The sequence below is a fragment of the Aurantiacibacter flavus genome, from assembly GCF_039710615.1.
Lineage (GTDB): Bacteria > Pseudomonadota > Alphaproteobacteria > Sphingomonadales > Sphingomonadaceae > Alteraurantiacibacter > Alteraurantiacibacter flavus.
In genome coordinates this window covers 1-227,046 of sequence record NZ_JBDLBR010000004.1, presented here as the reverse complement: position 1 = coordinate 227,046, position 227,046 = coordinate 1, and the positions used below count along the sequence as shown (strand labels likewise).

Below are 227,046 nucleotides of genomic sequence, written 5' to 3'. Positions count from 1 at the left end.
GTTGAAATAGGCCTCGCCCGCGATGGCGCCGAACAGAACGGTGTTGCCGACGATGATGTTTTCAGCGGCCACGCGGCCAGTGCCCTCCGGCTGGCGCACGATCACGCGGCCACCCGACAGGCCCTTGCCGACATAGTCGTTGCTGTCGCCAATCAGATCGAGCGTGACGCCATGGGCAAGCCAGGCGGCGAAGCTCTGCCCGGCAGTGCCGGTGAAAGTGATGCGCAGCTGCTCGGCGTCGAGACCCTTGTGGCCATGCGCACGGGCAATCTCACCGGAAAGCATGGCGCCGACGGTGCGGTTGACGTTGCAGATCTTCGATTCGAGCGAAAGCACCTTGCCCTCGTCAATCGCAGGACGAGCTGCCTCGATCAGCTCGATGTCGAGCGCCTTTTCGAGGCCGTGATCCTGCCCGGTGGTGTGGAACAGGCTCTTGCCCTCGGGCAGTTCGACCGTGTGCAGCAGCTTCGAGAGGTCCACGCCGCTCGCCTTCCAGTGGCGGATGGCGCGGTTCATGTCGATCCGGTCGACCCGACCGACCATCTCGTCGATCGTACGGAAGCCCATCTCGGCCATGATCTGGCGCAGCTCTTCGGCGACGAAGAAGAAGTAGTTGATGACATGCTCGGGCTGGCCCACGAAGCGCTTGCGCAGCTCGGGGTTCTGCGTGGCCACGCCCACCGGGCAGGTGTTGAGGTGGCACTTGCGCATCATGATGCAGCCTGCCGCGATCAGCGGAGCCGTGGCGAAGCCGAACTCGTCGGCACCCAGCAGCGCGCCGATGGCGACATCGCGCCCGGTGCGCAGGCCGCCGTCGACCTGCACCGCAACGCGGCTGCGCAGATCGTTGAGCAGCAGCGTCTGCTGCGTTTCGGCAAGGCCGATCTCCCACGGGCTGCCCGCATGGGTCAGCGAAGTCAGCGGCGAAGCGCCGGTGCCGCCCTCGTAGCCCGAGATGGTGATGTGGTCCGCGCGCGCCTTCGAGACGCCCGCAGCCACGGTGCCCACGCCCACTTCGGAGACGAGCTTCACCGAGATGCGCGCCTTCGGATTGGTGTTCTTCAAGTCGTGGATCAGCTGGGCCAGATCCTCGATCGAGTAGATGTCGTGGTGCGGCGGCGGCGAGATCAGGCCCACGCCCGGCGTCGAGTGCCGGGTCGCGCCGATGGTCTTGTCGACCTTGTGGCCGGGCAGCTGGCCGCCTTCGCCGGGCTTTGCACCCTGGGCCATCTTGATTTGGATGTCGTCGGCGTTGACCAGATATTCCGTGGTCACCCCGAAGCGGCCCGAAGCGACCTGCTTGATCGCCGAGCGCAGGTTGGTGCCGTCTTCCATCGGCTTGAAGCGGCGCGGATCTTCGCCGCCTTCGCCGGTGTTCGACTTGCCGCCGATCGCGTTCATCGCCGCAGCCAGCGTGGTGTGCGCTTCCCAGCTGATCGAGCCGTAGCTCATCGCGCCGGTGGCGAAGCGCTTGACGATTTCCTCGGCCGGTTCGACCTCGGACAGGTCGAGCGGCGTTTCCGCCTTCTTCAGTTCCATCAGGCCGCGGATCGTCAGCAGGCGTTCGGACTGCTCGTTGATCGAGTCGGCGAAGCGCTTGTATTCCGAAGGCTGGTTGCCGCGCACCGCGTGCTGCAGGTTGGCGACGTTGGCGGGCGTCCAGGCATGGTCCTCGCCGCGCAGGCGATACTGGTAGATGCCGCCCACATCGAGCATGTTGCGATAGATCGGGTTGTCACCGAAGGCCGCCGCGTGGCGCAGCACGGTCTCTTCCGCCACCTGCGCAAGGCCGATGCCTTCGATGGTGGTGGCGGTGCCGGTGAAGTACTTGTCGATGAAGGCCGTGTTCAGGCCCACAGCATCGAAAATCTGTGCACCGCAATAGGACTGGTAGGTCGAGATGCCCATCTTGGACATGACCTTCTGGATGCCCTTGCCGATGGCCTTGATGTAGTTCTTCTGCACGTCCTTTTCGGACAGGTGCGGGAACTTCTCGGCGCGTAAGGCATCCATCGTCTCGAAGGCGAGGTAGGGGTTGATCGCTTCCGCGCCATAGCCCGCCAGCACGCAGAAGTGATGCACTTCGCGCGCCTCGCCGGTCTCGACCACGAGCCCGGTCTGCATGCGCAGGCCCTGCCGCACGAGGTGTTGGTGAACGGCCGCCGTCGCCAGCAGCGCAGGCATGGGGATGCGGTCGGAGCTGGCCGCGCGGTCGGACAGGATCAGGATGTTCCTGTCCTGCAGCACCGCTTCGGTGGCGGCCCAGCACATTTCCTTGATCGCCATGCGCAGGCCCTTGGCGCCCTTCTTGGCGGGCCAGGTGATGTCGATCGTTTCGGTGCGGAATGCGCCATCCAGGCTCGATTCGACCGAGCGGATCTTCTCCATATCGGCGTTGGTCAGGATCGGCTGATCGATCTCGAGCCGCTTGTGCGTACCCGCCTCATGGCCGAGCAGGTTCGGGCGCGGGCCGATCATCGAGAGCAGGCTCATCACCAGCTCTTCGCGAATCGGGTCGATCGGCGGGTTCGTCACCTGCGCAAAGTTCTGCTTGAAATAGTCGTAAAGCAGGCGGCTCTTCTTCGAGAGCACGGCAATCGGGGTGTCGGTGCCCATCGAGCCGATCGGGTCGTCGCCATTGACGGCCATCGGTTCGAGGAAGCGGCTGATGTCTTCCTGCGTGTAGCCGAAAGCCTGCTGCCGGTTGAGCAGCGTTTCATCGGCTGCGCGCACCGCGTCCTGATCGGTCTCGATCGCTTCGAGATCCTTCAGGTTGTACTGCGCCTTTTGCAGCCACTCGGCATAGGGCTCTTCCCCGGCCAGCTGCGCCTTCAGCTCTTCATCTTCGATGATGCGGCCTTCATCGAGGTCGATCAGCAGCATGCGGCCCGGCTGCAGCCGCCACTTGCGCACGATGTCTTCCTCGGCGAACGGCAGCACGCCGCTTTCCGAAGCGAGGCAGACGATATCGTCCTTGGTCACGCAATAGCGCGCCGGGCGCAGGCCGTTGCGATCAAGCATGCCGGCGATCTGGCGGCCATCGGTGAAGGCAAGCGCGGCGGGGCCGTCCCACGGTTCCATCAGCGCGGCGTGGTATTCGTAGAATGCGCGGCGCTCGGGGTCCATGTTCGGATCGCGCGACCATGCCTCCGGCACCAGCATCATCATCGCGTGGGCGAGCGAATAGCCGCCCAGCAGCAGCAGCTCGAGCGCGTTATCGAGACAGGCGGTGTCCGACTGGCCGTGCGGCACGATCGGCCACAGCTTGTCGAGGTCGGCGCCGAGCAGGTCGCTTTCCATGGTGCGGCGGCGCGCGTTCATCCAGTTCACGTTGCCGCGCACGGTGTTGATCTCGCCGTTGTGCGCGATCAGGCGGAACGGCTGGGCCAGACGCCAGCTGGGGAAAGTGTTGGTCGAGAAACGCTGGTGAACGAGGCCGAGCGCCGAAAGGCAATCGGGATCGCGCAGGTCGTCGTAGAACGATTCGACCTGGTTTGCGAGCAGCAGGCCCTTGTAGACCACGGTGCGGCTCGAAAAGCTCGGCATGTAGAGCTTGAGCAGGCCGGGCATGTCGTGCTTGGCGGCCAGATCCTTGAGCGGGTTCTGGGTCTGCTTGCGGATCACGATCAGCTTGCGCTCGAACGCATCCTGATCGGGGCAGTTGTCGCCGCGCGCGATAAAGCACTGACGGATCACCGGCATCGAATCGAGCACGGCCTTGCCGAGGCCCGTGGTGGTGGTCGGCACCTCGCGCCAGCCGATCAGGCGCTGGCCTTCCTTGGCCACGAACTTCTCGAACTGTCCGGTGATGAAATCGCGCGCCTCGGTGTCCGAAGGCAGGAAGCACATGGCCACGGCATAGTCGCCCGCAGGCGGCAGGGTCAGGCCCTCGGCATCGGCCCACTTGCGATAGAGCTGATCGGGAATCTGGATCAGGATGCCAGCGCCGTCACCCAGCAGCGGGTCCGCGCCCACCGCGCCGCGATGGTCGATGTTCTCGAGAATCTTCAGCGCCTGCGATACGATCGCATGCGATTTCTCGCCCTTGATATGGGCGACAAAGCCCAGGCCGCAGTTGTCATGCTCATTACGGGAATCGTAAAGGCCCTGCGCCGCGGGCAGATCGGGGTTCTCGGGAAAATCGGGACGCTGCGTCAGCTTGGTCAAGTCAGTCTTCCTGTCTGGACCCGACCCTAGGTCCCGCGCCTCGCCACCGGTTACATCGGCAACGAAACGCGAATCTCAGGGGCACCGGGCCGCACGAAAATGTCGCGAAGGGTTCCCATGGCGACAGGAAGCGAATTTTGCAAGTGGGGCGCGCGCCTTGGCGCCTCCGGTCAGGCTTCGGCGCCTAGCTCGCCTTGCCCATGCGCTGGAGGTTGCGGAGGGCTTCGCGCAGCGCCTGATCGGTCTCTTCACTCGAGACGGTGGGCGCGGTTTCGCGCGGCTGGTGCGGAACCGACGAAACCGCCTTGGGCGCATCGAACGATCGGGCCGACTGGCCGGGAAAGACCACTGCGGCTTCTTCGCCGTCTTCGGATTCGGGCTCTTCAATACGGACCGCACGCAGTGGCCGTTGGGCGAAATCGCCTTTTAGACTGGCGAAGGACTCGTTGCTGTCATTGCCTTCGTCCTCGCTCCCGGTCCCGGCTTCTGCCACGGCTTCGGAACTTGCCTCGAGCACCTGCCGCTTTGCCGCAGGGCTGGCGAAGGGCATGGCAAAGCTTGCCGAGAGCGCGGCAGCAGCCTCATCGTCTTCGTCCTCATTGTCATGCTCGGGGGTAAAGGCGGCGAGCGAGGCGATGGGCGCGCGGTGCGAGTCGGCAGCCGTGGCTCGTGCCGAGGAATCGCGATCTTGATCTTCCTCGACCTTGCTCTCGCCGCTGTTATCGTCGGCGGAAAGCGGGGCCGGAGCCGGGGCGTCGAAATAGGCCTGGCGCGCCTGGGCGGCTTCGTCTGGGGCGATGGTGCCGAAGGCTTCTTCGGTATCGAGGCTGGCGGGCTCGGGAAGGTCGTCTGCCGCAGCCTCGGCGGCGCGCTGGTTCTTCTCGATCAGCCAGGCGCGATGCTTCTCGATCGTGGCTTCGAGCTTCTGTACCAGCTGCACCAGGCCGAGTTCGGCCAGATCTTCGCGCTCTGCACGCGTGGCGGGGCGCGCCATGGCCGGAGACGAGAAGACCGATCGCTGCTCCTCCGCCAGCGGCTCGGGCGATTCGGGCTGCGGCTCGGCCGCGTCGGCCTCGAAGGGCTGAGCGAACGAGGCGGGCTGGGCAAACGGGACCGGGGTCGGCTCTTCGTTATGAACGAAGTCCTCATCACCATCGGCTGCGAACACCTCTTGGTCGGCCAATGCGTGCTCGTCGGTCGCATCGCCCGGCACGACCTCGAAGGCGGGTTCCGCAAACCGCAGCGGGGCGGGTGCGGACAGGTCCGCTGCCGGGGGCAGGGCGTTTTCCAGTGCCAGCGTATCGTCGAGTTCAAGATCCTGCGGCTGCGGCTGCGGCTGTGCTGCCTCGCGGAACTCGTGAACCTGTTTTGCCGTCTCGTCAGCTTCGTCTGCGGCCAGCGACAGCGCGCGGCGGCGCGAGGTGCCGTTGCCGTCGAACCCTTCGCTGCCAAGTTCGGCATGGGCGTTGACCGGCGGACGGCGAATCAGATCGGACGGGTTGGTGGAGCGGTTCGCGATGGCGGTTCGGTGTGAGCGGGCGACCTGCAGTGCGACGATCAGGCCGATTATGCCCCCTGCAACGGTGGCGGCAAGCGCGATCCCGGCGCGCGCGGTGAAGCCAAGCGGGGGCTGAGCGGCGGAGAGAATCGAGGGCAGGCCGGAAGCGACCACCAGTCTCTCGATAACTGCGATGGGCAGGATCAGGCTGCCGATGCCAAGCAGCGCGGCGAACCACAGCGCCACGATCACGGCAAAGGCGGGATGAGCGGAAATGGGCGCTTTTGCGCCGGTTCGCTTGTTGCGCTTGCCGCCTGCGCGGTCCTGCTCGACTATTGCCACCAGCCTTGCGTCCTTGTTTGCGCCGTTTCGAACTGCGGCCCGACGGAATCAGGCAGCAGCCGGTATACGGCAATCCAAGGGTTTGCCTAGCAAGGCTTGGTAAACGGAAAGATAACGCCGCGCATTGGTAAACCAGTCGTGTTTGTGCGCGACATGGTCGCGGCCCTGATCGCGGATCATGTCCCACCGGCTACGGTCGCCCAGCAGGCGCGCCAGAGCCTCGGCGCAGGCCTGCGGATCGTCGGGCGCGAACAGCACGCCGGTCTTGCCGTCCTCGATCAGTTCGCGATGCCCACCGATGTCGCTCGCCACCACCAGCGTGCGCTGGGCCATGGCTTCAAGCGGCTTCAGCGGCGTGACGAGATCGGTCAGGCGGCTGTGTTTGCGCGGATAGGCCATGACGTCGCACAGCGCATAGTAGCGTTCCACCTCATGGTGGGGCACGCGACCGATGAAGTGGATCGCGTACGAAGCGCTCGATGCCTCGGCCTGCTGGCGCAGCAGCTCCTCTCGTTCACCGCCGCCGACCAGCAGCAGGTGTGCATCGGGCACCCGCTCCAGCAGCACGGGCATTGCGGCGATCAGATCGTCGAGGCCCTCGTAGTCGTAGAAGCTGCCGATGAAGCCGATCACCGGGCCCTCGCCGAGTCCGAGTTGCTCCGCCAGCGCCGCATCGCGCGGCGGCGGCGTGCCGAACAGCGACAGATCAACCCCGTTGGGCATGACCCCGATCTTGCCGCCATCGTGGCCGCGCGCGATCAGGTCGTCGCGCAGGCCATGGCAGATCGTCATCACGGCATCGGCGCGGTCGACCACGCGGTTCTCGATGGCGCGGGTAAGACGGTAGCGCAGCGAGCCTTCGGTGGTCATCAGGTTGCCCACCGCTGCGTCTTCCCAGAAAGCGCGGATTTCGTAGACCACCGGTATGCCGAGGCGCTGCCCGGCGCGGATCGCGGCCAGTCCGCACAGCGCAGGCGAGTGCGCGTGGAGGATGTCGGGCCGCCAGTCCTGCGCCAGCGCGACGATGGCATCGGCGAGCAAAGTGATTTCGCGCCATTCGCGCAGGCCTGCGGGACCGCCCGCCGTGCCGCGGGTGCGGTGGAAGGTCAGGGCGTCCTCGGTCTCGACGTCGGGACCGTCCTCGGTATGGCGTAGGCCGGTGATCCCGCGTACCTCAAGGCCATGGCGTTCCTGCGCCTTCAGGATCGCGCGCGTGCGGAAGGTATAGCCCGAATGGATCGGCAGCGAGTGATCGAGCACGTGCAGGACGCGGGCGCCGGGCCGGGAGAGCGAAGCGTGGATCATGGCGGCCCATATGCCACGACAAGCTTAACGCCGCGTCAAGGGCTTGGCGCTAGAGCCTTGCGCGAAAGGCCGTCTCACACGTGATCGACTACTTCGCCATAGCCCTGACGCACGGCCTGATGGCGCTGGCTGCATGGCGCCTTCTGGCCCGGCCCGATCTCGACGACGACAGCCTCGCCAGCGAGGAAAAAGCCAAGCCGAAGCCCTGGCTGGCCGCGCGCGACGATAATCCGGGCGATGGCCATGGTTGATCTCGTCCTCCTCGCCTTTATCGGCCTGATCGCGGCCATGGGGTTGAAGCGCCCTTTCGTGTGGATCCTGCTCTATATCTACGTCGATCTGGTGATCCCGCAGAAGGTTGGCTGGGGCATCATTCAGATGTTTCCGCTGTCGCTGATGATGTTCGCGCTCGCCTTCGGAGGCTGGCTGGTACTCGATAGCAAGGAGGGCAGCCGCTTCACCTTTCGCCAGGGCCTGATCGTTGCGCTGCTGGGCCTTTGCGCGTTCACCACCTTCCGGGCCGAATTTCAGGACAGCGCCTGGGAGAAGTGGGACTGGGTGTGGAAGAGCCTGCTGTTCGCCGCCTTCCTGCCGCTAACCATGCGCACGCGCCTGAGGATCGAGGCCGTGGCGCTGTTCATGGTCCTGAGCATCGGGGCGATCTGCATCTCGGGCGGCATGAAGACGGTGTTCGGCGGCGGCGGCTATGGCACGCTCAGGCTGCTGGTGGTCGAGAACTCGGGTATCTACGAAAGCTCGATCATCTCGATTGCGGCCATCGCGATCATCCCCATCGCGGTGTGGCTGGCGCGGTTCGGCACCGTGTTCCGCCCGCACTGGACCGTGGCCGCTTTCGTGGCCGCGCTGTCGTTTGCCTGCCTCTTGATGCCGGTGGGCACCAATGCCCGCACCGGGCTGGTCTGCGCGGCCGTGCTGGCGGCGATGATGCTGCGTACGGTAAAGAACCGCTTTCTCTATGCCGGGATTGCCGGGGTGGCGCTGGTTATGGCCGTGCCGTTCCTGCCGCAGAGCTATCTCGAACGGATGAGCACGATCTTCGACCACAAGGAGGACGAATCGGCCTCGACCCGCATCGCGGTGTGGGGCTGGACGCTCGACTACGTGAAGGAGCATCCGATGGGCGGCGGGTTCGACGCCTATCGTGCCAACAGCTTTACCTATCAGATGCCGCAGGTGACGGGCAGCGGCAACTCGCGCTCGGTCACCTATGTCGAGGTGACCGACGAGGGGCGGGCCTACCACTCGTCCTATTTCGAAATGCTGGGCGAGCAGGGCTGGCTCGGGCTGGGCTTGTGGTTGCTGCTGCACGGGATCGGCCTGCTGCAGATGGAGCTGGTGCGCCGCCGGTTCCGCCCGGCCAAGGGCGAGAAGCTGGGATGGCAGGGCGGGCTGGCCGAAGCATTACAGCAGGCGCACGTGGTGTTCATGATCGGCGCGCTGTTCGTGGGCATCGCCTTCCAGCCGTTCGGCTTCCTGATCGTGGGGATGGAGATCGCCTTCGGCAGCTATCTCAAGCGGCAGGCCGAGGAGCAGCGTCAAGGCCCGTCACGTCGCTGGGCTACCAGCCATGCCGCCCTCTCGCACTGATAGGGGTAGCGTGAGAGGGCGACTGGCGACCGACCTGCGATAGAATGCGAACGGGCCTACTGGAGGAGCGGATCAGCCCGGAAGCGAGACTGCGTCGGTCACGTGGATGATGCCGTTCGAAGCTTCGAGATCGGCTGCGGTCACGGTGGCGGTCCCGCCCGCGGCGTCGGTCAGGATGACGCTGCCACCATCCAGCGAGGCAGTCAGCATGCCGCCCTGAAGCGTGGTCACGCTGGCGGTGCCGCCGTTATCCTCGATCAGCTTGAGAAGATCGGCCGAAGTCACCTTGCCCGGCACCACGTGATAAGTGAGCACGGCCTGCAGCTGCTCCTTGTTCGCGGGCATCAGCAGCGTTTCGACGGTGCCGTCGGGCAGGGCACCGAAGGCGGCATCGGTGGGTGCGAAGACAGTCAGCGGGCCCTCGCCGCTCAGCGCGTCGACCAGATCCGCCGCCTGCACTGCTGCTACCAGCGTCTCATGGTCGGGTGAAGCGATGGCCGTTTCAACGAGCGAGGCAGCTTCGTGATGGTTGGCCAAGGCGGGCGTTGCCGTGCCGGTGAGCGCTGCGGCGACAATTACGAGGGGGAATCTCATCGTCGGTTCCTTTCAGTGAAGAGGCATTCCGGCGCCCGCGCTGTTGCGAGTGGCTGCCGATATACTGAGGTTGGTGTGTGCCACCTGCGCTCTCAACCTGACCTTTGGGGCAGATGTGGCCGCCAGCGTGTTGAAAACAAAAAACCCGGCGCACGAAGGCGCCGGGTTTTCTCAGGAATAGGATCGGCGAACGGGAGTGAGGGTAGTTCCGATCTTGAAGAGATGATCACGGAATTGGCGCGACAAGCCAACCTGACCTTTGGTGCAGGATCAGAAGCCTGCTTCCACCGCGATCCGGATCGCGTCGGCCCCCGTTTGCACCCCTAGGGCGCGGATCATCGCGGCCCGGTGCATCTTGATCGTTCTCTCACTGAGGTCGAGATCGTGCGCGATCTGCTTGTTGAGCCGCCCGCGTGCCATTTCGATCAGGATCTCGCGCTGGCGCGGGGTGAGGTTCTGGACCCGCTCGTGGGCATAGCGTCGGCGCATGTCGTTTGCGCGGGGCCTGTCGTCCTCAAGCTCGATCTGCGAGCCGAGAAAGAATTCGAGATTCCCGCGCGTATCGAAAACAGGCGCAACCATCACCGCATTGCGGAACGGGGTGCCGTCCTTTCGGTAGTTGAGGATTTCCACCATGGTCGGCTGCCGCAGTCGGATGCCGGTCCGCAGCGCCTCGCTCAACCAGGGTTCGGTATCGCGGCCACGCAGGAAGCGGCAGTTGCGGCCGATTATTTCGTCCCTCTCGAAGCCCGTCAGCGCGATGAAGGCGTCGTTGCAGGCAACGATGGGGTTATCGGGCAGGCGCGGATTGCTGACCACGGCCGCTATCGCGCTGGCTGCAATCAGGTCCTCTGCGATCATCGGGCGCATCCCTCGTGAACGATAGCGCGAGCCTAGGCCAAGTACTATGCCGCAATCAACGCCTGCGCGGGCGTGTGTGCGCCCGGCAGGCCTGGCTAGTTCACGCCAGGGTTGGCGCGCATCCATTCCTCAAGCACCGGGGCGATTCGCTTCCGCCACTTGCTGCCGTTGAAGATGCCATAGTGCCCCACATCGCGCGCGAGGTGATATTTCTTCATCGCCAGCGGCAGGTGCGGGGCGAGGTCGAGCGCGGCGCGGGTCTGGCCGATGCCCGAAATATCGTCTTTCTCGCCCTCGATCGCGAGCATCGCGGTGTCGCGAATGGCGTCGGGATCGATTGCCTTGCCGCGGTGGACGAACTCGCCCTTGGGCAGGGTGTGTTCCTGGAACACGTGCTTGATGGTCTGGAGGTAGAACTCGGCGGTCATGTCGCAGTGCGACAGGTACTCGTCGTAGAACTCCTTGGTCTTGTCGGCGCTTTCCTGGTCGCCCACCGTGAGGTGTTTGAACATCTCGTAGTGGCTCATCATGTGGCTCATGAGGTTCATCGAGATGAAGCCCGCCACCTGCAGGAAGCCGGGATAGACCCGCCGCCCAGCGCCCGGATAGCTGAACGGAACGGTGGCGACCACGTTGTTCTGGAACCAGCTCAGCGGCTTGTCCATCGCCAGATCGTTCACGCCGGTCGGGCTGGCGCGGGTGTCGATCGGGCCGCCCATCATGTTGAGCGTGGCCGGGCGGCACGGATCGTTGTCGGCGCCCATCACGGCGGTGGCGGCAAAAGCCGGGACCGATGGCTGGCACACCGCCAGCACGTGGGTGTTAGGGCCGATGAAGCGCAGGAACTCGATCAGGTAATCGATGTAGTCGTCGAGATCGAACAGCCCTTCGCTCAGGGGGACGGTCTTGGCGTCGGCCCAGTCGGTAACATAGACCTCCTGATTCTCGATCAGCCGGGCGACCGTGCCGCGCAGCAGCGTGGCGAAGTGCCCGCTCATCGGCGCGACCACCAGCATCGTGGGCGCATCCTCGGGCAGGCCCTCGCGGCGGAAGCGGATAAGATTGCCGAACGGCTTTTCGAGCACGGTGGACTGCGCCACGGGGTAGCTCTTGCCATCGACCTCGACGCTGTCGATCCCGAAGGCGGGCTTGCCGCGCTCCTCATAGACATGCGCGAACACCTTGAGCGCGCTGGCCATGGCCGGACCCATTCCGAGATAGCCCATCGGCAGCGCCGGGTTGGAAAGGATGTTGGCGCCGAATTCGGCCCAGTGGCTGGCGCTGGAGAACCAGGCCTTCTGCATTTCGTAAGCGGAATAAAGCAAGTTTCTTGACCCTTCTTGCGCCAACTGCAGGGGGCCGGAGCACGGTCCGGCACAAATGTTGATACCGCACATATAGTGAAGATTGTGCAGTGCGGCAAAAAATAGTTTTTGCATGAAACCCGACTGGCTTTGATCCGGCGCGCTTCAAAGGCCGCAAGATCTGGTCTAGGGCGCTCGCCTATGGCCAAGTCTCCTGCTTCCGAAACTGAGTCCGTAGAGCCCAAGCCGGCCCGCGATCTCGGCCCGCTCGGCATGATTTTCCGCACCGCGCGCGCCTATCCGGGACTGATCGTGGCTGCGGGCGTGGCGCTGGTTGTCACCGCCTCGGCTACGCTGGCGATCCCGGCCGGTTTCCGCGAAATCATCGATCGCGGCTTTTCGGAAGGCAGCGATCCCGGAGAGATCAACCGTTGGTTCCGCTATTTGCTCGCAATGGTGGTCATTCTTGCCATCGGCACCGCCTGCCGGTTCTACTTCGTAAGCTTGCTGGGCGAGCGGGTGGTGGCCGATATCCGGCTCGCCGTGCAGAAGAACCTGCTGCGCCTGTCGCCGGGCTTTTTCGAGGAAAACAGCCCGAAGGAAATCTCCAGCCGGATGACCGCGGATACCACGCTGGTCGAATCGGTAGTCGGCACCACCATCTCGGTGGCCTTGCGCAATCTCATCATGGCCATCGGCGGGCTGGTCTACCTCGTCTGGCTGGCGCCCGGCCTCACGGTGATGCTGCTGCTGGTGGTTCCGGCGGTGATCGTGCCGCTGGTGGTGTTCGGTCGGCGCTTGCGCAAGATCAGCCGTGCGAGCCAGGACAGGGTGGCCGATGTGGCCGCGACCACTTCCGAAGTGCTCGGCGCAATGAAGATCGTGCAGGGCTTCAATCAGGAAGGCCGCGAGCTGGCGCGCTTCGGCAAGTTCGTCGAGGAGACTTTCGTAACAGCCAAGCGCCGCATCCTGACCCGTTCGCTGATGACCTTGTGCGGCATCGGCTTCGTGTTCGGCTCGATCGTGCTCCTGATGTGGCGCGGGGCGGTGCAGGTGGCCGAGGGCCTGCTTTCGGGCGGCACCATCGCCGCTTTCGTGCTCACCGGCGTGCTGGTGGCAGGCGCGTTCGGCTCGCTGGCCGAGGTCTATGGCGACCTGCTGCGCGGCGCAGGCGCGGCCAGCCGGCTGAAGGAATTGCTGGAGGAGCAGCCCGAGATCGAGGCTCCCGCGCGTCCGCAGGCCATGCCCGAGCCGCCGCGTGGCAGCCTCGCGTTCCAGAACGTCACCTTCTCTTACCCAACCCGCCCGACCGACAAGGCGATCCGCGACTTCACGCTTACGGTGGAGCCGGGCGAGACCGTCGCCATCGTCGGCCCCTCGGGTGCAGGCAAGTCGACGATTTTTCAGCTCGCCGAGCGGTTCTACGATCCGCAGGGGGGCAGCGTGAAGATGGACGGCGTGCCGCTCACCCAGGCCGACCCTGCCGAGGTGCGCCGCCGCATGGCGCTGGTGCCGCAGGAGGGCATCCTGTTTGCCGCCAACGCGCGCGATAACCTGCGCTATGGCAACTGGGCGGCAAGCGAAGAGGCTATCTGGGAAGCGGCCCGCACCGCCAATGCGGAAGACTTCCTGCGCGACCTGCCGCAGGGGCTCGACACCTTCCTCGGCGATGGCGGCGCGCGCCTTTCGGGCGGCCAGCGCCAGCGCGTGGCTATCGCGCGCGCGGTGCTGCGCAATGCGCCGATCCTGCTGCTCGACGAGGCGACCTCCGCGCTCGATGCCGAAAGTGAGCAGCTGGTGCAGCAGGCGCTCGAACGGCTGATGCAGGATCGCACCACGCTAGTGATCGCCCACCGCCTTGCCACCGTGCGCGCGGCTGACCGGATCGTGGTGATGGACAAGGGCGAGATTGTCGAACAGGGCGACCACGCCAGCCTTTCGGCATCGGGCGGGCTCTATGCGCGGCTCGCCTCGCTCCAGTTCGACGACAAAGCTCCGGCTTGAGGCTGGACCCTTGAGGTAGGGGCAAGGCTGAGCTAGATCGCGTTCGTATCATTAGAAACGAAACGTGGCATTCGCCGCGTGCAGCGCCATATGTGTCGCAAACCTATTTAACCGGAGCCGCCCATGATCCGCCGCCTGCTAGTTGCTTCTGTTTCCGTCTTCGGCCTTGCCATCGCCACGCCAGTGCTGGCGCAAGATGCAGCCGAAGAGACGACGCCCGAAATGGACTTTGGCACCTGGGGTGTGGGGCTCGAGTACCTCGACCGGGCGGTCGATCCGGGGGATGATTTCTTCGCCTACGTCAACGCCAAGTGGCTGGCTGGTGCGCCGATTCCCGATGACCGGTCGAGCTATGGCACCTTCGCATGGCTGGCCGAAAACGCCACCAGCGACATCGAAGCCCTGATGGCCGAGCTGGTCGCATCCGATCCCGCGCAGGGGACGGTCGAGCGTCGCATCGTCGATGCCTACCAGGCCTATCTCGATACCGACGCTATCGAAGCCAAGGGCATGGCCCCGGCCCAGCCATACTTACAGACCATTGCCCAGGCGCCCGATCTCGAAGCGCTGGTGCGGCTGTTCCCGCAAGCAGGCTATCCCGCGCTGGTGGGTGCGAGCGTGGGCGTGAATGCCGATAATCCGACCGAGCACCTTGTCGACATCGGGTTCAACGGCATGGGCCTGCCCGATCGCGATTATTATCTGGTCGATTCGGAGCGCAACGAGGAAATCCGAGCGAAATACCGCGAGTTCCTCACCACCATGCTGGATGCTGCCGGCTATGAAGACCCCGCCGCTGCGGCCGAGGCCGTCTATGCCTTCGAGCACAAGGTGGCCGAGCTGGAATGGGACCGGCGTTACCTTCGCAACCCCACGCTGACCTTCAATCCGGCCGACCGGGCTACGCTGCTGGCTCTGGAGCCCGAGTTCCCCACCCAAGCCCTGCTCGATGCTGCCGGCTTTGCCGGGCAGGACCTGTTCGACCTCGGCCAGCTGCCGCCGACCGACGAGGAGATTGCCGCTGCCGGGCTGACCGAGGAAAACCTCGCCCAGATCGGCGGCGGGCTGCCTGCGATGATGCGGCTGCTGGGCGAAACCGATCTTGCCACACTCAAGGCCTACATGGCCGTGCGGTTCCTTTCGTCCAATGCCTCGGTGCTGCCCAAGGCTGTCGATGATGCGAACTTCGCTTTCTACGGCACAGTGCTGAGCGGCCAGACCGTGCAGCGCCCGCGCTGGAAGCGTGCCATCGCCGCAGTCGAGGGCCAGCTGGGCGAGCAGCTCGCCGCGCTCTACGTGGCGCGCCACTTCCCGCCTGCCGCGAAGACCGAGATGGAAAAGCTGGTAGGCAACCTCCAGGCGGCGCTGAAAGAGAGCATCTCCGCCAACGACTGGATGGGTGCCGAAACCACCGCAGAGGCACAGGCGAAGCTGGCCGGGTTTACCGCGATGATCGGCTATCCCGACGAGTTCGAGACCTACGACGGTCTGGAGATCGTTGCCGGCGATGCGCTGGGTAACCGGGTCCGCGCGATCGACTGGGCGTTGGCCGACAGCCGCGACAAGCTCGGCAAGCCGGTCGACACCACGGAATGGGGCATGCTGCCGCAGCAGGTGAACGCCTACTACAACCCGCTGTTCAACCAGATCGTCTTCCCCGCCGCGATCCTCCAGCAGCCGTTCTTCGGTCTTGAGGCCGATCCGGCGGTGAACTATGGCGCGATCGGCGCGGTGATCGGGCACGAGATCGGCCACGGCTTCGACGATCAGGGCTCGCGCTATGATGCCACCGGCACCTTGCGCAACTGGTGGCAGGACGCGGACCGTTCCGCCTTCAAGGCCAAGACGGACCAGCTTGCCGCGCTGATCGAGGCCTATTGCCCGGTCGACGATGGCGCGCTGTGCCTGCGCGGCGATCTCTCGATGGGCGAGACGATCGGCGACGTGGTGGGCCTCCAGGTCGCCTACCGCGCCTATCGGATGTCCTTGAACGGCGAGGAGGCTCCGGTGATCGATGGGCTGACGGGCGACCAGCGCTTCTTCCTCGGCTATGGGCAGGTCTGGCGCGATACCTATCGCCCCGAGGCGCTGCGCAACCGGGTGATGACCGCCAACCACCCGCCGAGCGAGTTCCGCCTCAACAACACGGTGCGGCAGATGGATGCCTGGTACGATGCCTTCGACGTTGGCCCCGACGATGCGCTGTACCTGCCGCCGGAGGAGCGTGTCTCGATCTGGTAGAGGGCTTACCTGCCGCGTCTGCGGGTGCTTGACTTCGTGCATGGGCTGGTGGAGGCAGCGCCCTCAATCGCGCCCGGTGGCAGCCACCGGGCAAGCCCGAGGCGCTGCCGTTCATGACCTTCATCCAACTGCTGCTGATTGCCGTTGTTCAGGGGACGACGGAGTTCCTGCCGATCTCCTCGTCGGGCCACCTGATCCTGATCCCCTACCTGACCGATTTCCCGGACCAGGGCCCGCAGATCGACGTGGCCGTCCATGTCGGCTCGCTGCTTGCGATCATCGTCTATTTCTTCAAGGACGTGGTGATGCTGGCGCGCGGGGGCTTTGCCACCGTGGGCATCGGCAAGGCCCCGCACGAGCGGCAGCTGTTCTGGTGGATCCTGCTCGGCACGATCCCCGCAGTGATGTTCGGCCTCGCGATCAAGATGGGCGCGTTCAACGGCCTCGTTTCCAGCCTGTTCGGGGTGACCATCGTCGATGGCGACCTGATGGCCTCGATCCGCTTCACCGACCTGATCGCGGTCAACCTGATCGTATATGGTGTGCTGCTGGGTCTTGCCGACCGGTTCGGGCGAGAGACCAAGACCTTCGAGGACATGACCTGGCGCGACGGGCTGCTGGTGGGCATCGCCCAGGCCTTTGCGATCATTCCGGGCACCAGCCGTTCGGGCGTGACCATGACCATGGCGCGCACGCTCGGCTATGGCCGATTCGAGGCGGCGCGGTTCTCGTTCCTGTTGTCGATCCCGGCGGTGGCCGGGGCTGGCGTGCTGATCGTGCCCGAGCTGTTCGATGCCGGGGCCGAGCTGCTGCACGAGGCGCTGATCGCAGGTGTGCTCACCTTCATCGCCGCCTTTGTGACGATGGCCTTCCTGATGAACTTCCTGAAGAAGGCCTCGATGATGGTCTTCGTGATCTATCGCGTGGCGATGGGCGTGGCGCTGCTGGTGCTGTTCTGATCTGGCTCTGAGTCCGCGGCGTTATCGCCAGCCGGATCGCGCATTTCGAGCATTTCAGCCGCGTCTTCCAGTGCGGCAGCTTCGTTGCTGCTGGCAGGCGCGGGGCCGTTCATAGGGTCGGGCGCATCGCAGCCCGAGGCGAGCAGCGCACCTGTGGCGGCAAGCGCCAGCCGCAGATGCACTGCCCGAACCATTACTCGGTCGCGCCTTCGAGTTCGGCGCTGGCGGCGGCAGCCGCATCGGCGGCGCTCAGCGCGTCGTCGGCTGCGGCCTGTGCGTTATCGGCGGCGTCTTCGGCTTCCTGCGTGGCAGCATCGACCGCATCTTCGACCGAAGCGGTGTCAGCCTCGTCGAGCGAGCTGTCGATCACCGGGTCCGGCACGCCGTCCATGGCGTCGTCGGCGGGCACTTCGACCGTGTCGGCCATGGCCTCTTCCGAAGCGTCGGTCGATTCGCCGCAGGCCGACAGCGCCAGCAGCGCAGCCGGAGCGAGCATAGCGATCCGTTTCATATTGTTTCCTCCTGAGGTTGCTAAACGAATGTCAGCGTCTGTAGCCGTTCGCGGGGCCGGGGCAAAACGGGAATTGCGCCCCTAGGCGTATGCGCGCGCATCTGGCAGGTGGTGGGCCATGCTGCACAGCCCCGCCAACCTCGAACGCGCCCGCACCACCTTGCGCGAAGTGTTCGGCTTCGAATCGTTCCGCATGGTGCAGGAACAGGTGGTGGGCCGCGTGCTTTCTGGCCAGTCGACGCTGGCGGTGATGCCCACCGGCGCGGGCAAGTCGCTCACCTACCAATTGCCTGCGGTGATGCTGGAGGGCACCTGCGTGGTGATCTCGCCGCTGATCGCGCTGATGCATGATCAGCTGCGCAGCGCGCGGGCCAATGGCATTCGTGCCGCCACGCTCACCAGCGCCGATGCCGATTGGCGCGAGACGCAGGACGCCTTCCGTGCCGGGGTGCTCGACCTGCTCTATGTCGCGCCCGAACGGGCCAGTCAGCCGCAGTTCCGCGACCTGCTTTGTGCCGCCCCGCTGGCGCTGTTCGCGGTCGACGAGGCGCACTGCGTGAGCGAATGGGGCCACGATTTCCGTCCCGACTATCGCCAGCTCCGCCCGCTGATGGACGCGTTCGGCGATGTCCCGCGGCTGGCGCTGACCGCCACGGCGGACCTGCGCACGCGCGGCGACATTCTCGGCCAGCTCGGCATTCCTGACGATGGCCTTGTCATCTCCGGCTTCGACCGGCCCAACATCCGCTATGCAATCCGCCCGCGTGACAACCTGTCGCGCCAGCTCGAACGGCTGGTGGACGAGCAGCCGGGGCCGGGCATCGTCTATGCCGGGACGCGCAAGAAGGTCGAGGATCTCGCCGCCAGCCTTGCCCGCGCCACCGGGCGGCCCGTGCTGCCTTATCACGCCGGCCTTCCCGCCGAGCAACGCGCCGATAATCAGGCGAGGTTCGTCGCCAGCGAGGACATGGTGATGGTGGCCACGATCGCCTTCGGGATGGGGATCGACAAGCCCGACGTGCGCTTTGTCGCCCATGCCGGGGTGCCCAAGTCGATCGAAGCCTATTATCAGGAAACGGGCCGTGCCGGGCGCGACGGCGATCCGGCGCAGGCGGTGATGCTGTGGAGCGCGGGCGACTTCGCCACCGCGCGGATGCGGATCGGTGAGCTGGACGAAGGCCGCCAGCTGGGCGAGCGGCAACGGCTCGATGCTCTGGCGGCGCTGGTCGAGGCGCCGACCTGCCGCCGCGCGATCCTGCTGCGTCACTTCGGGGAAGACCCTCCTGAGGCCTGCGGCAATTGCGACAACTGCCTCAACCCCCCGCAGGTGCTCGAAGTGACCGAGCTGGCGCAGAAGCTGCTCTCGGCCTGTTATCGCACCGGGCAGAGCTTTGGCTTCGGCCACTTGCAGAAGGTGCTCACCGGTGCTTCGGATGCGCGCATCATGGAGCGCGGGCATGACCGGCTCTCAGTCTATGGCATTGTCGAGGGCGAGGAGGCGGCGCTGTTGCAGCCGGTCAGCCGGGCCTTGCAGGCGCGCGGATGCCTCGTGCCAAATGAGCACGGCGGGCTGAAACTGGGCGGCGAGGCACGCGCGCTGCTCACGGGCGAGATGGCGCTGTCGATCACCAAGCCGCCTGCGCGCTCCGAACGCAGGCAGCGCCGCGCCCGCAACGAGGCCGCGAACCCCGTGGGCGATCCGCTGTTCGACGCGCTGCGGGCGCTGCGCCGCGATCTCGCCGCAGAGGCTGGGGTGCCGCCCTATGTGATTTTCCATGATTCGGTGCTGCGCGAGATGGCCGCGCGGCGCCCGATGAGCCGCGCCGATCTCGCCGAGATCGGCGGCGTCGGGGCGAAGAAGCTGGAGGCCTATGGCGCAGCATTCCTCAAGGTTGTGGCCGAACACTGACACCACAGTCACCCGATTGCGCTCCTCCGAAAAGTGATATAAATATGATATCACAATTAATCGGAGGACCATAACGATGTCGGACCATTTGACGGGTATGACCCGAAGCCGGGAAGTCCCGGCGAGGACGCACAGCGGCTACACGCTGTTGCTGGCATTCCCGGCGCTGATTGTGTTCGTGGGCGTGAACGTGGTGACGGGAGGTTTCGGGCTCGGCAATATCCTGCTGTTCGTCGTCTGCATCCTGCTGCCGGTGGTGGCCATGGTGCTGATCGGGTTCGGTTTCTACATGGTGCAACCCAACCAGGGCGCGGTGATCACGCTGTTCGGTGACTATCGCGGGACTGACCGCAAGGAGGGTCTGCGCTGGGTGCTGCCGTGGATGATGCGCAAGAAGGTCAGCGTGCGGGCGCACAACATCCATTCCGAGCGGATCAAGATCAACGACCTGCGCGGAAACCCGATCGATATCGCTTGCAACGTCGTCTGGCGCGTGCGCGACACGGCGCAGGCAGTGTTCGACGTGGACGACTATGACGAGTTCGTCGAAATCCAGATCGAGGCGGCGCTGCGCACCGTCGGCGCGCGCCATCCTTACGACGATATGAGCGACGAGGATGAGACCACGCTTCGGGGCAGCGCCGATGTTATCAACGCCGAGCTGCAGACTGAGCTCAACGAGCGGCTGTCGGCAGCGGGGATCGTGGTTGACGAGGCGGGCCTTACCCACCTTGCCTATGCCAGCGAGATTGCCGGGGCCATGCTGCGCCGCCAGCAGGCCGAGGCGGTGATCGCCGCGCGCGCCAAGCTGGTGATGGGCGCGGTGACGATGGTGCAGATGGCGCTCGACAAGCTCTCGGCGGAAGACGTCATCGAACTCGACGACGAGCGGCGCGCGGCCATGGTTTCGAACCTGATGGTGGTGCTCTGCGGCGAGCGCGAAGTGAACCCGATCGTCAACACCGGATCGCTTTACCAGTAAGGCGATGGCGGCCCGCAAAGCCTTCGCCCTGCGGCTGGACCCTGCGCTGCACGATTGCCTCGAGCGATTGGCGGCGCAGGAGCTGCGCAGCGTGAACGCCGAGATCGAGGTGCTGCTGCGCGAGGCGCTCGAACGGCGCGGAATCAGGCCTGCGATCAGTGAACGGCCCCGGCGGGGGCGGCCTGCCAAGGAGGAGTGAGAGATGCGTGACGAAGAGAAACCCTATGTGTGCATCCGCCACGGCTGGATCGTGCAGATCACCCCGCGCAACGCAGCGGGCTGGCGCGGGTTGGGCCTGTGGATGCTGCTCCTCGCGCTGCCGACTACGGGCTTTGTTGCCCTCAGCGCCGCTGGTCTCGCGCCGGACATCATGCTCGCGGTGACTGGCGCATTCCTCGTGCTGGTGGCCGGCTGGGCCGTGGTAATGATCCGCTGGATGATGGCTCGCAGCGAGATCGTCGACATGAAGGATCTGGAGGCCTTCAAGCGCCAGCAGAAGAAGTCTCGCCGTCGCTGACCGGTCTGTTCTCGCCTGCTTAACGCTTGTGGGTTAAGCCCTGCCGGTGATGACTTCGACTCAGCGCTCCTTTTCGCCGCGCGTCATGATCGCGCTTGTTGCTGCTCTAGTCGCGCTGCCCTCGGCGACGCTCACCGCGCAGGACCGCGAGGCCGCTTTCACGGTGGTCGCGACGGGGCAGGGCTTCGACCGGCTGCAAGAGGCGGTCAACGCCATCGGCGATGGCGAGGGTGCGATTGCCATCGCGCCGGGCCGCTATAGCCAGTGCGCGGTGCAGGAACGCGGGCAGATTTCCTATCTCGCGAGCGAGCCGGGCTCGGCGGTGTTCGACACCGTCACCTGCGAGGGCAAGGCCGCGCTGGTGCTGCGCGGGCGCGGCGCCGAGGTTTCAGGCCTGATTTTCCAGAACATGCGCGTTCCCGATTTCAACGGCGCGGGTATCCGGCTGGAAAAGGGCAACCTCACGGTGGCCGACAGCTGGTTCCGCGATAGCCAGCAGGGCATCCTGACGGCGGGCGACATGGCCTCGCAGATCGTGGTTGACCGTTCGACCTTCAGCCGCCTCGGCACCTGCGAGGGCGCGGGCGGCTGTGCCCATTCGATCTACACCGGTTCCTATGGCCATGTTCGCATAACCCGCAGCCGGTTCGAGCAGGGTGCAGGCGGTCACTATGTCAAATCGCGCGCGGCGCAGGTCGATATCGCCTCGTGCAGCTTCGACGATGCGGGCGGGCGCAACACCAACTACATGATCGACCTGCCGGCGGGCGCGAGCGGGCAAATCTCGAACAACTGGTTCGTGCAAGGCCAGTCGAAAGAGAACTACTCGGCCTTCATCGCGGTCGCGGCCGAGGATCGCGAGCACAGCTCGGCTGGCCTTACCGTGGTCGGCAACGATGCACGGCTGGCACCGGGTGTGGACCGCAACACCGTGTTCGTGGCCGACTGGTCGGGCGAAATGTCGGGCATTGGCGACAATGCGCTCGGGCGCGGGCTCAAACCGTTCGAGGAGCGCTAAGCCTTCGCAAACCTTGCAATTTTGCCTCCGCCTGCCGACATTGAGCGGGTGAAAAGGAGGCGGCAATGGCCGGTGGATGGTCGCGCGATGGCGCGGTGCAGGATCAGATCGACGATACGGTGAGCGACGCGGTCAGCGCGGCGCGGGCACGGATGCCGAGTGGCGAGAGTGCCGAATATTGTGACGAATGCGGCGAACCGATCCCTGAAAAGCGGCGCGTGGCGGTGCCGGGCGTGCGCACGTGCGTCGCTTGCCAGTCGGGCCGCGACAGCGCGGTGCGGCACAGCGCGTTCAACCGGCGTGGTTCGAAAGACAGCCAGCTGCGCTGATTTGCCCGCTCACCCGAAGGCGGGCGCGAAGCTGACCGTTGCCTCGGGAATGTCTGCGCCAAAGCTTTTGACCTGAAAGTACTCGGTAAGCTCCCCTTCCAGCCGCAGCGGCGTGTGCTGGGCAAAGCCGAAGCGTCCGTAGAGCTGCGGATCGCCCAGAACGGTAATCCCCTTCGCTCCCATTTCCCTTATCGCGGCCTCGCCCGCTTCGATCAGGGCGCGGCCAATGCCTTCCCGCTGCCGCGCGGGCGCGACGCTGATGGGGCCTATGAGCATCCAGCCATCCTCGCCGTTGGACAGGAGGGCGCGCGAATAGGTGATCTGACCGATGATCCCGCGGTGATCTTCCGCCACCAACGAAAGCAGCAGGTCGTCATCGCTGCGCAGGCGCTCGATCATGTCTGCCTCGTCTCCGTCGGAATAGGGGAGTCCCAGAAAGGCGCGCTGCGTGAGGGCGCGGATTGCGGCTTCATCACCTGGGCGTTCCGGGCGGATGGTCCAGCTCACCGCAGCAGATGCCCCGCCTTGTCGCGCTTGGTATCGAGATAATGGGCGTTGTGCGGATTGGCGGGCAACTGGTGTGGCACGCGCTCGGTCACCGCGACCCCGGCAGCTTCGAGCGCGGTCACTTTCTCCGGATTGTTGGTCATCAGCCGCACCGCACTCACCCCCATCAGCTCAAGCATCCGCGCCGCGACCGGGAAGTCGCGCGCTTCCTCGGGCAGGCCGAGCCGCCGGTTCGCCTCCAGCGTGTCGTGGCCATCGTCCTGCAGGTGATAGGCACGCAGCTTGTTGATGATACCGATCCCGCGCCCCTCCTGCCTGAGGTAAAGGACTGCGCCCCAGCCGCCTTTCGCGGCCTCCGCGGCCATGGCTGCCAGCGCGGCGTCGAGCTGCGGGCCACAGTCGCACTTGAGGCTGGAGAACACGTCGCCGGTCAGGCATTCGGAGTGCAGCCGCACCAGCGGAACCTTGCCTGCATCCTGTTCGCCCAGCACCAGCGCGACATGTTCGCGCAGGTCGTCGGCGCTGCGGAAGGCGATGATGCGGGCGTGCTCGCTGGCGTGGATCGGCAGCCGTGCGCGGGTGGCAATGGTGAGCGCAGCGGGGTCGGCAAAAGCGGCAAGGTCGCCCGCTTCGAGCGCCACCGCCTCTCCGCCGTGGTCAGGCGCGACCAAATAGGCGGGCAGGATTCCCGCGATCCGCGCCAGTTCGAGCGCGACCTCGGCCTCATGCCGCCAAGGCAGTTCTTCCGCGAGGAACGGCCCCTTCATCGGCCGGTCAAGGTCGAGCGAAGGATCGGCCACCGGCAGAGCGGCGGCGAGATCGAGCGGTTCGCCCGCGCGGATCAGCACCGGGTCGCTCCCGCGCGCGGCCTCGCGCTGGTTGGTGAGCCGCAGCGTTTCCGCCCGCGCAGTCGAGATCAGCAGCCGCGCAGCCTTTGCCTCGGGCGCGAGCCCGGTCTCGATCGGCAGCAGCACCGGTGCGCCGTCGATCGCGATGGGCCAGCCGTGGCGCAAGGCGTCAACCGCCTGCGCCGCGCGGCGGGAAGGCGAGGCAGCGCTCAGAGGGCGAACTCGCTGATGATCGGCACGTGGTCGCTCGGCTTCTCCCATTCGCGGGTGTGCTCGGCGATCTTGTGTCCGGTGCTATTGGCGGCAAGATCGGGCGAGGCCCACATGTGGTCGAGCCGCCGTCCGCGGTCCTTGCCCTGCCAGTAGGTGCGGTAAGACCACCAGGTGTAGTTCCGCTCGGGTGCCGGGATATGTTTGCGGCCAAGGTCGACCCAGTCGTGCGCCGCTTGCAAGCGGCCTAGTGTCTCCACCTCGATGGGTGTGTGGCTGACCACCTTCAGCAGCGCCTTGTGATCGTAAACATCGCAGTCGAGCGGGGCGATGTTGAAATCGCCCACCAGCAGCGTGGGCCGCTCGATCCCTTCCGACCAGCGTGTCATCCGTTCGAGGAAGTCGAGCTTCTGGCCAAATTTCGGGTTCTTCTCGCGGTCGGGCAGATCACCGCCGGCGGGAATATAGACGTTTTCGAGAATCACGCCCTCGCCCGGCCCGAGCAGTTCCACCCCGACATGGCGTGCCTCGCCGTTGTCCTGCCAGTCGTGGCGGGCATATTCGCGCAGGGGAATGCGGCTGACCGTGGCCACGCCGTGATAGCCCTTCTGGCCCGTGAGCGCGATGTGCTCGTAGCCGAGGTCGATGAAGGCCTGGCGGGGGAACAGGTGCTCCTGGCACTTGATCTCCTGCAGGCATAGCACGTCGGGCGCGTTCTCGGTGAGGAAGCGGGCGACCTGCGGCATGCGCAGGCGCACCGAGTTGATGTTCCAACTGGCGACGGAAAGGGTGGGGGCAGACATGGCCAGAGGCTTTAGGTCGGCATTGGCCGGGCGACAAGCCGGGGGCTCGGCATAGCCGGACGACAGGCAAGAAAAACCCCCGTCCCGGGGGCGGTGAGACGGGGGTTCATTCTTGCGTTCGTCACGCAGACAAGCAGGCCGTAAATCATATGGCGGGTCAACAGGGGGGAGAAACCCGCCGATCAGCCGTGCTTGCCTTGTTGGATTTAGGCCTGACCGCCTGTCGCGGCAATGAACAGAACCTGCGTTCTGTCGCTCTTATACAACTGCTGGACCCCGAGCGGTTCACCCCGGGCGACGAGTGCGCCGACGTGGATCGCGATAGGTGAAGGCGGAATTGCTTACCGCCATGCCATAACGCTGGTTGCTGAGGCGCACGGTGGTGCGCGTGTTCTGCGCATCGAGCGCGACCCAGCTCGCCAGTTGCAGGCCGCCGGGAGCGGAGGGATTGCGCACGAACACCAGCGTCATGGTGCCATATTCGGGGCGACCGGGATCGCTTACCTCGATGCTGATGACATTGCGGTTGGTGGTGGGCAGCAGCTTGCCGAAGCGGCGTACGTCGCGATTGGGATCGAGCAGCGCCCCGAGCGGCGAATTGGAGATCGGCCAGGCTTCGACCTGCTGCACGTCGTAGTCGATCAGCGTCAGAGCCTTGCCGTCGGACACGACGAGCATGTTCACATCGTTCGAATATTCGAACCGGATTCGGCCCGGATTCTTGAGCGTAAGATCGCCGCGCAGGGTCTGGCCGTTGCGGCCGGTCTGCGTGAAATCGGCCTTCATCGTGGTGATGCCGCGCAAGGCGGCCACGGCGCGGTCGAGATCGTCCTGCCGCGATTGGGCACTGGCAGGAGCCGCAGCGAGCACGGCGGTGACGGGAAGCGCACAGGCAAAAGCCGCCGCAAAAGCGGCGGCCAGAGGCTTGCGTCGAAGCTGAATCAGGCTGTTCATATGCGCGGCTTAGCGAAGCCGCATTGAACTGTCACTGAACTGCTGGGGGTGGCCAGCGTTCAGCTTACTTGATCTTGCCTTCCTTGTACTCGACGTGCTTCTTCGCAACGGGATCGTACTTGCGGAAGGTGAACTTCTCGGTGTGGTTGCGCGGGTTCTTCTTGGTCACGTAGAAGTGGCCGGTCCCGGCGGAGGAGTTCAGGCGGATCTTGATGGTTGCAGGCTTCGCCATGGTCTTGCTCTCAAAGGTTTGATGGGGCCAGGGCGGCCCGAAAACAAAGGGGCGACGCCAGAGCGCCGCCCGTTGATCGCGGCCCATGGTGGAGAATCGCATCTGAGTCAAGCATTGGCGTGCTTCACCAGTCGATCTTGCCGCGCATTTCCTTCTTCGCGCCGTGTGCTTTCTTCGACTTCAGCCGCTGGGTCTTGCCCACGCGATTGACCCGTGTCTTGGCGCGCTTCTTCGGCTCTTTCAGGGCTTGCTCGATCATCGCCACGAGTCGTTCGCGCGCCTCGCGGCGGTTAGCCTCCTGCGTGCGGTGATTGCGCACGTCGAGAATGATGTCTCCGCTCGCGCTCATCCGGCTGCCAGCCAGCGCCTTCAACCGGTGGAACACCGCCGGGGTGAGGCCGAGCGCATAGATATTGACGCGCAGCTGCACTGCCGTCGCCACCTTGTTGACGTTCTGCCCACCGGGGCCGGAGGCGGCGATGAAGCTTTCCTGCGCCTGCGCCATGGCCCGATCTGTGATCGCGCCCATTGCGTCAGACCCCGAGCGCCGCGAAGTCTGCGGGAAGCGGGGCTTCGGCTGTGATGTCGGACTTGCCTTCGCGCCGCACGGTCAGCGCGCTGGCGTGCAGCATCGTGCGCCCGGCGCGCGCATCCTTTTGGCCATAGACCGGATCGCCCAGCAGCGCTGCGCCAAGCCCGAGTTGGGCGTGGACGCGGATCTGGTGGGTGCGGCCGGTTTCGGGGCGGAACTCGATCAGCGTGAGGCCGCCGTCCAGCTCCTTGAGCTTGCGCCAGTGGGTGACGGCGGGCTTGCCCTTCTTGGCCGCGATCATGCGCCAGCCCTTTTCGGCGCTGCTGATCTTGGAGAGCGACAGCGCGATGGTGCCTTCCTCCTCTTCCAGCGTACGCGCGACAATGCCGAGATAGACCTTGTCGACCAGCCGCTGCTCGAAGGCGGCGGCGAAGCGTACGTGCGCCTTGGCATTGCGCGCCAGCAGCAGGCAGCCCGAGGTGTCGGTGTCGAGCCGGTGGACCGGGCTCGGCTCGCGCTGGAAGCCGAGGCGCAGGGTCGACAGCTCCTTCACCAGCGCGTGGCCGCCCTTGCGCGGAATGTCGATGGGCAGGCCGGCGGGCTTGTCGATCACGAGCGCTTCGCCGTCTTCGTAGAGAATGGGGATGTTCATATCGGAAGGCCCCTTACACCGCTCGGCGCGAACTTGTCGAAGGATTGTCCGTGTTCGCGAAGAAAGGGGACTTAGCTTAGCGCCGATTCGATCCGCCGCAGGGCTTCGCTCAGCACCTCTTCGCTCGCGGCAAAGCTGATGCGGAAACCGTTGCTCCCGCCAAAAGCGCTGGCCGAAACCACCGCTACGCCATGCTCCAGCAGGTGCAGCGCCAGCTTGTTGTCGTCGCCATTGAAGCGGTCCATCAGCGGCGTGGCGTCGATGAAGCAGTAGAACGCGCCATCAGGTACGGGGGTCGAGAGGCCGGGAATCGCGTTGATCGCCGAGACCACCAGATCGCGCCGCTGGCGGAAGGTCTCGCGCCAGTCGGCCAGAAAGTCCTGCGACCCTTCGAGCGCGGCGACGGCGGCTGCCTGACTGGTCGCGGCGGGGTTGCCCGAGGAATTGCTTTGCAGCTTGCCCATCGCGTCGATCAGCCACTTCGGGCCGGTAGCAAAGCCAATCCGGAAGCCGGTCATCGCGTGGCTCTTCGAAACGCCCGAGATCGTGCAGATACGGTCGGCTAGATCGGGGCACAGGTTGGCTAGCGTCGCGTGGCGTTCGCCAGTGTAGTTGAGCGGGGCGTAGATATCGTCGCTCAGCACCATCACCTGTGGGTGGCGGCGCAGCACCTCTGCGATCCCGAGCAGCATTGCGGCAGGATAGACCGCGCCGGTCGGGTTGCCAGGACTGCCGAGGATCACCCAGTTCGTGCGCGAGGTGATCAGCGCTTCGAGCTGCGCGGGGCGAAAGCGGAAATCGTCCTTGGCGTAGGTCATCAGCGGCACCACGGTGCCACCGGCAAAGCGTACCATCTGCGGATAGCTGACCCACCAGGGCGCGGGCACGATCACCTCGTCGCCTGCCGAAACGGTGGCGCAGATCGCTTCGAACAGCGCCTGCTTGCCCCCGGCGCTGACGATCACCTGCGCCGGATCGGCGGCGATCCCGAGGTCGCGTTCGAAGTGGAGCGCGGCGGCCTGGCGCAGCCGGGCGGTGCCCATCACGGCGGTGTAGCGCGTGTCGCCCGCATCGAGCGAGGCTTTCGCGGCCTCGATCACATGGGCGGGAGTGTCGAAGTCGGGCTCGCCCACCGAGAGCGAGATGATGTCGCGGCCCTCGGCGCGCAGTTCCATCGCGCGGTCGGTCATGGCGGTGGTGGGCGAGGCTTCGATTCGCGCAAGCGCGTTGCTGAGCTGGGGCTTGGTCATGATAGCAGGTGCGCCTTCATCAGCCCGCGCACCGAATTGCCGAGCAGGAACCCATCGGCGAGGTCGTCGAGTGTCAGCTCGGCCTCCTCGGCGCGGCCCTGCACGATCAGCGCGCGGCGCAGGACACCGGGCAACAGGCCGAGGTGCAGCGGCGGGGTGAGCAGCTTGCCATCGCGTTCGACAAAGATGTTGGAGTAGCAGCCTTCGGTCACCAGCCCGTCGTCGCGCACGAACAACGCTTCGTGCGCCCCGGCAGCGGCGGCGACCGTGCGCGCGTCGTCGTAAAAACCGCGGTCAGTGGTCTTGTGGCGCAGACGCCAGTCGCCGCTTACCACGGGCAGCGGCAGCGCCACGCATAGCTGCGGTTCGGCAGGTGCGGTTGCGCCCAACTCCTGCGCCTCGAAGCCGAGCGCCCCGCCGCGCGACAATAGCATGCGTAGCTTAGCCGGGGTTTCCAGTTCGAAGCACAGCGCCTGAATGCGGTTGCGCGCCTCGTGCCGGTCGAAGGCGAATCCCATCTCTTTCGCGCTGGCGCCGATCCGCTCGATATGCAGGTCGAGAAATTCGATGCCGTTTTCGGGATCGAACCGCATCGATTCGATCAGGTCGTGCCCACCCGCCGGACCGCGCACGAAAGCGCCTTTGACGAGGCATTCGCGCCATTCGGCCATGGCCTCGCTATCGGCGACGATGGCTCCGCCGACGCCAAGCACCGCCTTGTGGCGCTGGTTCTCGCCGGGGGTTAGCCGCACGGTGCGGATGGCCACGTTGAAGGCCGCATCGCCGCCTGGCCCGATGCGCCCGATCGCGCCGCAATAAGGCCCGCGCGCGTCGCGTTCGACTTCGTCGATCAGCTCCATTGCGCGGATCTTGGGCGCGCCAGTGATCGAACCGCAGGGAAACACCGCCCTAAGCAGGTCCACCGCGCTCTTGCCCGGCAGCAACTGCGCGCGCACGGTCGAGACCATCGTATGAACCGTAGGATAGCTTTCGATGGCGAAGGGCTGCTCGACCTCGACGCTGCCCGCCTGCGACACCCGGCTGATATCGTTGCGCATCAGGTCAAGGATCATCAGGTTCTCGGCCTTGTCCTTCACCGAGGCGGCGAGTTCGGCGGCGAGCGCTGCATCTTCCTCAGGCGTTGCGCCGCGCGGGCGGGTGCCTTTCATCGGCTTCAGCTTCACCGCGCCGCTTTTCAGCGTGAAGAACAGCTCGGGGCTGAACGAGAGCAGCCAGTCCGAACCATCGAACACCAGCCCGCCATAGCCCGCCGCCGCCGTGGGGCGGATCGCGGCATAGAGCGCGAGCGGATCGCCTTGCGCCGGGCCTGCCAGCGGCATGGTGAGATTGGCCTGATAGATGTCGCCCGCGCGGATCGCCTCCTGCAGGCGCTCGAACGCCTCGCAATAGGCCCCGGTCGAGACTTGCGGTTCGAGCGGCCCGATCGAGGCGGCACCTTCGGCCCGCGCGGCGAGCCAGCCTTCGACCTCGTCCGAGGGGATCACCTCGGGGTCGCCAAACAGCCCGAACCACACCAGCGGGCCCGCTGCGCCCGAACGAGCCGCTGCCAGCGGGGTGAGCTTGCCTTCCAGCGCCAGCCCTGCCTCATAAGCGAGGTAGCCGACCAGATGCCCGCCCTGTTCGCTGCGTGCCTTATCCGCCGCCGCGAGCGTCTCCACCACCTGTTCCGGCCGCCGCGCCACGAACACCTCGCGCGGGGCGGCAAACAGCTGGGCATCGCTCGCGCCCGAACTGCGGGCATCGTCAAGCAGGACAAAGGGTTGGCTGCGGTCCATCGCGCCTCATCTAGCGTGTTCGCGGTGTAAGTCTATCGCTTGACCGCAAGGGGCGCCCCGGCCAGTTTCCGCGCCGATACATCCAAGAGGGATCGGGACGAACATGGCAGACATCTTCATCGGCAAGGACCTCGCCGGCGGCAGGCAGGCGCTCGACCTCGCCCGCGCCAACCGTCACGGGCTGATCGCAGGGGCCACCGGCACCGGCAAGACCGTGACCTTGCAGGGCCTTGCCGAGAGTTTCTCCGCCATCGGGGTGCCGGTGTTCCTCGCCGACGTGAAGGGCGACCTTTCGGGCATCGCCATGCCCGGCTCGCCGACTTTCAAACATGCCGACAAGCTGGAAGGCCGCGCGAAAGAGCTGGGCATGGACGACTATGCCTATTCGGATAATCCGGTGGTGTTCTGGGACCTTTATGGCGAACAGGGCCACCCGATCCGCACCACCATCACCGAAATGGGGCCGCTGCTGCTTGCCCGCCTGCTCGACCTCAACGACACGCAGGAAGGCGTGCTGCAGATCGTGTTCCGTTATGCCGACGAGAACGGCCTGCTGCTGCTCGATTTCGAGGACCTGCGCGCGATGCTGGCCTGGTCTTACGAGAACGCGACCGAGCTTTCGGGGCAATATGGCAATGTGTCGAAGCAGTCGGTCGGCGCGATCCAGCGCCAGCTCTTGAGCTTCGAGGCGCAGGGGGCAGACAACTTCTTCGGCGAACCCGCGCTCGAAATCGACGACTTCCTTTCGCTCGACGAGCAGGGGCGCGGCGTGATCAACGTGCTCGCCGCCGACAAGCTGATGAGCAGTCCCAAGCTCTATGCCACCTTCCTCCTGTGGCTGCTGGCCGAGCTGTTCGAGACGCTGCCCGAGGTGGGCGACCCGGAAAAGCCGAAACTGGTGTTCTTCTTCGACGAGGCGCACCTCTTGTTCGACGACGCGCCCAAGGCCTTGCAGGATACCATCGAACGGGTGGTACGCCTGATCCGCTCGAAAGGCGTGGGCGTCTATTTCGTGACGCAGAACCCGATCGATATCCCTGAGGAAATTGCGGGGCAACTCGGCAACCGGGTCCAGCATGCGCTGCGTGCCTTCACCCCGAAGGACAAGCGCGCGATCAAGGCGGCGGCGGAGACCTTTCGCATCAACCCCGATCTCGATGTTGAAACCGCAATCACCGAACTGCGCACCGGCGAGGCGCTGGTCTCCACGCTCGACGAAGAGGGCGCGCCGACGATTGTCCAGCGCACGCTGATCAAGCCGCCGCGCTCGCGGCTGGGGCCGGTGAGCGCGAAGGAGCGGGCGATCATCCAGTCGATCAGCCCGCATCAGGGCATCTATGACGAACGGATCGACCGTGAGAGCGCCGAGGAGCTGCTGGCGGCCAAGGCGGCCGATGCTGCCGAGACGGCGGAGGAGGTCGAGGAGAAGGGGCGCGAGGAGGTGAGCAAACGCCGCCGCAAGTCGACCTCGATCTGGGGGAAGGCTGCCAAGGCCGCAATGGGCGCGGCGGCGGGCTCTGCCGCCTCGGTGGCAGCAGCGGCGATCACCGGCAGGAAAAGCCGTGCCAAACCGGCAACGACGGCGGTAACCTCGGGTCTGGGCTCGCTTGCCTCCGACCTTGCCGGGCCGATTGCAGGCCGCTTCGTGCGCAACCTGATCGGCGGGCTGATGCGCTAGCTACCGTGTGGCAGGCGCAGTTCGGCGGCCAGACCCACTTTTCGGCCATTCTCCACCCGGTTCGCCAGTGACAGCGAGCCGCCATGTTGCTCGGCAATGGCACGAGCCAGCGTCAGGCCGAGCCCAGCGCCGCCGGTGCTGCGGTTACGCGAGACCTCGCCGCGCGCGAAGGGTTCGAACATCGCGGCAATCTCGCCTTCGGGAATGCCGGGGCCGTTGTCGGTCACGCAGACTGCCGCATAGCCATTGTCGCGGCTTAAGGAGACCTCGGCTGTGCCACCATAGCGCAGCGCGTTATCGATCAGGTTACGCAGTGCGCGCCGCATCCAGGTGGCGCGCAGCGGCAGGGCGATCCGCATGGTGTCACCCAGCTCGACCGGCTCACCCAGATCCTCGTATTCCTCGACCACGGCGGAGACCAGCGCGGCAAGGTCGGTGCGTTCGAGCGGGTCTTTCGCATGGCCCACGCGGGCGAGCGAGAGGATGTCGTCGAGCGAATGGGTGATGTCCTCGATGGTGCCAGCCATTTTGGCACGCTCGGTCTCGTCGTCGACGCTTTCGATCCGCACCCTGAGCGCGGCCAGCGGGGTCTTGAGGTCATGCCCGATGGCGCCGAGCATGACGTCCTTCTCGTCGAGCAGGGCGGCAATGCGCGCTTCCATCTCGTTGTGCGCGGCGATCAGCGCGCGAGTGTCCTCGGGCCCCGACGGTTCAAGCGGTTCGACCCCGTCGGCGCGCCCGGCAAAGCGGCTCATCCGCTCGGTCAACGCGGCGAGCGGGCGGGTGATCCGCCGCAGCAGGAAGGCGAGCCCGCCGACCAACGCGATATAGAGCAACAGCGTTTGCAGGATCAGCCCGCCCAGCGCGCGGGTGCTGTGTTCGGGCCGGGGGACGCGGGCAACAAGCCACTCGTCGTTGCCAGCCCGCTTGAGCCCGGCGAGCAGAACCTCGCCATCGAGCGACCAGCGCCCCTCCCGACCGGAAAGCGATCCGGCGCGTCCGCGCATCACATAGCTGTCTGCGGTAACCTTGCGCGAGAAGACGACCAGCTCGCCGATGGCGACATCCTGCGCGATCAGGACGTCGCGCAGCGCGGCTTCGCGTTCGGGGTCATGCAGGTCGCCGTCGTGAATTGGCGATTCAAGCGCTCGTTCGATCCGCACCTTGCGTCGCCCTTCGCGCCCGTTGCGGCGGCCATCGCGAAACTCGAACCGCGGGTCGGCCACCAGCTGGAACGCAAGCGAGCTGATCAGCGCGGCCTCGCGGCGCTGGTGATCGGCGCGATAGATCAGCACGGCCGAGAGCGTCTGTGCCGCCAGCAGCGCAAGCGCAACCGCGAGGAGCATCTGCCCCAACAGGCTGCGTGGCAGGAAACGGTGCATCGCAGGCATGGTCGCGATCAGCCTTCGGCCTTGCGTGGTGCGACGCGCTCGACATCGCAGGCGAGCCTGTAGCCGCCGCCCCAGACGGTCTGGATCAGCTTGGGATCGCGGCTGTCGGCTTCCATCTTGCGCCGCAGCCGCGAGACCTGATTGTCGACCGCGCGGTCGAACAGGTGTGCCTCGCGGCCCTGCACCATGTCGAGCAACCGGTCACGGTCGAGCACCTGGCGCGGGTGGTCGAGAAAGGCGGACAGCAGCCGGAACTCGGCTGAGGAGATTGGCACCACCGTGCCTTCGGGGTCGGTAAGGCGGCGCTTCAAGGGATCGAGCAGCCAGCCGTCGAAGGCATAGAGCGCCTCGCTGGCGCGAACCGAGCCGGCAGCCTTGGTCGCCCGGCGCAAAACCGAGCGGATACGCGCGACCAGCTCGCGCGGCTCGAATGGTTTCACCACATAGTCGTCCGCCCCGATCTCGAGCCCGACGATGCGGTCAGTCGCCTCACCGCGAGCGGTGAGGAAGATCACCGGCAGGTCCTTGCTTTCGGTCAGGTGGCGGCACAGCGAGATGCCATCCTCACCCGGCATCATGATGTCGAGCAGCACGAGATCGGGGGTGCTATCGAGCAGCGCCGCGCGCGCCTTGGCCGCGTCGCTGGCCTGTTCGACCAGGAACCCCTGGCGCGACAGATAGTCGGCCAAGGGCTCTCTCAGGCTGGCTTCGTCATCCACCAGCAGCAGTCGGGTCGGCTGATCGTTCATTCGGCCTCAGGCGCTGCTGCGGGCATCGGGGGACGGCCCATGCCGCGTCGTTCGGGGCGGGCCGCGCGGCGCTCTTCCGCCGAGATCGTGCCGTCCTTGTTGCTGTCGGCCGCATCGAAGCGGGACAGTGCAACGGCGGCGAATTCGGCGCGGCTGATCGTGCCATTGCCATCGGCATCGGCGCGTTCGAGCATCTGCATGCCGTGGCCCCTGGCGCCGCGCATGGTACGCATGCCGGCGCGATGGCCGGTGCCGCGTGTCTCGCCGCCGCGTGCGGCCATGCGCTCGGTGCGCTGCTCGCGGCGTTCTGCACGCGCCTGCTGGCGCTTTTCGCGCTGAGCCATGACCTCGGCGAAGCTGAGCTGGCCGTTGCCATCGGCATCGGCTTCGTCGAACCGCTTGCGTTCTGCGGCCTCACGGTCTGCTGCGGAGAGCTGGTCGTCGCCGTTCACGTCAAGCCGCTCGAACATGGCACTGGCGCGGGTTTCGGCCTCGGCGCGGGTTTGCGGAGCGTGCTGAGCCCCGCGATCCTGCGCCAGGGCGGCAGTTCCCGCAAGAGTGGTGGCGGTGGCGAGGATCGCCAGCGAGATGGGAAAAGTCTTCATTGTTCAAGAACTCCCGAAGGTTGGATCGGACAACAAGGCACAGCCGCGATGGGATGGGAGGATGGAGGCTGCGCCTTGTTGTCCTTGTCCTTGAACTAGGCCTTGTATGTCGCAGGTTTATGCCCGCGAAGGCCAATTTTGTCGTCATTTGTCGCGGTTTGCGTCGGCTGTACACCCGAGCGCCAGCTTGCGCCGCGCGCCGCTGGGTCAGAGAGGCTGGCAGGCTTCGAGCAGCCAATCGCGCGCTTCGCCTTCGAGTTGCGGGGCGATCACCTCCTGCACGCGGGCGTGATAGGCGTTCCACCAGGCGATCTCGCGCTCGCTCAGCAGCGAGGGTTCCACCATGGTTCGGTCAAGCGGAGCGAAGGTAAGCGTTTCGAAGCCGAGCCATTCGCCTTCATCGGCGTCTGCGATTGTGCGCGGGCCGACGAGGACGAGGTTCTCGATCCGGATGCCGTATTCGCCCGCCTTGTAGTATCCCGGCTCGTTCGAGAGGATCATCCCTGCGAGCAGTTCCTGTTCGCTGCCGGCTTGCCCACCCTTGGCCTTGGAAATCCGCTGCGGCCCTTCGTGAACGGCGAGGAACGCGCCGACGCCGTGGCCGGTGCCGTGGGCATAGTCGAGCCCGGCCGACCACAGGAACTGCCGCGCGAGGCTGTCGAGCTGGCCGCCCGTGGTGCCCGCCGGGAAGGTCTGGGTGTCGAGTGCGATATGGCCCTTGAGCACCCGCGTGAAGCGCTCGCGAACCTCCTGCGGCGGCACGCCGGGGCCGATCCACACGGTGCGGGTGATGTCGGTGGTGCCATCGGGATACTGCCCGCCCGAATCGACCAGATAGACGCTGCCCGGTTCGAGCCTGCGGTTGGTCTCCTCACTTACCCGGTAGTGGGCAAGGGCACCGTTGGGGCCGCTGGCAGAAATGGTGTCGAACGAAAGGTCGCGCAGGTCGCCGCAATCCTGGCGGAATGTCCGCAGCTTCGCGGCGGCGGAGAGTTCGTCGACGGTGCCCCGCGGCCCTTCGACAGTGAGCCAATGAAGGAAGCGGGCCACGGCTACCCCGTCGCGCGCCTGGGCGGCGCGGTGTCCGGCCTGTTCGGCATCGTTCTTGATCGCCTTGGGCAGAACGGCAGGATCCTGTGCCGCCACGACTTCGGCCCCGGCGCTGTCGAGCGCATCGAAGATCGCCGCGACCGAACGCTGCGGATCGGTGGCGACCTTTTTGCCCGCCAGTTCACCCAGGGCATCGGCAAACTGGTCGCGCGGGCGCAGGCGCACCGCATTGCCAAGCGCGGCGCCCACCTCGGGAGGGACCTTGTCCGGCGCGATGAACCAGTCGGCGGTGCCATCGTCAAACAGCGTGAGGTATGACAGGGCGACCGGCGTGTGCTCGACATCGCGCCCACGCACATTGAGCACCCAGGCAATCGAATCGAGCGCGCTGATCACCACCGCGTCGTGGCCTTCGCTCTTCAGCCATTCGGCGATCTCTGCGCGCTTGCTGGCGCTTGACCGGCCAGCCAGCTCCTCATCCTGCAGGAACACCGGCGCGGGCGAGGGCTCGGGCTGGTCGTCCCATACGGCGTCGATCGGGTTGCTCTCCACCGGCACGGCGCTCGCGTCCTTCTTGGCCAGCGTCGCTTCCAGCGCGCGTGCGAAGCTGCGCGTGTGGAGCCAGCCGTCATAGCCGATCTTGGCGCCGGGCCCGGCATTGTCGGCCACCCACTTGGCGAGCGAATCGGCGGGCACCGACTTGTATTCGTAGAGCTTGGCTTCGACCTGATCGCGCACCTGAATGGTATAGCGCCCGTCGACGAAGATCGCCGCCTTGTTGGCCAGCACGGCCACGCTGCCCGCCGAGCCACCGAAGCCGGTCAGCCATTCGAGCCGCTGGGCATAGGCGCCGACATATTCGGACAGGTACTCGTCGCTGATCGGCAGGACAAAGCCATCGAGCCCGCGGTTGGCCAGTTCGCGGCGCAGGGCGGCAAGGCGGTTTTCGTGGAGGGGCATCAGCATGGCGTGTCTCTCGTTGGGCAAAGTCTCGGTTTGCCGGGGCAAAAGCAAAGTTGGTTGCCGCCCGGCGGCTTTTCTCTACGCACCCATCTGGGCCTTGCGCGAAGCGAGGGCAAGTTCGCCCTCCGGCAAAGTGGCCCGAAACGACGCAAGGGGCACGCATGCATTGCCAGCAATGCTGCATGCCCGGCACAGCCGCGCTAATGGCGCGAGTGCCAAGGTGAACTTCCTTGCGTTTGTATGGTGCAATAATACAGGGCCCCGCATGACCAGTCTGACCCATCTCGAACGGCTCGAAGCGGAGAGCATCCACATCATGCGCGAGGTTGCCGCAGAGGCGGACAAGCCCGTGATGCTCTATTCGATCGGCAAGGATTCGGCGGTGATGCTGCATCTTGCCAAGAAAGCCTTCTACCCCTCGCCCCCGCCGTTTCCCTTGCTCCACGTCGATACGACCTGGAAGTTCAAGGCCATGTACGAGCTGCGCGCCAAGGCGGCCGAAGAGGCCGGGATGGAACTGCTGGTTTATCACAATCCCGAGGCCAAGGAGCGCGGGATCAACCCGTTCCAGCACGGCCCGCTGCACACCGACATGTGGAAGACCGAGGGGCTGAAGCAGGCGCTCGACAAGTATGGCTTCGATGTCGCCTTCGGCGGCGCGCGCCGCGACGAGGAGAAGAGCCGCGCGAAAGAGCGCGTGATGAGCTTTCGCACCTCCACCCACGGCTGGGACCCGAAGAACCAGCGGCCCGAGCTGTGGAACCTCTACAATGCCCGCAAGAAGAAGGGCGAGGGCATCCGCTGCTTCCCGATCTCGAACTGGACCGAGCTCGATATCTGGCAGTACATCATGAAGGAGCAGATCGAGATCGTTCCGCTCTACTTCGCGGAAGAACGCCCGACTTACGAATACGAAGGCGGCCTGTTCATGGCCGACGACCTTGAACGGCTTGAACAGGCGATGGGCACGCTGCCCGAGATCACCATGAAGTCGATCCGCTTCCGCACGCTCGGCTGCTTCCCGCTCACCGGCGCGGTGGAGAGCACGGCCAATACGCTGGCCGACGTGGTGCAGGAAACGCTGCTCACCACCACCAGCGAACGGCAAGGCCGCGTGATCGACAAGGACGGCGGTGACGCCTCGATGGAGAAGAAGAAGCAGGAGGGCTATTTCTGATGTCGGACGCTATCTACAAGACCGACGCCCTCATTGCCGAGGACATCGACGCCTATCTCGAACAGCATCAGCACAAGACCATGCTGCGCTTCATCACCTGCGGCAGCGTGGACGATGGCAAGTCGACGCTGATCGGGCGGCTGCTGTACGATTCGAAGATGATCTTCGAGGACCAGCTCGACGCGCTGACCAACGATTCGAAGAAGGTCGGCACGCAAGGCGGCGAGATCGACTTCGCGCTGCTGGTCGACGGCCTTGCTGCCGAGCGTGAGCAAGGCATCACGATCGACGTGGCCTATCGCTTCTTCAACACCGAGAAGCGCAAGTTCATCGTCGCCGACTGCCCCGGCCACGAACAATATACCCGCAACATGGTCACCGGCGCTTCGACCGCCGACCTCGCCGTAGTAATGATCGACGCGCGCAAGGGCGTGCTGGTGCAGACGCGGCGGCATTCGTACATCTGCAACCTGATCGGCATCAAGAACATCGTCCTTGCGGTGAACAAGATGGACCTTGTCGATTACTCGCAGGAGGTGTTCGACAAGATCGTCGCGGACTACGCGAAGTTCGCCGAGGAAATCGGCATCGAGAGCTTCACCGCCATGCCGATCTCGGGCTTCAAGGGCGACAACATCACTGTCGCCCCCAGCGAGAACACGCCCTGGTATGAAGGCCCGAGCCTGATCGAGCATCTCGAAACGGTCGAAGTGCTGAGCGCGCAGGATGCGGAAAAGCCGTTCCGCATGCCGGTGCAGTGGGTCAACCGCCCCAATCTCGACTTCCGCGGCTTCTCGGGCCAGATCGCCACCGGCGCGGTCAAGCCGGGCGATGCGGTGCGGGTGCTGCCTTCGGGCAAGACCAGCCATGTCCGCTCGATCGTGACTTACAACGGCGACCTCGACGAAGCGGTGGCGGGCCAGTCGGTCACGCTGACGCTGACCGACGAGATCGACTGTTCGCGCGGCAATGTGATCGCTGTCGCCGACAACCCGCCTGAAGTGGCCGACCAGTTCGAGGCCACCGTGGTGTGGATGGATGACGAGGCACTGCTGCCGGGTCGTGGTTACTGGCTGAAGCTCGGCTCGCAGACGGTCTCGGCCGCCGTTGCCGAGCCGAAGTACGAGGTCAACGTCAACACGATGGAGCACCTCGCGGCCAAGACGCTGGCGCTCAATTCGATTGGCGTGGCCGAGGTCACCACCGACAAGCCGCTGGTGTTCGAATCCTATGCCGACAGCCGCCAGCTGGGCGGGTTCATCCTGATCGACAAGGTCACCAACGCCACCGTGGCTGCCGGGATGCTGCACTTCTCGCTGCGCCGCAGCCAGAACGTGCACTGGCAGGCCGTCGACATCACCCGCGAGGAGCACGCCAGGCTCAAGAACCAGACGGCGAAGGTGCTTTGGTTCACGGGTCTTTCCGGCTCGGGCAAGTCGACCATCGCTAACGAGGTGGAAAAGCGGCTCAACCTGATGAACCGCCACACCTTCCTGCTCGACGGCGACAATATCCGCCACGGGTTGAACAAGGATCTGGGCTTCACCGATGCCGACCGGGTGGAGAATATCCGCCGCGTGGGCGAGGTAGCCAAGTTGATGACCGATGCCGGGCTGATCGTGCTCACCGCCTTCATCTCGCCGTTCCGCGCCGAGCGGCAGATGGTGCGCGACCTGCTGCCAGAAGGCGAGTTCATCGAGGTGTTCGTCGATACCCCGCTGGAAGTGGCCGAAGAGCGCGACGTGAAGGGCCTCTACAAGAAGGCGCGCGAAGGCAAGCTTAAGAATTTCACCGGGATCGACAGCCCCTATGAAGCGCCCGAGAACGCCGAGATCCGCGTGAACACGGTGGAGATGAGCCCGCAGGAGGCGGCGGCCTATATCATCGACCGGATCATGCCGCTCAAATAGGCGATGGAGGCGATCCGCACCCTGCCTCTGATGGAGGTTAGCCGCTGGGTGGTGCCATTGGGCATGGCGGCATACTGCCTTCCGGCGCTGGTTGCCCTGTCGCAGCGGGACTGGAACACCGAGGCCGGATCGCTCACTCCGCTAATCCTGCTGCTGGGCCTGTGGACCACCGCGCAGACCATCGAGCAGCACAAGGCGCTGATCGCGCCGGGGCCGTTCGGTCCGGCGCTGGGTGGGCTGGTGGCGGTCTCGCTCGGCTATGTCCTCGCCAGCGCCATCGGCTTCGTGCTGGCGATGGCGCTCTGCGCCTGGGCGGGCTGCGTGCTGGCGCTGTGGGCATGGCGGGGCGGGGCCATGGTCTGGGCCTGCCGGTTTCCGTTGGCCTTTCTCGGGCTGGCCGTGCCGCTGCCCTATTCGCTGTCGACGATCATGACCGAGCGGCTGCGCGCTGGCATTGCTGGGGCGGCGGTGGAACTGGCCGACGCATGGGGGCTCGATGTTGCCTATGACCGGACGAGCATCTTCGTGAACCAGTTCCGTCTTGCACTGGAGGCAGCCTGCGCGGGGACCAGCTCGACCATCACGCTCGTCGCCTTCGTGCTGCTTTTCACCTACTGGTATCGCGGGCGCGACTGGCGACGCACGGTCCTGTGTGTTGCTCTGGCCGTACCGATTGCCTGGGGTGCGAATATCCTGCGCGTGGTCGTGCTGATCGTGGCGGTGGACAGGTTCGGCGCGCCGGTGCTCGATACGGTGGTTCACCCAGTTGCTGGCCTGCTCAGCTTCTCGATTGCGCTGGGGCTGTTCCTTGCTGCCGACCGGGCTTTGCGCGAGGGCCTGCGCCTGATCGACGGAGCGCGCCATGCCTGATCGGCGCACCGTACTCCTCGGCGCCTGCCTCGGCCTGTTCGGCGCGGCGGCGGGGGCCGTGAGGCTCAGGCCCGGCACCGACATCGGGTTCGACCCGGCCAGCGTGCTGCCGCAACAGGTGGATGATTGGCGGGCGGTCGCACCGGAGGAAGTGATCCTTCCTTCGCCGGATCAACTGACCGACCGGGTCTACGACGAGCTGGCAATCAAGGCGTTCGTCCATCCCGAACAGCCGCCGATCACACTGGTGATGGCCTATGGCGCGCGGCAGGATTACACCTTTCAGCTTCACCGCCCCGAGATCTGCTACACCGCCTCGGGCTTCGATATTCTCGACGTGCAAGCGCGTGACCTGCCAATTGCCGGCCGCCCCGTGCCGGGCAACATCATGCTCGCCGAACGGGGCAGCCGGAGTGAGGCGGTGCTCTATTGGACGCGGATCGGCGATGTCTTCGCGCAGTCTTTGTGGGAGCAACGACTCGCCGTCGCGCGGGGTGTCGGGCACTGGCGGGTGGACGAGGGCGTGCTGCTGCGTCTCTCGATGCCTGCCGTGGATTTCGCGGCCTCGGTCCCCACCCTCACGGCATTCGCGCGGCGCATGGTGGCGCTTTCCGGTGCGCGCGGGCGGCAAGTCCTGTTGGGGCAGCCCTAGACGCGTCTGAACGGGTGTACACGAGCGACGAAATAGATCGCGGTCAGCACCAGCAAGGCGATGGCGGCGGCCTGATAGCCCTCGTTGCCGAGCCAGTTGCCACCCGCGCATCCTATGGCGCAAAGAATGTAGTCGAAGGTGTTGTCTTTCCACGGCGGACGCTTCACCGACCGCTGCAGGTAGACGAAGGCGACAAAAACGAAGATGCCGACGGACACGAAATCGTAAATCGTCTTCATGGGGGCAGAATGCGGCTGGATCGAACCATTTGCAAGCTGGCGAGCCATTGTCTTGCCGCGCCGTTGCTGGCGCTGGTGGCGGGATGTGGCCAGCAGGAGGTCGATGGCGAAGTTTTGGCGAGCATCGACGGCGAGGCGATCACGCAGGCTGAGCTGAGCCACGAGTTCGACCTCGACAATCTTGCCGAAGCCGAGGCAGGTCGCGCGGCGGCGAACGGAGCGCTGGAGCAACTGGTCGACCGCAAGCTGCTGGCGCAACTTGCGCGTGAGCGCGGGCTCGATCTTGATGCGGATTTCCATTTTGCCGAGCGTCGCGCCCTGGAAGAGTTGCTGGTCGATGCGCTGCAGCGGGAACTGGCCGACGAGTTTGGCCAGGTGCCTGACGTCGAGCTCGAACAGTTCATGACGAGCAACGGCCAGCTGTTCGCCGGACGTCGCCTGCTCACGCTGCGCTCGCCCGACGATGAACGAACGCTGGTGTTCGACACAGCCCGGCTCGACCGGAACCCCGATTGGCTGGAAGCCGTCGCGCCGGGGCGTGATCTGATGCTGGAGGGCCGGAAATGGACGGTGCTTGCCGTGGACCGGATTAATTCCCCTCGTCAGACCCAGCGCAATTTTGCTAGACAGTTGCTCGTTAAGGATAAGGTTGAAGAGGAACTCGAACGAAGGCTGAAGGAAATGCGGCAGGATAGCCCTATCCGATACCAGGAGGGCTGGGGGCCAAGCGCGCGCAATAGCGCACCCATTTCCGATCAGACTCCGTAGGGTCCAGCTTCCGGAGGCGATTCTATCTCACAGGGCAAAAGCATCCAGAGCAAAACCTATGTTCGGACCGGTGTTATCGGTCTGATCGGCGTCATCTGGGCGGCGATCGTCCTCGCTATTCTCACTTGGCAGCTGGTCGAATACCGGGGGCTGGTGGCCGGTCTGATCGAATGGCAGTTCGCCCGCTTCGATGCGAGCTGGCCGATTGTGACCCTGACCGTGCTCACCTTGTTGCTGACCGCGCCGATCACCTTGACGTTGCTCTATCGGATGCGCCGGGCGCGATATGAGCCCGGGCTTACGCTTTACGAATCGGCCCTTCACCGGAGCCAGATCATGCGGCGTTTCCTGGCGTGGATCGTCGGCGGGCTGGCCCTTTGCGCGGCGGCGGTGGCTGCGCTCTCGCTGACCATCGGCGGGGTCCGGGAAAAGCCGCTGCCGATTAGCCTGGCCGACTTGCGTGGGGACGAGAAAATCGAGGGGCTGGTGGTGATGGAAGGCACGCTCCAGTTCGACAGGATCGGGTTCTTTGAAGATGCCCTGCTGTTCTCAGGCAAGACGCTGTGGGTCGCGCCGGTGCTTGATCCTGCCAACAACAATGCGATCACGCTGTTTGTCGAGGTCGGCGAGAGAATGGCAGGGCCGCCGACGAGGCAGCGTTTCGAAGGCATTCTGCGGCATGCGGCCGCCCGCGGAGAACTGCGCACGCTCTATCGCGATGCGGGATATCGGGTGCACGAGCCCACCTATGTGCTGTTCGCCGATACGGCCTCTGCCCGCTCGCCCTATCTGCGCGCGGCAATTGACCTGCTGGTTGCGGCACTTGTCTTCCTGGCCTTTTGCGGCTTGCAGCACCGCCGCACTCTCACCCTGCAGAAGCAGCGCGTTTCGGAGGAAGCGATTATTGGGCAGACGGCCCGGCCCGCGCATTTCAGCGGCTAGCGAGCGGCCCTTGGCAGGGGCCGGACAAGAAGGGTTCTTAACTATTTTGCTTTAGGTGCGAGCCATGGCGAATGCGCTTGCCCCGCTCTCTATCCTGTTGTCCTTCGTCATGGGCATGGTGGCTCTTGACGATGCGCCGATGGAACTGTTCGCGCCAACCGAGAATGGTGACGCTCTTTTGCATGCCTCTGATCTTCGCCTTGCGGTGGAGCCGGTCACTATCGCTTCGAAGCCGCCCGGCGCCCGCTTTTTCGTTCTGGAAGCGGAGGTAAACGGCGTTCCGACCCATTTTCTGGTCGATACGGCTGCGACGACCACAGTGTTGCGACGATCCGATGCAGACGCGGCTGCGGTAGCCCCGCTTGGCACCACTCGGTTGCAAACGGCAAATGGGAAAATACCGGTCGAACGGGCCTCCATCGAAACCCTGACGATCAGCGGAATCCCTTTGTGGAATGTCGAGGCGGTGGTCGCTGATGACAGCCTGCCCCATTCGCTCATCGGTCTGGACGCGCTGCAGCAAATGGGCTCGATTATCATCGATGGTTCGTCGATGACCGTTGTCGTGAACGACATCGGATCGTCGGACTAGGTCGCCAAAGGCGCGCCATCCTCGTTGCCGCGCCGGATCGCCGATCCGAGGGTGAAGACTGCGATAATCATCATCAACCAGCTCGCAGGCTCGGGAATTGCCGGAACTACGGGGCCGGGCGTGTCACCGCCACTGCTGCTTCCGCTGCCACCGCCATCGGAGCCCGGAACAGGTACGAAGCCAATCGGTGTGGGGCCAAAGCCTCCGCCATCTCCGAAAAAACCCGGAAGGCCGAGCGGGGTGCCACCGGCTGCGGGTCCCGAAGCCAGCGCGGGGCCGGTTGCGTCAGCGAAGTTGGGAACTGCCGGCGCCGCGGCGGGAGCGACTGCCCCGCCCGGAGCCGTTTGTCCCGCTGTGTCGCCCGCCAGGCCAGGTGCTGCGCCACGAGGCCCGATAGTGCGGCGAAGGCTGTTTGGTCGCTCTCCGCGCCCAGATCCGTCACCCACGAGTCGATTGCCAAACCCACCAGTGATGAATTCAGGCATCATGGTCAGGTCTTCGGCAAGCAGCGCGGTCGGTTCGTCGTAGAAGAGCAGGCCGCGCTTGTCGTGCGAGAGAAACGAGGAGGCAAGGACTACGAAGCCAAGCGAAGACAGCAGCCAGAAGTGGAATTTCGGCTGTCTTGCGGCGAATGCATAGAGGGAATGTCTGCTCGCTACTTGCATTTTCGCCCTCCTTGCTTCGATCGTTGACGGGCCTCCACGGCGGCCTTGTGCCGAGGCGGTGCTGCCCGACTACATGAGCTGCACGACCATCTCTAGTTAACTATAAATCTCGTGACAATAGCCCGGAAAATTGCGTGTCGCGAGTCAGTATGAGCCTTTGGAATTCAGTACGATGGGTACGGTGAGTACCAGAATGCGTAGGTTATCGCCAAAACGGCCTTTGCGGACGTAGATGACGTCGAAAGCGATGCGCCGACGATAGTGAACGTCGTTGCGTCCGCTGATCTGCCAGAGGCCGGTTATTCCGGGCCGGACCGCGCAGTAATGCCCGAAGTAGCGTCCATAGCGCGGGATCTCCGCTTCCACGATGGGGCGCGGCCCCACCAGGCTCATTTCCCCACGCAGCACGTTGAAGAGCTGCGGCAGCTCGTCGAGGCTGCTCTTCCGCAGAAATCGGCCGAGACTGTTGATGCGCGGGTCGTTCCTCAGCTTCCGGTCGCGTTCCCATTCGCGCCGTGCCTCGGGATCGTTCGAAAGCAGGTTACGGAGCCGTTCATCGGCGTTGGTCGCCATCGTGCGGAACTTGAAGCAGGTGAACTTCGCGCCGCCCCGTCCGATTCTGGTCTGGCGGAAGAGCACAGGCCCGGGCGAGGAGAGGAGGATCGCCAGGGCAATAATTGCCATGACCGGCAGCAACACCACCAGCAGGACAAGAGAGCCGACCCGGTCAAGAATCTGGGCGGCAAGGGGGTCGTCGACAATCAGGTTGCTGCGACCCAAGACCCGAGGCGGCTCGTAAGGCGCCAAGCGGGGCTTGCGCTCGTTGATCGAAGGACGTTCCATGGTGCAGTGCATCATGGGTAGAAGCTTACCCCAGAAATAGGAAGTGCTTAAGCTTCCATTACACCGCACCTAGGGGGTGTTTCATCGCGGGACGTGGATCTCCGGCTTGGTTACCGACGACAAGGAGCCGAAAATCAGGTTTGTGCCTTAGGGGCTTGGCCACCAATTGGAAAAGGCCGCCTCAGAAGCTGTAACGCAGGCCGATGCCCACTTCATTCTGGGCAAAGTCGTAGAATCCGGTGCGTTCGTAGTGTTGGGCCCGCAGTTTGATCTCCCAGTGCCGGTCTATCCGGTAGCTGCTGACGAGTCCGACGCTCCACTGATCGCCATCGTCGGCCGAATCGAGCTGGTCGAGCCTGGCATAGGCCGCGCGGGCGGTCAGAATGAAGTTGCGTAGCAGCTCGTGATCGACCTTCACCGTCCCTTCGGTGCGGACAAGGCCCGAAACGAGCGGATTGATCGTCTCATCGACCCGTCGCTGGCCCCCGACCTCGATCGAGGTCAATGGCGTTACGTTCCACAGGAGGTCGGCCTGGAAGGCCAGGCCTTCGATATTATCGAGCGCCGGATCGTCGTAGTCCTGCACGAGGTAGCCGGCACGCAAGTCGAGATAGAGCAGCTCGGTAATCTGCTGGCGATAGCCAACTTCAAGCCGCCCGCCGCGTGAGGACCGGTCGAACGGAAAGACGGGCTGGCCGCCCGAGGTGAGCGGTGAGGGGTCGTAGGAACGATCGTCGGCCGTAACTTGCAGATAGACTTCCTGGTCACGCGAGCGCGAGTACCTGATGCGGCCGGTCGCCCGGTAGATCTCGAAGTTGCGGAACGAGAGGTCGAACTGTTCCGAACCGAACGTCGCCGAGCCATCGTACCTGACCGCACGGGCGAGACCATCGAGGCTGACGCGGACCGGTCCGATTGCCTGATCGATCCCTGCTTCCGCCTTATAGTCGGTAAAGCTGATCGGCTGCAGAACGGTGTTGAAGCTGCTCGCATCGCGACGATCTTCGGTGCTGCGGTTGACCTGCAAGGCGCCGCGGTATTGCGTGGGAGTGCCAATGCCCCAGACGCCCCTTGCCGAGATGCGAAACTGCTCCGCATCCTCGGTCTTGATGCTGGCGAACTTGCGGATGCCAGCCGAGAGGTCGATGTCGACGGTGCGGTCGGCGCGGTGGTCTCGCAACTGGAGGTGAGGGCTCACGGTGAGGATAACGTCGTCTTCGCGCCCGTTCGCAGCCGTGACCAGCGCATTGTCGTTGTATTCGGCATTGAGTTCGATCCAGGGAAAAACCTCGAAAGAACCGACATGGGCGGGTTGCGGGGCATATTCGGCGGCGTATCGGTCGGAAACCGACCGGCCTTGTACATCCTCCTGCGCGTGCGCGACCTGCGGCACAGCGGTCAGGGTAAGCCCACCGGTAACCATGAGATGGTACACGATTTTCGCATGATTTTTGGGCAGGCCAGCTGGTATCCGCGTGGTGCCAAGTTCCATCTTCAAATCCCCCCGAGCGCCATAAGGCACCCTAGTTCGTATAATAGCCTCTGAACTTCTTGGCATAGGCGTAAACATCGCCGTCGCCGGTGCTTGCATACTTCTTGATATTGACCTGGCTCAGCGCGAGCCCGGTGACCTTCGCGCCCGAATCGATCAGCATATCGACCACCGCTTCGATGGCTCGGATCGAGGTCTTGCGCCACTGGGTAATTACGAGAACGCGATCCGCGCTCGCTGCCAGCACGCGGCTTTCTGCAACGCCAAGAACCGGCGCAGTGTCTATGATGATCACGTCGTATAGTCCGCGCAGTTCGGCGAGCATCCTCTCGACGGTATGCTCCTGCAGCGGATTTTTTCCGCCATCGGGCGTGGCGTTGCTGCCCAGAACGTCGAGGCCTGACATGACGTCGCGATAGATGCACTGCCCGAGCGGCGTGTCGCCCAGCAGATAGTCGTACATGTCATGGTCGCTCTCGTACTCGAGCAGATCGCTTGCACCCCGGCGCCTCAGGTCGGCGTCCACCAGAATGGTCCTGAGGCCTTCGGAGGCGGCGGTGCGGCCGAGGCACACCGAGGTGGTCGTCTTGCCTTCGCCCGGCAGCGCGGACGTGATTGCGATCGCCCGCGAGCGCTTGCCCGGCGACAGCATCAGGAACGTACGAATCGAACGGAAAGCCTCGGCGAAAAGCGAGTGCGGATGGCTCAGGACATAGTCCTGCGGCGCTTCGAGCGCCTGGCGTCGCTTGATCGTGGATTTCAGGGTAGGAATGGCGCCCGCATATCGCAACTGCAAGCGCCGCTCCACATCGCGCTTGGTTTGCACTCCGCGCCGCAGGTATTCGGAGGCCAGCAAGCCGACAAAGCCCACGATCAGCCCGACGACGATAGCCAGGGCAATCGTCAGGACATAGTTGGGGCTATATGGCGACTTGGGCACCTCCGCCCGGGTGGCGAACCGGGCATCGGGCATCTCGCTGTCGCGCAATGCCGCCCCTTCCTGCGAACGCTCCAGAAACGACTGGTAGATCGACTGGGCTGCTTCTGCCTTCTGGGCAAGCTCGTTGAGGCCCGTCTGGGCGCGGCTGTTGGAAGACATCGCGCCGATGGCCGACTGCCGGCTTGCTGTCAGCGAGGCGACGCGCGATTGTGCTGTCTGCACGTCGGCCTGCAGGTTCGAGAGAACCCGGTTGATCTCTTCCTGGATGCGGCGGCGAATATCGGCGAGCTCGGATTCGGTCTGTCGACGCTCCGGGTACAGCTCGCCATAGCGCTGGGTAAGCACGGCCAGTTCGGCGCTGGCCCGCGCTTCCTGCTGCCGGAGGCTGGCGATGGTGCTCGAGCCGAGCGCGGCGCCCACGTCGGCGCCGCCGCTTCCTCGCGCTAGCTGCTGCCTCGCCGCATTGAGACGGCCCTGCTTTTCAGCCAGATCAGCGCGTGCCGACGCTAGCTGGGTATTAAGGTTGGAGACCTCCTGTTCGGCGTTGGTCCCTCCACTCGACGTAACCAGCCCGCGCTCCGCACGATAGTTGTCGAGCGCAGCCTGCGCGGAAAGCGCGTTGCTTTCCAGTTCATCCAGCCGCTCTTTGATGAACTCCTGCGTGCTTTCCGAGCGCTGCGACTTGTTGTCGATCTGGGATTGCAGGTAGGCCTCGCCGATCAGGTTGGCCGTGGCTGCAGCAAACTGCGCATCCGGGCCGCTCGTGGTGATATCGATGATCTTGCTTGACCCGGAACGCAAAATACCAGTCGATCTGGACATCTCGCTTGCCAAGGCTTCGATTTCCGCATCGGAAAAGGGGTCTCCATCAGGCGAGGCAAACCGCTCGGAATAGAGTTGCGCCGCAATACTCGCGACGAGCGGTGACGACATGAGCCTGATTTCGGTGTCAATCTCGTCCGTGTTGGGGATCGCGCCCTGTTGCGCCGGCTCCGAGGTTCTGACCGGGTCGCTTGCCGGCTCGACGATAAGGCTCGCGGTGGCCTGATACTTCGGCGTCGCCGTCGCGAGGTAGGCGGCGGCCAGCAGCAGCACGAGGAAGAACAGGCCGAACACCAACAAGGTGTTGCGCCGAAACACCTGCCACAGAACTCCGGGATCGGGGAGCAGCGGTGCCGACGCCACCTCTGATGTGGGCTGAAACGGTTCGTCCGCGGTATCGAAGGATCTGTTGTCGATGTTCGTCATGGTTTTCGCTTGCCGGGGATACCTACAGAGAACATTCTACTGAGAGCCTCAAAGGGACGGCCGGACAACATCGGTCGCGCGGTCGTTGCTGATTGGCTTGGTTAATATTTCGTATGTCTAGCCGTCAATGTGATCGCGGTCGAGAAAAAGAACCCCGTGCAGCGGCGGTTTAGCGACTCTCGTCGCCTGCGCAATTCACTCTATCGCAAATGCGACAAATGCATGCATCGCATGTGTATTTCTATGGCGATCTTACTTACCCGCACAGCTCGTCGAACTGCGGCGATGTGATCAAGGGGCGATGGGGAGGGGGCGAAGTTTGTGGTCCGGGAAAGCGGTCGGACAGCAGCGCCCTGACGGCAGACGGATGCCTTGCCAGCTTCCACAGCGCCGTGGGCAGGTTGCCATACCGGCGCAGCTCAAGGATTTCGCGATAGACGATCTTCTCGGACAGGTGTGCCGCATGCCTTGCGAGTGCATCGCGCTCCTCACGGTTCAGCTCGAAATCGCGGGCAACCGCCAGCGAGGCTTCGCGCATGGCCCTGAGGTGTGCCACCGAATGGGCGGAGCTGAGCGAATCGGCGCGTTGGAGCGCGGCGTATCCGCAATGCTCCAGCAAGGTGAAGCGCGCGCCGAGCGCCAGCATCCGGGCGTAAAGCACGAAGTCTTCACCGAGGCGGCAAGTTTCGTCGAAGCGCAGGTTGTGTGCCTCGAGAAAGGCCCGCTTCACCACCGGCTTGAGGAAGCCAAGTTCGGTCCGGTTGCAGCGCCGGTCGCCGATGTTCCGATCGACGAAAGTCTCGAAGTCGATCGTGCAGGCACGTTCGCCTTGCGCGTTCCCGTCTTGCGGCTGGCCCAGATTTTCCGGCTCGATGCTGAAGCAGATGTTATCTGCGCACATGTCCCAGCCATCCCGTGCGAACATATGGACGAAGCGTTCGGGCATGAACATGTCATCGGCGTCCAGAACGGCGAAATAGGGCGCCTTGGACTGGTCCAGCCCGCGGTTCCTGGCCGCCGATGGGCCTTGATTGAAGGGTTGCCTGATGATCGTAAGGCGGCTGTCGGACTGGCCCGCCTGCTCGGCTACCTCGAGCGTGTTGTCCGACGAACAATCGTCGATCACGATCACTTCGGAAACCAGCGATTGCGCCAGTGAGCTGGTGACAGCGCGTGAGATCGTCGGCGCCGCGTTGTAGGCGGCAATAATGACTCCGACAGTCGGTTTGCCCATGTCTCGTGTTTCCCGTCACTTGCAGATGCTACGAGTCGGGCAGGGGCAGACTCGGCATCGTTTTGTTGCCGTGTAGCGGCTTGCCGCGCTGCACATAAGGTGTCATTCCGCCTCGCCTATGGGACAGCGAGCCGCCCCCCGCATCGGATATCTGGTCCACAACCTGAATGACGCGGCGGTTGAGCGGCGTTGCCGGATGTTTGCCATCGGCGGGGGGACCATGCACGTGGCTGGCTTCTGCCGGGATGATACCGTTTGCGATGCGCTGGCCGCGCGCGGGGCGCTGTCGCTAGGGCAGTCGCGCGATGCGGCGCTGGTCAGCCGGGCTTCGGCGACATTGCGCGAGACGATCTTCCATCGGCGGTTGAAGGCTTTTTTCCGAGATTGCGACGTTATCGTGGCGCGCAATCTGGAACAGTTGGCGATTGCCCGCGCCATCGTGGGGAAACGCCCGTTGGTTTACGAGTGCCTCGATATTCACCGTTCGCTGGTGGGCCAGGGATGGGGCTCGCGGCTGGTGCGCGCCGTGGAAGGTGCGCTGCTACCCCGGTGCGATTTGCTGATTACCTCGTCGCCTGCGTTCCTGCGCAACCACTTCGACCATCGCCCGCTCAAGGCCAAGGCGCTGCTGGTCGAGAACAAGCTGCTGCCAGAGGGCGGTGCCGCGCCTTCTCCGGTGGAGCGGCCTGCCCCGGCCCCGCCCTATACCGTCGGCTGGTTTGGGATGCTGCGGTGCAAGCGCACACTTGCTTTCCTGCAACAGCTCGTCCGGCGCGGCGAGGGGCGGATCGAGGTGCTGATCGCGGGCAAGCCGTCCCCTGCGGAGCTTCCCGAGTTCGAAGGCGAGGTCGAGGCCACGCCGGGCATGACCTATGTCGGCCCCTACAGCTATTCCGACCTGCCCGAGCTTTATGGCCGTTGCGACTTCGCCTGGTCGATCGACTGGTTCGAGGAGGGGCTGAACAGCAAGTGGCTGCTGCCCAATCGGCTCTATGAGGCGATTGCCTTCGGTGCGATCCCGATTGCGCTGGGCGAAGTTGAAGCGGGGCACTGGCTCGAACGTCACGATGCTGGCCTGATTGTGGCAGATGGCGAAATGGCGGCACAGCGCCTGCTCGATGTCGATCCGGCCGAGGTGGCCACAATGCGGGAGAGCATCGCCCGGATCGACCGCGGCGAGGTCATCTGCGGCGCGGTCGAGTGTGGCGAGCTGGTGCACAGCATCGCGAGCTTGAGCGTGCAATGAGCGTACTTGCGGTCATCCCCTGCCTGAACGAGGCCGAGCACCTCGAGGCCTTGCTGGTGCAGATGCTACGCGACGATTCGATCGACCGACTGGTGGTCGCCGATGGCGGCAGCACCGACGCCAGCGGGGCGATCGTGAAGCGCCTTGCCGCGAGCGATGCGCGCCTGGTCCTGCTCGACAATCCCGACCGCATCCAGAGCGCCGGAGTAAACCGCGCGGTTGCCGACTATGGCAAGGGTATGGACTGGCTGGTGCGGATCGACGCGCATTGCCTCTATCCCGAAGGCTATGTTGGGATCCTGCTGGAAAGCGCGCATGCAAATGAAGCAGACGCAGTGGTCGTGCCGATGGAGACAAAGGGTGCGCACGGCTGGCAGAAGGCGGTCGCGGCGGCACAGAACAGCGCGTTGGGGACGGGCGGTTCACCGCACCGGCATCTGGGCAGCGGGCGGTTCGTCGATCATGGCCACCATGCGCTGATGCGCGTGGAGACATTCCGCGATCTGGGCGGTTACTGCGAGGCCATGCCGTGCAACGAGGACGCCGAATTCGACGTACGCCAGACCGGCTGCGGCCTGCGCATCTGGCTCGAGCCTGCTGCAGCGCTGACCTATTTTCCGCGCCGTTCGCCGGGGGCGTTGTGGCGGCAATACTGGCGCTATGGTGCGGGCCGGGCGCGCACTGTGCGGCGGCACGGCATCGCGATGAAGCCGCGCCAGCTCGCTCCTGTGGCGATTGCGCTGGCGGTGGCGGCGCTCCCGCTCGCGCTGGTGCACTGGATATTTGCTGTGCCTGCCGCGGTCTGGGCGCTTTCCTGTCTTGGCCTTGGTCTGCTGGTGGGTTTGCGGGCAGGCGGCGGCATGGCCTTTCTCTCTGGCCTCGCCGCGATGGTGATGCATGCGAGCTGGGGCGGGGGGTTCCTGCGCCAATGGCTGGCCGGAGGGGCCGACGTGCCGCGCTACGGTCTGGCTGCGAAGCGGGGGGAATGACCCGCAGCCTCGCTACGGCGGCAGCCAGCAATCCTGTCGTTGCTTGTGGGTCTGACCGAATTGACCAATTGCGCACCTGCGAACTTCACGCCTAGGGGTGGCGCGACGACCGTTCGCAAGTTGGGCGCAATTCTCGGTTTGAGGTATCGCAAAGAATGTCGGGCAACCGCTCCAAGCTGATCAAGGGCGTCGCGTGGATTGGCCTCGCGCGCGTGCTTGTGAACGCCCTGGGCTTCATCAGCCTCATCATCCTCGCGCGATTGCTGATGCCGGACGATTTCGGGCTGGTCGCCGTTGCCCTTGCGGTGATCGGGATTGTCGGTGTGATCTCGGAATTCTCGCTATCCAAGGCCCTGGTTCAGCGTGATAAACTGGAACCGGCGCATTTCGATACCGCCTGGACCATGAACGTCATTCGCGGCGCGATAGTCGCTGTGGTTATCGCGCTGCTCGCCGCGCCAATCGCCGCATTCTATGATGACGAGCGGCTGCGCGACATCATGGCCCTGATGGCGGTCACCAGTTTCGTGGTCGGGTTTCAAAACCCCAAGCTGGCTGTGTTCGAGCGCGAGCTGCAGTTTCATCAGAGCTTCGTTCTTTCGCTTGCAGGAAAGGTGGTTGGCTTCCTTGGGACTGTCGGGATCGCCTATGTCTACCGTAGCTACTGGGCTCTGGTGATTGGCCCCCTGATTACCGAAATCGCGCTCGTCGCGGTGTCATATATGTTGTTTCCCTATCGGCCCCGGATCACACTCAGCCGCTACAAGGACCTGCTATCTTACTCGATCTGGCTGACCTTCGGGCGATGGGTGCAGGCACTCAACTGGCGCTCCGATCCGTTGGTGCTGGGCTATTTCTTTTCGTCGCAGCTGCTCGGCCAATATTCGATGGGCAACCACGTTACGAACAGGACCATCGGCGAGATCGCCGCGCCGCTGAAGCAGGTTCTCTTTCCTGCCTTCGCGCGCATCAGGGGCGACGCGGCACGACTGCGCAGCGGCTATCTGCGATCGCAGGGCGTTTTGTGCATGTTGTGCTTTCCGATCGGCGCTGGCTTTGCCGTGCTTGCGCCGGAAGTGGTGGTCGCCGCGCTGGGCGAGAAATGGCAGCTGGCTGTGCCCGTGGTTCAGGTGATGTGCGTTATCCGCATGCTGCAGATGTCGGAAAACCTCGATGCGGTCGCGATGGCAACTGGCCATACCAAGGAGATGTTCGGCCGCGATTTCAGAGTCTTTTTCATTCGCTGGCCCTGCGTGCTTCTGGGTCTCTGGCTTGGCTGGGGTGACCCATATTCTCTTCTGCTGGGCGCTATGCTGGGGCGGGGTGCCTCGGCGGCGGTCAACACGTGGCTCAATATCGATCTTGTAAGGAAGATTACCACGATCTCCGTTGCCGATCATTTCCTGGCGGTCTGGCGCCCCTCGCTTGCCGCTGGCCTGATGGTGGCCGCAGTCCTGGCAATCCGGCCGATCCTGCCCTTTGGCACCGATTTCGATGGATCGGTGCTGCGATTGGTGGTGATGATCCCGGTCGGTGCCTTGGTCTATCTCGCCAGCCTTGCCGCCATCTGGTTCGGCACCGGGCGTCGCGACGGTGTGGAGACCGAAACCATCGCGATTGTGCTGTCGATGGTGACAAAGCTTTCCGCCAGGTTCCGCCGCAACAAGATCGCGGGCTGATGCCCATTTGTCGCGGTGGAGTTCAAAGGCTCTCCAAAAAGAGCGCTTCGAGCAGGACCACCGCGACGGTTGGGCATCGGCCGCGATCGAGAGGAGATGTCGCCGGTCGCTAGTCAGGTCCGGCGGCAAAGTTGCCGAGCACTATGCCCGCACCGGAATAATACGCGCGCAGACCCGGGCTTCCGCTACCCGTGATTCTGGAGCCGCCCGTATCCGTGAATGACGCGACCAGCGCGCCATCGACCATCAGGCTAAGGTAGACATTCGCGCCGCTCGTCGCGACTTCCAGCCGAATGCGCTTGGTCTCGCCCACAGCCATAGATGACCCGCCCGAGGCCAGAATGCCTGTTGAGCCGCCGAAGGTGCGACCGATCTGGAAGATATTGTTATATGCATTGTAGCGCCCGAAATAGAGGTTGTTGCCAGAAGCGTCGCAGCGGACCATGGGGCCGAAGCTGCTGGTGCTATCGGCGGTCAGCGTGAGATCGACCTGCGCATACTGATCTTCGGCAATAGTCGTGGAGGTGCGGTAGACGTGGGTTCCGCCTTCCGCCGAATAGACGCGGTTTGCGCCATCGAGCATGAAGCCCGCGGCAGCACCCGAGGTGCGAACCCATGCGCCGCCCAGATCGGGAGTGTGGTCCTCCAGGGGGGTGTCGGATGCCCCCGTGAATGTGTCCGAAAAGCTGGCCCCGGAAAATGCGGCAACGAGGCCCTCTCCTCCCGCGCTGATACTGACGCTGCCAGCCGAGTTTGTGGCGGTGACGGTGCAGTCGACCACCGTGCCGACATCGGCGCCCGTAAGCGTGTAGGTGGTGCCGGTCGCGCCCGGGATGCTGGCACCGTCGCGGGTCCATTGGCACGAGTAGGTGCGCGGTTCCGAGCCGGTCCAGATGCCGGTGTCGACGCTCAATGTCTGGCCTTGCGTGAAGGTGCCGGTGATTGCCGGTACATAGGTGTTGGCAGGCGCGATCACGGCATTTGTCGGCGCAGTGCTCTTGTAGGGATGTCCGCTCGACAGGTTGGCGGTCAGGTCGAACTCGTGCGCCAGCCAGCCTTCGATCTTTTGCCGGTCTTGCGTGACCATCGAGTAACCCAGTGCCTTTATCGTGGATGCGAGGTGGCGCGCTTCGATGGCATCTTCATAGGTCGCGCCGATGTTGAGCCGGTTCCGGTCGCACAGCGGCCGCGTGGTGCTGCTGATCGGAGCGTTCTCGGTAAACGATGAGTATTCCACACCGTCGATCCACAGTCGGCAGGTATCGGATATCGCGTCGAACCGGACAAAGAGAATCTTCGGTGTGCTCCAGCTCGGCAGTCCGGTCCAGGTGCGGCTGTAGCTTCTGGCATGGAAGCGCAGAGCGTTTTCGCCGAGCGGATAGAGGCCAGCGCCATGGCCCCCCAACACCGGCTCGCCGATGGAGATGAGGCAATCGGCCGATGTTGGAGCGGTCCAGCTGGCGATGCCGAAGAACTCCGCCGTCGTGCCAAGCATCTCGCCGGTATCGAACTGCTCGACGGTGTTTGCTGGCCCCACGCCGCGCGAAAGTGCGTCATTGCAGAACCACGCCTTGCCATCGGCAAGGTAAACCCCTTCAATCGCATCCAGCTCCGGGATGTTTACAGAGCCGATCTGGTCCACGAAATTGGGCTGGCCCATCGCATAGAAGGTCAACTTGCCGGTGCCGCCGTTCGTGCCCGAGGTCTGGCACAGCGTCTTGCTTGCTTCGTGGTAGAACAGGTGATCGCTATCGGTGGCGGCGAGCGTGCTGCTGGCGATTGTTGCCCCGGTGGCCTTGTCGATCCGCCGGATGAGATTGGTGCCGCCGGGTGCCTGACAGGCGATCAGTTCGCCATCGGCCTGATTGATCGCCAGTCCGTTCCCGTTGGGGAAGGCAATGCGATTTGCCGGAACGTCCACGCCTGCCGTGGTAATGTTGAATATGGCATCCGCAGTGGCTGAAACAAACCACAGCGTGTCATCGCCTGTGTCGTAGACGAGGCCCTGCACGCCGCCGACAGAGCCGGCGCCGTAGATCACACCGAGGTCAAGCGAGGCCAGAACGCTCGAGAAGTCGGCGCTGTAGTGGATCAGCTTCGCATCGGTGAACGACTGCCCGAGCGAGTGAGCGGCCACCCACCATGTCTTGTCAGGTGCGCGGCTCAGGCCGGTGCAGGTGACGCCCGGTCCGAGATCGTAGGACGCTTCGCTGACGAGCGCGCGGGCCGTGTCGCTTAACAGGTGGTTTGCGCCGTCGAAGGTCACGCCGCCAGCGACATTAATCGGTCGGTTGGGCGCGGTGCCTTGCGACAGCGTCGAGAGCGCCCCTCCGTCTGGCCAGGATGCCACCGGGCCTGGTGGAAGCTTGCGCGCATCCCACATTCGGCAACCGGCGGCTTCTGGCGCCCAGCCAATCGGAGGTGGCGGGGTGGTCGGGCCTGCGCCGACCAGCGGCCTGATCGTTGTCAGATCCAGAGCGAGGGCGTTGCGCATCAATAGAGCCCCACGATGTCGCGCGCCGTGGTATGGGCAGGATCGACTTGCGCGGCGCGAATGGGCAGGATCGTGCCCGCAGGGACATTGCGCAGGATCACGGCAGTGGCGTCGTCGATGGCACGAACCGCCACATCGCCGCCGGTGCCGACGAATATGGCCTTCGGTGCGCTATCCAGCGGAGTGGACGAGGTCGCATCGATCGTCGCGAGTGATCGTGCCGGGTCCGAAACCGAGTCGCTGCTGTTCTTGAAGCGGTCCATGGTAAACTCCTTTCGTTGATTCGCGAGGACGCTAATCATTCGCGGTTCGTGTAGGAAAGTTAATTTACCAAAATGGTTTCTTTTCGCAGGCCTTTTGTTGCAATGGCGGCGCTCATTTTGGTGCTGGGCGCGACTGCGTTGGTGCTTGTCGGCGCCCGTGGCATTGATTCGCTGCAAGCGGGTGGGTGGGCAAGCTTGGACGGAGAGAGCGACGGCTTCGATGACGTCGAGGCTCCTCCGCTTGAGGAGATTGTGCGCGATGCGCAGGACTTCTCTGCCGACAAGCTCCTGCCAATCGAGGCGAAGACGGCCAAACAGATCAACGATTCCCGGCCGTTCTCCATCCACGCCAGTGCAGCAGCCCGGCCGTTCAATTCGCGGCTGAGCGATGCCGACCGCGAGCGGGCCGCGACGTGCCTTGCCATCGCTGCGCTTTATGAGGCAGGTGGCTCTGCAGACGATCAGCGGCCGGTGATGCAGGTGGTGCTTAACCGGGTTCGCCATCCGGCCTGGCCCAACACCGTCTGCGGTGTGGTGTTTCAGGGCGCGGAGCGGGCGACCGGATGCCAGTTCAGCTTCACCTGCGATGGCTCGATGCTCCGCTGGCGTCCATCGCCGCCGGCCCTTACGCGTGCCAGGGCGCTTGCCGAAAAAATGCTCGGCAAGGAGGTCGACGAGCGCGTGGGGTGGGCCACGCACTATCACACCGACTGGGTGGTGCCCTACTGGAGTGAGAGCCTCGACAAGCTGACGGCTGTGAAGACGCACCTGTTCTTCCGCTGGAAAGGCCCATGGGGAACGGGGCCTGCCTTCGGTGCCTCGGTATCGTCAACCGAGCCGCTGGTTAGCCAGCTTGCCGCGCTCGATCCTGCCCATGCGATTATTGACGTTACACCGAAAGGCGAGGGGCCGATCGGGGGACCGGCGGCCTCCGGCGAATTCGCGGTAGACGGGGTCTCTGCAAGCAAAGGAGCAGCCGCTTCGCCGACCCCCGCTTTTGCTCGTCCGATCATCCAGCCGATGCGCGACGATGGTACTCCGGGTCGCTGGGCGCTCGATGCCGTAGCTGCCTGCGAGGGCAAGGCGGAGTGCAGGGTGGTCGGCTGGGCGCCGGGAAGCGCGCAGCCTTGGCAGCTCGACAGCGACGGGCTGGCCGCGATGCCGCCCGACCTGATCTATGTCCAGACCCTCAGAGAGCGAACCCAGCAGGTATACTGGAACTGCACAAGGTGGCAGCGCGCGGGCACCGCACGGTGTATCGCGGGGGCCGAACAGGCGGCCAGTCTGTCGCTGGTGGAGCTGTGATATCTCAGGTTTGCAGCACGGCCCGTAAATCGTCCTGCAAGCAGACGCACGAGAGGCGTCCGCTCGCATAGGCTCCGGTGTCGCAGCCGATGCGGTTGTGGCGCATTTCGACCGCATCCACGATCGAATGGCCGTGAACGACCACCGCACCATGCCAGGCTTCGGATTCGGTGAAATCCGCTCTGATCGAATAGAGGTCTTCCGGCTCCTGCTTGTGAAGCGCCACGCCAGGCCGAACGCCTGCGTGGGTGAAGAAATAGGAGCCGCTGCGATAGGTCGTTTCGAGCGACCTCAGAAAAGCCACCTGATCTTCGGGCACTCCTCGCGCCAAGCGCTCGGCGAAATCGAACGAGTCCTCCTCTGGGCCGGGCGGATCGATCCCGTAGCTGCGCAGGGTCGCGAGCCCGCCATTCCCAATCCATGCGGCCTGAGCATCGGGATTGCCATCGAGCGAGGCCAGCATCATGTCTTCGTGGTTGCCGAGCAACATTGTGGCCGCATTGCTTTCGCACAGACCGGAGACGGTGCGCAGGCACGCAGCGCTGGCAGGTCCGCGATCGATGACATCGCCCAGGAACACGAGCGTCATCCTCTGCGGTGCCGGGTGCAATGTCGGATAGTGGTCGACGATCAGGCGCAGGAGCCGCATGAGAAGGTCATTCCGCCCGTGTACGTCTCCGATAGCATAGATCCGCTCGCCATCGGCGGTGCGCGGCAGCTTCGTGCGGAGCGGGTTGAGCATGTTCATGGTCGCCGGTATGTCTTTTGGTCGATGGCTTGTCAGTTGAAAAATTTCGCTTCCTGCTGGCAGATTCCCAGCGCGTGACTGTTACGACCGAGAGCCTTGCGCAACCAGACGTATCTGTTGCCATTGCCTGCTTCAACGCCATGCCCTACCTGGCCGAGGCCATCGACAGCGCTTTGCAGCAGCGCGGGGTCACGGTCGAAGTCCTGATCGTCGACGATCACGGGTCTGACGGCAGCTTCGCCTATGCCAAGAGTCGCGCTGCAGCCGATGCGCGCATCCGGGTGTTCCAGACGCCTGAGAACCTGGGGCCTGGCGGTGCGCGCAACATCGCTATCGAGAATATGCGCGGGCGCTGGTATGCGGTGCTCGACAGCGACGACGTGTTTGAGCCCGATCGCCTCGCGGCGATGATTGCGCTTGGCGAGCGTCATCAGGCGGATATGGTCGCCGACGATCTGGCGATATTTGGCGAGAATTTGCCGACCTCACGGTTTCTCGAAGGGACCGGTCTGCTCGATAGCGGCATCATCACTCTCGATACCTACTTTCGCTATAGCGTGATGTTCGGGAAGGAGCCGAACCCGGGCTTTCTCAAACCGATCATCCGGCGTTCGACGCTGGAGAGCGGCAAGCACCGCTATCAGCCGGGCCTGCGAATAGGCGAAGATGACGAGCTGATTGTGCAACTTCTGCTGAGCGGCGCGGATTATCGGCTTCTGCCGAAGGCGGGTTACCGGTATCGCAAGCACGAGAACTCGATCTCGCACCGGCTTTCGCTCGCCAACGTTCAGCGTATTCTGGCATCGGAACGTGAGCTGCGTGGCGCACTTGAGCGGAGGGGTCGTCTCACGTCCGCCTACCTCCGGCGGTATCGGTCGATCGAGCAGGCGGTTGCCTTCACCGAAGCGGTGGAGGCGCTGAAGCAGCGGCGGGTGTTTCCTGCGATTGCAGCGATTGTGCGCAATCCGGCCGCCGCCCGGCATTTCGGGATGCCGCTTTCGGCTTTGGCGGGGCGCTGGCGCAGGCGCCTTGCAGCGGGATCGCGGAGCTGACCCGCATCGTTGGAATTCTTCGTGCTTGGTGGCGCAGTTAACCATCGATCTGAGGGCTCACAGCGTGGCAGGCAGCTTGCCGGGAAAGGAAGACTCCCCTATTGCGCGTTGCGCTGGATGGTCGTGCGAGACCGGAAGAAGAAGTGAGGAACGCATGCAGAGTTGGCTGAAAGCCGTGGCCCTCCCTGGCCTTGTCGGAGTGGCCTTGCTCAGTGGATGTGCGTCGGGCCTGCCGCCTGCGGCGCCGAACCCCTATGCGGTGCCAACCTATGCCATCGCACCGGCCGACCAGCTTCGCATTACCGTGTTCGGCGAAGAGGCCCTGACGAAGGACTATGTCGTGACCTCGGCAGGCGATATTTCCTTCCCGCTGCTGGGCGACATTCCCGCATCGGGCATGTCAGCCAGCGAGCTGTCGCAATTGCTGACGGAGCAGCTTTCGAACGGCTACCTCAACGATCCGAGGATAAACGTTGAAGTGCTGAACTATCGGCCTTTCTACGTGTTGGGTGAAGTCGGCAGTTCCGGCGAGTTCACCTACAAGCCGGAGCTCACCGCGATGCAAGCCATCGCCGTAGCTGGCGGGTTTACCTATCGCGCCGATCGCAGCCGGGTCTTCATCCGCCGCGCGGGGGACGACCGTGAGTACACCTACGATCTGGATACTGGCCGGGTGGTCTATATCCAGCCGGGCGACACGATCCGGGTGGGCGAACGGTATTTCTAGATCGGAAATACGGATGGACGAATTAGCGGGCCGGACAGTCTGATGGTCGCGCATTCGGCCGAATTCGGACGGATCGGCGCGCGCCGCCCCGAGTTCCAGTTAGATCGTCGCTCATCTTGGTTCGATACTCTGATTGTCGGCGCGATTCTGGCGGCAATCCTGTTCAACCTCGTGCTCGGGCCGCTTACGGTCATCGGCGTTTTTGGCGCTGTCGGCGCCTTCTGCCTGCTGCGGTGGGAGCGGTTGCCCGGCATGGTGCTTGAATGCTGGCCGCTGTTGCTATTGCCGGCGATGGCGCTGGCCTCTGCGCTCTGGTCGGAAGTGCCTTTCACGACCCTGCGCTATGGCTTTCTTTTCGCCATTACCACGTTCGCCGGTATCATCGTGGGGGCGGGCGTGCGTCGTACCTCCTGCATCAACGGATACTTCTTCGCCTTTGCCACCTACTCGGTCGCGAGCATTCTGTTCGGACGATGGGTCGGCTGGGGGGATGGCCCCGGCGATGCTTTCGCGGGGCTTGCCGGGTCGAAGAACGCCTCTGGCGACATGGCAGGGGTGGCAACGTTCGTCACAATCGTGTTCATCTGGGTGATGCTCAAGAAGAGGCGTCTCGTCGCGGCGCTTGGCGTCAGCGCCCTGTTGCCAATTTTGGCCTGGATCCTGATTTCGAGCAAGGCGACCGGGGCGCTGATCGCCACGACATTGGCATCGGCGTGCCTGATCGCCTGGCTTGTCTCCGCAAGGCTGGCGCCACAGGCGAGGGGCGGGATTTTCGTCGCATCGGCAATTATCGCCACGCTTGCCCTGGTTTCCCAGAGTCTCTGGCTGGAGCCGATTTTCGATCTTGTGCTCGATGCCAGCGGGAAGGATGCCGGGCTCACCGGGCGTTCCGACCTCTGGGCATTCGGAGATAATCTTATCGCCGAACGTCCCTGGCTGGGCCTTGGCTATCATGCGTTCTGGCTCGAAGAGAATGTCGATGCGCGATACCTCTGGGATATGATGGGTATCGCCGGTCACCAAGGCTTCAACTTTCACAATACCGCGATGGAGATCGTCATCCACCTTGGCTATGTCGGCCTTGTCCTGGCCGCGATCGTGGCGGCGACGAGTGTCGCCATGCTGGTGTTCCGATCGATAAGAGCGCCCGGCTTCTCGAACATTCTCGCCTGCACCCTGTGCTTCTTCTTCGCGGTGAAAATGCCGTTCGAAGTCGTCGGCTTTGATACCATGCACTTTGCGACCGTTTCAATATTCGCGGCCTTAGCTATCGGTTTGCGACGAGATGGTGCTGGTAGCTTGCGATCAGCTCGCTTGCGCCCGCGCGCGATCCGCCGACGCAAACTTGCGTGATGGCGCAACTCGTTTGACATCGCTCTACAAACCTTCGATCTCACTGCCATGAGATTTCCTGCGATTTTCGCTACCGTGGCACTTGGCGGTGTTGGGCTCTTTTCGCTGTTGGCGGGAGGCGAGAGGGTGGATGCGCAAGCTGCTACGCCGCGAGCAGATGGCATTACGCAGGAACGGCTTGCAGGGGCCCCGCCTTTCACCGATGGCTTCGACCGTCTGAACAACCGCACATGGTCTGTGTCTGACGGCTGGCGAAACGGAGAGTGGACGGTCAACGACTGGCGTCGTTCGCAAGCACGCTTCGATGGCAAGCTCCACCTCGTCCTCGATCACAAGCGGACGAACCTCGCCGAGTTTTCGGGTGCGGAGGTGCAGACACGGCAGAAGTACGGCCATGGCTACTACGAGGTGACCATGCGGGCCGCTCCTGCAAGCGGCACGGTCTCGGGTTTCTTCACCTACACAGGGCCGCACTTCGGCGACCCCTGGGATGAGATTGATATAGAGATTCTCGGCTCCAAGCCGCGCGAGGTTGCTTTCACCTATTTTCGCGACGGGGAAAAGGTCTCCTACGAGCATCCGCTAGGTTTCGACGCCACGGCGGAGGAGCATGTCTACGGGTTCGACTGGCAACCAGGGTACATCCGCTGGTATGTCGATGGCGAACTGGTGCACGAAGATGCCGGCGACAGGTTGCCGCTACCAGTCACGAAGCAAAAGATCATGGTGTCGCTATGGGGATCGCAGCAATTAACATCGTGGGTTGGAGAGTTCGACCCGGCGACATTGCCCACGTCGATGACAGTCGATTGCATCTCCTTTTCAGCCGATTTTGTGAGCCGGCAAGGCTGCGATTGAGCGGTTTGGCCGCTGCTGCACCGATAAGGAGTTAGTCCCTTTGCGCCAATGCGCTCGGGTTCGCTTGCTGATAGAACAGGTTCAAAGATCGATGCCTTGTCGGAAAATCGGCGAGGTAAGTGTGGGCCCGTGCGGATTCGCGGAAGAGCTGTCTGCCGGGGGAGAAGCCATGCAAAGCTTCTGAGCGTGTCCACCCAGTGCAAAATATTGTTCTAGAGGCGAACCGAGCATGAAATCCTATATTATCACTGGTATCCAGATGAGGAACAAAGGCTCGCAGGCCATGTTCCTTTCTCTATACTATGCCTTGAAGTCCATCGATAAGGACTGTGAGGTCACCGGTTTCGCCTTCAAGACCGATGAGCCTGAGCAGTATGCTTTCAAGCTGCTGCCGCACGATGACTATACGCGTCTCGTATTCAAGCATAACCTTGAAAATATTCCACTCTTCACGCCGTTGCTGACCCGCTTCGCCGGGCTGGTGAGAAAGACTGACAAGTGGAACGGCAAGTTGCCGGAGATGTGCCAGGCGCTGCGGAAGGCCGACGCGATTTTCGACGCGAGTGGCTACACGCTCGGTTCGGGCTGGAGCAAGGGGGCTGGTGAGCGGCTTCTTGACACGATCAAGATGGCGAAGCGCTACAATACGAAAATCGTCCTGATGCCGCAGAGCTTCGGTCCGTTCGACTGGGGCGAAGCTGACGACGCTGAATATCTCGAACGGGTTAAGCACGAACTCAGCTACTGCACGAAAATCTACCCTCGCGAGAGGGAAGGGTATGAATGTCTGAAGGCGCTCGGGCTCGACAATATCGAACTGTCGGCCGACATGGTCATTCGGGAGAAGCTATTCCCGACAGCCAGCGAGATTCTCGCTTCGGGCGAGCCGCCGGTCGCCACCTATCCGGAGGAAGGTTCGGTTGGCTTCATCGTGAACGAAAACCTGTTCAGGATCGGTGATTCGGAAGCGGTGCTCAATCTTTATGCGAAACTGCTAGATAAGCTGATCGACAGCGGAGAAAATGTCTATTTTCTCAACACCTCGACTGCGGACTTGAACTTGACCCAGAAAATCCTTCAGGAAACGAAGGGCAAGGACAAGGTCAAGGTGATCACGGGGGACTATTCCAGTCCTCAACTGATCGACATGATCAGCCGTTTCAAATACATTGTTGCATCGCGCTATCACTCGATTGTTTTTGCTTACAGAAGCGGTGTGCCGGCTATTATCTTTGGCTGGGCTTCCAAATATACGGACCTTGCCGCCCATTTCCAGCAGTCGCACTATGTCTTCGACGTTAGAGATCCTGGCTTCGACAAGATTGTCGGAAAGATCGACCAAATGGCAGCAAGGTGCGGTGACGAATCCCGGATCATCAAGGAGTGCCTTGAGAAAAATCAGGTGGCATCGGTTGTGCAGGATGCCGTCGATGCTCTGGCAAAGGCGAAGTAGGAACAGCTTGTGCCTTGCGGTTGCCTGTTGAAGAGGCGAAACTAGGCGGTAGCGACTAGGCTGGAAGCTGGTCAGGCGAGGTTGAAGCTATGCATCAGATTTTGCAATTCGGTGCTGTGGCGGCCTGCGGCGCAATGGCCGTTATCGCCGTTATCTCCAGCCACGATGACGAGCCGACGGCGGTTGGCAGCATGATGGCGGTCGCGGTCGACGCTAGTGATGGTGAGAGCGAGCGCTCGATCGCATTTCCGGGCGCGGTCGGATACGGCCGCTTCGCGACGGGCTGGCGGGGTGGAGAGGTCTACTATGTCACGACCCTTGACGACGACGGGCCGGGCAGCCTGCGCGATTGTGTCGAGCATGATGGCGAGGGTCGGGTTTGCGTCTTCGGCATTTCCGGCACGATCGTTGTCGATAGTCAGATCAGGGTGGCCTCGAACACATATATCGCCGGCCAGACCGCTCCAGGAGAGGGCGTACAGATCAGGCTGGGACAGGGGCAGAATTCGCCTTTGATGATATTCGAGGCCAACAATGTGCTGGTGCGAGATTTCAAGTTTCGACCGGGACCAAGCCCCTTGCCATCCTCGAATGTCGATGGACTTTCGATCGAAAGCAGTTCGAATGTTTATGTCGACAGGGTCTCCGTGCAGTTCGCCACGGACGAAAACCTGAACGTCGGGACTGAGGATGAGCCGAGCGAAGACATCACTATCGCGCGCAGCATTTCTGCACTGTCCCTGGACAAGTCGAACCATCCGAAGGGGCGGCATTCGAAAGGGGCGCTGCTATGCCCCAATGATGGCCCCAGCGAACAGTGCGGAAGGTTGACCTTGTATGGAAACCTGTTTGCGCACAATCGTGATCGTAACCCCGACATTTCTGCTTCCCCGTCGGGTCCGATCGATCTCGTGAATAATGTCTTCTACGACGCGACGTCGCAATTCGGGGAGTTTCGAAACCACTACGGAAACACCTGGATCAGCTATGTCGGGAACGTGATCTTGCCCGGGCGCAGCACCAGAGACCGCTCCCCGCCCGCTGCGATCGAGGTCTTTCCGGTCGGTGAAGATCGGGGCTTCTCGATCGAGGTCTTCGAACAGGACAATATTCATCTCGCCAGCCGGGTCGATATGCTCTGTGATCGGTCCGTTTCGCGCAAGATCGTCGATGACGCGGCGGTGCCTTACATCGTAAGCCAGCCGCACAGGCCTCTTTCGGTGGCACCGATGACATCGGACAAGGTGCTGGAAGCCGTCCTGGCTGGCGTCGGTGCTCGGCACGGGCCTGACAGGCAGCTTGATGCTCTCGATGCAGCGATCATCGAGAATGTACGAACATGCGGCGGTCGCAGGATTAACGATCCAGTCGATGTCGGCGGCTGGCCCGATCTGCCGGTGGTTCGGGGCCCGCTGGACAGCGATCAGGACGGAATGCCAGATGAGTGGGAAGAGGCACATGAGGGCCTCGATCCAAATGACCCGTCCGACGCGTGGCAGGATCGGGACGATGACGGGTGGTCAAATCTGGAAGAGTATCTCAGCCATCTCGCCGGTGATCCGCTCCCCTGAGGAGAGTGCGCGGGCTTTCGAGCGCATCGCACGGGCGCCTTATAGGGAGGCGATCGCGTCAGCGACAATTCTATTCCAGTGGTCGGCGATCACTTCGGTGTCGTAGCGGGCCGAGGCTTCTCCTGCACGGAGGGCAAGCTCCTGCCGAAGCGTGGAATCTTGCAACAGGCTGGCCATGGCGCTGGCAAGTGCGGGCACATCGCCCAGCGGGACCAGTCGGCCGGTGACGCCATCCTCGATCATGTCGGTCACCCCATGCTCGCAATCGAAAGCAACGACAGGCAGCTTGGCCGCCATGGCTTCGACAATGACATTGGGCCAGCCCTCATAGGCGGAGCAGAGCACGAAGACATCGGCTGTCTCGACCCATTGTCCCGGCTTCTCGGTCAGACCGGGCAAGGCAATCCGATCGTCGAGGCCGAGCTGCGCGCGTTGCCGTTCGAGGTCCGCGCGCGCTGCGCCTTCGCCCCAGATCCGCAGGTTCCACTTGGGGAAATCCGCTGCGATCAGGGCAAAGGCATCGATGAGCAGGTGGAACTGCTTCTGGTCGGCCAGTCTGCCCACCGCCGTGATGGTGTTGCCTTGGCGCTGGTCTTGCCAGTTTTCGGGCAGGTTTACCGGATTGGGAATGATTGTCGTGCGCGGGCGCTGGCGTTCGGGATAGTAGTCCGCCGCGCCCCTGGTCATGGTGACGAACGAAAAAGCCTTCGGATAGGTATAGGCACGCGCCGCACGCCAGAAAGCGTTGAATTGCTGGAGTGTCGGATTGTTGCGCTCCGAGATAATGACCGGAATGCCCGCAGCGCGAGCCGCCAGAACCGACATAACATTGGCCTTGGTGAGAAAGCTGATCACAACGTCGGGTTTGAACTCGCGATAGACCCGCTGGAGAGCCTTGATGCGGCGCGCGGTCTGGAGAAGCTGCCCCGGCAGGCCGCCCGAGGCGGCGGGAAGGCCGAGACGAAACAGTGCGACCTCGTCTGCGAGAGGATAGAATGGAGTGAACTCGGGGTCGTCGAAATTTGCGATGCCGATCTGGCGGCCCTGTTTGGCCCAGTGGTTCGCCAGTGTGGTGACCACACGCTCGCTTCCGCCTGCGCCGAGCGAAGGCAGCACGAAGAGAATCCGAGCATCATCGGCGAGCTGAACTGTCAAATCGGTTGGTCTTTTCAGTTCCATTCCCCTGCCTCGCGCCATTTGGTCTTTCTTATCATGTTTCAGAGTCTCTCGTCGCGAGCCTTGGGTGTCAGGCGAACGGCGGTGTTACGCAAGTGCCGTTGCGGAGCAGACATGGCGAATGCTGTCGATTGGATGACACGGCCAACAGATTACAAGCCGATGCGGTGGCGCGCAGCAGGGAAAACGGACTAACACCTTATCGACGCAGTGCTGACGCATGGTGCGTTATGTCAGGCAGCCCCTTCCAGGAACCTCGCCATTAGGATGGCGCGCATGAGGTTCGGAGTAGAGCTACGTCGAACTTGCCCGATGTGCTTAGCTTAGATTGCAAGGCTCACTACCCATCCGAGTGATTGCAACGCATGCCTGATTGAGACATCTCTTGGGTTCATTGCCGAACCCGATATGCGCATGTCCAGAGCTCTATTCGGTGCATGCGCAAGTAAGGCCTGTCGCAGCCTGTTTCGGCGTCTTGATTGGAAAGTAGCAAATGTCGCTAAGGTTCGAAGACATCGACTTCATCATCATCGGGGCCGGCAAGTCGGCTTCGACCTGGTTGCAGACCCAGCTGCAGTCAGATCCAGCGGTGTATATGCCGGGTCCGGAACTGCACTATTTCTCGCGGGAATATAGCCAGGGCGATGATTGGTATCTGTCGCAATTCAGCGATGAGGGGGTCGGAAAGACCGTTGGCGAGAAGTCCAATTCCTACCTTTATGAGCCCGATGGAGCCGCCCGCATCCACCGCGTTCTGCCCCACGCCAAGATGATCGCCCAGCTGCGCAACCCTGTGGATCGGGCCTATTCCCACTACTGCATGTTGTTCCGGCGCGGCGATGTCGGCGACGATATCGATAACTACCTGGACCCGTCGAAAGGCGAACATCCGCGGATTCTTGGGGCAGGGCATTATGCCCGGCACCTGCAGAAATACATCGACCTGTTCGGCAGGGAGCAGCTTCTCATCCTGTTCTACGAAGGCGTGAAGGCCAACCCGGACCAACAGATGGCCAGCGTCCGGTCTTACCTCGGCTTGCCGTCCCGCCCGCTCGCGCCGTCGTCACGCGGGAAGGTGAAAGACAAGACCGTACCGGTCGTGCCCGGCCCCTTGCGCAAGCGCCTGGCGTGGATGAAGCCGATTGCGCGTCCGTTGCGAGGAACCCCCGCTTTCGAAGCCCTCAGGGGATCCATTGCGCGCGACACCGAGTATCCTCCTCTCACCGAAGAGCTGAAGAAGCGTCTCTACGAATATTACGCTCCTTCGATCGAAGTGTTGGAGGGTATGAGCGGCCAATCGCTGACCCATTGGTATGGCCCGATGGAAGGCGTCCAGTAAGCGATTGCGTGCTCTCCGCAGGCGTGCGGATGCCTCGCTCACGGGAGAGTGGGCAGGCCTCTCGCACCGGGACAGGATGTCCCGGTGATTGCGGGCGAGCGCGGCTTTCCGGGTGGGCGCCATTGCGACTTTCACATGACGTCTGTGGCCTTCGTATTTCGGCCAAAGTTAACACAGCCCGGACGCCAGAGGCCAGCAAGGACTCCACGGGAATTGCGATGAAGTGCTTTAATGTTGATGATGTGTGCCAAATAGGCGACGAACCCACTTTACGAATTGATTGCAATGTCACTAATAGTCGCCAAGCCAATTTAGGCGAGTAGGAGGTAACTCGTCCCATGCCATTGCATCGCCCACCGCTCAATGCTGAGGTTCTTTTGGATCAGCGTGGCTCTGCACGGCGCACGGTGCGGTTCGCCACGCCTGTCGATAGCGCCGCAGATAAGACGCGGGCCCGGATCCACGATCTGTCCGAAAGCGGCCTGAGATTGGAAACCGCCGTTGGGTTTGATCTTGGAGAAACGCTGCTCGTCGAGTTGCCATTCGTGGGAGAAACCGTTGCGCGCGTCGTTTGGAACGAGCGGAACTCCTACGGTTGTGAATTTTCGGCCCCAGTCGGAAAAGCTGCGGTAAGCGCTGCGCTCCTTCGATCGCGGAAATCTCCTTCGCGGAAAAGCAGCGAGGGAGCCATCAAGGAACATGATATCGGAATCGACCCATCGCTTGAGCAGATAGCAGCCTGGACGGTCGAATTCGGGAACGCCAAGGACGCCGATGAAGGCTACCGGTTGATAGGCTTCCGCATGTCAGAAGAAGGAATAGTCAAGGCGCTGGTGACAAAGAACTACTGATCGCCAGGTTTTATCGCGTCTGGCGTACAGTGGGTCGTTGCAGCATTCTCAAGGTTGCGCAGTAATGCCCGTCCTATCGCCGAACAGTCCTTCACGGCCGCTGTCAAAGTCGAAGCGTCTTTCGCCGGAGGACTGTCGGCTGTCGGGGGGCGAGAATGCGCGGCGGTCTCAACCGACCGCTGCGGCACTCTCGATATCGTCCATTGCGGTCATACCGATGCTCCCGGCTTCCGATCCATAGGCGGAGGCCAGTTCCGAGTGGTTGAGCTCGATCCCGTTATTGACCGCCCAGATGGCGGCCTGCGTACGGTTCTGCGCGCCGAGTTTGCGCAAGATTGCCTTGACGTGGACCTTGACCGTTGCCTCGCTGATGTCGAGACGGCCAGCAATGACCTTGTTGGGCGAGCCCAGGATCAGGTAACGCAAAGTCTCGATTTCGCGGTCCGATAGCAACGCAATCGCGTCGCGTTCGGGCATCGAGGGAAGCAGGCGTCCGGTCCAGCGCGCGGGGAAGCCCTTGGCTAGCTCGCTCGGCATGACCTTTTCGCCCAGTTTCACGAGCCGCAGCGACCCAATCAGGGCTTCGCAATCGATCCGCTTGACCATGTAGGCGTCCGAACCGGCCTTGAAAGCCTCGAACATCAGGTCGAAGTCGAAATCGTTGCTCAGGATGACAACCTTGGCATCGGGCATGGCCCGCTTGCACACCTCGATTTCGGCGGAAAGGTTATGGTCATCCCCGATATCCAGGATGACCATTTCCGGCTTGATCTGATGGTCCTGCAGTTCGGCCAGGCCGCGACTTGAGGCGTGGGATCCCACGACGACGAACTCTTCGCCGTCAAGAATTCGCCTCAATCCCTCACGTGCGAGCGCGTTATCGCTTATTACAGCGACAGACACGTGCGACGAGTTTTCCATTTACACATACCCCCTTCGAGTGATCGTGTGCGACCCGAAAGTTTCGTGCGGCTAGCCGGAGGGCATCTCTGCCCAGCCTCGCTTGCCGACCGCATCTCGTTGGAACCCCTGTATGGTGGACAAGGGATTAACCGCAAGGGAGACGATTCGTCGAGTCTAAAAACTGGACAGTTTTGTTTCGTTCGTTGCCAGCGCCACGAACGCGCGCGCCGCCTCAAATGACGCATTTCCGCCATTGGCGCGGGAGTAATGCAAGGGGATCAAAGCGCAGGTGGGCCAGCGGCAACACGCCCTGCATGTCGTTTGCGCGATCAGGATTCCGGCAGGGCCGCCTGCCCGCGTCTGGTGCGATTCACATCGCTCGAAGGGGCTAGTCTGCTCGTTCGGACTGTTCAGCCGATCTCGCGCAGAAGCATGAAGGCTTCGGCCGCGGGGAGGTAAACCGTGGACCCTCGCACCGTTGCGAGCGCTTCGATCGTCTTGAGCGAGCGTTCATCCGGAAAGGGTTTCACCTGGCTTTCGAAGCAGGCAAAGGCGCGCAGCTTTCGCTCGATCGTGTCGCTGATGTCGAAATAGACGTTCGGGGCGAAGGTCTCGGTCACACCGGGGGCGGCCCAGTTGGTCTCGGACAGAGTCTCATAGGCATAGACTCGTCGGGGGGCCTCTGGCCCCCTCGGCCGTGCGGAGACCAGCCCGGCTGTGAACACAAGCTGGTGATCGACATGGATATCGCCAATGAATGGCAGGAACAGCGTTTCCGGTGCAATTTCGCGCACCAGGCCGCCGATTGCCGCGTTGAGCTTTGCAGCGGGCAGCGTGTCCAGCGCAGCCGCCGGCAGGTCGAGAAAGTGGCACTTCGCGACCCCGAGGACCTTGTGCGCCTCGGCCAGTTCGGCACGCACCTGTTCGATCAGCGCCTCGGGAAAGGCCGGTTCATAGCCGCGGGTGACCACCGCGACGTGAACTTCCTGACCGGCGTCGGCCAGCCGCGCGATGGTGCCGCCGCAGCCCAGAACCTCATCGTCGGGATGGGGGGCAACAATCAGCGTCTTTCCAAGGTGAGCCAGGCTGTCGGTCATGATTGTCCCAGTACTATGTGGTTACGGATGGAGGAGATGTCTTCTCCCTCCCATTCCTCGACGCGGAGCACTCCATTGCCGGTGACCACGTCGAAATGTTCGTCGCAAACGCGCACAACCTGCCCCGCCATCGCGTGATGGTCATGATCGGCCATGGGAAAGGCTCGCCAGATCACCAGCCGCTTGCCCGCATGAGAGGTGAAGGCTCCGGGATATGGTTCGCCGACGGCGCGGATGAGGCGGTCGATGGCGTCGGCCGATGCGGTCCAGTCGATGCGCCCGTCTTCCGGGCCGCGCCTTGCGGCATAGGTTGCGCAGGTTTCGTCCTGCTTCGTGTGGGGCGGGGCGCCGGAGGCAAGCGATGCGATGCTGGCCCGGATCATCGCATCGAGCGCCTGCATGTGCTTGTCGTAGAGCGAGCGGGCGGTTTCTCGCGGCGCGATATGGAAGAAGCGCTGTTCAAGGATGTCGCCCGAGTCCACCCCTTCGTCGACCCAGAACAGCGTGCCGCCGGTGATCTTCTCGTCGTTGAGGATGGTCCAGGGCAAGGCGGCGCGGCCCCTCATTCGCGGCAGGGCGGTGGGGTGGTAGCCGATCACGCGTTCGGGGGCGAGCTGGCGGAACTCGGGGCCGCAGATCTGCGACCATCCGACCACGAAGATATAGTCAGGCGCTTCGGCTCCGATCGCGGCTATTGCTTCCGGCTCGTTGATGTTGCGCACGTGCACCACGCGGATGCCATGTTCGCGGGCGAGAGGCGCTAGATCGACGAAGTCGGAATGCCGTTTCGACAGCTCCGGCGCCAGAGTGGCCACCACGACCGGCGGGCAGCCAGCGTCGATCATTGCTCGCAGGGCCCACAAGGAGCCTTCAACCGCTCCGACGAGTGCAGTCCTCATTGTCCTATGTCGCCTCGTGCACTTGTGTTGGCCGGGAAGGGGCTGCCTGATCGCGCAGAAGGCCCATTTCCTGCATCAGCAGCTGGTTGACCCTGCGTACATCGTAAACGTCCTCCGCAAGCTGGCGCGAGCGCTCGCTCATATCGCTTACCAACTGGGGATTCTCCACCAGTGTCTCCATCGCCTCCGCTAGGCTTTGTGCGTCACGCGGGATAACCAGGAACCCGTTGACGCCGTTGGTTACGGCATCGCGACAGCCCGGCATATCGGTCGTCACGATCGCGCGACCGACCGCGAGGGCTTCGAGGATGGCGCGCGGCAGGCCCTCCCGATAATAGGTCGGCAGAACAAAGACGTGGCACTTGGCGAGAAAGGAGGGCACGTCGTCGGTCTCGTCGATCAGGTCGACCGGATAGTCGCTCTTGAGCCTCGCGAGATCGGCGGCCTGCAAGCCGGTCGGGTTGCTTGGTTCCATCCGGCCGATCAGGCTGAAGCGCACATCGGGGTGGCGTGAGGCTATCATCGCGGCCGCCTCGGCATATTCCCACACGCCCTTATCGCGCATGAGGCGTCCGATCATGAGGAAGTGCAGCGGCCCTTCCGGCAGTGGTGCCTGGGTGAACCGTTCGAGATCGACGCCTGAACCCGGCACTTCGAGGACCGGCGATGACGGGTCGACGATCCCGGCCGCGACCATATCGGGCCGGTCGTCGGAGTTGAACACGAAGATTTTCTCGGCCCGTTTCAGCCCCGCGCGATAAAGACGGCAGAACAGGCCTTTGAGCAAACGCCGGTCAGAGGCGGCATCGCTGAACAGATAGCCAAGCCCGGACATGAGCGCGAAGTACCGTTTCACGCCTGCGAGCCGACAGGCAATACCACCGTAGATAATCGGCTTTTGCGTATAGGCGACAACTGCATCGGGCGCCTCTTCGCGCAGCAGTTGCACATAGGCCCCGATCGTCTTCAGGTCTGTAACCAGGTTCGTGCCCGTTCTTGCCATGGGAACGGTGCGAAATTGCACGCCCATCTGTTCGAGGCGGGCGCGCACCTTGGGATCGTCGTCGGGCGCGACTGCAACGACTTCGTGGCCTGCCTGCCGCATCGCTTCAAGCAGCCGTCCGCGGAAGTTGACCAGCGAAAACGCCAGACTGGAAAGCACCACAACTTTCAAGATTGTCTCCTCTTCGGCCCGGCACTACGCTAGGATATACAGTGCGTATGCCTTGTTTGTGGGGGCGAGAACATCTGCATTTGGTCGAATAGGCGAAAGGTCACCTGCTCCAATCATGGGGGAGTGAAGGGGCGTTAGAGGGATGGCGCCTCCTCCTTTCGAGGGTCTCACGCCTACCCTTTCGGAGCACCTGCTCTGTCCTGCCAGAGTAAGAACCGGTCCCGCAAACCCTTTTGGCTGATCCTATGATGCGCAAGTGCGCCCATGCCTCATAGCGGATAATTGTCAGGCTTGTTGGAATTCCCGGAGTGCTGATCGGCAAGAGGGGGAAAAGGCTGAAGGATGGCGAAAGCAGTGACAGCAGAAGCCGAGACCGCCGCGAAGGCTGTTTCCGATGGAAGCGATGATCTCACCTTCTATGGGGGCGGGCGTCTCACCCGTCTCTCTCGTGTTTTGGCCGCGCGTTTCGGCATTGCCTCTGCCGCTCGCTGGAAAAAGATCATTCGTCTGGTTGGCGTGATGACGCTCGATTTTACGGCAATTGCAGGCGCGCTTTTGCTGCTTTTGCCGTTCATCGAGCAATTGATCGAAGCCCGGGCAAGCATGGTCACGCTTCCGCTTTTCGTGGTGACGGGCAGCGCCATCGCTGTGTTCGGCATGTTCATCACCGGTCTCTATAAGCGCAACTGGCGGTTTACATCGCTCGCCGATTGCTTCGTTTTGACCCTCAATGTTGCCATTGTGATCGGAATATTCTGGGCGGCGATCTGGTTCGTTTTCGATATCTCGAATGTGCGGCAGCTTGTCCTGCTGGCTATCCTGCATTTCTGCCTTTCCCTGCTGTTCATGCAGGCGATGCGGCTGGCTCGACGGGCTGCCCTGCGAATTCCAACCTTCTCTTTCAAGCGCGAGGCGTCGGTGGAGGATTTGGCCAATCACGAGAAAGTCGTGCTCGTCGGGCGTGCGGATTGGGTGGAATCGGCGATCAGGATCATCCACGCCGACAGGAACTCGCCGATCGTGGTCGTAGGTAGCCTCGTGCCTGAAGGCGACGGGCCGATCTCGCAGCTTCGCGGGGTCCCCGTGCTCGGGTGCCCGGAGCACCTGTTGTCAGCGGTGCTCGCACTGGAGGAGCGCTCCCGGCGTCCCGACACCGTGATCCTGTGCGATGACGCGATCAATCTCAGCCCGCGCGACGTGGCCTCGATTACCCGTCGGACGCGCGACCTGGGCATCAAGATCGAGCGCGTGGGCGACGACTGGGGGCATTTGCTCGGGCGCGCGAACGGTTCGTCGCTCGATAAGCTGTCTACCAGCGATCTGCTCGGAAGGCGCGAATTCGAACTGCGCGAGGCGACCATCTCGAAGCAGGTGGCCGGAGAAACGATCCTTGTGACAGGGGCTGGCGGAACCATCGGCGGGGAGCTGGCAAGGCAGCTCGCCGGGTTCAAGCCGACCAAGCTGGTTCTCCTCGATCATTCCGAGTTCAATCTCTACACGATCGAGCGGCAGGTGCGCGAAGCCTATCCCGAGGTGCCGCTGGCGATTTCGTTGTGCGATATCCGCGATTTCGCCGAGATTCGGCGGGTGTTCGAGCGGCATCAGCCCGCCATCGTCTACCATGCCGCGGCGATCAAGCACGTGCCGATTGCCGAGGCCAATGCCTGCGCCGGTGCGCACACCAACATCATCGGCACGAAGAACGTTGCCGATGCGGTGTGCGAGTTCGGCGCCAGGGCAATGGTGCAGGTGAGCACCGACAAGGCGGTGAACCCGGTCGGCATCATGGGCGCAAGCAAGCGCGTGGGCGAGCTTTACGCGCAGTCGCTTGACCTTTGCGGCATCGACGATCCGGATGCGCCGCGTTTTATGACTACGCGTTTCGGCAACGTTCTCGGGTCGTCCGGCTCGGTCGTTCCGCTGTTCAAGAGCCAGCTGCTCGCAGGCGGGCCGCTGACCGTTACCCATCCCGAGATGAAGCGGTTCTTCATGACGGTGCGCGAAGCCGTGCAGCTGATCCTGGAGAGCAGCTCGCGCGCTCTGCAAGATGGTACGCCGCGCGGCCGGATCATGGTGCTCGACATGGGCGAGCCGGTGAAGATCGTTGATCTGGCCCGGCGGATGATTCGCTTGCACGGTCTTGAGCCCGACATCGACATCGAGATCAACTTCACGGGCCTGCGCCCTGGCGAGAAGCTTTATGAGGAGCTGTTTGATAGCTGCGAAGTGCAGCAGCCATCATCGATTCCGGGCATTTTCGAAGCCCAGTCGCACCCGGTCCCCTTGCCACTCATCACCCGTGCGATAGAGCAGATCGGCATCGAAATCAGCAAAGGCAACGACGGCAATGTGAGGCGTATCGCGCACCACCTTACCAGTTTGCCAAGCAGCTCGCCCACTTTGGCCGGGTTTGTCGCCAACACGAGATCGCTGCTCGGGCGATCGCATCTTACCGTCGAGGAGCGCTGAGCAGATGACGCAAGAGACGCAAACGGTCCGGGGCGAAGATGTAATGGTTCGTGAGCCGGCTGAGCCTGTGGACACCACCTCGCATTGGCCCAGGCACGAGGCTGACGAGATCGAAGCGGCCACCGCGGTGCTGCAGTCGGGCAGGGTCAACGCGCTGGTCCACGGTACGGAAAATCGCGCGTTCGAAGAGGAATTTGCGCGCTATGTCGGCGTTCCCCATGCGATCGCAGTAAGCAATGGTACGGTTTCGATCGAGCTGGCGCTGCGTGCGCTGGGCATCGGTGCGGGCGACGAGGTGATCGTGCCTGCGCGCAGCTTCTTCGCCACGGCCAGCGCGGTGGTGGCAGTCGGTGCAAACCCGGTGTTTGCCGATGTCGAGGTTGATACCCAGAACATCGACCCCGCTTCGGTGGAGCGCTTGATCGGAGAGAACACGCGGGCCATCGTCTGTGTCCATCTTGCCGGCCAGCCTTGCGACATGGGCCGACTGTGCGAGATCGCCGCCGCGAACGAGCTCTATCTCGTGGAGGATTGCGCGCAGGCGCATGGCGCTACGTGGGAAGGCCGTCAGGTCGGCTCGTTCGGCGATGCGGGTTCGTTCTCGTTCTGCACCGACAAGATCATGTCGACCGGCGGCGAAGGCGGAATGCTGGTCATGCGCGACGAAGCAGTCTGGCGTGCGGCCTGGGCCTACAAGGATCACGGCAAGGACCCCGTTCGCCTGCGCGAACCCCATTCCGGTACTCCGGGTGCATTCCGCTATCTTCACGACAGCTTCGGCAGCAACTTCCGGATGACCGAAATGCAGGCCGCGATCGGGCGCAGGCAGTTGGCCAAGCTCGACGGCTGGCTGGCGCAGCGACGCGCCAATGCCGAAGCCCTGATCGCGGAAGCCTGCAAGAGCCCGGCCATAATGGCCATGCGGCTGCCGCAGCAGGCAAGGTCAAGCTACTACAAGGCCTATGTCCGCGTTGACCTCGACCGTCTCGCGCCGGGGCGTTCGCGATCGGACATTATCGGCGACCTGATCGCGCGGGGCATCACCTGTGGCAGCGGCTCGTGCCCGGACATGAGCCGCGAGGCCGCACTTGACGAAATGGACGTTCGGCGAGACGGAGAGCTTGCCAATGCCCATCAGCTCGGGCGGGAGACGATCATGTTCCAGGTCGATCACACGCTAACTCCCGCGCAAACCGCGTACGTTGGTCGCTGTCTCGCCGAAGTTGCCAACCGTTATTTGAAAGCCTGATGATGTCCGATCGCGAACCATCCTTCGAATTTCATGACGGCATGTCGGCGAACGGACTCTTCGGTGTGCCATTGTTCTCAATCGTAGTATGAAAGGGGTGCTCATGAGCAGGATCCAGAAACACGTTCCCGTCCTTTTTGCCGCAACCTGCCTTGCCTTGCTGGGAGGGTGCACAAGCGGCATCGGTGAGCTTCCTCCGCTGGAGAGCATCGGCAGCGCGGAGCTGCGTCTTGCACCGGGCGACAAGATCCGCATCGCGGTGCAGGATCTGGACACGATGGACGGGGAATACATCGTCGATGAAACGGGCTCTGTCTCGCTGCCGCTGGTGAACCAGGTGCAGATCTCGGGCCTGTCCTATGTCGAGGTTCAGAACGCGATTGCCGCGCGGCTGGTCGAGAACGATGTCCTCAAGGAGCCGAACGTCACGGTCCAGCCAATCGACCTGCGGCCGATCTACATCATGGGCGAAGTCCGCAGCCCGGGCGAATATTCGTTCCGCCAAGGGCTCACCGTATTTGCTGCGGTGTCGATGGCCGGGGGCTATACCTACCGCGCCAAGACAGGTGAGGTCGCGGTTACCCGCTCGGTTGGCGATCGGCAGACCACCGGCATCGCCACCGAAGACAGCCCGATCCTGCCCGGCGATCGGATCCGCGTATACGAGCGCTGGTTCTGATGCGCTTCGCGAAAGGCCCGCAACGGGTAGGGAAAGCCTTCGCGCTGGCTTGGGTTCTCTTTACCTCGACCAGCGCACTCGCCCAGACCACAATTGCCAATACCGTTGCGGGGAATGACCCCGAGTACGAGGTGGAACCTGTCACGGTGGGGCCGTTCCAGGTCTCGCCGAGTGTCATGGCCCGAACGATGTACGACACCAACGTCCTTGCGGACCCGGACGGGGCTGAGCTTGAGGACGTGGAATTCTTGGTAAGGCCTGAACTGGTTGCACGGGTCGGTGATCAGGGACTGCGTCTTCGGATCGAGGGCTACGGCGAATTCAGCCGCTATGCCGATCTGACCAACGAAAATTCCGACACATATGGCGTCTCGGGAGATGTCGTATCTAACCCTGACGAAAACAATCAGCTGCACGTCAGAGCGGGATATGCGCGATTAAAGGAAAATCGGGGCGATCCCGAAGCACGTAACCTGGTTGGGCTTGGGCCACGCCTTTACGACAGCATATTCGCAAACCTCGATTATCGTCGTACCGGCGGGCGTACGCTGTTCTCTGTCGAAACGTCATACAGCAAGATCGATGCGACCTCACCTATCGACGATGATCGGGATTTCACAACCTATGTCGGGAGAGCGACCGCTGGCTACAGGGTAAGCGGGCCTATCTTTGCGACGGTTACCGGTTACGTCAACGTCAGGGACTTCCGTATCGGGGCAACGCCCACCGGTCCGGACCGTGATGCAACGACCTACGGTGCCCAGGCAGGTGTGGATTTTATCGATAGCGAGCGCCTGCGCGGTCGCGCCCGGCTGGGCTTTTTCCGTTTCGATCCGTCCGATCCCACTCTCGACGGGCGAACGGGGTTCTCCGCCAACGTCTTGGTTTCCTACCTTCCGACCCGCCGGACCGCTATTATCGTTGACGTGTTCAACGGAGATGTCGCGACTTCGCGTCGCGGCGCCCAGTCGCGCACCGATAGCCGCGTTACGGTGACGGGGCAGGTGGAGATGCGGCATAACCTCTATGGGCGTGCCAGCCTCAGGTATATGCGGAACAAGTACATCGGCAGCGGGATCGAGGAGCGCAGTATTGGCGGGAATCTGGCGCTGGAGTTCCTCGCAGGGAAGGGACTGTCCTTCATTGCCGAGGTTCAGGCGTCGGACCGTCAAAGCGATGATCCAACACAGGAATTCGACCGGTTCCGAACAAGCCTCTCCGCGCGGCTGCGGTTCTGACGCTGGGGCGGTTACCGCCCCAGTAGTTCGTCGTAGATGCGCATAATCGAGGCGGCGTGTCGCTCCTTGCCGAACCTCTCGCGTGCCGATTTCTCGGCACGCGAGACCATCGCTTCGCAACCCTCCGGATTTGCGAGCAGGGACATAATTCCTTCGGCGAGGGCGATGGCGCTTTCGGGCTTAACCAGCACGCCGCAGTCATCCGCAAGCGCTTCTGGGTTGCCGCCCGAGCACGTGGCTACGACCGGGGTGCGCACGAGCATCGCTTCGACCAGAGTGCGCCCAAGCGGCTCATGCACTGCGGGAACCATGAGCTGGTCGCAACCGGCAATCAATTCGTGTCCGGGCGTATGGAAACCCATCAGCCTGACCTGGTCGCCTACTCCCTTGTGCTCGATATGGTCGCGTAGCATGCGATCCATTTCAGCATCCTGAGCCTCGCCGAACATCAATCCGTAGACGGGCCGATCCATCTGCGAGCGAAGTTCGGCAATGACATCGACGAACAGCAGCGGCCGCTTGCGAGAGATGAAGCTGCCGAAATAGCCCACGACAAACGCATCGTCGGGAAGGCCTGCCAGATCCAGAACACGCCTGCGTGCCGCCTCGCGATCCACGTTGATCGATGTATCGAATGGGCTGAAGACAACCTCGGCCTTTTTCGCAGCACTCCAAATCCCACCCTTCGGGAGCGAAAAAGCGGATACGGTGAGAACCTTGCTTGCCACGAGCGGAGCCAAAAAGCGTAGCCCCAGGGCAGTCGGATCGGCGCGATGGTGCCACACGAGCGGCAAGCCTGCCAGGCGGGCAGCCAGCGCCCAGGAGGCATGTGTGCGTCCGTCATTCGTATGAACGATATCGACGCCTTGTTCGCGCAGGAAACGGACGCGCTTCGCCAGCCCGGAAAAGGTGCTCATGAACTTCGCGACGCTGAACTTCTCGCCCGGCATGAAGGGGGTGCTTGGTCGTGCCGCATCTTCGACCTGCTCGAACCCTGCGAAATGGGCGGCAGTCATGCCGTTGGCGACCTCGGGCACGATGATGACACGATATCGTGAAGGATCGAGGTTTTCGAGCAGACCACGAAGCGAGAAGTGGCTGCCTCCGATAATGTCTCCCGCAAAGGGGTAGCAGATTGTTGCCCGCTGCAATTCGGTTGCGCCGACCTCTGCGACTGGATCCTCTTGGAAAGGAGCGGTCATGCCAAGATTGCTCCTGTCAGTGGGTTATCGCGACGGTCATGGCACGCAATAGAGCTCTCTTGGAGGGGATTTTGTTGCCACATTGCGGTACTCTACTTTGCTTTGGCTGTCTGTCTCACATCGGGAGTGCGTTTCAGCAAGGTATCTTTGGTATAGCTAAGCCGCCAATTCCTGCGAAGGTCGCATAGCCCGAATGCGATCTGAAGTGTACGGATACGCCGTTGTTCGAACGCGCATCGGGTGGCAGGAGATGCGCGATGAGCGAGCAACGAGACTTGTATTTGACGCCGCAGCAGAGTTTCTCTGGCAGCCCTTTCGCGGATCATCGCGATGGAGCCAGTCGTGCGTTCGATGAACAGCCCGTCGATCACGTCCCCGGTTCCCTTAGTACGATGAACCGTCTCAAGAGGGCTGCACTATTGGTCGCAGCCTTCTTTTGCGGATGGTCCATCTTGCGCGTCGCGCAATTGAATCTGACGCTGAGCGACATCCTGATCTGTGTCGTCATGGTCGCCATGCTTTCCCGTGGAGAGATCAACCGAAAGCCCTTCGGCAATCTCACGGCTTTCTGGTTGCTGGGGCTGGGGCTGATGCTCCTCGGGCTCTTCATAGGGTCGATCATCAACGGCGGCGTGGATCGCTGGCTCATTGTGGGTGCGCAGTATGTGTTCTCCTTCGCGCTGATCCCGATGCTCCTTTCGGGACAGGAGACTTCGCTGACACGAATTCTTCCGGCACTGCTGGTGATTGGAATGGCCGTGTCGGAGCTTATCGGCATCTCAGTCAGCCTCCTTTTCGACTATAGCGATACAAAGGACGTGCTGGGAGTGGGCTTCCTGACCGGCAATGGGCGGTTGGGTTCCATGACCGGCCATCCCAATTCAAACGGGGCGATGATCGCTTTTGCCCTGCCCATGCTCCTTTATTCTGTTCGCAGGGGGACCATCCCCCTGGGCATTGGTATCCTGTGCGGCGTCTTGTTGGTCTGGGGCCTGCTTGCCTCGGGGTCTTTCACGGCCTTTTCCGCATCGATGATCGCAGTTGGCATTTATCTGGCGATCTCGGGCATCAAAATGCTGGTACGTGTCTCGATTCTCGGCGCGATAGGTGTGGCGCTTTTTCTGGCATCGGGCCTTCCCCTGCCCGCCACCTTCGAGAAACGCGTCGCAGGAGCCCTTACGACCGGCGATCTCAGCGAAGCCGGCACTTTCACCGGACGCTCCGAGCTTATCGACGAGGCATGGGCAATGGCTGAGGACAACAGCATCATCGGCCTCGGCGTTGACCAGTATCGGTTGATCAGCGTTCACGGGGCCCCGGTGCACGAGTTTCATCTGCTGATCTGGAACGAGGGCGGGATTACAGCCTTCGCGGGTATCGTGGTGATGCTGCTGACAATGGTTGCAGCTGGTTTCGTGGCAGTTACGCGAAGTCGCATTGAAGGCGCACTGATCCTTTCGGTGATCGCGGTGTTCAATGTCTACACGGTTTCGGTTCCGCACATGTATTCACGCGCCTGGATTCTTCCGGTTATGCTCGCAATGAGCACCTACTTCGCTTCCCGTCCGATTTTCTCCAGATCCAACCACTAGCCTCAGTGGAACCCATGGCGTCCGAAAAACCAACACGGCTTCCGCCGGACAACAACATGAACGCCATGCTGCGCTCGCGCATCGGCAGCATCATGCACCTCATGAGCGGAAGCTTCGCGGTGGCGGGCATAATGGCTTTGAGCACAGTTGTTGCCGCTCGCGCGCTCGGACCCGAGGCTTACGGGGTGCTTGCCCTCGTCCTCACGGTGGGGCGGATTTGCGAAAGGTTCATCCGGTTCGAAAGCTGGCAATCCATCATCAGGTTCGGCACGCAGGAGGACGTGGAGGAAAATCCGCAAGCGATGAGCGAGCTCTTTCTCCTTGGCCTGCTCCTCGACATTGGTTGTGCCTGGCTCGCAACGGCCCTGATGCTTGCAGGCGGATATATTGCGCTTCCTTACATCGGACTCGATCGTTCGGATTTTTATCTCCTTGTGATCTTTGCTCCGGCCATCGCGTTCAATATCACCGGGGTGCCGACTGCCGCCTTGAGAATGGCCGACAAGTTCAAGCTTCTGGCCTATTTTCAGCTGTTTTCGGCCGGCTTGCGTCTGACCATGGCGGGGATAGCGTGGTGGCTGGGCGCGCCACTTTACGTTTTCCTCGCGATCTGGACCGTTGCCCAGTTGATCAACATCGCCGTCTTCGGCCTCCTTGCGATCCGCCAATTGAAGGATCTGGGAATTCCCAATCCGCTGTCCTCTGGGGTCAGGGGGCTCACCGGACGGTTTCCCGGTTTCATGGCCTTTGCATGGTCCACCAACGCTTCGAGCGCGCTGCGGACTCTGACCACCGAGGCAGATACCCTGCTCGTGGGCGCCCTGGCTGGCCCCACGCCGGCAGGCGCCTACCATATCACCAAGCGGTTTGCGAAAGTGGCGCAGCAGGTTGCTACGCACGTTCAGGCAGTGATCTATCCTGACATCTCGCGCATGTGGGCTCGGCGGCGGTTTGCTGACGTTCGCGCCGTCACGGTGAAAGTCCAGCTTGTGCTGGGTGGACTCGCGCTTGGTGCTATTGCGGTAACAGCGTTGATTGGGGAAAAGGGCTTGGATCTGCTGCTTGGCGGCGAGTACGATCAGGTTTACCCGATGCTGATCACGCAGTTGATTGCCGTGATGCTCATCATGTTTGGCGCCCCTGTGCGCTCGACCATGCTCGCCATGAACCGGCCGCACGTGATCCTTATCATCGCGGTTTTGGGAACCGCAGTCTTTTTTGCAACGGCCATGGCCGCCATTCCGATGGCTGGCGCGATCGGGGCGAACTATGCGCATATCGCCACTGCGGCAGTCAATCTCCTGTTTATCGAGATTTTCTTCCGTGTTGGCTACAAACGCCATCAATCAGCTGTCGCGCAGGAGCCGGTGCGATGAGCGAGGCAGGTCGCGCGTCCGGTCCCGACAGCATCATGCATGTCGTGACCGACTTTTCCTCAGCCGAGGGGGCGCAGACTATGCTTGCGCGTCTCTTGCGTCTCTCGCGGGGGAGAAAAAGGGTGGTCGTTGTGTCCCTGCGGGGCGTATCGGAGCGGACGCGCGCGCTGGCTGACAACCCGGATGTGATCTATCATTCGCTGGGGATGACCTCGCCGCTTCACATGCCGCGTGTCCTGGCGAAACTGGCCGCGCTGGTCAGGGCCGAGCGTCCCGATGTTCTGCTGTGCTGGATGTACCACGCCATGGCCCTGGGCGCGATGGCAGGACGGCTGACGGGAACACCGACGTACTGGACGGTCCGGCAGTCGCTTGAAGACCGGGGGGCGCTTACGCAAAGCACAAGGGCGGCCTTGTGGGCATGCCGGCTGCTGTCGCGCTGGCCGCGGGGCGTGATGTACAATTCGAGCCGCTCGCAGGCGCTTCATCTCGACTACGGCTACGACAATCCCAATTCGATCATGATCCCCAATGGCTTCGACTTGCCGGGCATTGCCGCGCCGGTACCGCCGGCGACGGCCCGGGTGTTCGGCATCGCAGGTCGGCTGCATCCGCAGAAGGACCATCCGAACTTCTTCAAGGCGGCGGCTTTGGCGGGCCGGGACTATCCTCACGTGCGCTTCTGCGTTGCCGGAAAGGGCATGACCTCCGACAATCCGGAAGTGCAAAGCATGATGGAGGCAGCTGGCGCGCGTCCCGAGCAGTTCGAACTGCTCGGGGAGCTTAGCGATATGACGGCATTCTACCAGCGGATCGACGCGCTGGTCTTGTCGTCCCGGACCGAAGGCTTTCCCAATGTCGTGGCGGAGGCGATGAGCTATGGTAGGCCGGTCGTCACGACTGATGTGGGCGATGCGGCGGATATCGTTGGCGATACGGGTGTGGTCTGCCCTCCAAGAGATCCTGAAGCGTTGGCGGCCGGGATCGCCTATTTTGCCGGAGCCTCCGCCGACGACTACTGCGACAAGGCGCAATCAGCGCTTCGGCGGATTGAAGAGAAGTACTCGTTGCCAAGGATTTTCAAGGATTATCATAACTTCCTTGAAACCTGAGACATATATCGGCGAGAGATCGCTAGAACCATTGGGTGTGCGCAATGTGCGGAATTGCCGGCTTTATTAACTACGGCCCTCAGGGCTCCGCATCGGCAAGAGCGGCGCTGAAGCCGATGATCGACAGCCTGATCCACCGTGGACCAGACGCGGAGGGCGTCTGGGCCGATGACGAGGGGCGCGTGGCGCTCGGGCACAGGCGGCTTTCGATCATCGATGTTTCCGAGGCCGGTGCGCAGCCGATGGACTCTGCCAGCGGGCGATACACGATCGTGTTCAACGGCGAGATCTTCGGCTTTCTCGATGCCCGAACGGCGTTCGAAAACGCGGGCGTCAAGTTCAGGGGGCACTCGGATACCGAGGTGTTGCTGGCCGCAATCGAGCGCGATGGCATCGATGGCGCCATCGCCGAGTCGGCTGGCATGTTTGCCATTGCGGTTTACGATCGCAAGCGTCGCGAAGTCACTTTCGTGCGCGATCGTATCGGAAAGAAGCCGCTCTATATTGGGGTAGGCAATCGAAAACTGGTCTTCGGCTCGGAGCTGAAAGCTCTGATTGCGAACCCTGAGTTCGAAAGGCCTTCGATCGATCGTGAAGCCCTGGGCCTCTATGTTCGCTACGGCTATGTTCCTTCGCCCAGGACGATATACGAGGGCGTGATCAAGCTGCCGCCGGGGTCCTGCCTCACTGTATCGGTGGACGAGCCCCCCGCGTCGAGTGCGGACCTGCTTGAAGGCGTGCGCACCTACTGGTCTGCTTTCGATGCGGTAGCGAACGGGACCAAGGCTTGTATCGCCGATGAAACCGAGGCGCTCGACGCGTTCGAGTGTACCCTCGACAGGGCCGTGCGGGAGCGGCTTGTCTCCGACGTGCCGCTGGGCGTTTTCCTTTCGGGCGGCATCGACTCGTCACTGATCGCCGCGAGGACGCAGGCGATTGCAGGGCAGAGCATCCAGACCCTCACGATCCGCTTTGGCGAGGCGCGCTTCAACGAGGCCGACTTTGCCGCCGAAATCGCGCAATACCTCGGAACGCAGCATCTGGAGCTGACGCTGACACCGCAGGCGGCGCTCGATGCGGTTCAGGAGATGCCAAGGGTCTTCGACGAGCCGTTCGCCGATCCGTCGCAGTTGCCGACGCTGCTGGTCTCGCGTCTGGCGCGAGAGCATGTGACGGTCGTGCTGTCGGGTGATGGTGGAGACGAAATCCTTGGCGGCTATGGACGCTACGCCATGATGCGGAAAATGGAGCGCATGGCGCAACGTGTCCCGTCATTTCTGCCGAAGCTCGCAAGTGCCGTCCCGACTTCGGTTTTCGATCACGGCCTGCAGCTTGCCCGCCTCGCGCTGCCGCGAGGGATGCGCGAAGAGGTGTCGGGCGACCGGATCGGAAAGTTCTGCGAAGTCTTGAGCCACGATAACTTCCGCGCGCGGTATCGCGAATTCATATCGCAGTGGCATCCCGATGAACTGGTTCTGGGCACATCCGGACAGGCCCCTTGCGCCTATGGCGATGCAGCAGTGCCCGCACCGTCGGACCACCTGAAAACGTTGATGTATCTCGATACCATTGCCTATCTTCCGGACGATGTGTTGGTGAAGGTCGATCGGACCTCAATGGCTGCAAGCCTGGAGGTGCGTTCGCCCCTGCTCGATTACAGAGTGTTTGAAATGGCCTGGCGTATGCCCGATTCGCTACGCGTTTCGAGCGATGGCGTGGGGAAGGTCGCGCTGCGGCGTTTGCTCGAGAGGCACCTTCCCAAAGAGCTGTTCGACAGGCCCAAACAGGGCTTTTCCATTCCGCTTAACGATTGGCTGCGTGGGCCCTTGCGCACCTTCGCGGGTGACATGCTGTCATCGGACCGTATTGCAAGAGCGGGCCTGTTCGATCATCGGCTTGTCGAACGTCGCTGGTCGGAGCATCTTTCCGGGCGCCGGAACTGGGGCCAGCAATTGTGGACCTTGATCATGTTCGAGCTGTGGAAGGACCGCTGGGAGCAATAGTCCCGGCATCAACCAAAGTAGGTAGCCAAAAGAGAGCGAGGCACTCCGCAATACCCTTTTGCGGATCGACCTGTCTGGCCTAATCTCGAACCGTCTAGGTCGACATTGCGATCTACGGAACACGACACACGATGGAGAGCCTCTGTGAACGATATTGCCCTTGATCAGCCGAGAGAGGGGCTCCCCGTACCAAGGCGGACCAACCTCCAGCCTTATTATCAGCAGAATGCGCAGGCTGCGGAGGCCAGCGCTGCCGACCAGTTCGGCCTGGTCGACCTGATCCGGACGTTCGAGCGTCACCGGCTGCTGGTGCTTGGTCTGGTGATCGTCGTCACTCTGGGTGCGCTCGTCTGGCAGTTGACCTCGCCGAATCGCTACCGTTCCACCGCCACTATCCAGGTCGAACTGATCGACGCGACCGGAACCAACCAGGCTGACGTTCTGGCGACGAACAAGCAACGCATCACAAACGAGAGCAAGCTCTACCGGTCGCGCAACTCGGCCCAGGCCGTCGTGAATGAGCTTGGGCTGCTTGATAACCCCGACTTCCAGCTTGAGATGGGAGGTGCCCCTAGTGGTGACGAGACAGCGCGCATGAGCATCGCCGTCTCGACGTTGTTGAATATGACGAGCGTCCAATCCGAGGATGCTTCGGACTTGATCGAGTTGACTGCGATTTCTCGTTCGCCCGAACTGGCGGCGAAAATCGCGAATACCTTCCCGCAGGCGGTTCGCGACTTGAAGCGCAACCGCGATTCGGAGCGTCGGCAGGAGCTGCTGGACGAACTCGGCACGGAGCGTGATCAGCGCATGGAACGTGCGGTCGCGGCTGCCGAAGAGCTTGCCGAATTCAGGGTCAAGAACCGCATGCTGACCGGCGCTGGCGGGGCTGAAGATCTCGCACAGATCAATCGACTTGCGAGCGAAGGGGCTTCGGCCTCGGCGGCCGGGTCCGGCTCAGCCGCGCAGAGCGCTGGGATCGCCCGCGCTGCCGGGATGAGTTCGACCGCTGGTGCCACTTCGGCTGCGGTGCAGCAGTTGCAGCGCCAGGAAGCGGAGTTGAGTGCCGAGCACGCCCGGCTTTCGCAGACGTATGGCAGCGGTTACCCCGAACTCGCCCGAGTGGAGAGCGAGTTACGGAGCGTCCGGACGAGCCTTATCCGTGAACAGGAAGCCGCACGGCGGGACGCTCAGGCGCAGGCCGATGCAGAAGCGGCACGGATGCGCGAGATGGCGCGGGCGGAAGCAGCGCGCGATGCCGCGCGCGCAAGTGAGTTGCAGTCGGTCGTCGCCTCGCTGACTTCGCGGGCCTATCAGAATGCGGCCAATACGCCGCTGCTCGAGGAGCTTGAACGGAACGCGGTCACCTCTGCTGCCGCCGTTGCCGAGATCGCCGATCAGATCACCCGCGTCCAATCGGAAAAGCTGGTGGAGGGTGTGACATCCAACATCATTTCGCCAGCAATCGCGAATGGTGAGCGCATTTCTCCGGCGCCGCTGAAGGTCACTGCGGTGGCCATGATCGGAGCGGCGATTCTCGGCATGATGATCGCCTTCACCATCGAATTGCTCGATGACCGTCTGCGCACCGTGGCCCAGATCCGTAAATATTTCGGCCTGCCGGTGTTCGGAATGCTGCCTGCGCTCGATGGCGGCATTTCGGCGAAGCTTCGCGAATCGCCGGTGTTCATCGAACCCAATTCGCTGTTCTCGGAAGTTGCGCGTTCGACCTATTCGGAAATTCGTGCGCTCAGGCCGCTTAGTTCGTCGCAAAGCGTTCTCGTGACCTCCGCCTTGCCCGGCGAGGGCAAGTCAGTGACCGCGCTTACGGTTGCCGCAGCCGCGGTTGCCATGGGCAAGCGCGCGGTAATTCTTGACCTTGATCTGCGTCGCTCGGGCATTCTCCAGCAGGTTCAGCAAGACATGAACTCTCCCGAGCTTATGGACGTGGTGCGCGGCAGCATCGATCTGCACGCACTGGCCGCCCCGGAAGATCACGAGCCTAAGAAGGCGAAGACTCCCTCGACCGAGCTAGTCTTCAACAACGATGTCGACGACATGCTGAGCCGCTTCCTGTTGCTCAGTGCTTCGCAGCCTGTCGCAGAACCCGCCGCCATTCTGAGCTCATCACGGTTCGGCCAACTGGTTGAGGAACTGAAGGCGCGGTTCGATCTCGTGGTGGTCAATGCCCCGGCGGTTCTCGCGGTCCGCGATGCGCGCTCGATGTGCGACTACACCGACGATACGATTCTCGTGGCCAAATGGGGCGATACGACGATCGAGCAGTTCCGTGCTACCCTCGAGATGCTGGGCAGCGGGAATGTAGCCGGATGCGTCTACAATCACGTCGATTATGCCGAGCATGCCCGTCGCAAGTACGGTGATTCGATCCAGTTCTACTTCCAGGCCGCCGACTACTTCGAAGGAAACGTGCCCGTGAAGGCCACCTTGCGAGAGCGAATGATGCGCTTTTTCGGTCGCAAGCCCGCTGCGGAGCACGCAACGTTGTGAAGCCTGGCGAAACCGACGGATCGCGGTGGCTGACAGCGTGCATACATAGGTAAAGACATGATACTTGGGTCTATCCTGTCGCGGTTTTGCGCCTTTTTCTTGCTCGTTCTGCTTGTGCCCGTGCTGATCGTGCTTGGGCTCATGTGTGCGATCAGCCAGGGGCGTCCGGTGATGTTTCGGCAGTTCCGCGCGGGCAAGGGGATGAGGCCGTTTCGCCTGCTGAAGTTCCGCTCGATGCGCGACGACCGCGACGAGAATGGCCAACTTCTTCCGGATGAGCAGCGGGTTACCGCAATTGGAACCTTCTTGCGCCGGTCGCGGCTGGATGAATTGCCCGGCCTGTGGAATGTGGTGCGTGGAGACATGGCCTTTGTAGGGCCGCGGCCGCTGTTGCCCCAGACGCTTGAGGAATTGGGCGAGCGGGGATGGGCGCGATGCGCGGTCAAACCGGGCCTCACCGGCTGGTCGCAAGTCAACGGGAACACCCTGCTCACGCTCGATCAGAAAGTCGCTCTCGACCTCTGGTACATCGAGAATCGCAGCTGGCTTCTCGACTGGAAGATTCTGCTGCGCACTTTCCTCGTTGTGGTCGGCGGAGAGAAGGTGCGCACTGGCGCCACGTAATCCTCGCAAGGACTGAACCGAATGCTCCGTCCGGTCTTTTCCCAGATCGGCAAGCGGGCCCTTCGGTTACAAAAAATTCACTGCCTGAAAGGCACCAAGGCGCAATGAACTCCAAGCCTCTGTCCGTTTTGTTCACCTCGGCCGGCCGACGCGTTGAACTCATCAAATGCTTCGTTGCGGCAGGGCAACGGCTTGGCCTTACCTTGTCGACACACGCGTGCGATCTGAACCCGGGCATGAGCTCTGCCTGTCAGGTCGCCTCGCAGGCCTTCGCAGTTCCGCGCTGTGATCATCCGGACTATACGGCGGTGCTGCTCGACTACTGCATCCGGCACGACATCGATCTGTTGATTCCCACGATCGATACTGAACTCTATCCGCTGGCGTTGGCCAGGGAGAGCTTCCTGGCCGCAGGAACCAAGGTTCACGTAGGCGGTCCGAGCACAATCGAAATCGTCCGCCACAAGGCAAGGACGATGGAGGTTCTGCAAAGCCATGGCGTGCCGGTTCCGCGAACAGTCTGCTTCGATAGTGCGGCCGATATTCCTGCCGACTGGGAATGGCCGACGATGATCAAGCCGTCGGCCGGAAGCGCTAGCCGCGGGATACAGATCGTCGACAATGCGGCGGCGATTCCGGCGTCTTTCCATGAACCGATGATTGCGCAGCAACTGCTGAAAGGCGACGAATACACGGTCAACATCTTCATCGATGCGCAGGGAGAACTTCAGACAGTCGTTCCTCATCGGCGCCTGTCGGTGCGCGCGGGAGAAGTCGAAAAGGGCATGACGGTGCGCCGCGCGGACATCGACGACATCGCGGCAAAGCTTGCCGGGGCCCTGCCAGATGCCGAAGGGGTGCTGTGCTTTCAGCTGATCGACGACCTGGATCACGGCCCGAATGTGTTCGAGATTAACGCGCGCTTCGGGGGTGGCTACCTCCTGGCCGACCGTGCCGGAGGGCGCTTTGCCGAGCGATTGCTGCATCAGCTGTGCAAGCCATCCGACTGGGCCGAGAGCCAGTGGAAAGAGGGCGTGACGATGCTTCGATACGATGCGGCGATCTTCCTTGATTGAGATTGCAGCGCAGGTCGTCGTTCTCGATCTGGACGATACGCTCTATCTGGAACGCGACTTCGCCGAGAGCGGCTTTCGCGCCCTGGCCCGGCGTTTCGGTGAGCGGATCGGAGGCGAGGCCTTCGTTGCCGCGTGCTGCGAACGGCTTGCCGGGGGCGCGCGGGGGAACATCTTCGATATTGCATTAACGCGCAATGGGATCGACCCCGCGCCCGGGCTCATTGCGGAGCTTGTGGCCTACTATCGATCGCACGCGCCCGAGATCGCGTTGTGCGCCGATGCTTCGCGGTTCCTTCGCCGGGTCGGCCAATTTCAAACAGGCCTGATCACCGATGGCCCACAGGAAGCACAGTCTGCGAAGATCAAGGCGCTGGGTCTGGATAGGGCGCTGGGCCACGTCATCATGACGGGGGTCTGGGGCAAGCAATATTCCAAGCCACACGCGAGAGCCTTCGAATTGATCGAGAGCCTGACATCGTCTTCGCGGCACAACATCGTTTACATCGCCGACAACGGAGCAAAGGATTTCATCGCCCCGCGTCAGCTCGGCTGGCAGTCGGTGCAGATACTTCGCCCTGAGCGCATTCATGACGGCCTGCCCGGCGAGACCGCCCACGAGGCGGATCACGTGATTACATCGCTCGACGAACTCGACATCAAGATCGCCTGACGCCGCGATTGGCCCTACCTTTCGGTACCTTCCCCGCGCAGCATGGCGGCAAGGCGGCTGCGGGGATCGGCCGCGAGCGCCGCGAATGTCCCGCTTTCCACGCAACGACCGTTTTCGATGGCGATCATATCGTCGGCGAAGCGGATCATCGAGGGTCGGTGGGCGACGGTCAGGATCGTCACCTTGCCGCGCATGGCGGCGATGTCTGCGGCGATCTTCTGCTGGTTTTCCCAGTCGAGCGCGCTCGTTGCCTCGTCGAGGATCAGCAGCCAGGGATTGCGCAGCAGCGCGCGGGCAAGCGCAATGCGCTGCCGCTCGCCGCCCGAAAGGCGGGTGCCGCGCTCGCCGACCACGGTCTGGAGGCCGTCCGAAAGTTGCTCCACGAACGATCGAGCCTTGGCCTGATCGAGCACCGACCATAGCAGTTCGTCGCTGGCATCGGGCAGGGCGATCCGCAGGTTGGCGGCGATGGTGTCATGCAGCAGGAAGGCCTCCTGCGGAACGAAGGCCACCGATCCGCGCCATGCGCGGCGGTTGCTGTCGGTGATTTCCACTCCGTCGACAGTCATCCTCCCGCTGGTCGGGCGCAGCAGGCCCATGACGAGATCGGCAATCGTGCTCTTCCCGCTGCCCGATGGCCCGATCAGGGCGGTGATGCGGCCAAACCTGATGGAGAGATCCACATCGTCGAGCGCGGGCTTTGATGACCCCGGATAGCTGAGCGACAAGCCTTCAAGCCGAATTTCGTCCGAAAAAGACGGAGCTTCTTCGCCCATTTCGCCCTTCGGTTCAGCGGCCTCGGCGAACATGGTCGACTGTTCGCGGAAGAGGTCAAATGCGGGCAGGTTGGAAAGCAGGCTCTGGATCGATTCCTGAATCGCGCCGAAGCGCGGTGCAAGGCGCAGGAAGATCAACAGGAGGACAATCAGCCGCCCGAAATCGAGCTGCACCCATTCCACGGCAACCCAGATGAAGGCCGCCGCCGCCACGGCGCTCATGACCTGGAAGCTCAACGTGCCCAGCGTGCGGACCCCGGCATAGCGGAGTGTCGTCTGGCGGATCATGGTCAGTCTTCGCCAGAACCGCTCGGCATAGGCGTCTTCCACGAGGAACGACTTGGCCACCCGAATGCCGGTGAGGAACTCGAGCAAGGTGCGGTTCTGTTCGCGAAACATCTGGCCGACCTCCTCGCCGAACCGCGTCGCCTGACGCCGGATCGGATAGAGCGCGGCAAACATCACCAGGCCAATAGCGGCGGCGAACAGCGCCATCTGCCACGATACCAGCAGGGCCATCGCCAGATAGGTCAACAGCAGGATCAGGGCCTGAAACAGGCTCGTGAGGTTTGATGCCGCGATCTGGATTCGGCCGGTCTCGACCGTAAGAATGTTGTTGAGATCCGATACCCGCGAGCGCTGCAATACCTCCCATTGCGCATTGCCGGCGCTCACGAAGAAGGACTGGCGCAGCCGGTCAATGGCGTGATGCATCACGCCGGTTAGATAGAGCGTCTTCGTCCGCACCAGTGCGCCTTGCAGAACGATGAGCAGGACAAAGCCGACCAGCAGCAGCCCGAGGCTGGGGTGATAGCGCTGCATGAGATCGCCAAGGATCGGAATATCGATGCTGTTCCCAGAGCGACCGGCATCGATCGTGGCGATAAGCGGTATCAGCAGGAACAGCGAGACGCCTTCGGTAAAGCTGGCCAACACGTTCAGCGTCAGCGCCACGCCGATCCGTCCATTGGTCAGCCGCCAGAGAAAGGCGACGAATCTGCCCAGGCTTGCGATCACGTTCCGATCCGATCGAGGGCATTGGCGACAAGCTCCACCGTTTCATGCAGGCGGCCCAGATCGTCGGGTATCTGCAGCCGGGCGACAGTGGCTCTGTCAGCCAGCGTCGCACAGGCTGTGAAGTGCCGTGCCTTGTCCTCGCGCGTCCAGGGCGCATCGCCGAAGCGGGGCATATAACTGAAGCGGTTGATGGCGGCGATCGCGGCAGCGGTGTCGAAGGGATAGAGCGCGGGCTCGCTTCCACCGCGGTCGAGAGTGGCAAGATAGTCGAGGCTTGCCGCTTGCGTGCGCATGGCGGCGAGCTTGTGTTGCCGCTTGGAAAAGCCTTCGTAGACGAGCGGCAGGGCCTCGGCGCCAGCGACCTGAATGCTGGCCGCAGCATCGTCGGCCAGCTTGAGCTGGGGGAAGGCCGGGTGGCACACCGGGTTGCGCTGGCTGTCGAAGGTGATCGCGAGCAGGTCGTCGGTGATGAGCGGATAACCCGCCCGCACGAAGGCCGCCGCCGTGGTCGACTTTCCGGCCAGCTTGTCGCCCATCAGGGCAATCGTCTTGCCGTTGATGTCGATGGCGCTGGCATGGATCACGAAGAAGTCCCGCCAATTCAGCATCCAGGCCATGATCGGGCCGAGGATCGGAAAGGCGACATAGGATTCCGGCACCTCGGGATATTTCTCGACCCATACGGTCGCCTTGTCGACCAGCCGGAAAGCCGCGACATCGGGCCAGGCCATCACCACGCCCGCGGGATCGTGATAGTCCATCACGATGCCATCTTCGCGCCGGGGCAAAGCGCGCTCGATGGGGCGTTCGACAAAGCGGATATCGGGGGCTTCATCGGGGGCCGCCGGGCGCAGTTCGTCGAGCGGGATATCGCTTTCGATCACAAGGCCGAAAGCCTCGTAAAGCCTCCTGCTTTGCTCAGCCATCGCCCTCAACTCCAATCGTCTGCAATAGCGGCGGCGATGCCGGACGCCGATCGCCGCCGAGCCACATCGCCAGCGCCGCCACGCGCCATAGGGCGCGCGCATCGCTGGCGGATATTGCTGATCCCTGATGTGTTACTTTGGACCAGATATGGTCAAACCATTGCGGCTGGATAAGGCCTTTGAGGTCGCTGTTGGACGATGCGACCAGATCGCGCAGCCGCGGGCTGCGTTCGATCAACCCGATCTGGAAGTCGTTGGTAAAGTCGTTCTTGTCGCGGCGCCAGGTGATGCAATCGGGCACGCGACCTTCCATCGCCTTGCGCAGAACGTAGCGGGAATAGCCATCGCGCAACTTCCAGTCCGACGGCAGGCTGACCGAGAATTCCAACAGGTCGCGGTCGAAGAAGGGCATGGCGGTTTCCACGCCATGATGTCGGCCGCTGAGCACCAGCGTCTCGAGCGCGTGGGCCTGAAGCGGCGAGTCTATGGCGCTAAGCTGCAGGTCGCGTTCGGTATGCCGGGCGTCGAACTTGGGCGCGTGTGGCGGATCGTTTCCCGCACGATGGGCAAGCAATTCCTCGCATAGCAATTCGCTTGCCAAATCCGGATGTGCGGGCGGCGCGCGACGCAGCCGCTGCCATTTCGCAGCAAGCCACCGCCGTTCGGGCCGGTGGAAGAGGTATCGGTCGAACACTTTCCAGCGCGGTATCGACCAGAGCCTGGCCGCACCTTCCGCTTCTATCCACAGCTCCCGCCACTGGCCACGGCGAGCCAGCTCGTTGAGCCGACCGGTGCCATGGCTGACCACCTCGTCGCCGCCGTGGCCCTTGAGCGCGATGGTGCAACCGAGCCCCGCCGCCATCGGCAAGAGCCGGTTGGATGCCGAGGAACCATAGCCGAGGCTCGGTCCGTCGAGCACGGGAAGGTACTGGTCGAGGTCGGCCAGCGGATCGTGCGCTTCGCTTGGCAAGCTATGGAAATCCATGTCGAAGTATTCGCGCAGCGCGTCGATATGTTTCCCGTCGGCCCAGCCGGGGGTGGCGCGGTAGGTCGTCGAAAGCGACTGGACTTTCGGCCCGCCCGAGCGGCGATGCATGACCGATCCGGCAATAGCTGACGAATCGAGCCCGCCGCTGAGGAGGATGCCGAGCCGGTCTGCCCCCGCAGTGCAGTAATCCACTGATTGATCGAACAGATACTGGAAGCGTTCGCCCGCATCGTCGCACGAGGCAAGGCTTTTCACCGCTTCTGGCGTCCAATAGCGTTCGATCCGCTCACCCGCTGGTGAAACAGTCATCCAATGGCCCGGAGCCAGCCTTGTCACGTTTTCGTAGAAAGTGCTGGTCTTGTCGGGGCGAACGCCCTCGAGAAAACTCGCTATCGTTGCCAGGTTGACCGGGGCGCTGCCGTCCCCCAGCGCGCGCGCGGCGCCGGGCGCGGAGGCCATACCAAGGCCGTCGGAGGTTCTGGTGTAGAAGAGCGGTTCAACCCCGGTGAAGTCGCGCGCGAGGTAGAGCTCGTTGCTGGCGACTTCGAGGATGGCGATGGCGAATGGCCCGCGCAGGCGATCGGCCAGCCCGGTCTGCCATTTGCGCCATCCCGCAGCGAGCACTTCGTGAGGCGGCGCGCCTTCCCGCAGACCGAGGGTGCGGATGAGATCCTGCGCGTTGTCGGCCCGCCATATGCCTGCCAGCTGGAGTGATTGGGCTTTGTCATCGGCAGCGAAGACCGGGCTCGCGTCGGGCTTCCCGGACGGCGGAGCATCATGGTCCAGTCGCGCGAAGGCGAGCGACCTGTGCGAGCGGGACCAGGCAAGAGCGAAGCCGCCCATATCAGGACGGGTTGAGGTCGATCATCTTGGTAAAGGCGGCGAGGTCTTTCTCGCTCCCCCCAATCAAGACGACGCCGTCATGGAGAAGCCAGGCGTGGGCACCCAGATTGCCGTTCTCGGCTGTCTGGACACCTACGCGAATGGTCGAGGTCATGCCCTGCTGGCCAAGCAGATACTGCAGGCTGAGCGCCTGGGTCAGACAATGGGCGAAGGGGACGATGCGAGCAGAGTGCTTGACCGCCCATGCCAGCGTGTAAGGTGAGCGCACGGGGCGGGAAGGGGCGGGGTGCACCTTTATGACCTGTGCAATACGCCGATGTTTCGTCACCAAGAGGGCGAGGCGGAATGCGATGACCACGGCCAGAGCCCTGCAAAGCAAACCGAAATGTCTGAAGCCGAGGGCGAAAACGCGCCGCGCACTCATCTAGGATTGACCCGTGACCAGTTTCGCCCTTGCCAGGTCTTCGAGAACGTCCTGGATGTCTGGAAGGCAAACGGCCTTTTCCACGTCGTAGACCTGAATGAGTTCGTCGGCGAGCATGTCAGCAGACATCGGCCCGTCACCGAGCTTTTCCCAGATGAAACTGGCCGTGCTGTTCAGTTTGAAATAGGTGCTCGTATTAAGGTCGAGCAAAGCGCTACCGCCGTCCAGATCGCACACCACGAGATCTTCGCAGCGACGATATTTTGCGCGTGAGCCCCCTGATTTCATGAATTTGATCTATCTCCAACGCCGCGAAGGTACAAGAGTTCGGCGGCGTCGGGAAAACAAAAAACGGCCGCCGAAGCGACCGCTTTTTGTGGTGAGCCGACCTTACGAGAAGGTCAGATCGCCGAAGGGCGTACCATCGGGGAAGTCAGCGTCGAGCTGCGACCCGGTGGAGCTGCCTTTGGTCATCGCTTCGAAAGAGCCAAGCTTTTCGAACTTCGGAGCTTCATAAGTCTTCTTAGCCATAATTGGCCTCCACGAATTTCACGTTGAAAACAACGATTGTGTTACATCGATTGTTTGCGACCACTGCGAGGGCCCGGGCACTGGTTGCTAATAGCCAGAATCCGTTCGCAACCCCGATCACATAGAGTTAACGACGATGCAACCATATTTTGATGCGCTGCAGCGAAAGTACCAATGTGGGACAGTTCGGAACTGTGCCATCATGCCGTGGGGGAGGCCATATTCGTCTTTGCTGCAAAGCGGTAAGGTCTTTGAGAAAGGTGAGGCGCTGAGAACCAAATGACTGATAATGCTCATATAGCTGTTCTGGTGCCCTTGCTCGGGGCATTGCGGCAATGGGTTTGTCCGGGCGAGGAGGCGCCCTGGCGGTTTCGGGAAACCGACTGGACCGCCGTGCTTGACCTGGCGGAACACAACAAGTGCCTCCTGCTCGTTGCCGAAGGAATGACGAGGGCGGGAATCGCCATCCCGGCGGATCGCGAGCACAGGCTGCTGGCAGACCGTGAGGCTTGTCTCCTGCAAGGCATGGCCAACCTCGGGGTTACGGCAACCCTGTGCAGCATCTTGCGGACCCACGGCATCCGCGCGATCTCGATGAAAGGCGTGCTCAGGGCCCACGCACTTTATGGTCGCTGGGACGTCCGCCCCGTGCATGATAGCGATATTCTCGTTAGCCATGCGGACTACCGATCAGCCATCGACGTGCTCGCGGCCAACGGGTTCTATTCGCCGATTTCAGCGACGAACAAATGGTGGCACGAATATCTCGGCGAGTCGCCGCACCTGCCAGTGAATGGAGGCGTGATCGTCGACCTTCATCACAAGGTCTGGCAACCCGGCACACCGGCACCGACGGACATCGACAACCTTATTGCGAAGGGCGGGTTCGCTGAGGTTGGCGGACACACGATCCCCGTGATGGGCGAAATGGATGCGGCAATGCTAACCGCCAGCAGTCTGGGCAAGGCGCTGCGAAGCGGCGAGGCGTGGTTGCACTACGCACACGAGCTTTTGGTCGTCACGGAGGCGCTGGATGATAGGCAGCGCGCTGCATTCGACGATTATGCCCGCGCCATCGGCGTCTTTCGCCTGTGGAGGTTCGCAACCGACCTTGCCTCTACAACGTTCCGGATCGGAATGGAGGGCGCGGGGCCGGTGGCCGAGGATTGGTCGCGCTCGGCAGCGACCTTGCTCCGCACGACCGAGCAACCGGCGCGCCGGTGGAGACGGTCGCACTTGTTGTGGAAGTGGACCGACGGCACAGGCACCCGACCCTTCCGGTTCGCGCGCGAGTTTTGCCTGGTCAGGCTAGGTGAAATGCGCCGCCATTACGAGGAAGCGCACTGACACCCTGCCTGCTGCAAGGCATCGGGGCGCTATCTCCAGCCGACAGGCGTTCCCGCAGGTGCCAGCGCCCCGCGAGGCTATAGCAGGGCCGATCCGGCCCTGAGGCCGACTAGCGACCGATCCCCACATACTTGTAGCCAAGTCCCTCGGCCTGAGCGCGGTCGTAGATATTGCGCAGGTCGACCAGGACAGGCTCCTTCAGCATGGTCAGCACCCGGCGCAGATCGAGCGCGCGGAACTCGTCCCATTCGGTCACGATCGAAAGGGCATCTGCACCCTCGATCGCCTGATAGGGCGAGGTGCAGTATTCGACATTCTGGATCACCAGACGTGCCTGTTCCTCGCCTTGCGGATCGTAGACCTTCACATTCGCACCGGCATCCTGCAGCGTTTGTACGATTGCGATTGCCGGGCTGTCGCGCATGTCGTCGGTGTTGGGCTTGAAGGTCAGGCCCAGCAGCGCGACGGTCTTGCCGCGAACATCGCCATCCATTGCCTGGATGATCTTGCGGCCCATGGCTCGCTTGCGGTTGTCGTTGACCGACACAACCGCCTCCACGATGCGCTGCGGCGCGCCGTAGTCCTGGCTGGTCTTGAGCAGGGCGAGCGTGTCCTTGGGGAAGCAGCTTCCGCCATAGCCGGGGCCGGCGTTGAGGAACTTGGGGCCGATGCGATTGTCGAGCCCGATCCCGCGCGCCACATCCTGCACATCGCCGCCGACCTTTTCGCACAGGTCCGCGATCTCGTTGATGAACGAGATCTTGGTCGCAAGGAAGGCGTTGCCGGCATACTTGGTGAGTTCGGCCGAACGGCGGCTCATCTCGACGATGGGCGACTTGTTCAGATAAAGCGGCCGGTAAATCTCGCGCATCACTTCCATGCCGCGCGCATCGTCGCCGCCGATCACGATCCGGTCGGGGCGCTTGAAGTCGTCAATCGCCGCGCCTTCGCGCAGGAATTCCGGGTTCGAGACCACGGCGAACTCTGCATCCGGGCTGGCTTCCTTGATGATCCGGGCCACTTCGTCGCCCGTTCCTACCGGCACGGTCGACTTGTTGACGATCACGGTGAAGCCATCGATGCTTTTGGCGATTTCTTCGGCAGCCGCATACACGTAGCTGAGGTCGGCATGGCCATCACCGCGACGCGACGGGGTGCCCACCGCGATGAATACGGCATCGGCATCGGCCACGCCGGCTTTCAGATCGGTGGTGAAGGTGAGCCTGCCAGCGCGCGCGTTGTTCTCTACGAGGGCTTCGAGGCCCGGTTCGTAGATCGGAATCTTGCCCTGCTTGAGCGCGTCGATCTTCGTCTGGTCCTTGTCGACACAAGTGACGTCATGGCCGAAGTCGGCAAAACAAGCTCCCGAAACCAGGCCGACATAGCCCGAGCCGATCATTGTCACGCGCATCTAGGATCTTCCTCGTTGAATTCTGAACTGCGGCGCATCCTTAGGGGGCGCCTGTGGGAATGGAAAGGACATGTCTCGAACTGCCCCAAGCCGCGACAGTTCTACACTTTTTTCCGTGTCAGGCAGGTGACAAATGGTCTGGCGTGCCTTTCTCAGTGCTCGGGGCGGATCGTGCTGAGCTTCTGTTCCCAGGCGAGCGCGTGGGTAATGATCGTGTCGAGATCGTCGTGCTGCGGCACCCAGGGCAGCGTGGCCCTGATGCGCGCGGGGTCTGAGACCAGCGCGGCCGGATCACCCGCGCGGCGCGGCCCCATTTCGCGCGTTACCTTGCCGCCTGTCACGCGGTCCACCGCAGCGAGCACTTCAAGCACCGAGAATCCGCGCCCATAGCCGCAGTTCATCGTCAGCGAACGGGCGGGATCGGCCACCAATGCGGCAAGCGCGTGGACGTGAGCGGCGGCAAGGTCGCTCACATGGATATAGTCGCGCACGCCGGTGCCGTCGGGCGTGTCATAGTCGGTGCCGAACACGCTGACCTTGTCGCGCTTGCCCAGCGCCGCCTCGCAGGCGACCTTGATCAGGTGCGTTGCGCCCGCTGTAGACTGGCCGGTGCGCGCCTGCGGATCGGCGCCCGCGACGTTGAAATAGCGCAGTACGCAGAAGTTCAGCGGATGGGCCGCGCTGGTGTCGGCGAGCATCTGCTCGGTCATCAGCTTCGACCAGCCATAGGGGTTGATCGGGCTCTTGGGATCGTCCTCACGCACGGGCGAGCTTTCGGGCACGCCATAGGTCGCTGCCGTGCTCGAAAAGATGAAATGGGGCACACCCGCTGCCACCGCCGTCGCGATCAGCACGCGGCTCTTGGCGGTGTTGTTGTGATAATACTTGAGCGGGTCCGCGACCGATTCGGGCACGATGATCGACCCGGCGAAATGCATGATCGCTTTCGTGCCCTGCTCGGCGAAGATACGCGCCAGCAGCGCCGCATCTTCGATGTCGCCTTCGTAGAACGGCACGTCATCGGGCACGGCGAAGCGGAAGCCGGTGGTCAGGTTGTCGATCACGGCCACTGGCCAGCCTGCGTCCTTGAGCGCGAGGACCGCATGGCTGCCGATATATCCCGCACCGCCCGTGACCAGAACCGGAACCTTTTCGCCGTCACTCATACAAGATCTTCCATCCCAGTTTGCTGCATTGCGGTGCGGAGCGTTATCTCCGCCAGCTTGCCAAAGCCAGACCTGCCAGTTGCGACGTGCATGGCGCAGGCTGGATAGGCTCCGAATGTTGACATTTCGGTAGCGCGGCTCTCGAAAGGCGTCCCGCAACCTCGCGGGGCCAGCCAACAAGGATCGCATGTGAGCAAGAACAGGCCAGTGAACGAGAAGACACAAGTGTCGCCGCCGGTTGCCGAGAAGCGTGCGCACGAGGTCAACCATCATGGCCGCACGATTCTTGATCCCTACGCCTGGCTGCGCGACCCGAACTACCCGGAGATCGACGATCCCCAGGTGCTCGATCACCTCAAGGCCGAGAACGCGTGGTTCGAGACGCAGATGGGCGAGCGCAAGGCGCTGGTTGATGCACTGTTCGCCGAGATGCGCGGGCGGATCAAGGAGGCTGACAGCTCGGTGCCGCAGAAGGACGGCCACTGGGTCTACTGGACCGAATACGAGGAAGGCGGCGAATATGCCCGTTACTGGCGGCGCCCGGCGGCGGGTGGCGACGCGCAGTGCTACCTCGACGGGCCGAAGCTGGCCGAGGGGCACGACTATTTCAGCCTCAACGACGTTTCGGTGAGCGAGAACGGAAAACTGCTCGCCTATTCGCTCGATACCAACGGCTCGGAGCGCTATACCGCGAAGGTGGTCGACCTCGTCACCGGCGAGATGCTGAATGACGAAATTCCCGATACCAACACTGCGTTGGTCTGGGCGGCGGACGACACCATGCTCGTCTATGGCCGCGCCAACGCGCAGTGGCGTGTCGATTCGGTTCTCGTCCACCGGCTCGGCACCGATGCGGCGGACGACCGCGAGATTTTCCACGAGGACCGCACCGGCTTCACTGCGGGTGTGGACCTATCAGGCAAGCGCGACTGGCTGATCGTGTCCACCGGTGATCATGCCACCAGCGAGGTCCGCCTGTTGCCTGCGGCCGATCCGCTGGCCGAGGCGATTGTCGTCAAGCCCGCGCGCGAAGAGGTCGAATATGGCGTCGATGTGCATGGGGACACGATCTACATCTGGACCAATGACACCCACATCAACTTCCGCCTCGCCAAGGCCCCGCTCGGCGATCCAGGCAAATGGGAAGAGGTGATCCCCGGTTCGGACGAGTTCTACCTCACCGGGTTCGACCTTTACGAGGACTTCTTCGTCACCGAGGGGCGGTTGGCCGGGCTCGACCAGATCGCGATCCATTCCTACGACGCGCCGCGCGAAGGCAAGCCGATCACCTTTCCCGAGGCGACCTATTCGGCGAGCCTTGTCGGCAATCCCGAGTGGGACGTGGACACGATCCGCCTCGTCTATTCCTCGATGGTCGCGCCGCGCACGGTCTATGACTATCACCTTGCCAGCGGCGAGCTGGAGACGCGCAAAGTGCAGGAGATCCCCTCCGGCTACGACGCCTCTCTGTACACCAGCGAGCGGCTGATGATCCCCGCGCGCGACGGGACCGAAATTCCGGTCAGCGTGGTCTATCGCAAGGATCGCCCTCAGGGTGGCCCGCTCCACCTTTATGGCTACGGCGCCTATGGCATCGCCATCGATCCCTCGTTCTCGACCACGCGGCTGAGCCTTGTCGACCGGGGCTTTGCCTATGCCATCGCCCATATCCGCGGCGGCGACGATCTGGGCCGGGCATGGTACAACGCGGGCAAGCGCGAGCAGCGCACCAATGCCTTCAACGACTTCGAGGACGTCGCGCGCGGCCTGATCGCGCTGGGCTATACCGCAAAGGGCAAGATCAGTTCGAGCGGCGGCTCGGCGGGCGGCGAGTTGATGGGCGCGGTGATCAACCAGGCACCCGAGCTGTTCGGCGCGGTAGTGGCACATGTGCCCTTCGTTGATGTGCTGAACACGATGCTCGACGAGACGCTGCCGCTGACGCCGGGCGAATGGCCCGAGTGGGGCAACCCGGTCGAGGATGTCGCGGCCTTCGACCTCATCGCCAGCTACTCGCCTTACGATCAGGTGCGCGCGCAGGCCTATCCGCCGCTGCTGGTGACGGCAGGGCTGAACGACCCGCGCGTCACCTATTGGGAGCCCGCCAAGTGGGTCGCCCGCCTGCGCGAGTTGAAGACCGACGACAACGTGCTGGTTCTGAAGACCAACATGGGCGCAGGCCATGCGGGCAAGACCGGGCGCTTCGAGGGCCTGAAGGAAGTGGCCGAGGAGGTCGCCTTCATCCTGTGGCAGCTTGGTATCGAGCAGTGAGCAACCGCCACCAGCAGACCTTCACCGCGCAGCCCGGGCACATCGATGCAAACGGGCACGTGAACAACGCGGTGTGGGTGCGCTGGATGGAAGAGCTGGCCGTGGCGCACTGGCTGTCCGATGCGCTGCCGGAGCATGTGGACGCCTACGCCTGGGTCGTGACCCGACACGAGATCGACTATCGAGGCAATGTGCAGCTGGGCGCCGAGGTCACGGGCCTGACCGAAATCCGCGAGGGGCCGAAGGGCGCGCGCTTCACCCGCTACTTCACCTTCACCGACGCCGATGGCCGCGAACTGGTGCGGGCCAAGACAAGTTGGGCGATGGTCGCGCGCGACACATTCCGGGTGATGCGCGTGCCCGCCGAGGTGGCCGCGCCGTTTGCGCCGGAGTGCGGGTGGGAGAGTTAGGGAGTTGGCCGGGCCAGTTCTTGAACAGCTTTCCCGCCCCTGCAGGATGGTCACACGGTTTGCGTGGATGTCCGGGCCGTGCGGGAGTTTGCCCACGTCCTCAGTCTGATAATCTGCATCGTCGCAACTGTCATCTTCTGGCACAGGCCGTGACTCCTGAGCTTGGGCGCAGGAAAACATGCTATTCACCCACTCGGCAAATCTATAACGAGCCAACCCGTAACCACCGGGGAAGCGTGAGGTTAAATTAGCCTTTTTCAGTAGATTAAGGGTTTCGCCTACGGAAGTTGGGAAGCGGAAAGAAGGAATTCTTAGCCTCAGGCTAACTTCCGTTCAAAGGATTGTCGAGTTGAAGTATCGCGCTGAAATAGACGGATTGCGAGCACTGGCCGTTGTCCCGGTTATACTGTTCCATGCCGGATTTGAATCGTTCAGTGGCGGCTTCGTAGGCGTTGACGTATTCTTTGTAATAAGCGGATACCTGATATCAACGATACTTATCGAGAATATAGAAAAAGATCGATTTAGCATCGTCAATTTCTATGAAAAAAGAGCCCGCAGGATATTGCCGGTTCTTTACTTGGTGGCGATATCATCGGCTGTTGCGTCATCCCTCATTCTATACCCAGAGCATCTGGTTTCATTCGCCAAGAGTCTGATATCGACTCCGATATTTCTCGCGAATTTCTATTTCTGGAGTGAGAGGGGATACTTTGGCGATGCCACTGAGCTGAAGCCTCTCATCCATATTTGGAGTCTGGCTGTTGAGGAGCAGTTCTATATATTCTTTCCAATATTTCTTCTTCTTATAAAGAACTACAAGAAGATTTTTTATACATCCTTAGTGGCGGCATTTGTTATTTCAATTGTTGGCTCATACTATGTAACAAAAGTTCATGTTGATACAGCATTTTACTTCCCAGTCACGCGGGCGTGGGAGCTTCTTGCCGGCGCAGTTGCTGCTATAATTTTGCATAAAAGGTTGATTGACGTCCAGGGCCAGCGGGCGGAGATAATTTCCATTATAGGACTTATCCTGATTGGCTATGCATATGTCGGTTTCGACGATCATACGCCATTTCCTGGTATATATGCGGCAGTTCCGGTTTTGGGAACTTTCCTTTATGTTGTTGCCGCGTCAAACTCGCGTTTCACAAAGGCGGTATTCTCTTCCGGGCCTCTTGTATTTATAGGTCTGATTAGTTTTTCCTTGTACTTGTGGCATCAGCCTATTTTTGCGCTATCTCGCCACCTGTCTATGTTCGAGGAAAATATTCCAGAGTTATTGCTGTTAACGGCCGTGCTCTCTTGTCTTTCGTACTGGCTCGTCGAAACTCCTTTCCGAAATAGGTCATTGATATCGAGAAAAACGATAGTGATATTCTCTTCCCTTGGGGGTTTATCACTCATTGTCATTGGGGCCGTTATGGTTTCGAACGATGGCTTTCCAAATAGATACAAAAAAGAAGACAGAGCTTTGTTGACGCAGCTATCTGATTACAAGGGGTATAACCAGGCAGCATTTGATGCATTGCAAGGCAGGACGTTCGTTGGCGATAGTGGACCTCGTATAGCTCTTATTGGCGATAGCTATGCGAAAGACATGTTAAATGTCTTCAATGAATCGCAACTCTTTTCAGACGTCCAATTTTCAACGCGACAGGTCAACTCAGAGTGTGGAAATCTGTACCTCAATAACTATGAGGTTATAGAACCGAATATCCCACTGAACAGGCTGGATCGTTGCAAGGTGTTGGGATGGTATGGAGGTGATGAATTCGACGCCATACTTCGCGAGTCTGACGAGATTTGGTTGGCGGCATCTTGGGAGGATTGGGTTATCGATTACCTGCCGCAATCCATCGATAACCTGAGTGAAAAGTATAATAAGCCGGTTCGCGTTTTCGGAATCAAGGATTTTGGCCAAATAAGACCTTATGATCTTCTTTCTATACCGCCAAATGAAAGGAGCGAGTATAGGCAACCGGCCTCAGATTCAGCCAAGGAAATATCTCTAAGGCTTCATGGAGCGCTCGATGGTTATGAATTCTTCTATCCCATGCTGCGGCCGCTGTGCGATGGAAGTTCCAGTGAATGCAGAATTTTTACGGATGAGGGCTTGCTGATGTCTGCTGATGGCAGGCACCTCACAAAGGAAGGGGCCATTGAATCCTCTAGGAGACTGAGTTCTGTATTGGCTCGGATTTCCAGTTCTTTAGGGGAACGATGAGCGAAGGATGCGACATTCGGGCGAGCAAAGTGGTGTGACTTACAGCGCCGGGTATGTTCGCCAGGCATCGACAACATAGGTCGGATCGTCGTTGGTGGTAGCATGGCTGGTCTCCAAGCAGGCACTCTTGTCGATGGCCACATCCCGCGTCGCTCCCGGCTCCATCGTCGAGAGCATCGCGCGCGTCACCAGCTTGGGTGGCGTCGACCTGAATGATGATGCGCCCGGCTACAAGCGAAACCGCATCGGCGCGATTGCCGCATTGCACAGGCACATCCCCATACCCACCTGCCGTGGATGCAATTCACGATGGGCACGCTCGATCCCGCCACGCGCTACAAGCTGCTGGTCAACACCATCACCCCGCGCCCGATTGCCTGGGTGCTGAGCGAGGACGGCGAGGGGCGGCGCAATGCCGCGCCTTATTCGTTCTTCAATGCGATGGGCGGCACTCCGCCGCTGCTGGCGATCGGGATGTCGGCGGACTTGCAGCGCGAGGGCGTGGCGGAGAAGGACAGCCTCGCCAACATCCGCACGAAGGGCGAATTTGCCGTGGCGCTGGTGAGCGAGGCGCAGGCCGAGGCGATGAACCTTAGCGCCACCGATGCTCCGCCCGAGGTGAGCGAGTTCGAACTGGCCGGGCTGGAGGCGACCAGGGCCAGCCGCGTTGCAGCGCCGCTTCTGGTTGGCGCGCCGGTGCAGTTCGAATGCCGCCTGTGGCAGTTTATCGAGACCGGCCCCAATGCCGGGATCGTGCTGGGCGAGGTGATTGTCACCCATATCGAGGATCGCTTCCTCGGCGAGGAGGACGGGCGCCTGCGGATCGATAATCCGGCGATGCAGCTGGTCGGCCGGACCTATGGCGCGGGCGAATATGTCCGCAACGCCGCGCCGCTGCATATGGACCGGTTGCGCTTTGACAAGCTTGGCCGCGACTAGCCCGCGTATTCCTCCAGCCCCGGCACGGTGATCGTGCGTTCCCCGCCGAAATCCTCGCGCACTACGATCAGGCCGGTGCGTTCTAGGTGGTCGAGCAGGCGGCGAATGCGCCCCGGCGAGGAACTGCCATAGACGCGCGCGAGTTCCTCTTCGTCCGGCGCGCTACGGCCTTCGGCGGCAGCTGCGGCTATCGCGAGGAACGGGGCCAGCACATCGTCGTCGACGCTTTGCGCCAGTTGCTCGACCGCAGCGCGGCGCGAGGGATCGAGCCGCTCGAGCCCGGCACTGGCATGGGCGAACAGGCGGCGGAACTGCGCCATGTCGATATGGGCGCTGGGTACGCGGCGCTCGCGGCAGCGGATCGCGAAGCTGCGGAACAAGCTCGACAAAGACTGGTAGGTCGCGCCCTCTTCGCGCGCCATCTCTGCCAGCACCTGCTCGACCGAGCCATCGGGCGGCGGCGGCGCGGCAGGCGCGGCGTTGGGCTTGGTGCCTTCCTCGGCGGCGGGCAGTTCGCCCTCATCCTGCGCGTGGGCGATGGTGTCGGCGAGATCTTCCATCGCCGGCTTGGGCGGTGGGGCAGGGCGCTGCGGTTGCGGTGCTGCGGCTTCCTCGGCCAGCGAATCGTGGAGCAGGGCTTCCATCCCTTCGCCTGACACCTGCGGCAGGGGGACGAGGCCCGAGGCGGCGTTCTTGCCGCCGGTCTTCACCGATCCGATTTTCACCGCCACGGGCTTGCGGCTCACCGCCGGGCCGAGGCCGAGAAAGTGGCCGCGTTCGAGGTCGCGGATTCGCTCGGCCTGCTTGCGGTCCATGCCGAGCAGATCGGCGGCGCGCTGCATGTCGATATCGAGGAAGGTGCGGCCCATCAGAAAGTTCGACGCTTCGGCGGCGACGTTCTTGGCGAGCTTCGCCAGCCGCTGGGTGGCGACGATCCCGGCCAGCCCGCGCTTGCGCCCCCGGCACATCAGGTTGGTCATGGCGGTGAGCGTCATCCGGCGGGTGTCTTCGGCCATCTCGCCAGCGGCGGCGGGCGCGAACATCTGTGCTTCGTCGACCACCACCAGCGCGGGAAACCAGTGTTCGCGCGGGGCGTCGAACAGCGCGGTCAGGAACAGCGCGGCGCAGCGGATCTGCTGTTCGACCTCGAGATCGTCAAGGCTGAGCACCACCGAGGCGCGATGTTGGCGGATGCGGCCTGCCAGCGCCTCGATCTCGCGGCTGGTGTAGCTGCCGCCCTCGATCACGATATGGCCGAACTCCTTCGCCAGGCTGACGAAGTCGCCCTCGGGATCGATCACCACCTGTTGCACCAACTGTGCGCTCTGTTCGAGCAGCCGGCGCAGCAGGTGTGACTTGCCGCTGCCCGAGTTGCCCTGCACCAGAAGGCGCGTGGCGAGCAATTCCTCGACATCGACGTGGACGGCCCCGCCGCCCGAATCCCTACCTATTTCGATCTGTGCCTGCACCGAGGCAGACTTAGGCTATGGGGATGCGGGCGGGAAGGCCGTCGGGGGCGTTTATCCAGTGCTTGCCGCCCGCGCGGTCAGTCTGAAGCAAACAGCGTCAGATCGATGCTTTCGCCAACGGCGCGCAGGCCTGCGTCGCTCCCGTGGAGGTAATCGCCCATGTGATAGCCTTCACGCATCTGCTGCGGGTCGGAGGGGTCGGCAAAGGCCTCGTCTAAGCGGACCACCGCGTCGAATTCGCCCGAGGTGACGATCCAGCGGTTGATGGCCTGACGCGCCGCTTCGCCTTCCTCGCTCCAGTAGGCCGCGCCCTTGTAAGGACCGATCGGCGAGCCGATCACCTTGATGCCTTTCTCATGCGCACGGACGATCAACTGGCGGAAGCCTGCGATCATCTGCGCGACGTCGATTGGCGGCTGGTCGAGCGTCAGTCCGCCAACGCCACCCTGCACGGGGCCGAACCGGTTGCCAATGTCGTTCACCCCCTCGAACACGATCATGTGGGTGACATTGGGCAGGGAGAGCACGTCCTCATCGAAGCGGGCGAGGGCACTTTCGCCCATGCCGGGGCTGAGCACGCGGTTGCCCGAGATCGCGGCATTGGCCATGGCATATTCCATCCCCGTCGCTTCGAGCCGTTCGGCCAGCACATCGGGCCAGCGCCGGTCCGCGCCCGGTGTCGAGCCGACCCCGTCGGTGATCGAATCGCCGAAGGCCACGATCGTGCCCTGCGCGTCGGGCGAAAGCACCTCGACCGTCTGCAGGAAGGCGCGGTATCGCGCGGTTGTGGCGGCAGGGAAGACCTCATCCACGTAGTTGCCCGGAGCCGACACGGCGAGGTCGTCGAGCCCGGTGAGGTGGCAGGTACAGGGGCCGGTCGCCTCTGGCAGGTAGAAGACAACTTTGGCCTTCTGGAAGTCCTCGCTTGCAAGCTCGACCACGTCGCTGACGAAAGGCGCGCCGCGTGGGATCACCGCCTCTGCCGCACCGCCGAAGGTGAGCGGGCGGCTGGTGCCGGGCACTTCGACCCCCTCGTCGTCGAGCAGCACGATGCGCGCTTCACCGATGCGCAGGGGTGCCGGGCCATAACGGTTGGTAAAGCGTATCCTCAGCGCCGAGCCGCCTTCGGACAGACGAATGGTCTGCGCGAGGGTGACATCATCGAAGCTCGGCGCGGCAAACGGCCCTTCGCTGGCGAGCGGAGCGTGCGGGCTGGCAGTCCAGCTGCCGACCCAGCGGCCCTCTTGTGCATGGGCTGTGCCCGTCAGGACTATCGCGGCGAGTGCCGCCGATACCATCATAAGTCGCATTGTCTTTCCCCTCTCCTGTTGAGGCCAGATTAGTCTGGGCGGCGTGAGACGCAATCGGCGCAATTGTCGCGGGGTGGCAGGCTTGCTAACCGTGGCGACAAACAGGGACCGGGAGAGACAACCATGCGCACATCTATCGTCACCGCCAGTCTGCTGGCTGCCACCACGCTGCCGCTCGCGGGCGCTCCGGCCCAGCAGGGAAGCGCGGAGCAGCGCCCGGCGAACTATTACGCCAGCGCTTGCACGGCGCTCGAAGGCCTGGTGGACGACGGGGTGGAAATCACCTCGGCCAGCTACCATCCCGAGACAACCACGATCGAGGCCACGCCCGTTTCGCCCGCCATCGCCAAGCCGCCGCATTGCCTTGTCGAGGGCATTATTAACCGCCGCGTTGGCGCGGGCGGGGCCGAATATGGGATCGGTTTCGAGCTGGCTCTGCCGCTGGAGTGGAACGGACGCTATCTGCTTCAGGGCGGAGGCGGTCTGAACGGCGTGGTTCGCCCGGCAGTCGGCCCCGTCGCGGCGGGCAAGGACAACGCGCTCAGCCGGGGTTTCGCGGTCGCCAGCCACGATAGCGGCCACAAGGGCGAAGTGTTCGACCAGAGCTTCATGGCCGACCAGCGCGCCGCGCTCGATTTCGCCGAGGCGGCTGTGCCGCGCGTGACCGAAGTGACCCGCGCGCTGGCCACCCTCTATTACGGCAAGGCGCCGCACCATTCCTATATGGCCGGATGCTCCACCGGCGGGCGCGAGGGAATGCTGGCGAGCCAGCGCTATCCCGAGCTGTTTGACGGGATCGTAATCGGCGCGCCCGCGATGCGTCCGGGCCATTCGAACCTCAGCATCGAATATGCGCAGGTGATGCTGAACCGGACTTTGGACGCTGGCGAAGACGGCCCAGCAGGGATCGTCGGCGAGCAGCGCGCGTCGATCCGCCGCGAGATCCTGCGCCAGTGCGATGCGCTTGATGGCAAGGCCGATGGTATGGTGATGAACGTGGGGGCCTGTCGTGCGTTCGATCCGCAGGGCCTCGTGTGCAAGCCGGGCGAGAGCGGCAGTTGCCTCAGCCAGCCGCAGGCCGATGCGCTTGCCGCTGGCCTTGCCGGCCCGCGCGATGCCAGCGGGCGGCCGAGCTATGTCGCCTATCCGTGGGATACCGGCATTGCCTTCGACGGGCAGGGCCTGCCCGGCTTCGTGCCGATGGGACAGCCCGGCGTGTTCGGTCCCGCCAGCACCGCGCGGGAGATGGATGTTGACGCGCGCCTGCACGCGGTGCGCTGGGATGCGGCGGGCCGCCTCACCGACACCCCCTACTGGACAAACCTTTCGACCTACCTCGGGCGCGGCTCGAAGCTCATGTACTTCCACGGCGTGTCGGACCCGTGGTTCTCTGCCTTCGATACCTGGGACTATTTCCAGCGTGCGCGGGAGGCCAACGGCGCCGAGGCGTGGGACGATTCCGCACGCTTCTACATGGTGCCGGGCATGATGCACTGTTCGGGGGGTGACACCTTCGACCAGTTCGACCTGCTGTCGCCGATGGTCGAATGGGTGGAGCAGGGCGAAGCGCCGGGCGCGGTCGAGGCCTTCCGCGCGGACTTCGGGCCGGAAAGCATGAAGCTGTGCCCGCACCCCTCCTATGCGCACTACGAAAGCGGCGAGGCGCTGCGCGCGGGCAGTTACACCTGCCGGATGCGGTAAGCCGAGAGGGCGCTAGCCTTTGCCGCGCGTCTTGGTGCGGCCCTGGGCTGCGTTTTCCTCGAGGAAAGCGATGATCTTGCCCGCAACGTCGGTGTTGGTCGCCTTTTCCAGCCCTTCGAGACCGGGCGAGGAATTCACCTCCATCACCACCGGCCCGTGGTTGGAGCGCAGCATGTCCACACCGCACACGTTCAGCCCCATGATCTTAGCCGAGCGCACGGCGGTGCTGCGTTCCTCAGCTGTGATGCGGATTTTCTCGGCATGGCCGCCGCGGTGGATGTTGCTGCGGAAATCGTCTGCCGCGCCCGTGCGCTGCATGGCGGCGACCACCTTGCCGCCCACCACCAGCGCGCGGATATCGGTGCCGTTCGCTTCCTTGATGAACTCCTGCGCGAGGATATGGACGTTTGCGCTGCGAAAGGCCTCGAACACCGACTTGGCCGAGCGCGGCGTGTCGGCCAGCACCACGCCGATCCCCTGCGTGCCTTCGAGCAGCTTGATCACCACCGGCGCGCCCCCCGCGATGGCAAGCACTTGCTCTGCCTGCTTGGCGGAGTGGGCAAAGGCGGTGACGGGCAGGCCGATGCCGCGCCGCGCCAGCAATTGCATCGAGCGCAACTTGTCGCGGCTGCGCCCGATCGAGACGCTCTCGTTCAGCGGATAGACGTCCATCATTTCGAACTGCCGCAGCACGGCGGTGCCATAGAACGTGATCGAGGCCCCGATGCGCGGGATCACCGCGTCGAAATCCTTGGGGCCGATCACGCGGCCATCATAATGCACCGTGGGCCGGTGCGAGGTGATGTCCATGAAACAGCGCAGCGTGTTCAGGATTTCGATCGAATGGCCACGCTCCTCCGCTGCCTCGACCAGTCGGCGGTGGGTGTACAGATTGGGATTGCGGGCGAGCATCGCCAGTTTCATGCGGTAGGGTCCTTGGCCTTCGCAGGCAGTTCATCGAGCAGGAATTTGGCGGAAGGGTCGACAAGGAACAGCTTACCCAGCCCCTTGCGACCGACGAGAATCTGATAGCGCATTTCCTTGCGATTCGTCAGCGTAAACTCGCGCTTGCGGGCAACGGTTCCGAGCTTCAGCATGGTCGCGATCACCACCCGTTCCTCGACCGCGCCATTGCTGCTTTTTACGCTGCGGAAATCGCGGATTTCCACGTCCCAGTGCACGGTCTTGCGCCGCTCGCCGGCGTGGCGAACATATTTGGTGATCTTCGCACGGTGTTGTCCGTTCTCGTCGATATAGGGCGCGATGCGGTCGACGTGGAGCGACGAGGTGCGCGCGCCAGTGTCGATCTTGGCCTTTTCGCCATAGAGGCCCAGTTCGGGCAAATCGACATGCTCCAGCCAGCCGACCGTCTTGGCGGCAAGGGCAGGCTTGGCGGGAGCGCGTTTGGGCATGGCGGCGCGCCCGTTAGAGCGGATTGCCGTCCTTGTCGCGATAAATGTCACGGCGACCGACATGGTTGGCGGGGCCGACGAGGCCGTCTTCCTCCATCCGCTCGATCCACTTGGCGGCGGTGTTGTAGCCCACACCCATCTGCCGCTGGAGCCAGGAGCCGGAGGCCTTCTGGTTCTCGATCACGATCTGGCAGGCCTGGCGATACTTGCGCTCGTCCGGATTGTCGGAGGCGGTGAACTCGTCCTCGAAGTCGAACCCGCCGTCAGCCGGTTCCTCGGTGACCGAATCGATATATTGCGGCGTACCCTGCTTGCGCCAGTGCTCGGCCACCCGCTCGACCTCCTCGTCGGATACGAACGGGCCGTGTACGCGCATGATCGCGCCCGAGAGCGGCTTATAAAGCATGTCGCCCTTGCCCAGCAGCTGCTCCGCGCCCTGTTCGCCGATGATCGTGCGGCTGTCGATGCGGCTGGAGACGGCGAAGCTGATGCGGGTCGGCAGGTTCGCCTTGATGACGCCGGTGATAACGTCGACCGAAGGGCGCTGGGTGGCGGTGATTACGTGGATGCCTGCCGCGCGGCTCTTCTGGCACAGGCGCTGGATCAGCCCCTCGATCTCCTTGCCGACCACCAGCATGAGGTCGGCCAGCTCGTCGACGATGACCACGATCTGCGGCATCACCGAATATTCGAGCAGCTCTTCCTCGATCAGCGGTTCGCCGGTCTCGGGGTCGAACCCGGTCTGCACCGTACGCTGGAGCGGTTTGCCCTTGGCGGCGGCGGCGCGGACGCGCTCGTTGAACCCGGCGAGGTTGCGCGCGCCGACATCGCTCATCATCCGGTAGCGCCGCTCCATCTCCTCCACCGCCCACTTCAGCGCGCGCACGGCCTTGGGCGGCTCGGTCACGACCTCGGCCAGCAGGTGCGGGATATGCTCATAACTCTTGAGTTCGAGCACCTTGGGATCGATCAGGATCATCCGGCACTGGTCCGGCCCGAAGCGATAAAGTAGCGACAGCAGAATGGTGTTGAGCCCGACCGACTTACCCGAGCCGGTGGTGCCCGCCACCAGCAGGTGCGGCATGGCGGCAAGGTCGGCCACGATCGGCTCGCCCGCGATATCCTTGCCGAGGATGATCGGCAGCGATCCGGAGTGATCGGCAAAGGCGGCCGAGGCGACCATCTCCTTGAAGTTGACCATCTGCCGCTGGGCGTTGGGCAGCTCGATGCCCATCACGGTCTTGCCGGGGATCGGGGCCACGCGCGCGGAGATCGCGCTCATGTTGCGGGCGATGTCTTCGGCAAGGCCGATCACGCGGCTGGCCTTGATGCCGGGAGCGGGCTCCAGCTCGTACATCGTGACCACCGGGCCGGTGCGCACCGCCGTGATCTCGCCCTTGACGTTGAAGTCGTCGAGCACGGTTTCGAGCAGGCGGGCATTGCGCTCGAGCGCCAGCTTGTCGAGCTTGGGGCCGCTCTGTTCGGGCGGATCGCCCAGGAGGTCGAGGCCGGGTAGCTGGTAGTCGGCGAAGAGGTCGGTCTGGTCCTTGCTCTTCGAAGGCGTGGCGCGGCGCGGGGCGGCGGCGGGGTCGACAATCGTGGTCTGGCGTCGCGCGGCGGCGAGGGAAACGGCAGGTTCGCCAGCCGTGTCGTCGTCGCTGTCCATTTCGGGCGCGGGGGTGTCGGTCTTGCGCTGGCGCTGGCGGGCCTCCTCGCGGAAGGGGTTGGCCGGCGTCGAGAGCCGGGGCGGATTGCGCAGCAGCTCGGGCAGGGTGAGGAAGCGGCTCCAGTCGAGCGCGAAGACGCGGCCTGCAAGGATCGCTCCGCCGACTAGGCAGGCCACGCCCGCCGCGCCAATCGCCCAGGGCTGAACCCCAGCGGGCAGCAGCGAGGCCAGCGCGGTGATCAGCCGCTCGCCCAGCAAGCCGACGAGGCCGCCGGTCGAGGCGGGCAGGCTCCAGTCGCGCGGGGTTGAGACCAGCGACAGCACGCTGGAAAGCAGCGCCATGGCCACCAGCAGCAGCCCGGCCGCGCGCCACCAGCGCCCGTCCCAGTGCTCGTCCTCGTCAGCGTCGCGCCACAGCTTGCGTCCGAACACGAAGGTGAGCGGTAGCAGCAGCGCCGAAACGAAGCCAAAGGTGCCCAGCACGAGATCGGCCACTATCGCGCCGGGCGCGCCCATCCAGTTGGCGATGGTGGCGCCTGCTGCGGTGGAAAGCGAGGCGTCGGTCTGGGTGTAGCTCAGAAGCGCGAAGGCGAGGAACAGCGTGAAGGCGAACAGCAGTACGGCCCCGGTCAGCTGCAGGCTGCGGGTCAGCGAATAGCGGAAGACGGCGCGCCAGTCCGCGCTGTCATTTGTCCCCGCCGATGGGGCAGAGCGGCTTGCCATGTGGGTGTCCTCGATAAGCGTCCCGCTGCGAGAATCGCAGACCGGGGCAGCGGGGTCAAGCTTGGTGCAGCTAAGGCCTCAGGATGCGCTCAACCCGTCGATCGCCGCCCATCGCTGCGTGCCGAGCCTGCGGGCGGTCTGCGCGGTCATTCCGCCGAGTGCGATAACGGGCATCTGCGCATGAGCCGCGAACAGATGCCAGCGGACCGGCCCGAGATGTGGTGCGCCCGGGTGCGAGCGGGTGGCGAAGGCGGGCGAGAGCATTATCGCATCGGCGCGCTTGCGGTTGGCCTGCGCGATTTCGCGCATGGTGTGGGCCGTGGCGATCTGCACCAGGTCCGCGCGCTGCGGATAGAGTGCGAGCGGCGCGCCATAGGTCCCCTGCGCGCCCCATTCGCGAGCGGTCAGCGCGCTGTCGGCGAGCACCAGCAGGTGGTCGCGCGCAAGACACAGGTCGCGCAAGCGCCACCAGCGGGCGATGCGCTTGCGTGGGGGCAGGTGATAGTGGCGATAGACGAAGGCGCTGCCGCGCGGCAGGCGGGTGAGGGCCTCCTCCAGAACGCCATCGTTGCGCGCGTCTGAAAGCAGCCACAGGTTCGGCAAGGACTGGCGTTGGTGCATGCGCTCGCTATAGCGTCGGCATGACTGACAATGCGAGTTCCCGTTTGGCCGAAGTCCGCGCCGAAGTGGCCCAAGCCTGCAAGATCGCCCGCCGCAAGCCGGAAGAGGTCACCCTGATTGCGATCAGCAAGACGCATCCGGCCGAGGCGATCACACCACTGATCGAGGCTGGCCAGCGCGTCTTCGGCGAGAACCGGGTGCAGGAGGCGCAGGGCAAATGGCCCGAGTTGATCGAGCGCCACGGCGAGATCGCGCTCCATCTGGTCGGCCAGTTGCAATCGAACAAGGCCGAGGACGCGGTGGCGCTGTTCGACTGTATCCACTCGCTCGACCGGCCCTCGCTGGTGTCGGCGCTGGCCAAGGCGATGGACAAGCTGGATAAGCGGATCGACCTGTTCGTGCAGGTGAACATCGGCTCCGAGCCGCAGAAGGGCGGCTGTGCGATTGCCGATCTGCCCGGTCTGCTGGGCGAGGCGCGTCAGGCCGAGCTGCCGGTGGTGGGCTTGATGTGCGTGCCCCCTGCGGGAATCGAGCCTGCGCCGTTTTTCGCGCTGCTGGCGAAGCTGGCCGACGATCACGGGCTTCCCGGGCGTAGCATGGGCATGAGCGGCGACTATGTGACCGCGACCAAGCTGGGCGCCACGCACCTGCGCGTTGGGAGTGCGCTGTTCGGCGCGCGCGAGGGGTAGTTTTCTCCACACCGGTCGCGGGCCATCGAGCCGGCGAGCCTGAGCAGTATGGATGGTTCCTGAGCCTCCCGTTGCGCCAATTGCAATGTCCTGTGTCCAGACTGGGGCTTCTTGAGCGGGCCTGTCGGCCCGCAAACCGGTTGGACAAAGGCCGTCTGTGTTGCTGGAACCGCTTCATCCAGGACTTTGGAAGAAAACCCTGCAAGGCATAGCCACATCGATGGCGAGCGATGCGAAGGTGGACGAATTCGCAGGCCTGCGCAGGCTTTATCACGTGCTGGCACTTAGCCCGCCGCCCTTCCGGCAATGGTTCGCGCCGAGCCTGCCCGAAAATCTGTTCGAACAGGTGCTGCGGCAGTCGAGCCAGGCCGCGGCCTATTCTCTGATAGGCAAGGCTTTCGACCTCACCGTAGCCACCGGAGATGGCCAAGAGGCCACGATCAGCTTGTGGCTGCGCGAAGCAGAGACGCAGGTGACAATGCGCGATACCTCGATTGCGCGGGCAATCGTGCGTGCGGTGTGCGGGATTGGCCTGCGGGATTGGCCTGGGGCTGCCCGAACCCTAGTCTTCGTCGAGACCGGCATAGATGCCAATGCGGATGGCATCCGAGGTCGACTGCATGGGCAGCTTCTTGAGCAGGTTGGCGCGATGGATTTCCACCGTGCGCGGGCTGATGCCGAGCTTGATCGCGATCACCTTGTTACAGTGGCCGCGCGTCATCTCTCGCAGCACATCCACCTCACGCGGAGAAAGCTGACCGATGGCGGCATTGGCGGCGGACTGCTTCGAGCGCAGCCGCGCCAGCGAGACCTGCTCGGGCGTCATGGTAACCGCACGCTTGAGGTCTTCCGTGCTAAGCGGCCAGACGTGGTAATTGAGGGCGCCGTTCAGCATGGCGGAAACGATCCGCTGCGGCGTCGGGTCTTCCGAATAGACCGAAGCCGGAAGGCTGAATTCCACTGCCTGGGTCGTTCGCATCACTTCGGCGATCGAAGCGGTATCCTCGTTGTCGGCGGACAGGACATAACCGTCCCGTCTCACGAGCTTGGCAAATTCGTCGAGATCCTGGCACGGCTCGGCATGAAGGCCGACCTCGTAGCTCATCTTGGCGATTTGCGCGCGGCGTCGGCTGTCCGAATCGATGACATATATGCGGTCGAGAGGAGTCATGACCTGTGCTTGTGCGACCATTCCTGCTTTCCTTCATGTCACCAAACTACGTGACATCACATACCTAAACCTGTTCCACAATTATCTACAATAGAAGGAATAGGTTAAAATACTTATAAGTATAGCGGAGGTTAACCTATTGTGCAGCCGACTGTTCAAGAAAAATCTTTATAAAACATACGGTTGAAGATTCGGCAATTGCCGATGGCGCCGAGGTTCATCGTGTGCAATCAACCAGACCTGTCGCCCGATTAAGAGCTCGACAAGGAAATCGGGTCTCATCACGGGGCCCCTATCGCGATTTGCAAGGGGGTGCCAGACGCTTGCCCGTGGCGCTTATTGCACAGTTGCCTCTTCGTCTTCGAACTCTGGTTCGCCAGCCGCAATCGCTTCGAGGAGGGCCAGTCTAACCTTGTCGAGACGCTCCTTGCTCGTGATTTTGTCGCCCAGCAGGTCGGTCACATAGAAGGTGTCGACCGCGCGTTCGCCATATTGGGTGATGTGGGCCGAGTTGATCAGCAGGCTGGTCTCGAACATCGCCCGCGTCAGCCGGTTGAGCAGCGCGGGCCGGTCGGTGGCGTTGACCTCGATGACGGTGAAGCGGTTCGAAGCCTCGTTGTCGAACAGGATCAGCGGCTTGACATGGAAGTTCTCCGCCCGGCGGCTCTTGAGGGGGCGCTTTTCGAGCCGGGGCACGATGTCGATCCGGTTGGCCAGCGCATCCTCGATCGCGGTCTTCAGTCGCTGAAGCTGCGACGGTTCGTCGAACGGTTTGCCGAGCGGGTCCTGCACGAGGAAGTTGTCGACCGCCTTGCCGATGCGGTTGGTGTGGATGCGCGCATCGATGATATTGCCGCCGGCCAGATGGATCGCACCGGCAATGCGGAAGAACAGGCCGGGGTGGTCGTTGCCGATCACGGTCACGAGCGTGGCGCCAAGCGCGGGGTAGGGTTCGGTGTGGATCGAGAGCTTGTGGTCAAGCTGCCGTGCCGCGGCATAGTGCGGCAGGTTTATGGCGATGATGTCCTCGGGCTCGGCGATCCAGTAGGAATCGTCGAAGCGGTCCTCCAACTCATCGATCAGTTCCGCCTGGGCCCCGAGAATATCGGCCACCCGGGATTTCTTGTCGGCCACCCGCGCCTCGCGCCCATGTGCCTTGTGCCCGAGCCGGAGCCGTTCCTCGGTCAGCTCGTAAAGCTCGGCCAGCAATTGGCGTTTCCAGCTGTTCCAGATGCCGGGGCCGACCGCGCGGATATCGACGATGGTGAGCACGGTCAGCAGCCGCAGCCGCTCCATCGAGCTTACCTCGCCCGCGAAGTCGCTGATCGTCTTGTAGTCGGTGAGGTCGCGCTTGAACGAGGTTGCGCTCATCAACAGGTGCTTGGCGACCAGCCAGCTGACCAGCTCCGTCTCGTCCTCGTCGAGCCCCAGCTTTGGGCACAGCTTTAGCGCCACCTCCGCGCCGAGCAGCGAATGGTCGCCGCCGCGCCCCTTGGCGATATCGTGCAACAGCGTGGCGACATAGAGCACCCGGCGATTGGCGATCTTGGGCAGGATTTCGGTCGCGAGCGGGTGATCGTCGGCGAATTCGCCGCGCTCGATCTTGGCCAGCAGACCGATGGCGCGGATCGTATGCTCGTCGACCGTATAGTGGTGATACATGTCGAACTGCATCTGCCCGCCGACCTTGCCGAAATCGGGCACGAAGCGGCCGAATACGCCTGCCTCGTTCATCGCGCGCAGCACGGTTTCAGGGTCCTTGTGGCCGCACAGCACATCGAGGAACAACTTGTTGGCGCGCGGTTCGCGGCGCAGCGCGCGGTTGATCAGGCCCGAATCGCGGCGCAGCATCCGCAAGGTGGCCGGATGGATCTCGACGCCCTCGGCCTCGGCGATGGCGAAGATCTCAATCAGGCGGACCGGATCATCCTTGAACCAGTCGTCATCCGGCGCGGCCAGCCGCCCGGCATCGAGCAGGTAGCCCGAGACTGTCTCCGCTTTCTTGTTGCGGAACGAGGAAAAGAATTCCGCGACCCGGCTCTTGTCGACCGCTTCCTCCTCGAAGTGGGCGAGGAACACCCCGGTCAGGTGCCCGACGTGCTGCACCTGGAGGAAATAGAACTGCATGAACCGCTCGACGGCGCTTTTGCCGGGGCGGTCGGCATAGTTCATCCGGCGCGCAACCTCGCGCTGCAGGTCGAAGGTAAGCCGGTCCTCGCCGCGTTTGGCGATGGTGTGCAGATGCGCGCGCACGGCAAGCAGGAACCCCTCGGCGCGGCGGAAGGTGCCGTATTCGCGCTGCGTAAATAACCCCTTGTCGACCAGCTCGGCAGCGTTGCGCACGCGGTAGACATATTTGCCGATCCAGTAGAGCGTCTGCAGGTCGCGCAACGCGCCCTTGCCGTCTTTGACGTTCGGCTCGACGACATAGCGCGAATCGCCCATCCGCTTGTGGCGGGCTTCGCGCTCGGCCAGCTTCTCGGCCACGAACTTCTTCTCGCTCCCGCTCACTACCTCGGCGAAGAAGCGCGCGGTCGCCTCGTCGTAGAGCGCCTGATCGCCCCATAGGAAACGCCCTTCGAGCAGCGCGGTGCGGATCGTGAGGTCTTCCTTCGCCATCCGCACCATCTCGTCGAGCGAGCGGCTTGAATGGCCGACGGTGAGATTGAGGTCCCACAGGAAGTAGAGCATCGCCTCGATCGCCTGTTCGCACCAGGCGGTTGGCTTGCCAGGGGTGAGGAAGGCGATGTCGATATCCGAATGCGGCGCCATCTCGTAGCGGCCATAGCCGCCCACCGCGACCAGCGTGAGCCGTTCGCCGGTGCTGCGGTTGTGCGAGGGATAGACGTTGTCGATCACGTGATCGTGAACCACACGGATCAGCTGGTCGGCGAGGAAGGCATGGCCATGCGCGATCTCGTGCCCGGCGCTGGGGCGTTCGTCGAGGCGGCGGGCCATCTCTTCGCGGCCTGCTGCAAGAGCCGTGCGCAGCAGCTCCACGATATCGGCGCGACCGGCCTCGGCTCCCTTGTCCTCTACGACGCGGGAAATTTTCTGGGCGAGGGCGCGACGGTCTATGACCGCGCGTTGCTTGGGGATCGTCGGAAGGCTCACGACTTGGGCAAATAGAGGGCGGCTCGACGAATTGCAAAGCCGCTGGCCCTTCCAAGCTCCAGCGGCCTGTGCCAAAGCGCAATCCGGTCGCGGCCAGAGCGCCGCAGCACAGGCAAGACAAAGGGCTAATATGCTGGAGATTGCGGCAAGTGCGGCGGGCGCAGCGGCGAATGCGCCGCTCAACTGGGCGGACCTTGGACTGCGCGAGGGGATCGACCTCGGGTTCTTCACCATCAAGTACTATTCGCTGGCTTATCTTGCGGGCATCCTGCTTGCGTACTGGCACCTGTCGAAGATGATCCGCCAGCCCGGCGCGCCGATGGCGCAGCGCCATGCCGACGACCTGTTTTTCTATTGCACACTCGGCGTGATCCTTGGCGGACGGCTCGGCTATGCCACGTTCTACCAGCCCGAGCTGTGGACCACTTTCGTGCCGAACACCTTCGTCTCGTGGGGCGTGTTGCGGCTGTGGGACGGCGGGATGAGCTTTCACGGCGGGCTGATCGGCGTGGTGCTCGCGATCGCCTGGATCTCGTGGAAGAACGGGCTCTCGTTCATTCGTGTGTGTGACTATATCTCGGTCAACGTCGGTTTCGGGATGATGTTCGGACGCATCGCCAACTTCATCAACGGCGAGCTGTGGGGCCGCGCGGTCCGTTCCGACATCCCATGGGCGATGGTGTTCCCCGGCGCCGGGCCGGAGCCGCGCCATCCGAGCCAGCTCTATCAGGCGTTCGGTGAAGGCTTCGTGGTGATCGTGGTGATGCTGTGCCTGTTCTGGCTCACTCGTGCGCGCTATCGCCCCGGCGTGATGGTGGGGACCTTCGCCGCCGTGATTTCGGTCGCGCGCTTCACGGTCGAGTTCTTCCGTGAACCCGATGCGCAGTTGGCCGAATTCGCCGCCCGCACTGGCCTCAGCATGGGCCAGTGGCTGACGATCCCGCTGATCGTGGCGGCAATCGGGCTGGTGGTGTGGTCGCTCAGCCGCCCGGCTCCGCTCACACCGCCGGAAGAGGGCAAGGATTGACCAGACAGGGCGAGCCGACTGCGGCGCTGGCCGATAGCTTCCGCCGCCTGATCCGGGCGCACGGGCCGATCAGCCTGATGCAATTCATGGGCGAATCGAATGCCCATTACTATTCGCGTCGTGAGCCGTTTGGCGAGGCGGGCGATTTCATCACCGCGCCCGAGATCAGTCAGATGTTCGGCGAGCTGATCGGCCTGTGGCTGGCCGACATGTGGATCCGCGCCGGACGCACAGAGCCTGCCCACTATGTCGAGCTGGGGCCGGGGCGCGGCACGCTGGCTCGCGATGCCACGCGGGCGATGAAGCGCTACGGCCTCGAACCACGTCAGCATCTGGTCGAAGGCTCGGTCGCCTTGCGCAGCGAACAGCTTAAGCAGGTGCCCGAGGCGCAGTTTCATGACGATCTGTCGAGCGTACCGATGGAAGGGCCGGTGCTGCTGGTGGCGAACGAGTTCCTTGATGCGCTGCCCGTGCGCCAGCTGGTGATGACCGACCACGGCTGGCGCGAGGTGATGATCGGGCTCGACGGGGAGGACCGCTTCGTCGAAGTGCCGGGGCAGGTGCCGATGGACTCGGCAGTCCCCGAAGCGCGCCGCGATGCGCCGTCGGGCACCGTGATCGAGACCTGCCCTGGCGCGGCGGCCACCCTGTTTGAGGTGGCGGGGAGGCTGGTGAAGCAGGGCGGCGCGGCGCTGTTCATCGACTATGGCTATGCCACCAGCCGCAACGGCTCCAGCGTGCAGGCGGTGCGCGCCCATCGCAAGGTCGACTGGCTGGCCGAGCCGGGCGTGGCCGACATCTCCGCCCATGTCGATTTTGCGCAGTGTGCGGCGGTGGCGCAGTCGCGCGGGGCGCGCTGGCTCGGCACCACCGAGCAGGGCGCGTTCCTCAAGGCTCTTGGCATCGATGCGCGCGCCGAGGCGCTGGCGAACTTCGCCCCCCAGCATCGCGAAGCGTTGATGGCTGCACGCGACCGCCTCACCTTGCCTACCGAGATGGGCAGCCTGTTCAAAGTGTTGGCTCTGGCTGCGCCTGACTGGCCCGAGGGCGCGGGGTTTTAGCGGCTCTCGATTGCACCGATCTCGGCTAGCAGCCAGCGCGCCGCTTCGTCGACGCTGCGCTTGTCCTCGTTTCGGTCGACCATCAGGTTGGACTCGCGCATTGTTTCCACGTCGATTGCGCCGATCAGCGGGGCGAGCGCTTCGGCCAGCGCAGGGTCCTCGGCAAGACGCGGGCTGACAAGCAGGATCGCGTCGTAATTAGGCAGCGCCTCGCGCGGGTCTTCAAGCATCAGGAGGTTGTTCGCCGCGATCCGCCCGTCCGAGGTATAGGCGCTGATCACGTCGGCCTCGCCCGATTGCAGCGCGTTGTACATGAAGGTGGGGGCGAAGGTGCGCTGGGAGGCGAAGCGCAGGTCATAGGCTTCGCGCACCGCATGCCATTCGGGCCGTTCGAACCACTCGGGATCGCCGCCGATGGTCATGCCGGGCGCGCCCGTGGCAAGATCGCCGATAGTGGCAATCCCCGCGCGGTCCGCCTTCTCGCGGTCCATCGCCAGTCCGTAAGCGTTTTCGAACCCGAGCCTGCCAAGCACCTTCGTGCCGCTGGTGCGCTGCTCCCAGGAGACGATGGTGTCGAACATGGCTGCGCGGCCCGGATTGTCGGTGCGGCCAAGCTGGTTGGCCCACAAGGTGCCCGTATAATCGATACTGATATCGATTGCGGAACTGGTCACCGCCTCGTGTACTACCGCCGAGCCGAGCCCGTCGCGATAGTCGACCCGGTAGCCTGCATCCTCGAGCATCATGCCGATGGCGCGGGCGAGGATGTATTGCTCCGAAAACGACTTGGCCCCGATGGTCACCACCTCGCGGCCCTCTCCGCCACTCGCCCGGACTTGCGTGAAACCGGCGGCGGCGAGCCCGGCCAGAGCCAGCGCCGCACCGATCCACGCAAGGCGCGGGCGGCGCGCGGCGATCCCGCGCTCGACCAGCCCGAGCAGCCCATCGGCTACCAGCGCGAGCGAAGCCGAGGCGATGCAGCCCGCCAGCACCAGCGCCCAGTTCTGCGTCTGCAACCCGGCGAAGATCGGGTCGCCAAGGCTGCGCTGGCCGATGGTGGTGGCGAGCGTGGCCGCGCCGATGGTCCAGACGCTGGCGGTGCGGATGCCCGCCATCACATAGGGCGCGGCGAGCGGAGCCTCGACATGGCGCAGGCGTTGCCAGCGCGTCATGCCGATGCCGTCCGCCGCTTCGAGTGCTTCGGCATCGACATGGGTGAGCGCGGTCACCGCGTTCCTGAGGATCGGCAACAGCGCGTAAAGGCCCAGTGCCAGCCAGGCGGGCAGGAACCCCAAGGTCGGCAGGCCTTCCCCGAAGACCGCCCGCGCGGCGAGCAGGATCGGGAAGAACAGCGCCAGCAGCGCCAATGCCGGTATCGTCTGCACGAGGCTGGCAAAACCGAGTGCGAGCCGTGCCACGGTGCGAGAGCGCGCTGCCCACAAGGCCAGCGGCAGCGCCATGGCAAGGCCTAGCGCCACGGCGGCTGCGCTCAGCAGGACGTGCTCGGCCAGTTGCGGCCCGAGCCGGAGGAGCGCGGAGATAAGATCGCTCATGCCGAGGCCCCGAGCTTGCGCGCCTGCTCACGTGGGACTGCCACCAGCGCCTGCGCCACTTCGCCGCCCGCGCCCGCAAGCAGCGTTGCCGGTGTCTCGTCGGCGACGATCCGGCCTGCCTCCATCACCAGCACGCGGCTTGCCAGCAGCAGGGCCTCGGCCATGTCGTGCGTCACCATGACGGTGGTGAGGCCCAGCTCTTCGTGCAGCGCGCGCACGCGTTCACCGAGGCTGGCGCGGGTGATCGGATCGAGCGCGCCGAACGGCTCGTCCATCAGCAACAGATGGCTGTCGCCCGCCAATGCGCGCGCGATGCCCACGCGCTGGCGTTGCCCGCCCGACAGCGCCTCGGGATAGCGGGTGGCGATGTCGCGCGGCAGTTCGACGAGGTCGAGCAGCTCGCCGATCCGCGCCTCGGAAAGTTGCCCCGCACCCGAAATCAGCGGTACCATGGCAATGTTTTCGCCAACGGTGCGGTGGGTGAACAGGCCCACGCCCTGAAACACGTAGCCGATCCGTCTGCGCAGCAGAGGTGCAGGCCCGGCAACAACGTCGGCCCCTTCGATCAGCACGCGGCCCGCATCGGGCTCGACCAGCCGGTTCGCCGTCTTGAGCAAGGTCGACTTGCCCGACCCAGAAGCCCCGACCAGCGCGACAAAGGCGCCGCGCGCAATAAGGAGCGAAACGTCATCAACCGCCAGCGTCGCGCCGAAGCGCTTCGAAACATGGTCGAATTCCAGGAAGGAGACGGGGGCATCTGCCATCGGCGGCAGACTAGGGAGCAATGGCCGCCTTGGAAACCGTCAGCTCGGCAACCAGCCCCTCGGCCTCGAAGCGGCGTTCCCAGCTACCCTGCAGCTGGCCGCTCACGCTCATCTCGATCAGGCGGGAACCAAACCCGCTGTCGCTGGGCGTTCCGGAGAGCGGTGGACCTCCCCGTTCGCGCCATTCAAGCAGCAGGTTGTCGTCGCTGTCGGTGATGGTCAGTTCGACCGTGCCCTCCGCGCTCGAAAGCGCGCCGTATTTGGCCGAATTGGTCGCCAGTTCGTGGAACACCAGCGCCAGCGGGGTGGCAGCGCGCGCGCCGATTTTGCTGTCGGTGCCGCTGATCGCCACGCGCGGCTGGCCGAGCCGGTCGCGATAGGGCGCGAACAGGGCGGCGAGCAGACCTTGCAGATGCTCCTGCCCCGATCGGCTCGAGGGCCGCACAAAGTCGTGCGCGCGGTTCAGCGAATAGAGCGTGTCGGCCAGATCCTCGGCGAAGGCCTTGTGCTCGGGCGCATTGGCGGCCTTGAGCCGTGCGAGCCCGATCACCACCGCAAAGATGTTCTTGATCCGGTGTGACAGTTCGCCTGCCAGCAGATCGCGCGCCTCAAGTGCCTGGTGGACCTCGTGGATATCGGTGATGGTGCCGAACCAGCAGTGGTTCTGGCTTTGCTTGCTGGTGACGGGCGCGGCCTGGCCGAGCGCCCAACCCCACGACCCGTCAGCACGCCGCAGACGGAATTCGGCTTCGAACGGTTCGTCTCCGGCAACTGCGCGATCCCACTTTGCGAGAGCTTCGTCAGCGTCGTCGGGATGGATGAAGGGGCGCCAATCCTGCAAGACCTGCGGCGGTTCGGCGCCCGTGATCTGCTTCCAGCGCGCATTGAAATAGTCGAAGCACCCGGTGGCATCGAGCGACCATGCGATCTGCGGCACGCCTTCGATCATGCGCCGCATCTGCTCTTCGCGGTCGGCAATTGTGCGGCGGGCGCGCAGATCCTCGCGGCGTGCCTCAAGCAGCCGCATCACCGATTGCGCCAGCACCGCCAGCCCCTCGCGCTGAAAGTCGTCCAGCCCGGCTGGGTGTTCCTCTACATCTATCACGCATAGCGCGCCGAGTGGGGTGCCCTCCTGCGAGACCAGCGGCTGGCCAGCATAAAAGCGGACGTGCGGTGGGCCGGTGACCATCGCGTTATCGGCAAAGCGTGCGTCACGAGTGGCATCGGGCACCACCATGGCACCTTCGCCGAGCATGGCATGCGCGCAAAACGAGATATCACGCGGGGTTTCGTGTTCTTCCACGCCCTCGCGAGCGAGGAGCCGCTGGCGAGCGTCTTCGACGATCGAGACCAGCGCGACCGGCACCCCGCACAGGCGGGCGGCAAACTGTGTGATCGCCTGCAACTCGGGATCGTCTTGCAGGCGGTCGAGCGAAAAGCTGGAGATTACCGCATGGCGCACACTGTCTTCCGCGCTATTCGCGGTGGCTCCCTCTGAGGCGGCAGAGGAGACGGGCGGCAGGTTTTCGGCTCTCATGATCGTATTCCGCCGATCCCTCTATACCTTGCGGCGGCACAGTCCAAGCGCGGGCATCGAAGCCAAATGGCCCGGTCGTGCACGAAATAGGATTGCCCTCCACGCCCGTGAGGCTGTACCGCGGCAGCATATGCTTACAAAAAGGAATTGTTAGATGATCAGGTATCTGGCTTCTGCTGCCGCCTTCGCTCTTGCCGCTGCCAGCCCCGTGCTGGCCCAGAACATCACTGCGCCCGATGCCGTGGTGCCGGCCGGCATCACGGTGGAGAGCGTGATGGTCCACGGCGCGACGCTTGAGGGCAATCTCGAAGGCAATAGCGCCGATCGTGAGGTGATGGTCGTGCTGCCGCCGAGTTATGGCCGCGACCCGACCCGGCACTATCCCGTGGTCTATTATCTGCACGGCTTCGCTATCTCAGGCCGCGACTTTTACGACTTCATGCAGGTGCCCACAGCGGTGGCCGATAATGCCGCCGCCGGGCGCGAATTCATCGTCGTCGTGCCCGATACGCTGACCGCGATGGGCGGCTCGATGTACTCGAATTCGGTAACCACCGGCAACTTCCGCGATTTCGTCGCCACCGATCTCGTCGCCTATATCGATGCGAACTATCGGACGATCCCCGAGCGTGATTCGCGCGCCTTGGTGGGGCATTCGATGGGCGGGTATGGCACCTGGATGGTGGGCATGGCCCATCCCGAGCAGTTTGCGGTGATCTGGGCGCAGAGCGCCTGCTGCGTCTCTCCGCGCAGGGAAACGTCTGAGAGTGGCTCAGCCATGGCCGCCGTCCCGCGTGAAGGCGCCGACAATTCGGGCTTTGGCATGCGCGCCGGTCTGGCGAGTGCGGTGGCATGGGCGCCCAATCCGGCCAATCCACCCTATTTCGTTGATTGGCCGGTCAATGCTGCAGGCGAGGTCGATGAGCTGGTGATGGCGAAGTGGGTGAATAATGCGCCGCTGGTGCAGGTCGCCAGCCATGTCGCCCAGCTCGAGAGCTTTACGGCCATCGGTGCCGATGTTGGCGATAAAGACAGCCTGATGCGCGATGACCTGCTCATTCACGAAGAGCTGGAAAAATTCGGCATTGCGCACGACTGGGCCATCTATGAAGGCACCCACACCGACAAGATCGGGCAGCGCTTCAGTGCGGTGGTTCTGCCTTGGATAGCCAGCCACATCGCCATGACCGGAGACTGACCAGACCGCGAGCGCGCAGCTTTTTGTCCGCGCGCGGAACCCAGCCGGGAGGGCGCCCGTTTCTTCTCTCATTGAAAGGACAAACGGATGGACAGATTCGCTCTCACCCTGGTGCCCCTGGTGTTGCTCGCCGCCTGCGGAGGCGATGAGCCGACTGAGGAGACAGTTGCGACGCCGGAGCCGTCCGAACGGGTCGCCAACGAGCCCGATCCCGACCGGATGCCTGCCCCGAACGCCGACGGGGTCGACACCATCGACTATTCCGGCAGCTATACCTTCACTGGCATCGATGGCTCGCATTTCACGCTCACACTCGACAAGGAGGCGGGCACTTACGAATATGTCAGCCCGGACGGCACGACTTCTGGCAACTATAAGAAGCTCGATTCAGGGCGTATCGCAATTACCAATTTCGATGGCAGCGCAGGGTACTTCTCGATTGCACCCGGCGCTCTCTATCGCCTTGCGGACGCCACCAGCCCGTTTGACGAGATCGATCTAGGGCGCATGTACCGCCGCTCGGACTATGTGGCCGATGCCGGACCGGGCGCGGCTCTGCCTTCGATCGTGACAACGAATACGGTTGCCGACAAGCGTGAGAAATAGCGACCACTTCACCGCATTTTTGGCAGACTTGCTGGCGAAAGGCGGCCTTGCCTCTTGGCAATGGGTGGCTCAGCCCTATAGGTGCCCGGGATGACTGCAAGCGAGAGTGTCACGGCTGACGGGCGGGCGAGAGTCGGCCAACAGCGACGCGCGAAAACGCGCGCGGCGATCATTGCTGCCGCCTTCGACAAGTTCGGCGACGAGGATGGCCTCTTTGTCAGCATCGAGGAAATCGTGGAAGCTGCGGGCGTTACCCGCGCGACCTTTTACAACCACTTTGCCGGCATGGTCGAACTGCGTGAAGGGCTGACGCACGAGGCTACGCATGATTTCCTGAAGGCCGTGACCGAAGCTCTCAACAGGGTGCCCGATGCACGACAGCGCGCCGCGGCGGGCATTAGGTTCTATTTGCGCCGCGCGCGCCGCGATCCGCGCTGGGGGTGGTCGATGCTGAACATGAGCGTCTCGGGTCAGATGTTCGGATCGGAGACCTATCGCCGGGCGCAAGGGACCGTGGCCAGAGGCATCAAGGAAGGCGTTTTTCCCGTGCCGTCGAGTGAAGTCGGGCGCGATATCCTGCTCGGTTCGACGCTTGCCGCGTTGAGTTCAGTGCTGCGCGCCGATCCGCCGGAGGACTTCCCCGAAGCCATTGCCGGCTTTGCGCTATGCGGCCTCGGCGTAGGGCGCGAAGATGCCTATCGCTTCGCTCATATGCCCTTGCCGCCGATTCGCACGGAGATTTAACGCCAACCGGTCGACCTTTGGCCGATCCACTCTAAACGTCCAGATTGGCGACGTTCAGTGCATTGTCCTGGATGAACTCGCGGCGCGGTTCGACCACGTCGCCCATCAGGCGGGTGAAGATCTCGTCGGTAACGTCGGCGTCCTCGACCTTCACTTGCAGCAGCTCGCGGTTATCCGGGTCGAGCGTTGTCTCCCACAGCTGTTCGGCGTTCATCTCGCCAAGACCCTTGTAACGGCTGATCGCAAGGCCCTTGCGGCCCGAGGCGAGCACCGCCTCAAGCAGCTGCGAGGGGCGTGTGATCAGGCCATCGGGAGATGCGACGGGGCTTTCGGTCTCATCGCCTGCATCGTCGTCCACCGGTTCCGGCTCGGCCACCTGTCCGGCGCGCACCAGCCGCGAGGGGGTGGCATAGGCTTCGGCCTGGGCCGCGCCGCGCGTGTGCAGCTTGCGGGCCTCGGCGCTGTCGAGGAAGCGCTCCTCGATCAGGTGTACGTCGGTCACGCCGCGCCAGACGCGGTTGAACCGCACATCGCCGTTGTCGGTCACGTTGGCGCTCCATTCGGCTTCGGGATCGCCGGTCTGCAGCCACGCTGCGGCGCGTGTCAGCACGGCATTGCGTGCTGAAGGAGCAAGACCCGGTTCGAGCGCGCCGGCCAGCGCCATCACCTCGATCACGGCGGAGTTGTATTTGCGCGGAGCGAAAGTGATCAGGTTCTTCAGGTGCAGCGCCTGCTCGACGAGGTCGGCAAGATCCCCGCCCGACCGCGCGCCGCCACTGGTTTCCAGCACCCGGTCCTGAAGGCCGTTGCTGACCAGATAGCGATCGAGCGAACCCTGATCCTTGAGGTAGACCTCGCTGCGGCCCTTGGCGACCTTGAACAGCGGCGGCTGGGCGATGAACAGGTGCCCGGCCTTGATGATCTCGGGCATCTGGCGGTGGAAGAAGGTGAGCAGCAGCGTACGGATATGCGCACCGTCGACGTCGGCGTCGGTCATGATCACGATCTTGTGATAGCGCAGCTTTTCGAGGTTGAATTCGTCGCGCAGGCCGGTGCCCATGGCCTGGATCAGCGTGCCGACTTCCTTCGATGAGATGATCCGGTCAAACCGCGCGCGCTCCACATTCAGGATCTTGCCGCGCAGCGGAAGGATCGCCTGATACTTGGAATCGCGGCCCGACTTGGCCGAGCCGCCGGCCGAATCACCCTCGACCAGGAACAGTTCGGCCTTGCTGGCGTCACGTTCGCGGCAGTCGGAGAGCTTGCCGGGCAGACTGGCCACGCTCATCGCGCCCTTGCGGCTCATTTCGCGGGCGCGCTTGGCGGCCTCGCGCGCAGCGGCGGCGTCGATAATCTTCTGGATGATCTGCTTGGCGTCGGCGGGGTTCTCCTCCAGCCATTCGGTCATCTTCTCGCCCATCAGGCCTTCGAGCGGCTGCCGCACCTCGGACGAGACGAGCTTGTCCTTGGTCTGGCTGGAGAACTTGGGATCGGGCAGCTTCACGCTGACGATTGCGCTCAGTCCTTCGCGCATGTCTTCGCCGGTAAGCGAAACCTTTTCCTTCTTCATCAGCCCGGCTGCCGAAGCATAGTTGTTGAGCGTGCGGGTAAGCGCGGCGCGAAAAGCGGCAAGGTGGGTGCCGCCGTCGCGCTGGGGGATGTTGTTGGTGAAGCAGAGGACGTTTTCGTAATAGCTGTCGTTCCACTGCAGCGCGACCTCGATCCCGATCCCGTCCTTGTCGGCCGAGACGGCGATGGGTTCGGCCACCAGCGGCTGCTTGTTGCGGTCGAGATACTTCACGAAGGCCGCGATGCCGCCTTCGTAATAGAGATCGTGTTCTTTGACTTCCTCGTGCCGCCGGTCGCGCAGCTTGATGCGCACGCCCGAGTTGAGGAAGGCCAGCTCGCGATAGCGGTGTTCGAGTTTCTCGAAATCGAAATCGGTGACATTCTTGAAGGTGTCGGTGCTGGCGAGGAAGGTCACGCGGGTGCCCTTCTTGAAGCCGTTTGCGTCCGAATTGCTCTCGACCTTCGGCGCATCGCCCACGACGCGCAAGGATTCGACCGCATCGCCATGCTCGAAGCGCATCCAGTGCTCCTCGCCGTTGCGCCAGATGGTCAGTTCGAGCCATTCGCTAAGTGCGTTGACCACCGAGACGCCCACGCCGTGCAGGCCGCCGGAAACCTTGTAGGCGTTATCGTCCGAAGTGTTCTCGAACTTTCCGCCCGCGTGCAGCTGGGTCATGATGACCTCGGCGGCGGAAACGCCCTCTTCCTTGTGCATGTCGACCGGGATGCCGCGGCCGTTGTCCTCCACCGAGACGGAGCCATCGGGGTTAAGCTCGATCAGAACGAGATCGCAGTGGCCGGCGAGAGCCTCGTCGATGGCGTTGTCCGAGACTTCGAACACCATGTGATGCAGGCCCGACCCGTCGTCGGTATCGCCGATATACATGCCCGGCCGCTTGCGGACTGCGTCGAGCCCTTTCAGGACCTTGATCGAATCGGCGCCGTATTCGCCCTGGCGGGGGGCGTTCCCATTGTTCTCGCTCATGGCAATTATATAGGCGCGGCGGACGCGATTCCCAAGCGTAAGCACCTCCTGGCGGCCCGCTTTTCCACCGCCAGTGGCACCGATCGCCCGGATGGAGCGTTGTCGCGGCATGACAATGACGCTGATCGTTGTGCTGGTCGTCTCGGGCGCGCTGGTTCTGGGCGCGATCTGGGGGCTTTACTGGCCCCTTCCCGACAAGGTTCAGGGCTTCTTGGTCGCGCTTGCAGGCGGGGCCTTGCTGCTTTCAGTCGTGACCGAACTGATCGAACCCTCAATGGAGCGTTCGACGCTGCTGGTCAGTTCGCTCGGAGTGGCGCTTGGCGCCATCGTGTTCTCGGGTGTGGACTACCTGATCGACGAACACTGGGGGCCGAGCAAGGGCGGAGGCCTGCTCGCGGCGATTACGCTCGATGGTATTCCGGAAAATCTCGCGCTGGGTGTGGCGCTGATCGGGGCGACGCCCATCGAGGTCGCTGCGCTGGCTGGCTCCATCCTGCTTTCTAACCTTCCCGAAGCGGCTGGCGGTGCACGCCAGATGCGCGAGAGCGGTATTGCCCATCGGCAAGCGCTAATGCTGTGGGTGGGAACTGCAGCGCTGCTCTCGGCGGCGGCCATCGCGGGCAACCTGCTGCTTGGCGGTGCGGACCAGCACCAGCTCGCCTTCATCCGCTGCGTTGCGGCCGGAGCCGTTGTGGCGAGCCTCGCCACCGAGGTTTTTCCAGAGGCCTTTCGCGAAGACCATCACTGGGCCGGAGTGGCCACGATGCTGGGCTTGTTGATGGCGCTGGGGCTGGGCGAACTGGCATGATCGTGCGCTGTTGCACAAAAGCAAATGGCCGCCTCCCCGTTGCGGGAAGGCGGCCAATCGCCACTGGATGCTCCTAGGGAGAGGAGAGATCAGAACATCCAGGCGGCGGGATAGGGGCTGCGCGCCAGGCTATCGAAGTAGGCGTTGAACATGCGGATCATCAGAGCTTTCATCGAGGGTCTCCTAACGGAATGAGTGTTTGCTTGGCGCTGCGTGGATTGGGATCAGGCGAGGACGCTGGTGAACAGCGTGCCGCTGATCGCCACCGCGGCGAGCGTGGTGAACATGATCTGGGCGAAATTGCGCATTATGGTGCTCCTGCATTGCCGGGGTCTTGTTGATCGCCCCTTGGCTTGAGCCGCATATGTGCGCCGCAACATTATTGTGCAAATGCGAAAACTTCGGCATGTGTTGCGTATTATGCAACAAAGGTTGCGGTTATGTGCCGAAGCCCTAAGTCCTTTGCAATAAAGGATTAACGAAGCGAGAGCTGCGTCCCTTCAGTGGTATTCGCGGCCAGTTGCGCAACGGCTTGCGCGCGCGCTTCGGTAAGGCATTCGGCATAGAGCCGCTGGCCCTTGAGGTCGCGGATGAAGGGTTTCTCGCAAGCCTGCTCAGCCGCGATTTCGATGCGCTGTTCGTCGGTCAACGGGGCGCGGTCTGGGCGGCTCTGCTCGTAGCTGCGCTCGCCGATGACCATGACGAAGGCCGACTGGGCCTGAGCCGCAGGCGCGAGGGCAAGAGTGGAAAGAAGGGCGAGAGTGGTCAGTTTCTTCATGGCGTTATCTCCTTGATAAGGTTGCAAACGCCTTTGACAGGTCCATCCCTTAGACTGTCCTTGCATTGTGCAGGTGCGAACAAAACATCGCAATTGCAAAAAGCCGGACGTCTGTTGCGCAAAGCGCGCAGGGCGCGTTGAGGCGCGCGGGCGCTGGACAGCGGCGCGCCTGCTTCCTATCGGCACATCATGACGGCACATATCCTCCCCGATTCCATCCTTATCGTCGATTTCGGCAGCCAGGTGACCCAGCTGATCGCGCGCCGCGTGCGCGAAGCCGGCGTCTATTGCGAGATCGCGCCCTTCACGCTCGCCGAAGAGGCCTTCGCCCGGATGCAGCCCAAGGGCATCATCCTCTCGGGAAGCCCGGCCAGCGTCCCCGAAGAGGGATCGCCCCGCGCGCCCGACATGCTGTTCGAGGCGGGCGTGCCCATCCTCGGCATCTGCTATGGCCAGCAGGTGATGAGCCAGCAATTGGGCGGCGAAGTCCGCCCCGGTCACGAGGTTGGCGACGGCGGCGAGTTCGGCCGCGCCTACCTCACGGTGACGAAGGACTGCGCGCTGTTCGAGGGCCTCTGGGCAGAGGGCGAGCGCCATCAGGTGTGGATGAGCCACGGCGACACGGTCACGCGCTTTGCCCCCGGGTTCGAGATCGTTGCCGTATCCGACGGCGCCCCATTCGCGGTGATCGCGGACGAGGCTCGCAAGTTCTACGGCACGCAGTTCCACCCCGAGGTGGTCCACACCCCCGATGGCGGCAAGCTGCTGGCTAACTTCGTGCACAAGGTCTGCGGCCTTGCGGGCGACTGGACCATGGCCGCCTATCGCGATACCAAGGTTGCCGAGATCCGCGAGCAGGTCGGCGACGGCAAGGTGATCTGCGGCCTTTCGGGCGGTGTCGACAGCTCGGTGGCGGCGATCCTCATTCACGAGGCGATCGGCGACCAGCTCACCTGCGTCTTCGTCGACCACGGCCTGCTGCGGATGAACGAGCGCGAACAGGTCGAGAAACTGTTCCGTGACCATTACAACATCCCGCTGGTGGTGGTCGATGCCGAGACGCGGTTCATGGCCGGGCTTGACGGCGTGACCGACCCCGAAAAGAAGCGCAAGTTCATCGGCGCGGAGTTCATCGCCGTGTTCGAGGAAGAGGCGAACAAGCTCGGCGGGGCGGACTTCCTCGCGCAGGGCACGCTCTATCCCGATGTCATCGAGAGTGTCAGCTTCACCGGCGGCCCCTCCGTCACGATCAAGAGCCACCACAACGTCGGCGGCCTGCCCGAGCGGATGAACATGAAGCTGGTCGAGCCGCTGCGCGAGCTGTTCAAGGACGAGGTGCGCGAGCTGGGCCGCGAGCTGGGCCTGAACGACCAGTTCGTGGGCCGTCATCCGTTCCCCGGACCGGGCCTTGCGATCCGCATCCCCGGCGAGGTGACCAAGGAGCGCTGCGATATTCTGCGCAAGGCCGACGCGATTTATCTCGACGAAATCCGCAAGGCGGGGCTTTACGACGCGATCTGGCAGGCCTTCGCCGTGCTACTGCCGGTGAAGACGGTGGGCGTGATGGGCGACTATCGCACCTATGACAGCGTCTGTGGCCTGCGTGCCGTCACCAGCACCGATGGAATGACCGCAGATGTCTATCCGTTCGATGCGCAGTTCCTGACCGGCTGCGCCACGCGCATCGTCAACGAGGTGCAGGGGATCAACCGCGTGGTCTATGACTATACGTCGAAGCCGCCAGGCACGATCGAGTGGGAGTGATTCCGGGCGCTGTCGGGCTGCTCTGCTCGGGCTGCCGTGGAAGAGCCAGAATAAACGGTCGTCTCGGCGTGGTCGTGCAGGCGGTGGCCGCGGCTCGTGTGCACATGAGCAAAGTCTCATTGGTGCCAGTCGAGAGCATTACCAGTCAAGAGCATTAGCTGTAGGGACGCTTGTTCCTGCCGCTATGGCTCGCGGCCATGAGCATGACCGTTTTCTTTGCAGTTCTCCTTGCGGCTGCCCTCCACGCAGCGTGGAATGCGATGCTCAAAGGCGGCAAGGACATAGTATCTCGGCACGGCAGCCGTCGTTGTCGGGCAGGCGCTCTTCACCGGCTGCTTCATCGCATCATATTCGTTGATCGACGGGCTTGATGCGCGGCAAGCGGGCACGGCACTGGGCTACTACGGCTGGCTGACTATCGGTAATGCTCTGGCATTCATCGCAATTACCGCGATCGCGTGCCCATCGATCTTGCGGCGTGTACCGAAAGAGGGATTGCGTATTGCGGTGCTCGGAGGGGGTGCGTCTTACGCGGCCTTTGCCTTGGTGATCTGGTCGTTCACTCAGGCGCCGATCGCGCTTGTCACCGCCCTGCGCGAGACTTCGATCGTCTTCGCTCTTTTGATCGGCGTATTGGTGCTCAAGGAAAAGCTCAGTTTGGCGAAGGTGGCGTCCACGGCAATTGTTCTGGCAGGCGTTTTCATGACCCGCTTGGGAAAATCTACCTAGAAACGCGCCCGATCGTGTTGCACTCTATTCAAAAGCAATAGTTGGACGCCAGTGGCCAGCTTCAAGTTCGACGAGGACTTGCCCCCGTTCCGGCAGGGCGCTTCGTCCGGGGAATGCGGTGTAACCCATAGGCTGTGCGAGGTTACGCTCTCAGGCCTCAACACCCTCTGTCACAATACGATACACTCCAATGAATCAAGAAAAACGCGCTGTTCATTCTCATGCCGAACCTATAGCATATGCCTTAAGCTGTGACGCTAGAAGCCATCACATGAAGGCTCGCGAATAATTGGATATGACGCCAAGAAACGGGCTACAGAGAACAAAAAATAAATCTCTGTGCGAAAGAAAGTTTCGTCGATCTTGGCGCATTTATACAAATTCGAATTTCTTAGACATCTTCATGTTGCGATGGAATTGAGCGATGAAAATTGAGCAGGCCAAGGAAATAGTTATTCAAGTCATATCCGAGGTGCTTGAAGGTGACACTGAAGTCACCGAGGAGATGCACCTGATTGGGGGCGAGTCTCTTCTGGATTCTATGAAACTCGTCGAAGTTTGCCTTGCTCTGGAAGACTTGGCAGATGATCACGGCTTCGAATTCGATTGGACATCGGAAGCGGCTATGTCCAAGTCTCGCGGTATGTTCCGAAGCGTTTCGGCGCTCGCCGAAGAATTTGCAAGCCAGTCGGAGGCGTAAGTGATTGTTGTTACTGGCGCTAGCCGCGGGCTGGGAAAAGCGATAGCCGAGCGGCTTGTGGGAAATGGCGAAGATGTGGTTGGTCTTGCCAGATCGGTTAGCGCTTTAGATGTTGAAGGCGTTGAATGTGACGTCAGTGACTATGCTTCAGTGAAAAACGCTGCCCGCGAAATCAAGCGGATGAAGAGGCCGATGAAGGCATTCATCAATGCAGCTGGTGTCGCGTCGATGAATATGGCTGTCACTACTGACGAGTCTACTGTCCAGAAATTGATCCAAACAAATCTTGTTGGAACAATATACTGCTGCCAGCTTTTTGCGCCGATAATGCTACGACAGAAGCAGGGAAGTTTTATAAATTTCTCAACTATCGCTGTCGCCTTGGCCTTGAAGGGCGAATCGGTTTACGCAGCTTCGAAAGCTGGCGTTGAGTCATTTTCGCGCACCTTCGCAAGAGAAATGGCTGACTTCAATGTAAGGGTTAATTGTATCGCGCCCGGCCCCATACGCACGGACTTGCTAAGGGGGATAACCGATGAGCAAATTGACAAGATAACCTCTCGGCAGGTGATCCCAAGGCAATTCCACAAGGCGGATGTGTGCGATCTGGTCGAGCTATTAATCGATGACAGGGCCGCCTCGCTGAGTGGGCAAGTATTAAATGTGGGCGGTGTCTGATGAAAGTATTGGATAAGCTTAAAGAGCGTTGGCGCGGGATCGACTACCCATTTCTTGTTCACGCAAGCGGTGAACTGAAATTCAGTGAGATATCGAATCAAGAATCTATTGATTTGAGCGACATAAGGAGCGGAGATGTTGTCGCCCTCATTGGTGACTTTGACCCGCAATCGATTCTGACGTTGTTGGAGTTGATCGACAAAAACGTAATTCTCGTGCCTCTTACGACGGATACGAGGGCTCAACATGAATACTTCTTCGAATCTGCATTGGTCGATGCTGTTATAGAGAACGGTGTCGTCAGGCGTATAGAGCATGGCCGCAAGCACGACTTCATCGAAAAGCTTCGCACACAGGAACACGCCGGACTTGTCTTGTTTTCAACAGGGACGACCGGCCGGCCTAAGGCGATCTTGCATGACTTAACATTGTTCATGCAGCGCTTTGAAACGCCGCGCCCCACCTTAAAGACTATAAACTTTTTGTTATTTGATCACATCGGTGGGCTTAATACACTGCTCCATACCTTATTTAATAAGGGTACAGTTGTAGCCCCGAAGTCCCGGAATGTTGAAGATATATTGTCGACATGTGCGGAGCACAAGATTGAGGTTTTGCCAACTACGCCGACTTTTCTTCGCATGATGCTGATGAGCGGGCTAATACCGGATAGGGTTCCAGACACGCTTCGGATCATAACCTATGGCACCGAGCGAATGGATCAGCCAACACTGGATGCCTTGTGCGAATTGCTGCCGAACGTGGACTTCAGGCAGACATTTGGAATGTCCGAATTGGGAATTGTGCGCGTCAAAAGCGAAGCGCGAAATAGTCTCTTTATGAAGGTTGGCGGCGAAGGCGTTGAGACCAGAGTGGTCGAGGATGTTCTCGAGATCCGGTCACAGACAAGGATGCTGGGCTATCTGAACGCGGATAGTCCCTTTGACGAAGATGGCTGGTATAACACCAAAGACATCGTTGAAGAACGTGATGGATATTATAAGGTTGTCGGGCGAACAAGCGAAGTCATCAACGTTGGCGGTTTGAAGTTTATGGCTTCGGAGGTCGAACGAGTGGCCTTGCAGTTCGCGAACGTCGAGCTGGCGAAAGCCGAAGGCAAACCAAATCCCATTACCGGTCAACATGTCGAGCTTACCGTTCAGCCGGCTGCCGATCGGGACTTGGACAAGGGTGAATTGAAGGCGTTCCTAAGCTCGAAGCTGCCCGCGCATATGTTGCCGAAGCGGCTTAAGATTTCCTCGGTTGGTGTCGGCCACAGATTCAAGAGAGCATAGTATGGATGTGGTGGTGGTAGGAACCGGCGGGCTTGCCAGGGAGTTCGCTGCGTTCTTTTCAGACGAAGTGAATATAGTAGGTTTTTCGTCCGAGAGTTCGGAAGAGTATTCCAAATTTAAGCTGCCCGATAAGTTCTTTGAGGGTGATATTACTCCCGAACTCGTGGGCACCAGATATGCAGTTCTTGCGATCGGGAGCCCAATCACCAAGGAGGCGGTTTCCAAGAAGCTCGAATCCGCTGGGTTTGTTTTTCCGAATCTGGCCCATTCATCATCTGTGTTGGCCACGGATATTCAGGAGCTTCCTGATCAGGGGCTCATCGTCTCTCCGAACTGTGTGGTGGGATCAGATGTGTCGTTCGGACGCCATGTCTACCTGAACTTTATGGTTGGAGTCGGGCACGATGCAACGTTCGATGACTTCGTGCAGATAAACCCGGGTGCGCAAGTCGGTGGCGCTGTATCGGTGGGATCTCGTGTGCTCATCGGTTCGGGATCGAGCATTCTTCAGGGTTTGAAAGTCCGAGATTCCTCCACGGTCGGCTCGGGTGCGGTTGTCTTTTCTTCTGTGCGCCCGGGCGTAACTGTCGTTGGAAATCCGGCAAAGCGCCTGAAGCTTCCGGGCTTCACGGACTGATTGGCGCAGCTGGGCGGAGTGCGCGTAGCAAGCCGACCTCTGCGTAACGGTGGCGAGCCAGGCGCTCAGGTCATAAGCAGCAGGTCGAGCGCGAGGCCCGAAATGACCGATAGCGAGGCCCGCCCGAGATCGATACCGCTATCGGGCTCGAGCCGGGCCAGCAATTGCCGCAGTCCCGCGCATTCGGCTTGCTGCGCGCGCTGGATCAATCTCTCGTTCCTCTACGGCTGCGATACCTCGCGCGAGCTGCTTGCCGACTTGCGTGCTGGTACCGCCTTGTCACTCGCCGGTGCGGAGCGGTGCTTGCCGCACATCGACTATCTCGATGTTCGTTCCGATGGCGCCTTGACCGTGGAGGTCACTGCGAACGGTGTTATCGGCACCTACGATAGCTATGACGCGGCCCAGTTGGCGGGCGACTACGATGCCGTACCAGAGCCTGCCTATCGCGTGGAGATGCATCTGCAAGGTCGAGAGGAGGCAATGGCCCCGCGCTTCGTAGGGAAGGTGCCTTTCCCCTTCAGTCTGAGTGCGTGACCGGAGGCGGGGGCGCGTTTCCGATCGGGCCGCGTCCGCGGCGCAGACGCAGAAAAGCCCGCCTCGCGTTCTGCGCAGGCGGGCCATTTTTTGGGGCTATGCCGGTTTGGCCGATCAGTCCTCGGCGCGGGTGTAAGGCACGAAGTCCTCAAGGAACAGGGCGCCGGTGAACGATCCGGTCGACCGGTCGACGGTGCGCATCACGTCCTGGCGGCACAGCTGGCTGCCCATGCGCTCGATGATCGGAATGTCGTCGAAGCGCAGCTGGTTCGGGCTGGTGGTGCGCGCCACCCAGATGGTGTCCCCCTGCTCGTAAACGAGGCCGATCCGTTCCACCACTTCGAGCTTGTTGCTGTTCATCACGGTGATGCAGCTCTCGGGCTCACCTGCGGTGCGGCCTTCGAGACGCTCGGCAAGGCGAGCCTCGGCGCGCTCCGCTGGCGTTTCTGCGGAGACCGGCGCCGCGCCCAGCGCCAGCGTCGATGCGGCTGCAAGTGCGATAAAGGTCTTCATGGATGCTCTCCTGTTCATATGGCAGTACCATCTCATAGACGGAATGAACGTGCCATGACCTCAGAACGGGCAGGAGAGTTTTTCGTTACGTCGCCACCGGCTCCAGCCGGATGCACCGTCAGGCGGCCGCGCCGGTAACGCTTCCCTCGTCCGCCGCGCCGCCAGCGAGAACAAAGCGCCGGTCGCAATAGCCGCAATCGACATAGCCTTTTTCGTCGATTTCCATCCACACGCGCGGATGGCCGAGCGAGGCCGGGCGATAGTTCTCACCGCCGCGAATGTCGCCAGCGCCATCGCACCAGACGCGGTGGGTTTCGACGATGGTGGTTTCAGGTGCCTTATCCATGCCCACAGCCCTACTGCGGAGCGGGCGGATTCGCAATATGGTCTGCAGCCTGCCCCTTGCCTCTGGCGGGGCGAACGCGCATTGGATGCGCCATGAGCGAAGCAGCGATCGAAATCCGCGATGTGGTGAAGCGTTATGCAGGGTCGGGCAAGGCCGAGCCGAAGCTGGCGCTCAAAGGTCTTTCCTTCGACGTGCCGCAGGGCGGTGTGTTTGGGTTGCTCGGGCCCAACGGGGCAGGCAAGTCGACCCTCATCAACATCATGGCGGGGCTGGTGAACAAGACTTCGGGCGCGATAAGCATCTGGGGGCACGACATCGACGCGCACCCGCGCAATGCGAAGCTCTCGATTGGCATTGTGCCGCAAGAGATCGTGTTCGACCCATTCTTTACCCCGTTCGAGGTGCTGGAGAATCAGGGCGGGATGTACGGCATTGCCAAAGCGCTACGCCGTTCCGAAGAGTTGCTGCGCGCGGTGCGGCTGGAAGACAAGCGCGACGCCTATGCCCGCACGCTTTCGGGCGGGATGAAGCGGCGGCTGCTGATCGCCAAGGCCATGGTCCATTCGCCGCCGGTCCTCGTGCTCGACGAGCCGACCGCGGGCGTCGATGTCGAGCTGCGGCGGCAGCTTTGGGAGCTGGTGCAGGAATTGAACGCGCAAGGCGTGACCGTGGTGCTGACCACGCACTACCTCGAGGAGGCAGAGCAGCTGTGCGACCGCATCGCGATCATCAACCACGGCGAGCTGGTGGCCAACAAGCCGACCGCCGAGCTGATCGGTCAGATGGGCGAGAAGATCGTTGCCGTAACGGTCGACAAGGATGTGACCGAGCTGCCGTCCGACCCGTATTTCCGCAAGGTCGAGAAGGCGGGCGAGCGCTTGATAGAGGTCACCTACGACAAGCGCGAGAGCAACGCGGGCAAGGTGCTGGCGCGGCTGCAGGAAGCGGGTTTCGCCATTGAGGACGTGACCACGCGCGAGGCCGATCTTGAAGACGTGTTCGTTCAGCTGACCAGCGCGGGGGCCTGAGCACTTACCTCTGGTAAGATTTCGCCGCGTAGATATCGTCCGCCTCCGGGGGACTTTGTTGCAAGGGGGGCAGGACGATGAATTCACTTAAGCTGTTTGTTGCCGCTACCGCGCTTGGCGTGGTCGGTTCTCCCGCAATTGCCGGACCGCCGGCCGAACTGGCGGATCTCTCCTGGCTCGAAGGCCAGTGGGTGGGCGACGGGATTGCCGGGGCCGAGGCGGGAGAAACCTGGATCGCTGCGGGTACGGCGCAATTGGGGGGCCACTTTTACCAGCTGGCTCCGAACGGCGATGTCATGTTCTACGAACTGATGACTATCGTTCCCGACGGCGAGGGCAGCCTTGCACTGGTGCTCAAGCATTTCAACGCCGATCTTTCGGGGTGGGAAAGCAAGAGCGCTACCGATGCCGAGAGATTCCCGCTCGTCGCGCTGGGGGACCGCAAGGTGACGTTCGGCGGGCTGATATATGAACTGGGCAACGATGGTGTGCTGCATATCAGCGTACCCATCGAGGATGATGCAGGCGAGGCGCAGACGCTGACCTTTGAATTGTTGCGTCAATAGCCGCATACCCGGTGCGCGAGGCTTGTGCGCGGCAAGGGCATTCGCCATTACTGCGCGATGACAGACACGCCTTACGACGTCCTCATCATCGGCTCGGGCGCGGCGGGCCTCACCGCTGCGCTCACGCTCGCCACGAAGCTCAAGGTGCTGGTGCTGGCCAAGGGCAAGCTCACCAGCGGATCTACCGCCTGGGCGCAAGGGGGCATTGCGGCCGTGCTCGACGCGGGCGACACCTTCGAAGACCATATTCGCGACACCATGGTCGCAGGCGCAGGGCTGAACGACCGCGAGACGGTCGAATTCGTGATCTCCCACGCTCCCGAGGCAATCGACCGTTTGTGTGAACTGGGCGTGCCGTTCAACCGCGAGAGCGACCATCTCCACCTCACCCGCGAGGGCGGCCATTCGCATCGCCGCATCGTCCATGTCGACGATGCCACCGGCTGGGCGGTGCAGGCCGCATTGCTCAAGGCGGCGGAGGAAAACTGCAACATCACCCTGCTGCCGAACCAGACCTGCGTCGAGCTGATCACCGGGCGCCATGAAGAACGCTATTCAGGCTCGGGCCGGGTCTGGGGTGCCTATGCGCTCGACACGGTGAGCGGCACGGTCGTCGCCCACACCGCGCGGGCCACCATCATGGCAAGCGGCGGGGCGGGGCGTGTGTATCAGTTCTCGACCGCCCCTCGGGGGGCTACCGGGGATGGCATCGCCATGGCCTGGCGAGCGGGTGCGCGCGTTTCCAACATGGAGATGATGCAGTTCCACCCGACCTGCCTTTACAACCTCGAGATCAAGAACTTCCTCATCACCGAGGCCGTGCGCGGCGAGGGCGGGCACCTGCTGCACCCCGAAACCGGCCACCGCTTCATGGTCGACTACGATCCCGAGCGCATGGAGCTGGCCCCGCGTGACGTGGTCGCCCGCGCCATCGACGACCAGATCAAGCGCTACGGGCTAGACTATGTCCATCTCGACATCAGCCACCAGCCGCCCGAATTCGTGATGGAGCATTTCCCCACCATCTACGACAAGCTCGAAACGCTCGGCATCGACATGACCAAGGAGCCGATCCCGGTCGTGCCCGCGCAGCACTATACCTGTGGCGGGATCGTGATCGACCTGGCGGGCCGCACCGACTTGCCGGGGCTCTATGCGGCGGGCGAATGCACCGAGAGTGGGCTGCACGGGGCGAACCGGCTGGCGTCAAATTCGCTGCTCGAATGCTTCGTATTCGGCGATGCCGCCGCGCGCGACATCCTTGCCCGCTGGGACAACTTCGAAGCAGTGCCGCCGATCCGCGCCTGGGACGAAAGCCGCGTCACCGATTCCGACGAAGAGGTGGTGATCAAGCAGAACTGGACCGAGATCCGCCGCTTCATGTGGAACTACGTCGGCATCGTGCGCACGACCAAGCGGCTCGAACGCGCGGCGCACCGGATCAAGCTGTTGCACACCGAGGTGGAGGACTATTACGGCCACTTCACCGTCACCACCGACCTCGTCGAACTGCGCAACCTGCTGCAATGCGCTGACCTGATCGTGCAGAGCGCGCTTAAGCGGCACGAGAGCCGGGGGCTGCACTCTATCCTCGACTATCCGGAAACCGCGCCGCTGCCGGTCGATACGGTGCTGGTGCCCTGAACGGGCCGAACGGGTTAACGCAAAGCGAACGCAAGTTTCGGTGGCTATAGGGGATATCATTTATGTAGGCAGGCGACCTTGCGAATTGGGCGGCCAGTAGGGGATGCATTGCAATCGAAAAAGGGAATGCAATGCTGATCAAGAAGCAGGTCCAGCTCGGCAGCCGGATTATCATGGTGCTGATCGCGCTGGCGGTTGCCATGACGGTTGTGACTATCGCGCTGGTGCGTTTTGGCGGGCCGATGACGCAGGAAAATACGCTGCAAGACGCCTTGCTGGCCGACATTCTGCCGCCGCCGGCCTACAGCGTCGAGCCATACCTGCTGACCACGCTCATGGCATCGAACCCCGCGCGTGGCTCCCGATATCTCGAGCGGCTCGAAGTCACCCGCAGTGAGTTCCGCGAACGCAAGCAGTTCTGGGCCGACAGCGATCTTCCGGCCGAGCTGACCGATCAGGTCGCTGCCACGATGGCTTCGGCAGATGCGTTCTGGGAGATAGTCGACAACCGTTTCCTGCCGGCGTTCGAGGCTGGCGATCAGGCGGCGATTCGCGCAATTCAGCAAGGGGAGCTGGCGCGGGCCTAAGAAGCTCAACATGGCCAGGTGCTGACACTGGTCGAGATGTCGAACGCCTACCGCGAGACGATGGTTGCGGAAAACTATTGGCTCACTGCTGTGCTGCTGGCGGTCGCTGGCGCACTTGCGCTCGCGCTGGTCGCGGCGGTGGTCTATGCCGCGCGGACGATCCGGCAGCGCGCTATCGAGCCTATGGCCCGGATATCTGGCGCGATGGAAGCCATGTCGCAGGGTGACCTCACGCACGAGGTCGAAGGGGCGGACCGGCAGGACGAGATCGGCGCCATGGCCTGCGCTCTCGAAACCTTCCGGCAGGCGGCGATTGCGCAGCGCGCGGGCGAGGTCGAGCAGCGTCAGGTCGTCGGCTCGTTATCCGAAGGCATCACGGCGCTGGCCGACAAGAATCTTACGTTCCGCTTCGCTACGCCATTTCCCGGCACATACGAAAGTCTGCGCGCCGATTTCAATCGCGCGCTCGATGCCCTGTCGCAGGCGCTGGAAACGGTCAGTTCGGGCGCGGGCAATGTGCAGCAGTCGATCGCCGAAATTCGTGTGGCTACCGAAGACCTTGCCTCGCGTAACGAGGTACAGTCCTCGCGTCTCGCCGAAACCGCTCAGGCGCTGACCCAGGTGACCGGCGCGATCGGGCAGGTTTCGCGCGATGCGGCGGCCATGCACGGCTCGATGGACGATACCCGGGCGCGGGCCAGCGAGGGACACCGGGTGGTCTCGCGTGCGGTGGATGCGATGAACGCGATCGAACAGTCGGCGCAAGACATCGCCAAGATCGTGGAAGTGATCGACGGTATCGCGTTCCAGACGAACCTCCTTGCGCTGAATGCCGGGGTCGAAGCGGCGCGCGCAGGCGAATCCGGCAAGGGCTTCGCGGTCGTCGCAACCGAGGTGCGAGCTCTTGCGCAGCGCTCGGCCGAGGCGGCTGAACAGATCCGGAGTCTTATTTCGAACAGCGCTTCCGAAGTGGCGGAAGGGGTCAAACTCGTTGGCGCCAGCGGCACCAACCTTGATGATATCGTGAACGCTGTCAGCAAGATGAGCGCGCTTGTAGGGGATATCGCGCGTTCGGCCGAGGAGCAATCGCATCGTCTGCAGGAGGTCGACCGGGCCACGGCATCGATGGACCAGATGACGCAGGCCAATGCGGCCATGGTCGAACAGTGCTCGGCTTCCACACGTTCGCTGTCGCATGAGGCCGATGCCCTGATCGAACAGGTGCAGGTATTTCACACCAAGACCGGCGATTACGAGCGCGGCGCTCGGGTCGGGCAGTTCTCGCCAAGGCAGGATCTGGCCGCCTGAAGGGTGCGGGGGGGGGGAGGCTTCTCTCCTCCCTTCTGCCGTTAGGGGCGGTCAGTCGCCCATCATCAGCAGCAGGAACCAGGTCAGCACGGTGCCGCCGAGGAAGAGATACCAGCTCCAGTAGAGCTTCATGTCTATCCCGAGCTGGGCGATATCGACATCGAACCGCTTGATCTCAAGTATGCCGCCGGTGCCTCCGCTCGAGCCAATGAATAGCGCCACGAGCAGGCACAGGAAGATGCCGAAGGGTATGGCCTTGAACAAGGCAATCATCGTTTCGATCTCCTGCATGAGGGAGGCTGACCGCTCTCGCGCATAGCCACTTATGGTTAAGAAATCCTCACCTGCGCAGCATTGTTGCGGCGCTCGATTCGAATGCAAGGCAAGGCCAAAATGGCGGAGATATTTTTCCTCAGCTGCGTTTTTGCTCTTGCATCGGCCACGACCCGAGGACGCACCACGCGTCGCGCTGTGTTGTCCATGCAATACACCCGGGGAAGATGGGCCGGGAGGGGGCAAACTGGCCTGATCCCTATTGCGTAACGGCCTAGGCCGATTCACAAGGGGTTGTGGTCAGGCTGCCAGTGACACCCACTACCTAGACAAGCGCCTCCGTAGCTGCCTCGGGCAGGGAGGGGCGATTCGAAGGGCAAATGTGGGTTTGGCAAGCGAGATCACGGGGCACGAAGTGTCGGACAAGACGCCGCGAGGCGATTGCTGCTTGTTCGGAACATGTGCGGAACATATGATGCGCAGCAGCGGCCTTGTCCGTTGCTGCGGGGCAAGAGCCGGGGGCAAGACGCAAATGGAATTTCGCAACACCGACGAGGCGAACTTGGCACTTGATGAAACGACGGGCGTTGCCGCTGGTGCGCCCAAGGAAAAGAGCAGGAAGGCAGTGACGATGGACCGCAAGGACCAAGGCAGCGAGCAGCTGGTGGACGCCGAGGCCATGGCCGGTGCCGTGGCCGGTGCGGCAGAAGTGGCGGCCAAGGCTGCCAAGTCCGATTCCAAGACCGTCAATCCGCGCCGGTTCACCATCGTCACCGATCCTGCCCGCGACGCGAACCTCACCGATTTCGGCAAGGAAACGCTGAAGGATCGCTACCTGCTCCCGAACGAGACCTATCAGGATCTGTTCGCACGCGTGGCCGATGCCTATTCCGACGATGAAGAGCACGCCCAGCGCATCTACGACTACATCTCGAACCTGTGGTTCATGCCGGCAACGCCGGTGCTTTCGAACGGCGGCACCGGGCGCGGCTTGCCCATTTCGTGCTATCTGAACTCGGTGTCCGACAGCCTTGAAGGCATCGTCAATACCTGGAACGAGAACGTGTGGCTGGCCTCGAAGGGTGGCGGCATCGGCACCTATTGGGGCAATGTGCGCGGCATTGGCGAGCCGGTCGGCCTCAATGGCAAGACCAGCGGCATCATCCCCTTCGTGCGCGTGATGGACAGCCTCACGCTGGCGATCTCGCAGGGCTCGCTGCGGCGCGGCTCGGCGGCCTGCTATATCGACGTGCACCACCCGGAAATCGAGGAGTTCCTCGAAATCCGCAAGACCAGCGGCGACTTCAACCGCAAGGCATTGAACCTGCATCACGGCGTGCTCTTGACCGACGCCTTCATGGAAGCCGTGCGTGCGGGCGAGGATTTCGAGCTGCTGAGCCCGAAGGACGGCTCGGTGCGCGGCAAGGTCAATGCCCGCTCGCTGTTCCAGAAGCTGGTGGAGGTGCGCCTCGCCACGGGTGAGCCCTATATCGTCTTCTCCGACACCGTGAACCGGATGATGCCCAAGCATCACCGCGAACTGGGGCTCAAGGTCTCGACCTCGAACCTGTGCTCGGAAATCACGCTGCCCACCGGGATCGACCACCTCGGCAACGACCGCACCGCGGTGTGCTGCCTCAGCTCGCTCAACCTTGAGAAGTGGGACGAGTGGAACACCGACAAGCGCTTCATCGAGGACGTGATGCGCTTCCTCGACAACGTGCTGCAGGACTACATCGACCGCGCGCCTGACGAGATGGCCCGCGCCAAGTATTCGGCTGCGCGCGAACGCTCGGTCGGCATGGGCGTGATGGGTTTCCACTCGTTCCTGCAGATGAAGAGCATCGGCATGGAAAGCGCCATGGCCAAGGCGTGGAACCTCAAGATGTTCAAGCACATCAACGCCAAAGCCAACGAGGCCTCGCTGATGTTGGCGCAGGAGCGTGGGCCTTGCCCCGATGCCGCCGAAGTGGGCGCGATGGAGCGGTTCAGCTGCAAGATGGCGATCGCGCCGACCGCGTCGATCAGCATCATCTGCGGCGGCACCTCGGCCTGTATCGAGCCGATCCCGGCCAACATCTACACCCACAAGACGCTCTCGGGCAGCTTCGTGGTGAAGAACCCGTACCTCGAAAAGGTGCTCGACAAGAAGAGCAAGAACTCCACCAACGTGTGGAACTCGATCCTCGAGAAGAACGGCTCGGTCCAGCACCTCGACTTCCTGACCGCGGAAGAGAAGAACACCTTCAAGACCAGCTTCGAGATCGACCAGCGTTGGCTGCTAGAATTCGCTGCCGACCGCGCGCCGTTCATCGATCAGGCGCAGAGCCTGAACCTGTTCATCCCCGCCGATGTCGACAAGTGGGACCTGATGATGCTGCACTTCCAGGCCTGGGAGAAGGGCATCAAGTCGCTGTATTACCTGCGGTCGAAGTCGGTGCAGCGCGCCGGGTTTGCCGGCGGGGTGGAGGCCGACAACACGCCTGACGCGCAGAAGTTCGAACTCAGCGCACAGGGCGGGGACCAGACCGATTATGAGGAATGCCTCGCCTGCCAGTAAGGCGAGCAAAAGGATATGCAGGCGGCGGCGGGTTCAGCGGAACTCGCCGCCGCTGTCGTATCGGGCCAAGAGTCCGATGACCTTACCCTGCTCCACCTTGCTCCCCTCCCCGTGGGGAGGGGCTGGGGGTGGGGGGGGCTCAAGGCTGGCGTGGAACCCCCATCCCAACCCTTCCCCACAGGGAAGGGCTTTGTGATTCGCCCGCTTTAGGCCATCTACCGCCGGGGCCGCGCAAGCCTGCGTTAACCGCCCGCCTGCTATCCCCCGCTCACCATGAAACCGCGTGTAAACCGCTTTCCGACGCACCACGGCTATGGCGAGGTCAAGGTCTCGCGCTACATGGCGCTGTATGTCGCGCAGCTCGGCTGGATCGCGCTCGGGGTCTATCTCTATCGCACGGCCTTCTGGCCCTCGACCTGCACGCCCGACAACCTGTTCGAGGCCTATGCCTGCTCGATCCGCTTGCCCGAAAGCGGCCAGTGGCGCGAGGCGGCCTTGCTCACCTGGCTGTGGTCGACCCCGATCCTGATCGCGCTCGAAATATCGCGCCGCGTGGGCCGTTCGCAGGACTGAGCCGCGTTCCCCCAGTGTTCTTGCGCCGAGTGGACTCTTATCCCCGCCGAATCGCCCCCGCACCGCTTCGAAAACAGGCGCCGAATCGCTATATCGGCCTTTCGTACTAAACCCAGGGGACCACAACATGTCGCTGCTCGAAGCCCGCAAGACCTACAAGCCGTTCGAATACCCCTGGGCCTACGAGTTCTGGAAGCGCCAGCAGCAGGTCCACTGGATGCCCGAGGAAGTGCCGCTCGGCGAGGACTGCCGCGACTGGGCGCAGAACCTCACCGATCACGAGCGCAACCTGCTCACGCAGATCTTCCGCTTCTTCACTCAGGCCGATGTCGAGGTGCAGGATTGCTACCACGAGAAATACGGCCGCGTGTTCAAGCCGACCGAGGTCAAGATGATGCTCGCGGCTTTCTCGAATATGGAGACGATCCATATCGCCGCCTATTCGCACCTGCTTGACACCATCGGCATGCCCGAAAGCGAATATGGCATGTTCCTCGAATACGAGGAGATGAAGGCCAAGCACGACTATCTGCAGGAATTCGGCGTCGACAACGACGAGGATATCGCGCGCACGCTGGCGATGTTCGGCGGCTTCACCGAGGGGCTGCAGCTTTTCGCCTCCTTCGCGATGCTGATGAACTTCCCGCGCTTCAACAAGATGAAGGGCATGGGGCAGATCGTGAGCTGGTCGGTGCGCGACGAGAGCCTGCACTGCGAGGGCATCACCCGCCTGTTCCACGCCTTCTGCGCCGAGCGTGACTGCCTGACCAAGCCGGTGAAGGAAGACATCATGGACATGTGCCAGAAGACGGTGCGGCTGGAAGATGCCTTCATTGACCTCGCCTTCGAGCAGGGCCCGGTGCCCGGCATGACGGCGAAGGAGATCAAGAAATATATCCGCTACATCGCCGACTGGCGGTTGAGCCAGCTGGGCCTGCCCGCGATCTACATGATCGAAGAGCACCCGCTGCCGTGGCTGACCCCGCTGCTGAACGGGGTGGAGCACGCGAACTTCTTCGAAACCCGCTCGACCGAATATTCCAAGGGCGCGACCAAGGGCAATTGGCAGGACGTCTGGGCGAGTTTTGACAAGCGCCAGAACGCGAAGGCCGTCGCCGCGAACGAGGGCGAGGAAGAGGCCGGGCCGGATATGTTCGGTGAGGTTTCCGGCGGGAGCGTTGCGGCGGAGTGACTAACATGACCTTCCGGCTAAGGCAGTCACGACATCATCGGTTTGCAGGCGATAAGCGAAGTCCTACTTCTATAGAGAACCTCTAGGCTATGGTTTATTAGGCTTCCGCGACCAAGGGAGAGGTTCAAGTGGCCAAGTCAGACCAAGAAAAGGCCGAGATTCGAAGGCAGACTGAGGCTCGGCGTCAGCCGGACAAAGACCGTACTGCCCATGAAAGGGAAAGAGGCGTCAAGCGTTCTGTTCCTGTGGGCTCTTTGTCTACGCATATATCTAGGCGTGAGCTAGATGATAGCGAACTTAAGGCGGCCATGAAGGAATTTCAGGCCGGCTCGGATCGTGTGGCTGCAATTATGGGGGCCGCCCTTGTCGAGAGCCAGCTCATGGATACTATCCGGGAGGCGCTGAAAGAACCTTTTGATGATAATGTGCTTTTTCATGACCAAGGCGCTCCTTTTGGAACGCTAAGAGCGAAGATTGTCGCTGGACGTGCATTAGGGCTGTATGATGAAAATATCGCCCGAGACTTGGACATTATCAGAGACATACGGAATCAATTTGCCCACGCACTAATGAGCTTTGATTTTGATCATCCAATGCTGGTAAAGTATTGTAAGAAATTCAGCGAAAAAGTCATCACCGACGGTAGTGGGAATCCATTGCCTTTTGAAGGCTATACCGGAGGCGGTTCGGAAATATCTGAAACGCGTAGAGCTTTCGAAGTCGAATGTTGGAAATTATCAATTATATTGCTTAAACGGGGTAATGAAATTTTGAAAATAAAACATAGGAATTTTAAGGGCTGGGGATGAATCGGTTATAACCCTTCGGGTTTTTTCAAAAAATCTACAAATATCTTAGCGGCATGAATTTTTTATTTCAAAATATCAATTAGATGTTTTGGGACATCTGCGTGGATGCCTCGCTTTGATCCACCACCAAACCTTAACCCTCCCCATGCCATACCCGCCGCCATGTTCGGCAAGTACCAGGCAGTCTTTCGCAGCCGCTGGCGTGCGTTGCTCTGGGCGGGTGGGGTCTGCCTGACCGCCTATTGCACCGTCCCCCATGCCGACGATGGCTCCGGCGACGACGCTCAGTCCGAGCAGCAGGCGGTCGCCGCGCTGGTCGAGGCGGCGGGCGGCTCCGCGCAGGACAAGCCGAAAAAACACGTCAATCCCTGGGCCAAGCAGCCCGATAGCGAGCAGCCCTGATCCTCGCCCGCGCAAAGCGCGGAACCTCTCCTGCCCTCGCGAATTGCAAGGTAAGGAAAGGAGCAAGTCGATGACTGACGCAAAGCACGAGACCACCGACGAAGATCGCCGCAAGGAATTGAAAGTCCTGCTCGACAAGATCGCCGCTCATCCCGAGCACGACATGACCGCCGAACGCGAGCGGGTTGCCGTGCTCAAGCGCGTGCTTGCCGACTGATCGACCGCTCGCAGGTCGATTGCTGCACATTGGACTGGCCACCTGCGCGCCGGGCAGGCATCATGTGCGCCATTGCCCCCCAATTGAACCATGAACGCTTCAAGGAGACTTCAATGCGTCGTATTTCCGCCCGCACCGCCACCGTTCTCGCACTCGCCGGCGCCTTCGCGCTCGCCGCCTGCCAAGGTGAAGAGACCGAGCCCACGCTCGAAGTCGATGCCGAGGACCTGAGCGGCGGCGAACTGATCGCCACCCCGGCCGATGAAGAGGCGGTCGATGTCGACCTGCCCGAAACGCCGATGACCCCCGTCGGCACCGGCGTGCCGCTCGACGAAGAAGTGCTCGACGAGGGCGAATAATCCCCGGCGCGGGCCTCGCCGGATCGGTCTAGGCTTTGCCGCCGCGACCGGCTAAGGCCCGCGCATGAACCAGACCACCGAAAAACAGATGCTTGCCAAGGCCGAGACGCTGATCGAGGCGCTGCCCTATTTCCAGCGCTATGCCGGGCGTAGCTTCGTGGTGAAATATGGCGGCCACGCGATGGGCAACCCCGACGCCGCGCGCGACTTCGCCGAAGATATCGTGCTGCTGAAAGCCGTGGGGATCAACCCGGTGGTGGTCCACGGCGGCGGCCCGCAGATCGGCGCCATGCTCAAGAAGCTGGGCGTGGAGAGCGAGTTTATCGGTGGCCTGCGCGTTACCGACCAGCAGACCGCCTCGATCGCGGAGATGGTCCTCTCGGGCGCGATCAACAAGGAACTGGTGAGCTGGATCAACCGCGCCGGCGGCACGGCCATTGGCCTTTCCGGCAAGGACGGCAAGATGGTGCGGGCCGAGAAGGTCAGCCGCACCGTGAAGGATCCCGACAGCCAGATCGAACAGGTGGTGGACCTGGGCTTCGTGGGCGAGCCGAAGGAGGTCGACACCACCGTGCTCAACACGCTGAGCGCGGCGGGGATGATACCGATCATTGCCCCCATCGCCACCGATGGCCAGGGCCAGACCTACAATATCAACGCCGACACCATGGCAGGCGCCATCGCGGCGGCGCTGGGCGCGGCGCGGCTGTTCCTGCTGACCGATGTGGCGGGCGTGCTCGACAAGGAGGGCAAGCTGCTCACCGATCTGCGCCCGTCCGACATCGCGCGGCTGGAAGATCAGGGCATCATCACCGGCGGCATGATACCCAAGCTCGAAACCTGCGTGCAGGCGGTCGAGGCCGGGTGCGAGGCGGCGGTGGTGCTCGATGGGCGCGTGCCCCATGCGATGCTGCTCGAATTCTTCACCAGTCGCGGGGCAGGAACCTTGGTCAGCAAAGGCTGAGAACGGGTTGCACCGCGTGCATCCTGTGTTACCCAGTTGATACACCTACCCCGAGCGCCTAGATTGGGCGGCGGGACGCAGACAAAAAAAGGGTTTTGCCAGTGTTGCTTCTGACCTTGTCGCAGATCGTCGGCTATCTGATTTCGATCATCATTTTTCTGGTGATCGTGCAGTTCGTCCTCAGTCTGCTGATGGCCTTCAATGTGATCAACACCTCGAACGACTTTGTGGTGGCGATCTATCGTTCGGTGAATGCGCTGCTCGATCCGCTGTTGGGGCCGATCCGCAAGATCATGCCGAATACGGGCGCGATCGACTTCTCGCCGCTGGTGCTGATCGTGGGCTTGCGCGTGCTCGATATCGTGCTGACGAACGCGGCCATGTCGTCGCTCTGACGCGCGCCTGCTGCCCGATGCTGACGCGTACTTTCCTTGCCGCTGGCTGCCTCGCCCTGCTGGCGAGCTGCGCGAGCGGGGGGCAGCAGCGCCGCAACGAGCGGGCCAGAATCGCGGAGCGGGCGCTGGATAACGCCGGTGTCAGGGCCGATCCGGGCCGGGTCGCCGCCGCCGACTTCGCCTTTGCCCGCATGGCGCGTGACGAAGGCCAGTGGACGGCCTTTCGCGACTATGCCGCGCCGGGGGCGCGCATGTTCGTTGGCGGCGAAGCGGTGGACGCGAGCCAGTTTCTGGACGGGAGGCCCGATCCCGCGCAGTCGATAGCCTGGGCTCCGCGCGAGGTCTGGTCGAGTTGCGATGGATCGCTCGCGGTCAGCTTCGGGCGCTATCTTGATGCCGAGGGCGTGATCGGCCGCTATGCGACCGTGTGGCAGCGCCGCCGCGACGGTTCCTACAAGTGGACCTATGACATCGGCACGCCCGATGTTCCGCAGCCGCAGCCACGTCCGCCAGAGGCCGAACCCGATGAGGACACGATCATCGTCGGCGCGCTGCAGGCGATCACTGCGAGCACCGCCGATTGCGAGCAGGGCGCAGATCGTCCCGAGCGGCTTGCCGGAGATTCTTCCGATGTGCTCACCCGCTCGCGCGATGGCACGCTGGCCTGGCGGGTCGATCAGACCGGGCCGGAAAGCTGGCGCATGGTGGTCGAATGGCAGCGCGACGGCCGGTGGCAGGAAGCGCTTGCCTTCGCCGTGCCGGATAGGGAAAGCTAAGCGATGATCGAGCTGTTCATGTCGGCCTTCGTGACGCTGTTCGTGGTGATCGATCCGCCGGGCTGCGCGCCGATCTATGCCGGGCTCACGGCCAATGCCACACCTGCCGCACGCCGCTCGATGGCGATCCGCGCCTGTCTGATCGCGGCGGTGATCCTGCTCGGCTTCGCGCTGTTCGGCGAGGCATTGCTGGCGGCGATGCACATCGAGCTTGATGCCTTCCGCGTGGCGGGCGGGATCATGCTGTTCCTGATCGCGCTCGAAATGGTGTTCGAGAAACGCACCGAGCGCCGCAACGACCGTGCCGACAAGGTGCGCGAAGACCCGGAGCATGAGGACGTCTCGGTGTTCCCGATGGCCATGCCGATGCTGGCGGGGCCGGGGGCGATTGCCTCGATCATGCTGCTGGCGGGCAATGCGAAAGGCATTGAGGGCACGCTGGTGGTGCTGGCTGCGCTTGCCTTGGTGCTGGTGCTGACCTTGATGGCGCTGCTCGCGGCGAGCCCGATGATGCGCGTGTTCGGCGACAAGGTGGAGGCGGTGATTACACGGCTGCTGGGCGTGCTTCTGGCTGCGCTCGCAGCGCAATATGTGATCGACGGATTGCGGGCGTCGTTTGCTTGAGTTGGCCCGGATCAAGTCCGGGGCGACGGTTTGGGAAAAACGCGAGCTAGAGCGAGCGCAAGCGCGACGGCCCGCCCGCAGCGGCCCCGGAACGCAGTGGAGGGAATAGCCGCGAGGATGCTGGCCCGGATGGGCCAGCGTAACCTCTATTGTAACGTCACATTCCCCTCGTCGGGGTCGCCCTTCCCGAAGAATTCCATCAGCTGCACCAGCAGGTCGCAGCGCACGCGCAGGTTGGGCGCTTCGAGCAGCGCCTGCTTGGCCGCCGCATCGAACGGCGCGATCTGCGAGACGCCGTTAACAAGCGACACGTCGTCAAGCCGCGCGACCGAATCCCAGTCGATCTCATAGCCTTGCGCCTTGGCGAACTTGCGCGACTCGTACTCGAAGGCGGCGCGCTCGCCCAGCGTCAGCATCTCGTCCTCGGGCTCTTCGATCAACTCGGCCTCGATCTGGCGGAACGGGGTGGTGACCTCCAGCTCGCGCAGCAGGCGGAACCGGCTCTCGCCCGTGAGCAGGATGTTGTAGCGGCCGTCCTCGCTCGTCTCGACCTCGGAGATCCGGCCCACGCAGCCGACTTCGAACAAAGCCGCGTCGTCATCCTGGTCGCTCGGCTGGATCATCGCGATGCGGCGATCGCGCGCGAGGGCGTCACCCACCATCGCGCGATAGCGCGGCTCGAAGATGTGCAACGGAAGGTGCAGCCCCGGATAGAGGATGGCCCCGGTTAACGGGAAGATCGAAAGGCGGACCTTGCTCATCTGTCCCATCGCGGGCACCCCCGGATCACCCGAACAGCAACAGCGAGAGCTTGCGACGCTGCGTACCGACCCAGGGATCTTCCAGCCCCACTGCTTCGAAGAATTGCAACAGCTTGGCCTTGGCGGCGCCCTCGCCACCTTCCGGCTCGCGACCGATGGCGGCGAGCAGGGTCTCCGCCGCAAGGTCACGGTCACCAGCGGCAAAGGCCGCTTCGGCATAGGCGATCTGGGCCTCGGCATCGTCGGGGTTGGCCTCGGCGGCCTCGCGCAGGCTTGTCAGTTCCTCGTTGTCGACCTGCGGCCCGGCAAGGTCGAGAGCGGCCTTGGCCTGCGCCAGCGCGGGATCGTTCTGCAAGGCCTCGGGCAGCTCGGCATAGGCGGCCTTGGCCTCTTCAGTCATCTCGGCGGCCAGCAGCGCGCGAATCAGTCCCGAATGCGCGGCGGCATTGTCGGGCGCCATCTGCGCGATCTGCATGAAGATCGAACCTGCGCGCTGGGCATCGCCGCCCGCCAGCACCTCTTCACCCATGGCCAGAAGCTGGTCGATATCGGGCGCGGCCTCGGCGCCCGGGGCACCCGGCTTTACCGGCACTTGCTGCAGAATCTGGTCAAGCGCGCCCTTCAATTGCGATTCGCTGCGCGCCGGAGTCAGGTCGGCCACCGGTTGCCCTTGGAAAATGGCATAGACCGTGGGGATCGACTGGACCTGGAACTGGCTGGCGATGAATTTTTCTTCATCGACGTTGATCTTGGCCAGCACCACGCCCTTGTCGGCATATTCGGCGCAGACCTTTTCCAGCATCGGCGTGAGCGCCTTGCACGGGCCGCACCATTCGGCCCAGAAGTCGACGATCACGAGCTTGTCCTGACTGGGGTCGACCACTTGCTTGCGGAATCGCTCGACCGCTTTCTGTTCGTCGATGTTGAGGCCCATGCTTGCCACGTCGCGTGCTCCCGTCGGCGTTTTCAGTAAGATGCCAATGTGGTCCTTTTGTGCGATTTGTGAAGGGCCGGGCTTGTGTTTGCGGCGCATGAATTGCGCGGCGCATTTTCTGCTTGCAGGGGGAAATAACCGCTGCTAGTTGCGCCGCTCCCCACCGGAGTTTCGGCTTCGGTAGCGCCAGTGAGCGGGCGTAGCTCAGGGGTAGAGCATCACCTTGCCAAGGTGAGGGTCGGGCGTTCGAATCGCCTCGCCCGCTCCACTTTTCCTGCGATAGATCAGTGACGTAAAGTACCCTTGTGGGAAAACGTCGATCATGCGCGGGCAGCTTTGCTGCATGCGAATCGCTGTACCTGTAGGTCGGCGCGAGCTGGCCCTTGCTTGGGAGGAAAGGCGGCGGTGAGGCCGCCTGCCCCTATATTGCCTTCTTGTGCTTCTCCAGTTCGTCGCCTTTGACGGTGACCACATGGAGCAGGTTGGTCGCGCCCGAGACGCCGAACGGCACCCCCGCCATCACGATCAGTTTGCTGCCCGCCGAGCCGAACCCGTGGCGCAGCGCCATGCGCTTGCCCTTGGCGACCATCTCTTCGAAGCTGCCGATGTCCTTGGTCGCCACCGCATGGGTGCCCCACAGCAGCGAGACGCGCCGGGCCACCTCCATCGACGGGGTCAGCACCATCACCGGCACCGCCGGGCGTCCACGCGTAACCCGCCGGGCGGTGTTGCCAGACCAGGTGAACACCGTGATCGCGCTCAGCTCGACCGTATCCGCGATGGTCATGCAGGCATGGCTGAGCGCGTCGGCCACCGTCGCATCGGGCGGGGTATCGAGCGAGCGCACACGCTGTTTGTAGCCTTCGTCGTGCTCGATCTGGCTGGCGATGGCGTTCATCATCAGCACCGCCTCTTCGGGCCAGTCGCCCGCGGCGGTCTCGGCGCTGAGCATGACCACGTCGGCCCCGTCATAGACTGCGTTGGCCACGTCGGAGACCTCGGCGCGGGTCGGGATCGGGCTTTCGATCATGCTTTCGAGCATCTGCGTCGCCACGATCACCGGCTTGCCGGTGAGGCGCGTGGCGTTGACGATCTTCTTTTGCAGCGGCGGCACTTCCTCGGGATTCAGTTCGACCCCGAGATCGCCGCGTGCGACCATGATGCCATCGGCGGCGGCGATGATCTCGTCGATCCGGCGCACCGCCTGCGGCTTCTCGATCTTGGCGCAGAGGGCGCCCTTGTCGCCCATCAGCTCGCGCGCCTCGATCAGGTCTTCGGGACGCTGGACGAAGCTCAGGCCGATCCAGTCGACCCCTTGCTCGAGGGCGAAGGCGAGGTCGCGCCGGTCCTTGTCGGTCAGCGCGGGGATCGGGATTTCGGCATCGGGCACGTTGACGCCCTTGCGGTCCGATATCACTCCCCCGACCTCGGCCGTGCAGACGATCGCATCGGCGCTGGCGCTTTTCACGCGGAGGCGGATTTTGCCGTCGTTCACCAGCAGCCGCTGTCCCGCCTCGATCACGCGGAAGATTTCATCGTGCGGAAGCTCGGCGCGGGTGGCGTCGCCCGGTGTCGGGTCACGGTCGAAGGTGAAGGTGCCTCCGTGCGGGATCGTGGCGCGCCCGCCAGCGATCTTGCCGACGCGCAGTTTCGGCCCTTGCAGGTCGGCGAGGATAGCGATCGGGCGGCCGAACTCGGCCTCCAGCGCGCGGATCTTGGCGATGGTCTGCGCGTGGAACGCGTGCTCGCCATGGCTCATGTTCACGCGGAAGGCATCGGCACCGGCGCGGAACAAGGCGCGCAGCACCTCCGGGTCTTCGGTGGCGGGGCCGGTGGTGGCAAGGATTTTCACCTTGCGGTTGCGGGGGGCGAATTTTGTCATCATCTGAAGGCCTATCGCAGCATCCTACGACAAGACAAGGACACATAGAACGATGAGCGACACACACGATCTGCTGGACCAGCTGCCCGACGATGTTGCTGCGGCCGCATTCCGCCGTCTGGTGCGCCATCTGCGCCATCGCCACGATGCCCAGAACATCGATCTGATGGGTTTATCTGGCTTCTGCCGCAATTGCCTCGCCGACTGGATTCGCGATGCCGGATACGAAGGCGACAAGGCCGATGCGCGCGCGCTGATCCATGGCATGCCGATGGGCGAGTGGAAGGATAAGTATCAGACCGAGGCCACCCCCGAGCAACTCGCCCGGATGGACGAGAGCCTGAAAAAGAACGCACAGGATTAATCGCCTGGCGGGTCATGTTGGCCTTCACCCGGCGCGGTTGGCTGGCTATCGGGCTGCCATTATCGATTCTCGAATTTTGATGGAGCATCCCGATGGCCGAAGCCACTGACGACCGCCTGCGCCTGCTGATCGAGCGCATCGAACGCCTCGAAGAAGAAAAGAAGGGCATCGCCGACGATATCCGCGACGTCTATGCCGAGGCCAAGGCCGTGGGATACGATCCCAAGATCATGCGCCAGATCGTGCGCCTGCGGAAGATGGACCCGAACGACCGCAGCGAAATGGAAATGATCCTCGATACCTACAAGGCTGCGCTCGGGCTGGGCTGATTGCGCCTGCTTGTGCATTGTCGGCGCCTGTGGAAGGCTGTTTCCGGGAAGGGGCTTTTCTATGGGTCTACGGTGTACTGCCTTTGTAGCCGCGATTCTCGCGCTGACGCCTTTGGCCGGTCAGGCGCAGGAGCGGATCGATCTGGATCCTGCCGCAAGCTGGGAACATCCGCACAGCCATGTGGTGGTGCCAGCCAAGTGGGGCGGGTTGTCGCGTGAAGAGGCAATCGCCTTTGCCGAAGACTTCCTTAATGTCGGTTTCCAGTTCGAAACTCCCGATACCGACGAGCTACTGAGCCTTTATCTCTTTCGGCAGACCAGCGGCGCGGTGCCGGTCTGGATGGCACAGGCGCAGGCGGCGATCACGGCCCGCGGCAATTTCGGCATCCCGATAATCGTCGGCTCGACAGAGGCCTTCATGCCGCCCGGGCAGTCGCAGGCTTCGGGCCTGAAGGCCGTTTTCCGGTTGGGAGACGAGGCACCGTTCCGCAGCACGGGTGTGGCGTTGTTTGCGGTTGATGGCTGGCTGGTGAAGGTGCGGGCGTCCTCGGCGCGGCGTACGCCTGTGGAGCTTGAGCAATGGATGCAGGCAGCAATCTCCGAACTCGATTTGCCCACGGCGATTGCACCGGTCGCTATGCCCGTGGTCGACTGCAAGGCGCCGCTGAGCTTTGATGATGCGGTGCAGGATGCTCCTGAGGATATTGGCGCGAACTTGCTCGGCGGCTTGATGAACGATCTGCTCCTGCAAGAGGAGGATAAGTCGGAGACGCTTTCGGAAAAGACAGCCGCAGCCCAATGGTGCATCGATAGCACGCTCGATGGAGTTCAAACCATCTATCGCGCCGATGAACAGACGGATGGATACTTGCTGGCGCTGGGTGACAGTGGGGTGGCCGTGCAGGTCTATCGCGACACGCTCAGCGGCATGCTGTCTGAGCCGGGAAGTACGGCCGCGCCGCGCTTCAACATCGCTTTGCATAACGCGAAGGTGAGCACACAGTTTGCGGCGCAGGACCGGTTGCCTTCTCCGCAACGTGTTGCCGAGGTGATCAATGCAAGACGCGTAGTCTCGCGGACGACAACATGGGGTGACAAGCGCGACATTGAGATTACCGCGCCAGCTGAAGACTAGATCGGGGGCTTGCTTGCAGATCGGCTGTATTGCATTAGCAACACAGCAGCAGCTCGCAAGGAGACACGACAATGGCAGGCCCCTGGAAAGATGCGCGCGGGATTCCCGTTACCACCACGCCCACGATCGAGGGGCACCCGATCCAGGAATACCTCGGCATCGTCACCGGGGAGGTGATCGTGGGCGCCAATGTGTTCCGCGACCTGTTCGCCAATATCCGCGACATCGTTGGCGGTCGTTCGGGCAGCTACGAACGCATCCTCGCTGACGCGCGCAAGCAGGCGATCGAGGAGATTCAGGCCGAGTGCGGCGCGCTGGGCGGCAATGCTGTGGTCGGGATCGACCTCGACTACGAGGTCATCGGGCAATCGGGTTCGATGCTGATGGTTTCGGCCAGCGGGACGGCGGTGCGGATCTGAGCCTGCTTACGGGCAGTTGAAGGATGCGCGACGCTGGTCTAGGCGGCGCATTCCTATTTCAGCCGCACAGAGCGACAAGAAGACCATGGCAGGCCATTCCAAATTCAAGAACATCATGCACCGCAAGGGTGCGCAGGATAAGAAGCGCTCGGGCCTCTTCTCCAAGCTCAGCCGCGAAATCACCGTGGCCGCCAAGATGGGCATGCCCGATCCCGACATGAACCCGCGCCTGCGCCTCGCGGTCAACGCCGCCAAGGCGCAGTCGATGCCGAAGGACAATATCCAGCGCGCGATCGACAAGGCCTCGGCTTCGGACGGCGAGAACTACGAAGAGGTCCGCTATGAGGGCTATGGCCCGGGCGGCGTGGCGCTGATCGTCGAGGCGCTGACCGACAACCGCAACCGCACCGCCACCAACATCCGCACTGCGTTCTCCAAGAACGGCGGCAACCTCGGCACCGAGGGAAGCGTGCAACACGGGTTCGAGCGCAAGGGCCTGATCGAATATCCGGCCAGCGCGGGCGACGAGGACAAGGTGCTCGAAGCGGCGATGGAAGCGGGCGCCGACGATATCGAATCGAGCGAAGACGGCCACACCATCTGGACCGAGGCCGATCAGCTGCACCAGATCGCCACCGAGCTGGAAAAGTCGCTCGGCGATGCCGAGACCGTGAAGCTGGCGTGGAAGCCCAACATCACCGTCGATATGGAAGAGAAGGAAGCGACCACGCTGCTGAAGCTGGTCGATGCGCTTGACGACGATGACGACGTGCAGACCGTCTGGGGCAACTACGACATCTCCGACGAGTTGATGGAGAAGCTGGCGGGCTGAGCCGGCTGATGCGGCCATGGCGCGACTGGGCGATCCTGCTGGTCATTGCCGTTCCGTTGCTCGTGGCGATTGTCTGGCGGCTGTCGCTCGCCTTCGGCCTGTGACGGGCCTGCCATGATTATCCTCGGCCTCGATCCATCGCTCAGCTGCACCGGCTGGGGCGTGATCCGTGCCGAGGGTAGCCGGATCAGCCATGTCGCCAATGGACAGGTGAAGACCGATGCCAAGGCGCCGATGGCCGCGCGGCTGGCGCATTTGCAGGCCGAACTCGCGCGTGTGATTGCGCACCACCGGCCCGACCGCGCGGCGGCGGAGGAGGTGTTTCTCAACAAGAATCCGCAGTCGACGCTGAAGCTGGCGCAGGCGCGCGGGGCGGTGCTGGCGGCTTGTGGGGCAGCCTACGATGGCACGGGGCTTTCGGTGCGCGAGCATGCGGCGCGGGCGGTGAAGAAGTCGGTGGTGGGCACCGGCGGTGCGGAGAAGGCGCAGGTGCAGGCGATGCTCAAGGTGTTGCTGCCGGGGGTGAAGGTCGTGGGGGCCGACGCTGCCGATGCGCTGGCGGTGGCCATTGCCGATGCGCATTTGGGGTAGGGCGAAGGTCCGGTTTCCGAAAGTGCGAAGGCCTTGTTGGATGACGATAGAGGGGAAGGCGCGCTGCCGCTTTCCTGTGAGGCGTATGAAAGTTCAAATTCGGATCGGAGGACCGCTAACGCGGTCGCAAGGGGCGATCGCAGCTATCAGGCCAGCTTGCGCTATGGCCTGATAGAAGTCTTACGTCCGACAATTTGGTGTGAAGCAATAGAGCTTATAAAAGCGTCCGAGGTTTGAGCTCATAGGAAAAGGTTCGATATCAAGATTCCAGTCCGGCGCAATCGCCTTGCCTATTCTCGCATAGTCCCACGAATACGAAAATGGCGTTGTATCCACCATCTTGTTTTCAGCTAAGTTGAGATTTCGGACCACTTTTCCTTCTTCACCAAGCCAGGGTTCAAGAAGGAGCACACCGCACTTTGCGGTTCGAATCATCGATCGAAATACCTCCTCCGGATGAGGTAGGTGATCGAGCACAGAGACCGTGAAAATCACGTCAAAGGTGTTGTCCGGCATCGCATCCAAAACGCGTTCATCGGCAACCGCGAGGTTCAGACCCTGCTCACGGCCCCACGAAACGGCGGCCTCGTTGATGTCGACGCCTGAGACGAAGCTCCGAGGTGATTTCTCCGAGATCACGGCAAGGTTCTTACCCGCGTTGCAGCCGAACTCAAAAACGGTTTTGGGCTCAAGCTGCACTATCTTGTCGGCTATGAAATCAGACCAGGGTCGCTTCTTTTTGTAGTATTCGAAATTGACGCTGGACCAATGAAGTTTGGCTTTCACCGCTTCGTCATTCTCGAAACGATCGTTGCCCTCGATATCGAAGTCCTTAGTCTGCTCAGACATTCATTCACCTTTGTTCTTCCGCGCTTACTGTAGGCGCAGCATGCGATTTCTATCTCTCACTTATAGGGGGTTCTGTCGCGTGGAAAGCGAGAAAATTAGGCGCTGCTCATTGGCCTAAGTTGTGAAAACCAGTCGTGTCGGTCAATGCTGAAATCGGTCCGCGCCAAATGAAGCCACCTGCGGTCCTTCGACAAACCCGGGACGGACGGAGCCTTTGCTGACATGTACTTGGTCGTTTTCCGCAACCGCAAACGCGCCGACATCGATCAGGCCGCCTATGCCGCCGAGGCTGAGCGGATGGAGCAATTGGCGCGCGAACAGCCGGGCTTCCTTTCGTTCAAGGGTTATGTCGCCGATGATGGCGAGGTGCTCGCGCTATCAGAGTGGGAGAGCGAGGAGGCCGCGCGTGGCTGGGGCAGGGTGGCCGAGCATCGCGCGGCGCAGGCTCGCGGGCGTGAGGCCTACTATTCAAGCTACACGCTGTTCGGCTGTGACAATCCGCGCATTCACAGGTTCGCGACGAAAGACTGATCGCGCTTTCCTACTGGCAGCGCTGCGTGTCATGCCGCTGCCATGACGCCTTGCCATGCCCTCTACAGTGAACTTCGGTGCGTCGGTTTCGCGCTCCGGTTTTTCTCTCTAGGACAGTGTCACACCTGTAACACCTTGCGAGCGAGAGCATGACCATGGACCTCTACGGCATCCCCAACTGCGACACCGTCAAGAAGGCCCGCAAATGGCTTGACGAGCAGGGGCTCGCCCACACCTTCCACGACTACAAGAAGGAGGGAGCCGATCCGGTGAAGGTCGAACGCTGGATCGGCGTCGAGGGGATCGACGTGGTGCTGAACCGGCGCGGCACGACCTGGCGCAAGCTCGATGAAGGAGAGAAGGCGCGCGCGGGCGATGCCATTGGCGCGGTCGCGCTGCTGGTCGAGCATCCAAGCATGATCAAGCGCCCGGTGGTCGAGCACGATGCCAAAAACGGAGCAGGCCTCTTGATCGGGTTCGATGCGGCGAAGTGGCAGGAAGAACTGGTGTGAAGTGGCTCGCCTGCCTTGCTGCGCTGCTCCTGACAACGCCGGCCGTGGCGCAGGATAGCGACATGCTGATCATCGCCCATCGCGGAGCCAGCGGCGACCTGCCCGAGCACACGCTCTCGGCTTACGAGAAGGCCATCGACGACGGGGCGGACTACATCGAGATGGACCTGGTGGCGACCAAGGACGGCGTGCTCGTCGCCCGCCACGAGAACGAGATCGGCGGCACCACCGATATCGATCTGCGCCCCGAGTTCGCCAGCCGCCTGACCACCCGCATCATCGACGGGGCGGAGCAGACCGGCTGGTTCACCGAAGACCTGACGCTGGCCGAACTGAAGACGCTGCGCGCGAAAGAGCGGCTGCCCGAGCTACGGCCCGCCAGCGCAGCGCATGACGGTGACTATGCCGTGCCGACCTTCGCCGAGGTGCTTGCGCTGGTGAAGCGCAAGGAGGCCGAGACGGGCCGCCGCATCGGCATCTACCCCGAGATCAAGCACCCCACCTACTTCGCCGATATCGGCTTCGACCTTGCCGCGATGCTGCTTGCCGAGCTCGACAAGGCGGGGATGCGACCCGGGGTCGATCCGGTGTTCATCCAGTGCTTCGAGGTAACGCCGCTGGTGCGGTTGAACCAACTCACCGACTTTCCGCTGATCCAGCTGGTCGCGCCCATCAGCGGCCCGGCCGACATCGCAGGGCGCACCTATGCCGCGATGCTCGATGATGACGGCCTCGCCATGATCGCCACCTATGCCGACGGGCTCGGCCCGGCAATCACGCAGGTGCTCGCTGAGGACGGTGCGCCCACCGGGCTGGTCACAGCGGCCCACCGTCAAGGGCTGGCGGTGCATCCGTGGACCATGCGGCACGAAAACGCCTTCCTCCCGCCTGCCTTGCAGATCGGCGACGATCCGTCAGGCGAGGGCGATGTGGCGCGGTTGTGGAGCCTGCTCGTCGCCGCAGGGATCGATGGACTGTTCACCGACCATGCCGGTGAGGCGGTGCGCCTGCGGTCGGCTAACTGAGGTAGTAGTCGCGCGGGGCGAGCGGCGGCGGGGCCTCTTCGCCCAGATGCGGCGCGATGCTGATCTCGGCGGAGCGGCAGATCGCGTCGAGCGGCAGGGCATTGGGCGTCATGCCGAAGGGGTGGGCGAGGTCTTCGGTCACCTCGGCAAGCCCGAGGAACACGTAGCCGACGATGGCCACGAACACCGGCGCGAACCAGCCCACCGGGCCGACCAGCGCCAGCGGCAGGAGCAGGCAGTATAGGTATGTCGTGCGGTAGATGAGCAGCGAGTAGACATAGGGCAGCGGGGTGTTGGCGATGCGCTCGCACCCGGCTTGGGCGAGCGCCATGGAGGCGAGCCGCTCGGCCAGCGTCTTCGCGCCGAAGCCGTCGATCGCCCCGTCGGCGCGGGCCTTGGCGAGCGCTACGGCCATGGCGTTGAGCGCGGCATCGGGCGGGTTGGGGGCGGCAAGGAAGCGGGCCCCGCGCCGGGTGCTCTCCTCGTCGCCTGCGAGCTTGCGCAGGTTGGCGCGGTGCAGGTGGAGGAAGGCGAGCGCGAGCCGCAGCAGCTCCTGCCGCCGTTCGCGTTCGGGCTCGAACAGGTCGAGTTCGCGGGCGAAGCTGCGCAGGTCGGCGAGCAGCCCGCCCCACAGCTTGCGGGCCTCCCACCAGCGCTCGTAGGCAGCGTTGTTGCGGAAGCCGAGGAACAGCGAGAGCGCAATGCCGAACACGGTGAAGCCGGTGCCATCAAGTTCAGGCACCATGCCGGGCCAGCGGTGATGGACGAAGACCACCAGCGCTGCCAGCGCCGCGAGCATCAGCAGGCCGGGGGCGATCACCGGCACAATCGAGCCGCGCACGGCGAAGGCCAGCGCAAACGGGGTCGGCTTGTCGCGAACGATCATACGTCAGTCACGGCGCGCGGTGGCGATGAAGTTCAGCGAGAGGTCGTCCGACAGGTGCAGCCCCTTCGCTGGCGAGAAGGCGATGCCCTGCGGCTCGCCCATGGCAAGCCCCGCCTCGGCCAGCAGGTCCGCCAATTCGTCGGGGGTGACGAAGTCGTCCCAATGGTGCGTGCCGCGCGGGACCATGCCGACCATCTCCGCCGCTCCCACCAACAGCGCGCGGCTGGCCAGCGTGCGGTTGGGGGTCGAGAGGACCATCAGCCCGCCCGGTGCAAGGCGCTCGGCCAGTTGCGCGACGAAGGCGGGCTTGTCGGCGACGTGCTCGATCACCTCCATCGCGGTGACAAGGTCGAACTGGCCGAGCCCCAGCGTGCCCAGCTCTCCCGGTACATAACGGATGTCGAGCCCGGCAGCCTCGGCGTGGGCAGCCGCCGCAGCGGTGTTCTCGGGCGCGGCATCGACGCCCGTTACCTCGGCGCCCAGTCGCGCCAAAGGCTCGCACAGCAGCCCCGCGCCGCAACCGACATCGAGCGCGGTCTTGCCCGCCAGCGGTCTCACGCTCTCGACATCGCCCGCCCAGTGCAGGTCCACCGCCTCGCGCAGGAAGGCGAGACGCACCGGGTTGAGCTTGTGAAGCATGGCCGAGGAGCCCTTGGGATCCCACCACTCGGAGGCCAGCTGGCCGAAGTGGGCCGCCTCTTCGGGGCGGATCGTCGCGCCCTGCGCGCTACTGCCAGATATTGCATCGGTCATGACTCGCTCCTAACAGCGCCCGAGGAATTGAACCAGAGAACAGACAAGGGACGTTCGTGGCCCGTATTGTAATGAAATTTGGCGGCACCTCCATGGCCGGGACCGAGCGCATCCGCCGCGTGGCCGAACTGGTGCGCGCGCAGGCTGCCGGTGGCAACGAGGTCGCGGTGGTCGTCTCCGCCATGGCCGGCGAAACCGACCGGCTGGTGAACTTCTGCCGCGAGGCCAACCCGCTCTATGATCCGGCGGAATACGACGCGGTCGTGGCCAGCGGCGAACAGGTGACCGCAGGTCTGCTCGCGCTCACCCTTCAGGCGATGGGGTGCAAGGCGCGCAGCTGGATGGGCTGGCAGGTGCCGGTCAAGACCTTCGGCGCGCACGCCAATGCCCGGGTCGACGATTTCGACGCCGCCAACGTGCTGGCCGCGATGAGCGCTGGCGAAATCGCGGTGATCCCCGGCTTCCAAGGCATTTCGGAAGACGGCCGCGTCGCCACCATGGGGCGCGGCGGGTCGGACACCTCGGCGGTCGCCATCGCCGCGGCGGTTAATGCCGACCGCTGCGACATCTATACCGATGTCGACGGCGTCTACACCACCGACCCGCGCATCGTCGCCCGCGCGCGCAAGCAGAAGTACGTCACCTTCGAGGAAATGCTCGAACTGGCCTCGGTCGGCGCGAAGGTGTTGCAGACCCGCTCGGTCAGCCTCGCGATGAAGAAGAACGTGCGGTTGCAGGTGCTCAGCAGCTTCGTCGATGCCGATGCCCCCAGCGCCGACACCCTGCCCGGCACGATGATCGTCTCCGAAGCGGAGATGGAAGCCTACCTGGAGAAAGAGAACATGGAACGCCAGACCGTCACCGGGATCGCGCTCGACAAGAACGAAGCCCGCGTCGTCCTCACCCGCGTGCCCGACAAGCCGGGCGCGGTGGCCGAGATCTTCCTGCCGCTGGGCGAGGCCGGCATCAATGTCGACATGATTATCCAGAACGTGGGCCGCGACAAGGGCGAGACCGATGTGACCTTTACCGTGCCGCAGGCCGAACTGCCGCGCGCGCAGGCGCTGCTCGAAACGCTGCGCGACAAGATCGGCTTCAACCGCATCATTACCGATACCAAGGTCGCCAAGGTCTCGGTCGTGGGCATGGGCATGAAGAGCCACACCGGCGTTGCCGCCACCATGTTCAAGGCTCTGGCCGACCGCGGCATCAACGTGCAGGCGATCTCGACCAGCGAGATCAAGGTCTCGGTGCTGATCGATTCGGACGAGACCGAGCTGGCCGTGCGCGTGCTGCACACCGCCTATGACCTCGATGCCGAGGCAGTTGTCGACGGGGCCGACGCTTGAGCGCCTTTCCCAAGACGAGTGCGCTGATGGCGCGCGGCTGCGCGTTCCTCGGCTCGGACACCGCGATCCTGTGCGGCGCGATGAGCTGGGTGTCGGAGCGCAACCTCGTCGCCGCTATGAGCAATTCGGGCGGCTTCGGCGTGATCGCCTGCGGTGCGATGACGCCCGAGTTGCTCGACGCGGAGATCGCCGGGACCAAGGCGCTGACGAGTAAGCCCTTTGGCGTGAACCTCATCACCATGCACCCCGATCTGTTCGCCCTGATCGGGGTTTGCGAGAAACACGGTGTGGGCCACGTGGTGCTGGCGGGTGGCATTCCGCCCAAGGGCTCCATCGATGCGATCAAGGCCTTTGGAGCCCAGGTGATCGTGTTTGCGCCGACGCTGGCGTTGGCGAAAAAGCAATTCCGTGGCGGCGCCGATGCTCTGGTGATCGAGGGCAGCGAGGCAGGCGGCCATATCGGCCCGATCTCCACCAGCGTGCTGGCGCAGGAGTTCCTGCCTGAGCTGGCCGCCGAGCATGTGGTTTTCGTGGCCGGCGGGATCGGGCGCGGCGACATGATCGCGGCCTATCTCGAAATGGGCGCGGCGGGCGTGCAGATGGGCACGGCCTTTGCCTGTGCCAGCGAGTCTATCGCGCACCCCGATTTCAAGAAAGCCTTCTTCCGCGCCAAGGCCCGCGATGCCGAGACGAGCGTGCAGATCGACGCGCGCCTGCCGGTGATCCCGGTGCGCGCGCTGAAGAACAAGGGCACCGAGGAATTCGCCGCCAAGCAGCGCGAAGTGGCGCTGTTGCTCGATCAGGGCAGCGTCGACATGGGCGAGGCGCAATTGCAGATCGAGCATTACTGGGCCGGAGCGCTACGCCGCGCGGTGGTCGACGGCGATATCGAGAACGGTTCGCTGATGGCGGGGCAGAGCGTGGGCATGGTGACGGCGGAAGAACCCGTTGCCGATATTATCGCCCGGCTGATGCGCGAAAGCGAAGCGGCGCTTACACGGCGTTAGCTATTGCCATTGGGGGAGCCATTCATGGGGAATTGGCGTTAAGGGTTCGTATAGATTTGCAATATGAGCCTTCGGAATTCTCCTAGGCTTTGTGCAATCAACATTAACTCCGCTGGTAGTATTGAGCACTGTAATCAACCTCAGGTAGTTTGCAGATGACACCAGAAGACCGCTCCCGCTTTTTCGATCTCAGCGAAGACGATCTCCGAAGCTTTTCTGCGGTCGCCAAGCACGTGGCCCGCCATGCTCCGGCGGCACTCGATGACCTTTATGCGACGATCAGCACGCGTCCCGAACTCAGAGAGAAGTTCACTTCTGCCGAGCATATGAGCCACGCCAAGCAGGCGCAGCTCTCGCACTGGCAGGCGCTGTTTGCCGGCAAGCCCGAGGAGGATCAGGTCGCCCGCAGCCGCAAGATCGGGTTCATTCATGCGAAGATCGGGCTGGAGCCGAGCTGGTACATCGGCGGTTATGCGCGCGTGCTTGGCCATGTGATTCATGGGATGGCCGGGTCGTCGCTGATCCAGCGGTTGCTGGGCCGCGGCCTTGCAAGCAAGTTGAGTGGGCTGATCAAGATGGCGCTGCTCGACATGGAGCTGGCGCTGTCAGCCTACTTTATCGCCGAGCAAACCAAGCGCACCCAGGCGCTCGATGAGCTGGCAGCAGGCCTCAACCGCATGGCCGATGGCAATTTTGCGCAAGGCTTGGGTGAGCTTCCGCCCGAATATGCAACCATCGCTGCCGACTTCGAGCGTATGCGCAAGTCTGTGAACGACGCGCTGTCGGATGTCTCGAGCGCTGCTGAATCGATCGATCGCGGTGCCACCGAGATCCGTCAGGCGACCGACGATTTCGCCATCCGCACCCAGACCACGGCGGCCACGCTCGAGGAAACGTCGGCAACGACCAAAAGCCTCGCGAGCGATGTCGAGGATACCGCCAAGGCCTCGCGCGAGATGTCCTCAGCCCTGGCTGAAACGCTCGCGACTGCCGATACTGGCCGCTCAACGGTTTCCGAGGCGGTGGAAGCCACTCGCAATGCGGAGGCGTCTACCAGCGAGATCAGCAAGATTATCGAAGTGATCGAAGGCATCTCATTCCAGACCAACCTGCTGGCGCTGAATGCCGGTGTAGAGGCAGCGCGTGCAGGCGAATCGGGCAAGGGGTTCGCGGTTGTCGCCAGCGAAGTGCGCGCGCTGGCGCAGCGCAGCGCCGACGCGGCCCGCGACATCAAGGATCTGATCACGAAGAGCGTGGAGCAGGTTTCGCGCTGTTCGACGCTGGTGGCCCAGTCCGGCGATGCCTTTGGAGACATCAACGACCGTGTGGCGAGCCTCAACGATCTGGCCCAGCAACTCGCCGATATTACCAAGTCGCAAAGCGGCCTGCTGAGCCAGACCACGGTTGCGGTGAGCGAAATGGAGCGTTCGACGCAGAACAATGCGGCCATGGTCGAGCAATCGAGCGCTGCAGCCAACGTGCTGGCGAACGAGGCGAACCGGATGACCAGCCTCGTCCGGCAGTTTGCGCTTGATCACACCGCCGACAGCGGCTGCGCACCCGCGCAGCGCCGGGCGGCGGCCTAACTCTCGGCAGGCCGCGCCAGCTCCAGCAGCACCTTGGTGGTCAGTTCGGGATCGTTCTGCATCACGAAGTGATCGGTGTCTGTCTCGTGGTAATCCGCGTTCAGCGCTTTGGCCTTCTCGGCAAAGCGCGGGAAGGGCGAGGGCTCGTATCCGGTGGCGAAGATATAGCTCTTGCGCGGGATGGCCTGTTCGTCGCCCGACAGCACCAGAGCTTCGGTAAGCGTCAGCAGCGGGTGATAGCCGACCGATCCGGCCACCATCGTAAAGTCGATCGCGCCGATCGGGGCAACGAGACCAGGGCGGTGGCGCTGCGAATCGATGTACCAGTTGTGTTCGAACTCGCCGGTGATGTCCCATAGGCTCTGATCATTGTCCGGCCAGAACGCATCGACATAGCAGATCGCGTCGATCTCGCGCGCGAGCCTGCTCGCCACGCCGGTGATGACCATTCCTCCATAAGAGTGACCTGCGAGGATGAAGCGTTCGAACCGGGCCTTGCCGATCTGATCGCACACGTCGTCGACATGGTCGCTAAGCGTGATGCCCGGATGCAGCTCGTCCTGCCGCGAGCCAAGACCGGGCAGCGTTGCCACCAGCACCTTGTGCCCCTGCGCCTCCAGCATGGCGGGCACGCGGCCCCAGGTCTGCGCGCCGCCCCAGGCACCGTGAACGAGAACATAGTTGGCCATCACAATCTCTCCTTTGCGACCGTCCTAAAACGCGCGCACGAAAAAGGGGAGGCAGTTTGCACTGCCTCCCCCTCTTGTTCGTAGACCTGTTGGTCTGGTGCTTAGCCCTGACGGCCCGAGCGCCAGCCACCCTGGTAGGTGTCACCAGCCATCTTCGAGTACGGAACCGGCGACACGATGACGCGGGCTTCGAACTGCTCGTGGTCTTCCACGGTGGTCTTCTCGGTGTTCGGAGCTTCGCCCCACTTCACCTTCAGTTCGGTGCCGAGCGGGATTTCGTGATCCACGGTCGCCAGCGACAGGCCACGCTTCTCGTTGAACGAGTAGCCGGTGAACATCGACAGGCCGACGGTGCGATCGTTCGCATCGACGACGGCGTCGTAGTTCGAGTTGCCGTAGTTCGCGAGCGGAAGGTCGAAGAACTTGTAGTTCGGGCCTTCCGGGTTGAACAGCGAGCCGACAATGGTCTTCATGTCGTCAGCGTTCCACTCGAGGGTCACCTTCTTGCGCTGGGTGTCCTTGTTCTCGGCAACTTCCTTGAGGACATCCGAACCGTGGAAGTCGTGGTCGAACTTCACGAACGGACCATAGCCCAGCTCGTAGGGGTTCAGGTAGTAGTCCTCGATGGTGTCGCCAACGAACGAACCGCCGATCGAGCCGGTCGCTTCATAGCTGTCAGCGCCGAGCCACTCGCGGTAATCCTTCAGCTTGTCGCCGGTGTAGATCGCGGGCAGCGGGCTCGGGATCCAGCCCGATTCCAGCGTGTTCGACGGATAGGCGCGCGAACCGACCGGGATGAGGCCGAACTCTTCGCCAGCCTTCAGGATGTGCTCGCGGACATATTCCTGATCTTCATAGGGGCCCCAGATTTCGAGACCCGGCGAACCGGCCATGCCGTGACGCAGGGTGCGGATCGTCTTGTCGCCGATCTTCATCTCGCCCATGTTGAAGAACTTCAGCTTGTCGAGCGGGGCGCCGTTCAGCTTCTCGATCACGTTCCAGGCCTGCGGGCCCTGGATCTGGAAGCGCCAGGAAATGCGCTTAACCGGCTTGCCCATCGGGCGCGATGGCGAACGCGGGTCATTGATGACATCGACGTTGTAGCCGCCCTTTTCGGCGTGATACATCAGCCAGTTGGCTGCCGGCGCACGACCGACATAGACGAATTCTTCCTCAGCAAGGCGGAAGATGATGCCGTCACCGATCACGTGGCCATAAGGCGTGGTGGGCACGTACTGCTTCGCCTTGTTGACGGCGAAGCCGTCGGGCGAGTTGATCATGGTGTCCGACAGCAGCTTGAGAGCGTCGGGGCCATTGATGTAGAGGTCGAACATGTGGTGCGACTGGTCGAACAGCACAGCGCCGTGCTGCCAGGCCCACTGCTCGTCACGCCAGTTCGAGAATTCCGGGGCAACGACCGGATACACGTAGGCACCGATCTTGTTGTTGCGAAGCTGACCAACGATATCGCCGTTGGCACCAGCGAGAACTTGTTCCAGATTTTCGGCCACTATGGCTCTCCTCTCAGGCTTGTGAAGGAATCACATATACGAAATTAGTATGTGGCACATACAATACTGCGCTAGGCACGCAAGCCATAAGCGGCACAAAACGACAGGAGGTGGTTCATGAAGGTGGAAGCGCTTGATCATATCAACATCATCACCGACGATCTCGATGGCACGGCTGATTTCTACGCTTCGTTGCTGGGCCTCGAACGCCGCGATGCCCCGCCGCCGCTGACGCCGCAGACCGCAACCTGGATGTGCGATAGCGAGGGGCGGGCGATTATCCACATTAACTCGCTCGATTGCGCGCGCGCCTATGATCGCGAGATCACGCCCGGCGCGCTGACAGGGGCGCTGCACCACGTTGCGCTCCGCCTGACCGGCTACGAGGAGACCAGGACCCGTCTCGATGTGCGCGGGGCGGATTATCAGGAGAATCTGGTCGAGGCGATCGGCCTCAGGCAGATCTTCACCGCTGACCCGAACAATGTTCTGCTCGAACTGAACTTCTTTGGCGAATAGTCAGAAAAACTTCTGACATCGCGGAAGGTTCATAGTAAATATGCAATTAACCTTAATAATATGATCTTCTGCGTCCTCCAATGCGGTCATGTTTTCGGGAATTTCATACCAGAATATAACGGCTTTCTTCGTTCCGGCTAAATTTTGGCTCGATTCGTCGTGAGTACGGACCGCGTGTCTACGCCTTGTTAAGTAGGCTGTGCGATCACCAGCTCCTACGTTTTAACGGTCGATGGTTTGGCCTGGCAGGATGCTGCATGACGAAGAGGGTTCTCGTAGTCGAAGACGACTTGCTCAACAGGATGTTCCTGTCGGACAGCTTGCGTCTGCATGGCTACGACGTTTGCGAAGTCGATGACGGTGCGCAGGTGATGGACGCCGTGCGCGACTATGCCCCCGACCTTATCACCATGGATCTCAACATTCCGCACATTTCCGGTGAGACGCTGATCCGTCGTCTACGGCGCGACGCTGTCTATGCAAAGATGCCGGTGCTGGCGATCACTGCCTTTGCCTCGCCCCGTGACGAACAACGCATTCTCCAGCTCGGCGCAGACGGCTTCATGGCCAAACCCCTGGCCTTGCAAAGCCTGCTCGACGCAGTGGGCAACCTGATCGCGGCAAACGAAAATCAAAAATCGCGCGCGCCCGCGCTCAGCTGAGCGGAGACCTCAGACGGGCACACCGCCTGCGATGGTGGTGCGATACATCTCGCGGCGGAACCCGTCATAATCGTTCGGCCCGAGGTGCATCGTCGCCGCGTTGTCCCACATGCAGACCATGCCCGGCTGCCAGCGCAGCCGACAGGTGAAGGCGTGCTGGGTGGTGTGCTGCACCAGCCAGTCGATGATCGGCTTGGCCTCATGCGTGGTCATGCCTTCGATTCCCGCAGCATAGGTGTCGCAGATGTAGAGCGAGGGTTCGCCGGTGTGCGGGTGGGTGCGGACGAAGGGATGATAGGTACCCTTCATGCCCTGAGCGAACTTGTCGGGGTCGCCGAAGGGCAGCGCCTCACCGCGCAGGAAGGCCTGGGTGGCGATGTTGTTGCGTGCGCTCATCCACACCTTCAGCGGGCGCAGCATGTCCTGATAGGTCTTGCTCAGATGTTTGAACGCGAGCGCGCAGTTGGCCCAGGCGGTGTCGCCGCCATAAGGTGGGCCTTCGACCTGGCGCAGGAAGGTGATCGAGGGCGGCTCGGGCAGGAACGGGCTGTCGGTGTGCCACCCGCCGCCGAACAGGCTGGGAGTGACCTCGTCGGCCTCCTTGATGATCGGGTGGACATCGCGGTGGCCTTCCACCCCTTGGGTATAGGCGTCGACCGCGAAGGGGCCGAGACGGGCGGAGAATTCCTCGTGCTCGGCATGGGTCAGGTGCTGGTCGCGCAGGAAGATCATCTTGTGCTTCCACAGCGCTTGTTTGAGGCTTTCGACGCCCTCTTCGCTCAGCTCGGGCAGGCGCACGCCGACCACTTCCGCGCCCATTGCAGCCGAAAGCGGCTCAACCGTGAAATGGTTGGACTGGAACGGATGATTATCAAAGTCGCCACAAGGCGAAACACGGACCTGCCACATGACTATATCCTCCCCAAGTCTCTCTGATTGGTCATCACCTCTGGCCTCTTAGCGGCCCTGCCACCTTGATCAACGTCAATTCAGGGTGATGACGGTCTTGCCGAAGCTGCCCGCCCCCCAGGCATGGGCATAGGCTGCGGTTGCTTCGTCGAAGCCGAACGTGGCGCCGATAGGCGGCTTGATGCCCTGTTCGTCGACCATCGAGTTTAGGTCGATCGCCATGCGTACCGAACCCACGAAGATGCCGCGGATCGAGCCGCCGGTCATCATCAGCTGGCGCGGATGCGGCGGTTCGCCGTCCGAGAGAACGCCGATCAGCGCGATCTCGCCTTCGGGGGCGAGCGCGTTCATGCTCTGCTGCAAGGTGCCCACCCCGCCGACTTCGACCACCTGCGTCGCGCCGCCGAAATTCTTGGCGATGTGCTCGCCCCATTCGGGTGTGGTTTTGTAGTTCACGAGGTGATCGGCACCCAGTGCCTTCACCCGTTCCAGCTTCTCGTCGCTCGATGAAGTGGCGATCACTTCGGCGCCCACGGCCTTGGCCAGTTGCAGAGCGATCATGGAGACCCCGCCCGAGCCGAGTACCAGCACCCGGCTGCCCTTGCCAACCGGGCGTCCACCCATGAACAGCGCGTTGTAGGCGGTGACGCCCGCGCAGGGCATGCAGGCGGCTTCCGCATATGTGAGGCTCTCGGCGATCTTCACCACGCCCTGCTGCGGCAAAACGACCTTTTCGGCCAGCATGCCCGGCGCCTTGCCGTCACCCAGCGCGCGGCCCATCGCCTGCGGGCCGTCCATCCAGTCGAGGAAGAAGCTGCCCTGCACTCTGTCGCCGACTGCCACGTTGTTGACGCCCGAGCCAACTGCGATCACTTCGCCTGCGCCATCGCTGAGCGGGATGGCGGGCTCTGTAATCGGGCCACCGAAATATTTGCCAGCTGCCACGGCGAAGTCGCGATAGTTGATTGACCAGGCCTTTGGCGCGATCAGCACTTCGCCGGGGCCGGGCTCAGGGTCGGGCAGGTCGGCGAGGTGAATCTTGTCGAAGCCGTCGCAGCCTTCGGGCATCAGCCATGCGCGCATTGTGGTGTCTCCTGTTCCTAGATTTCGAGCGTGTTGAGCGTGCCGCCGTCGACCGCCCAGTCCTGCCCGGTCACGTGGCTGGCGGCATCCGACAGCAGGAAGCACGCGGTCTCGGCCAGTTCCTCGCTGCTGCCCATCCGCCGCTGCGGCACACGGTCTTCGATCTTGCCGCGCTGCTCGTCGGGGATGCGGGCCAGCGCCTCTGTCTCGATGAAGCCGGGGATCACCACGTTGCAACGAACATTGTGCGGGGCCATCTCCACCGCCACCGCGCGGGCAAGGCCGAGCACGCCGTGCTTGCTGGCGACATAGGCCGGGTTCAGCGCCATGCCGCGCTTGCTCGCCATCGAGCCGGTGATGAGGATCGATCCCTTCTTCGCTTCGATCATGGCGGGCATCACCTTCTGGATCGCCCAGAACACGCTGGTAAGGTTGACCTTGAGGGTCTTCTCGAAAATCTCGCCGTCGAAGGCGGTGAACGGGGTGAAGTCGCCGGTCAGCCCGGCATTGGCGAACAGGCCTTCGATGGGGCCGTTCTGCTCGACCGCTCTATCGAGTGCGGCTTCCAGCTCACCCCGGTCGCCCACGTCTCCGACGGCGAACTCCGCGCCCTCCCCCAGGTCGTCGCAGGCCTGCTGCAACTGCTCGGCGCGGCGGGCGATCAGCGTCACCTTCGCGCCACGTGCGTGGAGCATCCGGGCCGTCGCAAGCCCTATGCCCGAGGAGGCGCCGGTAATGGCGATGTGCTGGCCGTCAAATTGCATCCGTCTCATCCATTTCTGTTGTTATGTTCGCTACGGGGCGAATCCTGCGCCGCCGTTCGGATGCGAGCCGTGCCTCGCGCACGAACCGGCCCCATGGCGTGGAACCGGGCTCGTCGCTCTCGTCGGGTTCCCAATGCTGCATCATCAGCGCGCGGGCTTCCTGTTCGTTCCATCCGCATTCAAGGTGATAGCGGTAGAAAAAGGCCGACACGCGATAGTTGGCGACGCAATGGACGTGGAGCGGGCGGGGCAGGCCCTCCACCGCGCGCACGAAGGCCTGGTAGTGTTCTTCCTCCGGCGTCGCGAAGGGTACGCTGACGCGGGTGTAGCCAATGCCCAGCAGGCGCAAAGCGTGTTCCTCGCCCGGCAAGGCCTCGGGGTGGCCTTTGGGCGTCAGGTCGAGCACGTGCTTGATGTCGGCGCGGATCAGGTCGCGCAGGTTGCGGTCGGCCAGCATGCCCGAGGTCGTGACTTCGGACGACAGGCGATGCCACGCCCGAATATGCTCCGGATCGTTCAAGTCAGGCGAGTCCCAGTACCTTTGCTGCGTTGGCTTTCATGATAGAGGGCATGACTTCCTCGCGGAACCCCACTTCTTGGGCATGGGCGATCCACTTGTCCGGGTGGATCAGCGGGAAGTCGCTGCCGAACAGCATCTTGTGTTTGAGCTGGGTGTTCGCATAGCGGATTACCTGTTCGGGGAAGTACTTCGGGCTCCAGCCTGAGAGGTCGATGAAGACGTTATCCTTGTGCAGCGCCATCGACAGGCTCTGGTCGACCCACGGCCAGCTTGGGTGGGCAAGGATGATCTTCATATCGGGGAAGTCCACCGCGACATCGTCGACCAGCATCGGCTCGCCATATTTCAAACGCAGACCGCCGCCGCCGCGCATCCCCGTGCCCATGCCCGAATGGCCGGTGTGGAAGATTGCGGGCAGCTTGTATTCGTTGATGACCTCGTAGATCGGGTAGCCGACCGGGTCAGCCGGATGCGCGTTCTGCGCGATGCCGTGGAACTTGAAGCCCTTCACGCCATGGTTCTCGATCAGGTCGAGAGCTTCGCGCGCGCCATACTTGCCCTTGTGCGGGTCGATCGAGGCGAAGGGAATGCAGATATCGTCGTTCTTGTTGGCAAGCTCGGCGACCTCGTAGTTCGAGACGCGCTTGGCGCCCATGCCGCTCTCGCAATCGACCGTGAACATGCAGAAGGCAATCTGACTTTCGCGATAGAGCTCGATGATCTCGGGCATTTTGGGCCGTTCGCGCGGGGCCTTGAAATAGGCGCTGGCGGCATCGAAGAACTTGCCCATCACCGGGTCTTCCGGATCGTGGCACGAAACCTCGGCGTGAACATGCACGTCGATCGCGCGGATTTTGTCGAGGTCTATGGGCATCGCTGTTCCTGGCAAAAGAAAACCGCCCGGCCCGAGCTTGTCGAGAACCGAACTTCCACTTCAGCCTAGGCTAGAAGAAAAAGCGGCGCTTCGACAAGCTTGGTACGAGCGGCAATGGTAGGGGAGCACGAGGCTCCCCATCCCGGTTGCGCAAATCAGAGCTTCATCATCACCGACTTGGTTTCGAGGTAAGCTTCAAGGCCGAGGCGGCCCTGCTCGTGTCCGACGCCCGATTCCTTGTAGCCGCCGAAGGGCAGCGCCGGGTCGATCATGGCGTGGCAGTTCACCCACACAGTGCCGGCCTGCAGGCGGCTGGCGATGCGGTGCGCGGCCGAGGCGTCCTTGGTCCACACGCCGGCGGCGAGGCCATACTGCGTGTTGTTCGCGTCCTTCACCACCTCGTCGAGGTCTTCGAAACGCTGGGCCACGACCACCGGACCGAAGATTTCCTCGCGCACGACGCTCATCTGCGGGTTCACGTCGGTGAGGATCGTCGGGTTGACGTAGTATCCGTCACCGCCCGGGCTGTCGCCACCCATGACCACCGAGGCACCGTCGCGCTTGCCTGCGTCGATATAGCCCATCACGCGGTCGAACTGCTCAGACGAGACCACCGGGCCCATGTGGGCATCGGGATCAAGCGAGGGGCGAGGTGCCCAGAAGTCCTTTGTTTCGGCCATGCCTTCGACGACCTTGTCGAACACCGACTTGTGCGCATAGAGGCGCGAACCGGCAACGCAGACTTGCCCTGAGTTGAAGAAGATCGCACCCGCCACGCCCGGCGCGGTTTCGGCTACATCGACATCAGGCATGACCACGACCGGGCTCTTGCCGCCCAGTTCCAGCGTCACATGCTTGAGCGTTTCGGTGGCGTTACGGTTGATCAGCTTGCCGATCTCGGTCGAGCCGGTGAAGGCCACCTTGTCGACATCGGGATGCTTGACCATGCGGTCGCCGCCGGTGTGGCCATAACCGGTGATGATGTTGACCACGCCAGCGGGCACGCCCGCTTCGTGGATCAGATCGGCCAGACGCAGCGCGGTGAGGCTGGTCTGCTCGGCAGGCTTGAGGACGGTGGTGCAACCGGCGGCCAGCGCCGGAGCGATCTTGAGGCAGGCCATCAGCAACGGGAAGTTCCAGGGCACGATCTGCGCGCAAACACCCACCGGCTCCTTCAGCGTGTAGGCGAACATCATGCCGCCCGGCATCGAATAGGGGGCCTGCGTCTCTCCGCCGATCTTGCCGGCCCAACCAGCCATATAGGTGAAGTGCGCAGCAGCGCCGGGGACGTCGACCGCAGCGGCCATGCCCTTCGGCTTGCCCACGTCGATCGCTTCCAGCTCGGCCAGCTCTTCTGCATTGGCAAGGATCAGGTCGGCGATCTTGTGCATGATCTTTTCGCGCGCGACTGGCGGCATGTCGCGCCAGCGGCGGTCGTCAAAGGCGGTGCGGGCGGCGGCGACGGCGCGATCAACGTCCTTGTCGGTCGCTTCGACGACCTTGGAGATGACCTTGCCGGTCGAGGGGTCTTCGACGTCGATTGTGGCATCGCCGGTGCTGTCGACCCATTCGCCGTTGATGTAGAGCTGGGGCGCGCGGTCGAGCGCTTTCTTCACCGCGCCCGAATATTCGGGCTGGGTGCGGTTGATGGTAGTAACTTCGTTCATGAGAATTCTCTCCTTTCCCATAGCGACTCGAGCCGTGACCCGATTGACATTAACTCTTAGATAGCAACGCAACCGTGGCCATTCTACCAGCGCGCCGCAACAATAACGCTCGTTAGTATGATGGATGCGGCGAGTCGAGCTTCGACCCGCCGCATGCGGCCAACTATTCCTGCGCGCCAATTCCGCCCAGTTGCTTGTCCTCGTTGGCGCGGAAGATCACGTATTGGCGGATGCCCTCGATCCGCTCGCGCGAGAGGCTGTCGGCAAAGCTGACCATTCCGTTCAGCTCAAGGGCCCCATCGTGGACGATTGCCTGCCAGGTGTCGGCGCTGTTCAGCGCAGCCGACCGGCGCAGGTCAGGGAGCACGGTGGAGCCGATCACGGCATCGCCGTGGCAGGTCCCGCAATAGCGGCCATAGTCGTAGGTCGCCTGAGTGAGCTTGGCGGGATCGCCGGTGAAGGCGGGCGGATCGAGAGGGCGGCGCACCAGCGGCGGCGCTTCGGGCAGCTTGTCGGTGCCGCCGAGCTTGAACACCAGCAGCCGCGAGATGTTGGGCACGGGTCCGCTTGTCTCGTTCAGAATGCCGCCCGGCGCGAGCGCCCAGATGCCGCCCCAGCCAGCCATCACCGCGACATACTGTTCGCCGTCGATCTGATAGGTAATCGGAGGCGCGATCACGCCGGTCTGCGCGGCAAAACTCCACTTCTCCGAACCGTCGGCCGCATTGTAGGCCTTCACGTCGCCTGCGGCGGTGCCCTGGAACACCAGCCCGCCGCCGGTCGCGAGCAGGCCGCCATTCCACGGGCCGGGATACTGCACGCGCCAGCGCTCGGTCTGCGTCACCGGATCCCACGCGATCAGCGCGCCCTTGGTGCTGGCCGCAGCACCTTCGCGCACGGCCTCGATAGCGGGCATACCTCCGGCTGACTGATCGACGCCCACGTTGAACCCGCGCTTCGGGTCGGGTTTCCAGTTGACCTCTGGGAAGTAGGGAAAGGCTGCCTCGATCGCCGGGATATAGACCAGCCCCTGGCTGGGGTTGAAGGCCATGGGGTGCCATGAATGCCCGCCGCCAGCGCCGGGGGTGGAGACGAAGGGTTTGCCCGTGTCGCCATAGCGCGCTTCGGGCACCTCGATCGGGCGACCGGTGGCCATGTCGATGCCGGTGGTCCAGTTCTGCGGCACGTAGTTGTCGGCGCTTATCAATTCGCCCGTGTCGCGATCGATGACGTAGAAGTAGCCGTTCTTGGGGGCCTGCATCAGCACCTTGCGCGTGCGCCCGTCGATTTCGAGATCGGCCAGCATGATGTGCTGGGTGGCGGTGAAGTCCCAGGTCTCGCCGGGCGTCGTCTGATAGTGCCAGACATATTCGCCCGTTTCAGGGCGAATCGCCACGATGCTGGAGAGGTACAGGTTGTCGCCGCCGCCGGGGCTGCGATAGGCCTGGTTCCATGGGGACCCGTTACCGGTGCCAAGATAGAGCAGGTCAAGCTCGGGGTCGTAAGCCATGGAATCCCACACGGTGCCGCCGCCGCCGAACTTCCACCATTCGCCGTTCCACGTCTCGCGCGCCTCGGCGAGATATTCGGGCTCGGTGCCTTCTTCCTCCGGGCCACCGGGCACGACGTAGAAGCGCCAGTCCTGGTCGCCGGTTTCGGCATCGTAGGCGGTGATATAGCCGCGCACGCCATATTCGGCGCCGCCATTGCCGATGATCACCTTGCCCGCCACCACGCGCGGCGCGCCCGTAATGGTGTAAGGCTTGGACTGATCGACCGTGACCTTGGACCAGACTTCCTCGCCCGTCTCGCGATCAAGCGCGATCAGGCGGCCATCGAGCGTGCCGAGGTAGAGCTTGTCGCCATAAGCGGCGAGGCCGCGGTTCACGACGTCGCAGCAAGCCTTCACCGCCGTTTCGCCCGGCACCTGCGGATCGAAGTCCCACAGCGGCTCGCCGGTGGTGGCATTGTAGGCCTTCACCTTGCTCCAGGCGGTGGTGACGTAGATCTTGCCGTCGATCACTAGCGGAGTGGCTTCCTGGCCGCGCGCGGTGTCCATGTCGGCGTGCCAGGCAAGCCCCAGTTCGCTCACGTTGTCGAGATTGATCTGGTCGAGCGGACTGTAGCGCTGCTCAGCATAGTCGCGCCCGTAGGTCAGCCACTCGGAATTGTCGCTCGCCGCGTCAAGCAGCATCTCGGTGGTCACGCCGCCAGCGTCTTCGTCGGTCGCCGAACAGGCTGCCAGCGCCAGTGCCAGTACGGCGCCCGAAGCGGCTTTCAACAGGTGCATCTTTCCTCTCCTTGCGCGCGCAGCGCCGGTCAGATGCCGATCCATGCGCGAAACCCTATTCAGCGTTACAGTTGCCCCGCCACAGGGGTCAAGTGACGGTTTGCGCGAGTGTGTAATATGCCCGCTACGACCGCGCGCGAGCGAACGCGCTTGCGCAATCGCTCGCAACGCGCCATCTGTCATGGGTCAGTCGAGCGCGAGCCCGCGTTATGACCCTGGCTTTGCATTTTCGCATATAGCCAAGACAGGACTACACACATGACCAGACAATTGCCCCTGCGTGCCGACCACGTCGGCTCCTTCCTGCGTCCGCAATCGGTGATCGAGGCGCGCGAACATCGCGCTGCCGACAACATCTCCTACGAAGAGCTGCGCAAGGTGGAGGATGCCGCCATCGCCGACCTCGTCAAATGGCAGGAAGGCCTCGGCCTCAAGGCCATCACCGATGGCGAGTTCCGGCGCTACTTCTTCCACACCGACTTCCTGCTGAAGCTTGCGGGCGTGGAGGAGCGCGGTGGCCTCAAGAAAGCGTTCAAGAACGATGCCGGCAAGGACGTTTCGTTCGCCCCCCCGGTGATGGTGGTGACGGGCAAGATTGCGCATCAGGCCCCGATCCAGCTAGCCGACTATCAGTATCTCGCCAGCCAGGTTTCTGCGCCGGGCGCCGTGCCCAAGGTGGCGATCCCCTCGCCCACCATGCTGCACTTCCGCGCCGGGCGTTCGGGCATTCCCGAAGACGTCTATCCCGAGATGGACGAGTTCTACGCCGATGTCGCCGCGGCCTACCGAGCCGAGGTCGATTCGCTGGCGGAGGCGGGGTGCCGTTATATCCAGATGGACGACACCAACCTTGCCTATCTGTGCGACGACGAACAGCGCGCAGATGCGGCCAAGCGCGGGCTCGATCCCGATGCCACCACGCGTCAGTATGCCAAGCTGATCAACGACAGCTTTGCCTCGGCCCCTGCCGACATGCTGCGCGCCATTCACCTGTGCCGCGGCAACTTCCGCAGCTCGTGGGCGGCCGAAGGCGGCTACGAGCCGGTGGCCGAGATCATGTTCAACGAACTCGATATCGACGCCTTCTTCCTCGAATACGACGATCCGCGCTCGGGTGACTTTGCTCCGCTGCGGTTCCTGCCCAAGGGCAAGACCGTGGTGCTCGGCCTCGTCACCACCAAGCTGGGCGATCTGGAAACCAAGGACGACATCAAGCGCCGGATCGACGAGGCGACCAAATATGCCTCGCTTGATCAGCTTGCGCTGAGCCCGCAGTGCGGCTTTGCCAGCACCGTGCACGGCAACGACATCTCGACCCAGCAGCAGGCCGACAAGATCGCGCTGTGCATCGATGTGGCGAAGGAAGTCTGGGGCTGATTTTCAGCACCGGTCGATAGACCAAACGAAAGGGGCGGCTTCCGGATCAGGAAGCCGCCCCTTTTCTGTTTGCGCCGGGCCTAACGGCCCGGCGCCGTGAATGCAGTTTAGAATTCCTTCTTCACCGTCACCGCCCATTCGCGCGGACGGGCCGGAGTGGCGATACGCGCGCCTGTGTTGTTGCGCTGGTCGAACACCGAGTAGAAGTAATACTCGTCGGTGAGGTTAGTCACTTCGAGCGCCACCGAGAGGTCCTCACCCTCGTTGCGCCAGGTCAACCGGGCATTGGCAGTGGTGAAGCTGGGTAGGGTTGCAACCCGGCGAGTAGGACCGGAGCCTTCGAAACCGGCGAAGGTCTCGTCCTGATACTGCACGTCGAGGCGCGGCGTCAGCGAGCCCGCGTCACCCAGTTCGATGCGGTACTGTGTCCCGATCGAAGCCTTCCACGGCGGCATGCCAGTTCCCGGATCGTCGAGCGTGGCACCACTGGCCGTGTTCACTTCAGTGTAATCGAAGTCGATATGGCTCGCTGCCGCATCGATGGTCCAGCCATCCACTGGTTCGGCAAACAGTTCGACTTCGATGCCCTTGATGTCAGCACTGCCAAGGTTCACGCGGCAAGCCGAAGGCGTATCGTTTGGCGGGGCCACACCCGGGCACGGGCTCGCGGGTGACTGGATGTCCGTGTACTTGTTGAGGAAGGCCGATACGTTGAGGCGCACGCGGCGATCGAGGAAGTCGGACTTGAAGCCCAATTCGTAGGCGGTCAGTGTTTCGGGTCCGAACGGTAGCAACTGGAAGGCGTTGAACGGACGCGGGTTGGAACCGCCGCCTTTGAAGCCGGTCGCAACCGAAGCATAGACCAGCAGCGCATCGCTGAAGCGGTAATCAAGTGCAACGCGGTAGTCGATCTGATCGCCCGAGTAATTGGCAACATTGCCCGTCAGAGCACGCAGCTCTTCGGTGGTATTGCCATTATTGTTGCAATCGTTCGTATCGACGCCCTCGAAACCTGCCCCGCAGGCAGCGCCAACCGGATCGAGGAAGCGGTTGATGGTGCCGTCCAAGTTATAGCGGAAATAGGCCTGATCCTTCGTTTCCTCGGTGTAGCGGACGCCCGCGTTGAGGTTCAGGTTAGGCATAATTTCCCATGCCAGATTGGCAAAGACTGCCTTGGCATCAGCATCGACCGTGTCGGGCTGGCGGAACTGCAGCGGATAGACCGGCACGTAGCGCAGATCCTGCACCGAATCGTAGACCGAGGACTGTTCGAAGTAATAGCCACCCAGCGTGAGGAAGACCGTTTCAGTCGCCTCGATGTTCAGCCGCAGTTCCTGGCTGAAGCTCCAGTTCGTCAGGTTGTTGGTGCCGAATCCAGTGCGTGTCGGCGCAATGTCTCCATCGGGGGTCCATTCGGTTTCGAACTCGCGGTAGCCCGTGATCGAGACAAGCTGGAGCTTTTCGGTAATGTCCAGGTTGCCTTGGCCCGAAATGCCCCACCCGCGATAGGTCGTGCGATTTGATCCCGAGGTTGCAAGGAGCGGAGTTCCGTTGGCGCCGAAAATGTCTCCGGGAGGCGTCGGCAACTGGGAAATAAACGGGTCGCCCGCAGCCTGTTCATTGACCTGGAAGTTGCAGAACGGGCCGCAAATAAAGCGGTCGTCCAACGGCAGGCCGCCGGGCGACAGGATGTTCGGGTTGGCGTTTGTTGTAGTGTCGGTGATCACCTGGCCCGCGGCGGTGGTATCCTCGTTGGTGTAGTCGCCAATGATGGTGAAGTCGAAAGTATCGCTTGGTTCCCACCGCAGGATAGCGCGTGCGGCCTGATAGCCAACGCCGCCGAGCTTTCCGACTACGCAGTCATCGGTCGTCACAACGCGCGCTTCACCGCCCGCCGGATTGTATTCCACCGTCTGGCCCGCGCTGTTGACGAATGTGTCGCCGCCGCCAGCGGGATAAACGCAGCCGAAGTCGAGCTGGTCCACATAGCCGTCCTGCTGCTTCGAAACGCCCGAAATACGGGCGAACAGCGTGTCGGTGAGCGGAAACTCGGCGCCTGCGCGCAGGGCGATCTTGTTGCGGATGCCGTAGCTGGCCTCGACGAAGCCCGAGGTGCCGCCGGTCGGCAGCTTCGAGTACATCTTCACCGCGCCGCCGATCGAGTTGCGGCCCGACAGCGTGCCCTGCGGACCGCGCAGGATTTCCACCCGGTCAAGGTCAAGCGTGTCGAAGATCGCGCCGGTCAGCGAGGGGTAGTACACATCGTCGATATAGATGCCGACGCCCGGCTCGTAGGCGGGATTGAAGTCGGTCTGGCCGATGCCGCGGATCGAGGCCGTTACCGAAGGCCCAAAGGCGGCGGTCTGCGGACGGATCTGCACGTTCGGCGCGGAATCTGCGATGGTTGCAAGGTCGGTCTGGCTCTTGGCTTCGAGCTGATCGGCCGTGACGGCGGTGATCGCCAGCGGCGTGTCCTGCAGCGCCTGTTCGCGGAACTGTGCGGTCACGATGATGACGTTGTTGGCGCGTGCGCCTTCTTCGCCGTCATTGTCCTGCGCCTGTGCAGGCATCGTAAGGCCAAGAGCAAGTAACGGCATGCCATAGGCAAGCGTTCTCAAACGCGTGTTCATCAGATATCTCCTCCCATATCGCGGGCCGCACAGGCAGCCCTCCCATTTCAGCGCTCCGCGGATTGTGGCGCGGATTGCCAAACTCATCACAAGTCGTTCGTTTTTTATCCAGCAGGGCAGGCAACGATTCGACGCCACCCCAACCTGGCATCACCCTAATACAATATAGCAAGACTGCTTTGTACAAGTAACTAATTTTGCGCGTGCATGGATTTGACGCGTTGGTCAATCAACCGTCGCCAGAAAATCATAGAATATTGCAATGATGTTGCTTATCCGACACACCGCTCAGTGGCCCGTTTGCCACAGAAGCATGGCCGGTCGGAAATATGAGAAGGGGCGGCCTTCTATACGGAAGGCCACCCCCAATCTTAGGTCTGAACCTTTAGGAAGGAATCAGAATTCCTTCTTCACCGACACGCGCCATTCGCGCGGCGCGCCGACTTGGGCATAAGCCGTTCCGGCGAAGCCATAGACCGCGTCAAACCGGTTCGGAGTGTAGTACTCGTCGAACAGGTTGGTGACCTCGAGTGAGATCGCCAGGTCTTCCGGTTCGTTGCGCCAGGTCAGACGCGCGCTGCCGAGCGTGTAACCGTCGATATACTGGAAGTCGGTGTCGACCGCATCGAGCCCGTGCCCGGCGAACTGGTCGCCGCGATAGGCCACGTCGAAGCGCGGCGTGATCGAACCTGCGTCACCCAGATCGGCGCGATACTGGATGCCGAAGCTGGCCTGGAATTCAGGCGTAACGATCGGATCGGTCAGCGTCACGCTGTTGCCGACGGCACCGTCGATCGAGGTGTACTCCGAATCGAGCAGGCTGGCCGAAGCGTCGATGGTCAGGCCGTCGACAGGCTCGGCAAACAGCTCGGCTTCAGCGCCCCAGATCTTGCCGTCGCCGGCGTTGGCGATGACCGCGCAGGGGCCGCCACCGTAGTCCGAGCAGTCCGACAGGCCGAGCTGGATATCGGCATACTCATTATAGAATGTCGCCAGGTTCAGACGCAGGCGGCGGTCGAACAGATCCGTCTTGAGGCCGAACTCGTAGGAGGTGACGGTTTCGGGATCGAAGCTGCCCTGGATCGCGTGCTGCGGCAGGAACGGACGCGCGGTGACACCGCCACCCTTGAAGCCCGTGCCCACGGTGACATAGGCCAGAACCTGGTCGCTGAAGCGGTAGTCGGCCGACAGACGCCAGTCGACGCGATCACCGTCGTAGACCGAGGTCAGGCCGTCGAGGTTCTCGACGCCTGAGCCGACGGGGCCAGTCGTGCCATCAAGCCGCTTGCGCGAGAACGTGTAGTCCTTGTGCTCCTCGGTGTAACGCAGGCCGCCGGTCAGCGTCAGTGCGTCGGTCGGAGTGACGATCACCGTGCCGAATACGGCCTTGGTATCGGCGTTGACCGGGTCGTTGCCGCGGAATTGAAGCGGGTTCGGACCGAGGTAACGGATATCCTGGATCGTGAAGTAGGTGCTCTTCTGATCCGAATAGTAACCACCCACAGTGAGGTCGGCGATGTCGCCCAGCTCGGCGTTCACGCGCAGTTCCTGGCTGAAGAACCAGAAGTCGAGATCGTTGAAGCCGCCAGCCGCACGGGTCAGCGTCGGGGTGAAGTCGTCGTCGGTGCCCCATGTGTTGTTGTATTCACGATAGGCGGTGATCGACTGGATCTGGATGCTGTCGTTCACGTCGTAGTCGACGTGACCCGAAACGCCCCAGCCTTCGAACTCGTTGCGATAGCCCTGCAGCCAGTTACCTGCGTTGCCCGCCGCCGGCAGATACCAGCTGGCATAGGTGCAGGTCGGGCCGCACAGGAAGTTCGACGCATCGCCTTCGGCGACGATCGGCACCTCGCCCGCGCTGGCGCGGTTCGAGTACTGATAGTCGGCGATCACCTGCACGTCGATCGCAGTGCCCTGATAGCGCACCGCGGCGCGGGCGCCCGAGTAGTTGGTCTCGCCTAGCTTGTCGACGACGCAGTCGGCGCCAGTGGTGTAGGTCGGCAGGATGCCTTCCGGGTTGCCGGGGTTGGCACAGCCATAATCGATCATATCGATGTAGCCGTCCTGCTGCTTGTGAACCGCCGAGAAGCGGGCGAACAGGTTGTCGGTCAGCGGGAAGTTGGCGCCAGCGCGCGCTTCGAGCCGGTTGCGCGAGCCGTAGCTTGCTTCGGCATAGCCCGAGGCGATGGCATTGGGCTTCTGGCTGAACAGCTTGATCGCGCCGCCGATCGAGTTACGGCCGGTGAGGGTGCCCTGCGGGCCGCGCAGCACTTCCACGCGCTCGAGGTCGAGCAGGTCGAAGTTGGCGCCGGTCAGCGAGCCATAATAGACGTCGTCGATATACATGCCCACGCCCGGTTCGTAGGCGGGGTTGAAGTCGAACTGGCCGATGCCGCGGATCGAGGCGCCGAGCGAGTTGCCATAGGCACCGCCCATCGGCTGCAACGTAACGCTGGGAGCCTGCGCGGCGATCTGGGCGATGTCGTCCTGGTTACGCGATTCGAGCATTTCGGCGTCGACCGCGGTGATTGCGAGCGGGGTGTCCTGCAGGCGCTGTTCGCGGAACTGGGCGGTAACGACAATTTCCGTGGTGGTGCGCGTCGATTGCGCTTCCGTGTCCTGCGCAAAGGCCGGGGTGGCAATCGCCATCGTGCCGAGCGAGGTGCCTGCCGACAAGATCAAGGCAAGCGAACGGGAAAGGGGGTAAGCCAAAACATTCTCTCCTAGGGGTTGCACGGCTTTCGCGTGGGGACGCGAATCCGTTGGCGCGCGCCCTAGGCGGTCTTGCGGAGAAGATGAATTTGCTGCGGCAGGATAAAGTCAAATTGACTTTGTCCTGTGGCGAAAGAGCCACACACGAGGCCCCTGGGCCGGCGAACCTTGCAGATTGCTTAATAGCATCCACACGAGAGCTTAAGTTTCCGCCGCATATGCAGGGTTGCAAGAGTGAGCGAGAGGAGAAGCTTGCGATGATGGCGACGGTAACCGAATCCCGCGTGGCAAAACAGCCCTTGCCGGGCCAATGTGTTATCGCTGACCGACGGTTCTCCGTGTCGATTACGCAGTTGACCAGCCAAAGTTGTGAAGCGCAATTTGATGCCGCCGATCAGGATGGGTGGAACTGCGAAGATGGCTTCTGCAAACTCACTATTGCCGACCAGCTGACGATCAATGGTCGTGTGGTCGCGCACAACGACAATAGCGTGCAGATCGGCTTCTTCGGCCATATTCACCCGATTGCCGTCGCGAAGCTTAAGGGCTCCGCACACTAGCCGCACAAGCGGCCGTGCGGCTCACCCCTTGATGCGAAACACGGCGCGAGCGTTGTCTTCCATCAGCATCTTCTTGTGCTCGGCGCTGATCGTCATGCGGTCGTAGGCGGCGACCTCGTCGTAGCTCTGCTGATAGGGGTAATCCATCGCATAGAGCACGCGGTCCGGACCCAGCACCTCCTGACAGAACTTGATTGCCGGCTCCCAGCCAACGCCGCTGGTGGTGATCCAGATGTTGGTCTTGAAGTAATAGCTGGCCGGATGCTTCAATCGCCGGATCTCGCTGTCGCCAAACAGGCCGGGGCGGGGGCGGCCGTCGGCATTGCCCTGCATCCAGTCGAACCGATAGAGATGGAGGGGCATGCATTCGCCCATGTGGCCGATCACCAGCCGACGCTTGGGAAAGCGGTCGAACGCGCCTGACATGACGAGGCCCATCGTGTGCAGCCAGACATCGTGCGGAAAGCCGCCCAGCGCGCCGAAGAACCCGCGCTTCTCATAACGCGCGCCATTGAAAGGTGCGGTGGGGTGGATGTAAAGCGCCAGATCGTTGGCCTCGAGCGCTTCCAGGATCGGCCAGAATTCCGGCTCGTCGAGATAGTGGCCCTGCCAGTGCGAGTTGAGCACCGCCCCGTTGAGACCGAGCTTGGCGGCACGCTCAAGCTCTTTCACGCTGCCCGCAACGTCGCGCGGATCGAAGGCGGCGCAGGCGGAATAGCGGGTGGGATGGTTGCGGCATGCTTCGGCGGTGATGTCGTTGGCCTGGGCGGCGAGCGCAGTGCCGTCGCCGGGGTTCACCACCTGCACGCCCGGCGCGGTGAGGAGAAGCAACTGCCGATCGATCCCGAGCTCGTCCATGTGCGCGAGCCGCAGGTCGCCTAAGTCCTGCAACATCTCCTGCAGGCTGGGCATCTTGGCGAACATGCCTGCCATCTTCAGCGAATCGTCGGAAGGCGCGGCGCCGCTTTCGAGATAGGCGACTTGCGCCTTCACCAGATCAGGAAAGGTCCATGCCTCCTCGCAGGCGATCCGTTGGTAGGGCGCATCGCGCAGCACATGGCCCGCGTGCGGGGCGAGGCCCGTGCGGGTGCGGTGGCTGAAATCCTCGCGGAAGTGGCCCTAGAGGCCTTTCTCGTTACCATCTTCGAGTTTGGTCATCGGTCTCTCCCCTGCCAAGGAAATGCCTGACCTGCCACAGGATCAAAACATCGTGTTCTCGTTCAGGGCTTCCTCCGGCACCGGCTGGAGCACGTCCCAGTGTTCGACCAGATAGCCATCCTTCACGCGATATATATCCACCACGGCAAGCCCGCGCTCTTCGGGCGCGCGCTTGAAGTGGTAGTGCACGGCAACCAGCGTTCCGTCGGCCTCCTTATCGCCATAGATCACGCGTTTGACCTCAAGCGTCATCTCGGGGTTGGCGGCCATGTGATCGGCCAGAACGGCAATGGTCGCATCGCGCCCGGTCGGGGAATTGGGATCGTGCTGGATGTAATCCGGGTGAACCCAGGCCTCGAAGCCCTTCACCAGTTCGTTGTTGTCGTAGAACACCTTGATGAAGCGGTCGGATACTTCGCGGTCGCTCAGGCTCTCGCGGTCAGTGGTGACGAGGGCCTGCTCGAAAGTGAGCAGTGCGGAGGCCTGGCTTACCTTGTCGGCCTCGATATCTGGCTGCTCGGTGCTCGCCTGTCCGCAGGCCGCCAGCGCGATGGCCAGCGAACCTGCGAAGACAAGCCGGGTCACTTGACGCTGTCGGCAAAGGCGATGCCGAACTTCGGGTGCGCGAAGTGCATCGGCACGTCCTGGCGATAGGGCCAGGTTTCGCGGTGCTGTTCGGGCGGGAGCAGGCGGTCGGGACCGAGCGGATCTTCGGGGAAGGTCTTGGCCGCTGGCTGCAGGTGCGCAGTGGTATGCGCCCAACCGTTCTCATAGTCGCCTTGCCACTGCATCATGTAGTCGAGCCGCTGGATCTTCCACACGCCATCGACCTTAACATAGTCGTTCTCGTAGATGCCTGCTTCCATGAACTGCTGCGGCATGAACTCTTCCTTGGTGTCCTGGAAATCGTCGTGCCAGCCGCCGAGCAGGATACCGTGGAAGCGGCCCTTGGCGGTCTTGCCATCGGGGGCGACGGTGATGATGTCCTGCATCTGGAAATGATCGAGCAGCAGCCCGTTGACGGGGCCGGGCTTGCCGCCGGTGAAGCGTCCGGCGATCCAGTCGCCATAGAGCCGCTTGACTCCGGCATGGCCGACATATTCGCCCGACAGGAACACCACGCAGCCGTCTTCGGAAAACAGCTCGGCCACCTCGTCGGGGCGGTTGAAATCGATGTAGTAGCCATAGGCCCAGTGCAGGCGGCGGATCGCGGCCATGTCTTCCAGTTCGGTGACGCGCTTTTCAAGCGCGGCGAGACGGCCTTCGGTGTCGCTCATATCGACTCTCTCCCTGATTGGTCTATGTAGCTTCCTAACGATTGATACGATCATGGCGAGAGGAAAATTGACGATGTCCGAAACTGCTGCCCTGAACGGTGCCGACTTCCGGAGCGAATGGGAAGGGCGCGTAGCTTTCATTACCGGGGCTGCGACCGGGATCGGCCTCGGCACAGCGCAGGCCTTCGCCGATGCCGGGATGAAGCTGGCGCTGTCTTACCGCAACGAGGACGACCGCGCCGCCACCGAGCAGTGGTTCGCTTCGCACGGCCACGCAAAGCCGCTGTTCATCAAGCTCGACGTGACAGACCGCGAGGGTTTTGTCGCTGCCGCCGATGAAGTGGAGAAGACGTTCGGCGAAGTGCATGTGCTGGTGAACAACGCGGGCGTCTCGGTGTTCGGCCCCACCGACGAGGCTAGTTACGACGATTTCGACTGGATCATGAACGTGAACTTCGGCGGTAACGTGAACGGGATCGTCTCGTTTCTGCCGAAGATCAAGGCGGCCTCGGGCCGTCGCCATGTGGTTAACGTGGCCTCGATGGCGGCTTTCCTGCCGGGGCCGCAAGCGGGCATCTACACCGCCAGCAAGTTCGCCGTGCGCGGCCTGACCGAGAGCCTGCGCTACAACCTCGCCCCGCACGGGATCGGCTGCTCGCTGTGCTGCCCCGCGCTCACCCGCACCAACGCCTGGAAGAGCGCTCAAAAGCGGCCCGACGACTTCGCCGAGAGCGGCTTTGCCCCGGCGAAGGAAGGCGAGCTGGAGCAGTTCGGCACCGCCTTCGAACTCGGCATGGACCCCTATGAGGTGGGCGCCAAGATCCTGCGCGGGATGACACTGCAGGACGGCCTCATCCTGACCCACCCCGAGCATGGGGTCGACTTCGCCGAGGAATATATGAAGCAGGTGAAGGCGCTGCCGATCGAGGCCTGTCCTCCCGGCCGCGCCCGGATCGAGCAGTTGCGCCGCGATGCGATGCGGGCGGCCGATGAGGGGCTGGTCATCGCGATGGACGACCTGACCTGACCGTTGGACCCGGGCGTCGATTGCGGTAAGCTGCGCGCGTAACAGTCGCCCGGGAGAACAGTTATGTGCACGCAGGATCAGCTCACCAAAATGCCCGCCGTCAATCGCCGTCAGTTCGCGGCGCTCGGTGCCAGCGGCGCGCTCGCCGCCTGCACGCCGATGGACGCCACCGGGGCCACCGCCGCGGGGCTGACCGAGCGCACAGTGACCTTCGCCGCGCCCGGCGGCACCTTCGATGGCGTGTTCATCCATCCCGCCGAAGGCCGCCATCCGGCGGTTATCCTATGGCCCGATATCGCAGGCTTGCGTCCGGCCAAGGTGATGATGGGGCGCAGGCTGGCCGAGGCAGGCTATGCCGTACTCGTCGCCAATCCCTATTATCGTTCGGTCGCGGGCCAGCAGTTCGAGGACTTCGACGCCTGGCGCAATGGCGGCGCGATGGAGGCGGTGGCCCCCTGGCGCGAGAAGAACACGCCCGAAGCGGTCGCGGAAACCGCTGCCGCCGTCGTTGGCTGGCTCGATGCGCAGGACGCGGTCGATACCGAACGCGGGATCGGCAATCAGGGCTATTGCATGACCGGCGGCTGGACCATCATGGCCGCTGCCGCCGTGCCCGGGCGGATCAAGGCTGCCGCCAGCTTCCATGGCGGCGGGCTGGTCGGCGAGGAGGACAACGCGCCGGTCAACCTGCTCGACGACATGGCGAGCGATGCCGGCGCTCTTATCGCCATCGCCAAGAACGACGACGCCAATGCCCCCACCGATAAGGATGCGCTCAAGGTGGCGGGCGAGGCGGCGGCGGCCGATGTCACGGTTGAGGTCTATCAGGGCGACCACGGCTGGACCGTGCTCGACAGTCCCGTCTACGACGAAGCGGAAGCAGAACGTGCTTGGGCCGCGCTGCTGGCGCTCTATGCGGACAAGCTGTGAGCCCGGTAGGGCTTTGCGCGAGATCAAGGTTAGCACGCTAACGAGGCCATATCCCCACTGGTGACAGAGGGCGCCATCGCGCCGAAAAACCGCTGAGGGGATCAAAAATGCGCATTACAGTTCTTGCTACAGTCGCCGCCACCACGATGCTTGCCGCCTGTTCGAGTGGGGCCGAACCCGAGGACGTGATCGCCACGATCCGCGCCACCGAACAGGCGCAGCTCGATGCCATTGCCGGCGACGACCTTGTGGGGATTGCCCGGCTCTACGCCGACGATGCCGTGCTCGTTCGGCCCGACGGAACCCGGCTGGTCGGCGGCGCCGCGATTGCCGATGCCTACGGCGATCTCGTTGCCGACCCTGCGTTCCACATCGAGGTGACGCCGGCGGATGGCTGGGCCTCGAGTGCTGAGGATGTGGCAGCCCTCGCTTCCAACGTCGATATCACCGTGACCGACCCCGAAAGCGGCGAGCCGATGACCGAGCACATGATCAGCCAGACCGTGTGGACGCGCAAATCCGGCGGGACATGGATGATTCGCTCCGCCATCAACGCTCCGCGCGCTGGTGATCGGGCCGATGTCGCGACCCCCATGGAATCCGATGTCGAGGCGGATGTTGCACAAGACCCACAGGAAGGCTGATCGCGGCGCCCAGTCTTGTTTGCCAGGTTAACGAGACATTGACCGCGCATAGACGCTTTTTGCCGAAGTGTGCGGTCAGCTACCTTGAACAGGCTGTCACCTAATAAGCTCGCACGAATGAAAGTCGCAGCCCGAATCGGTGCGCGGCATCAAGTGCGAGGAAAAGCATGAAGACATACGATCGCGGGTTCGCGGGTTGGTTGGCCGGAAAGTCAATCTCTAAGCGGCTAGGTTTCCAGGCGATGGCCGCCGTTGTGCTGGGCGTTTTCTTGATTGCGGCAGTCGGGATCGGCTCCTGGCTTACATACCAGATGACGAAGAAGGACGATGCCTATTCGCAGGCGGCCCTCCAGTCAGCCCTGCTTGAGAAGGACTTTGCCTCGCTCGAGCGTGACGCTTTCAAGTATGCGCTGGTGCGCGACAGTGAGACCGAGAACGGTTTCCGCAGCAACTTCGCCGATATGCATAGCTCGATCGACGAATCGCGCGCGGTGGTACAGACTGATATGCTCGCGCAGCTCGACGAAGTCGAACGGCTGACAGACGCCTATGGCGAAACCATCGACTTCGTGGTCAGCAATGATCGTGTAGACGGGGGCGGCGTTACGCGGATCATGGAAGCAGGCGCGATGGTCGACAATGCCATCGAGGTCGTGCGCGACGAGGAAATCCTGCGCGCCGATGCCATCACCGCCGAGCAGCACAAACTGGCGCTTGCCGTGGTCATTGCCACCGTGCTCATCATGGTTATCTCCTGCGCGGTCCAGATATTCCTTGCCGGGCTCATCAAGCGCCTGATCGGCGGCGAAACCGGTGCGCTGATCGGTTCTATCGGCCAGATCGAGGCGGGCAACCTCACGGCTCGCGTCCCCTATGTGGATCGCAGCGACGAGATCGGGGAACTTGCCCGCGCCAGCGAGCGCCTGCGCGAGGCACGCGTTGGCCAGGCACGCAAGGAGCAGGAAACCCAGCACATGGTGGAAGCCTTCGGCGAATGCCTCGGTCAGATGACCAAGGGCGATCTCACCGTGAGCCTGCCCGAGCTGGGAAGCGACTATGCCGCCCTGCGCAGCAGCTTCAACGACACCGTTATGCAGTTGCATGATACGATGAATTCGGTGTCGGCCTCGGCTGGTTCGGTTCGCAGCGGTTCGATGGAAATCCGTCAGGCGTCGGACGACCTGGCTGCGCGTAACGAGAAGCAGGCCGCAGAGCTGAGCCGGATCACCGAATCGGTGGTTTCGATCAGCGATGGCATGGCCACTTCGGCTACTTCGGCCGACACTGCCGCCCGTAACGTCGATGCGGCGATGACCGAAGCGCGCGGCGGCGGCGAGATCGTTGCCCGTGCCGTCACCGCGATGGATACGATCGAAAGCTCCACCAAGCAGATCGGCAATATCATCTCCGTGATCGACGGGTTCAGCTTCCAGACCAGCCTGCTGGCACTCAACGCGGGTGTCGAGGCGGCGCGCGCTGGCGAGGTGGGACGTGGCTTTGCCGTCGTCGCCAACGAAGTGCGTGACCTTGCCCAGCGTTCGAGCGAGGCAGCCGAGGAAATCCGTCAGCTGATCAATAGCTCGATCGCCGAGGTCGCCAGCGGCGCCCAGCTGGTGCGCGACACGGGCACGGCGCTTGACCAGATCATCCAGCGCATTGCCGATGTGGCCACCACCGCCAACGAGATCAGCCAGGCGCTGTCGAGCCACGCCGGCAGCCTCGAAAATGCCAAGTCGGCGATGGGCGAGATCGATCGTTCGACGCACCAGAACGCGGCCATGGCCGAGCAGTCGAACGCGGCGGCCCGCCAGCTCGCGTCCGAGGCTGACAATCTGACCCAGCTCGTGACGCAGTTCCGCCTGTCGGGTTCCAATGCCCGGGTGCTGGCCGACATGGCCTCCAAGCGGGTGAACAGCGAGAGCCCGGCGCCCCGGCCTGTCGCCATCAAGGCTGCCGTGCCTGCGGTCAGCGGCAACCTCGCGCTCGCGGTCGAGCCTGAAGCTAACGACGATCAGGACTGGTCCGAGTTCTGATCCCGGCCGCGCCACAGGCGAACACCCAAACATAAGGCCGAAGGGCCAAAGGAAAAATCCATGATTAGATTTATCGCGCGCAAGTCTGTGCTTGCCGTTCCCTTTACTGCGGCTGTGCTGGCCGCATCTCCGGCAGCAGCCGAAGACAGTGCAACCGGCTTCGATCTCGAAGGCAGCATTCGCGTACGCTACGAAGCGATGGACGGAAATTACCGTCCGGGCGGTATTGAGAACGATGATATCGTTCTGATGCGCAGCCTGCTGAAGGGGACCTACAGCTGGGATGGTTTCCGGGTCGGTGCGACGGTGCAGGATTCGCGCGGCTATGCCAACGACCTGACGACCCCGATCGGCTCTTCCGACATCAACGCGCTGGAAGTGATCGAGCTCTACGCTGCGCTCGACATCACCGAGACCACCACGTTCACCATCGGTCGCCAGACTCTCAATCTGGGGTCCAAGCGTTTGATCGGCAATCCGAACTTCCGCAATGCGGCCAACGGGTTCACCGGCGCGCGGCTCGACTGGTCGGGCTCGGGTGAGTTCACGGCCTTCTATATGCTGCCGCAGCAGCGCCTGCCGTCTGACGCGGCCAGCGTGATCGACAACGAGGTAGAATGGGATCGCGAGAGCATCGACCTCGCGCTTTGGGGGGCTTTCTACAGTCGCCCGCTGACGGATGACCTCGCGCTGGAAACCTACGTCTATGTGCTCGACGAGGACGATGCGCCTGGCATCGCGACGCGCAACCGCCACCTGATCACGCCCGGTGCCCGGCTGGTCAGCGATGGGGGACGCGGAAAGCCAGATGTGGAGCTGGAAGCGGCCTACCAGTTCGGCAACATCCGCACGGGCAGCTCGGCTACGGCGCCAGAGGTCGATGTCGATGCCTGGACGCTGCACGCCGAAGTTGGCTACACCTTCGACAGTGACATGAAGCCGCGCCTCTCGGCCTTTTACGACATGGCGACAGGCGATGATCCCGACAGCGCCGACTACAACGCCTTCGATCCGCTGTTCGGCCCCCGCTATGGCGACTGGGGTCCGAGCGGACTGTTCGGACCGCTCGGACGCAAGAACATCTCCAGCCTCGGTGCGCAGCTTGAGGCGAAGTTCTCGTCGCGTGTCGATGCGCAGGTGCAATATCGTCGTGCCTGGCTGGAGGAGGCGACCGATGCCTTCTCCTACACCAAGGTGCGCGATGCCACTGGTGCTTCGGGCTCCGATGCCGGATCGCAGCTGCAGGGCCGCCTGCGCTGGTGGATCATTCCGGGGCTGCTGCGTAACGAGCTGGGCGGCGGCGTGCTGTTCAAGGGCGACTTTTTCGACACTGCGCCCAACGCCAATGGCTTTGGCAACACGCAGTACGGCTATAGCGCTCTCGAGCTGAGCTTCTGATCGTAGCGAGAATCGCTCGCCGCCAGCGGCGGGCCGTTAGCTCCGATAGATAAAACGCAAGCGAGCCAAGCAGTTACCGGGCGTGAACCGGAGCTGCCTGGCTCGCTTCGTCGTGCGTGCGGCACACAATCTGCTTTTTGATCTCTCTCTGTGCCCGTCCCGTCGCTGGCGCGATTGCGCAGCCGTCCGGGCCTGCTCAACTCAGTGCAGCGGGGCGCCAAGGGCCCTTACGGCCCAGACTAAGGAGTGAGACTATGAAGACCTTTGTGACACTTGCCGCCGGTGGTTTGCTGTTCGCATCGCCAGCAATCGCGCAAGTGGCGGATAGCGCAGCGGAAGCCGAAGCTCCGGCGGCGGATGCGGCCACCTTCACCGACGAGGAAATCGGCATGTATGCCGAAGCGGCAGTCGAGATCAGCGAGCTGCACGGCGATGCTTCGCTTGATGCCGAGGCGCGCCAGAACGGCGCTCTCGCGGTGCTCGAACAGAGCGGGCTCGCGCCTGAACGTTTCAACGAAATCTCGGATGCGGCCCGAACCGATCCCGAGCTGGCTCAGCGCGTTCAGCTCGCGATTGCCAGCGTACAGGGCGATCCAGGCGCCTGAGGCCAATTTTTCCTAGACCTGCCGCGCACCAGTACCCCTGCGCGGCTGCGGGCACCGGGCGACTCATCACGCCTGGTGCCCGCCATTGTCAACTCAGCCGAACCAATAGGCGGTACCGCGCATTTCCAGGCTGATACGTGCTGGCGCATCCGGCCCGGCCAGCGGATTGTCGAAAGCGCCGTGCGGCATGAGTTGCGCGCGAGCCGTGTCGCTTTCGCTGGTCTTGAACACCAGCGCTTCGCTGCGGTGCATATTGGAATAGTAGAACCAACGGTGTGCGGGGTTGTGCGCCAGCAGATAGTTGGGAAAGCCCCACTCGGGGCTGCCATCAAGCGGGTCGAAGATCGCCTCGCAATCGATCAGGTCGTCGGGTGCTAGCGAGCTATAGTCGCATAGCCCCAGCGGCACGTCCTGCGGCGGATCGCTGAGCACGCGCCACACATTGTATTGCGCGCTGCGCACCACGGTCTTGCCCTCGGGCGCGGCCTTTTCGCGCATGGCGGCGGCGGCCTCCTTCGCCATATCGACATGGACGAAGCGGGCAGGGTGCGAATTGTCGTGCGCCGCGTTGACGCCCTGCCTTTCGGAAAAGCGCAGGATGCCCATTGGGGCCATCACGACCTGGTGGCAGCCTGTGAGCGAGGTGATCAGCTGGGCGATCTCATCCGAATGCACGCGCTGCACCTCGGCGAGGTCGGTCAGGTCGGCTACGGCGCTTTCGTGCTCGACCAAGGTAAAGCCCTCGATATCGAGCGAGCAATCGCGCCCGCGCGCATCGCGGATCGTGACCTCCTCCGGCGCCAGCGGCACGAAGTCTTTCTCGTGCGCGTTGGCGTAGAAGTAGGGCTTCTTCTCGGTCCGCTCGCTATAGCCGATGCGGGCGCGCAGGTCTGTCATGCCAGCCTCTCCCAAGACTTGCCGGTACGAGGGGCGTTATGCGTCCTCGAACTCCTCGGTGTCGATCGTGGGCCGGATCGCTTCGTGATAGCGGTGTCCGTGAACCGTCGAATGGTTGATGATCTCGCCAGCCTTCGCGATCGCATCGGCAGGAATCTCGACCGTCGCCGCGTGGAAGTTCTCTTCCATATGCGCGATGCTGGTGGTGCCGGGAATGGCGTGAACGTTATCGCCCTGTTCGAGCACCCAGCGGTTGGCAAGCTGGGCCGGGGCCACGCCCACCTCCTTCGCCAGCGCCTCGAACTGTTCGATCACGGCGAGGTTTTTCGGCCAGTTTTCGGCGTTGAAACGCGGCATCTTGGTGCGCAGGTCTTTCTCTTCCAGCGTGCTCGGATCGCGCAGCGCGCCGCCAAGAGCGCCGCGTCCGGTGCTGGAAAAGGCGACCAGCGCGATGTCCAGTTCCTTGCAGGTGTTCAGAACGCCCAATTCGACGTTGCGCGTCCACAGCGAATATTCTGGCTGGACGGCGGCAACCGGATGCACCGCGTGGGCCTCGCGAATATGCGCGGCAGACCACTCGGACACGCCATAGGCGCCGATCTTGCCCGCTTCCATCGCCCGCACCATCGCACCGACCGAATCGGCAATGGGCACTTTGGGATCGAAGCGGTGCATGTAATAGAGGTCGATATGGTCGGTCTTCAGCCGGGCGAGGCTCTTGTCGAGGTTTTCGGCAATGCTCTCGGGGCTGCAATCGACACCGCGTTTCGGCCCGTCGACCACGATCCCGCACTTGCTGGCGAGCAGGAACTCGTCGCGCCGGTGCATGATCGCCTCGGCCAGCAGTTCCTCGTTCTTGCCGCCGCCATAGATGTTGGACGTGTCGAAGTGATCGTAGCCGAGATCGAGCGCCTTGTTGAGCAGTTCGACCTTCACCTCGTGCGCGGGCGGGGTGGCATAGGCCCACGAGAGGTTCATGCAGCCAAGGCCGATGGGATGGACTTCGCGGCCAGCGAGTCTGCGCTTCATATGGATTCCCCTTGGTGTGTGCGTTGCTGTAAACACTTGCGGCCGCGCCACGTCGAGCAGCGCGGCCGCAAAATGGCTTGGTCGGCGGGGCTACCCCCGCGTCAGAATCAGGACCAGCCGTCCTGCTCTTCGAGGCTGGCGGCGAGCTTGCCGATGGTGCGATAGCACTCGATCACGCCCTTCACCGAGCTGTTCGGCTCGCGCCCTTCGCGGATCGCGGAGATGAATTCGCGGTCCTGCAATTCGATGCCGTTGTTCGAAGGCACGTCGACGCCCGACAGGTCGATGGGCTCGTCCTTGCCGTTGAACAGGTCGTCATAGCGCGCGAGGTATGTCGCGCTATCGCCGATGTAGCGGAAAAAGGTGCCGAACGGCCCCTCGTTGTTGAACGAGAGCGAAAGGGTCAGGATCTGGCCCTTGTCGGTCTTCATCTGGATTGACTGATCCATCGCGATGCCCAGATCGGGGTGCTTGGGGCCTTGCAGGATGTTGGCGGCGATCACCTTGGCGCCGGTCATGTACTGGAAAATGTCGATCGTGTGCGCCGAGTGGTGCCACAGCAGGTGGTCGGTCCAGCTGCGCGGCTCGCCCTTGGCGTTCTTGTTTTCGCGGCGGAAGAAGTAGGTTTCCACATCCATCGACAGGACGTTGAACTTGCCCGCTTCGATCTGCTGCTTCACGTACTGGTGCGAGGGGTTGAAGCGGCGGGTGTGGCCGACCATGCAGACCAGGCCGGTTTCTTCCTGCTTCTTCAGTACGGCTTCGGCATCGTCCCAGCTGTCGGCCAGCGGAATCTCCACTTCGACGTGCTTGCCCGCATCCATCGCCTTGATCGCCTGATCGGCGTGCATCTGCGTGGGCGTGCAGAGAATTACCGCGTCGACATCGTCGCGCTTCAGCATCTCTTCGTAGTCGGTGGTGGCATAGCCGATGCCGTATTTGTCGGCCATGGCCTGGGTCTTGTCCATGGTGCGGCCGACCAGCGCGGTCACTTCCACGCCGTCGATGTTCTTGAGTCCGTCGAGGTGCTTTTCACCGAATGCGCCGCCGCCGGCGAGTGCGATTTTCATGAGGGTGGTCTCCTGTTGCGGATGTTGCGCCCGGTCGTTGGGCGCCGTGAAATGCGATCGGCCCGCATGAGCCTGTCACTATGACAAGCGCATGGCGGGCCGACCCGGTTCCGAGATTATTCCGCCGCTGTCGCGAGCGAGTGGCCCGAGTGAACCACGCGCGGGTCGAGCGCTTCGCCAGCGGTCTCTTCCGGCTGCAGGATCAGCGCGCCGAGCGCGGTGTTCGAGGCAGGGATGTGGTAGAAGTTGTAGAGATCCTTCACCTTGTCGCCGAGCGCGCCGCGCATGATCAGCCACATCACCAGCTCGATGCCTTCCGAACCCGCTTCGCGCAGGTATTCGATATGCGGCATCTTCGCGAGCGTGTCGGGATCGTTGATCAGCTGGTCGATGAAGTTCAGGTCGAACTCCTTGTTGATCAGGCCAGCGCGCGGGCCCTGGAGCTGGTGGCTCATGCCGCCGGTGCCCCAGACGTGGACGTTGAGGTCTTCGGGGAAGCTCTCTACCGCCGCCTTGATGCTGTCGCCCAGCGCGAAGCAGCGCGCGCCTGAGGGCGGCGGATAGGTCACGACGTTAACCGGCAGCGGAATGACCTTGCACGGCCATTCTTCCGGCTCGCCGAACATCATCGAGAGCGGAATGGTGCAGCCGTGGTCGACGTCCATCTGATTGAAGATGCACATGTCAAAATCGTCGAGGATCAGGCTCTGGGCGATGTGCCAGGCGAGATCGGGGTGGCCGATCACGTCGGGCACGGGGCGCGGGCCCCAGCCTTCGTCGGCGGGCTTGAACTCCTCGGCACACCCGATCGCGAAGGTCGGGATGCAGTTCATGTCGAAGGCCGAGGCGTGGTCGTTGTACACCAGCACCACGACATCGGGCATGTTGCCCGGCTGCTTGATCCACTCCTTGATAGCCTTGTAGCCATCGAAGACGGGGCCCCAATAGTCGTCGCCGGTCTTGCCGGTCTGGATCGCGGCGCCGAGCGCCGGGATGTGGCTGGACGTGATGCCCGTGGTTACGCGTGCCATGATTAGTAGCCTCCCTTGATCGAGCGGACGCCCTGCGGGGCGCGGCCGCCATCGATCATCATCTTTGCATAGTCTTCCTGCGTCATCCCGGTCATCGAACCGGCGGCGAACTGGAAGCTCTTGCCGTCGGTCGAGAACAGCTTCGACAGGTAATAGACGTTGCCGCCGCAATCGATCATCGCGTTGTAGTCGCGATCGAGCACGGCCTGCTTGGCTTCGTCCGTCAGGTTCCATTCGTCGAGATAGGCCTTTTCGTCGGCCTTGAAGCGCTCGCGGTTTTCGGCCTTCATCAGGCTCATCGCGAACTGGTTGAGCCAATAGCCCTTGCGCGCCCGCTGAGCGGTGAACACGCGGGTGCCCGGAATATCGTCGAACTCGGCGAGATATTCGTGGATGTTGATCCGGTCTTTCTTCTTCTCGGTCATGTCAGCAGTCCTCTGCCTCTTTCCATTCGTAGGTAAGCGGGGCCTCGCGGAAGGCGAAGCGGTCGATGTGTTCTTCGAGCACGCCGCGCATGTGCACGTTGCGCTCCGCATCTCCGGTGGTGAGCGTGATGGCGATGCCTTCGGGCCGTGCCAGCAGCACCGCGCTTTCGAGGTCGGAGAAGGGGAAGGCCCCCATCCCGTCGCCCTCGTCGTAGGTGGCCGCCATCTTGTGGCTCCAGTGCTTCACCAGCTGCTGGATATACCGCTCGGGCTTCTCGCACTTGGCGAAGCCGTGGACGATGACGGGCCCCTCGCTCATCAGTAGCCCTTCTTCGCCAGCACCGCGTCAAGGCGGCCATAGACCTTACGGGCATTGCCCTCGAAGATCATGTGCTTCTCTTCCGCGGAAATATCGAGCGCATCGACATAGCGCTTGGTGTCATCGAAATAGTGCCCGGTGGTGGGGTCGATCCCGCGCACCGCGCCGACCATTTCGCTGCCGAACAGGATGTTCTTGTTCTCGATCACGTCGGCCAGCAGGTTGATGCCCGGCTGGTGGTAGACGCAGGTGTCGAAGAACACGTTGTTCATCAGGTGCGTATCGAGCGCCGGCTGCTTCAGCATGTCCGCGAGCCCACGATAGCGGCCCCAGTGATAGGGCACCGCGCCGCCGCCGTGCGGAATGATCATCTTCAGCTTGGGGAAGCGGCTGAACAGGTCGCCCTGCAACAGCTGCATGAAGGCCACGGTGTCGGCGGCGAGATAATATCCGCCGGTGGCGTGCATGGCCGGGTTGCAGCTGCCCGAGACGTGGATCATCGCCGGTACATCCAGCTCTTCCATCGCCTCGTAGATGGGGAACCAGTACTCATCGGTCAGCGGCGGGTGCTCGAAGTGGCCACCGCCCGGATCGGGGTTGAGGTTGCAGACCACGAAGTCCATTTCCTCGACGCAGCGGCGCAGTTCCTTCACGCTTTCCGAAAGGTCGCTCTTCGGGCTCTGCGGCAGCATGCAGCCGCCGATGAAGGTATCGGGGAAGAGCTGGGTGACGCGGTAGATCAGGTCGTTGCAGCGGCGCGCCCATTCGCTCGCCACGGCCTGATCTCCCACGTGCGGCGCCATGGCCGATGCGCGCGGTGAGAAGATCGCGAAGTCGGCCCCACGCTCCTTGATCAGCTTGAGCTGGTTCGCCTCGATCGTGTCGATAATCTCCTGATCGGAGATTTCGGGATAGGGCGGACATTCGGTGCCGTTCTTGTAGGCAGCCTTCTGCTCTTCGCGCCACGCATCGTGGCCCTTGGGCAGGACGGTGTAGTGGCCGTGGCAGTCGATGATAAGGCTCATGCTTTGCTCTCTTCTCCCCCGGAGGCATTCCGGTCGTTGATCACGGTCAGCTTGGCGGCGAGGCCGTCGGGTGGAGGGCTGATGCCCAGCGCCCCGAGCGCCTGCTGGCGGCTGACCGTGTTGTCGGTCATCAGCGGATCGATACCGAGGTCGCGCAACATGCGCGCCGCCTCGGCCATTTCCGCACTACGGCGTTGGCCATGGATCAGCATCCGGTCAAGGTTGTAGTCCGCGCGGGTCGGCCAGCTGACCGGCTTTTCGCTTGCGTCGAGGCTGGCGAGCACTTCGTCCAGCACGCCGGCCTTGCTGGCTGCGAGCACCATCTCGGCGGTCAGCGCCTCCAGTCCTTTCACCATCACCGAGCGGCACAGCTTGATCGCACTCGCCTGCCCGATCTCTGGGCCGACCACGCGGGTGTTGGTGAAGCCTAGTGCGCGCAGCATTGTTTCGGCTTCGGCGGCGCGTTCGCCCGCGATCAGCAGCGGCACGGCCAGCGCCTTGTCGACCGGCGCCATCACCGCGACATCGACATAGCTGGCCCCGGCAGCTTCCACCGCTTCGGCCGCCGCCTGCTTGGTGCCCGGGGCGACCGAGTTCATGTCGCAGAACAGCGCGCCTTCGGGTAGCAGCGGGGCATAGTCCTGCGCGGCCTTTAGCGCTTGGTCGGCAGTGACGAGGCTGAGCGCAAGCTCGGCCCCGGCCAGTGCCGCAGCTGCATCGGTGCCTGCTTCTACCTGGTAATCGGCCATGGCGGTGCGGCGCTCGGCCAGCAGGTCCCAGCCCTTGGCATGGGCAGCCCATTCACCGGCGCGGGCAAAGGTCGATCCGGCCTCGCCGAAGCCGATCAGCGCCACGCGGGGGGCAATTGTGTTCGAATCTTTCACGATCGTCGCTCTCTCCGCGATCCCTCTAACAATTGTATGTGATGCTTACAACTTCCCACGTGACCGGCTTGACCTTGCGCAAGCGCGGGTTCAGTCAGCCCGGAAAGGTAAACCAGCAGGAGAATCGCTGATCATGGGCGTTGTCGTCACCAAGGTCGAACGGGCCGATCCCGAAGTCGTTAGTGCTCTGGGCAAGTGCGGTGTGGCCACCGTTCACGAGGCGCAGGGCCGCACGGGGCTGCTCGCCAGCTACATGCGTCCGATCTATCCCGGCGCGCGCATCGGTGCCTCGGCGATCACGATCTCGGTGCCGCCCGGCGACAACTACATGGTCCATGCCGCGATTGAGCAGTGCCAGGAGGGCGACGTGCTCGTGATCGCGCCGACCAGCCCTTGTGAAGACGGCTACTTCGGCGACCTGCTCGCCACGTCAGCGCAGGCGCGCGGCGTGCGCGGCCTGATCATCGACGCCGGCATTCGCGACGTGCGCGACCTCACCGAGATGGACTTCCCGGTCTGGTCGAAGCGCGTATTCGCACAAGGCACGATCAAGGCCTCGCTTGGCAGCGTGAACGTCGACGTAGTTTGCGCCGGTGCCTTCATCCGTGCCGGTGATATTATCGTGGCCGACGACGATGGCGTCTGCGTGGTGAAGCGCGAAGAGGCCGAAGAGGTGCTCAAGAAGGCGCAGGCGCGCGAAGCGAACGAAGAAGAGAAGCGCCAGAAGCTGGCTGACGGCGTGCTCGGCCTCGACATGTATGGCTTCCGCCAGAAGCTGACCGACATGGGCCTGAAGTGGATCTGATGATGGACTCGACCCGTGTCATGTGGATGCGGGGAGGGACCTCCAAGGGCGGTTACTTCCTCGCCTCCGACCTTCCTGCCGATGTCGACGAGCGGGCGCAGTTCCTGCTGCGCGTGATGGGCAGCCCCGATCCGCGCCAGATCGACGGCATGGGCGGGGCAGACCCGCTGACCAGCAAGGTCGCCGTGGTCAACAAGTCGGAGCGCGAGGGGATCGACGTCGATTACCTGTTCCTGCAGGTGATGGTCGACAAGGCCATCGTCACCGATGCGCAGAACTGCGGCAATATCCTTGCCGGTGTCGGCCCCTTCGCGATCGAGCGCGGGCTGGTCGAACCGAGCGGTGATGAGACCTCGGTGGCGATCTACATGGAGAACACCGGGCAGGTGGCCGTGGCCACTGTCGAAACGCCGGGAGGTGCGGTAAACTATTCTGGTGACGCGAAAATTGATGGCGTGCCGGGCAGTCATGCGCCGGTCCCGCTGGAGTTTCGCGACACCGCCGGATCGAGCTGCGGCGCGCTGCTTCCCACGGGCAACCCGGTCGACGTCATCGAGGGTGTGCCCTGCACGCTGATCGACAACGGCATGCCCTGCATAGTGTTCAAGGCCGAGGACGTGGATGCTACCGGCTACGAGACGCGCGAGGAGATGGAGGGCGACGGCTTCGCCGACATCCGCGCCAAGATCGAAAGCATCCGCCTTGCTGCAGGGCCGCTGATGAACCTTGGCGATGTGAAAGATAAGTCGGTCCCCAAGATGACCTTGGTGGCTCCGCCCAGGAACGGCGGCGCGGTTACCACCCGCGTGTTCATCCCGCATCGCGCCCATGCCTCGATCGGCGTGCTTGGCGCGGTGACGGCAGCGACTGCTTGTCTGGTCGAGGGTTCGCCCGCCGCCGAGGTCGCACAGATCCCCGAGGGCAAGATCAAGACATTGAGCATCGAGCATCCCAGCGGCGAGATGAGCTGTGTGATGACGATGGACGACAACGGCGAAGTTGCCAGTTCGGCCCTGCTGCGCACCGCGCGCAAGCTGATGGACGGGGTCGTTTTCGTCTAGAATTCGGGAACCGGAAGTAGAGACAATCCTTCGACAAGCTCAGGATGAGCGGAGTCGGGGCTTTGGAGAATTGTATGTCTGACCGTATCGTTTCGTGGCATCCCAATCCCAGCAAGCCGAGCTTCACGCCCCCACCGGGCGCGGTGGACGCGCATTGCCACGTGTTCGGGCCGATGGATCCCTTCGGCTTTTCACCGAAGGCCAAGTATCTTCCTGCGGACGCCGGGCCGGAGATGCTGTTCGCCCTGCGTGACCACCTCGGCTTCGAAAAGAACGTCATCGTGCAGGCGAGCTGCCACGGCACCGATAACGCCGCCACGCTCGATGCCATCGCGAAGGCGGGCAACAAGGCGCGCGGTGTGGCCGTGGTCGACCCCGACATTTCGGAGGATGAGCTGCAGGCGCTGCACCAGGGTGGGATGCGCGGTATACGCTTCAATTTCCTCAAAAGATTGGTCGACAACGCTCCCAAGGACAAGTTCCTTGAAGTCAGCAAGCGCCTGCCTGCGAGCTGGCACGTGGTGATCTACTTCGAGGCCGATATCCTTGAGGAACTGCGCCCGTTCATGGACGCGATCCCGGTGCCCTTGGTGATCGACCACATGGGCCGTCCCGATGTGCGTCAAGGCCCGGACGGCGCCGACATGAAGGCCTTCCGCCGTTTCCTCGATAGCCGTGACGACATCTGGTTCAAACCAACCTGCCCAGATCGCCTCGATGCGATCAAGGAAGGCGGACAGGGCGACCCGTGGGATGCCTTTGCCGAGGCCGTCGCGCCGCTGGTGGAAGACTATCAGGACCGTGTGATCTGGGGCACCGACTGGCCGCACCCGAACATGCAGGACGAAGTGCCCGACGATGGCCATGTGGTCGACATGATTCCGCGCATCGCGCCCACGGAAGAGCTGCAGCAGAAGCTGCTCGTGACGAACCCCAACCGGCTTTACTGGTCGGACTGAGGGCGCTTCCGGCGCGGCATCGCTTGGGTGCCGCGCCGATCAGGCCGCGCGGTGCGCGCGCTTGACGCTGGCCTTATCCTGATTGTCGCTGACGTCACATTCGTCGCAGCCGTGAGCGCACGAAATGTGGAAGCGCGCTCCCGAATTGCGTTTGGCGACATAAAGCGCGCGGTCGGCGTTCTCCAGCAGCTCGAACCCGTTGCATGCGCCGCCATCATGAAGGAGCGAGGCCCCCAGCGAAGCGCCGGTTGGCAAGCTTTTCCCGCCGTACTCGATTGGCGCCGCCAGTTCTTCGGAGAACCGATCCAGCACCGAACCAAGATCGGACAGGTGTTGGTCGTCCTGAAGCAGCAAGACCAGCTGAGTCCCGCCCAGTCGGGCGGCGAAGCTGCCCTTTAGCCAGTTGCTGCGCAGGATGGCCGAGGCACGGCACAGCAGCGCATCCCCGGCTGCGCGGCCAACACTGTCGTTAACCGACTGCAAGTCATCCAGCTCGATAAGTACGACAGCCAGTGAGGCTCTGCGCTCCATGGTCGAGCGCACCACGCTGGCGAGCTTTTCATTGAATCGGTCGCGGTTGGGCAGGCCGGTCAGAGCGTCGTTTTGGGTGCGATACTCCAGTTCATGGATCAGCCTGTGCTTTTCACTGATGTCCTGTAGCACGCCCACGAGCGCTGCCGGTCGACCATTGGCAATTTCCAGCTCGCCCGACACGCGGACGCGCTTGACGGTGCCCTTGGCGCCTACGAAGTCGGCCTCGAAGTCATAACTCTCGCCGGTTTCGATCGCCCGCTCGATGCTGCTGCGCACCCTTGCCCGGTCTGACGCGGCAAAGAAATCGATTGCATCAGCGATACTGATATCGGCTCCCATCGGCAGTTCGTGGATCGCATAGATGCCCTGCGACCAGTCCATCAGCTTCCCGTCCAATGACAGGCGCCACGAACCGAGTGCGGCCATCCGTTCGGCTTGGCGGAATTGCCGCTGTAGCCGCCGCGTGCCTTCCACGTCCTCTTCAAGCGCTGCGCTGTTGCGCGCCTGTCGGTGCAGTTCGATGTGCTGAGTGTAGAGCGAGGCCATCAACTCTGACAGGCTCTCCAGCAGGGCCGTGGCGTTTGGTCCGAACTCGCGCCGTTCGCTGGAGAGCGCGCAAATCACACCCACCGCCTCGCCAAGCCCGCTGTCGTCGGCCTCCGCGAAGGCCGCAATGCCCGCAAAAGAGCAAACCTTTGCCTCACTGGCCACCAAGGGATGGTCTTTGAGCAGCGGGTGCATCGCGGCATCTGCAGCAATAAGCGGCCCGGCGTGTTCTGCGGCAGCAAGCGCGATAGATTGCTCGAGCAAACAACCCAAACCGGTCGCACCATACTGTGCGCTGGTCCAATGGTGGGTCGAATTGCGCATGCGCACCACCACGGTTTCGCAATCGAGTGCACGAGCGAGCGTGGCGGCAAGCGCCGGCAACGCGGAAGCATTTGCCGACGCTCGCGTCTCCTGACGTTCAAGCGCGAACAGCTGGCTACATTGGCTAGACGGTGCGACCCATTCCATGCCGCCAATTATTCAACCCAAGGGTAAATACTGACATCAGGGTCGATTACGTGAACTTGCCTAGTTTACTAGCCCTCGACAACCGAACGCACGAAATCGACCGTCTGGCGGGTGGCTGCAGCGAACTCGGTGGCGGTTGCCATGAAGCTGCCATAGCTGGCAAACTCGTGCGGTTTCATGCCTTCGAACTCGTAGGCCTGACGGAAGCTGGGGAGCTTCAGCAGCTTCTCGATGCTCGCCTTGTTGGGCTCGCGCTCGATGGCTTTGGGATCGAACGGGGCCAGTTCGTCTTCCACGTCCATCAGCTGTTTGATGTAGCCGGGCGGGCAGGTGTAGACGAAATCGCCACCGGCGAAGTCCTGAATGTGGCGCGAAACGGTGTTGCCGTCCTTGTCCTTTTCGACTCGCATCGAGCACTGCAGCATCTTCGACGGGTGGCCGCTGTCTTTGCCGTACCAGTAGGCACGCTTGAGCACGGCTTCCTCGCCGTCGCGAATCTCGTCGATCGAAAGGTTGATCCCGCGCAGCTTGGCTTCCAGCTTCCAATCGCCCTTTTCGCCGAGGCGGCTCGACATGTGGGTGATGACGCTGCGCCAGTTGGTCAGATCGACGCCCGCAGCCTTCGCGCGCTGCAGGCCAGCGGTCACGGCTGCCATGCAGCGCGAATACTGCGCGACGGCGAAGCTGGTGGTGTTGTTGGTCGAGATGCCGCGCGCGGTCAGCTCTTCCAAGACTTCGTAGCCTTCCTTCGAACCGGGCAGCTTGACCATTACGTTCTCGCCCATTGCGGCGATCGACAGGCCCTGCGCCAGCATCGCCTCCCCATCGGTGACGAAGCGCGGATCGACCTGGCCTGAAAGCATCCCATACTTGCCGCCCGAGGCCTTGAAGGCGGGCAGGATCGCATCGGCGCCCTTCTTCACCAGCTGGAGGTACATCTGCCAGTACACGCCCTCGACATCGAGCGCCTTGTCGGCCTTGGCAATATCGAGCACGAGCTGACGCCAGCCCTGCGGATCGAGCTGCACGGCCTGCAGGCTGAGCGGCGGATTGGTGGTGACGCCGCGGAAGCCCATCTCGGCAGGGTTCGCGGGGTCATAGAGACGGGTGAGCTGCGCTTCCCAGTCGGCGCGCTTGCCTTCGGGCGCGGCTGCCAGCGTTTCTTCCTTCCAGCTCGGGAAAACGAGCGGCGAGCTGTCCCACCAGATCTCGCATTCGGGATTGGTTTCGGCGAGCTTTTCGAGGACGTGCTTGCTCATCATCATCTCCAGACTTTCAGGTGCTGAGCGCCATTGGCACCGGCACGCAGACTGAGTCAATCGGGCGCATGGCCATTATGCCGTTGGTTTGTGACCTATCGGTGGCGGTATGGCATCAGACGCGGCGCAGGAACCCGTCGCACGAGGCGGTGATCACGATCTTGTTCTCGATGGTCTTGTCGAGTTCGAGCTTGAGCGGCTCGCCATCCGCGCCCGTTCGGCCCTCGTCGGCAAGGCGCTTCTGGTATTCCCACACGGCGGTTTTCGGATTGTCGCCCTTGCCCCACGGCCGGTCGGCGCACATTGCGTCTGGCAGGTCTTCGACGCCCGTATCCCACACCACGCAGTAGGAGCCTTTCGAGGTCAGCGGCGCATAAAGCTCCAGCTCGGCCAGCACGTGATCGTGGGTGTGGTTGGAATCGAGGAAGACCATGATCGTCTCGTGGCCCTCGGCCTGCGCCTTCACCTTCGCAAAAATGTCCTCGGCGATCGACGAGCCTTCGATGGTGACGATCTTGTGCGCCATCGGATGCTGTTCGATCCCTTCGCGGTTGTGCGGGCGGATATCGATGTCGACGCCCACCACCTTGCGCTTGCTGGCGCGCGGATCAAGCGGCTGGCCCGTTTCCACCGCGTCGCAATAGTCTAGCATGGCCAGCATCGAGGCCGACAGGATCAGCGATCCGCCATGGGCAATGCCGGTTTCGACAATGAGATCGGGGCGCACGGTCCAGATCAGTTCCTGGATTGCGTACTGATCCTGCGGCACCTGGATGATCGGGCGGCCGAGCCAGGTGAAGTTCTGCGCATAGTTGTGGCGGATCGCCTCGCGCAGCCAGATGTTGGTCATGCCTAGGAAGGCAGGGTCTTCCCCGATCCCGCGGATGTTGTCCTCTACATATTGGGCGAACTGGGCATTGGCAGACATGCGGATTGTCCCTCGATCAAGAAAGTGCGGCGGCGTGGATGTCCCACCACTGCGTGCGCGGGGCGAGGCGGTTGCCTTCGCGGTCGCGCACGGTCGTGGCGTAGTGTTCCACCATGGATGGGTAGGGCAGCCAGTCGCCCGCGATATCGCGCCCGAGCGGTCCGGACGAACCGGCGGGGAACGTGTGGCCGGTGGCTGGGTCGGTGTGGCCCGCGACGGTCGACTGGTCGAGCAGTTTGAAGCCGGTGTAACCGCACGCTTCGAGCGTCGCCATGTAGTCGAAACCGAAGCGGCAATCCTCGACGCTGACAAACTCGGGCTTCACCTCGGCATGAGCAAGCTGGTCGAGCACGATGTGGTCGACGCCTTCGACGTCGATCTTGCAGTAGAACGGCACGCCGTACTGGTCGAAGAGATCGGCGAGCGTCACGCATTCGACGGTGATGGCCTTGCAGGCGCTGTCGTCGCGCTTGGCCCAGCCGGGATCGATGCTGCTCCAGTGATCGTTGTCGAGATTGACGAGGAACTGCGTCTCGCCCGCGTTTTCCCAGATCGCCGCGTGAACCACCGTGAGGCGGCCTTCTGCAATGGCGGGAGCAAAGCGCATGGCGGCCTGTTCGCACAGCGCCGGATTGGCCTCGAGTGCGACGACTGTGTGGCCTAGCTTCAGGTAGTAGTCGGTGTCGTCACCGTTGTTCATGCCGAGGTCGAAGATCAGGCCGTTGTTGCGGGCAAAGCGGGGCATGGCTTCAAGCGCGCTCTTCGGGCAGGGCATAGACGACCGCGCCGGTGCCGCACCACGAGTGAACGCGCATGAGGAAGCGGTAGCCATCGAGCTTCTCCATAAGCCAAGCCGGAGTGCGCCAGATGCCATCGGCGTTGTGGTAAGTGGTGATCGCAAGGACCGGGCGGTGCTGCCCGATTGTTTCGATGCCGCCCTTGAGCGCGGCAAGCTCGCCGCCTTCGAGATGCAGCTTCACGAAATCGGGCGCAAGGTCGAGGCTGTCCAGCGTGACGGAGGGAAGCGGATCTTTTCCGCTCTCGGCGAACTGCGAGGCATAGCCGAGGCCAGCATGGAAACGACGTTCGTCCGCCTTGGCACCCAGCGCAACAGGATAGACTTCGGCCCCGTCGCAATCGAATGCCGCCAGGTTGGCAGGATCGGGTTCGATTGCGGCGATGGACGTGGGGCGCAATCCGCGCAGGTCCAGGAACTTGCGCGAAACCTGCCCATGGTGCGCGCCGCCATCGACGAAGCTGGCGAGCGCGTCGATGCGTTCGATCACTTCGGGAATGAAGAAGCGGCTATGGCTTTCGACCGGAGCGCCATCGAAGGTCCATTCCTCGCGGGCGATGCGCCAGGCGAGAAACTGCAGGTGATAGGCGCGCGAGAGGTCGTCGTCCCACAGGTCAAGCACCTCGCAGGTCGCAGCATAGTCTGCCTGGACCATATTCGTGGCAAACCAGCCGTTCGACAGCGGATGGCGCGCGCGCTGGCTTTCGGCCACATCGTAGAAGGGCACGATGTCGGTCCAGTCTTGCGCGGCCAGCTCCAGCTCAAGCGGCTTGAACGGGGCGGTGGCGATGCACAGCACGAGCTGCGCGGTCTGCTTCAGCTCGGAAGAAACCTCGTCCGGGTGGGCGATGGTGATGCCAGACCACTCAGAATCGGCACGCAGGGCCTCGGCATTGCGGTCGACCACCAGCGCAATCTCTTGGCCGAGCAACGCGAAATAGTCGCGCGCCATCCGGCCCATGTCGCCTCCGCCATAGAGCACCAGCGGCGATCTTGGCGCAACCGGCGCGGCGCGGCACGATGCGGCCCGCAGCTCGCCCAGCAACGCGCGTGCTTCCGCGCGCGACGGGGGCGCGAGCAAAGCCCGCTCGCCAAAGCGGCTCGTCTGCTTCGGGCGAAATCCTGTGTGGTCCTTAAGGCTCATCGGCTCCGGTCGTTCTCTTTAACAGATGGTCGGGAGAAGAGCCTGGTCAAACCTCGCGAAAAGCGCGCTTGGGGAGCACCCCGTTTCGCAGTTCGCAAGGCGGCCCCATCCCGCCATTCCCCGGACTTATCCCAGCAAGTCCTAAGGAAAGTGTTAACCAAACTCAGTTAGAAATTCGGTGTGATTACAGTTAGAACCGTGGCCCTTGCATGAGCACCGTGATGCTCACCGGAGCGACCGGCTTTGTCGGTCGGGCGATCCATCGCTATCTCGCGCAGGCGGGCCATGCGGTGCGCGCGACCATTCGGCCGGGCTCGCAGGGGCGGCTGGCAGCGCCTGCCGAAACCATCGAAACATCCGACCTCTTCGCGCATGATCCGCAATGGTGGGCCGAGGCCTGCGAGGGCGTCGACGCGGTGATCCATGCCGCCTGGTATGTCGAGCATGGCAAGTACCTTCACGCCGCCGAAAATGCCGCCTGTGTAAGTGGCAGCTTCGCGCTGGCGCAGGGCGCGGCCATGGCCGGTGTGCGTCACGTGATCGGGCTGGGCACCTGCATGGAATACCGCCTGCCGGGCGAAGCGCTGAGCGTCGATACCCCGCTCGAACCGGGCAATTTCTACGCCGCCTGCAAGGTTTCCGCCTTTCACCAGATGCGCGAATGGCTGGCGCTGCACGATGTCGCGTTCAGCTGGTGCCGTCTGTTTTATCTCCACGGCGAAGATGAGCACCCCGACCGGATCGGGGCCTATCTCCACCGCTCCTTGCGTTCGGGCGAAGTTGCCCGGCTCTCTGCCGGCACCCAGCTGCGTGACTTCCTCGACGTGCGCGCCGCCGGGGCGATGATCGCCAACGTGGTCGAAACGGGCCAGACGGGCGTGATCAACATCTGCTCTGGCGAGGCGCAGAGCGTACGCCAGTTCGCCGAGACCATCGCCGACCACTACGGACGGCGCGACCTGCTTCAATTCGGCACCCAGCCTCCATGCCCCGGCGATCCGGCGGCGGTGGTTGGCGTGTGCAACCTCGAACAATCACCCAAACTCCGGGAGTTCCTATGAAAGCGCAGCTCAAGCCCCGCATCAACCTTGAGGGGCGGACCCCGCTCGAAACGGTGATCCCCCTCGCCACGCCCTTTGTGGTGTTCGTCGACCCGGCCAGCGCCTGCAACTTCCAGTGCAAGTTCTGCCCCACCGGCCACCGCGACATGATCGCCGAAACGGGCCGCTATCAGGGCGCGATGAAGTATGACGTCTTCACCAAGGTGGTGGACGACCTTGCCGCGTTCCCCGACCCGATCAAGGTGCTGCGCATGTACAAGGACGGCGAGCCGTTCCTCAACAAGCGGCTGGCCGACATGGTCCGCTATGCCAAGCAGGCCGACCATATCCTTTATATCGACACCACCACCAACGGCACCCTGATGACGCCCGAGCGCGCCGGGCCGGTGATCGAGGCAGGTCTCGACCGGATCAACATCTCGGTCGATGGCATGACCAACGCGCAGTACAAGGAATTCACCGGGTTCGACTTCAACTTCCCCGAGTTCGTGAAGAACGTGAAGTGGGTCTACGAGAACAAGGGCGAGATGGAAATCTCGATCAAAATCCCCGGAGAGCTCATCACGGAAGACCAGAAGAAAGAGTTCTTCGACACCTTCGGCAACTATTGCGACCGCATCTTCGTGGAGAACTTCGCGCCGTGCTGGCCCGAGTTCGATATCGAGGCGCACACCGGCGTTACCATCTCGAAGGGCATTTATCAGCAGGACGTGACCCCGACCGATACCTGCCCCTATATCTTTTATGGCTACTCGGTGAATGCCGACGGCCTCGTTTCGTCCTGCTTCCTCGACTGGGGCCGCAAGCTGATCATCGGCGACGTGCGCGAACAGTCGATGCGCGAGATCTGGAACTCGGAAAAGATGAACGCGCTGCGCCTCCAGCACCTGCAAGGGCGGCGCTGCGAGAACGGCGTTTGCGGCGGCTGCGGCCAGCTCACCCACTGCCTGCCCGACAACGTCGATGCATACCGCCCGATGCTGCTCGAAAAGTTCAAGCGCGAAGTGGCGATCAACCCGAGCGTCGAGGCACCGGGTGGCCGCTTCAACCCTGACCGGATCGCCGCCGAATGAGGATCGTCCACCTCGTCGCCCATCTTGGCGGAGGCGTGGGCAAGGCCCACTCCGCGCTGTGCGGGGCGGACGGGGGCGACGTGCGGCGGCACTATGTGCTGCTCGAACAGCCGCGTGACCGGCGCTATGTCGATGCGGTGATTGCGGCGGGGGCCGAGGTGACCGTTGCGCCTACGCCCGCCGAGGCGCGCGCTCTGATCGCGGCGGCGGACATTCTCCAGGTCGAATGGTGGAACCACCCGAAGCTCTATGAGGCGCTGGTCCGCTGGGACTTGCCTGCCAGTTGCACCGTGTTCTGGTCGCATGTGTCGGGCCTTCGTGCGCCTTTCATTCCGCCTGCGCTGGTGAGCGCGCCCGACCGCTTCCTGTTTACGTCTCCTTGCTCGCTTGCCGGGCCTGCCGTGCGCGGTCTGCCTGACGAAGCGCGGCAGCGTGTCGGCGTCGTCAATTCGGGGTTCGGCTTCGGCTCCAGCGCCCGTCCAAGCCTGCGCTGCGCCGGACGGGTAGGTTATCTCGGTACGGTCGATTTTTCCAAGCTGAGCCGCGACTTTTTCACCGTGGTCGAGCGCGCGGGGGCGGCCGAGCCGGTCTCGCTGTGGGGAGCCGTCGATGCAGATAGCGAGGTGCTCGCGCATCGCTCGCAAGCGGTGCGTTTCGAAGGTCACGCTGCCGATCCCGAAGCGGTTTTGCGGCAGACCGGCATCTTCCTTTACCTGCTCCAGCCCGAACACTTTGGCACGGCGGAGAACGCGCTGGTCGAGGCGATGAGCCTTGGCTGCGTGCCGCTGGTGTTCGACAACCCCGCCGAACGCGCCATCGTTGAGCACGGCCGCACGGGCTTTGTTGAAACGAGCGTCGATGCAGCGGCAGAGCGCTTGCGCTGGATGCTCGCCAACCCCGGCGAGGTTATGACGATGGGTGTGGCCGCAGCCGAGGCCATGGCCGCAACGCGCAGCCCGCGCCAGTCCGCGCAGCAGCTGGCGGCGATCTACCGCGAAGTTATCGACCGGCCCAAACGCCGGATCGATTACGCCGCGCTGCTCGGGGCGACACCTGCGCTGTGGTATCTCTCCACCCAAGGCGGCTGGGCGATGGACGCGAGCCCGCTCGGCCCCGCACGCAAGGGCACGCTGGCGCACTTTGCGCAGAGCTTTCCAGGCGATGCCTCTTTCGCCGCCTTGAGAACCAAGGCCGCCGTCGCCTAACCGCGAAGGTCCGCCACCATACAATCAGCTTGATGGCTTTGCCGGAGGCAGACGGGGACATACTTTGAAGGTCATTATCCACGCAGGGTGCGCGAAGAACGGTTCCACCGCGTTCCAGACACTGATGCATCGCATTGGCCCCGCACTGGCCGATCACGGAATTTACTACCCCCCTGCGGTGCTCGGCCACCGGGACTTCGCCGAACGTGCCTACGTCGATGACTATGCCTGGGTCGACCGCGTCATGGCCGACGCCCAAGCCCGCGGCGCAACGACGCTGCTGATATCGAGCGAACACTTCCAGAATATCCTGTGCCAGAAGGTCTATGGCGTCGGCATCGCATTTGCCTTCCGCGAACGCGGGGCGGAAGAGGTTCGCTTCGTTTTCTCGGTCCGTGATCCGTTCGATTACTTCGAATCGATCTATGCCGAAGCTGCCAAGTGGTTTCCAATGAGCTTCGAGCAAGCGGCGAATGCTGCGCTTCGCCAAGGCAGCTTCTGGACTTCGTGGCAGGCCCTTGTGCCGGTTGCCTATGCCTTCGATTACGCAACAGTTTTTCGCGAGTTTCGCGACTACCTGACAGCAGTGGATCCGGCGATCACGCTGAATTGCTGGGAACTATCGGACTTTGCACAGGGCTTTGCCGGTCGCCGCATTCTCGAAACGGCGGGTGTGGGTGACGACGTTCTGCGGCAAATCGAAGCCGGTCTCGCATCGGGCCAGATTACGATTGTCCGCAACCAGCGCAGCAGCGCGCAGGACATCGAGACATTGCACGCGCAGCAATATCTGTTCGGCACCGCGGTGCTGCCGTCACTGGCCGCAGAGAAGAGCAATCAGCTTGAACCGGTTGCGAATCTTGTTGCCCAGATTGCGGAAACCAAGCTGCATCACATCAATTCGCAGCGCGAGGCCTTCCGCGCCCGCTTCGCCGACCGATTTGCGAACTGGCGGGAGTGTCTCTCGCAGGACTAGGGGGGCTGCCCCTAGACCACCACGTTCCCCAGCAGTTCCTGCTCAAGGAAAACGAACCCGCGCGGATGGCCGCGCTCGATGAACTCGTCGGCGCGCTCGGCGCTCGAAGCGAGCACGGCGGTGGTCGCAGGGTCCGCAGAGCCGCCATCGGCCACCACTTCCACGCCATCGCGCAAGCCCATGCTGGTGAGCAGCTCGGCGATGTGGGCCACGTCCTGCGTGTCGCTGAGCACCAAGTGCGTGATCTCGGGTACGGCGCTCACCGCATAGGCGAGGCGTTGCAGGCCAACCATGACCGGGAGCCGATCCTTTAGATCGCCAAGGCTCGGGTGCTCGCCCTGCCCGGCGATCACCATGCGGGTGTAAAGCTCGTAGGCGCGCACATAGTCGTGCCGGGCCACCCACAGCCGCACGGCGACCGACATCCGCAGCGCGGTGAAGATCTGGCACATCTTGGCGTAAATCGCCCGCGCCTCCTCGCCCATCGATAGCTGGCCGCGCGCGGCGCCGAAGTGGAGGAAGTATTCGAGCCCGCCGCGATAGAGATCCCATGATGACATGACATCGTCCATGCCCGCCTGCGCTCGCTCGGGCGCGACGGTGGAGGCGGTGACCGAGCGGTAAAACGGCTCTTTCAGGAAAGCGACCGCGCCCGCATCGAGGAAGTGCGCGAGATAGACGAACGGCCAGAAGCAGAAGTGGCTAGGCACGAAGGCGGAGCGCACCGCGTCCATTCGGTAGATCGCGATCTCCGGGAAGACATGGCCCTGAAACAGGAACTCGAACACCGAGAGGAAATCGCCCTGGGCGAATTTGGTGTCCTCGGCCACTTCGTAGAACTTGCGGGTATCGACGCGGTTGACCTCATCGTGGAGATACCACGGCGCGTGGGCCGCGCTGACATCGGGGCTGGCATCAAGGAAGGCCACCACCTCGGCGATGCGGGGCAGGATCAGCAGGTCATCGTCGCCCTGGTAGATCATGTAGTCGCCTTGCGCATGGCGGATTGCATTGGTGAGGTTTGGGCCGGGGCCGGCGTTGACCGGGCAGCGCAGATAGCGGATCGGCAGGCCTTGCGTGATGAAGCGCTCGACCACCTCGGCGGTGTTGTCGCTGGAGGCATTGTCCGAAATCACGATCTCGTGCGCGAAGGGCCACTGCGCCTCAGCCAGGCAGGCCAGCGCCTTTTCGAGATAGGGCGCACGGTTGTAGGTCGGGATGCAGATCGAAAGCTTGGGCTGGGTCATGGGGCTACCTCTTCGGTAAAGTCGGGACAGGCGGCATCGCGTGCGCCGATCAGGGCGGGCGGGCTCGGCCAGTCGATGGCAAAGGCGGGATCGTCCCAGCGCAGGCAGCGCGCTGCACCGGGCACGTAGGGCGTGCTCATCTGGTAGAACAGCGCGCTGTCGTCCTCGAGCGTGAGGAAACCGTGGGCGCAGCCAGGAGGGATGTAGAAGGCATTGGCGCGGCGCTCGTCCAGCTCGACAGCGGCCCAGTTGCGATAGCTGGGTGACTTGGGGCGCAGATCGAGCGCGACGTCATAGACCCGCCCGCGCGTGGCGCGCACCAGCTTGGCCTCGCCGTGCGGCTCAGCCTGCCAGTGCATCCCGCGCAGCGTGCCGCGCCGGGGGTTGGTGGAGATATTGCACTGGCGCCATTCCGCCACGAGGCCGCGCTCGCCGAAGATTTCGGCGCAGAAGGTGCGCGCGAAGGTGCCGCGCTCGTCCTGCAGCATCTCGGGCTCGATTTCAAAAGCTCCGGCGATGGCGGTCGGGTGGAAGATCATCCCAGCACCGCCAGTTCCGGCACCGCGACGACGAACTTGCCGCCCCAGCTTCGCACCTCGTCCATCGAGGCCATCACCTCGTCGCGGATATTCCAGGGCAGGATGAGGACATAGTCCGGTCGCGTTTCGGCAAGCGTTTCGGGCGGCAGCACCGGGATGCGGCTGCCCGGCAGGTGGCGCCCCTGCTTGGCCGGACTTCGGTCGACCACATAGGCAATCTGCCCCGATGTGACGCCGCAGAAGTTAAGCAGCGTATTGCCCTTGGCAGCAGCGCCATAGGCGGCGACGGTCTTTCCTTCGCGGGCGGCGTCGTTGAGGAATCGCTGCAAACCCTCGCGGACGGGGGCGACGCGGCTCTGGAAAGCGGCATAGGTTGTGAGCTGGTCGAGCCCTGCCGCTGCTTCGTCGGCGCGAACCTTGGCGAGGCCGGGGCAGGCCGGATGGGTCTTGCTGGCCTCGCGGCAGGCGAGCAGGCGCAGGCTGCCGCCGTGGGTGGGCAGTTCCTCGACATCGAACACCCTCAGGCCGTGCGCGGCAAACACCCGCTCCACCGCCAACAGTGACAGATAGTAGAAATGCTCGTGATAGACGGTGTCGAACTGCACGCCGTCGATCAGCCGCAAGAGGTGCGGGAACTCGACGCTGACGATACCCTCAGGCTTCAACACCGCCGTGAGACCGCCGACGAAATCGTTGATGTCGGGCACGTGGGCGAGCACGTTGTTACCGACTACCAGATCGGCAGCGAGCCCGCGCGCCACCAGATCGCGGGCCGTTTCGAGGCCGAAGAAGCGCGCTTCGGTCGGCACACCGGCTTCGCGCGCAACCTCGGCGACATTGGCGGCTGGCTCGATGCCGAGCACCGGCACGCCTGCTTTGACGAAGTGCTTCAGCAGGTAGCCATCGTTGCTGGCGACCTCGATCACCTGCGATTGCTCGCCCAGCCCGAAGCGTTCGCGCGCCATCACGGTGAAGCGCCGCGCGTGTTCGACCCAGCTATCGGAGTAGCTCGAGAAATAGGCGTAGTCGGAGAAAATATGTTCGGGCGGCACGAAGCTGTCGGCCTGCACCAGCCAGCATTCTCCGCAGACGAAGGCGCGCAGCGGATAGCTCGGCTCGGGCTGATCGAGCTGCTCCTCGGTCAGGTAGGAATTGGCGAGCGGGGTCGAGCCGAGGTCAACGAAGGGCTGGTCAACCGGCGCTTGGCAAAACCGGCATGGACGCGTGGTCATGCATCAGCTCCTCGTAGGCTGCGATCTGGGAAAGGGTGAACTTGCGCATATCCGCGCGCTGGCGGTGGGCTTCGTACCAGTCGGCTGTCCATGCCACTGTGGCGACCCGGTCGAGCCGGGGATGCCAGCCGAGCACTTCGGTGGCGCGGTGTGAGGTGAGGGTGAGAACCGGGGCTTCGGCGGGGTGCTCGCCGGGGGCCTTTGTCCAGACGTCGCTGGCGCCGAAGCGGCGGCCCAGTTCCTCGGCCAGCTCGGCCACGGTAGCAAAGTCGCTGGCATCGGGACCGAAGTTGAGCGTTTCGGGCATGTCGCGGGTGCGCTCGTACAGTGCTTGCGCATATGCGAGATAGCCGGACAGCGGCTCCAGCACATGCTGCCATGGGCGCACCGCCTGCGGGTAGCGCAGCTCGGCGGGCTGACCCTTGCCGAGCGCCCGGACGATATCGGGCACGAGCCGATCCTGCGCCCAGTCGCCGCCGCCGATCACATTGCCGGCGCGCGCCGTCGCCAGCGCAACGCGGCCATCGCTGAAGAAGCTCTTGGCATAGCTCTGGCAGACCAGTTCGGCGCAGGCCTTGGAGGCGGAGTAGGGATCGTGGCCGCCCAGCCGGTCACCTTCGTCGAAGGGACGGCCCGCGCCGTCGTTGGCGTAAACCTTGTCGGAAGTGACCACCAGTACGGTGCGCACCGAAGGCGCCTGCCGCACGGCTTCGAGCAGGTTGACCGTGCCCATGATGTTGGTGGCAAAGGTGCCCGCCGGATCGGCATAGGAGGGGCGCACCAGCGCCTGCGCAGCCAGATGGAGCACAATCTCGGGCTGAGCCCTGCGGGTGATCTCGGCGAGCTGCTCGCCATCGCCAATATCGGCGAAATGGCTTTCGGCGGTGACAGGCCCGGCCAGATCGAAAAGCGAAGGTTCGGTTTGCGGTTCGAGCGCCACGGCGGTCACCTCGGCCCCCAACCGTTCCAGCCACAGGCACAGCCATGGGCCCTTGAACCCGGTGTGCCCGGTCACAAGCACGCGGCGGCCCTGCCAGAATGCGGTCAGGTCCAGACCTTCCACGGCGCCCTCCCGCTGTTCCAGAGGTCTTCGAATTGCATCTTCTCGCGCAGCGTATCCATCGGCTGCCAGAAGCCGTCGTGCTCGTAGGCGGCGAGTTGGCCTGTCTGGCATAAGCGTTCAAGCGGCTCGCGCTCCCACACGGTCGCGTCGCCATCGATCAGGTCTAGCACGCTCGGGTTGAGCACGAAGAATCCGCCGTTGATCCGCTGGTTCGACACCGCCGGTTTCTCGACAAAGGCGGTGACACGCCCGCCCTCGATATTGGCCACGCCGAAACGGCCCGGCGGCACCACCGCGCACATCGTGGCGTCGAGACCGTGCGACCGGTGAAAGGCGATCTCGGCGGTCAGGTCGATATCGCCGAGGCCGTCACCATAGGTAAGGCAGAACGGCTCATCCGGATCGAGATAGCGTGCCACGCGGCGCAAACGCCCGCCGGTCATCGTGTCGCGGCCGGTATCGACCACGGTGACTTTCCAGTCGACCTCGTCGGCATAATGATGCTCGATCCGGCCCGTTTTCAGGTCGATGGTGATGTCGTTGTGATGCACGAAGAGGTTGGCGAAATACTCCTTGAGCATGTAGCCCTTGTAGCCCGCGCAGACGATGAACTCGTTGATGCCGTGGTGGGCATAGGTCTTCATGATATGCCAGATGATCGGCTTTTCGCCGATCTCGACCAAGGGCTTGGGCTTGATCGTGGTCTCTTCGGAAATGCGCGAGCCGAAGCCGCCTGCGAGGATCACAGCCTTCATCGCGCGCGCCTTGAACACCGCGAGAAGGCCTGCGCCGTGCAAGCCCATGCCGTTACCAGCTGATCTTCGCTCCTGCCCATGCAGGCCCCCTATCGGCTTTCCGGAAATTTACGCAGCAAACGCGCGGTATTCCAGTGGTTTCCGAAGGGTTTAACTTGCCATTAAGTATGACGGCTAAAGCGCGATCTAGTCAAATATACCTATCCTGGCGGGCAGAGGGGCGGCTCAGGCGGGGTTGCGCTGCGCGCTAAAGCGGCCGTGCTTGCGGTAGCGGGTCATCCACTTGTCGAGGAACAGCGACAGCGGCTTGGCCGTCACCCCGAGCGCCTCGATCCCCGGCAGCGTGCCACCGGCGACGTTGCCCTTTTCGAGCATGGCCAACTGGTCGCCATTGATCGGCGCGAGCGGCATGGCGGCGATGAACCGCGCGAGGGCATCGGGCATGGCGAACATGATCGGATCGCGCTGCTGTGCCGTGGCGATGGCGCGGTTGATTTCCTCCATCGTCATCTGGTCCGGTCCGGCGATTTCATAGATCTTTCCGCCGTGGGTGGCCGGCGCGCCGAGCGCATTGCCGATGGCCTCGGCAAGGTCGGCGACCCAGACCGGCTGGAGCTTCGATTCGGCGCCGAAAACCGGCAGCACCGGCATGGTCTGCACCAGATCGGCGAACATCGGCACGAAGCCGCCTTCCTCGCCGAACACTGCGGAGGGGCGCAGGATCGTCGCCTGCGGGAAGGCGTCCAGCACAAGCTGCTCACCTTCGCCCTTCGTGCGGTAGTAGCCTGTCTCGCTCGCCGCATCGGCGCCGATCGCCGAGACATAGACGAAGCTCTGCGCGCCGGTAGCAGCCGCGGCGGCGGCAGCAGCACCTGCGCCGGTGGCCTGCAGCGCGCGCTGGTTCTTGCCGAAGGTGCCGACGAGATAGACCACTGCATCCGCGTCCGCGACGCAGGCCTCCACGCTGGCTTTGTCAGCAGCGTTGCAGCGCGCGAACTGGATCTGGCCAAGGTTGGCGAGTGGCTTGAGGTCGAAGGCCTTCTCGGGATTGCGGGCCGCGATCCGCAGCCGGGCCCCGCGCTCGAGCAAATCCTGCGCGACCTGCCGACCGATAAAGCCGCTCCCGCCGATGAGGACGACGAGTTTGTCTTCGAGCGGGCCGTAATTTGCCATGCGTCTGGTTCCTTTGCGCGAAGCGGTTGAGGCTGTGAGCCCAGCCTTTAGGCGAGGGAGGGGGTTGCGGGCAATAAGCGAGATAGGGCGGCGACCAGGGGCGAAGGTAAGAAAATGCGCTTCGAGGGCGTCAATCGAATTGACAAGGCTGGCCACAGTACCCTATCGGCCCCGACCTACCCGATGCGGACCTTGGATGATCCGCATTCGATGTGTGCCCAGATGGCGGAATTGGTAGACGCACCGTCTTCAGGTGGCGGCGCTCGCAAGGGCGTGGAGGTTCGAGTCCTCTTCTGGGCACCATTTTTCTTTCCGTAGACATCCGCAAATGTCCGGAAAAATCCATGAAATCAAACACTTTTCACGATTTTGGCGTCCAGCGGAATCCGGCCGAATTCGTTGCAATTGACGGTATCTGACGGTATTTTTGACGGTATCGAAACCGGCAAAAGGAGGCGTCATGCTTACCGATCTGGCAGTTCGAAAGGCAGTTGCGCGCGACAAGTGCGCGCGACAAGTGCGCGCGACAAGCCCTACAAGCTCTCCGATGGGGGCGGGCTCTACCTGCTGGTAACAAAAGCCGGACAGCGCTGTTGGAGGGTCGACTATCGCTTCGGTGAAAAGCGAGCGACGGCAGCGCTCGGGGTCTATCCGACCGTCACCCTGGCCGAAGCGCGCGCCAAGCGGCTGGAGATCAAGAAGCAGATTGCCGAAGGGATCAATCCAGCCGCCAAGCGCAAGATCGACAAGATTACCGGGCCGCTCGCCAGCGCGAACAGTTTCAAGGCAGTGGCGGAGGAATGGCTCGATAAGGCCGGGCGCGAAGGGCGTGCGGAAGTGACGTTGGGCAAGCTGAAATGGCTGCTCGAATTCGCTTACCCGTTCATAGGAGATCGCAAGGTCGGCGAGATCAAGGCTCCGGAACTGCTGGCAGTGTTGCGCTCGGTCGAGAAGCGCGGACATTATGAAACAGCACGGCGACTGCGCAGCACCTGCGGGCAGGTCTTCCGCTACGCCATTGCCACCGGTCGCGCCGACCGCGACATTTCAGCAGACCTGCGCGGCGCACTGATCGTGCCCAAGGTGAAGCATCGCGCCGCCATCACTACGCCGAAGGAAGCTGGCGTTCTGATGCGCGCCATCGAGGCCTATTCAGGCTACCCGGTTACCCACGCAGCCTTGAGGCTTGCCCCCTATGTTTTCGTGCGTCCGGGCGAACTGCGGCAGGCTGAATGGAGCGAGTTCGACTTCACCCGCAACATCTGGACCATCGCCGCCGACAAATCCAAAATGCGTGTTGCTCACCGTGTGCCGCTCAGCCGTCAGGTGCTCGCCATCCTGGAAGAGCTGCGCGAGATTACCGGTTACCGCCGCTACCTCTTCCCGGCGCAGGGCAAGCGCGACCGGCCCATGTCTGAGAACACGATCAATCTTGCGTTGCGGCGAATGGGCTTTGACGGCACCACGATGACTGCCCACGGCTTCCGCGCCATGGCCAGCACCTTGCTTAACGAGCAGGGTCACTGGAACCCCGATGCTATCGAGCGCCAGCTCGGCCATGCCGAGACCGATGACGTCCGTCGCGCCTATGCACGCGGCGAGCATTGGGAAGAGCGGATCAGAATGATGCAGAGCTGGGCGGACTATCTCGACCAACTGCGCTCGGGCGCGAAGGTTCTGCAAGGCAGCTTTCGCAAGCCGCGTGACGCTGCGAGTGCTATCGTTAGCTGACGCAGTTAACCGCTGAAGATCTGACAAATTCGATCTAATTCTGAGTTGAGGTGACACAACCGGACGGTTGTCCACTGCATACTGAAGAACAGCTTTCTACGGGCCCAAAATTGTCTTTTAGAATGTCCGCGCACGACTTGCGCGCGCACGCCGCCGTGTCGGCCGACCGACCTGAAAGTGGGTTTCTATAGGCTCCTTCGGAGCCGGCGCAGCGCTGCGCGCAGCGAAAATATGCGGTCAGCGCTGACGCGCTGGCGTTTGGTATTCCGGCCGCGGGAGGGGGGTAGGCGACGCTCCCCTCTAGTCCCGTCGCGACGTGCCGCAACCCGCCGTTAGCGGGTCCTCCACTGCGTTTCGGCCCTTCGGGTGCAGCCCGCCGCTGAAGCGGGACTGCCGGTCCGCTCCTCGCCGCCCACCCCCCTTCCGGGGCCGGTGTGGTGTTTAAGGAAGGAGTGAGGACATGAAGCGGAGCAGCGGGAATGTACGGCAGAGTTTCTATGCCGAGGTGACCAATCGCGTGATTGCAGAGCTTGAAGCGGGGCGGTTGCCGTGGGTGCAGCCCTGGGATGCGAGCGCTTGCGGATGCGCTCTGCCTGAGAATGGCGCGACCGGGAGGCGCTATTCAGGGATCAATATGCTGATCCTCTGGGCGGCTGTCATGGAGCGTGGCTATAGCGTGCAGCGCTGGTTGACCTTTCGCCAGGTCCAAACGCTCGGCGGTGCTGTCCGCAAGGGCGAGAAGGGCATTTGCATCTGCTATGCGGATCGCTTTACCCCCAAAGACGAGGCCGAGCGCGCGCGGGATGAACAGCGCGAGGCACGGCTGATCGCGTTCCTGAAGCGCTTCACGGTGTTCAATGTCGAGCAGTGCGAGGGACTGCCCGAAGCACTGACTGAGACGCCCGCACAGCTGCCGGAGGTGGAAGCAGTGCCCGCTGCGCATGCGCTTATCCGGGCCAGCGGCGCCGACTTCCGCGTTGGCGGAGTCGAAGCCTATTATGCTCCGGCGGCTGACTATGTCACCGTACCAGAGCAGCGTGCCTTTCCCGATCCCATCAACTGGTATCGCACCGCGCTGCATGAGCTTGGCCACTGGACCGGGCATCACAGCAGGCTTGGTCGTGACCAGTCGGGCACCTTTGGCAGCGCTGCCTATGCCCGCGAGGAACTGGTTGCCGAGATGGCGAGCGCATTCACCTGTGCTGCGCTATCGATCCGTCCGAGTGTTCGCCATGCCGACTATGTCGGCGCATGGCTTGCGGTGCTGCGCGAGGACGAACGGGCGATCTTCCGGGCCGCCAGTGCTGCCAGCAAAGCTGCCGATTGGCTGCTGCGCTATGCCGGCGAGCCTGCGCAGGAGTGCGCGTCATGATCGCCCGGCATAAGCTGGTCCTTGGGCGGAGGATCGAACGCATCGCTGTATAGGACATAGAGGGAACATGTGAAGGGGTTTAGAGCACCGGAAGGGGCCGGGGCACAGGCAAGATTAAAGAAACGGCGCCATGCCCTGCGGTCGATGCGCCATAACCTGTTGTCTGCACATCCTTTTTCTCTTTCCCTGCGATGGCGCCATGTGTGCGGCCATGGCGCTATGCCTTGCGCAAACCCGCAGAAAACTGGGGTTTTTGATAGCGCCAACGGCAGTTTGGCTGGCGATCGTGACGTGATTGGCGCTGGACTGGGGGGAGACAGCTGGGCCGTCCTCACGGTCTCTGCTGTGCCCGTTTGTTCAATTTTCAGGTCTGCAACATGCTGTGCGTCTGCGCGTGCCAGGGACTTTGTTTGTGACCGCCTTGTGCATCACCTGGCACGGGAATTTCGTCACTTCGACAGTGCTCTCGTGCGGAAGGAATGGGAGCTGCTTCACGCCTCAGTAAGAGCCTCAATCTGAGGCCAGCGCGCGGCACCGCTACAGGTCTGCTCTGCCACCTGAATTTTGGACCATTCGCAGCTAGAGTTTTCGGCCGTAGATTTCCTTGGCTGGGCAAGGAGTCGTGGCATGAAGGCATCGAAGTTCACGGACGCTCAGAAGGCGTTCGTC

General features: G+C 63.0%; 210 protein-coding genes, 2 tRNA genes and 1 pseudogene (1 of these 213 only partly in view). 112 read left to right on the top strand and 101 right to left on the bottom strand.

Annotation, left to right across the window (positions count from 1 at the left end):
• The 3 genes from gltB to ABDJ38_RS12945 form a co-directional block, all read right to left on the bottom strand.
• Nucleotides 1-4,167 carry the 5' portion of a glutamate synthase large subunit gene (gltB, locus tag ABDJ38_RS12955; protein ID WP_346785538.1) on the bottom strand. Its footprint begins 513 nt before the window's first position, so only the first 4,167 of its 4,680 coding nucleotides appear in the window; it begins with the start codon at nt 4,165-4,167; its stop codon lies off the left edge, out of view.
• Between the two features lie 184 nt (nt 4,168-4,351).
• Nucleotides 4,352-6,007, bottom strand: coding sequence for a hypothetical protein (locus ABDJ38_RS12950; protein ID WP_346785537.1), 1,656 nt, complete (start codon nt 6,005-6,007; stop codon nt 4,352-4,354).
• A gap of 48 nt (nt 6,008-6,055) precedes the next feature.
• Entirely contained in the window at nt 6,056-7,312 is a 1,257-nt protein-coding gene (locus ABDJ38_RS12945; protein ID WP_346785536.1) for a TIGR04063 family PEP-CTERM/XrtA system glycosyltransferase, read from the bottom strand.
• A gap of 80 nt (nt 7,313-7,392) precedes the next feature.
• Between ABDJ38_RS12945 and ABDJ38_RS12940 the strand changes: the two genes are divergently transcribed.
• Both ABDJ38_RS12940 and ABDJ38_RS12935 read left to right on the top strand, forming a co-directional pair.
• Nucleotides 7,393-7,563, top strand: coding sequence for a hypothetical protein (locus ABDJ38_RS12940; RefSeq protein ID WP_346785535.1), 171 nt, complete (start codon nt 7,393-7,395; stop codon nt 7,561-7,563).
• The gene (locus tag ABDJ38_RS12935) at nt 7,556-8,920 is read left to right on the top strand and encodes a DUF5935 domain-containing protein (protein ID WP_346785534.1); all 1,365 of its coding nucleotides are present in this window, start codon (nt 7,556-7,558) and stop codon (nt 8,918-8,920) included. Before ABDJ38_RS12940 ends, ABDJ38_RS12935 begins: the two co-directional genes overlap by 8 nt.
• Nucleotides 8,921-8,992: 72 nt before the next feature.
• Here the strand turns inward: ABDJ38_RS12935 and ABDJ38_RS12930 are convergent, their stop codons facing one another.
• The 3 genes from ABDJ38_RS12930 to ABDJ38_RS12920 all read right to left on the bottom strand — a co-directional run bounded on the left by ABDJ38_RS12930 (nt 8,993) and on the right by ABDJ38_RS12920 (nt 11,700).
• Entirely contained in the window at nt 8,993-9,514 is a 522-nt protein-coding gene (locus ABDJ38_RS12930; RefSeq protein WP_346785533.1) for a fasciclin domain-containing protein, read from the bottom strand.
• 270 nt (nt 9,515-9,784) lie between these two features.
• Nucleotides 9,785-10,375: a PAS domain-containing protein gene (locus tag ABDJ38_RS12925; RefSeq protein ID WP_346785532.1), complete on the bottom strand. Its 591-nt coding sequence runs from the start codon at nt 10,373-10,375 to the stop codon at nt 9,785-9,787.
• Nucleotides 10,376-10,470: 95 nt separating this feature from the next.
• Nucleotides 10,471-11,700 (bottom strand): polyhydroxyalkanoate depolymerase, encoded by a 1,230-nt coding sequence (locus ABDJ38_RS12920; protein ID WP_346785531.1) that lies wholly within the window; start codon nt 11,698-11,700, stop codon nt 10,471-10,473.
• Between the two features lie 180 nt (nt 11,701-11,880).
• Here ABDJ38_RS12920 and ABDJ38_RS12915 point away from each other — a divergent pair, with 180 nt between their 5' ends.
• From ABDJ38_RS12915 to ABDJ38_RS12905, 3 genes are all read left to right on the top strand, one after another.
• Nucleotides 11,881-13,683, top strand: coding sequence for an ABC transporter transmembrane domain-containing protein (locus ABDJ38_RS12915; RefSeq protein WP_346785530.1), 1,803 nt, complete (start codon nt 11,881-11,883; stop codon nt 13,681-13,683).
• A 123-nt stretch (nt 13,684-13,806) separates the two neighbouring features.
• A complete protein-coding gene (locus ABDJ38_RS12910) occupies nt 13,807-15,924 on the top strand; it encodes a M13 family metallopeptidase (RefSeq protein WP_346785529.1) in 2,118 nt (705 codons plus the stop codon).
• A gap of 113 nt (nt 15,925-16,037) precedes the next feature.
• Entirely contained in the window at nt 16,038-16,883 is an 846-nt protein-coding gene (locus tag ABDJ38_RS12905) for an undecaprenyl-diphosphate phosphatase (protein WP_346785528.1), read from the top strand.
• On the opposite strand, the gene ABDJ38_RS12900 is transcribed toward ABDJ38_RS12905, so the two are convergent.
• Both ABDJ38_RS12900 and ABDJ38_RS12895 read right to left on the bottom strand, forming a co-directional pair.
• On the bottom strand, nt 16,841-17,077 hold the full coding sequence (locus ABDJ38_RS12900) for a hypothetical protein (protein ID WP_346785527.1): 237 nt from the start codon (nt 17,075-17,077) through the stop codon (nt 16,841-16,843). The genes ABDJ38_RS12905 and ABDJ38_RS12900 overlap by 43 nt on opposite strands.
• The gene (locus ABDJ38_RS12895; RefSeq protein ID WP_346785526.1) at nt 17,077-17,394 is read right to left on the bottom strand and encodes a hypothetical protein; all 318 of its coding nucleotides are present in this window, start codon (nt 17,392-17,394) and stop codon (nt 17,077-17,079) included. The genes ABDJ38_RS12900 and ABDJ38_RS12895 overlap by 1 nt, the downstream gene beginning before the upstream one ends.
• Before the next feature lie 118 nt (nt 17,395-17,512).
• Between ABDJ38_RS12895 and recQ the strand changes: the two genes are divergently transcribed.
• From recQ to ABDJ38_RS12865, 6 genes are all read left to right on the top strand, one after another.
• On the top strand, nt 17,513-19,303 hold the full coding sequence (gene recQ / locus ABDJ38_RS12890; protein ID WP_346785524.1) for a DNA helicase RecQ: 1,791 nt from the start codon (nt 17,513-17,515) through the stop codon (nt 19,301-19,303).
• Between the two features lie 76 nt (nt 19,304-19,379).
• Entirely contained in the window at nt 19,380-20,285 is a 906-nt protein-coding gene (locus ABDJ38_RS12885) for an SPFH domain-containing protein (RefSeq protein WP_346785523.1), read from the top strand.
• A gap of 4 nt (nt 20,286-20,289) precedes the next feature.
• Nucleotides 20,290-20,484: a type II toxin-antitoxin system antitoxin gene (locus ABDJ38_RS12880; RefSeq protein ID WP_137680663.1), complete on the top strand. Its 195-nt coding sequence runs from the start codon at nt 20,290-20,292 to the stop codon at nt 20,482-20,484.
• A 3-nt stretch (nt 20,485-20,487) separates the two neighbouring features.
• Nucleotides 20,488-20,802, top strand: coding sequence for a hypothetical protein (locus tag ABDJ38_RS12875; RefSeq protein WP_346785522.1), 315 nt, complete (start codon nt 20,488-20,490; stop codon nt 20,800-20,802).
• Nucleotides 20,803-20,851: 49 nt separating this feature from the next.
• Entirely contained in the window at nt 20,852-21,820 is a 969-nt protein-coding gene (locus tag ABDJ38_RS12870; protein ID WP_346785688.1) for a right-handed parallel beta-helix repeat-containing protein, read from the top strand.
• 65 nt (nt 21,821-21,885) lie between these two features.
• The gene (locus ABDJ38_RS12865) at nt 21,886-22,149 is read left to right on the top strand and encodes a DksA/TraR family C4-type zinc finger protein (protein ID WP_346785521.1); all 264 of its coding nucleotides are present in this window, start codon (nt 21,886-21,888) and stop codon (nt 22,147-22,149) included.
• A gap of 9 nt (nt 22,150-22,158) precedes the next feature.
• On the opposite strand, the gene ABDJ38_RS12860 is transcribed toward ABDJ38_RS12865, so the two are convergent.
• The 9 genes from ABDJ38_RS12860 to pabB form a co-directional block, all read right to left on the bottom strand.
• Nucleotides 22,159-22,656, bottom strand: coding sequence for a GNAT family N-acetyltransferase (locus tag ABDJ38_RS12860; RefSeq protein WP_346785520.1), 498 nt, complete (start codon nt 22,654-22,656; stop codon nt 22,159-22,161).
• Entirely contained in the window at nt 22,653-23,669 is a 1,017-nt protein-coding gene (gene ribA / locus ABDJ38_RS12855; RefSeq protein ID WP_429771116.1) for a GTP cyclohydrolase II, read from the bottom strand. The genes ABDJ38_RS12860 and ribA overlap by 4 nt, the downstream gene beginning before the upstream one ends.
• A 44-nt stretch (nt 23,670-23,713) precedes the next feature.
• Entirely contained in the window at nt 23,714-24,517 is an 804-nt protein-coding gene (locus ABDJ38_RS12850) for an exodeoxyribonuclease III (protein WP_346785518.1), read from the bottom strand.
• Nucleotides 24,518-24,802: 285 nt separating this feature from the next.
• Nucleotides 24,803-25,471, bottom strand: a complete 669-nt coding sequence (locus tag ABDJ38_RS12845; RefSeq protein WP_346785517.1) for a LolA family protein — start codon at nt 25,469-25,471, stop codon at nt 24,803-24,805.
• A gap of 64 nt (nt 25,472-25,535) precedes the next feature.
• Nucleotides 25,536-25,703, bottom strand: a complete 168-nt coding sequence (gene rpmG, locus ABDJ38_RS12840) for a 50S ribosomal protein L33 (RefSeq protein ID WP_346785516.1) — start codon at nt 25,701-25,703, stop codon at nt 25,536-25,538.
• A gap of 124 nt (nt 25,704-25,827) precedes the next feature.
• The gene (arfB, locus tag ABDJ38_RS12835; RefSeq protein ID WP_346785515.1) at nt 25,828-26,232 is read right to left on the bottom strand and encodes an alternative ribosome rescue aminoacyl-tRNA hydrolase ArfB; all 405 of its coding nucleotides are present in this window, start codon (nt 26,230-26,232) and stop codon (nt 25,828-25,830) included.
• A gap of 4 nt (nt 26,233-26,236) precedes the next feature.
• Complete coding sequence (locus tag ABDJ38_RS12830; protein ID WP_346785514.1) at nt 26,237-26,887, bottom strand: RluA family pseudouridine synthase; 651 nt, start codon at nt 26,885-26,887, stop codon at nt 26,237-26,239.
• 71 nt (nt 26,888-26,958) lie between these two features.
• Nucleotides 26,959-28,137 carry a pyridoxal phosphate-dependent aminotransferase gene (locus ABDJ38_RS12825; protein ID WP_346785513.1) on the bottom strand — a complete coding sequence of 393 codons (1,179 nt, stop codon included), beginning with the start codon at nt 28,135-28,137 and terminating at the stop codon, nt 26,959-26,961.
• Nucleotides 28,134-29,933, bottom strand: a complete 1,800-nt coding sequence (pabB, locus tag ABDJ38_RS12820; RefSeq protein ID WP_346785512.1) for an aminodeoxychorismate synthase component I — start codon at nt 29,931-29,933, stop codon at nt 28,134-28,136. Before pabB ends, ABDJ38_RS12825 begins: the two co-directional genes overlap by 4 nt.
• Nucleotides 29,934-30,036: 103 nt before the next feature.
• Here pabB and ABDJ38_RS12815 point away from each other — a divergent pair, with 103 nt between their 5' ends.
• Nucleotides 30,037-31,611 (top strand): helicase HerA-like domain-containing protein, encoded by a 1,575-nt coding sequence (locus tag ABDJ38_RS12815; RefSeq protein ID WP_346785511.1) that lies wholly within the window; start codon nt 30,037-30,039, stop codon nt 31,609-31,611.
• On the opposite strand, the gene ABDJ38_RS12810 is transcribed toward ABDJ38_RS12815, so the two are convergent.
• The 4 genes from ABDJ38_RS12810 to ABDJ38_RS12795 form a co-directional block, all read right to left on the bottom strand.
• Nucleotides 31,608-33,002, bottom strand: coding sequence for an ATP-binding protein (locus ABDJ38_RS12810; protein WP_346785510.1), 1,395 nt, complete (start codon nt 33,000-33,002; stop codon nt 31,608-31,610). The two genes, ABDJ38_RS12815 and ABDJ38_RS12810, sit on opposite strands and share 4 nt — an antisense overlap.
• 8 nt (nt 33,003-33,010) lie before the next feature.
• Entirely contained in the window at nt 33,011-33,751 is a 741-nt protein-coding gene (locus ABDJ38_RS12805; RefSeq protein WP_346785509.1) for a response regulator, read from the bottom strand.
• Nucleotides 33,748-34,356, bottom strand: coding sequence for a hypothetical protein (locus ABDJ38_RS12800; protein WP_346785508.1), 609 nt, complete (start codon nt 34,354-34,356; stop codon nt 33,748-33,750). The genes ABDJ38_RS12805 and ABDJ38_RS12800 overlap by 4 nt, the downstream gene beginning before the upstream one ends.
• A gap of 207 nt (nt 34,357-34,563) precedes the next feature.
• Nucleotides 34,564-36,372, bottom strand: coding sequence for an aminopeptidase P family protein (locus ABDJ38_RS12795; RefSeq protein ID WP_346785507.1), 1,809 nt, complete (start codon nt 36,370-36,372; stop codon nt 34,564-34,566).
• Between the two features lie 217 nt (nt 36,373-36,589).
• Here ABDJ38_RS12795 and cysD point away from each other — a divergent pair, with 217 nt between their 5' ends.
• From cysD to ABDJ38_RS12775, 4 genes are read left to right on the top strand one after another with little or no spacing between them, the layout of a single operon-like run.
• Entirely contained in the window at nt 36,590-37,546 is a 957-nt protein-coding gene (gene cysD, locus ABDJ38_RS12790; protein WP_429771115.1) for a sulfate adenylyltransferase subunit CysD, read from the top strand.
• A complete protein-coding gene (cysN, locus tag ABDJ38_RS12785) occupies nt 37,546-39,456 on the top strand; it encodes a sulfate adenylyltransferase subunit CysN (RefSeq protein WP_346785505.1) in 1,911 nt (636 codons plus the stop codon). Before cysD ends, cysN begins: the two co-directional genes overlap by 1 nt.
• Nucleotides 39,457-39,459: 3 nt before the next feature.
• On the top strand, nt 39,460-40,326 hold the full coding sequence (locus ABDJ38_RS12780; RefSeq protein WP_346785504.1) for an exosortase/archaeosortase family protein: 867 nt from the start codon (nt 39,460-39,462) through the stop codon (nt 40,324-40,326).
• A complete protein-coding gene (locus ABDJ38_RS12775) occupies nt 40,319-40,978 on the top strand; it encodes an exosortase C-terminal domain/associated protein EpsI (protein ID WP_346785503.1) in 660 nt (219 codons plus the stop codon). The genes ABDJ38_RS12780 and ABDJ38_RS12775 overlap by 8 nt, the downstream gene beginning before the upstream one ends.
• On the opposite strand, the gene ABDJ38_RS12770 is transcribed toward ABDJ38_RS12775, so the two are convergent.
• Nucleotides 40,975-41,217 (bottom strand): XrtV sorting system accessory protein, encoded by a 243-nt coding sequence (locus ABDJ38_RS12770; RefSeq protein WP_346785502.1) that lies wholly within the window; start codon nt 41,215-41,217, stop codon nt 40,975-40,977. The genes ABDJ38_RS12775 and ABDJ38_RS12770 overlap by 4 nt on opposite strands.
• A 9-nt stretch (nt 41,218-41,226) precedes the next feature.
• On the opposite strand from ABDJ38_RS12770, the gene ABDJ38_RS12765 reads away from it, so the two are divergent.
• The 3 genes from ABDJ38_RS12765 to ABDJ38_RS12755 all read left to right on the top strand — a co-directional run bounded on the left by ABDJ38_RS12765 (nt 41,227) and on the right by ABDJ38_RS12755 (nt 43,519).
• A complete protein-coding gene (locus tag ABDJ38_RS12765; protein WP_346785501.1) occupies nt 41,227-41,985 on the top strand; it encodes a hypothetical protein in 759 nt (252 codons plus the stop codon).
• Between the two features lie 153 nt (nt 41,986-42,138).
• On the top strand, nt 42,139-42,927 hold the full coding sequence (locus ABDJ38_RS12760; RefSeq protein ID WP_346785500.1) for a hypothetical protein: 789 nt from the start codon (nt 42,139-42,141) through the stop codon (nt 42,925-42,927).
• A 64-nt stretch (nt 42,928-42,991) separates the two neighbouring features.
• A complete protein-coding gene (locus ABDJ38_RS12755; protein WP_346785499.1) occupies nt 42,992-43,519 on the top strand; it encodes a retropepsin-like aspartic protease family protein in 528 nt (175 codons plus the stop codon).
• Here ABDJ38_RS12755 and ABDJ38_RS12750 read toward each other — a convergent pair.
• The 5 genes from ABDJ38_RS12750 to ABDJ38_RS12730 all read right to left on the bottom strand — a co-directional run bounded on the left by ABDJ38_RS12750 (nt 43,516) and on the right by ABDJ38_RS12730 (nt 49,941).
• Complete coding sequence (locus tag ABDJ38_RS12750; RefSeq protein WP_346785498.1) at nt 43,516-44,184, bottom strand: hypothetical protein; 669 nt, start codon at nt 44,182-44,184, stop codon at nt 43,516-43,518. The two genes, ABDJ38_RS12755 and ABDJ38_RS12750, sit on opposite strands and share 4 nt — an antisense overlap.
• Before the next feature lie 144 nt (nt 44,185-44,328).
• Nucleotides 44,329-45,027: a sugar transferase gene (locus tag ABDJ38_RS12745; RefSeq protein WP_346785497.1), complete on the bottom strand. Its 699-nt coding sequence runs from the start codon at nt 45,025-45,027 to the stop codon at nt 44,329-44,331.
• A 181-nt stretch (nt 45,028-45,208) separates the two neighbouring features.
• Nucleotides 45,209-46,519: an outer membrane beta-barrel protein gene (locus tag ABDJ38_RS12740; RefSeq protein WP_346785496.1), complete on the bottom strand. Its 1,311-nt coding sequence runs from the start codon at nt 46,517-46,519 to the stop codon at nt 45,209-45,211.
• Nucleotides 46,520-46,550: 31 nt separating this feature from the next.
• Complete coding sequence (locus tag ABDJ38_RS12735; RefSeq protein WP_346785495.1) at nt 46,551-48,707, bottom strand: GumC family protein; 2,157 nt, start codon at nt 48,705-48,707, stop codon at nt 46,551-46,553.
• Nucleotides 48,708-48,963: 256 nt separating this feature from the next.
• Nucleotides 48,964-49,941, bottom strand: coding sequence for a glycosyltransferase family 2 protein (locus tag ABDJ38_RS12730; protein WP_346785494.1), 978 nt, complete (start codon nt 49,939-49,941; stop codon nt 48,964-48,966).
• A 226-nt stretch (nt 49,942-50,167) separates the two neighbouring features.
• Here ABDJ38_RS12730 and ABDJ38_RS12725 point away from each other — a divergent pair, with 226 nt between their 5' ends.
• From ABDJ38_RS12725 to ABDJ38_RS12715, 3 genes are all read left to right on the top strand, one after another.
• A complete protein-coding gene (locus ABDJ38_RS12725) occupies nt 50,168-51,187 on the top strand; it encodes a glycosyltransferase family protein (protein ID WP_346785493.1) in 1,020 nt (339 codons plus the stop codon).
• Nucleotides 51,184-52,176 carry a glycosyltransferase family 2 protein gene (locus ABDJ38_RS12720; protein ID WP_346785492.1) on the top strand — a complete coding sequence of 331 codons (993 nt, stop codon included), beginning with the start codon at nt 51,184-51,186 and terminating at the stop codon, nt 52,174-52,176. The genes ABDJ38_RS12725 and ABDJ38_RS12720 overlap by 4 nt, the downstream gene beginning before the upstream one ends.
• Before the next feature lie 155 nt (nt 52,177-52,331).
• The gene (locus tag ABDJ38_RS12715) at nt 52,332-53,855 is read left to right on the top strand and encodes a lipopolysaccharide biosynthesis protein (protein ID WP_346785491.1); all 1,524 of its coding nucleotides are present in this window, start codon (nt 52,332-52,334) and stop codon (nt 53,853-53,855) included.
• Between the two features lie 109 nt (nt 53,856-53,964).
• Here ABDJ38_RS12715 and ABDJ38_RS12710 read toward each other — a convergent pair whose 3' ends face one another.
• Complete coding sequence (locus ABDJ38_RS12710) at nt 53,965-56,349, bottom strand: hypothetical protein (RefSeq protein ID WP_346785490.1); 2,385 nt, start codon at nt 56,347-56,349, stop codon at nt 53,965-53,967.
• On the bottom strand, nt 56,349-56,612 hold the full coding sequence (locus tag ABDJ38_RS12705) for a spike base protein, RCAP_Rcc01079 family (RefSeq protein WP_346785489.1): 264 nt from the start codon (nt 56,610-56,612) through the stop codon (nt 56,349-56,351). Before ABDJ38_RS12705 ends, ABDJ38_RS12710 begins: the two co-directional genes overlap by 1 nt.
• 102 nt (nt 56,613-56,714) lie before the next feature.
• On the opposite strand from ABDJ38_RS12705, the gene ABDJ38_RS12700 reads away from it, so the two are divergent.
• The gene (locus ABDJ38_RS12700) at nt 56,715-57,917 is read left to right on the top strand and encodes a cell wall hydrolase (RefSeq protein WP_346785488.1); all 1,203 of its coding nucleotides are present in this window, start codon (nt 56,715-56,717) and stop codon (nt 57,915-57,917) included.
• A gap of 4 nt (nt 57,918-57,921) precedes the next feature.
• On the opposite strand, the gene ABDJ38_RS12695 is transcribed toward ABDJ38_RS12700, so the two are convergent.
• A complete protein-coding gene (locus ABDJ38_RS12695; RefSeq protein ID WP_346785487.1) occupies nt 57,922-58,665 on the bottom strand; it encodes a metallophosphoesterase in 744 nt (247 codons plus the stop codon).
• Between the two features lie 74 nt (nt 58,666-58,739).
• Between ABDJ38_RS12695 and ABDJ38_RS12690 the strand changes: the two genes are divergently transcribed.
• The 6 genes from ABDJ38_RS12690 to ABDJ38_RS12665 all read left to right on the top strand — a co-directional run bounded on the left by ABDJ38_RS12690 (nt 58,740) and on the right by ABDJ38_RS12665 (nt 65,679).
• Complete coding sequence (locus ABDJ38_RS12690; RefSeq protein WP_346785486.1) at nt 58,740-59,717, top strand: glycosyltransferase family 2 protein; 978 nt, start codon at nt 58,740-58,742, stop codon at nt 59,715-59,717.
• A 154-nt stretch (nt 59,718-59,871) separates the two neighbouring features.
• On the top strand, nt 59,872-60,444 hold the full coding sequence (locus ABDJ38_RS12685) for a polysaccharide biosynthesis/export family protein (protein WP_346785485.1): 573 nt from the start codon (nt 59,872-59,874) through the stop codon (nt 60,442-60,444).
• Nucleotides 60,445-60,486: 42 nt separating this feature from the next.
• On the top strand, nt 60,487-61,797 hold the full coding sequence (locus ABDJ38_RS12680) for an O-antigen ligase family protein (protein ID WP_346785484.1): 1,311 nt from the start codon (nt 60,487-60,489) through the stop codon (nt 61,795-61,797).
• Nucleotides 61,798-61,923: 126 nt separating this feature from the next.
• Nucleotides 61,924-62,655 carry a family 16 glycosylhydrolase gene (locus ABDJ38_RS12675; RefSeq protein ID WP_346785483.1) on the top strand — a complete coding sequence of 244 codons (732 nt, stop codon included), beginning with the start codon at nt 61,924-61,926 and terminating at the stop codon, nt 62,653-62,655.
• A gap of 229 nt (nt 62,656-62,884) precedes the next feature.
• Complete coding sequence (locus ABDJ38_RS12670; protein WP_346785482.1) at nt 62,885-64,108, top strand: polysaccharide pyruvyl transferase family protein; 1,224 nt, start codon at nt 62,885-62,887, stop codon at nt 64,106-64,108.
• An 89-nt stretch (nt 64,109-64,197) separates the two neighbouring features.
• On the top strand, nt 64,198-65,679 hold the full coding sequence (locus ABDJ38_RS12665) for a pectate lyase family protein (protein WP_346785481.1): 1,482 nt from the start codon (nt 64,198-64,200) through the stop codon (nt 65,677-65,679).
• Nucleotides 65,680-65,718: 39 nt separating this feature from the next.
• On the opposite strand, the gene ABDJ38_RS12660 is transcribed toward ABDJ38_RS12665, so the two are convergent.
• Nucleotides 65,719-66,834, bottom strand: a complete 1,116-nt coding sequence (locus ABDJ38_RS12660; RefSeq protein ID WP_346785480.1) for a glycosyltransferase family 4 protein — start codon at nt 66,832-66,834, stop codon at nt 65,719-65,721.
• A gap of 514 nt (nt 66,835-67,348) precedes the next feature.
• Here ABDJ38_RS12660 and ABDJ38_RS12655 point away from each other — a divergent pair.
• Together ABDJ38_RS12655 and ABDJ38_RS12650 are read left to right on the top strand one after the other, a co-directional pair.
• On the top strand, nt 67,349-68,194 hold the full coding sequence (locus tag ABDJ38_RS12655; protein WP_346785479.1) for a sulfotransferase family protein: 846 nt from the start codon (nt 67,349-67,351) through the stop codon (nt 68,192-68,194).
• 338 nt (nt 68,195-68,532) lie between these two features.
• Nucleotides 68,533-69,045 carry a PilZ domain-containing protein gene (locus ABDJ38_RS12650; protein WP_346785478.1) on the top strand — a complete coding sequence of 171 codons (513 nt, stop codon included), beginning with the start codon at nt 68,533-68,535 and terminating at the stop codon, nt 69,043-69,045.
• Between the two features lie 168 nt (nt 69,046-69,213).
• On the opposite strand, the gene ABDJ38_RS12645 is transcribed toward ABDJ38_RS12650, so the two are convergent.
• The 4 genes from ABDJ38_RS12645 to ABDJ38_RS12630 all read right to left on the bottom strand — a co-directional run bounded on the left by ABDJ38_RS12645 (nt 69,214) and on the right by ABDJ38_RS12630 (nt 73,109).
• Nucleotides 69,214-69,966 (bottom strand): LuxR C-terminal-related transcriptional regulator, encoded by a 753-nt coding sequence (locus ABDJ38_RS12645; RefSeq protein ID WP_346785477.1) that lies wholly within the window; start codon nt 69,964-69,966, stop codon nt 69,214-69,216.
• A gap of 392 nt (nt 69,967-70,358) precedes the next feature.
• Entirely contained in the window at nt 70,359-71,045 is a 687-nt protein-coding gene (locus ABDJ38_RS12640) for a PIG-L deacetylase family protein (protein WP_346785476.1), read from the bottom strand.
• Nucleotides 71,042-71,944 carry a methionyl-tRNA formyltransferase gene (locus ABDJ38_RS12635; RefSeq protein WP_346785475.1) on the bottom strand — a complete coding sequence of 301 codons (903 nt, stop codon included), beginning with the start codon at nt 71,942-71,944 and terminating at the stop codon, nt 71,042-71,044. The genes ABDJ38_RS12640 and ABDJ38_RS12635 overlap by 4 nt, the downstream gene beginning before the upstream one ends.
• A 4-nt stretch (nt 71,945-71,948) precedes the next feature.
• Nucleotides 71,949-73,109: a glycosyltransferase family 4 protein gene (locus ABDJ38_RS12630; RefSeq protein WP_346785687.1), complete on the bottom strand. Its 1,161-nt coding sequence runs from the start codon at nt 73,107-73,109 to the stop codon at nt 71,949-71,951.
• A gap of 351 nt (nt 73,110-73,460) precedes the next feature.
• Between ABDJ38_RS12630 and ABDJ38_RS12625 the strand changes: the two genes are divergently transcribed.
• The 4 genes from ABDJ38_RS12625 (at nt 73,461) to ABDJ38_RS12610 (ending at nt 78,753) form a co-directional block, all read left to right on the top strand.
• Complete coding sequence (locus tag ABDJ38_RS12625; protein ID WP_346785474.1) at nt 73,461-75,587, top strand: polysaccharide biosynthesis protein; 2,127 nt, start codon at nt 73,461-73,463, stop codon at nt 75,585-75,587.
• Nucleotides 75,588-75,630: 43 nt separating this feature from the next.
• Nucleotides 75,631-76,836: a DegT/DnrJ/EryC1/StrS family aminotransferase gene (locus ABDJ38_RS12620; RefSeq protein WP_346785473.1), complete on the top strand. Its 1,206-nt coding sequence runs from the start codon at nt 75,631-75,633 to the stop codon at nt 76,834-76,836.
• A 103-nt stretch (nt 76,837-76,939) separates the two neighbouring features.
• Nucleotides 76,940-77,515, top strand: coding sequence for a polysaccharide biosynthesis/export family protein (locus ABDJ38_RS12615; protein ID WP_346785472.1), 576 nt, complete (start codon nt 76,940-76,942; stop codon nt 77,513-77,515).
• Entirely contained in the window at nt 77,515-78,753 is a 1,239-nt protein-coding gene (locus ABDJ38_RS12610) for an outer membrane beta-barrel protein (RefSeq protein ID WP_346785471.1), read from the top strand. Before ABDJ38_RS12615 ends, ABDJ38_RS12610 begins: the two co-directional genes overlap by 1 nt.
• Nucleotides 78,754-78,764: 11 nt before the next feature.
• On the opposite strand, the gene ABDJ38_RS12605 is transcribed toward ABDJ38_RS12610, so the two are convergent.
• A complete protein-coding gene (locus ABDJ38_RS12605; protein ID WP_346785470.1) occupies nt 78,765-79,703 on the bottom strand; it encodes a glycosyltransferase family 4 protein in 939 nt (312 codons plus the stop codon).
• A 509-nt stretch (nt 79,704-80,212) separates the two neighbouring features.
• On the opposite strand from ABDJ38_RS12605, the gene ABDJ38_RS12600 reads away from it, so the two are divergent.
• From ABDJ38_RS12600 to ABDJ38_RS12565, 8 genes are all read left to right on the top strand, one after another.
• Entirely contained in the window at nt 80,213-81,547 is a 1,335-nt protein-coding gene (locus ABDJ38_RS12600; RefSeq protein WP_346785469.1) for an O-antigen ligase family protein, read from the top strand.
• Nucleotides 81,548-81,561: 14 nt separating this feature from the next.
• A complete protein-coding gene (locus tag ABDJ38_RS12595; RefSeq protein WP_346785468.1) occupies nt 81,562-82,923 on the top strand; it encodes a lipopolysaccharide biosynthesis protein in 1,362 nt (453 codons plus the stop codon).
• Nucleotides 82,920-84,035, top strand: coding sequence for a glycosyltransferase (locus ABDJ38_RS12590; RefSeq protein ID WP_346785467.1), 1,116 nt, complete (start codon nt 82,920-82,922; stop codon nt 84,033-84,035). Before ABDJ38_RS12595 ends, ABDJ38_RS12590 begins: the two co-directional genes overlap by 4 nt.
• 44 nt (nt 84,036-84,079) lie before the next feature.
• A complete protein-coding gene (gene asnB / locus ABDJ38_RS12585; protein WP_346785466.1) occupies nt 84,080-86,038 on the top strand; it encodes an asparagine synthase (glutamine-hydrolyzing) in 1,959 nt (652 codons plus the stop codon).
• Between the two features lie 144 nt (nt 86,039-86,182).
• On the top strand, nt 86,183-88,549 hold the full coding sequence (locus ABDJ38_RS12580; protein WP_346785465.1) for a GumC family protein: 2,367 nt from the start codon (nt 86,183-86,185) through the stop codon (nt 88,547-88,549).
• A gap of 57 nt (nt 88,550-88,606) precedes the next feature.
• Nucleotides 88,607-89,173 (top strand): sugar transferase, encoded by a 567-nt coding sequence (locus tag ABDJ38_RS12575; protein ID WP_346785464.1) that lies wholly within the window; start codon nt 88,607-88,609, stop codon nt 89,171-89,173.
• Between the two features lie 104 nt (nt 89,174-89,277).
• Nucleotides 89,278-90,249 (top strand): ATP-grasp domain-containing protein, encoded by a 972-nt coding sequence (locus ABDJ38_RS12570; RefSeq protein WP_346785463.1) that lies wholly within the window; start codon nt 89,278-89,280, stop codon nt 90,247-90,249.
• Nucleotides 90,242-90,919, top strand: coding sequence for an HAD family hydrolase (locus ABDJ38_RS12565; protein ID WP_346785462.1), 678 nt, complete (start codon nt 90,242-90,244; stop codon nt 90,917-90,919). The genes ABDJ38_RS12570 and ABDJ38_RS12565 overlap by 8 nt, the downstream gene beginning before the upstream one ends.
• Before the next feature lie 14 nt (nt 90,920-90,933).
• Here ABDJ38_RS12565 and ABDJ38_RS12560 read toward each other — a convergent pair whose 3' ends face one another.
• From ABDJ38_RS12560 to ABDJ38_RS12535, 6 genes are all read right to left on the bottom strand, one after another.
• Nucleotides 90,934-92,712 (bottom strand): ABC transporter ATP-binding protein, encoded by a 1,779-nt coding sequence (locus tag ABDJ38_RS12560; RefSeq protein ID WP_346785461.1) that lies wholly within the window; start codon nt 92,710-92,712, stop codon nt 90,934-90,936.
• Nucleotides 92,709-93,638 carry a hypothetical protein gene (locus ABDJ38_RS12555; RefSeq protein WP_346785460.1) on the bottom strand — a complete coding sequence of 310 codons (930 nt, stop codon included), beginning with the start codon at nt 93,636-93,638 and terminating at the stop codon, nt 92,709-92,711. Before ABDJ38_RS12555 ends, ABDJ38_RS12560 begins: the two co-directional genes overlap by 4 nt.
• On the bottom strand, nt 93,631-95,469 hold the full coding sequence (locus ABDJ38_RS12550) for an asparagine synthetase B family protein (protein WP_346785459.1): 1,839 nt from the start codon (nt 95,467-95,469) through the stop codon (nt 93,631-93,633). Before ABDJ38_RS12550 ends, ABDJ38_RS12555 begins: the two co-directional genes overlap by 8 nt.
• Before the next feature lies 1 nt (nt 95,470).
• The gene (locus tag ABDJ38_RS12545; protein ID WP_346785458.1) at nt 95,471-95,893 is read right to left on the bottom strand and encodes a lasso peptide biosynthesis B2 protein; all 423 of its coding nucleotides are present in this window, start codon (nt 95,891-95,893) and stop codon (nt 95,471-95,473) included.
• Nucleotides 95,894-96,181: a PqqD family protein gene (locus tag ABDJ38_RS12540; RefSeq protein ID WP_346785457.1), complete on the bottom strand. Its 288-nt coding sequence runs from the start codon at nt 96,179-96,181 to the stop codon at nt 95,894-95,896.
• 102 nt (nt 96,182-96,283) lie between these two features.
• A complete protein-coding gene (locus ABDJ38_RS12535; protein ID WP_346785456.1) occupies nt 96,284-96,424 on the bottom strand; it encodes a lasso RiPP family leader peptide-containing protein in 141 nt (46 codons plus the stop codon).
• A gap of 279 nt (nt 96,425-96,703) precedes the next feature.
• Between ABDJ38_RS12535 and ABDJ38_RS12530 the strand changes: the two genes are divergently transcribed.
• The gene (locus tag ABDJ38_RS12530; RefSeq protein WP_346785455.1) at nt 96,704-97,771 is read left to right on the top strand and encodes a nucleotidyltransferase family protein; all 1,068 of its coding nucleotides are present in this window, start codon (nt 96,704-96,706) and stop codon (nt 97,769-97,771) included.
• A 109-nt stretch (nt 97,772-97,880) separates the two neighbouring features.
• Here ABDJ38_RS12530 and ABDJ38_RS12525 read toward each other — a convergent pair whose 3' ends face one another.
• Nucleotides 97,881-99,182, bottom strand: coding sequence for a UDP-glucose dehydrogenase family protein (locus ABDJ38_RS12525; protein ID WP_346785454.1), 1,302 nt, complete (start codon nt 99,180-99,182; stop codon nt 97,881-97,883).
• Nucleotides 99,183-99,334: 152 nt separating this feature from the next.
• Complete coding sequence (gene galE, locus ABDJ38_RS12520; protein WP_346785453.1) at nt 99,335-100,348, bottom strand: UDP-glucose 4-epimerase GalE; 1,014 nt, start codon at nt 100,346-100,348, stop codon at nt 99,335-99,337.
• Nucleotides 100,349-100,555: 207 nt separating this feature from the next.
• Here galE and ABDJ38_RS12515 point away from each other — a divergent pair, with 207 nt between their 5' ends.
• The 3 genes from ABDJ38_RS12515 to ABDJ38_RS12505 all read left to right on the top strand — a co-directional run bounded on the left by ABDJ38_RS12515 (nt 100,556) and on the right by ABDJ38_RS12505 (nt 105,259).
• On the top strand, nt 100,556-102,619 hold the full coding sequence (locus ABDJ38_RS12515; protein ID WP_346785451.1) for a S9 family peptidase: 2,064 nt from the start codon (nt 100,556-100,558) through the stop codon (nt 102,617-102,619).
• Nucleotides 102,616-103,029 carry an acyl-CoA thioesterase gene (locus ABDJ38_RS12510; protein ID WP_346785450.1) on the top strand — a complete coding sequence of 138 codons (414 nt, stop codon included), beginning with the start codon at nt 102,616-102,618 and terminating at the stop codon, nt 103,027-103,029. The genes ABDJ38_RS12515 and ABDJ38_RS12510 overlap by 4 nt, the downstream gene beginning before the upstream one ends.
• Nucleotides 103,030-103,378: 349 nt before the next feature.
• Complete coding sequence (locus tag ABDJ38_RS12505; protein WP_346785449.1) at nt 103,379-105,259, top strand: acyltransferase family protein; 1,881 nt, start codon at nt 103,379-103,381, stop codon at nt 105,257-105,259.
• 39 nt (nt 105,260-105,298) lie between these two features.
• Here the strand turns inward: ABDJ38_RS12505 and ABDJ38_RS12500 are convergent, their stop codons facing one another.
• On the bottom strand, nt 105,299-105,436 hold the full coding sequence (locus ABDJ38_RS12500; RefSeq protein ID WP_346785448.1) for a hypothetical protein: 138 nt from the start codon (nt 105,434-105,436) through the stop codon (nt 105,299-105,301).
• A gap of 132 nt (nt 105,437-105,568) precedes the next feature.
• Here ABDJ38_RS12500 and ABDJ38_RS12495 point away from each other — a divergent pair, with 132 nt between their 5' ends.
• The gene (locus tag ABDJ38_RS12495) at nt 105,569-106,198 is read left to right on the top strand and encodes a flavin reductase family protein (RefSeq protein WP_346785447.1); all 630 of its coding nucleotides are present in this window, start codon (nt 105,569-105,571) and stop codon (nt 106,196-106,198) included.
• Here ABDJ38_RS12495 and ABDJ38_RS12490 read toward each other — a convergent pair.
• Both ABDJ38_RS12490 and ABDJ38_RS12485 read right to left on the bottom strand, forming a co-directional pair.
• Nucleotides 106,195-107,667 (bottom strand): helicase HerA domain-containing protein, encoded by a 1,473-nt coding sequence (locus ABDJ38_RS12490; protein ID WP_346785445.1) that lies wholly within the window; start codon nt 107,665-107,667, stop codon nt 106,195-106,197. The two genes, ABDJ38_RS12495 and ABDJ38_RS12490, sit on opposite strands and share 4 nt — an antisense overlap.
• 77 nt (nt 107,668-107,744) lie before the next feature.
• On the bottom strand, nt 107,745-108,977 hold the full coding sequence (locus tag ABDJ38_RS12485) for an SGNH/GDSL hydrolase family protein (RefSeq protein WP_346785444.1): 1,233 nt from the start codon (nt 108,975-108,977) through the stop codon (nt 107,745-107,747).
• 123 nt (nt 108,978-109,100) lie between these two features.
• Between ABDJ38_RS12485 and ABDJ38_RS12480 the strand changes: the two genes are divergently transcribed.
• Nucleotides 109,101-110,678: a tannase/feruloyl esterase family alpha/beta hydrolase gene (locus tag ABDJ38_RS12480; RefSeq protein WP_346785443.1), complete on the top strand. Its 1,578-nt coding sequence runs from the start codon at nt 109,101-109,103 to the stop codon at nt 110,676-110,678.
• 12 nt (nt 110,679-110,690) lie between these two features.
• Here ABDJ38_RS12480 and rimK read toward each other — a convergent pair whose 3' ends face one another.
• From rimK to ABDJ38_RS12460, 4 genes are all read right to left on the bottom strand, one after another.
• Complete coding sequence (rimK, locus tag ABDJ38_RS12475) at nt 110,691-111,602, bottom strand: 30S ribosomal protein S6--L-glutamate ligase (RefSeq protein WP_346785442.1); 912 nt, start codon at nt 111,600-111,602, stop codon at nt 110,691-110,693.
• Complete coding sequence (locus tag ABDJ38_RS12470; RefSeq protein ID WP_346785441.1) at nt 111,599-112,090, bottom strand: ATP-dependent zinc protease family protein; 492 nt, start codon at nt 112,088-112,090, stop codon at nt 111,599-111,601. The genes rimK and ABDJ38_RS12470 overlap by 4 nt, the downstream gene beginning before the upstream one ends.
• A 13-nt stretch (nt 112,091-112,103) precedes the next feature.
• A complete protein-coding gene (locus ABDJ38_RS12465) occupies nt 112,104-114,479 on the bottom strand; it encodes a DNA translocase FtsK (protein WP_346785440.1) in 2,376 nt (791 codons plus the stop codon).
• Between the two features lie 78 nt (nt 114,480-114,557).
• A complete protein-coding gene (locus ABDJ38_RS12460; protein WP_346785439.1) occupies nt 114,558-115,100 on the bottom strand; it encodes a thiamine phosphate synthase in 543 nt (180 codons plus the stop codon).
• 20 nt (nt 115,101-115,120) lie between these two features.
• On the opposite strand from ABDJ38_RS12460, the gene ABDJ38_RS12455 reads away from it, so the two are divergent.
• Entirely contained in the window at nt 115,121-115,789 is a 669-nt protein-coding gene (locus ABDJ38_RS12455; protein WP_346785438.1) for a YggS family pyridoxal phosphate-dependent enzyme, read from the top strand.
• 562 nt (nt 115,790-116,351) lie between these two features.
• On the opposite strand, the gene ABDJ38_RS12450 is transcribed toward ABDJ38_RS12455, so the two are convergent.
• Nucleotides 116,352-116,981: a response regulator transcription factor gene (locus ABDJ38_RS12450; RefSeq protein WP_346785437.1), complete on the bottom strand. Its 630-nt coding sequence runs from the start codon at nt 116,979-116,981 to the stop codon at nt 116,352-116,354.
• A gap of 315 nt (nt 116,982-117,296) precedes the next feature.
• Nucleotides 117,297-120,074: a [protein-PII] uridylyltransferase gene (locus tag ABDJ38_RS12445; RefSeq protein ID WP_346785436.1), complete on the bottom strand. Its 2,778-nt coding sequence runs from the start codon at nt 120,072-120,074 to the stop codon at nt 117,297-117,299.
• A 130-nt stretch (nt 120,075-120,204) separates the two neighbouring features.
• On the opposite strand from ABDJ38_RS12445, the gene lgt reads away from it, so the two are divergent.
• Both lgt and ABDJ38_RS12435 read left to right on the top strand, forming a co-directional pair.
• Complete coding sequence (lgt, locus tag ABDJ38_RS12440) at nt 120,205-121,101, top strand: prolipoprotein diacylglyceryl transferase (RefSeq protein ID WP_346785435.1); 897 nt, start codon at nt 120,205-120,207, stop codon at nt 121,099-121,101.
• The gene (locus ABDJ38_RS12435) at nt 121,098-122,162 is read left to right on the top strand and encodes a class I SAM-dependent methyltransferase (protein WP_429771114.1); all 1,065 of its coding nucleotides are present in this window, start codon (nt 121,098-121,100) and stop codon (nt 122,160-122,162) included. The genes lgt and ABDJ38_RS12435 overlap by 4 nt, the downstream gene beginning before the upstream one ends.
• On the opposite strand, the gene ABDJ38_RS12430 is transcribed toward ABDJ38_RS12435, so the two are convergent.
• Genes ABDJ38_RS12430 through ABDJ38_RS12420 form a run of 3 tightly spaced genes read right to left on the bottom strand, consistent with a single transcriptional unit; the run spans nt 122,159 to nt 126,016 of the window.
• Nucleotides 122,159-123,715, bottom strand: coding sequence for an ABC transporter permease/substrate-binding protein (locus tag ABDJ38_RS12430; protein WP_346785434.1), 1,557 nt, complete (start codon nt 123,713-123,715; stop codon nt 122,159-122,161). The two genes, ABDJ38_RS12435 and ABDJ38_RS12430, sit on opposite strands and share 4 nt — an antisense overlap.
• Nucleotides 123,712-124,479, bottom strand: a complete 768-nt coding sequence (locus ABDJ38_RS12425; protein ID WP_346785433.1) for an ATP-binding cassette domain-containing protein — start codon at nt 124,477-124,479, stop codon at nt 123,712-123,714. Before ABDJ38_RS12425 ends, ABDJ38_RS12430 begins: the two co-directional genes overlap by 4 nt.
• Before the next feature lie 10 nt (nt 124,480-124,489).
• Entirely contained in the window at nt 124,490-126,016 is a 1,527-nt protein-coding gene (locus ABDJ38_RS12420) for a sensor histidine kinase (RefSeq protein ID WP_346785432.1), read from the bottom strand.
• Between the two features lie 154 nt (nt 126,017-126,170).
• Between ABDJ38_RS12420 and ABDJ38_RS12415 the strand changes: the two genes are divergently transcribed.
• The 3 genes from ABDJ38_RS12415 to ABDJ38_RS12405 all read left to right on the top strand — a co-directional run bounded on the left by ABDJ38_RS12415 (nt 126,171) and on the right by ABDJ38_RS12405 (nt 128,564).
• A complete protein-coding gene (locus ABDJ38_RS12415; protein ID WP_346785431.1) occupies nt 126,171-127,214 on the top strand; it encodes an alpha/beta hydrolase in 1,044 nt (347 codons plus the stop codon).
• 87 nt (nt 127,215-127,301) lie between these two features.
• Nucleotides 127,302-127,820 carry a hypothetical protein gene (locus ABDJ38_RS12410; protein WP_346785430.1) on the top strand — a complete coding sequence of 173 codons (519 nt, stop codon included), beginning with the start codon at nt 127,302-127,304 and terminating at the stop codon, nt 127,818-127,820.
• Nucleotides 127,821-127,910: 90 nt separating this feature from the next.
• Complete coding sequence (locus ABDJ38_RS12405; RefSeq protein WP_346785429.1) at nt 127,911-128,564, top strand: TetR/AcrR family transcriptional regulator; 654 nt, start codon at nt 127,911-127,913, stop codon at nt 128,562-128,564.
• A 31-nt stretch (nt 128,565-128,595) separates the two neighbouring features.
• On the opposite strand, the gene gyrB is transcribed toward ABDJ38_RS12405, so the two are convergent.
• A complete protein-coding gene (gene gyrB, locus ABDJ38_RS12400) occupies nt 128,596-131,118 on the bottom strand; it encodes a DNA topoisomerase (ATP-hydrolyzing) subunit B (RefSeq protein WP_346785428.1) in 2,523 nt (840 codons plus the stop codon).
• Between the two features lie 109 nt (nt 131,119-131,227).
• On the opposite strand from gyrB, the gene ABDJ38_RS12395 reads away from it, so the two are divergent.
• Entirely contained in the window at nt 131,228-131,926 is a 699-nt protein-coding gene (locus ABDJ38_RS12395; RefSeq protein ID WP_346785427.1) for a ZIP family metal transporter, read from the top strand.
• A 475-nt stretch (nt 131,927-132,401) separates the two neighbouring features.
• On the opposite strand, the gene ABDJ38_RS12390 is transcribed toward ABDJ38_RS12395, so the two are convergent.
• Nucleotides 132,402-132,704, bottom strand: coding sequence for a UrcA family protein (locus tag ABDJ38_RS12390; RefSeq protein ID WP_346785426.1), 303 nt, complete (start codon nt 132,702-132,704; stop codon nt 132,402-132,404).
• 189 nt (nt 132,705-132,893) lie between these two features.
• Here ABDJ38_RS12390 and guaA point away from each other — a divergent pair, with 189 nt between their 5' ends.
• From guaA to ABDJ38_RS12360, 6 genes are all read left to right on the top strand, one after another.
• A complete protein-coding gene (gene guaA / locus ABDJ38_RS12385; protein WP_346785425.1) occupies nt 132,894-134,468 on the top strand; it encodes a glutamine-hydrolyzing GMP synthase in 1,575 nt (524 codons plus the stop codon).
• 354 nt (nt 134,469-134,822) lie between these two features.
• Nucleotides 134,823-135,197: an EamA family transporter gene (locus tag ABDJ38_RS12380; protein WP_346785424.1), complete on the top strand. Its 375-nt coding sequence runs from the start codon at nt 134,823-134,825 to the stop codon at nt 135,195-135,197.
• Nucleotides 135,198-135,621: 424 nt separating this feature from the next.
• Nucleotides 135,622-135,897 (top strand): acyl carrier protein, encoded by a 276-nt coding sequence (locus tag ABDJ38_RS12375; RefSeq protein WP_346785423.1) that lies wholly within the window; start codon nt 135,622-135,624, stop codon nt 135,895-135,897.
• Nucleotides 135,898-136,575, top strand: a complete 678-nt coding sequence (locus ABDJ38_RS12370) for an SDR family NAD(P)-dependent oxidoreductase (RefSeq protein WP_346785422.1) — start codon at nt 135,898-135,900, stop codon at nt 136,573-136,575.
• Complete coding sequence (locus ABDJ38_RS12365) at nt 136,575-137,870, top strand: ANL family adenylate-forming protein (RefSeq protein WP_346785421.1); 1,296 nt, start codon at nt 136,575-136,577, stop codon at nt 137,868-137,870. The genes ABDJ38_RS12370 and ABDJ38_RS12365 overlap by 1 nt, the downstream gene beginning before the upstream one ends.
• 1 nt (nt 137,871) lies before the next feature.
• On the top strand, nt 137,872-138,507 hold the full coding sequence (locus ABDJ38_RS12360; RefSeq protein WP_346785420.1) for an acetyltransferase: 636 nt from the start codon (nt 137,872-137,874) through the stop codon (nt 138,505-138,507).
• A 65-nt stretch (nt 138,508-138,572) separates the two neighbouring features.
• Here the strand turns inward: ABDJ38_RS12360 and ABDJ38_RS12355 are convergent, their stop codons facing one another.
• Nucleotides 138,573-138,716, bottom strand: a complete 144-nt coding sequence (locus ABDJ38_RS12355) for a hypothetical protein (protein ID WP_346785419.1) — start codon at nt 138,714-138,716, stop codon at nt 138,573-138,575.
• A 94-nt stretch (nt 138,717-138,810) separates the two neighbouring features.
• Between ABDJ38_RS12355 and ABDJ38_RS12350 the strand changes: the two genes are divergently transcribed.
• The gene (locus tag ABDJ38_RS12350; RefSeq protein ID WP_346785418.1) at nt 138,811-139,044 is read left to right on the top strand and encodes a hypothetical protein; all 234 of its coding nucleotides are present in this window, start codon (nt 138,811-138,813) and stop codon (nt 139,042-139,044) included.
• Nucleotides 139,045-139,158: 114 nt separating this feature from the next.
• On the opposite strand, the gene ABDJ38_RS12345 is transcribed toward ABDJ38_RS12350, so the two are convergent.
• Both ABDJ38_RS12345 and ABDJ38_RS12340 read right to left on the bottom strand, forming a co-directional pair.
• Complete coding sequence (locus tag ABDJ38_RS12345; protein ID WP_346785417.1) at nt 139,159-139,557, bottom strand: hypothetical protein; 399 nt, start codon at nt 139,555-139,557, stop codon at nt 139,159-139,161.
• A gap of 118 nt (nt 139,558-139,675) precedes the next feature.
• Nucleotides 139,676-139,903: a zinc-finger domain-containing protein gene (locus ABDJ38_RS12340; RefSeq protein WP_346785416.1), complete on the bottom strand. Its 228-nt coding sequence runs from the start codon at nt 139,901-139,903 to the stop codon at nt 139,676-139,678.
• 92 nt (nt 139,904-139,995) lie between these two features.
• Here ABDJ38_RS12340 and ABDJ38_RS12335 point away from each other — a divergent pair, with 92 nt between their 5' ends.
• The 5 genes from ABDJ38_RS12335 to ABDJ38_RS12315 all read left to right on the top strand — a co-directional run bounded on the left by ABDJ38_RS12335 (nt 139,996) and on the right by ABDJ38_RS12315 (nt 145,036).
• The gene (locus tag ABDJ38_RS12335; protein ID WP_346785415.1) at nt 139,996-140,931 is read left to right on the top strand and encodes an ABC transporter ATP-binding protein; all 936 of its coding nucleotides are present in this window, start codon (nt 139,996-139,998) and stop codon (nt 140,929-140,931) included.
• 77 nt (nt 140,932-141,008) lie between these two features.
• A complete protein-coding gene (locus tag ABDJ38_RS12330; RefSeq protein WP_346785414.1) occupies nt 141,009-141,497 on the top strand; it encodes a DUF6265 family protein in 489 nt (162 codons plus the stop codon).
• A 57-nt stretch (nt 141,498-141,554) separates the two neighbouring features.
• The gene (gene nadB, locus ABDJ38_RS12325) at nt 141,555-143,141 is read left to right on the top strand and encodes an L-aspartate oxidase (protein ID WP_346785413.1); all 1,587 of its coding nucleotides are present in this window, start codon (nt 141,555-141,557) and stop codon (nt 143,139-143,141) included.
• A gap of 131 nt (nt 143,142-143,272) precedes the next feature.
• Entirely contained in the window at nt 143,273-143,728 is a 456-nt protein-coding gene (locus ABDJ38_RS12320; protein WP_346785412.1) for a hypothetical protein, read from the top strand.
• 18 nt (nt 143,729-143,746) lie between these two features.
• Nucleotides 143,747-145,036, top strand: coding sequence for a methyl-accepting chemotaxis protein (locus ABDJ38_RS12315; RefSeq protein WP_346785411.1), 1,290 nt, complete (start codon nt 143,747-143,749; stop codon nt 145,034-145,036).
• Nucleotides 145,037-145,087: 51 nt separating this feature from the next.
• Here ABDJ38_RS12315 and ABDJ38_RS12310 read toward each other — a convergent pair whose 3' ends face one another.
• Complete coding sequence (locus ABDJ38_RS12310) at nt 145,088-145,309, bottom strand: hypothetical protein (RefSeq protein ID WP_346785410.1); 222 nt, start codon at nt 145,307-145,309, stop codon at nt 145,088-145,090.
• A gap of 532 nt (nt 145,310-145,841) precedes the next feature.
• Here ABDJ38_RS12310 and ABDJ38_RS12305 point away from each other — a divergent pair.
• The 11 genes from ABDJ38_RS12305 to ABDJ38_RS12255 all read left to right on the top strand — a co-directional run bounded on the left by ABDJ38_RS12305 (nt 145,842) and on the right by ABDJ38_RS12255 (nt 154,180).
• Nucleotides 145,842-147,869 carry a ribonucleoside-diphosphate reductase subunit alpha gene (locus tag ABDJ38_RS12305; RefSeq protein ID WP_346785409.1) on the top strand — a complete coding sequence of 676 codons (2,028 nt, stop codon included), beginning with the start codon at nt 145,842-145,844 and terminating at the stop codon, nt 147,867-147,869.
• A gap of 273 nt (nt 147,870-148,142) precedes the next feature.
• Entirely contained in the window at nt 148,143-148,442 is a 300-nt protein-coding gene (locus ABDJ38_RS12300; RefSeq protein WP_346785408.1) for a hypothetical protein, read from the top strand.
• A gap of 127 nt (nt 148,443-148,569) precedes the next feature.
• Nucleotides 148,570-149,634, top strand: coding sequence for a ribonucleotide-diphosphate reductase subunit beta (locus tag ABDJ38_RS12295; protein ID WP_346785407.1), 1,065 nt, complete (start codon nt 148,570-148,572; stop codon nt 149,632-149,634).
• A 128-nt stretch (nt 149,635-149,762) separates the two neighbouring features.
• The gene (locus ABDJ38_RS12290) at nt 149,763-150,443 is read left to right on the top strand and encodes a hypothetical protein (protein WP_346785406.1); all 681 of its coding nucleotides are present in this window, start codon (nt 149,763-149,765) and stop codon (nt 150,441-150,443) included.
• 105 nt (nt 150,444-150,548) lie between these two features.
• Nucleotides 150,549-150,845, top strand: a complete 297-nt coding sequence (locus ABDJ38_RS12285; RefSeq protein WP_346785405.1) for a hypothetical protein — start codon at nt 150,549-150,551, stop codon at nt 150,843-150,845.
• 70 nt (nt 150,846-150,915) lie between these two features.
• Nucleotides 150,916-151,062 carry a hypothetical protein gene (locus ABDJ38_RS12280; RefSeq protein WP_346785404.1) on the top strand — a complete coding sequence of 49 codons (147 nt, stop codon included), beginning with the start codon at nt 150,916-150,918 and terminating at the stop codon, nt 151,060-151,062.
• Nucleotides 151,063-151,175: 113 nt separating this feature from the next.
• Nucleotides 151,176-151,421 carry a hypothetical protein gene (locus ABDJ38_RS12275; RefSeq protein WP_346785403.1) on the top strand — a complete coding sequence of 82 codons (246 nt, stop codon included), beginning with the start codon at nt 151,176-151,178 and terminating at the stop codon, nt 151,419-151,421.
• Between the two features lie 64 nt (nt 151,422-151,485).
• Entirely contained in the window at nt 151,486-152,385 is a 900-nt protein-coding gene (gene argB, locus ABDJ38_RS12270; RefSeq protein ID WP_346785402.1) for an acetylglutamate kinase, read from the top strand.
• A gap of 101 nt (nt 152,386-152,486) precedes the next feature.
• Nucleotides 152,487-152,780, top strand: coding sequence for a YggT family protein (locus tag ABDJ38_RS12265; protein ID WP_346785401.1), 294 nt, complete (start codon nt 152,487-152,489; stop codon nt 152,778-152,780).
• Between the two features lie 17 nt (nt 152,781-152,797).
• Complete coding sequence (locus tag ABDJ38_RS12260; protein ID WP_346785400.1) at nt 152,798-153,556, top strand: hypothetical protein; 759 nt, start codon at nt 152,798-152,800, stop codon at nt 153,554-153,556.
• Nucleotides 153,557-153,559: 3 nt separating this feature from the next.
• On the top strand, nt 153,560-154,180 hold the full coding sequence (locus ABDJ38_RS12255; protein ID WP_346785399.1) for a MarC family protein: 621 nt from the start codon (nt 153,560-153,562) through the stop codon (nt 154,178-154,180).
• Nucleotides 154,181-154,326: 146 nt separating this feature from the next.
• On the opposite strand, the gene ABDJ38_RS12250 is transcribed toward ABDJ38_RS12255, so the two are convergent.
• A complete protein-coding gene (locus tag ABDJ38_RS12250) occupies nt 154,327-154,941 on the bottom strand; it encodes an LON peptidase substrate-binding domain-containing protein (RefSeq protein ID WP_346785398.1) in 615 nt (204 codons plus the stop codon).
• A gap of 25 nt (nt 154,942-154,966) precedes the next feature.
• Entirely contained in the window at nt 154,967-155,875 is a 909-nt protein-coding gene (locus ABDJ38_RS12245) for a tetratricopeptide repeat protein (RefSeq protein ID WP_346785685.1), read from the bottom strand.
• Nucleotides 155,876-156,068: 193 nt separating this feature from the next.
• Between ABDJ38_RS12245 and ABDJ38_RS12240 the strand changes: the two genes are divergently transcribed.
• Nucleotides 156,069-156,143, top strand: a tRNA-Gly gene (locus ABDJ38_RS12240).
• A 153-nt stretch (nt 156,144-156,296) separates the two neighbouring features.
• Here the strand turns inward: ABDJ38_RS12240 and pyk are convergent.
• Nucleotides 156,297-157,757 (bottom strand): pyruvate kinase, encoded by a 1,461-nt coding sequence (gene pyk, locus ABDJ38_RS12235; RefSeq protein WP_346785684.1) that lies wholly within the window; start codon nt 157,755-157,757, stop codon nt 156,297-156,299.
• Nucleotides 157,758-157,809: 52 nt separating this feature from the next.
• Here pyk and ABDJ38_RS12230 point away from each other — a divergent pair, with 52 nt between their 5' ends.
• The 6 genes from ABDJ38_RS12230 (at nt 157,810) to ruvC (ending at nt 161,427) form a co-directional block, all read left to right on the top strand.
• Nucleotides 157,810-158,121 carry a DUF1244 domain-containing protein gene (locus ABDJ38_RS12230; RefSeq protein ID WP_346785397.1) on the top strand — a complete coding sequence of 104 codons (312 nt, stop codon included), beginning with the start codon at nt 157,810-157,812 and terminating at the stop codon, nt 158,119-158,121.
• Between the two features lie 92 nt (nt 158,122-158,213).
• Nucleotides 158,214-158,450 carry a DUF2312 domain-containing protein gene (locus tag ABDJ38_RS12225; protein ID WP_119591694.1) on the top strand — a complete coding sequence of 79 codons (237 nt, stop codon included), beginning with the start codon at nt 158,214-158,216 and terminating at the stop codon, nt 158,448-158,450.
• 61 nt (nt 158,451-158,511) lie between these two features.
• Entirely contained in the window at nt 158,512-159,585 is a 1,074-nt protein-coding gene (locus ABDJ38_RS12220; protein ID WP_346785396.1) for a hypothetical protein, read from the top strand.
• A gap of 71 nt (nt 159,586-159,656) precedes the next feature.
• Nucleotides 159,657-160,004 carry a heavy metal-binding domain-containing protein gene (locus ABDJ38_RS12215; RefSeq protein ID WP_346785395.1) on the top strand — a complete coding sequence of 116 codons (348 nt, stop codon included), beginning with the start codon at nt 159,657-159,659 and terminating at the stop codon, nt 160,002-160,004.
• A gap of 85 nt (nt 160,005-160,089) precedes the next feature.
• Entirely contained in the window at nt 160,090-160,836 is a 747-nt protein-coding gene (locus ABDJ38_RS12210) for a YebC/PmpR family DNA-binding transcriptional regulator (RefSeq protein ID WP_346785394.1), read from the top strand.
• A 114-nt stretch (nt 160,837-160,950) separates the two neighbouring features.
• Nucleotides 160,951-161,427, top strand: coding sequence for a crossover junction endodeoxyribonuclease RuvC (gene ruvC / locus ABDJ38_RS12205; protein WP_346785393.1), 477 nt, complete (start codon nt 160,951-160,953; stop codon nt 161,425-161,427).
• Between the two features lie 180 nt (nt 161,428-161,607).
• On the opposite strand, the gene ABDJ38_RS12200 is transcribed toward ruvC, so the two are convergent.
• Entirely contained in the window at nt 161,608-162,276 is a 669-nt protein-coding gene (locus ABDJ38_RS12200; RefSeq protein ID WP_346785392.1) for a class I SAM-dependent methyltransferase, read from the bottom strand.
• A 222-nt stretch (nt 162,277-162,498) separates the two neighbouring features.
• On the opposite strand from ABDJ38_RS12200, the gene ABDJ38_RS12195 reads away from it, so the two are divergent.
• The 3 genes from ABDJ38_RS12195 to ABDJ38_RS12185 all read left to right on the top strand — a co-directional run bounded on the left by ABDJ38_RS12195 (nt 162,499) and on the right by ABDJ38_RS12185 (nt 164,344).
• A complete protein-coding gene (locus ABDJ38_RS12195; protein ID WP_346785391.1) occupies nt 162,499-162,807 on the top strand; it encodes an antibiotic biosynthesis monooxygenase family protein in 309 nt (102 codons plus the stop codon).
• 149 nt (nt 162,808-162,956) lie between these two features.
• Entirely contained in the window at nt 162,957-163,319 is a 363-nt protein-coding gene (locus tag ABDJ38_RS12190; RefSeq protein WP_346785390.1) for an ArsC family reductase, read from the top strand.
• On the top strand, nt 163,298-164,344 hold the full coding sequence (locus ABDJ38_RS12185) for a glycerophosphodiester phosphodiesterase family protein (RefSeq protein ID WP_429771113.1): 1,047 nt from the start codon (nt 163,298-163,300) through the stop codon (nt 164,342-164,344). Before ABDJ38_RS12190 ends, ABDJ38_RS12185 begins: the two co-directional genes overlap by 22 nt.
• On the opposite strand, the gene ABDJ38_RS12180 is transcribed toward ABDJ38_RS12185, so the two are convergent.
• Entirely contained in the window at nt 164,337-165,230 is an 894-nt protein-coding gene (locus ABDJ38_RS12180) for a bestrophin family protein (RefSeq protein ID WP_346785388.1), read from the bottom strand. The two genes, ABDJ38_RS12185 and ABDJ38_RS12180, sit on opposite strands and share 8 nt — an antisense overlap.
• 3 nt (nt 165,231-165,233) lie before the next feature.
• Nucleotides 165,234-165,983: a bifunctional 2-polyprenyl-6-hydroxyphenol methylase/3-demethylubiquinol 3-O-methyltransferase UbiG gene (gene ubiG, locus ABDJ38_RS12175; protein ID WP_346785387.1), complete on the bottom strand. Its 750-nt coding sequence runs from the start codon at nt 165,981-165,983 to the stop codon at nt 165,234-165,236.
• A 56-nt stretch (nt 165,984-166,039) separates the two neighbouring features.
• Here ubiG and ABDJ38_RS12170 point away from each other — a divergent pair, with 56 nt between their 5' ends.
• The 3 genes from ABDJ38_RS12170 (at nt 166,040) to ABDJ38_RS12160 (ending at nt 169,925) form a co-directional block, all read left to right on the top strand.
• Nucleotides 166,040-167,332: an aspartate kinase gene (locus tag ABDJ38_RS12170; RefSeq protein ID WP_346785386.1), complete on the top strand. Its 1,293-nt coding sequence runs from the start codon at nt 166,040-166,042 to the stop codon at nt 167,330-167,332.
• A gap of 26 nt (nt 167,333-167,358) precedes the next feature.
• Entirely contained in the window at nt 167,359-168,339 is a 981-nt protein-coding gene (locus tag ABDJ38_RS12165; RefSeq protein WP_346785683.1) for an NAD(P)H-dependent flavin oxidoreductase, read from the top strand.
• Nucleotides 168,340-168,494: 155 nt separating this feature from the next.
• Nucleotides 168,495-169,925: a globin-coupled sensor protein gene (locus ABDJ38_RS12160; protein ID WP_346785385.1), complete on the top strand. Its 1,431-nt coding sequence runs from the start codon at nt 168,495-168,497 to the stop codon at nt 169,923-169,925.
• Here the strand turns inward: ABDJ38_RS12160 and ABDJ38_RS12155 are convergent.
• A complete protein-coding gene (locus ABDJ38_RS12155) occupies nt 169,922-170,614 on the bottom strand; it encodes an alpha/beta fold hydrolase (protein WP_346785384.1) in 693 nt (230 codons plus the stop codon). The genes ABDJ38_RS12160 and ABDJ38_RS12155 overlap by 4 nt on opposite strands.
• A gap of 101 nt (nt 170,615-170,715) precedes the next feature.
• A complete protein-coding gene (gene ligM / locus ABDJ38_RS12150) occupies nt 170,716-172,125 on the bottom strand; it encodes a vanillate/3-O-methylgallate O-demethylase (protein ID WP_346785383.1) in 1,410 nt (469 codons plus the stop codon).
• Nucleotides 172,126-172,242: 117 nt separating this feature from the next.
• Between ligM and ABDJ38_RS12145 the strand changes: the two genes are divergently transcribed.
• Both ABDJ38_RS12145 and ABDJ38_RS12140 read left to right on the top strand, forming a co-directional pair.
• Nucleotides 172,243-172,644 carry a VOC family protein gene (locus ABDJ38_RS12145; RefSeq protein WP_346785382.1) on the top strand — a complete coding sequence of 134 codons (402 nt, stop codon included), beginning with the start codon at nt 172,243-172,245 and terminating at the stop codon, nt 172,642-172,644.
• A gap of 257 nt (nt 172,645-172,901) precedes the next feature.
• Complete coding sequence (locus tag ABDJ38_RS12140; protein WP_346785380.1) at nt 172,902-173,306, top strand: response regulator; 405 nt, start codon at nt 172,902-172,904, stop codon at nt 173,304-173,306.
• Nucleotides 173,307-173,315: 9 nt separating this feature from the next.
• Here ABDJ38_RS12140 and ABDJ38_RS12135 read toward each other — a convergent pair whose 3' ends face one another.
• The 7 genes from ABDJ38_RS12135 to ABDJ38_RS12105 all read right to left on the bottom strand — a co-directional run bounded on the left by ABDJ38_RS12135 (nt 173,316) and on the right by ABDJ38_RS12105 (nt 181,413).
• Nucleotides 173,316-174,215 (bottom strand): TauD/TfdA dioxygenase family protein, encoded by a 900-nt coding sequence (locus ABDJ38_RS12135; protein WP_346785379.1) that lies wholly within the window; start codon nt 174,213-174,215, stop codon nt 173,316-173,318.
• A 75-nt stretch (nt 174,216-174,290) separates the two neighbouring features.
• Nucleotides 174,291-175,298, bottom strand: a complete 1,008-nt coding sequence (locus ABDJ38_RS12130) for a zinc-dependent alcohol dehydrogenase family protein (protein ID WP_346785378.1) — start codon at nt 175,296-175,298, stop codon at nt 174,291-174,293.
• Nucleotides 175,299-175,315: 17 nt separating this feature from the next.
• A complete protein-coding gene (locus ABDJ38_RS12125) occupies nt 175,316-176,062 on the bottom strand; it encodes an SDR family NAD(P)-dependent oxidoreductase (protein WP_346785377.1) in 747 nt (248 codons plus the stop codon).
• Nucleotides 176,052-176,582 (bottom strand): protein-tyrosine phosphatase family protein, encoded by a 531-nt coding sequence (locus tag ABDJ38_RS12120; protein ID WP_346785376.1) that lies wholly within the window; start codon nt 176,580-176,582, stop codon nt 176,052-176,054. Before ABDJ38_RS12120 ends, ABDJ38_RS12125 begins: the two co-directional genes overlap by 11 nt.
• Before the next feature lies 1 nt (nt 176,583).
• Nucleotides 176,584-177,456, bottom strand: coding sequence for an amidohydrolase family protein (locus ABDJ38_RS12115; RefSeq protein ID WP_346785375.1), 873 nt, complete (start codon nt 177,454-177,456; stop codon nt 176,584-176,586).
• A 155-nt stretch (nt 177,457-177,611) separates the two neighbouring features.
• Entirely contained in the window at nt 177,612-179,123 is a 1,512-nt protein-coding gene (locus ABDJ38_RS12110; RefSeq protein ID WP_346785374.1) for an aldehyde dehydrogenase family protein, read from the bottom strand.
• A gap of 163 nt (nt 179,124-179,286) precedes the next feature.
• Nucleotides 179,287-181,413, bottom strand: coding sequence for a PQQ-dependent dehydrogenase, methanol/ethanol family (locus ABDJ38_RS12105; protein WP_346785373.1), 2,127 nt, complete (start codon nt 181,411-181,413; stop codon nt 179,287-179,289).
• A gap of 258 nt (nt 181,414-181,671) precedes the next feature.
• Between ABDJ38_RS12105 and ABDJ38_RS12100 the strand changes: the two genes are divergently transcribed.
• Nucleotides 181,672-182,790, top strand: coding sequence for a 5-methyltetrahydropteroyltriglutamate--homocysteine S-methyltransferase (locus ABDJ38_RS12100; protein WP_346785372.1), 1,119 nt, complete (start codon nt 181,672-181,674; stop codon nt 182,788-182,790).
• 107 nt (nt 182,791-182,897) lie between these two features.
• Here the strand turns inward: ABDJ38_RS12100 and ABDJ38_RS12095 are convergent, their stop codons facing one another.
• Complete coding sequence (locus tag ABDJ38_RS12095) at nt 182,898-185,420, bottom strand: TonB-dependent receptor (RefSeq protein ID WP_346785371.1); 2,523 nt, start codon at nt 185,418-185,420, stop codon at nt 182,898-182,900.
• Nucleotides 185,421-185,816: 396 nt separating this feature from the next.
• The gene (locus tag ABDJ38_RS12090; RefSeq protein WP_346785370.1) at nt 185,817-188,135 is read right to left on the bottom strand and encodes a TonB-dependent receptor; all 2,319 of its coding nucleotides are present in this window, start codon (nt 188,133-188,135) and stop codon (nt 185,817-185,819) included.
• A gap of 257 nt (nt 188,136-188,392) precedes the next feature.
• Here ABDJ38_RS12090 and ABDJ38_RS12085 point away from each other — a divergent pair, with 257 nt between their 5' ends.
• Complete coding sequence (locus ABDJ38_RS12085) at nt 188,393-188,695, top strand: hypothetical protein (protein WP_346785369.1); 303 nt, start codon at nt 188,393-188,395, stop codon at nt 188,693-188,695.
• Nucleotides 188,696-188,716: 21 nt separating this feature from the next.
• Here the strand turns inward: ABDJ38_RS12085 and ABDJ38_RS12080 are convergent, their stop codons facing one another.
• The 3 genes from ABDJ38_RS12080 to ABDJ38_RS12070 all read right to left on the bottom strand — a co-directional run bounded on the left by ABDJ38_RS12080 (nt 188,717) and on the right by ABDJ38_RS12070 (nt 191,130).
• A complete protein-coding gene (locus ABDJ38_RS12080) occupies nt 188,717-189,751 on the bottom strand; it encodes an amidohydrolase family protein (protein ID WP_346785368.1) in 1,035 nt (344 codons plus the stop codon).
• Between the two features lie 144 nt (nt 189,752-189,895).
• Nucleotides 189,896-190,438 (bottom strand): nuclear transport factor 2 family protein, encoded by a 543-nt coding sequence (locus ABDJ38_RS12075; RefSeq protein ID WP_346785367.1) that lies wholly within the window; start codon nt 190,436-190,438, stop codon nt 189,896-189,898.
• Nucleotides 190,435-191,130, bottom strand: coding sequence for a nuclear transport factor 2 family protein (locus tag ABDJ38_RS12070; RefSeq protein ID WP_346785366.1), 696 nt, complete (start codon nt 191,128-191,130; stop codon nt 190,435-190,437). Before ABDJ38_RS12070 ends, ABDJ38_RS12075 begins: the two co-directional genes overlap by 4 nt.
• Nucleotides 191,131-191,203: 73 nt before the next feature.
• On the opposite strand from ABDJ38_RS12070, the gene ABDJ38_RS12065 reads away from it, so the two are divergent.
• The 6 genes from ABDJ38_RS12065 (at nt 191,204) to ABDJ38_RS12040 (ending at nt 197,767) form a co-directional block, all read left to right on the top strand.
• On the top strand, nt 191,204-192,157 hold the full coding sequence (locus ABDJ38_RS12065) for an SDR family NAD(P)-dependent oxidoreductase (protein ID WP_346785365.1): 954 nt from the start codon (nt 191,204-191,206) through the stop codon (nt 192,155-192,157).
• A 63-nt stretch (nt 192,158-192,220) separates the two neighbouring features.
• A complete protein-coding gene (locus tag ABDJ38_RS12060; RefSeq protein ID WP_346785364.1) occupies nt 192,221-193,087 on the top strand; it encodes a dienelactone hydrolase family protein in 867 nt (288 codons plus the stop codon).
• Nucleotides 193,088-193,194: 107 nt separating this feature from the next.
• Nucleotides 193,195-193,731: a YybH family protein gene (locus ABDJ38_RS12055; protein ID WP_346785363.1), complete on the top strand. Its 537-nt coding sequence runs from the start codon at nt 193,195-193,197 to the stop codon at nt 193,729-193,731.
• A 167-nt stretch (nt 193,732-193,898) separates the two neighbouring features.
• Nucleotides 193,899-195,764: a methyl-accepting chemotaxis protein gene (locus ABDJ38_RS12050; RefSeq protein ID WP_346785362.1), complete on the top strand. Its 1,866-nt coding sequence runs from the start codon at nt 193,899-193,901 to the stop codon at nt 195,762-195,764.
• A 60-nt stretch (nt 195,765-195,824) separates the two neighbouring features.
• Complete coding sequence (locus ABDJ38_RS12045; RefSeq protein ID WP_346785360.1) at nt 195,825-197,162, top strand: alginate export family protein; 1,338 nt, start codon at nt 195,825-195,827, stop codon at nt 197,160-197,162.
• Between the two features lie 254 nt (nt 197,163-197,416).
• Complete coding sequence (locus ABDJ38_RS12040; protein ID WP_346785359.1) at nt 197,417-197,767, top strand: DUF4168 domain-containing protein; 351 nt, start codon at nt 197,417-197,419, stop codon at nt 197,765-197,767.
• Nucleotides 197,768-197,860: 93 nt separating this feature from the next.
• Here ABDJ38_RS12040 and ABDJ38_RS12035 read toward each other — a convergent pair whose 3' ends face one another.
• The 8 genes from ABDJ38_RS12035 to ABDJ38_RS12000 all read right to left on the bottom strand — a co-directional run bounded on the left by ABDJ38_RS12035 (nt 197,861) and on the right by ABDJ38_RS12000 (nt 204,447).
• Nucleotides 197,861-198,664 (bottom strand): CmcJ/NvfI family oxidoreductase, encoded by an 804-nt coding sequence (locus ABDJ38_RS12035; protein WP_346785358.1) that lies wholly within the window; start codon nt 198,662-198,664, stop codon nt 197,861-197,863.
• A gap of 36 nt (nt 198,665-198,700) precedes the next feature.
• Nucleotides 198,701-199,693, bottom strand: coding sequence for an aldo/keto reductase (locus ABDJ38_RS12030; protein WP_346785357.1), 993 nt, complete (start codon nt 199,691-199,693; stop codon nt 198,701-198,703).
• A 107-nt stretch (nt 199,694-199,800) separates the two neighbouring features.
• Nucleotides 199,801-200,763 (bottom strand): Gfo/Idh/MocA family oxidoreductase, encoded by a 963-nt coding sequence (locus tag ABDJ38_RS12025; protein WP_346785356.1) that lies wholly within the window; start codon nt 200,761-200,763, stop codon nt 199,801-199,803.
• A 116-nt stretch (nt 200,764-200,879) separates the two neighbouring features.
• Nucleotides 200,880-201,794: a class III extradiol dioxygenase subunit beta gene (locus ABDJ38_RS12020; protein ID WP_346785355.1), complete on the bottom strand. Its 915-nt coding sequence runs from the start codon at nt 201,792-201,794 to the stop codon at nt 200,880-200,882.
• 2 nt (nt 201,795-201,796) lie between these two features.
• Nucleotides 201,797-202,219 (bottom strand): protocatechuate 4,5-dioxygenase subunit alpha, encoded by a 423-nt coding sequence (gene ligA, locus ABDJ38_RS12015; RefSeq protein ID WP_346785354.1) that lies wholly within the window; start codon nt 202,217-202,219, stop codon nt 201,797-201,799.
• A gap of 1 nt (nt 202,220) precedes the next feature.
• Nucleotides 202,221-202,538, bottom strand: coding sequence for a DUF2218 domain-containing protein (locus tag ABDJ38_RS12010; RefSeq protein WP_346785353.1), 318 nt, complete (start codon nt 202,536-202,538; stop codon nt 202,221-202,223).
• Nucleotides 202,538-203,563: an amidohydrolase family protein gene (locus ABDJ38_RS12005; RefSeq protein WP_346785352.1), complete on the bottom strand. Its 1,026-nt coding sequence runs from the start codon at nt 203,561-203,563 to the stop codon at nt 202,538-202,540. The genes ABDJ38_RS12010 and ABDJ38_RS12005 overlap by 1 nt, the downstream gene beginning before the upstream one ends.
• Nucleotides 203,560-204,447 carry an NAD(P)-dependent oxidoreductase gene (locus ABDJ38_RS12000; RefSeq protein WP_429771112.1) on the bottom strand — a complete coding sequence of 296 codons (888 nt, stop codon included), beginning with the start codon at nt 204,445-204,447 and terminating at the stop codon, nt 203,560-203,562. The genes ABDJ38_RS12005 and ABDJ38_RS12000 overlap by 4 nt, the downstream gene beginning before the upstream one ends.
• Nucleotides 204,448-204,577: 130 nt before the next feature.
• Between ABDJ38_RS12000 and ABDJ38_RS11995 the strand changes: the two genes are divergently transcribed.
• The 3 genes from ABDJ38_RS11995 (at nt 204,578) to ABDJ38_RS11985 (ending at nt 207,272) form a co-directional block, all read left to right on the top strand.
• Entirely contained in the window at nt 204,578-205,252 is a 675-nt protein-coding gene (locus tag ABDJ38_RS11995) for a 4-carboxy-4-hydroxy-2-oxoadipate aldolase/oxaloacetate decarboxylase (RefSeq protein WP_346785681.1), read from the top strand.
• Nucleotides 205,252-206,313 (top strand): 4-oxalomesaconate tautomerase, encoded by a 1,062-nt coding sequence (locus tag ABDJ38_RS11990; protein ID WP_346785351.1) that lies wholly within the window; start codon nt 205,252-205,254, stop codon nt 206,311-206,313. Before ABDJ38_RS11995 ends, ABDJ38_RS11990 begins: the two co-directional genes overlap by 1 nt.
• A gap of 74 nt (nt 206,314-206,387) precedes the next feature.
• A complete protein-coding gene (locus ABDJ38_RS11985; protein WP_346785350.1) occupies nt 206,388-207,272 on the top strand; it encodes an amidohydrolase family protein in 885 nt (294 codons plus the stop codon).
• A 39-nt stretch (nt 207,273-207,311) separates the two neighbouring features.
• Here ABDJ38_RS11985 and ABDJ38_RS11980 read toward each other — a convergent pair whose 3' ends face one another.
• The 5 genes from ABDJ38_RS11980 to ABDJ38_RS11960 all read right to left on the bottom strand — a co-directional run bounded on the left by ABDJ38_RS11980 (nt 207,312) and on the right by ABDJ38_RS11960 (nt 212,950).
• Nucleotides 207,312-208,736, bottom strand: coding sequence for a diguanylate cyclase domain-containing protein (locus ABDJ38_RS11980; protein WP_346785349.1), 1,425 nt, complete (start codon nt 208,734-208,736; stop codon nt 207,312-207,314).
• Nucleotides 208,737-208,891: 155 nt separating this feature from the next.
• On the bottom strand, nt 208,892-210,082 hold the full coding sequence (locus ABDJ38_RS11975; RefSeq protein ID WP_346785348.1) for a transaldolase family protein: 1,191 nt from the start codon (nt 210,080-210,082) through the stop codon (nt 208,892-208,894).
• Between the two features lie 115 nt (nt 210,083-210,197).
• Nucleotides 210,198-211,010, bottom strand: coding sequence for a cephalosporin hydroxylase family protein (locus tag ABDJ38_RS11970; RefSeq protein ID WP_346785347.1), 813 nt, complete (start codon nt 211,008-211,010; stop codon nt 210,198-210,200).
• Nucleotides 211,011-211,026: 16 nt separating this feature from the next.
• Complete coding sequence (locus ABDJ38_RS11965) at nt 211,027-211,755, bottom strand: FkbM family methyltransferase (protein WP_346785346.1); 729 nt, start codon at nt 211,753-211,755, stop codon at nt 211,027-211,029.
• 4 nt (nt 211,756-211,759) lie between these two features.
• Nucleotides 211,760-212,950, bottom strand: coding sequence for an FkbM family methyltransferase (locus ABDJ38_RS11960; RefSeq protein ID WP_346785345.1), 1,191 nt, complete (start codon nt 212,948-212,950; stop codon nt 211,760-211,762).
• 209 nt (nt 212,951-213,159) lie between these two features.
• Between ABDJ38_RS11960 and ABDJ38_RS11955 the strand changes: the two genes are divergently transcribed.
• The 4 genes from ABDJ38_RS11955 to ABDJ38_RS11940 all read left to right on the top strand — a co-directional run bounded on the left by ABDJ38_RS11955 (nt 213,160) and on the right by ABDJ38_RS11940 (nt 217,265).
• The gene (locus ABDJ38_RS11955; RefSeq protein WP_346785344.1) at nt 213,160-214,011 is read left to right on the top strand and encodes an NAD-dependent epimerase/dehydratase family protein; all 852 of its coding nucleotides are present in this window, start codon (nt 213,160-213,162) and stop codon (nt 214,009-214,011) included.
• Nucleotides 214,008-215,084, top strand: coding sequence for a radical SAM/SPASM domain-containing protein (locus ABDJ38_RS11950; protein WP_346785343.1), 1,077 nt, complete (start codon nt 214,008-214,010; stop codon nt 215,082-215,084). The genes ABDJ38_RS11955 and ABDJ38_RS11950 overlap by 4 nt, the downstream gene beginning before the upstream one ends.
• Complete coding sequence (locus tag ABDJ38_RS11945) at nt 215,081-216,289, top strand: glycosyltransferase (protein ID WP_346785342.1); 1,209 nt, start codon at nt 215,081-215,083, stop codon at nt 216,287-216,289. The genes ABDJ38_RS11950 and ABDJ38_RS11945 overlap by 4 nt, the downstream gene beginning before the upstream one ends.
• A gap of 64 nt (nt 216,290-216,353) precedes the next feature.
• Nucleotides 216,354-217,265: a hypothetical protein gene (locus ABDJ38_RS11940; RefSeq protein WP_346785341.1), complete on the top strand. Its 912-nt coding sequence runs from the start codon at nt 216,354-216,356 to the stop codon at nt 217,263-217,265.
• 11 nt (nt 217,266-217,276) lie between these two features.
• Here the strand turns inward: ABDJ38_RS11940 and ABDJ38_RS11935 are convergent, their stop codons facing one another.
• From ABDJ38_RS11935 to ABDJ38_RS11910, 6 genes are all read right to left on the bottom strand, one after another.
• Nucleotides 217,277-218,512, bottom strand: a complete 1,236-nt coding sequence (locus ABDJ38_RS11935; protein ID WP_346785340.1) for a glycosyltransferase family 2 protein — start codon at nt 218,510-218,512, stop codon at nt 217,277-217,279.
• Complete coding sequence (locus tag ABDJ38_RS11930; RefSeq protein WP_346785339.1) at nt 218,509-219,051, bottom strand: dTDP-4-dehydrorhamnose 3,5-epimerase family protein; 543 nt, start codon at nt 219,049-219,051, stop codon at nt 218,509-218,511. Before ABDJ38_RS11930 ends, ABDJ38_RS11935 begins: the two co-directional genes overlap by 4 nt.
• The gene (locus ABDJ38_RS11925) at nt 219,048-220,283 is read right to left on the bottom strand and encodes a methyltransferase domain-containing protein (RefSeq protein ID WP_346785338.1); all 1,236 of its coding nucleotides are present in this window, start codon (nt 220,281-220,283) and stop codon (nt 219,048-219,050) included. Before ABDJ38_RS11925 ends, ABDJ38_RS11930 begins: the two co-directional genes overlap by 4 nt.
• Complete coding sequence (gene rfbG / locus ABDJ38_RS11920) at nt 220,243-221,346, bottom strand: CDP-glucose 4,6-dehydratase (RefSeq protein ID WP_346785337.1); 1,104 nt, start codon at nt 221,344-221,346, stop codon at nt 220,243-220,245. The genes ABDJ38_RS11925 and rfbG overlap by 41 nt, the downstream gene beginning before the upstream one ends.
• Nucleotides 221,328-222,149 (bottom strand): glucose-1-phosphate cytidylyltransferase, encoded by an 822-nt coding sequence (gene rfbF, locus ABDJ38_RS11915; protein ID WP_346785336.1) that lies wholly within the window; start codon nt 222,147-222,149, stop codon nt 221,328-221,330. The genes rfbG and rfbF overlap by 19 nt, the downstream gene beginning before the upstream one ends.
• A 177-nt stretch (nt 222,150-222,326) precedes the next feature.
• The gene (locus ABDJ38_RS11910) at nt 222,327-223,274 is read right to left on the bottom strand and encodes a complex I NDUFA9 subunit family protein (protein WP_346785335.1); all 948 of its coding nucleotides are present in this window, start codon (nt 223,272-223,274) and stop codon (nt 222,327-222,329) included.
• A 216-nt stretch (nt 223,275-223,490) separates the two neighbouring features.
• Here ABDJ38_RS11910 and ABDJ38_RS11905 point away from each other — a divergent pair.
• The 3 genes and pseudogenes from ABDJ38_RS11905 to ABDJ38_RS11895 all read left to right on the top strand — a co-directional run bounded on the left by ABDJ38_RS11905 (nt 223,491) and on the right by ABDJ38_RS11895 (nt 226,377).
• Nucleotides 223,491-223,577, top strand: a tRNA-Leu gene (locus tag ABDJ38_RS11905).
• A 157-nt stretch (nt 223,578-223,734) separates the two neighbouring features.
• Nucleotides 223,735-225,005: pseudogene (locus ABDJ38_RS11900) on the top strand (tyrosine-type recombinase/integrase).
• 460 nt (nt 225,006-225,465) lie between these two features.
• A complete protein-coding gene (locus tag ABDJ38_RS11895) occupies nt 225,466-226,377 on the top strand; it encodes an ArdC family protein (protein WP_346785334.1) in 912 nt (303 codons plus the stop codon).
• The last annotated feature ends 669 nt before the right edge of the window (nt 226,378-227,046 follow it).

Bases quoted from the DNA above. Each gene is read 5' to 3' on its own strand.
- ABDJ38_RS12375 (WP_346785423.1), top strand. From the start codon at position 135,622: ATGAAAATTGAGCAGGCCAAGGAAATAGTTATTCAAGTCATATCCGAG.
- ABDJ38_RS11950 (WP_346785343.1), top strand. From the start codon at position 214,008: ATGAAAGCGCAGCTCAAGCCCCGCATCAACCTTGAGGGGCGGACCCCG.
- ABDJ38_RS12755 (WP_346785499.1), top strand. From the start codon at position 42,992: ATGGCGAATGCGCTTGCCCCGCTCTCTATCCTGTTGTCCTTCGTCATG.
- ABDJ38_RS12425 (WP_346785433.1), bottom strand. From the start codon at position 124,479: ATGGCAGATGCCCCCGTCTCCTTCCTGGAATTCGACCATGTTTCGAAG.
- ABDJ38_RS12640 (WP_346785476.1), bottom strand. From the start codon at position 71,045: ATGACCGACAGCCTGGCTCACCTTGGAAAGACGCTGATTGTTGCCCCC.
- ABDJ38_RS12925 (WP_346785532.1), bottom strand. From the start codon at position 10,375: ATGATCGCAGAGGACCTGATTGCAGCCAGCGCGATAGCGGCCGTGGTC.
- ABDJ38_RS12680 (WP_346785484.1), top strand. From the start codon at position 60,487: ATGGTCGCGCATTCGGCCGAATTCGGACGGATCGGCGCGCGCCGCCCC.
- ABDJ38_RS12745 (WP_346785497.1), bottom strand. From the start codon at position 45,027: ATGGAACGTCCTTCGATCAACGAGCGCAAGCCCCGCTTGGCGCCTTAC.
- recQ (WP_346785524.1), top strand. From the start codon at position 17,513: ATGCTGCACAGCCCCGCCAACCTCGAACGCGCCCGCACCACCTTGCGC.
- ABDJ38_RS12715 (WP_346785491.1), top strand. From the start codon at position 52,332: ATGTCGGGCAACCGCTCCAAGCTGATCAAGGGCGTCGCGTGGATTGGC.
- ABDJ38_RS12470 (WP_346785441.1), bottom strand. From the start codon at position 112,090: ATGCCCAAACGCGCTCCCGCCAAGCCTGCCCTTGCCGCCAAGACGGTC.
- ABDJ38_RS12800 (WP_346785508.1), bottom strand. From the start codon at position 34,356: ATGAAGACTTTTCCCATCTCGCTGGCGATCCTCGCCACCGCCACCACT.
- ABDJ38_RS12135 (WP_346785379.1), bottom strand. From the start codon at position 174,215: ATGTGGCAGGTCCGTGTTTCGCCTTGTGGCGACTTTGATAATCATCCG.
- ABDJ38_RS12655 (WP_346785479.1), top strand. From the start codon at position 67,349: ATGTCGCTAAGGTTCGAAGACATCGACTTCATCATCATCGGGGCCGGC.
- ligA (WP_346785354.1), bottom strand. From the start codon at position 202,219: ATGACCGAGAAGAAGAAAGACCGGATCAACATCCACGAATATCTCGCC.
- ABDJ38_RS12225 (WP_119591694.1), top strand. From the start codon at position 158,214: ATGGCCGAAGCCACTGACGACCGCCTGCGCCTGCTGATCGAGCGCATC.
- gyrB (WP_346785428.1), bottom strand. From the start codon at position 131,118: ATGAGCGAGAACAATGGGAACGCCCCCCGCCAGGGCGAATACGGCGCC.
- ABDJ38_RS12930 (WP_346785533.1), bottom strand. From the start codon at position 9,514: ATGAGATTCCCCCTCGTAATTGTCGCCGCAGCGCTCACCGGCACGGCA.
- ABDJ38_RS12815 (WP_346785511.1), top strand. From the start codon at position 30,037: ATGGCAGACATCTTCATCGGCAAGGACCTCGCCGGCGGCAGGCAGGCG.
- ABDJ38_RS12070 (WP_346785366.1), bottom strand. From the start codon at position 191,130: ATGAGCGACACCGAAGGCCGTCTCGCCGCGCTTGAAAAGCGCGTCACC.
- ABDJ38_RS12295 (WP_346785407.1), top strand. From the start codon at position 148,570: ATGTCGCTGCTCGAAGCCCGCAAGACCTACAAGCCGTTCGAATACCCC.
- ABDJ38_RS12905 (WP_346785528.1), top strand. From the start codon at position 16,038: ATGACCTTCATCCAACTGCTGCTGATTGCCGTTGTTCAGGGGACGACG.
- ABDJ38_RS12030 (WP_346785357.1), bottom strand. From the start codon at position 199,693: ATGAAGCGCAGACTCGCTGGCCGCGAAGTCCATCCCATCGGCCTTGGC.
- ABDJ38_RS12670 (WP_346785482.1), top strand. From the start codon at position 62,885: ATGAAATCCTATATTATCACTGGTATCCAGATGAGGAACAAAGGCTCG.
- ABDJ38_RS12570 (WP_346785463.1), top strand. From the start codon at position 89,278: ATGAACTCCAAGCCTCTGTCCGTTTTGTTCACCTCGGCCGGCCGACGC.
- ABDJ38_RS12430 (WP_346785434.1), bottom strand. From the start codon at position 123,715: ATGAGCGATCTTATCTCCGCGCTCCTCCGGCTCGGGCCGCAACTGGCC.
- ABDJ38_RS12525 (WP_346785454.1), bottom strand. From the start codon at position 99,182: ATGCGCGTGACAATGATCGGCTCGGGCTATGTCGGCCTGGTTTCGGGA.
- ABDJ38_RS12330 (WP_346785414.1), top strand. From the start codon at position 141,009: ATGAATTCACTTAAGCTGTTTGTTGCCGCTACCGCGCTTGGCGTGGTC.
- ABDJ38_RS12555 (WP_346785460.1), bottom strand. From the start codon at position 93,638: ATGGCTGAGCAAAGCAGGAGGCTTTACGAGGCTTTCGGCCTTGTGATC.
- ABDJ38_RS12405 (WP_346785429.1), top strand. From the start codon at position 127,911: ATGACTGCAAGCGAGAGTGTCACGGCTGACGGGCGGGCGAGAGTCGGC.
- ABDJ38_RS12415 (WP_346785431.1), top strand. From the start codon at position 126,171: ATGATCAGGTATCTGGCTTCTGCTGCCGCCTTCGCTCTTGCCGCTGCC.
- ABDJ38_RS12210 (WP_346785394.1), top strand. From the start codon at position 160,090: ATGGCAGGCCATTCCAAATTCAAGAACATCATGCACCGCAAGGGTGCG.
- ABDJ38_RS12025 (WP_346785356.1), bottom strand. From the start codon at position 200,763: ATGAAAATCGCACTCGCCGGCGGCGGCGCATTCGGTGAAAAGCACCTC.
- ABDJ38_RS12650 (WP_346785478.1), top strand. From the start codon at position 68,533: ATGCCATTGCATCGCCCACCGCTCAATGCTGAGGTTCTTTTGGATCAG.
- ABDJ38_RS12040 (WP_346785359.1), top strand. From the start codon at position 197,417: ATGAAGACCTTTGTGACACTTGCCGCCGGTGGTTTGCTGTTCGCATCG.
- ABDJ38_RS12100 (WP_346785372.1), top strand. From the start codon at position 181,672: ATGACCAGACAATTGCCCCTGCGTGCCGACCACGTCGGCTCCTTCCTG.
- ABDJ38_RS12500 (WP_346785448.1), bottom strand. From the start codon at position 105,436: ATGCTCTCGACGATGGAGCCGGGAGCGACGCGGGATGTGGCCATCGAC.
- rfbF (WP_346785336.1), bottom strand. From the start codon at position 222,149: ATGGGCTTGCACGGCGCAGGCCTTCTCGCGGTGTTCAAGGCGCGCGCG.
- ABDJ38_RS12900 (WP_346785527.1), bottom strand. From the start codon at position 17,077: ATGGTTCGGGCAGTGCATCTGCGGCTGGCGCTTGCCGCCACAGGTGCG.
- ABDJ38_RS12645 (WP_346785477.1), bottom strand. From the start codon at position 69,966: ATGGAAAACTCGTCGCACGTGTCTGTCGCTGTAATAAGCGATAACGCG.
- ABDJ38_RS12870 (WP_346785688.1), top strand. From the start codon at position 20,852: ATGACTTCGACTCAGCGCTCCTTTTCGCCGCGCGTCATGATCGCGCTT.
- ABDJ38_RS12010 (WP_346785353.1), bottom strand. From the start codon at position 202,538: ATGAGCGAGGGGCCCGTCATCGTCCACGGCTTCGCCAAGTGCGAGAAG.
- ABDJ38_RS12605 (WP_346785470.1), bottom strand. From the start codon at position 79,703: ATGCCGGGCGAGAAGTTCAGCGTCGCGAAGTTCATGAGCACCTTTTCC.
- ABDJ38_RS12190 (WP_346785390.1), top strand. From the start codon at position 162,957: ATGACCATGGACCTCTACGGCATCCCCAACTGCGACACCGTCAAGAAG.
- asnB (WP_346785466.1), top strand. From the start codon at position 84,080: ATGTGCGGAATTGCCGGCTTTATTAACTACGGCCCTCAGGGCTCCGCA.
- ABDJ38_RS12600 (WP_346785469.1), top strand. From the start codon at position 80,213: ATGAGCGAGCAACGAGACTTGTATTTGACGCCGCAGCAGAGTTTCTCT.
- ABDJ38_RS12195 (WP_346785391.1), top strand. From the start codon at position 162,499: ATGTACTTGGTCGTTTTCCGCAACCGCAAACGCGCCGACATCGATCAG.
- ABDJ38_RS12390 (WP_346785426.1), bottom strand. From the start codon at position 132,704: ATGAAGAAACTGACCACTCTCGCCCTTCTTTCCACTCTTGCCCTCGCG.
- ABDJ38_RS12245 (WP_346785685.1), bottom strand. From the start codon at position 155,875: ATGGGCCTCAACATCGACGAACAGAAAGCGGTCGAGCGATTCCGCAAG.
- ruvC (WP_346785393.1), top strand. From the start codon at position 160,951: ATGATTATCCTCGGCCTCGATCCATCGCTCAGCTGCACCGGCTGGGGC.
- ABDJ38_RS12610 (WP_346785471.1), top strand. From the start codon at position 77,515: ATGCGCTTCGCGAAAGGCCCGCAACGGGTAGGGAAAGCCTTCGCGCTG.
- ABDJ38_RS12145 (WP_346785382.1), top strand. From the start codon at position 172,243: ATGAAGGTGGAAGCGCTTGATCATATCAACATCATCACCGACGATCTC.
- ABDJ38_RS12060 (WP_346785364.1), top strand. From the start codon at position 192,221: ATGTGCACGCAGGATCAGCTCACCAAAATGCCCGCCGTCAATCGCCGT.
- ABDJ38_RS12155 (WP_346785384.1), bottom strand. From the start codon at position 170,614: ATGGCCAACTATGTTCTCGTTCACGGTGCCTGGGGCGGCGCGCAGACC.
- cysN (WP_346785505.1), top strand. From the start codon at position 37,546: ATGTCGGACGCTATCTACAAGACCGACGCCCTCATTGCCGAGGACATC.
- ABDJ38_RS11955 (WP_346785344.1), top strand. From the start codon at position 213,160: ATGAGCACCGTGATGCTCACCGGAGCGACCGGCTTTGTCGGTCGGGCG.
- ABDJ38_RS12845 (WP_346785517.1), bottom strand. From the start codon at position 25,471: ATGAACAGCCTGATTCAGCTTCGACGCAAGCCTCTGGCCGCCGCTTTT.
- ABDJ38_RS12305 (WP_346785409.1), top strand. From the start codon at position 145,842: ATGGAATTTCGCAACACCGACGAGGCGAACTTGGCACTTGATGAAACG.
- ABDJ38_RS12250 (WP_346785398.1), bottom strand. From the start codon at position 154,941: ATGAGCAAGGTCCGCCTTTCGATCTTCCCGTTAACCGGGGCCATCCTC.
- ABDJ38_RS12300 (WP_346785408.1), top strand. From the start codon at position 148,143: ATGAAACCGCGTGTAAACCGCTTTCCGACGCACCACGGCTATGGCGAG.
- ABDJ38_RS12280 (WP_346785404.1), top strand. From the start codon at position 150,916: ATGACTGACGCAAAGCACGAGACCACCGACGAAGATCGCCGCAAGGAA.
- ABDJ38_RS12780 (WP_346785504.1), top strand. From the start codon at position 39,460: ATGGAGGCGATCCGCACCCTGCCTCTGATGGAGGTTAGCCGCTGGGTG.
- ABDJ38_RS12450 (WP_346785437.1), bottom strand. From the start codon at position 116,981: ATGGTCGCACAAGCACAGGTCATGACTCCTCTCGACCGCATATATGTC.
- ABDJ38_RS12340 (WP_346785416.1), bottom strand. From the start codon at position 139,903: ATGGATAAGGCACCTGAAACCACCATCGTCGAAACCCACCGCGTCTGG.
- ABDJ38_RS12775 (WP_346785503.1), top strand. From the start codon at position 40,319: ATGCCTGATCGGCGCACCGTACTCCTCGGCGCCTGCCTCGGCCTGTTC.
- ABDJ38_RS12550 (WP_346785459.1), bottom strand. From the start codon at position 95,469: ATGGGCGGCTTCGCTCTTGCCTGGTCCCGCTCGCACAGGTCGCTCGCC.
- ABDJ38_RS12275 (WP_346785403.1), top strand. From the start codon at position 151,176: ATGCGTCGTATTTCCGCCCGCACCGCCACCGTTCTCGCACTCGCCGGC.
- ABDJ38_RS12700 (WP_346785488.1), top strand. From the start codon at position 56,715: ATGGCGGCGCTCATTTTGGTGCTGGGCGCGACTGCGTTGGTGCTTGTC.
- ABDJ38_RS12365 (WP_346785421.1), top strand. From the start codon at position 136,575: ATGAAAGTATTGGATAAGCTTAAAGAGCGTTGGCGCGGGATCGACTAC.
- ABDJ38_RS12880 (WP_137680663.1), top strand. From the start codon at position 20,290: ATGGCGGCCCGCAAAGCCTTCGCCCTGCGGCTGGACCCTGCGCTGCAC.
- ABDJ38_RS11930 (WP_346785339.1), bottom strand. From the start codon at position 219,051: ATGATCTTCCACCCGACCGCCATCGCCGGAGCTTTTGAAATCGAGCCC.
- ABDJ38_RS12460 (WP_346785439.1), bottom strand. From the start codon at position 115,100: ATGCACCAACGCCAGTCCTTGCCGAACCTGTGGCTGCTTTCAGACGCG.
- ABDJ38_RS12825 (WP_346785513.1), bottom strand. From the start codon at position 28,137: ATGACCAAGCCCCAGCTCAGCAACGCGCTTGCGCGAATCGAAGCCTCG.
- ABDJ38_RS12110 (WP_346785374.1), bottom strand. From the start codon at position 179,123: ATGAACGAAGTTACTACCATCAACCGCACCCAGCCCGAATATTCGGGC.
- ABDJ38_RS12220 (WP_346785396.1), top strand. From the start codon at position 158,512: ATGGGTCTACGGTGTACTGCCTTTGTAGCCGCGATTCTCGCGCTGACG.
- ABDJ38_RS12665 (WP_346785481.1), top strand. From the start codon at position 64,198: ATGCATCAGATTTTGCAATTCGGTGCTGTGGCGGCCTGCGGCGCAATG.
- ABDJ38_RS12160 (WP_346785385.1), top strand. From the start codon at position 168,495: ATGACACCAGAAGACCGCTCCCGCTTTTTCGATCTCAGCGAAGACGAT.
- ABDJ38_RS12480 (WP_346785443.1), top strand. From the start codon at position 109,101: ATGCGCACATCTATCGTCACCGCCAGTCTGCTGGCTGCCACCACGCTG.
- ABDJ38_RS12005 (WP_346785352.1), bottom strand. From the start codon at position 203,563: ATGAGCCTTATCATCGACTGCCACGGCCACTACACCGTCCTGCCCAAG.
- ABDJ38_RS12770 (WP_346785502.1), bottom strand. From the start codon at position 41,217: ATGAAGACGATTTACGATTTCGTGTCCGTCGGCATCTTCGTTTTTGTC.
- ABDJ38_RS12410 (WP_346785430.1), top strand. From the start codon at position 127,302: ATGGACAGATTCGCTCTCACCCTGGTGCCCCTGGTGTTGCTCGCCGCC.
- ABDJ38_RS11975 (WP_346785348.1), bottom strand. From the start codon at position 210,082: ATGAGCAAGCACGTCCTCGAAAAGCTCGCCGAAACCAATCCCGAATGC.
- ABDJ38_RS12420 (WP_346785432.1), bottom strand. From the start codon at position 126,016: ATGAGAGCCGAAAACCTGCCGCCCGTCTCCTCTGCCGCCTCAGAGGGA.
- ABDJ38_RS12495 (WP_346785447.1), top strand. From the start codon at position 105,569: ATGGGCACGCTCGATCCCGCCACGCGCTACAAGCTGCTGGTCAACACC.
- ABDJ38_RS12575 (WP_346785464.1), top strand. From the start codon at position 88,607: ATGATACTTGGGTCTATCCTGTCGCGGTTTTGCGCCTTTTTCTTGCTC.
- ABDJ38_RS12620 (WP_346785473.1), top strand. From the start codon at position 75,631: ATGGTTCGTGAGCCGGCTGAGCCTGTGGACACCACCTCGCATTGGCCC.
- ABDJ38_RS12055 (WP_346785363.1), top strand. From the start codon at position 193,195: ATGCGCATTACAGTTCTTGCTACAGTCGCCGCCACCACGATGCTTGCC.
- ABDJ38_RS12695 (WP_346785487.1), bottom strand. From the start codon at position 58,665: ATGAACATGCTCAACCCGCTCCGCACGAAGCTGCCGCGCACCGCCGAT.
- rimK (WP_346785442.1), bottom strand. From the start codon at position 111,602: ATGAAACTGGCGATGCTCGCCCGCAATCCCAATCTGTACACCCACCGC.
- ABDJ38_RS12125 (WP_346785377.1), bottom strand. From the start codon at position 176,062: ATGCAATTTGACGGCCAGCACATCGCCATTACCGGCGCCTCCTCGGGC.
- ABDJ38_RS11990 (WP_346785351.1), top strand. From the start codon at position 205,252: ATGATGGACTCGACCCGTGTCATGTGGATGCGGGGAGGGACCTCCAAG.
- ABDJ38_RS12935 (WP_346785534.1), top strand. From the start codon at position 7,556: ATGGTTGATCTCGTCCTCCTCGCCTTTATCGGCCTGATCGCGGCCATG.
- ABDJ38_RS12335 (WP_346785415.1), top strand. From the start codon at position 139,996: ATGAGCGAAGCAGCGATCGAAATCCGCGATGTGGTGAAGCGTTATGCA.
- ABDJ38_RS12255 (WP_346785399.1), top strand. From the start codon at position 153,560: ATGATCGAGCTGTTCATGTCGGCCTTCGTGACGCTGTTCGTGGTGATC.
- ABDJ38_RS12085 (WP_346785369.1), top strand. From the start codon at position 188,393: ATGATGGCGACGGTAACCGAATCCCGCGTGGCAAAACAGCCCTTGCCG.
- ABDJ38_RS12705 (WP_346785489.1), bottom strand. From the start codon at position 56,612: ATGGACCGCTTCAAGAACAGCAGCGACTCGGTTTCGGACCCGGCACGA.
- ABDJ38_RS12345 (WP_346785417.1), bottom strand. From the start codon at position 139,557: ATGAAGACCTTTATCGCACTTGCAGCCGCATCGACGCTGGCGCTGGGC.
- ubiG (WP_346785387.1), bottom strand. From the start codon at position 165,983: ATGACCGATGCAATATCTGGCAGTAGCGCGCAGGGCGCGACGATCCGC.
- ABDJ38_RS11960 (WP_346785345.1), bottom strand. From the start codon at position 212,950: ATGAGCCTTAAGGACCACACAGGATTTCGCCCGAAGCAGACGAGCCGC.
- ABDJ38_RS12615 (WP_346785472.1), top strand. From the start codon at position 76,940: ATGAGCAGGATCCAGAAACACGTTCCCGTCCTTTTTGCCGCAACCTGC.
- pyk (WP_346785684.1), bottom strand. From the start codon at position 157,757: ATGACAAAATTCGCCCCCCGCAACCGCAAGGTGAAAATCCTTGCCACC.
- ABDJ38_RS11935 (WP_346785340.1), bottom strand. From the start codon at position 218,512: ATGACCCAGCCCAAGCTTTCGATCTGCATCCCGACCTACAACCGTGCG.
- ABDJ38_RS11965 (WP_346785346.1), bottom strand. From the start codon at position 211,755: ATGCCCCGCTTTGCCCGCAACAACGGCCTGATCTTCGACCTCGGCATG.
- ABDJ38_RS12530 (WP_346785455.1), top strand. From the start codon at position 96,704: ATGACTGATAATGCTCATATAGCTGTTCTGGTGCCCTTGCTCGGGGCA.
- ABDJ38_RS12285 (WP_346785405.1), top strand. From the start codon at position 150,549: ATGCCTCGCTTTGATCCACCACCAAACCTTAACCCTCCCCATGCCATA.
- pabB (WP_346785512.1), bottom strand. From the start codon at position 29,933: ATGGACCGCAGCCAACCCTTTGTCCTGCTTGACGATGCCCGCAGTTCG.
- ABDJ38_RS12710 (WP_346785490.1), bottom strand. From the start codon at position 56,349: ATGCGCAACGCCCTCGCTCTGGATCTGACAACGATCAGGCCGCTGGTC.
- ABDJ38_RS12095 (WP_346785371.1), bottom strand. From the start codon at position 185,420: ATGAACACGCGTTTGAGAACGCTTGCCTATGGCATGCCGTTACTTGCT.
- ABDJ38_RS12915 (WP_346785530.1), top strand. From the start codon at position 11,881: ATGGCCAAGTCTCCTGCTTCCGAAACTGAGTCCGTAGAGCCCAAGCCG.
- ABDJ38_RS11925 (WP_346785338.1), bottom strand. From the start codon at position 220,283: ATGACCACGCGTCCATGCCGGTTTTGCCAAGCGCCGGTTGACCAGCCC.
- ABDJ38_RS12045 (WP_346785360.1), top strand. From the start codon at position 195,825: ATGATTAGATTTATCGCGCGCAAGTCTGTGCTTGCCGTTCCCTTTACT.
- ABDJ38_RS12035 (WP_346785358.1), bottom strand. From the start codon at position 198,664: ATGACAGACCTGCGCGCCCGCATCGGCTATAGCGAGCGGACCGAGAAG.
- ABDJ38_RS12910 (WP_346785529.1), top strand. From the start codon at position 13,807: ATGATCCGCCGCCTGCTAGTTGCTTCTGTTTCCGTCTTCGGCCTTGCC.
- ABDJ38_RS12130 (WP_346785378.1), bottom strand. From the start codon at position 175,298: ATGCGCGCATGGCTGATGCCCGAAGGCTGCGACGGCTTCGACAAGATT.
- ABDJ38_RS11945 (WP_346785342.1), top strand. From the start codon at position 215,081: ATGAGGATCGTCCACCTCGTCGCCCATCTTGGCGGAGGCGTGGGCAAG.
- rpmG (WP_346785516.1), bottom strand. From the start codon at position 25,703: ATGGCGAAGCCTGCAACCATCAAGATCCGCCTGAACTCCTCCGCCGGG.
- ABDJ38_RS12465 (WP_346785440.1), bottom strand. From the start codon at position 114,479: ATGGCAAGCCGCTCTGCCCCATCGGCGGGGACAAATGACAGCGCGGAC.
- ABDJ38_RS12810 (WP_346785510.1), bottom strand. From the start codon at position 33,002: ATGCCTGCGATGCACCGTTTCCTGCCACGCAGCCTGTTGGGGCAGATG.
- ABDJ38_RS12865 (WP_346785521.1), top strand. From the start codon at position 21,886: ATGGCCGGTGGATGGTCGCGCGATGGCGCGGTGCAGGATCAGATCGAC.
- ABDJ38_RS12765 (WP_346785501.1), top strand. From the start codon at position 41,227: ATGCGGCTGGATCGAACCATTTGCAAGCTGGCGAGCCATTGTCTTGCC.
- lgt (WP_346785435.1), top strand. From the start codon at position 120,205: ATGCTGGAGATTGCGGCAAGTGCGGCGGGCGCAGCGGCGAATGCGCCG.
- ABDJ38_RS12590 (WP_346785467.1), top strand. From the start codon at position 82,920: ATGAGCGAGGCAGGTCGCGCGTCCGGTCCCGACAGCATCATGCATGTC.
- ABDJ38_RS11985 (WP_346785350.1), top strand. From the start codon at position 206,388: ATGTCTGACCGTATCGTTTCGTGGCATCCCAATCCCAGCAAGCCGAGC.
- ABDJ38_RS12720 (WP_346785492.1), top strand. From the start codon at position 51,184: ATGAGCGTACTTGCGGTCATCCCCTGCCTGAACGAGGCCGAGCACCTC.
- ABDJ38_RS12140 (WP_346785380.1), top strand. From the start codon at position 172,902: ATGACGAAGAGGGTTCTCGTAGTCGAAGACGACTTGCTCAACAGGATG.
- ABDJ38_RS12850 (WP_346785518.1), bottom strand. From the start codon at position 24,517: ATGTCTGCCCCCACCCTTTCCGTCGCCAGTTGGAACATCAACTCGGTG.
- ABDJ38_RS12540 (WP_346785457.1), bottom strand. From the start codon at position 96,181: ATGAAATCAGGGGGCTCACGCGCAAAATATCGTCGCTGCGAAGATCTC.
- ABDJ38_RS12360 (WP_346785420.1), top strand. From the start codon at position 137,872: ATGGATGTGGTGGTGGTAGGAACCGGCGGGCTTGCCAGGGAGTTCGCT.
- ABDJ38_RS11910 (WP_346785335.1), bottom strand. From the start codon at position 223,274: ATGGCAAATTACGGCCCGCTCGAAGACAAACTCGTCGTCCTCATCGGC.
- ABDJ38_RS12455 (WP_346785438.1), top strand. From the start codon at position 115,121: ATGACTGACAATGCGAGTTCCCGTTTGGCCGAAGTCCGCGCCGAAGTG.
- ABDJ38_RS12735 (WP_346785495.1), bottom strand. From the start codon at position 48,707: ATGACGAACATCGACAACAGATCCTTCGATACCGCGGACGAACCGTTT.
- ABDJ38_RS12230 (WP_346785397.1), top strand. From the start codon at position 157,810: ATGAGCGACACACACGATCTGCTGGACCAGCTGCCCGACGATGTTGCT.
- ABDJ38_RS12945 (WP_346785536.1), bottom strand. From the start codon at position 7,312: ATGATCCACGCTTCGCTCTCCCGGCCCGGCGCCCGCGTCCTGCACGTG.
- ABDJ38_RS12320 (WP_346785412.1), top strand. From the start codon at position 143,273: ATGCTGATCAAGAAGCAGGTCCAGCTCGGCAGCCGGATTATCATGGTG.
- ABDJ38_RS12795 (WP_346785507.1), bottom strand. From the start codon at position 36,372: ATGCTGATGCCCCTCCACGAAAACCGCCTTGCCGCCCTGCGCCGCGAA.
- ABDJ38_RS12065 (WP_346785365.1), top strand. From the start codon at position 191,204: ATGTCCGAAACTGCTGCCCTGAACGGTGCCGACTTCCGGAGCGAATGG.
- ABDJ38_RS12050 (WP_346785362.1), top strand. From the start codon at position 193,899: ATGAAGACATACGATCGCGGGTTCGCGGGTTGGTTGGCCGGAAAGTCA.
- ABDJ38_RS12545 (WP_346785458.1), bottom strand. From the start codon at position 95,893: ATGAGTGCGCGGCGCGTTTTCGCCCTCGGCTTCAGACATTTCGGTTTG.
- ABDJ38_RS12395 (WP_346785427.1), top strand. From the start codon at position 131,228: ATGACAATGACGCTGATCGTTGTGCTGGTCGTCTCGGGCGCGCTGGTT.
- ABDJ38_RS12750 (WP_346785498.1), bottom strand. From the start codon at position 44,184: ATGCAAGTAGCGAGCAGACATTCCCTCTATGCATTCGCCGCAAGACAG.
- ABDJ38_RS12165 (WP_346785683.1), top strand. From the start codon at position 167,359: ATGGCGCGCGGCTGCGCGTTCCTCGGCTCGGACACCGCGATCCTGTGC.
- ABDJ38_RS12830 (WP_346785514.1), bottom strand. From the start codon at position 26,887: ATGAACATCCCCATTCTCTACGAAGACGGCGAAGCGCTCGTGATCGAC.
- ABDJ38_RS12535 (WP_346785456.1), bottom strand. From the start codon at position 96,424: ATGGCTAAGAAGACTTATGAAGCTCCGAAGTTCGAAAAGCTTGGCTCT.
- ABDJ38_RS12885 (WP_346785523.1), top strand. From the start codon at position 19,380: ATGTCGGACCATTTGACGGGTATGACCCGAAGCCGGGAAGTCCCGGCG.
- ABDJ38_RS12485 (WP_346785444.1), bottom strand. From the start codon at position 108,977: ATGCGACTTATGATGGTATCGGCGGCACTCGCCGCGATAGTCCTGACG.
- guaA (WP_346785425.1), top strand. From the start codon at position 132,894: ATGACGGCACATATCCTCCCCGATTCCATCCTTATCGTCGATTTCGGC.
- ABDJ38_RS12310 (WP_346785410.1), bottom strand. From the start codon at position 145,309: ATGATTGCCTTGTTCAAGGCCATACCCTTCGGCATCTTCCTGTGCCTG.
- ABDJ38_RS12875 (WP_346785522.1), top strand. From the start codon at position 20,488: ATGCGTGACGAAGAGAAACCCTATGTGTGCATCCGCCACGGCTGGATC.
- ABDJ38_RS12595 (WP_346785468.1), top strand. From the start codon at position 81,562: ATGGCGTCCGAAAAACCAACACGGCTTCCGCCGGACAACAACATGAAC.
- arfB (WP_346785515.1), bottom strand. From the start codon at position 26,232: ATGGGCGCGATCACAGATCGGGCCATGGCGCAGGCGCAGGAAAGCTTC.
- ABDJ38_RS12805 (WP_346785509.1), bottom strand. From the start codon at position 33,751: ATGAACGATCAGCCGACCCGACTGCTGCTGGTGGATGACGAAGCCAGC.
- ABDJ38_RS11895 (WP_346785334.1), top strand. From the start codon at position 225,466: ATGAAGCGGAGCAGCGGGAATGTACGGCAGAGTTTCTATGCCGAGGTG.
- ABDJ38_RS12895 (WP_346785526.1), bottom strand. From the start codon at position 17,394: ATGAAACGGATCGCTATGCTCGCTCCGGCTGCGCTGCTGGCGCTGTCG.
- ABDJ38_RS12020 (WP_346785355.1), bottom strand. From the start codon at position 201,794: ATGGCACGCGTAACCACGGGCATCACGTCCAGCCACATCCCGGCGCTC.
- galE (WP_346785453.1), bottom strand. From the start codon at position 100,348: ATGAGTGACGGCGAAAAGGTTCCGGTTCTGGTCACGGGCGGTGCGGGA.
- ABDJ38_RS12260 (WP_346785400.1), top strand. From the start codon at position 152,798: ATGCTGACGCGTACTTTCCTTGCCGCTGGCTGCCTCGCCCTGCTGGCG.
- ABDJ38_RS12215 (WP_346785395.1), top strand. From the start codon at position 159,657: ATGGCAGGCCCCTGGAAAGATGCGCGCGGGATTCCCGTTACCACCACG.
- ABDJ38_RS12625 (WP_346785474.1), top strand. From the start codon at position 73,461: ATGGCGAAAGCAGTGACAGCAGAAGCCGAGACCGCCGCGAAGGCTGTT.
- nadB (WP_346785413.1), top strand. From the start codon at position 141,555: ATGACAGACACGCCTTACGACGTCCTCATCATCGGCTCGGGCGCGGCG.
- ABDJ38_RS12740 (WP_346785496.1), bottom strand. From the start codon at position 46,519: ATGGAACTTGGCACCACGCGGATACCAGCTGGCCTGCCCAAAAATCAT.
- ABDJ38_RS12180 (WP_346785388.1), bottom strand. From the start codon at position 165,230: ATGATCGTTCGCGACAAGCCGACCCCGTTTGCGCTGGCCTTCGCCGTG.
- ABDJ38_RS12635 (WP_346785475.1), bottom strand. From the start codon at position 71,944: ATGAGGACTGCACTCGTCGGAGCGGTTGAAGGCTCCTTGTGGGCCCTG.
- ABDJ38_RS12685 (WP_346785485.1), top strand. From the start codon at position 59,872: ATGCAGAGTTGGCTGAAAGCCGTGGCCCTCCCTGGCCTTGTCGGAGTG.
- ABDJ38_RS12730 (WP_346785494.1), bottom strand. From the start codon at position 49,941: ATGGGCAAACCGACTGTCGGAGTCATTATTGCCGCCTACAACGCGGCG.
- ABDJ38_RS12200 (WP_346785392.1), bottom strand. From the start codon at position 162,276: ATGTCTGAGCAGACTAAGGACTTCGATATCGAGGGCAACGATCGTTTC.
- argB (WP_346785402.1), top strand. From the start codon at position 151,486: ATGAACCAGACCACCGAAAAACAGATGCTTGCCAAGGCCGAGACGCTG.
- ABDJ38_RS12105 (WP_346785373.1), bottom strand. From the start codon at position 181,413: ATGCACCTGTTGAAAGCCGCTTCGGGCGCCGTACTGGCACTGGCGCTG.
- ABDJ38_RS12115 (WP_346785375.1), bottom strand. From the start codon at position 177,456: ATGCCCATAGACCTCGACAAAATCCGCGCGATCGACGTGCATGTTCAC.
- ABDJ38_RS11970 (WP_346785347.1), bottom strand. From the start codon at position 211,010: ATGTCTGCCAATGCCCAGTTCGCCCAATATGTAGAGGACAACATCCGC.